The organism is Nicoliella lavandulae (genome assembly GCF_037546185.1).
Taxonomy (GTDB): Bacteria; Bacillota; Bacilli; order Lactobacillales; family Lactobacillaceae; genus Nicoliella; species Nicoliella lavandulae.
The window spans coordinates 1-230,686 of record NZ_JAWMWH010000003.1; the positions used below are offsets into that span (position 1 = coordinate 1).

A 230,686-nucleotide genomic window follows, 5' to 3' on the forward strand; every position below is an offset into this window, starting at 1 on the left:
ACCGCATTTATAGTTCCCATTCCTTTCACCTAAAATCATTATCAATTATAAATACGCTAAAAACTATGAATTAATCCCAACCACCGTCTGGTGCAGAATCACGTTTTAAAATTCCAGATACATATGGATTGCCAGCAACGTTGAACCGTAGTGGCTCGGATGCATCCTTACCGTCTTGATTGACCCCAATTCGTTCACTGGCAATGACCTTGCGAAACGGGCGCTTATGGTCTAGATCCATTTTAAATGGACAATCATTAACTAGTTGCAAGTTCAAATCACAGTCATGAATGCCAAATGCTTCCATGAGTTTCCCGGGACCATTGGTTAAATTAACGCCGCCCTTACTGCGGTTTTGTTTCATGATGTCAATTCCATCACTTGGCTCCAAGCCGCGAATCAAAATCCCTTGTGGAACATCCTTTGGTTGGGTCACAATATCAAAACAATACCGGCCATGAATTGAGTAAATATAAACCGATCCGGGTGCCCCGTAAAGCGGTTCAACTGAGGGCGTACGCCGTCCTTGAAATGCGTGCGCTGCAGAATCATTCTCACCTAAGTAGGCTTCGGCTTCAACAATATATCCACCAACGCGGCCCTTCGGCCCATCATAAATTAATTTCCGTCCTAAACAATCTTCAGCAATCGTTTCAGTAGAACGATTGCTAAAAAAGTCAGTTACTTTTTTTAACATTGCTTTATCCATGTTAATTCCCCCTAATTACCACCTAATTATACGACAATCTCATAAATTATATTAAAAAACGTTCCAATTTGACCATTAAAGTGATAAAATGATTAGAAATAGATTAGATAGGAGTGAAAGTGTATGAAATATACAGTGTTAGGTGCTGGTGCAATGGGCTTAAGAGTTGGAGTATTACTCCAAGAAGCTGGCTTTGATGTCGACTTCGTTGATACCTGGGCGCCGGAAGTAGAAACAATTAAAAAGCAAGGCGGTGTTTATGCATCACGTGACGGCTTAAACCGACATTTGGTCCCCATTAACATTAGCTTCCCAGAAGATTATAATGGCGACCCTGATGTTTACATAGCTTTCACCAAACAAATGGGCTTAGCAGAAATGTTAGAACGTTCTTCTCATTTCTTCAAGGATCATCAATACATTGTCAGTGGAATGAATGGAATGGGTCACATTGAAAAGTTCGATCAATATTTTGCCAAAGATAAGGTCATTGGTGGAACCGCTTTAATTGGAACGGTATTAAACAAACCTGGTGATGTTGATTTTATTGGTAAGGCTGGGGCTGGTTCAATGCATTTAGCCAATCAAACTGAACAACCTGATGAAACCACTCATCAAATCGTTGCAGATTTTAAAAAGGCGAACCTTAATCCAACCCTAACTACTAACTTTATGGGAACTTTACTATCAAAGATTATCTTTAACTCAGTGGTTAATACCCTTTGTACAATGATGAAGATTCCAATGGGTGAATTTATTCAATCGCCCACCGCTGAAAAGCTATCCCGTCAATTAATTAACGAAGCATATGATGTCTGCGAACGGGAAGGGATTAACTTACTTAGCACCCGTGAAGAAGAATGGGAAACGGTTAAATACGTTAGTGAAGTTGGGAACCCACTTCATTATCCATCCATGTACCAAGACTTTTCAAAGGGCCGGCCAACTGAAGTTGACTATATTAACGGCTATATCTATGACTTAGGGGTTAAAAACCACTATGAAGCAAAAACTCATGACTTCCTACGTAATTTAGTTCATTTAGCAGAATTTGCCGGCAACTTTGATCTTGCCTCCTATGTCGAGAGTGTCCAGAATAGCTAATCATCTGGAAATTTAACTCGACAAATTATAGGGGGAATCAATTATGTTTGAAAAATTAGTTAGTGCACTTTGTCCCATTATTGTAACGTTATTGGTCGGTTTCTATGCTTCACATCGTAAAAAGTTCGATTTAAATGATGCTGGAAAATTTAATAAGTTTGTTTTGAATTATGCGCTGCCGTTTAGTTTATTCGGAAGTATCATTTCCATTAAGAGTAAAACCATTATTGATAACTTACCAGTTGGTTTTTGGATCATGTTAGCCATGATTGGTGGCTACATCATTACATTCTTAATCTCCCACTATCTTTTTCATCGCCCGATCAGTATCGCTGGACTAAGAGCGTTAGCAATTAATGGACCATCTGTTGTTTACGTTGGCCCCATCATCTTGGGAGCAATTTTCCCGAAACAAAGTCCATTAATTATTTCCTTTGGTGGAATTGTTTTAAATTTATTCCTAATGCCAGTTACAATTATTCTTATTACAATGGATAAAAGTGGCAATACTAATTATTTAAAACATTTTGTTGCCGCAATCAAAAAGCCAGTTGTGTTCGCACCGGTATTAGCATCAGTGTTAGTCTTTCTCGGCTTTAACATTGATCCAGTTTGGGAACGCAACTTTACCATTATTGGTGGTACGACTAGTGGATTAGCCCTCTTCTCATCTGGAATCATCCTAGAACGACTAAAACCTAGTTTATCATTGCAAGTTACTAAGAACGTGTTCTTAAAACTAATTGCAGTGCCATTTATCATGTTCCTATTAATGAAGGCCGCTGGATCAAATTCATCAGTAATTACTGAGATCTTGATCACTACCGGAATCCCTAGTGCTGCCATCATTACTACGTTCGCTAATCAATACCACGTTGCTGAAAAAGAAATGGTCTCAACCCTCTTCTTCTCTACCGTTATTTCAATTATTACGTTAGCAGCGATTATGTTAATTCGTGGAATTTAATAAAGGCCTCGTTACCGAAAATTCAGTAACGAGGCCTTTTATTTACCATTTAAAAGCATTTAATTCACGCTTAAGTTCTTCAGCTGATAAATGGCCTTCATTCTTTTTAAAACCGTTAAAATGATGCGGATTCATTAACGCATCCTGTTGAAATTGATTTGCTTGTGATAATCCATAATCTAATAGAGTGCCATTTTTAATCTTATGATTTAAAAAACCATTGATCGTTAAATTAGGATCATCGATGGCCTGATTAATCAGATTTAATAACTCAATATATTCAGGTCCTAACGCTAAGTAGTTAACAAAATCACGCAGACGATGAATCAATTGCCGTGCTTGGTCTTGATATTCACAAACTTGGTCAGGACGTTCTAGGGCCACGCGTTCGTTCATGGCATCTGCAGTTCTTAGTTCAGCAACTGCATCATCTGCAAACGGTTCAACATCAGAAAACAAGAAGTAGTTAACCAATAAACTAACCAGTTGTAACGTTGTATTTTGCACTGCTACATCGACTCTAGGATCCAAATCAAACATTCGTAGCTCCAGGTAACGAGCTCCGTTTTGTTTGAGTAATTCTAAGTTATTATTGCCTCTAAATCTTACCGAACCATGAAATTCAGCGGTCCCAGCAATTTCACCATTCTTTAATGCTTCTAAAATACGATCAGCATATCGATTCACATCAGAATAGTCAACATCAAAAGATGTGATAAAGCCAAAATGACTCTGTCGAATACTCCTGATTGGATTATTAGGGCCTTTTCCTTGGTCAAAATAGTTGGCTTGTGCCACTGGACTAGCCCCAAATAAGTACGTTAATAGCCATCGATACTTAATAAAGCCCCGCGCAATCATTGAATAGGCATGATTTCTAAGGGTTTTGATATCAGTAAATGCTGAATCACTCGTTTTTAATAATTCATTTAATCCCGCTTCACTAACACTTAAATTAATATGAACCCCACACGGTGCCCCACGGGTAATTCCATACCGTTCACAAATACTTTCAAAATAACGTTGTTTTTCTGGTGGTTCAACTGCTAGTAATGATTTATCCTTGTGTTTTGGCAATTCGGCTGGCATTGATAATGGCCATAATAGCTCGTCTTTACGCAACGCTTGCCGTAAAACATTCGTCAATTCATAGTCATATTTTAAAGTGTGACTAACGTCATCAATTGGCGTCACAACTTCCGTCATTGATTCCAAGTAATCCTTAGTAATCCAAGGGTTCTTAAATGGACTCCCGGCGCCGGTTGGATGGGGCGTCATGCTCATTTTGCCATCGTAATCGGTTCGCATTCGCTCAATTTCAATTCCCATTGAAACATTTAAAAAAGCGTCAATTAAGTGGCGACTATTTAAGCTAACCCCAAGTTGATTTAACAAAGTAATCCCTTCTCCCCGAAGTATAATTAGGAAGATTATATAATTATTAAACAAAAATTACAATTAAAAAAGAGAAATTAATGGTTATTAATTTCTCCTCATTATTTAATTATTATTACTTAGGCTGCCAATTACCATTAAATAATCCTGCTTTTAATTGAGCAGCTGTTAAATTACCATCAGTGCCCTTAAAACCATCAAAGTTATAACGACCCTGTAAGCCATCGCTTTGATACTGCTTAGCTCGATTCAACCCAAATGATTCTAATGAACCATCCTTGATTTGACTAAGCAAGTATCCGCTAATCGTTAGTTTAGGATTATCTAATTTAGCAACAGCATCATCTAAGACCTCAATGTATTCTGGACCTAGTTCTAAGTAGTTAACAAATTCGCGTAAGCGAGCTAAAAATGCACGTGCTTCAGGTTCAAATGCACATTTTTGATCAGGTTGTTCTACTGCCACCTGTGCATTCTTGTCATCAGCAGTCCCTAATTCATCACCAATGCTATCGCCGTTGATGGGTTCAGCCATTGCAAAATACATCATTAATAACCGAATAAAACGCAATGTTGAAGTTTTAATTGCTACTTCGCTAGTTGGGTCTAAATCAAACATCCGTAATTCTAAGTATTTAATCCCCGTTTGCTTTAGTTGATTCAAGTCTTTTGCGCCCTTGAACCGGACCGCACCGTAAAACTCAGCAATTGACATAATTTTACCATCATTAACTGCATTCATAATTTTATCAGCATACTTTTCTACACTTGAATAATCAACCGGGAATGACGTTGGATAACCATATTTACTTTGTCGAATGCTTCTAATGGGATGGGTTAATTGCTGCCCATCTTCAAAATAATTAGCTTGGGCAACTGGACTGGCTCCAAATAGATAGGTTAGTAACCAACGATACTTAATAAAACCCTGTGCAATAATGGGATAAATATAGTTTTGCACGGCCACTTCATCCCTAAACTGATCACTAAAGTGGTCTAACAAAAATGCTAATACGTCAGAATGTAAACTAACGTTGACGTGAACTCCACAAGGAGTTTGTCTAGACACGCCATACCGATGATACAGGCCTTCAATATACTTACGCTTTTTAGGACTAGCATGAGCCAACAACGTCTCATCCTTTACTTCTGGTAAAGCTGGTGGCATCGATAGTGGCCACAATAACTCATCGCTTGCTAGTGCCTTTCTTAGCACATCGGTTAACGCGTATGAATAATGAAGCGTATCTAAGTCATTATCAGACGGAGGCGTCACAACTTCTGACATTGTCTCCATAAAATCATTAGTAATCCATGGATTAGTGGCCTCGTTCCCAATTCCACTGGGGTATGGATGCTTACTTAACTTTCCATCTGAATCGATTCGATCTCGTTCAACTTCAATGCCCGTTCCGATCATTGCAGCCTTTGCAACTAGCTTATTATCAACTAAGGCTTTGCCAATTTTGCTAAACATTTAATTCACCATCTTTCGAACTACTTTTGTAATGAATTTTATACCAAAGCATGGTTGGTTACAATTAATAGCCACCTTAAATGAGCATATTGATTGTACAAATCCTAATTTCAGTTAGAATTATAGTAGATATACATTCGGAGGTAATTTTATGACAGTTTTTCCAGCATTTTCAAAAGATGATGTAATTGCAACATTAAAGCAAGCTGCCCCAAATGCAGATATTGATACTGATGCAAACACCATTGCTAAACACCAAAGTGACCAAGATGGATTAATTCAATCCCCTGACCAACTATTGGCCTACATTACCGTTAACGATAAGGATGATGTTAAAGGAGTCCTTGCCACTGCTCGTCAGTATCATTTGCCAGTGGTTCCACAAACGACCGCTTCCAGTGTGGTTTCTGGTTCTAACGCACTATCAAACGCTTTAATGATTTCAACTGCTAAGTTAAATCAAATCGTTAAGATTGATCCTGAAGACCAACTAGCAGTAGTTCAACCAGGCGTTATTAACAACCAGTTAAATCAAGAAGCTAACAAGGTCGGATTGTTATATGCACCTGATCCCGGCTCCCGAACATTCTCATCCATTGGTGGTAATACTAATACCAATGCTGGTGGTGCGGCTGCACTCCGGTATGGAACTACTAAGGATTCTGTATTAGGGCTTACCGTTATCTTAGCCGATGGACGTGAATTACATCTGGGTGGTCAGACATACAAAGATTCATTTGGCTATGACTTAACCCATTTATTCGTTGGTTCTGAAGGAACCTTAGGAATTGTAACTGAAATTACCGTTAAGCTATTTCCAATTCCATTAGGGAAAACAATTGCTGGTGCCGCAGTGTTCAAAGATATGAATACCTTAGCTAAAGCCGCAAGTGCCATTCGCAGAGCTGGTACGTACCCATCATTAATGCAGGCTCTTGACCGCAATATTTTACTAGCAATGGACAAGCTAAATAACACTAATTATGCTAATGACGGTGATGCCATGTTAGTGGTCAAAGTTGATGGTAGTAATGAACAGGTGTTAGCAGCATTACAAACTATTTTTGATCAATATAATGGTCAACAAGTTCAACTTACTGATGATGATAAAAAAGCTAACTCAATTGCTGGTTTAGCAATGGCGATGTTCCCCGCCATTTATTCTGACCAAAGTAAACAATTCTTTATGTCTGATTTAACCGTTCCATTATCAAAATTTGCTACGTTAATGAACTATGCTCGTCAACAAGGCATTGATAATGACGTTACTATTTTCACTGCATGCTACGCTGGTGACGGTACTGTTCACCCGATTATTGGTTGGGATAAAAATGACGAACACATCCCCGCTGCAGTAATTAATACCGTTGAAAACCTATACCACAAAACAATTGAATTAAACGGTACCATTACTGGTGAATACTCAGTAGGCGCATTAAAAGCGGCATGGACTAACCAACAACTTGGCTCAAACGTTGATTATCTCCAACAACAAATTAAGTCCCTATTAGACCCAATGCACCTACTAAATCCAAAACGTAAAATCAACTAAGCTAATTAAAGTGTGATATGATAATAAGCACTACTTTTAGGAGAATAATTAAAATGAAATTAAATCGATTAATCACTACCATTGCACTAGCGTTACCATTAGCTACTGCTCCAATTATCACCAGCACCACTAGCGTACATGCTGCTACTGAAAAGCAAACTAATTCGCATGACTATGCGTTGGCATCAGCAGTTAGATACAAACATGCTAAACACTATCGGACTGCAAACTCTAATCCGACAGTCTATCAAGCGACATTTATGGCCGACGAACCGGTGGTAACCCTTGCTAATGGAAAAGCCACTAAGGTCAAAAGTCGCAGTGTAACTGTTGATCAAAAAATTGTAATCAAGGTAAGTAACCAAAAACTAACGAAGTTACTAAAGAGCAAATCAGCATATAAAGCTGCTAAGAACGTTACTTATTTCCATGCTAAGGGATTAGGTTGGATTAAAGCATCAGCTTTAACTAAATAAAGAAAAATACCGTTATCAATTAAGATAACGGTATTTTTTTAATTAAATTATTGTTGATCAATCCAAGTATTATATGAATCTGTCAATTCACCTAGGTTACTTAAATTTTTCTTTTGAAAAGTATTCATTTTAATGGTTGAAGGGCAACTTAACTTAATTAATCCTTTGGTTGAACGAATCGTAATTACCCGTTTGCCAATCCCATACCTAAAATCAAATTCCCGGATTTCTAGATCCGTTAAATAGGCATTCTCACCAGTAAATTGACCAGATTTACCAATTCCAATGAACAAAATCCCATTTTTTTCAAATGATAAGATATAAGATTTAGCCACTAGTAAGTCCCAAATCAAAGCTAGTGATTGCTTCTTATTGTAGCTTTGAGCAAACACAATATTATCAGAACGGTCGGAAAAACCCATTAGACGCTTATAATAGGTAATCTGATCTGCTTTAATATCCTCATTTAAACTGTTCAATAAAATATCAGGTAGCTTAGCATTAAGATTAAATTTAGTGGTTGCACCAGTTGCTGGCGCTTCAACCCCTGAAAAGCTAAATCCACAGTTAGGACAAGCTAAATCAGTGGGTGCTAACATCGTACCACATTCAGGACATTGTTTTCTCTTCATTCCATTCACCTTCAATTACTTTGCTTGATTAATTGCGTATAGTGCTAATGCAAAATTACCAATGGTTGCCGAGCCATTATTTTTAGCTAATGGCATTCTTAGGTAGCTATCTAAATCACCTACCGTTACGTAGTCTTTAAAAAGATGTTTAAAGTGATCGCGGACTAGTTTTAAAAACGGTTCACTAATCACTCCACCACCAAAAATGATTACGTTCGGGCGAATTAGCAACGTAGACTGAATTGCGGCTTGGGCAACGTAGTATGCCATGATATCCCAGACTGGATTATCAAGTGGCACGTCTTGTCCTCGCATCCCTAACCGCGCTTCGAACGTTGGCCCACATACTAAGCCTTCCAAACAATCACCATGAGCGGGACAAATCCCCTTAAAATCTAAATCATCAGGATGCCGTTTAACATATACATGTCCAGCCTCTGGATGTCCAGCAGCACCTAAGAAATGATCATCTTCGTAGATTCCAGCCCCGACTCCAGTTCCCACCGTATAATACACTAATGATTGAATGGGCTTTTGTGCAATCAATGATAGCACGTATTCTCCATAAGCAGAACCATTTACATCGGTGGTCCAATAAAGCGGGATGTTAAACTTTTTAAATGGCCCTAAAAAGTCCACATCGCTCCATCCTTGCTTTGGTGTATCAATAATATATCCATACTTAGATGAACTCTTCCGGACTTCAATTGGTCCAAATGATGAAATCCCGATACCAGATAGCCCTTGGTCTTGATACTGTTCAAAAAAACGGACTGCTTGAGAGAGTGTATCTCCCGGCACTGTCGTGGGAATTGTAATTGAATCGATCACTGTGTATTGTTCATTTCCAACGGCACAAATAAACTTAGTACCACCAGCCTCAATACTACCTAATAGCATTGTTAGCCTCCCTTTAATCACTCTTTTATAAATTCGTTTCTAGCTGGGTATGCTTTGACAAATCATAGTCAACTATGAATAATAAAAAGGATAGGCATTATAACCTATCCTAATTATTAACATTCAATAATTAATTTTGGTTTAATATTATTCATCGTTTTTAATATGTAATTGTCCCCACTAGCTTTTAATAATCAACTATTATTATAAAACTAATAACGGGACAATATCAACAACCCAATATCGAATTTTGCAAAATAGGAAGGAATTATTATGAACTCAATTACCGGCTTTGAAATGGCCAAGCGGATTCAAAAACAAATGCAAGAACGCTTTACTTTATATAAGATCGACACAATCGATATCGAAGCTAACCAATCAGAACCGCAGATTAGCATTCATTTAATCCATAAACAAACTAACGCTAGTGAACACGTTAGTTTATTAGCAGAACAACAATCGGATAATCATCACAACGTGCATTATGCTCTTTTCAATCAAGATAATTATTTCACCGACTTATACAATCACAATCGTTCTCAATACGTTCAAATCAACCATAAAGTCGCTCCCCTTATCAATCAGGAACAATTAGTGCCAGAAAATCTATACTTGATTCAAGATGCAGCTGGCCGACCCGGTGTTGACTTTATTCATTTAGAACAGACCGTTGATGCAATCAGCTTAATTTTATCAATTTCACAAATCTTTAAGTCAACAGCCGTTTAAAATGATCCACTCATTCTCATTAGTTCGGGGGGCCGCAAGGTTAATAGATAGCCATGTCCCTTACGGTTAAACGTTAGTCCTTCAAATTCTCGATTGGTTTTTACCCGAACGTATCGAATATCACTCTTCTTTAATCGATTGACTTTCCAGGCCGGTGCTGAAATAATACTGCCGTCTGATACAAAATAGAGGCGGTCATTTTTAGGATTATATCCTAACCCTTGTGGGATGGGCCCAGCTGCATGCCGAATGGCAGTCTTCATTAAATTAAAGTGAACGCCACTTCTAGAAATCGAGCCTCGATATATCTTATATGCACCCTTACGAACGTTTCCACCGCCACTTCGTACGTACGTAAATGCGTGCCCGGAATTATCAAAGGCTAGCGTATTATCCATTAAACTGCTGTTATAGGAGAACCGAAAGTTAATGCGATAAATGGGTCTTAATGTCTTTAAGCTAAGCTGTTCAGCACTAGCTTTTGCATATGATCCGCGTCCCATGTTTAAAAACCATAACTGTTTCTTTTTAGGATTATAAGCCAGCGATTGGCCATGCCCACCGTTAAAGACCGGACCCACCTTAATACCATCCTTATGGTTACTAGTGTAGCCTAATTCTAAGCCATGGTGATGAATCTTATTCAAGTCATAACGCACAACAAAATCACGATGATCATTTAACTTACCATTGTAGTTATACATAACGTAAGCATAGTGCCCCACAATAGCACTACTTTGGGGGGCTGTCCAACGAGCTTCCCCATTATGTGGTAAAAAAATGCTCGTATTGAATTTAACATGCTTAGCACCGTGATTAACGCGCATATGGTTCAACTTTCCAGAGCCAGGGTAATTACCGGTTGAATACTCCTTAGGTACTCCACGGGTAATATTTCGGTTATATACTAATTTAACCCGTGGGGAACTGGTAATTGCATATTGTTTTTGATTGTGTACAGTCATTGCATGTGCTTGACCTACATCCATACTACTAACTAATACCAACGTGATTGGCACAACTGCTAGCCATTTGACTAACTTCATATTCTTCATCTCCATTAAAAAACATACAGATTTATTATACACGGATTCAAACTAATTAAGTTTACAATTGCATTAAATACAAAACAAAATGGGCAACCATGCTTAAATTTAATCACTAGCATAGTCGCCCATTAATTAATATTTAATCTTAGTTTTAGTTGTAAATTCAACAATATGGTTAGCTTGTTTATAATATTTACCCAAATAGTGCCACTTTGTTACTTTCTTATTGATGCTACTGGATAATTTAATCCGTTTTTTACTTAGTACCGTTGCTTTATAGTGGAAATAATTTGAATGGTCATGCGAAGTTAAGTAGTAGGTATGCCCCTTCTTAATATACTTAAGACGGGAGTTCACTCCGCCGCCTGCCGCATTAAACAACTTAGCTGGTTTATGCTTAGTTAAATAAAATAATGATGTCTCATCGGTTCCATGCTTACCAACATACCAAACTGCCCGTTGATAATTAGCACCCTTAACTAATAATTGGCCTGGAATTTTTTTAACCTTAGTAACCCAGCTGCCCTTTAATACTGATGGTGCCCCTTTGTGCACTACTGTTTTGGCACTAGTAATTGGCGTTGGGTTAAATAATCCAATCGCAGCTAAAGTCGCCAACGGAATTAAGCCTTTTAATAAACGTTTCATCATTCCAACATTTCCCTTCGTTAACTTAAATGTACAAAAAAATAGCCCTGCTTTACGCAGGACTATTTTATTTAAGATTATTTATCAGCTTTTTGGTCATCAGCGGCCTTATCGTCTGACTTGTCGCCATCCTTACGTTCGCTAATTACTAACTTGCCATCTTTCATGCTAGCTAATAAGTGTTTAACATCAGTGTGATCCAAGTAGAAATCAGTAATGTTATCTCTAATTTGTTGTTCAATTACCCGACGAAGTGGACGAGCACCCATTGCTTCATCATAACCTTGGTCAATCAAGAAGTCTTTAGCTTCATCAGTTACATGAACATCCATGCCCTTCTTAGCTAATGTCTTGTTAACATCATCTAACATTAAGTTAACGATCCGCTTCAAGTCTTCCTTAGTTAAGTGGGAGAATTCAACAATGGCATTAAATCTGTTTAAGAATTCTGGTCTGAAGTATGGTGCTAACTTCTTTAGTAAGTCATCATCCTTCTTCTTATCACCAGTTAATTGTTCATTACCAAATCCTGCGTTTGAAGTAGCAATAATAACGGTATTCTTAAAGTTAACAGTATTACCTTGTGCATCAGTTAAACGACCATCATCAAGAACTTGTAATAATAACGTTAATACTTGTGGATTGGCCTTTTCAATTTCATCTAATAGGACAATGGAGTAAGGACTACGACGAACCTTTTCAGTCAAAGTGTTATTAGTATCATTGTAACCAACGTATCCAGCACTAGCACCGATTAACTTAGATACAGCAGTAGCATCAGAATATTCAGACATATCTAATCTGATGATAGCATTCTTCTTACCAAACATATCTTGGGCTAATTGCTTTGCTAATTCAGTCTTACCAACACCAGTTGGTCCAACGAATAAGAAGCTACCAATTGGACGGTTTCCTTCATCAAAACCAGCCCGGTTACGACGAATAGCACGAGCAACATCTTTAACGGCTTCATCTTGACCAATTACCTTACCACGAAGTCTTTCATCCATGCCCTTAAGACGTTCAATATCACTATTACCCATCTTAGCAACTGGAATTCCAGTAATTCTTTCAACGGATTGAGCGACATCGTTAACAGTAGCAGTAACTTTCTTTTCATCACTACTATTATCTAGTTGTTCCTTTAAGCTTTCAATCTTGTTTTGGTGTTTCAAAGCTTCTTCGTAGTTTTCTTTATCAGCAGCAGCTTGTTTAGCTTCTGTTTCCTTCTTGATGTCAGCTTCAATTTGTTTTTGATCAACAACTGGGTGTTGAGCTGCTAAATGAGCAGCAGTTACATCAATTAAGTCAATGGCTTTATCAGGAAGATGTCTTTGTGGGATGTATTGATCTGAGAAATCAATTGCAGCCTTTAAAACATCATCTGGAAGTTCAACGTTGTGGTGCTTTTCGTATAATGGACGAATGCCTTCCAAAATTCTAAATGTGGTTTCATCTGATGGAGCCTTTACTTGGACTTCGTTGAAACGACGAGCAAGTGCAGAGTCCTTCATGATTGTGTTACGGTATTCATCTTGAGTCGTAGCACCAATGATGGAAATTTCACCACGAGATAAAGCTGGCTTAATAATATCAGCTAATCCCTTAGAACCGCTTTCGTCACCGGCATTACCAGCACCTAAGATTTGGTGGATTTCATCAAAGAATAGGATTACGTTACCTCTAGCCTTAACTTCTTTAATTAAGTCTTGAATATTTTGTTCGAAACTACCACGGTATTGAGTACCAGCTTCAAGTCCAGAAATATCAATACTAATAATTTCCTTATTCTTAATCGCTGCAGGTACATCACCCTTAACGATTGCTTGTGCTAATCCTTCAACAACAGCAGTCTTACCAACTCCGGCATCCCCAACTAACACTGGGTTGTTCTTAATTCTTCTGGAAAGAACTTCTGCAGTTTCTTGGATTTCTTTGTTACGACCAACAACTGGGTCTAACTTATGATCCTTAGCTTCTTGGGTAAGGTTACGACCTAATTTTTCAAGGATGCTACCTTTACCACCCTTACCACCTTGTGCAGGTTGGCCATTTAATTGGCCGTTCTTTTGAAATTCGGCAAATTGTTCAGGAGTTAGTTCTTGGCCGTTAACTGAATAGCGACGTTGAGTGTTACCCTTGCCATTGTCATTAAACATTTGATTAAAAATATCATCAAAACCATCATTACCAAAGAATGGATCGTTTGAAAATCTAGCCATAAAAACATTCCTCATTTCTTTTTATTAAATATCTATTTATTTTATTGTTTTAAAACTAAAATTACATATTTGCTCATTATAGAATCAAGCTGCAATGAATCATTTATTACTTAAATAATTCTCCTCCAGCACCTTTAGCACTTGCCACATCTTTTGATGAGTAGCACATGCTAAAGCATCTAAATCACGCAGATTCATCGAAGTAGAACTTGTCTGATTCTTATTAAATGATTTATGGAGGGTTGTATATCCGTAACCGGATTCCTTTGCAACTCGGTAAATCGAAAGTTGATTTCTATCCAGATACGACTTTATATCTATTTTCATATCCTTATCGCCTCGATTCACTTAAAGAATAACACATATTCTATATATCACAAGTGTAAAGCTCACAGATTTTAAATTTACCCGTGATAACGAAATGATATAAGGATTTCCAAAACCTTTATATATCATTTACATATTCTAATATATCACTTTTTTAACATAACACAAGTATAAAGCATCGAAAAACACAACTTTTTTAAATAAAAAAAGAACGGGCTTAAATCCCCCGTCCTAAGCGTGTTTAGGCACTGTTTATTTAATTTGATATTGCTATCTGTAAAAAAAAATTTCAGATAAATGACGAAATTATGCTTATTTAAATCGAATATTTTTAATAGCAGTTAATGCAAATGATTCGATTCCAGCTTTAGTTTTTATAAATAACTGATCAGATTGAACTCCTCGGATTGTTCCACTCACTTCAATCAAATCTGAATGGTTAACTAGTTGAATCGTTACTGCTCTAATCTCGTTGATCGATTGATCAATCATATCTTTAATGATTGATTGCGCTTGCTTTGGCCGTGCCACCACCGTTGAATGGTGCTGTTCACGCTCAATGTAAGCAGTATGGTCACTTAACATAAACCCTTGCCACTTCATCATGCCACGATCATGAAAGTCCTCATCAATAAACCGTTGAGCAGTTTTTGAATCGACCGGATGTTTTACTACCACTATTATCACTTCCTTATTTAAACGAGTTACCACCATTATGACCACCGACTAGTCCACTTCGTTTATTTCTAGTTGCTCCTTTTTTTAAATTATAGGGATGCATAATTGCATTCACCCCAAAGCGATCCCGCAAATCATCAACTAATTGGTCAACATCATGTTTTTTGGTCTGGGCAGTTATTGAATCAAATAGATTAATTTGTTCACCCTGCTCATCCACTAAGTTACCATAACTAACGGCTAAATTACGAACGCTCTCACCGTGCCAATACTTATCAAAGATTAATAGTAGATAACTAATTAACTCGTTCGTACTATCAGTTGGATCAATTGTCTGTGAGTGCGCAAAACCACTTGATGAGCCAATTGCTTTGGCTGCATAACTAAATCCAACTCGTAAGTGAACGGTCGTCGCTTGTTTATGATGGTGGCGTAGACGTGCTGCAACTTGTTCACCAATTTCACGGATGACCACTTTAATGTCATCCCCATTATGATAATCGTGAGCAAGCACCTGTGAATTACCAACGCTCTTAGAACGTGGTTTGATCACTTCATCTAAATGGGCTCGATCAATTCCATTGGCCAGGGCAAATAACTGGCCACCAATTACACCAAATTCTCGTTGTAAATAGTATGGATCGGTATGAGCCAAGTCACCCATTGATTCAATCCCGATTGAATTTAAGTGCTTAGCAGTATTTTTACCAATGCTCCACACCTTACTTAACTGGGTGATTGGCCAAATTACCTTACCAAATGTATCATAAGTAAGTTCACCGATCATATCATGATCATGTTTAGCTAAAATATCTAATGCTAATTTGGCCTGCATTGGATTTTCACCAATTCCGACCGTTGTATACAATCCTAACTGATTTTTAACTGCCAACTGAATGGCCCTAGCAACTTTCTTATGACTATTACCAAATAAATGCCATGATTTAGTCATATCAATAATCGATTCATCAATGGAATAGGGAAAGACATCCGCATCTGCAGCAAAATTACGAAATACATTATTAACTGCCAAGTTTTTTTCAATATATAAATTCATTCTAGGCGGCACAATAATCATTCGACTATCGTCTGGTAAGTCACGTTTTCGATCCACGTTCTTTAAGTGATACAACTTCTTGGCCATTGGTGAAGTTGCTAAAATTAGGCCACCGTTGGTGTTATCATTTTCAGATAACACCACTAAAATTGACTTCATTGGATTAAGACCCAATTTGATGCTCTCAACACTGGCATAAAATGACTTATTATCAATCACCATGAACACACCGTGCGGTTCCTTACTGTAGTCCATCCCAATCCCTCCTTATCGTTATATTATACGAACAAATGTTCTTAAATGCAATTCTAATTAAAAAAGCCGCCATTAAAAACGGCGACTTCAATTTAATTATTTATTCGGATTTAAAAATAGTAACTCTGGAGCAGCAGTTGTATATTCCCCAATGTGTTCCTTGAAGTTAATCAAGTGAGGCGTTTTTAAGTGTGCATCCAAAGCAGCTTGATCTTTCCAATGTTCTAAAATTAAATACTGATTTTCATTATTAACATCTTGGTAGTGGCCATAAGCTAAATTTCCTTCATCATTCAATGAATTTTTAACTAAGTTATCAATAAAGGCTAAGTAATCAGTCCGTTTATTCGGATCAACTGTTAATCTAACGTTTACTACAATCATTATTAAACACTTCCTAAATTAATGTGGATGTATTTATTTTAACATAATTTTAAGTTTAGTGGATTAATTCGTGTTACGGACCCTGTTAACTCGTTTAATGTTCAATGCCATAATCAAAGGAATGATAATTAAAATGCTCATAATAACCGTTTGATGATGGTAGCATTTAGTACTGGATGAAAATTAGCTGTTAATGCAATTACTGATGATAATACGACAGAACTACCAATTTGATGAAATACATTCACAGCACTTGAAGCAGCTCCAGCAATATCATCAGACGTATTAGCCACCCCGGATGCAGTCAGTGGTCCAAATGAGAATCCTTGGCCAATTCCAATGACGACCATTGGTAGTGCAACACCCATCCAATAACCAGCTTTTAAGCCAATTATAAATGCTAATGCAACTCCGATTAAAGTTACAAAAGTTCCAAAAACTAAGATGGTTGAATTCTTAAAGTGTTGTGCGGCCTTAGATTGAACATAACCAAAAATAAATTGCGGAATCGTTTCAGGCATAAACCCAACTGCTGCCATTAATGGCGTAAAGCCATAGTATTTTTGTAATACTTGAGGGACCAAGAAGAAGTACGATATCATTACTCCAATGTAGAAGAAACGAGCGACATATGCAGATAGACGTTCTGAATCAGTAAATAATTTTAGTGGCATTACTGGATGATTAGTTTTTGCTTCACGTAGTATAAATGCACCTAAGAAAATAATTGCAACTATCAAAGCTGGCAACTTATAGATACTGCCATCAATACTATATACTAATGCTAAAAAGCCAATAACCGACAAGAATGAACCTAAGTAGTCTAGTTGTTGTTTAGACTTTGGTGCTCGACTAGGAATAAACATAATCGTCATGATGATTAACGCAACTCCGATTGGAACGTTAATTAAAAAGCCCAACCGCCACGAATAAAAGGTCGTGATTAGTCCACCAACGATCAATCCGACGCTAGCTCCTAGTCCAGCAGTCACTCCATAGTAGGCAATCGCTTGGCTTCTTTGTTGCCCAGTATAGTTATCCAATAATAATGCTAAAGACGTGGGGGCTAAGATAGCCGACCCAACACCTTGTAATGCTCGCATACCAATTAAAAAGCCACCGGATGGGGCAATCCCGACCATTAATGAACCAATACTAAAAATAATTAATCCAATTAAAAAGATGCGCTTCCGACCGTATAGATCACCCAACCGGCCACCTAATAATAGTAGGCTTCCAAACATTAGCGCATACATATTTGTAATCCATGCAATCATGTGTGCATTCATGTTCAATTCGTTTGCAATACTAACCGTACTTGTGAACACAACTGAATTGTCTAATAAAATAATAAAATAACTAACTAAAATAATTGGCAGAATAATGCCAAATTTTCGGTTATCCTTCAATTTAATCAACCCCTGTTTTATTAATTAAACTTATTTTATGCCTTAAAGTTAACTTTAAGACAAGGCTTTTTTGCTAAAAAGTGACGTTTGACTTAAAGTTAACTTTAAAGTGTATATTATTAAACATAAAGGAAGTGATAATAATGAATATTAAAAAGGCTAGCGAGATCACAAAGGTTCCAGCATCAACAATTAGATACTATGAAAAAGAACATATTATTCCATATGTAGATAGAAACGATTCTGGAATCCGTGATTTCGATGAACATCTCATTCGCCGCATTAACTTTGCTAAAACTATGCGTGCCGCCGGAATGGAAATTGATGCTCTCAAAAAATATATTTATCTATTTGATAAAGTCAAAGATAGTGAAAGCGATCAACTACAACTACTAAAGCAACAAAAAGAAATCATGGAAGAAAAACGGGATGATATTCAAGCAGCCATTGATCATTTGAACTATAAAATTGACCACTTTAATGATCACATGCAAGCAACTGAAAATGAATTACGTGATTTAGAAAAAGTGCATAAAAATAAACCATAAAAAATAGCAGCCGTTATCCCGGCTGCTATTTTTTATGGTCGGTTAATGCCGACACTTGTTTTAGAATATAAATGATCATCATTGATGAGTTTAGTTACTAGATCAGCAATCGCCGCTCTAGATACATCATGGCCACCAAACGGTTCATTTCTTCCAGTCACTTCGTAATTAGTACTTCCATTATCAAACCAACCGGGTCTGATAATCGTATAATTAAGGCCACTTTGTTCCACAATGTCGGCAGCATCGCGATACTGTTGTAGAAATGGATTGTGAGCTAAGTTACCACTTGCACCAACCGATTCTGGAATTTCATTATAAATGCCCATTGAGCTGATGAAGATAATTCTGGATACATGTTCTTTATTCATTGCATTCGTAATTGTCGTTGCCATTTTGGGTAGATTACCACTAAGGGCCACAAATACTGCATCTTGTCCCTGTAATACGCTGTCTAAATCATTTGGATTAGACGCATTACCATCAACTAATTTAACATTTGAAGCGTCAATATTAAGTTGGGTTGCCGAACGTGAAAACAGCGTCAGTTGATAATCATCATTATTTAACAACTGTTTGGTCAATGCTTGACCTAAGGACCCACTGGCTCCAATAATCAATACTTTTTTCATATTTTTCACCTCATTTATGAACTAAGTATAAATGTTAAAGTTAGGTTTAAGTCAAATAAAAAAGCACGCATTTCAGTTTGAAATACGTGCTTTCATAATCTTACAATACTTTTTCTAAGAACGTTTGTAGTCGTTTATTCTTTGGGTGGTCAAAGATTTCTTCTGGCGTTCCTTCTTCCAAAATCCTACCATCATCAACGAAAACTACTCGATCAGCAACTTCACGTGCAAATCCCATTTCATGCGTTACAACGACCATCGTCATTCCTTCTTTGGCTAGTTGTTTCATAACTTGTAAAACATCCCCAACCATTTCAGGATCTAGCGCACTAGTTGGTTCATCAAATAACATAATATCAGGCTTCATTGCTAACGCACGAGCAATGGCAATCCGTTGTTTTTGACCACCGGATAGTGATTGAACCTTTGCATCAAATTTTTGAGAAAGGTTAACTACTTCCAATAGTCGCTTAGCTTGTTCAGCCGCTTCTTCTTTATTTTCCTTGTGCAATTCAACTGGCGCTAACATAATGTTTTTACCAACAGTTAAATTGTTAAATAAGTTGAAGTGTTGGAACACCATCCCAATATTTTCGCGAACCTTATTCATGTCCGTCTTAGGATCAGCAATGTTCTTACCATCAATCACAACTGAACCAGATGTAGGTTCTTCTAGTTTATTTAAAGTTCTTAATAATGTACTCTTTCCGGAACCAGATGGACCGATGATTACAACCACTTCATTTTTTTGGACTTGGAAATTAACACCCTTTAAAACGTGGTTGCTACCATAGTCCTTTACTAAGTCCTTAACATCTACTTTAATCATAATCTAGTTCTCCTTTCACCCCAATTAGATAACCAGGTCAATAGCGTAATCACGATCAAGTAAATTAAAGCAATAATCGTCCAAACTTTAAATCCTTCAAGGTTTCTAGCAATAATAATCTTACCAGTTTGTGTTAATTCTAGAATTCCGATAATGGATAAAATAGAAGTATCCTTTAAAGTAATAATGAATTGGTTAATAAATGATGGAATGATTAGCTTAATTCCTTGTGGTAGGATAACTTTGAACATTGACTTGGAGAATGGCAACCCTAAACTTCTAGCGGCTTCCATTTGACCACTATCAACCGAGTTAATACCACCACGAACGAATGCGGCAATGTAGGCCCCTTCGTTGAACATCAATGTAACGACCCCGGCGATAAATGCTGGAATCTTAGTTCCCGTTAAGGTAGGAATCCCTGTGTAGATAAATAATGCTAACACTAGCAATGGTAATCCACGGAAAATGTAGATCAACGTACTAGAAAGACCTTGGAAGAACTTGTAAGGCAACACGCCAAGTAATCCAACGATTACCCCGAATAAAGTGGCAAAGAAAATGGAAACAATACTCAACCAAAGAGTTTGTTTAAACCCACTCCAAAGGAAGTTTCGGTTTTGCTTAAGAATTCCCATAAATGAACGGTCGTTAGCTGAATCACTGGCACCCTTACTATCTAAGTAATGCTTAACGATTTTATCGTATTCACCGTTTTTCTTAAGGTTAGCAAGTCCCCTGTTGAACTTAGCAAGTAATACTTTGTTCTTGCCCTTATCAACTGCAAATCCATAAGAACCGCTATCAGCAGGCTTCGTTACGATTTGTAGCTTAGTTCCTTGTTTGATACTATATTGCATAACTGGTTGGTCTTCGAAACAAGCAGCTGAATTACCAGTAAGCACATCTTGATACATATTGTTTGAATCATCAAATGTAACGACCTTAAAACCATACTTGTTTTTAATGCTATTTGCATAAGCAGCTCCGGCGGTACCAGTCTTAACTGCAACTTTTTTACCTTTAAGCTGGTTTAGATTTTTAACGCTACCACCTTGTTTAACGGCCATAACAACCCCAGATTTATAATAAGGATTGGAAAAATCAAAGGTTTGAGCACGTTCGGGAGTAATGTTCATCCCGGCGATCACACCATCAATTTGACCGGATTGGGTCGCCTGAACGGCTGCATTAAATCCGATTGGCTTGATATTAACTTTAAAGCCTTGATCCTTAGCAATTGCCTTCATCAAGTCAATATCAATTCCGACATACTTGTTTTGATCATTAGCAAATTCAAATGGTGGGAATGTAACATCCGTACCAATTTGATAGGTCTTATCAGCGTGGGCAGCCGTATTTGAAAAACCGGCTCCAATTAATAACGCAAATAGCGATATTACCACAGCATTAAAGATCACCTTTAATTTTTTCATGACGATATCTCCTTTATGTAACATAACCGCTACACATTTTTAATTTATATATAATATTTTAGCAGCATTTTTAAGATTTGTATATATTTTATGTCACAAGATGTAACATATAATCTGCTTTTTATAGCGCTTTCATCGTTTATAAACATTGATTTAATCGTATTTTAAGAAAAGCGAAAAAATTTTAAAAATATTTTATTTAGTTATGATAGACCGATGCTAATTTAGAACGAATGTTAAATAGTAAGTATTTGGTTAACTCTATTATTCTTTAAGTATTTATCTACATTGTATTTACCATCTACATAATATAATCTAATTCGTTAAATTTAATTTTTATCGACCCTGCATTCTTAATATCGATGGTTATTTTCTTACTAAGAACTTATCAAATTGGACAAAACTATAATTAGTAAACTACTATAACGATAGTACTAAAATTTACGAAATGGAGATTATATAATATGCAAAAATATTTATTTAATACACTTAAGTATTTATTAGTTACCGTTTTAAGTTTATCAATTGTTGGTATGATCGGTAGTGAAACCCATGCAAGCAATTTAAGAACAACGCCTAGCTCAATTAGAGGAACTTGGTATAATTACAATAAATTTGTAGATAATGATAATTCTAAATTAGGTAAGCACTTCACCATCCTTAAAATTAATAAGAATAATTTCAATTGGAATGGTAATAAAATTAGTAATAACGAGGGTAAGCAATTAAAGGGCTATTACCAGTTTGGTACAGTAAGTGACTTTACTGATGGACTAGCTGCTTGGACTAAAAAAATGAAAATTAATGGTAGTTATCAAAAAGTATTAGTAACTTACCAAAGACAAGGCGCATTTATGGTATTTACTAAAAAGCCAATAAAGCATAATTATTCATATACATTATCTAATGATAAAATCCAAAACTATCAAGATTACATCGGCAAGTAGAAGCCGTTTATACAAATAATACCTAACCTAAAGGGGCTAATTTCGATTTAATATTGAAATTAGTCCCTTTTATATCGCTTTCATCGATTATAAACAATGTTGAAATATTTTATTTGGTTATGATAGATCAATGCTAATTAAGAACGAATGTTAAATAGTAAGTATTTGGTTAACACCATTATTCTTTAAGTATTTATCATTTATATCGTACCTTTTAGAGTTTAATTATTATCAAAGGAATTATTATGCCAAAATCATGTTCTAAAAAAACATGGATTCAATTGTTGCACTAGCAAAACAGAGACATAGTATTAGTTCACTCACTAAGAATTATAATTAATTTGGTAGATAAGACATTTAAGAGAATCCAAAACGAACACCAATATTAAAAAGTAATCACTAGTATTGATTGGCATATAATATTATGAGAATAATGAACAGATTAACTGAATCAAAATTATATAAAATCAATCTAAGTTATTGATATAATAAAATTATTTATTAATGTTAATTTATGTTAAAATTAGTATTAACAATAAGGAGGTTATACACATGAAAATTAAGTTAATTATTGTTTCAATCGTTGTTGCATTTATGTCCATGCCAGTTATTGCAAATGCTAGTTCCCTACCAAAGAGTTTAACTGCTCACAAGTGGTATCAAACTACTGATTTATCCCAGGGTGGATATCATGATAAAACATACTTTAGTAAAAATTCAATGAAAACATATGGTTATGATTTTCGTAAGTCACCCATTGCGAAAGGATGGAAAGTATATAAATTTTCAAATATTAAAAAGTACAATAAAAACATGTATGCTGTAGATTCCAGACTTTCTCCAAGCAAAAAGAAATATAAAATGCTGCTTACGATCAAGGGTGATCAAGTTTGGTTTGCAACAAGAACTAAGGAACACATTAATGGACAGTATGGTTATGCTGGACCTACTAGTCATGAAACATTTGTATTAGCTAAATAATTTATTTTTAATAGTTACTTAAATCATAATAAAGTACATGAATAGACCCACATAAGTTGAACTTTTTAGTTCGACTTATGTGGGTCTTTAATTGTTTTTTAAGTATTCTAAATCAGAATTATTAATATGTAAATAATATAAGAAAATATTAATATTTATGTGTTGACGACTTCTTTGCTAAAAACTCCACACCTTTTTTGGAATATAGAGTATGGCATAATATACAAATGCTTACTAAAATTATAGCTTATGTACATCAAAATAGAAGCTTATTATGATACTACATTTTTGCCATATAAAGATACCACTATCATTTTTAAGTTAATAATTACTTATGGCATCTTAGATAAGTTCATCTGAGCTGATGCCTGATATGATTTCGAAAGTAACTATCGTTTTATTGAATATAATTTACTCAATTACATGCAATATTTTCCTATCCCAAAATGTTCAAAGAAGTAGGCATCACATAAACATTAATGGAAATACAAAAATGGTTCCTGGCATAAGAAATCCTCATTTCTTATGCCAGGAACCATTTTTGTAAGGAACTATATAGCAGTTCTTATTCTCATAATTTTTTACTGCAATTGAAACTTTAATAATTATATATTAAAGGCCATCCCAACTACTATTCGAACCAGCTAAGCTTCCATCATTATCTAAGGATGCAGAGTTACCTGAAGCGATTTTATCTTGGTGATTATTAATATAATTTACACCTGATTGATAAGTATCAATTGCATTTTGATACTCAGAAGTCGTATAACCATCAGACTCATTACTAGTTATAGTATCACTGCCTACACTATGCTTAACGGCACTAATAATCCATCCCAGTCTGTAATACTTGTTATTATACTGCGTTGAACTTATTGATCGAGTATAATGATCTGCAGAATCATTATATCCATTACTATAAGCGGTAGTATTTCCATATATATTATTAATAGTAGGAGCATTATCTAAAAACCATTCTGCTTCTGATGAATAATTGCTAACTGGTGGAATCTGAGTAGTTGAATTTGTAGAGCTATTAGAACTAGCCGAATTATTGGACGTACTGTTACTAGAAGAACTAACACTAGGAATATTATTATTATTTTCATTCTTAGACTTTTTAGTTCTTTTAGCTTTTTTTGCACGTTTGTGATGCTTTTTAGTTTTATGATGCTTAGCAGCATTGGCTACAATTCCTTCTGAATTAAAACTAGATAAAGCAACCGGCGCAATCAATGCTGACAGCATAGTTATAGACAATAACGATTTCTTAATGTTCATAATATGATCCTCCAATATGTAATTTATTATTAAACACTAATATTATATCACTTTATTTAATTATTTAAATAACAAGATGTCAATTAACACTTTTATACCCAAGTAAATTCTATCTACATACTTCATAAATTTCATGTTCGATAAATGTAAAACCAAATCATTTAATTTATAAACAATAGTGACGATAATTAACACCTTTCATTAACCAATTAAACATCCCTTCACAAAAAAATACATCCCAAGTGGTCAAATCCTTTTAACCACCAGCGATGCATTTCACATTCATCTTATATTTACTTAATGTTCTTCATAAATTTTTGAATTCGACTAACGGCTTCTTTCAAGTCTTCAGTACTAGCTGCATAGCTAAGTCGGAAGCTTCTTTCACCACCAGGACCAAAGCCAACGCCTGGGACGACACCAACTTTAGCTTGTTGAGCTAAGTCTAAACAGAATTGCATTGAATCCCCATTAAATGTATCCGGAATCGTTGCAAAAATATAGAAGGCTCCTGATGGGTTAGGAGTTGCAATACCAACTTCATTTAGTCCAGCAACGACTATATCACGCCGTTGTTTATAAATGTCTTTCATTGGAGCGGCATCATCACGGCCGTTATTAAAAGCTTCAATTGCAGCATACTGGGCAATCGTATTAACACTAAAACTAGCAAATACATGCATCTTAAAAATTTCATTTAAAATCGCTGGTTTCGCAAATACTACACCTACTCGCCATCCAGTCATCGCATGGGATTTAGAAAGACCATTGTACATAATTGTTTGTTCTGGTAATAACTTAGCGATTGAAAAGTGCGCGCCACCATAAGTGAGTTCACTATAAATTTCATCACTAATTAACAAGATATCATGCTGCTTGATCACATCCGCCAAGGCTGATAATTCAGACTGATCATAAGTCGCACCAGTTGGATTATTAGGATAGTTCAGAATTAAAGCCTTGACATGCGAATGCGCCTTTAAGGTTTGTTCTAGCTTATCCGGAGTCAATTTAAAGTTATCATCAGAGGTGTCAACAAAGACCGGTTTACCACCTGGAATTTTAACCACTCCTTCATAAACTGGGAAGGCTGGAGTAGGAATAATAACTTCATCCCCAGCATTTAAAATTGCTAGGAACGTGGTTAATAATGCTTCACTTACCCCACTGGTTGCTAAAACTTCTGTTGCTGGATCATATGATACATCGTATTTATCATGAACATAGTTTGCAGCAGCAGTTCTAAACTCCATTAATCCTCTTGGATTCGTATAGTGGCTTTCGTTTTGTTCAATTGCTTGAATTGCCGCTTCTTTAATATGCGTAGGGGTGTTAAAGTCCGGTTCCCCTAGCGTAAGTGGAATTAACCCTTCAATGCCACTTACCTTTTGGTTAAAAATTGAAATTAAATCCGGTTCGATCTGACTAGCAGATTGACTAATAAATTGTTTTAAGTCCATCTAATTTTCCCTCCACATGACCAGTTATAATATTTTTCTAATCATTTTACCATTTAATTTTAACTAATTCAACTTGGGAAACTGATGGGTCTTAAAGATACGATCTAATTCCACATAATCATCAAACATATCATATGGGCTGCCATTTAAGCGATTCCAAGTCATAATAGACGAAATCCCACCCATTGCCCAGATATTATCAGTGTCATTCATGTCCTTAACAAATACTTCCACAAACGTAGTTGAAAAGACTTTCATGAATTCATCATCGTTGCGTTGTAGATTAAACAAATTATGATAAGACGTCATATATAGTTTGTGGATTACATGAAATGGCTCAACGTTAAACTTCGAAATATCAATATCAACACTAACCTTGTTCAACGCAAAAATGATAAATTGATGTAGCAGTTCATACTTATCTTCAAAATGATGATAGAAAGTATTACGATGAACCATTGAAGTTGTGGCGATTTCATTTACCGTAACTTCAGAAAATGGTCGTTGCTCTAATAAATTATTTAAAGCTTGAAAAATAAATAGGTCGGTTCGCTTAAATCGCATATCGCTCATAGCCGATGTTCAATTCTCCTTCAGTGTTTATTTATTGTGCAGTATCACTATAATGTACATTTTACAATAAATAATGCTGTTTTATAATATTTTTACAAATTATTATGAAAGAAGTTGAAAACATGTCTAATCTACTTAATAAGTTAGGTCAATGGTCTTACCGTAATAAATTTAAATCCATTGCGGTCTGGATAATTGTTCTAATTTTGTTTATTATCGGAGCCGGTAAGCTAGGTTCCCATTATGATCAAGATCTTAAAATCAATGGATTACCATCTACTGATATTCAATCAAAATTAAAGAAAGAATTTCATCAAGATGTAGATGCCGGAACAATGAAGGTCGTGATCAAAAATGATGAACACAATGGGGTTACCCAAAACACCATTAAGTCCAAAGTTAATCAAGCCATTAAAGATGTGAATGCAAAACATAGCAATGGTATTAAAAGCATTACCAACCCTTACACTAGTCAAATCATTAGTAAGGATAAATCAACTACCTACGTTGACATTACTTTTAAAAAGAGTAGTCAATTAGTATCTCAATCACAAATTAAATCGGTTCAAAAAGTATTTAATAAGATTGCAGACCATAAAGATACTAAAGTCGCATATACTGGATCAGTTCAAATTACCCCGTTCGATATTGGTGGTACATCAGAAATTATCGGAATCGTAATTGCATTTATTTTACTACTGATTCTATTTAAATCATTTGTTACTGCGGGGCTTCCAATCATTAGTGCAATTGTGGGACTAATTGCTGGAATCATGATAATTACAATTGGTACCTCATTCTTTAGTATTGCCAACGTTGCTCAAACGCTGGCCACCATGCTTAGTTTGGCAGTCGGAATCGATTATGCCCTCTTCATTGTTCACCGTTATCGCGATGAGCTCCGGGATAACGACCCTGAAGTAGCAATTGGTAACGCAATTAAGACTGCTGGTGGTTCAGTACTTTTTGCCGGAGTTACTGTAATCATCGCTGTATCTGGACTCAGTATTGTTGGCATTGAATTCTTAACTCAAATGGGATTAGCTGCGGCAGTTGGAGTGGCATTTGCAATTTTAACCGCCCTTACATTTTTACCAGCTTTAATCTCACTATTAAACCGCTTTATCAAGGCCGATTCATCCAATCCAGAGGTAACTTCTGCCAAACCTGGTGCACTCGTAAATGGTATTACCAATCACCCAATTATTTCAATTTTAATTAGTGTAATCGTATTAATTGCTTTCGCGGTTCCTGCCAGAAACATGCGCTTAGGGATGCCATATAATGGTTCATTGCCTAAGGACAATACTGAACGGCAAGCATACGACATTGTATCTGATAAGTTCGGTGAAGGAATCAATGCTCCGTTAATTGGGGTGGTTAAGCTAGATAGCAGCCAATCTAATGCTCAAAAGGAAGCCACCGTCAAAAAGATCACCAATAAAGTTGCTAAAATGGATGGAACTAAGATGATCGTTCCCGTTACAAACCAAAAGGCAATTGCAGAAATGAAGAGTCCTGAATACCAAGCTAAAGTTAAACAACAAATTACTAAATCAGTTCAATCACAAGTAATGGCAGCTGTTCAAAAGAATCCCACAATGGGGCAACAGCAACAACAAGCTTTAGCTCAAAAACTAGCAGCTCAATACCAAGCTAAGGCGCAAGCAGAAGCTAAAGCCAAGGCAATTTCCGCAATTCCTGCCCAAATTAGTAATGATCACAAGTATGCCATGTTTATTGTAATTCCAAAGAAGGGAACGGAATCAGTTCAAACTGAAAAACTAGCCCAAAGCATCAACGATTACTCTAAACATGTTCAAAAGAATGATCATGCTAAGATTACATTAACTGGGGTCAGTGCGGTTAACATTGATACTACTAACAAGCTAAACAACGCCATTCCAGTATTCGCAGGAATTGTTATTGCATTAGCATTCATCTTATTGATGTTCATGTTCAAATCATTCTTAATTCCACTAATTGCAATGATTGGATTCGGGCTTTCATTATTAGCATCATTTGGTTTTGCTACCCTAACGATTCAAGAAGGTGTATTAAAATCACTCTTTGGAATCAGTAAGGGAGCCCCAATTCTTTCGTTCTTACCAGTAATTTTCATCGGGATTTTATTTGGATTAGCAATGGATTATGAAGTCTTTATGGTTTCTAGAGCTCGTGAAGAATACATTAAGACTGGTGATAACAAGCACTCAGTGATTGTAGCATTAAAGAGTAGTGGTCCCGTTATTGTTACCGCGGCATTAATCATGATTGCAGTCTTCGGTAGTTTTGCACTTTCTACTAACACTACGATCAAATCATTAGGACTATCACTAGCGGCTGGGATTTTCTTTGATGCCTTTCTAGTCCGGCTAATTTTGGTTCCAGCAACCATTAAATTATTCGGTAAAGCGAACTGGTATTTCCCTGGTCAAAATAAAAAATAATTTATAATCAATTAAAACGTTAATTTAGATATTTAATCTAAATTAACGTTTTTTTATGTTAGAATAATAGTATTAAATTAAATCAAGGTGCGGTGAATTACATTAAATCGAATAAAATTTTTGAAACCCCGTTAATCGCGTCGCTATTAGCGATGAGTAGCGGTAGTATTGATGCTTATACTTTTCTAGAGCATGGTGGTGTATTTGCTGGAATGCAGACTGGAAACCTAATTTTACTGGGGCTTAATATTAGCCAATTTAACTTTATGCATGCATTAAGACTTTGTTTTTCCATCTTTTTATTTATTGTTGGTATTTTGATTGCTAAAATCATTCAGCGACGAAATGAATCGCCAGTTAACAGAAAGCGCATTTTCATAATGTACGAAGTGTCTATATTAATTGTTACCGGAATTGTCTCTCAAATGCTTCCGGATCTATTAGTAATCGGACTACTTGCATTTGCAGCTGCCGCGCAACTCCAAGAATTTAAATTATTACGTGGTAAGGCGTTTAATTCCTTAATGATGACCGGTAATTTAAGTAAGGCTGCTACCAGCTTTTACCTAATGGTCTTAGATCATGATCGAAAAGCACGCCGGGTCTTTTTTGACACCGTAATTGTAGTGGCTAGTTTTATTGTTGGTTCGATTCTAACTGGATTTATGGGTAAACTAATTGATCAACATGCTATTTTTATCACCACCCTCCCACTAATTTTAATTTTATTTTTAACCCGTCGACATGCTGAAAATTCAGATATATGAGCTGATTAGACAAATGTCATTAAATCCAAGCAAACAAATATTTTAAATTTTTGTTTGACAATTTAATTTTTTTGGATTAATCTTAATGCAACTTGAAAGTAGTAATTCAAATTACTTCCGTCCAGCGAGTATCCGATCAGGTGAAATGGGATACCAAAGTAGTGAATGAAGGCAGTCAAGTATAAATCATGAATAGAAATCGATATCTTAATGCGCATTAAGACTTAGAGGTATCAAGTGTGAGCTTGGTATAAAATAAGGTGGAACAGTGTTGAAGACGCCCTTGTACAAAAGTACAAGGTGCACTGCACCCCAAAGTTTGTACAAAACTTTGGGGTGTTTTTTTGTGTCTAAATATAAAGTAGAAGATAAATTAAATGTAATTAACGCATACCTAAACGGTATGGGATCGCAAATGGTGGCTAGAAACTTTGGAGTTAAAAGTAGAAATACTGTTTTATGTTGGGTTAAGAGTTACAAAAAACATGGACTAAATGGTCTTAAAAAAAGAAAGAATATAATCGAATACTCTACCAAAGAGAAACAATATATATTAAACTGGATGAAAACGACTAAATCATCTTATCCAGAGGCAGCTTATCATTTTAATATTCCTTCTCCATCAACTATCTGGACTTGGGAAAAACGACTAGAGCAAAAAGGTATTGATGGTTTATTGTCCCGAAGGGAAAGAAAAGCCATGACAAAAAGGAAAACTAACAAAGCCGAATCAAACAATACTAATACCGATAAAGAAAAATTGAAGAAGATTGAAGAAGAAAATTTAATGTTGAGAATAGAGAATGACTTCTTAAAAAAATTGAGGGCCTTAGACGACGAAGAAGACCAGAAGTAATTATTAAAATAATCGACGAACTAAGGCTGAAATACCATACCACTAAAACATTAATACTAAAGGCATTAAGGATATCTAGAAGTACTTATTATTATATTAGATCAATCCAAAATAAGCCTGATAAGCACGCTGAAATCGCTAAAATTATCAAGGATATTAAAGATAAAAATAAATCCTACGGATATAGAAGAGTGTGTTTAGAATTAACTAATCGTGGATACCGTGTTAACCACAAACTAGTATTAAAGATAATGAAAAAGAATAATTTACTATCTTCATCATATTCAAGAAAAACACGTAAGTATAATTCCTATCGTGGTCAGGTTGGAAAACTTAAATCAAATCAATTAAATCGAAGATTTAATACTGACAGACCATATCAAAAGCTCTGTACTGATATCAGTGAATTCAGATATGGAAATTGTGATATTAATCATCGTATTTATCTTTCACCTATTATGGATTTATTTTCTGGTGAAATAATATCCTATAACATTAGCAGCCATCCAAATATGAACTGTGTTATGAAACCGTTGAAAGAAGTTATTCAATTAGTTAAGGATTTACCATACAGAACGACAATTCATAGTGATCAGGGAGCTCAGTATCAAAGTCATATCTGGCAAAAAGAGCTTAAGAAGAATAAGATATTTCAAAGTATGTCCCGTAAGGGGAATTGTATAGATAACTCACCTATGGAATCATTTTTCCATATTATGAAAGCTGAAATCATGGACTGTAATTATGACTTTAAAGAAGATTTAATGTCGTCAATGAAAATATGGATTGATTATTACAATAATCATCGTATTAAAACAAAACTAGGCGGAAAGTCACCGGTTCAATACCGGAAACTTTCCGCCTAGGAAAAACAATATAATAATGTACAACTTTTGGGGTGCACATCAAGGACGTCTTTTTTGTTTAAAATTAGGAGGAAATTAACTATGTATGATTTTTCAGCTCAAGACCCAACCATTTGGAACGCAATTCAAAAAGAAAGTAACCGTCAAGACAGTGTGATTGAACTAATCGCATCTGAAAACATCGCTTCAAAAGCAGTGCGTGCAGCCCAAGGCTCTGTTTTAACTAACAAGTACGCAGTCGGCTACCCTGGTAAACGAGTTTATACTGGAAACGAAGCCCTTGATGTTATTGATAATGCTGCCAAACAAAGAGCTGAAAAGCTATTTCATGCAGAGTATGCCAATGTTTACCCTCATTCTGGGACCCAAGCTAACCAAGCTGTGTATGCTGCCTTCTTAAAACCAGGTGACAAAATCCTAGCAATGAGCGAACATGCTGGTGGCCACTTTACCCACGGACAAAAGCATAACTTCTCTGGTCAACTATATGAATCACACTTCTACGGAGTGGATCCAGAAACTGAACTCCTCGACTTTGATGAAATCGAAAAGATTGCCAAGGAAGTAAAGCCTAAATTAATCATTGCTGGAGCTTCCGCATACAGCCACATCATCGATTGGACTAAGTTCCGCAAAATTGCTGACGAAGTAAACGCATACTTAATGGTAGATATGGCTCACATTGCCGGATTAGTTGCTGCTGGTCTACACCCTAACCCAGTGGAAGTTGCTGATGTTGTTACATCTACAACTCACAAAACCCTTCGTGGACCACGGGGTGGAATGATTTTAGCTAAGGCTAAATATGCAGATGCTTTAGATAATGCTGTTTTCCCAATTTCACAGAGTGGAACCCTTGAACACGTAATTGCAGCTAAGGCGATTGCATATGATGAAGCTTTACAACCTAGTTTCAAAGAATATGCTCAAAACGTGATCAATAATGCCCAAGCAATGGCTAAAGTATTCAATGCTGATGACAAAATCCGGTTAGTATCAGGTGGTACAGAAAACCATGAAATGACCCTCGACTTAAATGCCACTGGGCTCACCGGTGAACAAGCTGCTGACTTATTATATTCAGTAGGAATTGCTACTAATAAGGAATTACTACCACTTGAATCAGGTAATACTATGGAAGGAATTCGCATCGGAACCCCAACCATTACTAGCCGAAACTTTAACGAGGATGATGCTACTCAGGTCGCTAAATTGATCGTAACGGTTCTAAACCATCCCAATGATGAAGATCAATTAAACGATGTTAAACAAGCTGTTGTTCAATTAGTGAACGATCATCCCATTACCAGATAAAAATGAAGGGCGTCCTAACCAGCTTAGGACGCCCTTTATACATAAATATATCTATTTCTTCGCAATTTAAGTTTACCACTAACTTTTAGTAAATGAAAGATTTATAAAATCAAATTAGTTTGATATAATATTTATAAAGGAGTGATTTAAATGAACGAAATTATGCTAGTTGGTACTCAATTCTAATAGAATGGGTATCGAATCTCCCATTCTATATCTAGATACAATCAATCATAGAATGGAGACTTAATATAATGAAAGAATCAAACATTAGAAACTTTTCAATCATCGCTCACATCGACCATGGTAAGTCTACTTTGGCCGATCGAATCATGGAACAAACTAAGACTATTAGACCGAGTGCTAATAATGATCAGATCTTAGATGACATGCAAGTAGAACAAGCCCACGGGGTAACGGTTAAATCACGAACCGTCCGTAATCTATACACGGCTGACAATCACCAATCATATGAATTTAACTTTATTGATACCCCCGGTCACGTTGACTTTAACTATGAAGTCGAGAAGAGCCTAGCGGCCAGTGACGGCGTCATTCTACTTGTTGATGCTACGCAAGGAATTCAAGCTCAAACCGTTGCTAACTATCGATTAGCTAAAAAAGCAGGAATTAAAATCATGCCGGTTATCAATAAAATTGATAGTCAAAACGCCCAAGTTGAGCAAACGATTAACCAATTAGTGGCGTTAGATCCAAGCTTTAAGGCGGAAGCTATTTTAAAAATTTCCGCCAAAAAGGGGATTGGGGTTCATGAAGTATTGGAAGCCATTGTCCATGAGATTCCAGCACCAACTGGACAACTGAATGCCCCACTTAAGGCCCTGGTTTTTGATTCCACATATGATAACTTTAATGGTGTTATTGCATCCGTTCGAATCATTGACGGCCAGGTTAGTCAAAACGATAAGTTAGTGTTGATGATGAATCAACAGACCTTTACTGCTAAGGAGGTTGGCTTTTTTCAACCGGATCGAGTTGCCACCAAAACATTGGCAGCTGGGGATGTTGGATATATCGTTACTGGAATCAAGGATGCTAAAGAAGTTAATATCGGTGATACCGTAACGACTCAAATCGATGGTTGTACAAAGCCCCTCCCTGGATATCAACCAGCAGAACCAATGGTCTTTGCAGGAATCTTTCCACAAGGTGATTACCAAGACTTTAAGGCTGCCATTACTAAATTAGCCCTAAATGATTCGGCATTACAGCTAACTCCAGAAACATCAGATGCACTGGGTCCGGGCTTTCGAGGTGGTTTTTTAGGTGTCTTTCATTTACAAATCATTAAAGAACGGCTCAAAACCGAGTTTAATGTTGATGTATTAACCACAGCTCCTAACGTTACCTATCAGGTCAAAACAATTAACGACCCACAACCGGTTATGATATCCAACCCAGTTCAAATGCCTAATTTTGAACAAATTGAATGGATCAAGGAACCCATTGTAATGATCACAATTACAACTAACAATGAATCACTAAGTGACGTCATGCGCTTAGCAGTTCAGCACAAGGGAACGTTTATGGACATGCAAAATCAGGGACAACTAGTTGAAGTGGTTTATGCAATCCCACTTTCTGAAATTGCATATCATTTCTTTAATCAACTAAAATCAATTTCACACGGGTATGCTAGTTTCAGTACCGAGTTTAGTGGTTATGAACTGGCTGACGTTGTGAAAGTTACGATTCAAATTAACTATGCTCAAGTTGACGAATTAACCTTCATCACCCATCGAGTTGATGCACCTGAACAAACACAAAAGATTGTGCATAAGCTAAAGTACACTGTCCCTAGACGACTATACCCAATGCCTGCTCAAGCAACTGTTGAAGGTCGAGTAATTGCCCGGGTTGATATTCCACCACTTCGTAAAAATGCCGCCGTAAACGGTAATCAATATAGCGTTTCTAAGAAACAGGCGCTACTCAGACGCCAAAGTATTAATAAACGGCAAGCTACTAAAAGTGATATTCAACTCCCGCAATCAGTATTCAATAGTTTATTAGACTTAGATGAATAGCAACTAAAAAAGAGATGCTAAATTGCATCTCTTTTTGATTACATATTTAATTAGTCAGTAGTAACAACTGATTTAATTGCTTCACGGTTAGCCATTGCCTTGTAAGCATCATCGATATCATCAAGGTTAAAGCTCTTAGTAAAGACCTTACCAGGGTTAATTTCTGCATTTAACACTGCTTGTAATAAAATTTCTTTATCATAAGTAGTAACAGAAGCAATTCCACCTGATAGTGAGATGTTCTTTCTAAATGCTAATGGGAAATCAACATTTCCGTGAGGAAGACCAACCCGACCAACATGAGCACCAGGACGAGCAACTTGTAATGCGGTGTTAGTAGATAATTCACTACCAACACATTCAAGGACCGCATCAGCACCAGCACCGTTAGTTAATTCCATTACTTTAGCAACTGCTTCATCACCACGTTCAGCAATGACGTCCGTAGCCCCAAATTCCTTAGCTAATGCTTGACGATCTGCGTGTCGACTCATCGCAATAATGCGCTTAGCACCTAATAATTGAGCTGAGATCACACCACAAAGACCAACGGCACCATCACCAACAACTACAACCGTATCACCAGTTTGAACGTTAGCAGTTTTAGCAGCGTGGAATCCAGTTGCCATCACATCTGATAACGCTAAGAATGAGTTTAACATTCCTTGACTGTAATCAGCAGGCTTGCCAGGCACCTTAACTAATGCCCAGTTAGCATGTTGGTAACGAACGTATTCGGATTGGTAACCATGGCTAATGTTATCAGTATGGTTTTGACAATTACCATCAAAGCCAGCTCGACAAGCAGCACAGTGTCCACATCCATGCGTAAATGGAGCAATTACGAAATCACCTGGCTTAACACTAGTAATATCGCTACCAACTGATTCTACAATTCCGATGGCTTCATGACCACCATTCAATGAATTAGGTTCTTTTTTATCTAACCCACGGTATGCCCATAAATCGGATCCACATACACAAGCTTGGACAACGTGTAAAATCACATCGTCGGCTTTTTCAATTTCTGGTTTAGCAACATCTTTAATTTCAACTTTACCAGCTTTTACAAATCGTGTTTCTTTCATTATTTAGCACTCCTTTAATATTGATCATTAACATTTTTAACAGACCATATCATAAAAGTTATTCTCGTTAGTGTCAAAGATAACGCCTTAACAAATCCCCTTATAGCGCGCTATAAGGTTATCAATCGTTGCCAATATGTTAGTATCTTGAACTAATTTTCGATAATTTTTTAGCGCCATTTTAACAAACGTAAAGTCGGTGCCGAGTGGATTTAAACTGTGATGATTTAATACCTGTTCACTAAGTCCATCTAATTCACTGCGTCCCCTTTGATTATCAGATTGCAATGTATCTTTAAAACTAAGGAACGCATTACTTAATACGGTTGCCTCTTCATTAGTAAAATTATGCATATTAAACCGCACCCCCATTCATTACTTAGAACGTTGTGCCATCCACTTAATTCGGTCTGGATCATCATGATCAAAGAATTGACTTTGGTTTTGATCCAAAGCAGCTATTTGTTGCATGTCTTCATCGGTTAACGCAAAGTCAAATACATCTATATTTTCTTGCATCCGATCCGTTCTAACCGACTTAGCAATTGGGATAATGTTTCGTTGTAATAACCAGCGAATGATTACTTGAGCAATTGACTTATGATATTTATCACCAATTGATTGTAAAACATCATTTTTGAATAAGTTATTCCGACCTTCAGCAAATGGTGCCCATGCTTCCACTTGAATTCCATAGTCTTGTAAGTAGGCTACGCGTTCCTTATTTTGATAAAATGGATTAACTTCAATTTGATTTAACATCGGTTTGATATTACTAAATTCAGCTAAATTAGTAATTTGTGCAATGCTAAAGTTCGATACCCCAATTGCCTTTAATTTACCATCTTGATAAGCGGTTTCCATTGCGCGCCATGCACCAAAAACATCGTTATATGGTTGGTGAATTAATAATAAATCTAGATAATCTAATTTAAGTCTAGATAATGAATCATCAATCCCTTGTGCTGCTCGATCTGCATTAACATCTGGTACCCATAGCTTAGTTGTAATGAATAGTTCATCCCGGGTAACTAAACCTTGATCAATTGCATCTTGAATTCCTAAGCCGACTTCAACTTCATTACCGTAAATAGCTGCTGTATCAATTAAACGATACCCCGCTTTAATTGCATTAATAACAGCTTCCCTAGTTGCGTTGGCTTCAGTAATTTGAAATACTCCAAATCCCAATGCTGGAATTTTAACTTGATTGTTTAGTGTTTTATCATTCATCTTATGTCCTCCTTGGATTCATAGGCTAACTTTTCATTTTCATAGGTTAGCAAAGTAGTGTCAAAATGGTTAATCTTATATGATAAATAATTAACTGTTTTACGACGTTCATTTAAGTCTTTTAATAGGGCATCCCGTTGTTCGATTAACATTTGTTTTCGTTTTTCTTTATCACTATGTTCATCATACAAGTGAATAAACTTAACTAATGAATCTACTGACATCCCTGCATTTCGTAAGGCGCGAATATAGAAAATCCAATTGATATCATATTTAGAATAGTCACGATATCCATTTACATCTCGTTTAATTGGTTTTAATAATCCGACTCGTTCCCAATAGCGCAACGTGTCTTTAGAAATCCCTAATTTTTTACTAACTTGATTAATATTCAATTCAATATCACCTTCTATGCGTATCTAATGATAAACCTTCGAGTGCACACCAAGGCAAGCAGAATGTTCATAAAATATGTTAAAATATCATTAATGTTTATATAAAGGAGATGGTAGAAATGGATATTTTTACTTATGTTATGTTTGCTGTACCCTTTTTAATTTTGTTATTTGTAGTTGTATGTGCTATTTTAGCCATGAGAAAACAACGAAAAATTAATGCTGAAAGATTAAAATACATACAATCGATTCAACCAGCGGACGCAGTTCAATCCTCATATTTAAATATCAATGAAGATGATGTTAACGCCTATTTAGGAGGAGCTGGTGAACACCCGGTTAACGTTATGTCAGTTGATCGTAATCACGTTATTACGTTCCCAGAATCAGCATATCCCAATAAAGGATACTATTTAATCGATATTAAGTTTACCCCCATGCATCGCAAGGACTTTCAGGCCACGACTCAAAATTACTCCGTGCAAAGTAATAATAATCAACTTGGTGTAAATAGTGGTCCATCATTTGGGACTGTTTCGGGGCAATCTAGACAAGTTGAAGTGCCGACTGATGCGTTACTAACGTTAACTACGAAGGATTTAAAGGATTCATTTACCATCAAGGCAACCAAGGAGCGCACAAGTGATGTGCAAAGGCTACAACAATACTTCTTATTAAATGCTATCCAACTAAAGCAACTGGGGATTTAAATGAAACTACAACTAAAAATGCCAGTAGAATTAGCTAATCAGATTAATTTAAACATTAGCGAATCGCAAGGGGCATTAAATCATGAAAAGATGATTAGTATTATTACTGAAGATGAAGACCATGCCAACGACATTGCATGTGATATATTGCCAGAACTGATGACAATTAGCCCTACTGCTCCTATGATAATAATATAGACCATTTTTATGTCGTACCCTTTCGGGTATAATTATTATTAAAGGAGTTTTTATTATGCCAAAATCATATTCTAAAGAATTAAGAGATTCAATTATTGCACTAGCAAAACAAGGACGTAGTATCAGTTCACTTGCTAAGGATTATAATATTTCTACTAATACAATCAATCGTTGGATCAAGCAAGCCAAGACGATTAATGTTGATGGTAAAAGTATTTCATATGAAAAATATATTCAAATGGAAAATAAGTTAGCTGAGACTCAAGAGGAACTTGAAATTTTAAAACGAGCCGCGGTGTTACTTGGCAAGCGCTAACAATTAATGAAGCCTTAGGCTTCATTAAAGATAGTTTGGAACATGGACACCGCTTAGCAACCATTTTAAGAGCTTTTAAAATGCCTAAGAGTACCTATTATTATTGGACTAATCATCAACCAACAAAACGTGATCATCATAATCTAATTTTAAAACGAGAAATTTTAGTTGCCTGGCAACAAAGCCGTTATGTTTATGGGTATCCCAGAATTCATCAAGTCCTCTTAAATAAAGGATTACAGGTCAGCTCTAGAACCGTCTGGAAGCTAATGCATTCCATGAAAATTCATTCAGTAATGAACAAAAAATATCGCAAACCAACCACCCATAATGATTATGAACAACGTGCTAACTTAGTCCGTCAGGACTGGCGTTCTGCTTGGTGTGCTGACATTACCTATATTCCACTAACGAATCACAAGTGGGTTTATTTAGCCAGTGTCTATAATCCTAATAACCATAAGGTTATTGCCCATCAGGTTTGTAATGAAATGACTGCAGAATTAGTAACTAATACCATGCTTAAAGCGGTGAAAAAGACTAGCAAACCTATGTTTTTACACAGTGATATGGGAAGTCAATATACCAGTGATTTATTTGAAAAGTTATTAAACAAACTTAATATCAAGCATTCATATTCATTGAAAGGCCATCCATACGACAATACTTACATTGAAAACTTTCATTCAATGCTAAAACGTGAATTAGTATTTCAAACAAAGTTTGAAAGCATAGAAGAGGCAATTGCAGGTATTGATTGGTACGTAAGATGGTATAACAATGAAAGAATTAGCTTGGTCAAAACTACATAAAATCAGTCCAAGTTATTGACATAGGAGCATTAATTACATATAAAGGTAGGTTTATATTATGAAATATTGTGTCAAATGTGGTAAACAAATCCCTGATTCTGCTAAATTCTGTACTTACTGTGGTGCTGAGCAAAATGGATCGACAGCCCAAAATGTTACTATCAATAACTATGGAACTAACAACGGTAGTAAAGAAGTCATCGGCTCTTCCAATCCAGTTAACATGGTACAAGCATTTAAGTTATTCTGGGGAAGGTATGCTGACTTTGGTGGAACTAGTAGCCGTAGTGAATACTGGTACTGGATTTTATGGCAAACCATAGTTACTATTATTGCATTAGTATTTGTTTTGCCAACTGTTAGTTCTGAAAACGGGGGTAGTGCATTTTCTGGTATTATAACTATTTTAACGATTGCGATAATAATTTGGTATGTTGCTAGTATCATTCCAACATTTGCTATAACGGCACGTAGATTAAGAGATATGGGTTCTAGCACAACTGCAATTATTTTGTTGTTAATTGGGGAATGTATTCCTTTTTTAAACTTTTTTATTGAAATTGCAGTGTTTATTATGACTTTGATGCCAAGTGTTAAACAAAATTAAGAAAAGACTACTCACGATTAAGTATGTAGCTACACTGCATCCCTAAGTTTTTACAACTTAGGGGTGTTTTTGTATTGATAAATTAAAGATGGTATACCAATATTTTTCGGTAAGTGTAACAGCTGCACCGATAGTGGCGATGCCTTTAACAATCGAATTTAACTTTATCATAATTTAGATTCTCCTTTTATGTAATAATAACGGTTTAAAAATAAACCATTTCTTCTTAAGATAATCTTAACATACCTATGTACTATAATAATACTTAATCGGCATTAAAAAAGCGGCTAACCAGTAAATGGCTAGTCGCTTTGTAGTCCTGCGTTTGCGGGAAATTATCCAATGATCAGGTTCAATACCCTTACATAGTTGGATCACTCTTGCGTGTGCAAGATCTTTGAAAATGGATAACTCAATCATATCAAATTCATCCCCAAACACAAGGAAAAACGGAAATATTTAAGTTTTATTAGCATTCAATCGGATATCTTAGACACCATCTTATATCCATTATATAATTAAGTTGCGATAGAGAGATACATATATTGATCAAAGGGATGTTCATTAGTTGAGCATCCCTTTCTTTGTTGATAAGTACTTTGAAATCGTCTTCACAGCTTCCCTAATGCCTGCTACTTCATCACTAAGATTCATACTCTTACCATGATCATCAGCAACTTGAGCTGGATTAGAAGGAACGTGAATAAACCCGGCAATCACGTTTAAGTTCTTTTTACTTATATAGTATAAGGATTCATACATTATATGATTGCAGACAAACGTCCCTGCAGTTGTTGATACCCGACTTTTTATACCCATATTATTAATCCTTTGCGCAATTTGTTTTACTGGTAGGCTGCTGAAATAAGCATTTTCACCGTCTTTATGAATTGATTCGCTTTCTGGTGCGAACCCATCATTATCCGCAATTCTAGCATCATCCATATTAATTGCTACTAGTTCGGGTGTTATTGCATCTCGTCCACCAGCTTGACCAATACTTAAGACAGCATTCGGTTGATATTTTTTAATTGCTTCAACAATCTTATTAGAACTTTGTTTAAACGAGGTTGGAACCGGTACCTTGATAATGTCAAAGTCACTAATTCTATCCGGCAGTGCATTTAAAACTTCTAATGAGGGATTAACGTCATAATTGTCAAATGGAGAAAAGCCAGTAATTAATATTTTCATCCAAACCAACTCCTAAAAAATTATATTAATAGTTAATTCTATTATCGATCAACTTTATAAATAAAGTAACGAATATTAACTATGATTGTATTCTCTATAAAAGTGATCAGCAAACATCCCCTTCTTATACTTTTATAAATTGGTTAACGTTTAAATTAAATATATCTAAAATCAATATATAATTAAATTTGATATTCCAAATTTTTATAATATAATTTAACTATATCTTAATTTAAAGGAGTTCTTAGCTATGAAAAAAACAATCTTATATTTAGCCACGCTAGCCGCACTAACTAGCGGTGGCGTTGCAGTATTTAGTAATATAAGTAATAATGAATTTGGAACTATCACTGCCCATGCCGGTAGTGGTTCTTGGCTTCTTTTGCATCCATTAGATTCAGAAACAGCTAAATATATTCAACCTGATTCAATTGAGGGAGCTGTCCTAACTGATGCTGGCCAGGCACTTTATAACGATGGCCATGATTCTAGTGATAAGATGATATTTTCAACCGCTCCGTACATAAGGGACTCCAGCCAGGTTGATGACAATGACTTAAACACTGAAGATTGGGTCGGTCAAATTGATACCATTACATTTACCCCTAAAGATAATTCAGTGCAACCAATTACTGTCACAATTGTAAGTATAATGGCAAAAGATGAAGTTACTAGACAAGCTAGCAATTTTCCAGAATATATTTCTCAGCTTTCAAGTTATTATAGTCAACCCCATGAATTACTGGCTGAAGATGAAAGAGTAATGAGAGAAGCTCGTAGTCTGGAATTAGCTGGCATCATTCCAACTGATAGCCGAATTCAATCAACCCTTAATGCAATGGATAATAGTGAATCAGCAACCAGTAATACCACAAGTAATAATAATCAAACCAATAGTAAAGCCACTAATCAGAGCAACTCAAACCCAGCAAATAAAAATATTCAAAAGCTACAGGCTAATCTTAAACGTGCTGCTAAAAATTTAAAAAATAGCCAGCATAAATCAAAACACGCTAAACAAGTAGCTAAGCAAAAATATAATAAGATCAAAAAAGCATTAAAAAGTGCTAAGCAAAATTTAAAATAATTTGAAAATAATAAATAACTATATAAGGGACATTCCTAATAATTTAGGAATGTCCCTTTAGTTTGCTTTAATATTCTATTATTAATCATATAATTTATAATATGTTATAAATTATAACTAACTTTCAAATGTTTTAATACTCGTTTCATAGAGATTATTTTCAAGTTCAATAATCCGGACGCCTCGTTTTAAGCTAGAGTCACAATTATATCCAGTCACATTGCCATAGTTCAAATCAATGCCCTCATATTGGCTAACGAAGTTATTTTCATGATCATGACCAACAAATAACGCCTTCACATTCCGATTGCGATGTAAACTATAAAAAAAGCCTGAGTTTAAATTGGGCGAGCGCGTTTCACTCCCCCGTTGTCCTGCAATAATGTTTTGGGCAGCTAATTTGTACTCTGGAAGTGGGATGTGAAAAAAGCCTAAATCAACATTATTTTCATCCCGACTATAAGGCAATTGGTTATACCATTCAATTTGTTCTGGTTCAATGGAAGCATACCGGTCGTGATCCTTCCAATTCGAATAAGCACCACTATCTAATACATAAATAACATTGGCTAATTTTTTGCCGTCATACACTTCGAGCGTATAGTTCTCACGTTCACCAGTAATTGTACTATTATATTTATCAGCCGGATGGGTCAGTTGACGTTCTAGTTTACGCATATCAAATCGACTCCACTTTGATTGGGTGTCATGATTTCCGTATGTAATTGCCACTGGGAACGAAAATCGGTTTAATAGCTTATACAATGGGCTCAACGTCATCTCCGGATCATAAGATAATTTACTCCAGATTAAATCACCGGTGATAATTACTAGGTCAAATTCATTAGTATTAAATAATAGTTCTAACGCATTTAAAGTTTTATTATCTTCTTCATTCTCGGGGGATTCACCCAGATGTAAATCCGTTAACTGGCAAATTTTAAAGTTACCCCGATCGTTATAATTCAACTTCATATAATAACCCCTCACAATTACTGTATTTAAGATTAGAAAGCCGCTCTTTCAAATTAAATATTAGCATTGACATGTAAAATTAATTCAATATTTATGTAAATTAATGGTCAAAGATTATAAACCAAACTAATCGTTAAAATTGAATAATCAAAAAACACCCTCGATAACTAAATATCGAGGGTGTTTAATGGTTGTTTATTTAATTATTTTTCAAGCCATGGACGTGCTACATATCCAGTAAGTGTTGATCTACCATAAACACTTGATACTTGAACCCGTGGTGGCCAGCTTTCAATAATCTTATTGTTACCTAAGTATAAAGCAACATGCCAGATGGTCTTAGTCCCTGGTTGATAGTAGAATACTAAATCTCCACGCTTCCGTTGACTAAATGGAACGAACTTAAATTTCTTAGAAGCCCATAGCCGACGTGAATTCCATTCATTCCCAGGATGTGCATGTTGGATTGCACTAACTGGAGCTGGGTTAATCCCACCAGCGTATAGTGCTTGGACAACTAGTCCGGAACAGTCATTACCATAAGCTGGACTGGATGAAGCACCATAAATATATGGCCGACCTAAGTATTTATAAGCTTGCTTGATAGCAGCTTCAATGTGGGCCTTCCGACCTTGGGTAATCTTAGCACCAAGTGGCGCAACATATCTATCAATACTGTAGAATTGTGATTTCTTAAAACCAAGTTTAACCCATGTTTTAACATCCACGTTTCCAGTTGCCTTTAGATGATGCTTAGCTTGGAAAGCCTTAACTGCATTTTTAGCAGCATAGTTATATTCATAATGACCAGTTCCTAATGGTCCCATGTTTACGCCAACCCGACGCATTACCATTTCTGTTTTGATTCCTTCATAACCAAGCTTAACCGTATAACCAACTTGGCCGACTGGCTTTATTTGCTTACTAGCAATTTGATAATATTGCTTTGGATTTTGGTAAATCTTTTCCTTAGCATTTGCAGAACTAGATCCACCTAAGGTCACCCCAAGTGTTGCTAATAATGCAAAGGCACTGATTGAAATCAATGCCTTTTTTAACTTCGATTTAATCATTAATCTTCCCTCTTTCGTGATTTTATGTAATAATTAACACAAGATATATTAATATTTCATAAATATTTTAACACTTTATTAATACTAGGCCTTTCCTAAATAAGTCTTCTTTAGACTTTCTTAATATCTTAATGTAATTTTAAAGTGTATAATGTAAAATGAAATTCTAATAGAGAAAGAAGTAACTTAAGCATGAAAAAATCAATTCTGGCCGCACTATTAGTAACGCCAGCAGCTATCCTTACGATCGCCTCCACACAAACTACTTATGCTAAAGCGGATGATAATCAAACCATTAGCAGCAGCACCAATAACACCAGTAGTGTAGCAAGTAGTAGTGCCGCTACAAGTCAATCTGCATCAAATTCTAGTAGTGCCACCAGTGCTGTTAGTGCCAGTAGTAATGTTGATAGTTCAACTAGCGCTAGTTCAGCCACCCAAAGTCAAAGTACGTCTAATGCTAGCAGTGCTCAAAGCAATAGTAGTAGTGCATCAACAACTCCTAGCTCAGCTACAAGTAGTAACGCAACTAGTAGTAGCCAAAGTAGCAGCAGCTCTAAACCTATAAATCACAAACCTGCTCATAAATATAATCGCGTCACTAAAAGCAAAAGCGTTAACTATGATACTATGGTTAAAAAGTCCACTAAATTATATAAAGGTGGTGCTTATAACACCAAGCCATCCAACGTTAAAAGCCATAATACAAGCACTAGTTTAAAACATAAGTGGGTTCACGTTACTAGCTTACAAACTACCAAGACTGGTACATATGCTCATATCTTCCATAACGGTAAGGATAAGGGTTGGATTAATCAAAATGCATTTGATGATTCTGCATTTAAGCTCAATAACGTGCCACTAATCGGGCAACGGCCCCAACTACCAACTGGCTGTGAAATTACTGCTGTCACGATGATGGTCAATTACGCAACCCATAAGAAATATACTAAGACATTCCTAGCTAATAAGATGCCCCGTAGCTCAAATCCAAACAAGGGATTTGTGGGTAGTCCCTATTCCAAAGCTGGCTGGTATATTTATCCACCAGCATTAATGAAGTTAGTTCGTCACTACACTGGATCTAGCGTTAATTTAACTGGTAAAAGCACTAATTATATTAAAAACTACGTCCAAAAACACCAAAAGCCAGTAGTAGTATACGTAGCTAATGTGGATGGCTTTCCTAACCATGCACTTACCGTTACTGGATTTACAAAGGATCGGATTTTATATAATGATCCATGGATTAATAAACGTACTAGTATGAAGATTAATGATATGAACGTTCATCGTAGTCATGATGGAATGCGAGCAATTAGTTATTAATCATAGCTAACACGACTAATAACTATTGATTTATCTTTTAAAAATCTAAATACAAAAAGCCCTTATAATCATTAGATTATAAGGGCTTTATTAATGCTTAACCACGCCAGAAGAACAGTCCAGCAACTGCATTTATAATGTAATAAATATATTTACCAACATTTGCAAAATTACCCTGAATCAAAGCCTTAGCAAGTTGAATAAAATTATACACCATCCAAAAATTCCATTGGATGGTTAACTTCATCGCATTAAATATATTGGCAGATAACGAAAAAGCGAACACTAAGACGGTAACATAAAACAACCAATTAAATTCCGTGAACGCCAGTGAGTTGACCCAATAACTAAACAAAATGGCACTAATAATTACTAAGGCCGCTATTATAACTCCCTTAGGCCCTTTAAGGGGCGCTTTAGCTTTGTATCGTTCACTATTAACCCAAGTTTTAATTGCCCAGGCTTGGATAATAAACGTAATTGGGTATGTGAAAATCGCGCCCTTGTTACCAAGTAAGTAATCAATCGTCCCACTAAGAATCACGCTACCTAACCCAATCCAATTTCCAAGGTTATTCATCCTAGAAGTAAGGCGATTGGAATATAGCGATAAAATGGATGAGCCTACACTAATTAAACCAAACGGAATCAAGTCACTAATTCCACCCCAATGGGTTACCTGATCTAGAGTTTCAAATAAGTAACCAGATAAAAAGGCACTGAAAACAACAATCATAATGCCTAATAAATCAAATAATCTAGACTTTGCAATTGCTTTTAACATAACAAACATCTCCTATTGTTTTTTTAGAGCCGTATTCGGAAGCAACGCTCTTGTTAAACATTGTAAAACTTTAGTAAATGATTGCCAAATCATTCATAAATATTAATATGTAAAAATAGAAGCTGGCGTAAAATTAGCTTCTATTTTGTTTTGGATTTAAGGGATCAACATCGTTTTTATTTTTAATTGCTTGCTCATATATCTGAACTTTTTGATTCAAGAAATCTAGATTTTCATTTGCATCTTTAACCCGTTGTGCCGCTATATCACGTTCATTTATGATCATTTGGAAACGAGATTCGATACTATCAGTGCCCTGCGCACATAAGTCAACATAGCGTTTGATATTTTTAATCGACATCCCCGTGCTCCGTAACATCTTACATCCGTACAACCATTCAATCGCATCATCATCAAATTCACGTTCATTATTAGCGTTACGTTTTACATTTGGTACTAATCCTAAGTTAGTATAGTAGCGTACCGTATATTCAGATATTTTTAGTTTTTTGGCAACTTGCTTGACTGTTAACAATGTTAACCCTCCATGATATTAATTCTTAGGCACTGAATTAACGATCCATTCCACAATCTTAGGATCCCTAAGATCCATAAATGAACTTTCATTCGTATCCATGGATTCAATCAATTGCATGTCTTCAGCACTCAGTTCAAAATCCCAAATATCAATATTTTGTTTCATTCGTTCAATGCTAGTTGATTTTGGAATAATAATGATACCATTTTGCACTAGAAAACGAAGCGCCACTTGGGAGGCCGATTTATGATAATGATCACCAATTTCCTTTAAAGTAGGATTATTAAAGATATCGTGCTTACCATTGGCAAATGGTCCCCATGATTCTAATTTAGCACCATACTTTTCAGTATACGCTTGCATCTCTTTTTGTTGAAAGAATACATGCGTTTCTAATTGATCAACTGCGGGCTTGATTCTTGCAAAGTGTTGAATATCAATATAACAGTCACTATTAAAGTTAGAAACCCCAATTGCCCGAATCTTACCATCATCATACAAATCTTCTAATGCTCGATATGAGTCATATGAATCCCCAAATGGTTGGTGCAACAATACTAAGTCAACGTAGTCAGTCCTTAGTTTTTTCAATGATTCCAGAACGGAACGCTTGGTTTTTTCATAACCAAATTCGGTAATCCATACCTTAGTGGTAATAAAGATATCTTTCCGATCCACATCACTTTCTTCAATTGCAGCACCAACGGCATCTTCATTATTATATTGTTGAGCCGTATCAATTGCGCGATAACCAACTTGTAATGCATTCTTCACTGCTTGCTTACAGTCATCAAAGTCATCAATACGATAAACCCCGAATCCTTCAGCGGGCATTTCAATTCCGTTATTTAGTTTAACATTAGGTACATTCACCATGTAAAACAACTCCTTTATTAATGATTAGTTACACTATAAAGGGTTGAGGTTACCTCAATGCAAATCAAATGCTTACTGAACGATCAACAATTCAGAAATGATTTAATAATGTTTTGAATCGCCACATTATCATCATGTTTACCAGTTGTAATGCGTAACCAATCATCCTGTAATCCGTCACGAACTTGATAACCATTTGATAATAATAACTGCATCAAAGCATCTGCATTATCCACCTTAAAATAAATAAAATTCGTTTGGGTCGGATAGAACTGAATTTGATGCTGTTGTAAAAATAACATCCAATCTGCCCGTTCATTAGCATTATTGGTAACGGTCGTATCCACGAAATCTTGATCTTTCGTTGCCGCTACGGCTGCAACTTGGGATAATGTATTCAAATTATACGGGAGTCTAACTGCTTGCATCTTTGCAGCATGGTCGTCATCCATAACAATATATCCAACCCGATAATTAGCTAATCCATAGGCTTTTGAAAATGTTCGCATTATCGCCACGTTATTATACTCATCCAATAGTTCCACTGCTGTTGCTGGTTGCTCATCCGTTACAAAGTCAATGTAGGCTTCATCAATTAAAACTAGCGTTTGTTCAGGAACAGATGCCATGAATTGCCGAATTGAAACTACAGAATTAAAAGCGCCCGTTGGATTATTTGGATTACATAACCATATCAGCCTAGTTTTATCATTAATGGCAGCCGTTAAAGCATCGAGGTCATTAGCTCAATTCTCATCCACTGGAATTTTATTAACTAGTGCGCCTTCAATTTGCGCATTGATTTCATATTCTGCAAATGTGGGATCAGAAACTAACACTTCATCATTTGGTTGTAAAAAAATTCTCGAAACCAGTGTGATAATTTCATCTAATCCACACCCGAATATGATATTAGCTGGATTCACATTCAATCGGTCAGCAACTAAAGCTCTTAGCTCAGTTGCATTACTATCCGGATAACAACCTGCCGTTTTAGATACTGCATTTATAACTGCTTGAATAACTTCATTAGAAATCCCATATGGATTTTCATTTGCAGATAATTTTACCATCTTAGACGTTGCATACTTGTTCTTTAACGCATCAACGCTAATCGGTGGAACATAAGGTGATATTGAATCAATTGTTGGCTTCATTGCAGCCGCCCCCCTTTTTTACAATTTCTTAATTGGGGCACGGTCCTTAAATTGGCTCATCTGACCAACCCGCGACCCTAGCTCTGCTTTAATTGCATCAAAAGAAACCCCTTGTTGTACAAGCAATACCATTAGGTGGTATAACATGTCAGCAGTTTCATACTGTAATTCCTTAGGATCATTATTTTTGGCTGCAACAATTACTTCAGTCGTTTCTTCACCAACCTTTTTAAGAATCTTATCAATCCCCTTGGTAAATAAATAATCAGTGTATGAACCCTTAACTGGTGTTGCCTTTCTCTTGGCTACCATTTCATATAATTCTTCTAACGTTTGTTTATTCATAATCATTACCCTATTTACTATTAACTAAGTTGAAAAAACAACTATAACTACCGGTATGACAAGCCTGGCCATTAGGGATTACTGACACTAATAATGTGTCACAATCACAATCCAATGTCATTTCAATAACGCGTTGCGTGTTACCGCTAGTAGCACCCTTGTGCCATAACTCATTGCGTGAACGAGACCAAAACCAGGTTTCACCGCTCTCAATCGTCCTACGATAACTTTCAGCGTTCATCCAGGCGACCATTAGGACTGCTTTCGTATTTGCATCAACTACTACGGTGGTTAATAATCCGTTTAATTTGGCAAAGTCTGGTTTAAGCATCTTACTGCCACCCCCGCTTCCTTAAGTGCCCCTTTAACTTCTGGAATCGTTAGCTCTTGAAAGTGAAATACCGAAGCTGCTAGGGCACCAGTTACGTTACTATTTAAGAATAGCTCAGTAAAATCGTTAATCTGACCGGCACCGCCGGATGCAATTACTGGCACGTTAACTGAATTACTAATCTTTCGGTATAGTTCAATGTCAAAGCCATCCTTAGTTCCATCTTGATCCATGCTAGTCACTAATAGCTCCCCTGCACCTAGTTGCACCGCCTGTTTTGCCCATTCCAGTGCATCCAAATCCGTTTTAACTTGTCCTCCATTAGTGTAAACATAATATTTTTGATCATTAGCTTCCCACTTCACATCGATGGCAACCACAATGGCTTGGCTACCGAAAATTTGTGAACCAGCCGTAATCAAATCGGGGTTCCGGATAGCAGCCGTATTAATAGCAACTTTATCAGCGCCTGCTTTTAATAGCTCATCCATATCAGCGACACTTTTTATGCCACCACCCACGGTTAGTGGCATGAAAACTTTAGATGACACTTGTTTTACAACCGTTTGAATTGGATTCCGTTGTTCATTAGTTGCCGTAATATCTAAAAAGACTAATTCATCGGCTCCTTGTTGCTCATATGCAGCAGCAATTTTTACTGGGTCGCCAACATCCTTTAAATTTAAAAAGTTAACTCCTTTTTTAACACGTCCATCATCAACGTCCAAACAAGGAATGATTCGTTTAGCCAGCATTATTATTCACCTCCATAATTTGATCCAAGTTGATGGCACCACTTGCTAATGCCTTACCAATAATTACCGATTGCAATCCGGATGCTTGTAATCTTGCAACATCATTAATCTGACTAATGCCACCAGATGCCACGATGTCGGCTTCCGGAAATCGTCGTTGCAGGCTGCTAAGTAGTTCAATGTTGGGGCCTGCTAGTGTGCCATCGGTATCCGTATCAGTTACAATGAACCGCTGCGCACCTTTTTCAATCATTTTGGCAATCAACGTTTCCATCGATACGTTCGTTTGGTTCAACCATCCATCAGTGGCTACCTTTCCATTCCGGCCATCAATGCCAATGGTAATTCGATCACCACCATATTGAGCTAGCATTTCACTAGTAAACACTGGATCAGTTATTGCAACTGATCCTAAGATCACGCGTGATAATCCATGACTTAAGTATGAGCTAACCGTTCGGGCATCCCGAATTCCTCCACCAATTTCAGCGTCACCATCCATTACGCTAGCAATTTCAATTACTAATTGTTGATTAATGGCATTACCATCCTTGGCGCCGTTTAAGTCGACTAAGTGCAGTCCTTGAATCCCAGCTGCTTTCATTTGACGAGCCTGTACTAATGGATCCGCATTAATTAATGTTTGTTGCTTAAAATCACCTTGGTATAGCCTAACGCTACTTCCATTTAATAAATCAATTGCTAGATAAATCATTTTAATCCCGCCCTTTCAAAGAAAGTGGTTAATAACTGTAAGCCAACTTGGCCACTTTTTTCTGGATGGAACTGAAATCCGTATACATTATCTTTTTGAACGATTGCTGGAATTTCCACCCCATAATCAACACTAGCAACAATATATTTAGCATCACATCGGGCATAGTATGAATGGGTAAAATAAGTATATTGACGATTCACTGAACTAAAAATAGAATCAGGCTGTTTCAATTGGTTTTGATTCCACCCTGTTTGTGGAACCATCAACTGGTTATTTTGATCTGGAATTTGAACGATTTGGCCTGGAATCAACCCCAATCCCTGGCTATTCCCAAATTCAGTGGATGAGTCAAATAATAACTGCATCCCTAAACAAATTCCTAAAAAGGGCGTGCCACTACTAACGGTATCCTTAATCGCAGCTACTAAGTTACGTGCTCGTAGTGTCTGCATTGCATTGCTAAATGCACCCACTCCTGGAAAAATAACTGCATCCGCCTGCTTAATTTCTGCTGGATCAGCGGTCAATTGTGCATCAACACCAATCTTTTGACAGGCTTTTAAAACGTTATAGACATTCCCAGCTTTATAATCAATTACTGCAATCATTAAATCACTCCCTTGGTGGAATTAACGCCATTAATCTCAGGATTAATCGTAACGGCTTTACGTAAGGCGCGTCCGGTCGCTTTGAACAATGCTTCAATCTGGTGGTGCGTGTTTCGACCATATACAACCCGGGCATGCAAATTCATTAATCCATTAAAAGCCAGCGCTTGGAAGAAATCCTCTGTAATTTCCGTTTCATAACTACCTAACCGTGGATTCGTTAGATTAGCATCAAACACCAAGTAGGCCCGACCACTTAAATCAATTACTACTTGCGCTAATGTCTCATCCATTGGGACCCATGCATCCCCATAACGTTCAATCTGTAGCTTATCGCCTAGTGCTTGTTTTAAACATTCACCAATTACGATGCCAGTATCTTCAACGCTGTGATGAGCATCCACATCTAAATCACCATCCACCTTAACCGTGAGTCCGAATCGTCCATGTTTAGCGAACAATTCCAACATGTGATTAAGAAAACCAACTCCTGTATCAATATCGATCCCCGTTTGCTGATCTAGGTTTAAACTAACTGTGATCTTCGTTTCATTAGTATTACGTTCAATAGTGGCTGCGCGCATCCCTATTCCCCCCCTTTAAACCGTGCTTCAACTGCTCGAGCGTGGGCTTCCAATCCTTCAGTCCTAGCTAGTTTAGTAATCGCTGGGACGTCGGCAGCCAAGTTTGCCCGGTCAAATTGAATAAATTGAGTCCGTTTAACAAAATCATAAACGCCTAGTGGTGATGCAAATCGTGCGGTCCCACCAGTTGGCAATACATGGTTCGGTCCCGCCACATAATCGCCCAATGGTTCACTTGCATAGCGTCCCAAAAATACGGATCCAGCATTTTTTATTAATCCTAAATATTGAATTGGGGATGCCAATTGAACTTCTAAGTGTTCTGGCGCTACTTCATTCATTAAAGCAAACATATCATTAACGTTATCCATTACTGCGATAAAGCCACGTTCATTTACGGCAGCAATCGCAATTTCTGTTCTAGGGAGAGTGGTTAATTGTTGCGTAACTGATTTTGCAACTGCTTCAGCCAACCGTTCGCTATCGGTAATTAACATTGGCCGTGCTCGTTTATCATGTTCAGCCTGGGAAAGCAAATCTGCGGCTACTTCATCCGCGTCAGCACTATCGTCCGCCAAGATACCAATTTCAGATGGTCCTGCAACCATATCAATGGCTACCTTACCAAAAACCTGTTTCTTGGCAGTGGCAACAAAAATATTACCTGGGCCCATGATCTTATCTACGGGGGCAATGCTGGCGGTCCCATATGCTAGCGCTGCGATTGCTTGAGCTCCCCCAATTTGATAGACCTCATCTACGCCAGCTAGTTTAGCTGCCGCTAAGACTGCGGGGTTAATCCCATCCGCTTGCGGTGGCGTGACCATTACGATCCGTTCAACCCCAGCCAACTTAGCTGGTAATGCACACATTAAAATGGTAGATGGATATGCTGCTGTTCCCCCAGGAACATATAATCCCACGCTGGCTAATGGCGTTATTTTTTCGCCCCTTAAGATGCCTGGTTTACTTACATCGACAAAGCTGTTCTCAATTTCACGTTTGTGAAAACTAATAATGTTTTGTTTTGCCAGTTTTAATGCAGCTCTTAAGTCATCATCAATTGATTCCCAGGCTTGATCTAATTGGAATTCAGGGATGGAAAAATCCGCTAAATTAACATTGTCAAATTGCCGTTCATAATTACGCACCGCTTCATCACCATTTTTGGCAACATTAGCAATGATTTCACTAACTGCTTGTTCAATCTTTAAATCAATGGTTTGACTAGTGTAATCTGCAACTACTTTTTTCATTTCTGCTAATGATTTCTTATATATTTTCATATTCTGATTCCTCCACAACTGTTTGCAATTGATCAACTAATTTAAATATTTCATTTCGTTTTTGTTTTAAAGCCACTGGATTGGCAACTAAGCGACTGGTAATAACATCTAACCAGTCGTGGACCACTAGGTGATTAACTCTTAACGTCGTCCCCGTCTCAGTTAAATCGACAATGGCATCCGCTAAGCCAGTCAGTGGTGCTAGTTCAACGGAGCCAGCAATTTTAATAATTTCAACATCTTCACCGATACTGGAAAAGTAACGACGGGCTACTTCTGGATACTTTGTTCCAATTACCTTCCGATGTGGGGTTTGCCAGTTAAAGTCCTGCTTAGCTGCTACGATAAACTGACATCTACCGGTCCCAAGGTCTAATAACTCATCTACTTGATTATCAGCATTTTGTTCTGCTAACACGTCGCTTCCAACTACTCCCAAGTCAACCGTTCCCTTACGAAGGTAGGTGCAAACATCGTCGCCTTTCACTAAGATGAAATGATATTGATCTGCTAGGGTAATAATTAATTTACGCTGCTTATTAATTAATGGATCACAGTCAATTCCGCACCGCTGTAACAATGGAATTAACTTTTGTTCGACCCGTCCCTTTGTTAACGCAATTTTTAACATTCTGTAAGCCCCTTTTCTGGTTGATAAATCATTAGTCTTCCACCCGCGTTCAATGCTTGTTGCTTTGCTTGATCCAATGTATCAGCTAACGATAATGAGTAGTTAGCATGTGCTTCAATTAATGGTACTACCTGTCTCAAATCTGGTAATTTTGCGTACACAAAAACCGGTCGCTGAATTGAATCTTCAACATCTGCAATTGACGCTAACGCATCGATGTTGATTCCCAATCCAACGGCCGGTTCAATTTCTGATTCAAAGTTAGCTAATAGCTGATCATATCGACCACCGCTAACGATGTAAGTATTTGAATTCGTCGTATAGCCTTTAAAAATAATTCCCGTATAGTATTGTTGCGGAGCCGCGCTACTTAAATCAATAATTACTGACTGTCCCGGTAAGCTAATAGCAAATTCAGCTAGCGTAATTAACTCGTTCAAACTTGATTGAGCTGCTTTAGGAACTGCCACCGATTCAAGCATTCGTTTAATCTCTTCAACGGTGCCAAACATGCGGGGCCATTTTTTCAGAAACGGCCCCGCATGGCCCCAACTTTGCTAGCAAAGCATCATATGCTGGAAAGTTTTTGTGGTACAGGGCCTGCGCCAATTGAGTATGCAATTGATGGTCTAGTTGCAAAGCTGATAGCACTTGGTCTACCAGCTTTGCATGGGCTAGTTCAATTGTTAGATGATGTCGATTTAAAAATTGCTTACTCAATTGATGCATAAAAATCACCGCTTCCATTTCTGCTTTCAGAGATTGATACCCAATTAGTTCGATTCCCACTTGGGTTTGTTCGTTCTTACCACCTGATAGTTCAGGTGAAATTTCAAATTTTTCACCGATATAATATAGTCGCTGTGGCATTGATACATTAGTACTTGATAAAAACCGAGCGATTGGTAATGTTAAATCCGGTCTTAATACTAAGTCATCCCCAGCAGGATCAAATACTCGGTATTGTTGATTAACAGTTGCAAAATCATCAAACAACCGGCGTTGCTCAATAATTGGCATGTTGATTCGGCTATAGCTACGGTTTCGCAGTAGCTTTAAAATCCAAGCACTAATGATATCTTTATTTTCTGCGAATTGACCAAATTCATCCCGCAGACCAGTTGGTAATTTTATTTTATTCATGTGAATCACTCCCTTCTAATTCAATTAATTCTCATAAAAAAAGCGCCCTCTCTGTCAGTTAAGACAAAGAGGACGCTTTTGCGTGGTGCCACCCCAGTTCAGATGCTTTTCACAAAGCATCCCTCACGTTGAAACCTTAGTTTCAACCCGTTTAACGAGTGGTCCCGGACTAGCTTACTTAGTTTCAGCTAGTCAGTTTACCGGTGTGGTTCACAATGAGTAGCTAATCCCTTCACAGCTTAAGCGGGACTCTCTCGATAGCTAATTCATTGTTACTCTCCGACGCATTACTATTAGAATTAAATGAGAAATAATTGATGTTGTGGTTATAATATTCTAATGTTTTTTAATTGTCAACCCTTTTAAATAATTCATTTAGGTGATATCCACGACCAACCTCATCAATCGCATGGGCATCAGACCCGAAAACCATTGGTATATCAATCTGTTTAGCCATTGTAAAAATTTGTGTGCCTGGATAAAAATCATTACAAAATTTTTTATATAACCCTGCTGAATTAACATCCAAACTTAGATGCCGTTTAGCCATTACCCGTAATATTTTTTGAATTAATGCTAAGTTAGTCTGATCAAATAATTCTGGGAACTTAAAATAATCTTGATACTTTTTAATCAAACTAATGTGACCCATTTTATCTGGTTGCCACCGTCCTAAGTCAGTCTGCGCACTTTCTAATACTGTTTTGAAGTAACGTGAATATAGTCTTTGAGGAGCATGTAGCTCTTGGCCAAAACCAGTTTTTAGTTCATCAGGATCATAATCAATGCCCCAATAAGTCCCATCATCATCTTGAAGATAGTGGACCGACAAAATATTATGCTGAGTGTAGGGCCCATACTCTGCTAAAAAGTTAGTAATCGAGTCAGTAAAATCATGTAAATAGTCAATTTCAAACCCAATTTTAATTTGAATGTCGTGTTGATACTCCGCTTGTAAATCAGTCGCTAATTTTAAATAATCATCTACTTGCGAATCAGCCAACCCTTCCGATTCATAGTCGTCTAACGGACCACCAAATACCGATGCAAAACCAGCCGGCATTGGGGCATGCTCAGTCATCCAATATTCATCAAACCCTAATTGAATTGCCCGCTCTACCATTTTACGGGTCGATTCATGACTTCCATGTGGACATAGTTCTGTATGGGTATGGCCATCAATTTTAACCATATACGATCCCCTCCTCCCAATTTATGGCTTAATTATAGCGCAAAATAAAAAAGAACACCAACTTGGATGTTCTTTTGCATTCATTACCATGAAAATTTTTCGTAATAAATTTGAGACCGTTCAATTCCCATTTGTTTCAGGGCTTTAATCCAATGTGAACCCATTTTATCGGGACCACCAATTAAAACGACCGTCTTATCCTTATCAACTGGCAGGTGTTCGGCAATTTCATTATCACTAAACCGACCAATTTGCCGATATGACTTAAAGTTATTACGTGTTTGCCATTGATGAAATTTATCAGGATACAATAAATTATTTTCATTACTAGCATTATAAAAGACCGTTGTGTCCACATTCGGATTCCCATCAACAATTGACAATAATGGTACGATCCCTAGTCCCCCTGCAATAATCAACAGATGGGTTTGGATGATTTTCATTAATGACTGATTGATACATCCCAAATCCACCGTTAATCACTACCTTAGCATCGTTTGGAATCCGAGCCAATGATTGGGTAAAGTCACCATCCCCACGAATTGCTAACACCAATTCATTTTTGTCGCTTGGCGCATTCACGATTGAAAATGGGTGGGGTTCCTTCATAAATCGAACTTCTGGGAATGAAATAAATACGAAGTCACCAGGATAAATGGCTAAATGCTTTTTCAATCGGAGCGTCAATTGACGCACGTTAGGCTTTACCTCTTGGTTATCGATCAAAGTTGCTGAGATAATCTGTTTATGGATAAACGTAAAGGCATAAGAACCAAATACAAATAACGATGCCCCTACAAATAAGATGGTAAACGGTACAATTTGGCGAATGTATGGAATCAATAGGACATGGATAAACACTAATCCAGTTGCGACTACGTTTAACCGGTGCAAGATAACTGACACTTCATGTTTGAAGACATGTTCCAATGAACGTTTGATCCACATTAGAAATGGTACGCGACTCGTAAGCCAGCCCGCCATAAAAATCATTGAATATAAAGCTAAGCCAATAAATAAGTAGATCGCCCAATCTCCAGTTAGCTTAATTAAACCACTGGAGTGGAGATTTGACTTGTGTAAGTATGCTAACACGATTACTGCTAAGCTTACAATTCCGTGAATCATATATGCATTAGGCAATCCAATTAAGCGATCCGACCATTTGGGCCGCGTTGAAATATACATTGCCAGTAACATCCATGAATATGCGATCGTTCCAAATAGAATCATCGTTTTCGTCCCGTTATAAATTGGAGGCAGCCCCGCACTTAACGTTTGGACAAATGGAAATGGAATCAAAAAGATTGCCACTAACCAGGATAACCCTAGTAAATATCGATTATTAGTCAACATCAGTAATCACTCCTTGATTAAAATAACTTAGTTGGTGGTGTTGATTAACAAAGCAACCACTTAATTGATGGTCAGCAACTAGTTGGCGAAGCGATTGCTCACCAGCGGCTAATAGCGCCGTTGCCCAAACATCTGCAGTGGCTAACTTAGGGGCAAATACGGTCACCTGTAATAGATCTGGTTGCCCACTTGAACGAACATGAGCACCGCGTTTACTATACCCAGATGTCGCTAATCCACCGTTAGTTAGTTGATATCCAGCAATTAACGTTTGTAGGTCACTTGGATCTTCAATGCCGATTTGCCATTTAAAGTCATGTTGACTCGCGAATTGCATGTCACCACCACCGTTTAGACAAACGCCAACGATTTCCGTGCGTTGTAACTCTGGACGCAAGTAACGGTCAAAAAGCAGTTCAATTGCCCATCCCTTTACATACCCAAGGGGGTCATACCGTTGTTGACTATCGAACGGATCAAAGCAACCATTAGTCAGTTGTTTAGCATTTAAACAAGCATCATATACCTGCTTAAACTCAGCATCCGTGACCAATAGCTCTTCATTGCCATCCCGAAATTGACTAACTAATGAATCAGGACGATAGGTAGAATAACGTCGGTCAATTTGATCCAATGCGGATTTAATTGACCCAGCCAATTGATGCAGGCGACTCTTAATCAACTCTACATCTTGACCTGCGATACTGATCGTAAATGGAATCGTCATTGATTCCACGACCGTTGATTTAACCGTCACTGTCATTACTATTTCTCCGCTTGAGTAATTGCATCTTGCAATGAACCAGTGAAGCCCTTGTATGTTTCAGTGGCTCCAGATACCTGATTGATCTTAGCACTTTGTTTTTGCAAGGCTTCCTTGGTGTAAAATGGGATTGCCTGGGCATTGATTTGATCAGAATTACCGCCTTCAGGGTGCTTTAGAACGGTTACTTTTGCGATCTTGTTATTTTTAACATCAATCTTTACTTGAACATCCCCATGTTGCGTACTAGTTGAGGCACCAGTATAGCTACCATTTTTCAATTGCTTGGCATTACTACTGGTATCACGATTACTCTGATCAGTAGTTTGACTGGTGGACTGATCACTAGTGGTCGTTTGGGTTTCCTTTTTATCAAAGAAAACCGTGTATCCTTCAATAATGACGGCAAAGAAAACAGCTAATGAAATCAATAGAACGCTTAACTTTTTTAGCATAGTTATCAACTTCTGTTAAATTTAGACTTTTAGTATTAACATTATAATATTTAAATCTTAAATTTAATGCAAGAAAAGTATAAATTTATTTTAATAACTTCACGAACTTTTTATTTGCTGTGATGTAATATGTAATGCCCATTGGTTAGTTCGAAGCGAGTCATTCCACCCGTTCCAACAATTTTTGTGATTGATAAACGTTGGCCTACTTTATAGTGCGCTGCTACGCGAGCCTGTTTAAAAGTTTTACCATTATATGCCTTGATATTTGAAATTACCCGGACTTGCAGTTGCGCCTTAGCATTGACAGCCAATTCAGACCCCAATCCTAATGTTGCCACTGTTAATCCAATCATTAATAATTTTTTCATTAATTAACGCCTTCTAAATTTAGATTGTTATTATAAATGCTATTTTAACACATTTCATAAATCAGTTAACAATTAGTATGGATATTAAAAAAACTTGGTGCCGATTATTTCGACATCAAGTTTTTAAATTTATTATTTATTGTTGTTCGCATCAATAATCTTACCAGTTTTAACTAATTGTGCTGGGCCATCTTCAGGATCCAAGTGAATTTGAATCAATACTAACTTATCACTAGCAGCACGAGCTTCGGATAATGCATCCATTAATTCTTGTTCAGTTGTTATGTCCTTGGCAGTATATTAATCTGCTTTAGCAACAAAGGTAGCAGGCATTTACGTATAGTTTAGTTGAGGTACATCGTTGTAGTATTCATGCATTCCATGAATTAAACGTTCAACCGTGTAACCAGTATTATCCAATACCAAGATAATTGGGTGGAGTCCTTCTCTAAATGCCATCCCAAATTCTTGAAGGGTTAATTGAAGTTAACCTTCACTAGTTGATAGAATCGTCCGGTGGTCTTCATCCGCAATTTGACTACCTAATGCAGCTGGGAAAGCATAACCAATTGAGCCCCATAGTGGTTGCCCAATAAATTGAGTGCCCCTAAGCATGGTAAATGGAACTAATCCACTAAATGAAGTCCCTTGTTCAGTAACAAGCGTATCACCAGTTTGAATAAAACTACTGATCGCTTGATCGTAAAAGTCTTGGGTTAGTTTCTTGTCACTAGCGGTTTGAAGTGCCACGACTTCATTTCTACCATTTAATCTAGCTGTGCGAGCATTAATTTGTAAAATTGGTAGTTTCTTAACAGTAGCTGCAGAGTTATAGTTAGTTAAGTAGTCTTTAGATTGACCGAATACCGTTGCCCCTTCGTTACTAATGATAATGGTATTAGTACTATCGAAACTTTGGGTAAACATTCCAGTAACCATGTCACCAAGTTTTACTCCGATTGTGATAAATAAATCTGAATCATCGACAACTTGGTTAATATCTTCATCTTAAATTTTTCCATCATACGTTCCGATAAATTCTGGTAATGATTCGTCAACGGCATCCTTACCTAATCCAATATCAGTAAAGTTAATGTGGTTCTTTTTAACGAAATCAGCAACAAATTGTGATAAACGGGCATTGATCACTTCATGACCAACGACTACTAATGGCTTTTTAGCCTTGTTCAATTCAGTTTGTAAGTCATTTAATAGTGATTGAGATGGTTGAGCATCGTTCTTCGCAATCACTGCTGGAATTTCAGCCTGTAAACTTTGGTTCAATGACATTTTACCAATGTTAATTAGCATGGTTAAATAAACTGGCTTCCGATATTTAACCATGTAAGCAATGGCATCGTTGATATCATCAACTGGGTGTTCAGCGGTTAAATTAACGCTCTTAATCCCTAATTTTTCATGGGCTTTAATGAAACGGGTGTAATTACCATCCCCAAAGGTGTGGTGAACAACTGCATGGTCATTTTGATAAGCCATGTTGGGTGTCTCAACAATTTCTAATACGGGAACGTTTTCCGCAGCACCAGCAGCATTGGTAAACTGACTCCCTGCTTGACTTGCTTGGTTGGCGTTGCTCAAGGCAGCATTGGCATTCGCAACGTAACTAGCCGCCTTCGCATTTAGTGAGTCTGCTTTAGTAAATTGGTAATCACGACTAGCTTGGGCCGCTTGACTCGCATAGATGCTTGCCAATTGGGCCGTAGAACTAACCGCATCCCCGTTCGCACTGACCGTCATCGCTGCAGCACTAGCTTGTTGATAGTTATGACTTGCAGCTTGACTTTGAGCAATGGCATCATTTTGCACAGCTGATAATTGACTCAATATTCATATGTTGATTGTATTATAGCATTGAACATCACAGAAAACAATAAAAAAAGTGAGTCCGATTAAAAATCGAACTCACTTTTTTTAATTAAGGCGATTAGATAAATTTAACGAACTTCTTGTTACTAGTAAGGTATTTATCCTTTCCAATGTAGAAACGGGTAATTCCCTTGTACTTGACAACTCTATTCACTTTTACCTTTGCACCTAATTTGTAATGACGTTTGGTAGTTGAGAACTTAACGTTACCATGGACATTTACTCCTTTAGAGTTAATGACCTTAACGGCACGTTTAGCCTTTTTAGCCTTTTTAACATCATTGGATTGATAGTAAGCACTAACTACAAATCCATGATTTGCAGTAATGTACCCACTTCTCTTCACACCGGAGATTAAAGCATTCTTGACGTAATAACGAACTAAACCACTCTTGTTAATCGTAATCTTGTTAACCTTAAACTTCTTGATCTTACTACCAGAAGTCTTACGTAACTTAATAATCCGGCCCTTCTTATTAAAGATAGAACCTAAGTGGAGATAGATAGTTTGTTTATTGTAAACGTAATTTGGATGCTTAGCAAGTTTACTATCGAATGAAGTCGTGTAACCATCTTTGTAACCTTGTGACTTGTTCTTAAGGGATGGTGCAGCAACAACATCCTTAGCAGCTTGCTTACTTCCTAATGCTACTTGAGAATTGTAAGCAGATTGGCCGAGTGAATATGCACGAGCATAATAACTTGCATACGTGGATGAAACTCCACTGGCTTCACTGTAATTTTTATTGTTGTATCCAGCAGAGTACCCATTGTAACCACCTTGATAGGTGTCTTGATTAGCGTAACTAGCATTCCGTTTCCGATTATGCTTAGCATCACTAACTCCAGACTTGAAGTAATCAGCATTAGCTACCGAACTAGTAGCCGAATTAGTAGAACTAGCGGTGCTGGTAGATCCAGTAGCACTGTTTGAAGAGGTAGTGGAACTTGCACTGCTTGTCTTATCTGCGATTGCCTTAGAAGCACTAGCAGAAGCACTATTGATAACACTGTTCATAAATGAGATTACGCTATCACTAGCAGAGTTAGCAGAGGCGATTGATGCACTCGCAGAAGCACTGGCAGAGGCACTAGCAGAAGCTGATGAAAGGGCATTGGAAGTAGCGATACTATTGCTGATACTACCGGCAACACTTCTAATGTTATCACCAGCCGTACTAGTTGCAAAGTTAGCACTGTTAGCTAATGAGTAGTCTAAAGCAGCCTGACTAGCAGCAGATCTAGCAATCGATTCAGCCGTACTTGCAGCAGCAGATGCACTAGTTGCAACGCTTTGGGCACTCGTTGCCGCACTAGCAGCAGATACTGCAGTGGAACGAGCATAACTAGCCATCGCACTATTAGCACCACTTGCAGCAGAGTTAACAATCGAAGTTGCCGATGTAGCTAAGTTGTTCAACTTATTCGCATTGGCATTAGCGGAACTAGCCAAGCTGTTTTGACTATTAGCAACTTGGTTAGCTGAACTAACTACACTCGTAGCAGATGACATATCAGCAGATGCTGAGCTAGCAAGTGCCACGTTACTATTGATCGTAGCCATTAAGCTAGCAATACTACCATTACCAGCATACTCGCCAGCAGTTACAGCGGCAGAGCTAGCAATACTATTAATTGCACTAACCGCTGGTTGAATAGCAGCTGAATTAGAAGCAACTAAGCTATTTAAACTATTAGTAGCACTAGCATTAGAAGTAGTATTAGCGGCATCCGAAGCAATCGTCTTAACAGCGGAACTAACTGTCGTTGCTGCCTTAGAAGCAACGATGGCATCTGAGGCTGCTGCATAGGCATCTGAAGCTAAGCTTAGTGCACTAGCAGCTTGTTGACTAGCACTGTCAGCGTTACTTTGAGCGCTACTTGCTTGACTAGCAGCAGAAGTAGCAGTGGAAGTATCAGTAGCAATCACTCCGGTAGCAGAACTAAAGATTTGATTACTTGCATTCACACTAGCTAATGCTGAAGATGCAAGACTAGTATAAATGTCACCAGCTTCACGGTTTCCGTCAGCATAGTATGACGTTGCTTTAGCTGCAATTGAATTAGCAAAGGCAGCTGACTTTTGCATATCAGCATTAGCAGAGTTAGCAACCACAACAGCTGAGCTAGCATTAGCATAAGCTGAACTAGCAATGCTATTTTGTTGAATAGCAACTTGACGAGCAGCACTAGCTACACTATTGGCAATGCTTGCTTGACTAGCTTCACTAACTAAGATGCTATTACCAGAAATAGCACTATTGAAACGGGCAATGCTATTTGCAGCATCGTTTATTGTTTGACTAGTCTGACTAATGGCATTGGCAATTGAACTAGCTGATTGACTAGCCCAACTAGCTTGATCAGCATTAGCATTAGCATTGCTTAGGTTCGTAGTAGCGTTTGAAGCTACACTATTAGCAGAATTAGCAATGCTTTGAACATTAGTCGTTCCAGCACTAGTTGCAGCCATTTCTGAATCAATCGCTGAACTAGCAGCACTAGCTACGGCATTAGCACTTTGCGCTGCACTATTAGCACTAGCAACTTGCGATTGAGCAGTCACTACGTTTGAAGCGGCAGCGTTAGCAGCACTGGCAGCACTAACGGCTTGACTATGATAAATCGATACCACACTAGCAGCCGATTCAGCAATTGAACGAGCTGAGCTAGCAGTAGAGCTGTTACCCGCTTGAGCAGCTAAGCTAGCAACCACATTGGCACTAACTGCAGACGCATTCGCACTATTAGCAGCACTTTGAGCATTATTAGCAGCAACACTGGCAGCATTAACTGCAACTGATGCTGATCTAAGTGCATCATTGGCAGCACTAGCTTGTTGAGCAGCAGAACCAGCAACGATAGCAGCACTATTAGCAATTGATACATTATATTTAACCACTACATCCTTAGCAGCGGCAGAAGCCGTACTAGTAGCAGCACTAGCGGTCTTAGATGCGTCAGTAGCAGCACCATTAGCACTAGCAACTTGTTGACTAGCTACAGAACTGCCTGTGTTAGCCGTTGAATTAGCACTACTAATTACAGCAACTGCAGAACTAGTAGCATTCACATCTGATTGAGCTGATCCGGCAGCTAAGCTAGCACGATTTGCATCACTAGCAGCTTGACTAGCTAATTGAGCACCATTCGTTGCATCACTGATTACACCAGATAATGAATTTGCAATTGATGCATCAGATTGTGCCTTTGCTGCAGCTTGGGATGCGATACTCGATTGAGTAGTTGCATTAGCATAAGCTGAAGCAGCGATACTAGCTAATATTACAGCACTATTAGCATTTAATGCTACTGAATTGCTGTACTTACTTGCATTATCAAAATCATGAGCAATAACAGCACTAGATGCTAATGAAGCGTAGATTGAAGCAATCTTAGAACTTTCATTAGCTGCATCATTAGCACTATTAGCATCATTTGCAGCAGCACTAGCAACACTAGCAGCAGCGAAAGCAGCATCTTTTTGGCTTGCCACATCTTGGTTGACCTTATTCATCTTACTATTAGCACTACTAATAGTACTTACAGCACTGTTAATTGCGGCATTGCTACTATTAGCAGCAGCAATTGATTTAACCACGCTGGATGAATTTTGAGCAGCTGATGATGACCCTGATACAGCAATAGAAGCTGAAGCAGCAATAGCTGCATTTGAATTAGTTCCATTAAGTGCATCATTAGTCCCATTTGTGTAGCTATTAGTAGCACTAGTATAACTAACTACCATACTACTATTAGCACTAGTATCATCTCTTGCAATCCGGTCAGCAGCACTAGCATTATTAGCTAATCCAACTGCGCTACTAATTTGAGCCGCTAATGAATCTGCTTGTGCTTGATAACTTAATGCCGATGTAGCAGCACTCGCAGTAAATGAGTTAGCACTAACTGCAGTGGATGCAGCAGCATTAGCAGCACTTACTTGAGCACTAGCTGCATTAGCATAGCTATTAGCAGAGATATTCAAAGCACTAGCTTGGGTGTAGTTACCAGCATTATTAGCACTGATGGCTTGACTAGCCACGAAACTAGCCATATTAGCATTGGAACTAGCAACAACACTAGCACTATTAGCAACTTGTGCAGCAGAACTAGCAACGCTAGCAGCAGTGGAAGTAGCTGAATTAAGGTTATCAACATTGGATTTAACCGTAGTCATCGCAGCACTAGCACTCGTTAATACCGCAGCAGCACTCTTAATTATAGTGTTGCTTGGGTTTTGAGCAACGTAATCACTCATGACCGCACTTGAGCCGTCTGCTTTTGCAGAATCTGAAACAACCACACTAGCAGCAGCGGAAACGACTGCGGAATTGCTCATTGCACTATCAGCAGCGTCTTGAGCAACAATAGCATCACTAGCAGTTACCTTCGTAGCACTTGAAGCAGTGGCTGAAGCACTATTAGCAGAATTAGTTCCACTTTGAGCAGCACTGGTTGCAACATTCGATGCACTCGTCTTAGCTGCATTTAACGCAGCTCCAGCTGCATTAGCACTATTTAAATCAGTTTGGGCTTGATCCGCAGCACTAGATGCCACACTAGTCAAACTAGTAGTTGCTTGGGCAGCACTCGCAGCAATTGCAGCATTAGAGCTAGCAACGGATGCAGCAGATTGAGCACTAGCTGTAAAGTATGAACCACCCGCTGTATTACCAGCCGCATATGCAGATGATGCATTAGCATAGTAAATACTATTTTGAAGCACTGCATTACTAATGGCTGCACTAGCTGAGTTAAGAGTTGCAATATTAGAGTCAACTGCAGATGAAGCACTATTTGCAATACTCTTTTGCGTATTAGCATCATCATTAGCACTGTTAATTACGTTCATAGCACTTGAAGCAATTGATACGGCAGCTTGGAAAGAGCTATTTTGAGGATCACGGTTGTATAAGCTATTAATGAATCCAGTAGCTTGACTATTCACAACTGCATTTGAACTAACTACACCAGCAATTGAACTAGCAATTGAAGCGTATGAAGATACAGCTTGTTTATTACCACTAGCAATTGATGAATTCATGTTAGTTGCGCTATTAGCACTACTAATCGTTGCAGAAGCTGAGTTAGCAGAAGCTGATCCATTATTAGCAGCAGCAATTGCACTATTAGCATTATTACTGATGTTATTTAACATACTATTTTGAGATGCAATATTATCGCGATCCTTAATAGCATTATCAGCTGCTATACTAGCTGCACTAGCATAGCTTTGAACTGCACTAGAATTAGCACTTAGTTGTTGCGCAATAGAACTAGCTGCACTAACGTTAGCTAATGCTTGGGCAGCATAACTAGAACCAACTGCACTACTACCAGCTAGGTAAGCTGATTTCGCTTGACTGTCATAGCTAGAGACCTGATTAGACATCGTTGCAAGTGAGCTAAGCAATGATGAACTACTACTCTTAAGTGCTTGAGCAGAACTATTAGCAGCAATCGCTGCACTAGATTGTGCATCTGCATCACTAGCATAATTACTGATATTAGCGTTAACTGAGTTAGCAGCACTAGCGTAACTAGCAAGCGAAGCGTTACTTGGATAACTATTTGCTAAGTTATTAACCGAATTATTAGTCTTAGATGCAGCTGTTGAGCCATCATTGGCAACACTAGCTGCACTAACGGCTATTGATGCATACTGACCAGCCATATTTGCACTAGAACTAATTACGTTAGCAGCACTACTTGAAAATACACTAACTGAATTAGTACTATTAGCGTTCTTACCGGCTTGATCAGTGACACTACCAGCAGCACTTGCAGCTGATTCAGCCATTGATGTGGCACTAGCAACTTGACTAATGGCTCCAGAAGCTACAGCTTGGGCACTAGTAGCTAGTGAAGCAGCTATACTTGCAGCAATCGTGGCAGCAGCAGCAATACTAGATTGACTTTGAGCATCATTTTGATAAGCAACAACTCTGGCAGCAACACTGGCGGCTTGTGAGTTAAATATACTTCCAGTGGTTGCATTTCCAGATTTATATGCGTCAGCGGCTTGACTTGCAAATGCACTCGCATCACTAAATCCAGATTTAGCGGAAGATAAATCACTTGCTGCCTTAGAAGCAGCTGTGCTTGCAGCAGCATAAGCAGTTTGTGCAGAACTAGATTGATTATGGGCTTCAATGTTAGCACTGGAAACTACTGCAGCTGCGCTGGAAGCATCAATAGCGGCCTTGCTAACAACTGTATTACCTGAGTTTGCATTAGCAATACTAGATGCAGTTACTGAATAACTCATGGCATTACTATTAAATTCAGACGTAGCATTAGCAGCTGAACTTGCAATTGCAGCGTATGAACCAGCAGCTGAAGCATTCGTATCTGCTTGGTTTGCAAAACTAGCAGTAGCAGATACAACGCTACTTGCACTATTAGTAGCAGCAGTTGCTGAACCAGCACCTTTGGCTGCATCACTTGCAATACTGTTTGCAGCATTATTAGCTGAGTCAGCAGTAGAACTTGCACTGTCAGCGGTTCTCTTATTCTTAGCAGCTTCATTAGCAGCTGAACTTGCAATATAAGCATATGACTTAGCATTGGCTGCTGCTGTTGAAGCTGCATTACTTGCCGCACGTGCAGCTGCATCAGCGGAAGCAGCAGCTGATGCATATTGTGAAGCAGCACTACTATCACCAGATTGAGCAGCTGTACTTGCTGCACTAGCAGCGGAGCTAGCAGCTGAACTTGCTGCACTAGCTGCAGATTTTGCTGAATCAGCATTAATACTGTTAGAAGCCGCATTGGAAGCTGCATTACTTGCATCCACACTATTTTTTCCAGCAGCATTTGCAGCAGCACTGGCAGCACTGGCAGCAGAATCAGCAACACTAGCTGCAGAACTAATTGCAGAGTTGCTTGGATTAGTATTAGCTAACTTATCTGCTGCTTTTGCAGAGTTAGTTGCTGCAGAAGCAGCTATACTTGCAGCTTGAGAAGCCGAATTAGCAATATTACTTGCACTATTAGCAATACTAGTAGCTGAACTAGCAATTGCAGAATTACTATTGACCCCTGAACTAGCTAAAGCTGCGTCAAATGATGCTGAAGATGCGTTGCTTGCATAACTATTAGCTGCACTAGCTTGGTTAGCAGCACTCATTGCACTGTTGATCTGACTAGTTAAACTATCAGCATTAGTTTGATCATTAATTGCTGCACTAGCAGCAGAACTGGCAGCTGATTTAGCTGAATTAGCTGAAGCTGCTGCGGTTGAAGCTGAACTAACCTGACCATTGGTGAGGCTAGCATAACTAGCAGCACTCGAATTCAATGAAGCAGCTAATGAGTAGTTACCCGCAAAGTTAGCAGAGCTAGCTTGACTAGCATAAACATTAGCCATATTAGCATTAGAACTAGCAGCTACGCTAATACTATTAGCTTCATTAGCAGCAGCAATGGCAGCAATGGCAGCACTGGATGCAGCACTGTTTTGAGAGTCAGCATCACGCTTAACGCCACTTAGAGCGGAACTAGCCGATGCTAATGCACTAGCAGCTTTACTAATAGCTGAATTACCAGAGTTAGCAGCTACTAAGCTGTTCATTGAGTTGCGTTGTTGATCCGCTATAGTAGATTGACTTGTAACATTACTGTCGACACTAGATGCTTGGCTAGCATAACTGCCGGCAGCACTAGCATCAGCATTAGCAGCACTAGCATAACTGCTAGTTACGCTAGATGCACTTGCAGCTAAGCTCTTAGCAGCATTAGCACTTGTGTTACCATTGCTAGCAGCACTAGCGGCACTCGATGCAGCACTGTTAGCACTGTTTGCAGCAGCAGCAGCACTGTTTGCAGCACTAGCGGCACTGGTTGCATCGGCATTAGCACTGGATGCGGCATCAGCAGCGCTGTTTGCAGCGCTGTTTGCAGCAGCAGCACTGTTCTTAGCATTGCTTGCATCAAGAGCAGCTGAACTGGCAGCTGAACGAGCAGAACTGGCAGCGCTACTGTTCCCATCATTAGCATAGCTACTTGCAGCATTAGCCGCAGCACTAGCAATTGAATTTGCTGATGAAGCAGCAGCATTAGCAGTAGAAGCAGCAGATTGCGCTGATGAAACAACGGAATTGGCAGAACTAGCTTTATCACGAGCACTAGCGGCAGAGGAAGCAGCACTACTTGCAACACTAGCATCATTAGAAGCCTTATCAGCTAATGACTTAACTGTTGAGTTACTTGGGTTGGCATAAGCCATTGAATTTGCTGTGGAAGCAGCGGAATTAGCAGCAGCTGCACTAGATGCAGCTGAGTTAGCAGCACTGGCAGCTTGATTAGCGTAACTCTTAGCATTAGTTGACTTAGTATCCACATTAGCCTTATCACTACCAGCAGCAGCAGCGTCACTAGAAGCTTGATTAGCGTAACTCTTAGCAGCACTAGCATCGTTAGTTGCGGCACTAGCATTGGAGGCAGCATCAATTGCTGAACTCATTAATTTATTCAAATCAGCAGCAGAGTTAACAGCACTTAATGCTGATGAAGCAGCGCTCTTAGCAGTCTCAGTTGCGGTCGATGCAGTTGTTGATGCAAACTTGGCATCATTAGCGTTTGAACTAGCTAAAGCTGCATAACTAGCAGCAGCTGAGTTAAATTGACTAGCTTGCGTGTAGTTATGAGCACTATTAGCAGAAACTGCTTGACTAGTATTAATACTTGCTAAACTAGCATTGACACTTGCTGCCGAGTTAGCACTATTAGCAGTTGAAGCAGCTGAAATTGCAGCTTGAGCAGCTGAACTTGCATTTGATGATTCAGTGTCAGCAGATGATTTAACGTTAGATAATGCAGCACTGGCACTTGCGAAAGCAGAACTAGCATTTCTAATTGCAGTATTACTTGAATTAGCACTAGCATAACTGCCCATTGAAGTACTCATGCTATTAGCATCATTAGAGTAGCTGGTAACCGTATTATCTGCAGATGAAGCAACTGAATTAGCAGATGATGCAGCACTAGCATTTACATTCGCACCACTAGCTGCGATTGAAGCAGCTGAACTAGCTGAAGTAGCACTAGCATTAGTAGCACCAGCACTATTCGTAGCATTTGTCCCTTCATTGGAAGAAGCAGATGCAGCACTTGAAGCAGCTTGACTCAATGCAGTATTAGCAATTGAAACAGTATCAATATCAGTCTTAGCTTGGCTAGCAGCCTTACTTGCAACATCAGTTAAACTGTTCATTGCACTCGCATAACTGGTGGTAACAATTGCTTGTTGACTAGCAGCAGCGGCGTATGATGAGGCAGCACTAATTGCTGCATCGCCATCGGTAAAGTCACCCTTCGCATAAGCTGAATTAGCTAAACTATTTTGATATAAAATACCAACGTTAGCAGCTGTAAGAGCATTATTAGCATTACTTACCAATGTATAGTATGAATTGACATCCGAAGTGGCACTAGCTGCAATTGCCTTTTGAGATTGGGCATCACTATTAGCACTGTAAATGGTTGCCATTGCACTAGATGCAGCAACAGAAGCTGACTTAAAGGTAGAATTAGTAGGATCATCGTCGAAGTAACTATTGATTCCACTAGTAACCCCACTAGCAACACTAGTAGTACTATCAACTACACTAGCAGCACTGGATGCAACTGCATTGTATGAGCTAGCAGCTGCTGAATCATTAGAAGCTGTCTTGAAGTTAACATTAATAGTACTTGCAGCTGATCCATAAGCACTGGATGCAGAACTAGCGGCACTACTACCACCATTAGCAGCACTAGCAGCACTCGATGCTGCAGATGAAGCACTATTGAATGAACTCATTTGAATTGCCATTTGAGCTACATCACTAGCAGCCTTAGAAGCAGCAACACTGGCAATATTAGTGTAACTAAGAATTGCACTAGAATTATTAACCATTGTTTGAGCATTCAAACTAGCAGTAGATGCAGCTTCACTCGCAACACTAGCATAACTATCACCAGCAGATTGACTACCAGCAAGATAAGCTGAGTTGGCTGAAGCAACATAAATATTAACTACATTTGAAGCACTAGTAATTGCGGAACTAAGCGCTGCATTTGAGCCTTGAACACCTTTAGCAGCAGCGGCAGCACTAGCAGCAGTAGAAGATTGATCGTTAGCATCGCTCGCATAAGAAGCAAGTTGTGAGTTAGCTTGACTAGCAGCAACAGCGGCACTGGCAACTGAAGCATTAGCGGAATTAGCAGCAGCTAAACTAGCAACACTATTATTTACAGCATTAATGCTAGTTGCTTCACTATTAGCAATTTTAGCTGATGATGATGCATCAGATGCATATGAATTAGCTAAGCTAACATTAGTAGAATCAACAGCAACAACACTACCAGCAACTGAATTAGCTGAATTAGCTGATGAAGTATCGTTACTACCGTTATTAGCGTTCTTAGCAGCAGCACTAGCAGCAGAACTGGCAGTACTCATGGCAGCTGAACCTTCACTAGCAGCAGAGCTAGCAGTATTTTGATCAGCAATTGCCTTAGCAGCAGCATCTTTTGCAACAATAGTGGCACTGGATGCAACACTATTAGCACTGGATGTAATGCTTGCTTGAGAACTAAGTCCACTTAAGCCCGCAGATGCTTGGGAAGCAAAGAGTGATCCGTTGTTTGTATCACCATTTGCGTAATAGCTATTAGCTAAAGAAACATTACTGTTAATGTTACTAATTGCAATTGAAGCAGCAATTGAAGCAGCTTTAGCACTATTGGCAGCATCAGAAGCTGTTGCATATGCAGAGCTAGCAATAACAGATTGAGCGTTAGCATCACTTAAGGCGTTTGAAGTAGCAATAGCAGCAGCACTGGCTAACTTAGCTTGTGATTGAACAACTGTATTATTATTATTTGCACTAGCTAAGCTTTGCGCAGCAGTAGCATTACTTTGGGCTTGATCATTGAAACCACTAGTAGCGACAGCAGCAGAACTAGCCGTTTGAGCATATGAAAATGCTTGAGATGCATAGCTAACTGCAGTACTGGTACTAGTGCCAGTAACAGAAGCATAACTGTTAGCTGATGCTACAGTGGCAGAATTATTACTACCTGCATTCTTACCAGCATTCGCATTGGAACTAGCCGCACTATTAGCACTGGATGCAATATTATTGTAAGAATTAGCAGTAGCGCTCGCATTAGATGCATTACTATTGGCAGCACTAGCGTCATTAGCATATGAGTCAGCAGCACTCTTGGCAGCAGCAGCAGTGGACGATGCCTTTGCTGCATCAGCAGCAGCGGCACTAGCAACATTTGCTGCAGAACTGGCAGCAACGCTATCACCCCTTTGGGCAGCACTCGCTGCATCGGCAGCAGCACTCGCTGCAATCGAGTTTGCAGTAGATGCAGCAATAGATGCAGCAGTAGCATTTGAGCTTTGCGCAGCAGCATTCGATGCGTATTCACTTGCCTGAGTGTAAGCAGATGATGCAATAACAGCAGCCGATAAAGCAGCAGTAGCAGCACTATTAGCACTGGATGCTAATGACTGAATAGCTGAATTGCTTGGGTTAGCCGAAGCAATTGCAGAAGCTGACTTAGCATTATCTGAAGCACTAGCAGCAGCTGTAGAAGCACTAGCGGCAGTAGAAGCAGCAGCACTGGCATTGGTGTTGGCAGAACTAACGTCATCACTAACTGCCTTACTATCATTTTGGGCTCCATTATTAGCACTAGATGCTTGATTAGCATAACTAGATGCAACACTAGCATTAGATGCAGCAGCACTAGCATTGGATGCAAGAGCGTAAGCACTCTTAGCATCGCTATCAAAGGCAGCTGCAGAACTAGCTACAGCACTAGCTGAATTAGCAGCATTAACTCCGTTAATAGTAGCACTTGCAGCGGTTGAACTAGCCGATTTAGCTGAATCCGCATACTGGCTAGCAGTTGATGCAAATTTCGCAGCACTAGAATTCAATTCACTAGCCTGTGAGTAGTTCCCATTGGCAGCAGCACTCTTAGCTTGAGCAGCATTATCACTAGCGATGCTGGCATTGAAACTAGCAGTTGAATTAGCATTATTAGCAGCATTAACAGCAGAGCTAGCAACACTATAAGCTAAACTAGCCGTATTTGAGAATCCATCAGCAGCAGACTTAGCACTAGTCAATGCGGAACTAGCAATACTAAATGCAGAACTAGCAGCACTAACGGCTGAATTACCAGAATTGTTGCTAGTAAAGTTAGTCATTGCTGAACTCAAGATATTTACGTTATTAGAATAACTAGTAACGATTGAATCAGCAGATGATGCAAGTATATTAGCATTTGATGCCTTTGTAGCATCTGCGTTAGCACCACTTGCATAATTAGAAGCGGCAGCACTAGCGGATGAAGCTTCATTACTAGCACTACTGATAGCTGATGAAGTATCAGCACTAGCATTTGCTGCAGCACTAGCAGCAGCAGATGAAGCAGCGTTCAATGAACCAATAGCTACATTAGCAGAATTTTCATCATTGACTGCTTGATTAGCAGCACTAACGGCGATTGAAGCTAACGTACTAATATTGGCAGCGGCACTAGCTGCAATCGAAGCATTAACACTAGCCACACTAGCGGCACTAACTGCACCGGAAGTGTAAATCGCTCCACCAATTCGATCACCAGTTTGGTAAGCAGAGCTGGCTTGTGCATAGGAAGTATTAGCGTTAGTAACTGCACCACTAATGGCTGCACTAGCACTAGCAATCACTGCGACTTGTGAACTAGCAGCACTGGATGCACTACTTGCAATATTCTTTTGGTTAGCGGCATCGTTGTTATAGCTATTGATAGCACTCACTGCACTAGTAGCAACTGAAGCCGCACTCTTGAACGTGGAGTTACTTGGATCGTTGTTGAGGTAATTATTAATGGAGTTAGAAGCAACAACAGCATTGCTTGAAATAGTACTTACCGCAGTAGCAGCTGAACTAGCAGCACTATATGCTGAGTTAACGATTGTATCGTTAGCATTAGCATCACTGGCAGCAATTGATGTTGCAGCACTAGCTGATTTAGCATCGTTAGATGCTTTACTACCGGCACTATTACCACTATCAACAGCAGACTTAGCACTAGAAGCGGCACTCGCAGCACTATTAAAGCTACTCATTTGCACTGCCATTTGGGCAACATCACTCGCAGCCTGAGAAGCAGCGGAACTAGCAATGTTAGTTTGTGAAAGAATAGCAGCTGAGTTGTTAATCAATGCTTGGGCAGCATTCGATGCAGCAGTAACTGCGTCCTTAGCAGCTTGAGCATAACTGTTTCCAGCATCTGTACTTCCAGCAAGGTAAGCTGAATTAGCAGCAGCATCATTGGAACTTACAGCACTCGATGCACTAGTAATGGCTGAAACAAGGGAACTATCTGAACCTTGAGCTGAGCTAGCAGCAATTGCTGCAGCACTCGCAGCACTCTTTTGTGCTTGAGCATCCGCATTAAGAGATGCGATAGCTGAATTGGCTGCACTAGCAGCAGCAACGAAACTAGCTAATGATGTATCTTGGTTATTAGCACTGATCAAAGCAGCAATACTATTATTCACACTATTAGTACTATCAGCACTATCATTAGCTAACTTAGCAGATGATAATGCATTCGCAGCATATGAACCAGCTAAACTAGCGTTATCAGCGTCACCGGATACTACGCTATTAGCAATTGATGATGCAGATGAAATGGAATTACTATTAGCACTACCATTTGAACTAGCTCCATTAGCTTGGTTAGCAGCAGAATTAGCCGCACTTAGTGCGTTTGATGCATCAATAGCAGCCTGAGAAGCAATTGATTGATCTTTTTCGGCCTGAGCAGCAGCATTACTTGCAAGTATAGTTGCACTTGAAGCAGCAATTACTGCATTTAAAGCAGCAATTGATTGAGCACTCATACTCTTAGCAGTGTCAGAGGCTAGATTAGCATAGATCGCACCATTGCTAACATCACCATTAGCATAGTAGCTATTAGCAGCTGATACTAGACTATTGACAGTACTTGCATTGTTACTTGCAGTGGTTGAAGCTGTAATGGCACTCGCAGCAGCACTGGATGCAAGCGCATAAGCGGAATTAGCAGCTGATGATTGTTGGTTAGCGTCAGCAAGTGCACTCGCAGCCGTACTATTAGCAACATCAATAGCAGCAGCTTGGGATTTAACGATCGTATTTTGACTATTTGCACTAGCTAAGCTTTGCGCAGCAGTAGCGTTACTTTGCGTTTGACTATTAAAGCCACTAGTTGCAACTGCTGCAGAACTAGCCGTTTGAGCATATGAAAATGCTTGAGATGCATAGCTAACTGCAGTACTGGTACTAGTGCCAGTAACAGAAGCATAACTGTTAGCTGATGCTACAGTGGCAGAATTATTACTACCTGCATTCTTACCAGCATTCGCATTGGAACTAGCCGCACTATTAGCACTGGATGCAATATTATTGTAAGAATTAGCAGTAGCGCTCGCATTAGATGCATTACTATTGGCAGCACTAGCGTCATTAGCATATGAGTCAGCAGCACTCTTGGCAGCAGCAGCAGTGGACGATGCCTTTGCTGCATCAGCAGCAGCGGCACTAGCAACATTTGCTGCAGAACTGGCAGCAACGCTATCACCCCTTTGGGCAGCACTCGCTGCATCGGCAGCAGCACTCGCTGCAATCGAGTTTGCAGTAGATGCAGCAATAGATGCAGCAGTAGCATTTGAGCTTTGCGCAGCAGCATTCGATGCGTATTCACTTGCCTGAGTGTAAGCAGATGATGCAATAACAGCAGCCGATAAAGCAGCAGTAGCAGCACTATTAGCACTGGATGCTAATGACTGAATAGCTGAATTGCTTGGGTTAGCCGAAGCAATTGCAGAAGCTGACTTAGCATTATCTGAAGCACTAGCAGCAGCTGTAGAAGCACTAGCGGCAGTAGAAGCAGCAGCACTGGCATTGGTGTTGGCAGAACTAACGTCATCACTAACTGCCTTACTATCATTTTGGGCTCCATTATTAGCACTAGATGCTTGATTAGCATAACTAGATGCAACACTAGCATTAGATGCAGCAGCACTAGCATTGGATGCAAGAGCGTAAGCACTCTTAGCATCGCTATCAAAGGCAGCTGCAGAACTAGCTACAGCACTAGCTGAATTAGCAGCATTAACTCCGTTAATAGTAGCACTTGCAGCGGTTGAACTAGCCGATTTAGCTGAATCCGCATACTGGCTAGCAGTTGATGCAAATTCCGCAGCACTAGAATTCAATTCACTAGCCTGTGAGTAGTTCCCATTGGCAGCAGCACTCTTAGCTTGAGCAGCATTATCACTAGCGATGCTGGCATTGAAACTAGCAGTTGAATTAGCATTATTAGCAGCATTAACAGCAGAGCTAGCAACACTATAAGCTAAACTAGCCGTATTTGAGAATCCATCAGCAGCAGACTTAGCACTAGTCAATGCGGAACTAGCAATACTAAATGCAGAACTAGCAGCACTAACGGCTGAATTACCAGAATTGTTGCTAGTAAAGTTAGTCATTGCTGAACTCAAGATATTTACGTTATTAGAATAACTAGTAACGATTGAATCAGCAGATAATGCAAGTATATTAGCATTTGATGCCTTTGTAGCATCTGCGTTAGCACCACTTGCATAATTAGAAGCGGCAGCACTAGCGGATGAAGCTTCATTACTAGCACTACTGATAGCTGATGAAGTATCAGCACTAGCATTTGCTGCAGCACTAGCAGCAGCAGATGAAGCAGCGTTCAATGAACCAATAGCTACATTAGCAGAATTTTCATCATTGACTGCTTGATTAGCAGCACTAACGGCGATTGAAGCTAACGTACTAATATTGGCAGCGGCACTAGCTGCAATCGAAGCATTAACACTAGCCACACTAGCGGCACTAACTGCACCGGAAGTGTAAATCGCTCCACCAATTCGATCACCAGTTTGGTAAGCAGAGCTGGCTTGTGCATAGGAAGTATTAGCGTTAGTAACTGCACCACTAATGGCTGCACTAGCACTAGCAATCACTGCGACTTGTGAACTAGCAGCACTGGATGCACTACTTGCAATATTCTTTTGGTTAGCGGCATCGTTGTTATAGCTATTGATAGCACTCACTGCACTAGTAGCAACTGAAGCCGCACTCTTGAACGTGGAGTTACTTGGATCGTTGTTGAGGTAATTATTAATGGAGTTAGAAGCAACAACAGCATTGCTTGAAATAGTACTTACCGCAGTAGCAGCTGAACTAGCAGCACTATATGCTGAGTTAACGATTGTATCGTTAGCATTAGCATCACTGGCAGCAATTGATGTTGCAGCACTAGCTGATTTAGCATCGTTAGATGCTTTACTACCGGCACTATTACCACTATCAACAGCAGACTTAGCACTAGAAGCGGCACTCGCAGCACTATTAAAGCTACTCATTTGCACTGCCATTTGGGCAACATCACTCGCAGCCTGAGAAGCAGCGGAACTAGCAATGTTAGTTTGTGAAAGAATAGCAGCTGAGTTGTTAATCAATGCTTGGGCAGCATTCGATGCAGCAGTAACTGCGTCCTTAGCAGCTTGAGCATAACTGTTTCCAGCATCTGTACTTCCAGCAAGGTAAGCTGAATTAGCAGCAGCATCATTGGAACTTACAGCACTCGATGCACTAGTAATGGCTGAAACAAGGGAACTATCTGAACCTTGAGCTGAGCTAGCAGCAATTGCTGCAGCACTCGCAGCACTCTTTTGTGCTTGAGCATCCGCATTAAGAGATGCGATAGCTGAATTGGCTGCACTAGCAGCAGCAACGAAACTAGCTAATGATGTATCTTGGTTATTAGCACTGATCAAAGCAGCAATACTATTATTCACACTATTAGTACTATCAGCACTATCATTAGCTAACTTAGCAGATGATGATGCATTCGCAGCATATGAACCAGCTAAACTAGCGTTATCAGCGTCACCGGATACTACGCTATTAGCAATTGATGATGCAGATGAAATGGAATTACCATTAGCACTACCATTTGAACTAGCTCCATTAGCTTGGTTAGCAGCAGAATTAGCCGCACTTAGTGCGTTTGATGCATCAATAGCAGCCTGAGAAGCAATTGATTGATCTTTTTCGGCCTGAGCAGCAGCATTACTTGCAAGTATAGTTGCACTTGAAGCAGCAATTACTGCATTTAAAGCAGCAATTGATTGAGCACTCATACTCTTAGCAGTGTCAGAGGCTAGATTAGCATAGATCGCACCATTGCTAACATCACCATTAGCATAGTAGCTATTAGCAGCTGATACTAGACTATTGACAGTACTTGCATTGTTACTTGCAGTGGTTGAAGCTGTAATGGCACTCGCAGCAGCACTGGATGCAAGCGCATAAGCGGAATTAGCAGCTGATGATTGTTGGTTAGCGTCAGCAAGTGCACTCGCAGCCGTACTATTAGCAACATCAATAGCAGCAGCTTGGGATTTAACGATCGTATTTTGACTATTTGCACTAACTAAACTTTGCGCAGCAGTAGCGTTACTTTGCGTTTGACTATTAAAGCCACTAGTTGCAACTGCTGCAGAACTAGCCGTTTGAGCATATGAAAATGCTTGAGATGCATAGCTAACTGCAGTACTGGTACTAGTGCCAGTAACAGAAGCATAACTGTTAGCTGATGCTACAGTGGCAGAATTATTACTACCTGCATTCTTACCAGCATTCGCATTGGAACTAGCCGCACTATTAGCACTGGATGCAATATTATTGTAAGAATTAGCAGTAGCGCTCGCATTAGATGCATTACTATTGGCAGCACTAGCGTCATTAGCATATGAGTCAGCAGCACTCTTGGCAGCAGCAGCAGTGGACGATGCCTTTGCTGCATCAGCAGCAGCGGCACTAGCAACATTTGCTGCAGAACTGGCAGCAACGCTATCACCCCTTTGGGCAGCACTCGCTGCATCGGCAGCAGCACTCGCTGCAATCGAGTTTGCAGTAGATGCAGCAATAGATGCAGCAGTAGCATTTGAGCTTTGCGCAGCAGCATTCGATGCGTATTCACTTGCCTGAGTGTAAGCAGATGATGCAATAACAGCAGCCGATAAAGCAGCAGTAGCAGCACTATTAGCACTGGATGCTAATGACTGAATAGCTGAATTGCTTGGGTTAGCCGAAGCAATTGCAGAAGCTGACTTAGCATTATCTGAAGCACTAGCAGCAGCTGTAGAAGCACTAGCGGCAGTAGAAGCAGCAGCACTGGCATTGGTGTTGGCAGAACTAACGTCATCACTAACTGCCTTACTATCATTTTGGGCTCCATTATTAGCACTAGATGCTTGATTAGCATAACTAGATGCAACACTAGCATTAGATGCAGCAGCACTAGCATTGGATGCAAGAGCGTAAGCACTCTTAGCATCGCTATCAAAGGCAGCTGCAGAACTAGCTACAGCACTAGCTGAATTAGCAGCATTAACTCCGTTAATAGTAGCACTTGCAGCGGTTGAACTAGCCGATTTAGCTGAATCCGCATACTGGCTAGCAGTTGATGCAAATTTCGCAGCACTAGAATTCAATTCACTAGCCTGTGAGTAGTTCCCATTGGCAGCAGCACTCTTAGCTTGAGCAGCATTATCACTAGCGATGCTGGCATTGAAACTAGCAGTTGAATTAGCATTATTAGCAGCATTAACAGCAGAGCTAGCAACACTATAAGCTAAACTAGCCGTATTTGAGAATCCATCAGCAGCAGACTTAGCACTAGTCAATGCGGAACTAGCAATACTAAATGCAGAACTAGCAGCACTAACGGCTGAATTACCAGAATTGTTGCTAGTAAAGTTAGTCATTGCTGAACTCAAGATATTTACGTTATTAGAATAACTAGTAACGATTGAATCAGCAGATGATGCAAGTATATTAGCATTTGATGCCTTTGTAGCATCTGCGTTAGCACCACTTGCATAATTAGAAGCGGCAGCACTAGCGGATGAAGCTTCATTACTAGCACTACTGATAGCTGATGAAGTATCAGCACTAGCATTTGCTGCAGCACTAGCAGCAGCAGATGAAGCAGCGTTCAATGAACCAATAGCTACATTAGCAGAATTTTCATCATTGACTGCTTGATTAGCAGCACTAACGGCGATTGAAGCTAACGTACTAATATTGGCAGCGGCACTAGCTGCAATCGAAGCATTAACACTAGCCACACTAGCGGCACTAACTGCACCGGAAGTGTAAATCGCTCCACCAATTCGATCACCAGTTTGGTAAGCAGAGCTGGCTTGTGCATAGGAAGTATTAGCGTTAGTAACTGCACCACTAATGGCTGCACTAGCACTAGCAATCACTGCGACTTGTGAACTAGCAGCACTGGATGCACTACTTGCAATATTCTTTTGGTTAGCGGCATCGTTGTTATAGCTATTGATAGCACTCACTGCACTAGTAGCAACTGAAGCCGCACTCTTGAACGTGGAGTTACTTGGATCGTTGTTGAGGTAATTATTAATGGAGTTAGAAGCAACAACAGCATTGCTTGAAATAGTACTTACCGCAGTAGCAGCTGAACTAGCAGCACTATATGCTGAGTTAACGATTGTATCGTTAGCATTAGCATCACTGGCAGCAATTGATGTTGCAGCACTAGCTGATTTAGCATCGTTAGATGCTTTACTACCGGCACTATTACCACTATCAACAGCAGACTTAGCACTAGAAGCGGCACTCGCAGCACTATTAAAGCTACTCATTTGCACTGCCATTTGGGCAACATCACTCGCAGCCTGAGAAGCAGCGGAACTAGCAATGTTAGTTTGTGAAAGAATAGCAGCTGAGTTGTTAATCAATGCTTGGGCAGCATTCGATGCAGCAGTAACTGCGTCCTTAGCAGCTTGAGCATAACTGTTTCCAGCATCTGTACTTCCAGCAAGGTAAGCTGAATTAGCAGCAGCATCATTGGAACTTACAGCACTCGATGCACTAGCAATGGCTGAAACAAGGGAACTATCTGAACCTTGAGCTGAGCTAGCAACAATTGCTGCAGCACTCGCAGCACTCTTTTGTGCTTGAGCATCCGCATTAAGAGATGCGATAGCTGAATTGGCTGCACTAGCAGCAGCAACGAAACTAGCTAATGATGTATCTTGGTTATTAGCACTGATCAAAGCAGCAATACTATTATTCACACTATTAGTACTATCAGCACTATCATTAGCTAACTTAGCAGATGATGATGCATTCGCAGCATATGAACCAGCTAAACTAGCGTTATCAGCGTCACCGGATACTACGCTATTAGCAATTGATGATGCAGATGAAATGGAATTACCATTAGCACTACCATTTGAACTAGCTCCATTAGCTTGGTTAGCAGCAGAATTAGCCGCACTTAGTGCGTTTGATGCATCAATAGCAGCCTGAGAAGCAATTGATTGATCTTTTTCGGCCTGAGCAGCAGCATTACTTGCAAGTATAGTTGCACTTGAAGCAGCAATTACTGCATTTAAAGCAGCAATTGATTGAGCACTCATACTCTTAGCAGTGTCAGAGGCTAGATTAGCATAGATCGCACCATTGCTAACATCACCATTAGCATAGTAGCTATTAGCAGCTGATACTAGACTATTGACAGTACTTGCATTGTTACTTGCAGTGGTTGAAGCTGTAATGGCACTCGCAGCAGCACTGGATGCAAGCGCATAAGCGGAATTAGCAGCTGATGATTGTTGGTTAGCGTCAGCAAGTGCACTCGCAGCCGTACTATTAGCAACATCAATAGCAGCAGCTTGGGATTTAACGATCGTATTTTGACTATTTGCACTAACTAAACTTTGCGCAGCAGTAGCGTTACTTTGCGTTTGACTATTAAAGCCACTAGTTGCAACTGCTGCAGAACTAGCTGTTTGAGCATATGAAAATGCTTGAGATGCATAGCTAACTGCAGTACTGGTACTAGTGCCAGTAACAGAAGCATAACTGTTAGCTGATGCTACAGTGGCAGAATTATTACTACCTGCACTCTTACCAGCATTCGCATTGGAACTAGCCGCACTATTAGCACTGGATGCAATATTATTGTAAGAATTAGCAGTAGCGCTCGCATTAGATGCATTACTATTGGCAGCACTAGCGTCATTAGCATATGAGTCAGCAGCACTCTTGGCAGCAGCAGCAGTGGACGATGCCTTTGCTGCATCAGCAGCAGCGGCACTAGCAACATTTGCTGCAGAACTGGCAGCAACGCTATCACCCCTTTGGGCAGCACTCGCTGCATCGGCAGCAGCACTCGCTGCAATCGAGTTTGCAGTAGATGCAGCAATAGATGCAGCAGTAGCATTTGAGCTTTGCGCAGCAGCATTCGATGCGTATTCACTTGCCTGAGTGTAAGCAGATGATGCAATAACAGCAGCCGATAAAGCAGCAGTAGCAGCACTATTAGCACTGGATGCTAATGACTGAATAGCTGAATTGCTTGGGTTAGCCGAAGCAATTGCAGAAGCTGACTTAGCATTATCTGAAGCACTAGCAGCAGCTGTAGAAGCACTAGCGGCAGTAGAAGCAGCAGCACTGGCATTGGTGTTGGCAGAACTAACGTCATCACTAACTGCCTTACTATCATTTTGGGCTCCATTATTAGCACTAGATGCTTGATTAGCATAACTAGATGCAACACTAGCATTAGATGCAGCAGCACTAGCATTGGATGCAAGAGCGTAAGCACTCTTAGCATCGCTATCAAAGGCAGCTGCAGAACTAGCTACAGCACTAGCTGAATTAGCAGCATTAACTCCGTTAATAGTAGCACTTGCAGCGGTTGAACTAGCCGATTTAGCTGAATCCGCATACTGGCTAGCAGTTGATGCAAATTCCGCAGCACTAGAATTCAATTCACTAGCCTGTGAGTAGTTCCCATTGGCAGCAGCACTCTTAGCTTGAGCAGCATTATCACTAGCGATGCTGGCATTGAAACTAGCCGTTGAATTAGCATTATTAGCAGCATTAACAGCAGAGCTAGCAACACTATAAGCTAAACTAGCCGTATTTGAGAATCCATCAGCAGCAGACTTAGCACTAGTCAATGCGGAACTAGCAATACTAAATGCAGAACTAGCAGCACTAACGGCTGAATTACCAGAATTGTTGCTAGTAAAGTTAGTCATTGCTGAACTCAAGATATTTACGTTATTAGAATAACTAGTAACGATTGAATCAGCAGATGATGCAAGTATATTAGCATTTGATGCCTTTGTAGCATCTGCGTTAGCACCACTTGCATAATTAGAAGCGGCAGCACTAGCGGATGAAGCTTCATTACTAGCACTACTGATAGCTGATGAAGTATCAGCACTAGCATTTGCTGCAGCACTAGCAGCAGCAGATGAAGCAGCGTTCAATGAACCAATAGCTACATTAGCAGAATTTTCATCATTGACTGCTTGATTAGCAGCACTAACGGCGATTGAAGCTAACGTACTAATATTGGCAGCGGCACTAGCTGCAATCGAAGCATTAACACTAGCCACACTAGCGGCACTAACTGCACCGGAAGTGTAAATCGCTCCACCAATTCGATCACCAGTTTGGTAAGCAGAGCTGGCTTGTGCATAGGAAGTATTAGCGTTAGTAACTGCACCACTAATGGCTGCACTAGCACTAGCAATCACTGCGACTTGTGAACTAGCAGCACTGGATGCACTACTTGCAATATTCTTTTGGTTAGCGGCATCGTTGTTATAGCTATTGATAGCACTCACTGCACTAGTAGCAACTGAAGCCGCACTCTTGAACGTGGAGTTACTTGGATCGTTGTTGAGGTAATTATTAATGGAGTTAGAAGCAACAACAGCATTGCTTGAAATAGTACTTACCGCAGTAGCAGCTGAACTAGCAGCACTATATGCTGAGTTAACGATTGTATCGTTAGCATTAGCATCACTGGCAGCAATTGATGTTGCAGCACTAGCTGATTTAGCATCGTTAGATGCTTTACTACCGGCACTATTACCACTATCAACAGCAGACTTAGCACTAGAAGCGGCACTCGCAGCACTATTAAAGCTACTCATTTGCACTGCCATTTGGGCAACATCACTCGCAGCCTGAGAAGCAGCGGAACTAGCAATGTTAGTTTGTGAAAGAATAGCAGCTGAGTTGTTAATCAATGCTTGGGCAGCATTCGATGCAGCAGTAACTGCGTCCTTAGCAGCTTGAGCATAACTGTTTCCAGCATCTGTACTTCCAGCAAGGTAAGCTGAATTAGCAGCAGCATCATTGGAACTTACAGCACTCGATGCACTAGCAATGGCTGAAACAAGGGAACTATCTGAACCTTGAGCTGAGCTAGCAACAATTGCTGCAGCACTCGCAGCACTCTTTTGTGCTTGAGCATCCGCATTAAGAGATGCGATAGCTGAATTGGCTGCACTAGCAGCAGCAACGAAACTAGCTAATGATGTATCTTGGTTATTAGCACTGATCAAAGCAGCAATACTATTATTCACACTATTAGTACTATCAGCACTATCATTAGCTAACTTAGCAGATGATGATGCATTCGCAGCATATGAACCAGCTAAACTAGCGTTATCAGCGTCACCGGATACTACGCTATTAGCAATTGATGATGCAGATGAAATGGAATTACCATTAGCACTACCATTTGAACTAGCTCCATTAGCTTGGTTAGCAGCAGAATTAGCCGCACTTAGTGCGTTTGATGCATCAATAGCAGCCTGAGAAGCAATTGATTGATCTTTTTCGGCCTGAGCAGCAGCATTACTTGCAAGTATAGTTGCACTTGAAGCAGCAATTACTGCATTTAAAGCAGCAATTGATTGAGCACTCATACTCTTAGCAGTGTCAGAGGCTAGATTAGCATAGATCGCACCATTGCTAACATCACCATTAGCATAGTAGCTATTAGCAGCTGATACTAGACTATTGACAGTACTTGCATTGTTACTTGCAGTGGTTGAAGCTGTAATGGCACTCGCAGCAGCACTGGATGCAAGCGCATAAGCGGAATTAGCAGCTGATGATTGTTGGTTAGCGTCAGCAAGTGCACTCGCAGCCGTACTATTAGCAACATCAATAGCAGCAGCTTGGGATTTAACGATCGTATTTTGACTATTTGCACTAACTAAACTTTGCGCAGCAGTAGCGTTACTTTGCGTTTGACTATTAAAGCCACTAGTTGCAACTGCTGCAGAACTAGCTGTTTGAGCATATGAAAATGCTTGAGATGCATAGCTAACTGCAGTACTGGTACTAGTGCCAGTAACAGAAGCATAACTGTTAGCTGATGCTACAGTGGCAGAATTATTACTACCTGCACTCTTACCAGCATTCGCATTGGAACTAGCCGCACTATTAGCACTGGATGCAATATTATTGTAAGAATTAGCAGTAGCGCTCGCATTAGATGCATTACTATTGGCAGCACTAGCGTCATTAGCATATGAGTCAGCAGCACTCTTGGCAGCAGCAGCAGTGGACGATGCCTTTGCTGCATCAGCAGCAGCGGCACTAGCAACATTTGCTGCAGAACTGGCAGCAACGCTATCACCCCTTTGGGCAGCACTCGCTGCATCGGCAGCAGCACTCGCTGCAATCGAGTTTGCAGTAGATGCAGCAATAGATGCAGCAGTAGCATTTGAGCTTTGCGCAGCAGCATTCGATGCGTATTCACTTGCCTGAGTGTAAGCAGATGATGCAATAACAGCAGCCGATAAAGCAGCAGTAGCAGCACTATTAGCACTGGATGCTAATGACTGAATAGCTGAATTGCTTGGGTTAGCCGAAGCAATTGCAGAAGCTGACTTAGCATTATCTGAAGCACTAGCAGCAGCTGTAGAAGCACTAGCGGCAGTAGAAGCAGCAGCACTGGCATTGGTGTTGGCAGAACTAACGTCATCACTAACTGCCTTACTATCATTTTGGGCTCCATTATTAGCACTAGATGCTTGATTAGCATAACTAGATGCAACACTAGCATTAGATGCAGCAGCACTAGCATTGGATGCAAGAGCGTAAGCACTCTTAGCATCGCTATCAAAGGCAGCTGCAGAACTAGCTACAGCACTAGCTGAATTAGCAGCATTAACTCCGTTAATAGTAGCACTTGCAGCGGTTGAACTAGCCGATTTAGCTGAATCCGCATACTGGCTAGCAGTTGATGCAAATTCCGCAGCACTAGAATTCAATTCACTAGCCTGTGAGTAGTTCCCATTGGCAGCAGCACTCTTAGCTTGAGCAGCATTATCACTAGCGATGCTGGCATTGAAACTAGCCGTTGAATTAGCATTATTAGCAGCATTAACAGCAGAGCTAGCAACACTATAAGCTAAACTAGCCGTATTTGAGAATCCATCAGCAGCAGACTTAGCACTAGTCAATGCGGAACTAGCAATACTAAATGCAGAACTAGCAGCACTAACGGCTGAATTACCAGAATTGTTGCTAGTAAAGTTAGTCATTGCTGAACTCAAGATATTTACGTTATTAGAATAACTAGTAACGATTGAATCAGCAGATGATGCAAGTATATTAGCATTTGATGCCTTTGTAGCATCTGCGTTAGCACCACTTGCATAATTAGAAGCGGCAGCACTAGCGGATGAAGCTTCATTACTAGCACTACTGATAGCTGATGAAGTATCAGCACTAGCATTTGCTGCAGCACTAGCAGCAGCAGATGAAGCAGCGTTCAATGAACCAATAGCTACATTAGCAGAATTTTCATCATTGACTGCTTGATTAGCAGCACTAACGGCGATTGAAGCTAACGTACTAATATTGGCAGCGGCACTAGCTGCAATCGAAGCATTAACACTAGCCACACTAGCGGCACTAACTGCACCGGAAGTGTAAATCGCTCCACCAATTCGATCACCAGTTTGGTAAGCAGAGCTGGCTTGTGCATAGGAAGTATTAGCGTTAGTAACTGCACCACTAATGGCTGCACTAGCACTAGCAATCACTGCGACTTGTGAACTAGCAGCACTGGATGCACTACTTGCAATATTCTTTTGGTTAGCGGCACCGTTGTTATAGCTATTGATAGCACTCACTGCACTAGTAGCAACTGAAGCCGCACTCTTGAACGTGGAGTTACTTGGATCGTTGTTGAGGTAATTATTAATGGAGTTAGAAGCAACAACAGCATTGCTTGAAATAGTACTTACCGCAGTAGCAGCTGAACTAGCAGCACTATATGCTGAGTTAACGATTGTATCGTTAGCATTAGCATCACTGGCAGCAATTGATGTTGCAGCACTAGCTGATTTAGCATCGTTAGATGCTTTACTACCGGCACTATTACCACTATCAACAGCAGACTTAGCACTAGAAGCGGCACTCGCAGCACTATTAAAGCTACTCATTTGCACTGCCATTTGAGCAACATCACTCGCAGCCTGAGAAGCAGCGGAACTAGCAATGTTAGTTTGTGAAAGAATAGCAGCTGAGTTGTTAATCAATGCTTGGGCAGCATTCGATGCAGCAGTAACTGCGTCCTTAGCAGCTTGAGCATAACTGTTTCCAGCATCTGTACTTCCAGCAAGGTAAGCTGAATTAGCAGCAGCATCATTGGAACTTACAGCACTCGATGCACTAGTAATGGCTGAAACAAGGGAACTATCTGAACCTTGAGCTGAGCTAGCAGCAATTGCTGCAGCACTCGCAGCACTCTTTTGTGCTTGAGCATCCGCATTAAGAGATGCGATAGCTGAATTGGCTGCACTAGCAGCAGCAACGAAACTAGCTAATGATGTATCTTGGTTATTAGCACTGATCAAAGCAGCAATACTATTATTCACACTATTAGTACTATCAGCACTATCATTAGCTAACTTAGCAGATGATGATGCATTCGCAGCATATGAACCAGCTAAACTAGCGTTATCAGCGTCACCGGATACTACGCTATTAGCAATTGATGATGCAGATGAAATGGAATTACTATTAGCACTACCATTTGAACTAGCTCCATTAGCTTGGTTAGCAGCAGAATTAGCCGCACTTAGTGCGTTTGATGCATCAATAGCAGCCTGAGAAGCAATTGATTGATCTTTTTCGGCCTGAGCAGCAGCATTACTTGCAAGTATAGTTGCACTTGAAGCAGCAATTACTGCATTTAAAGCAGCAATTGATTGAGCACTCATACTCTTAGCAGTGTCAGAGGCTAGATTAGCATAGATCGCACCATTGCTAACATCACCATTAGCATAGTAGCTATTAGCAGCTGATACTAGACTATTGACAGTACTTGCATTGTTACTTGCAGTGGTTGAAGCTGTAATGGCACTCGCAGCAGCACTGGATGCAAGCGCATAAGCGGAATTAGCAGCTGATGATTGTTGGTTAGCGTCAGCAAGTGCACTCGCAGCCGTACTATTAGCAACATCAATAGCAGCAGCTTGGGATTTAACGATCGTATTTTGACTATTTGCACTAACTAAACTTTGCGCAGCAGTAGCGTTACTTTGCGTTTGACTATTAAAGCCACTAGTTGCAACTGCTGCAGAACTAGCTGTTTGAGCATATGAAAATGCTTGAGATGCATAGCTAACTGCAGTACTGGTACTAGTGCCAGTAACAGAAGCATAACTGTTAGCTGATGCTACAGTGGCAGAATTATTACTACCTGCACTCTTACCAGCATTCGCATTGGAACTAGCCGCACTATTAGCACTGGATGCAATATTATTGTAAGAATTAGCAGTAGCGCTCGCATTAGATGCATTACTATTGGCAGCACTAGCGTCATTAGCATATGAGTCAGCAGCACTCTTGGCAGCAGCAGCAGTGGACGATGCCTTTGCTGCATCAGCAGCAGCGGCACTAGCAACATTTGCTGCAGAACTGGCAGCAACGCTATCACCCCTTTGGGCAGCACTCGCTGCATCGGCAGCAGCACTCGCTGCAATCGAGTTTGCAGTAGATGCAGCAATAGATGCAGCAGTAGCATTTGAGCTTTGCGCAGCAGCATTCGATGCGTATTCACTTGCCTGAGTGTAAGCAGATGATGCAATAACAGCAGCCGATAAAGCAGCAGTAGCAGCACTATTAGCACTGGATGCTAATGACTGAATAGCTGAATTGCTTGGGTTAGCCGAAGCAATTGCAGAAGCTGACTTAGCATTATCTGAAGCACTAGCAGCAGCTGTAGAAGCACTAGCGGCAGTAGAAGCAGCAGCACTGGCATTGGTGTTGGCAGAACTAACGTCATCACTAACTGCCTTACTATCATTTTGGGCTCCATTATTAGCACTAGATGCTTGATTAGCATAACTAGATGCAACACTAGCATTAGATGCAGCAGCACTAGCTAATGATGCACTAGCTTGAGCAGATGCAATATCTGCAGTAATGGATGATGTACTATTTAGATCAATAATTGCTTGACTAGCAGCGGCTAATACGCCATTAGTTGCTGAACTAACGATATTGTAAGCATTATTCATACCCGATAGGATTGAATTAGCTAAACTGGCATAGTTAGCTATCTGAGCATTAAGAGATGTTACTGTTGCTGAGTCTCCATTACTAGCAGCAGCAACGGCAGCATTATAAAGTGATGATACCGTATTAGTATAACCAGTTGCATTAGTATTATTAGCACTAATTTGTGCAACATTAGCACTAGCAATCCCATACTGTCTATTTGCACTGGATAGTTGATTAACTGCATCATTATTTAGAGCTGCTAATAAACTATTCATTGAAGCAATTGCAGATGATGCAGAACTAATTACAGAGTTGTTAGCATTTGCACTATTACTTAAATAACCACTAACTAATGTAGCATAACTTTGTCCAGCACTAGAATAGCTAGATATTACAGCAGCCGCAGATTTAGTTTGTTGAAGAGCACCAGATGCGGTTTGTAATTGAGCATTTCCGGCTTGATTAATTTGACCAGCCTTAGCAGCAATATTGCTGGTGGCAGTACTATTAGATGCAGCAGTACTTTTAGCAGCACTAGATTGCGCAGTACTATTGGAAGCATTTACAGAAGCCTGGCTTGCTGCATTTGAAGCAGCCACACTAGCAGAGTTGGCAGCATTACTTGCAACCGTATAATCACTAGCAGCTCTAGCAGCGGCTGAAGAAGCAGAACTTACTTGAATTGAAGCAGCACTAGCATAGTTTTTAGCATCAGAATAAGCTGAATAAGCATTATTAGAGTTAGTAGCTACCGCTGCACTATATGAAGAAGCGGCACTTGAATCACCAGCAGAATAAGCACTACTTGCTAAGGATGCATTATCTGAAGCAGATTTAGCCTGTGCTGAAGCATAGCTAGCAGCACTATGCGCCTGGCTTGCTGCAAGACTAGCTGCAGTACTTGCACTAACTGCATCACTAGATGCGCTAGTTGCATCATTTACAGCACTAGCCGCAGTACTTGCCGCAATACTAGCACTAGTATTTTGACTTTGAATATAAGAATCGCTTGGGTATTTACTTGCAATTGAAGATGCTAATTGAGAACTAGAATTAGCACTACCGGCAACACTTGTAGCATTAGAAGAACTAACACTGGCATTAGCGGAATAACTACCAGCTAGGCTACTATAACTATCAGCAGATTTAGCAGCATTAGCAGCATCAGTAGCTGAACTAGCAGCATTTTGTACGTCACTATTCATACTATTAACATTATTTGCAACCGAATTAGCACCAGAAGCAGCTGACGATAATGAAGCATTAGCACTGCTAATATCAGCATTTAAAGTATTTAACCGATCATAAATAGATTGTAAAGTAGTAGAAGCATTCGAAATAGTCTGTTGACCATTATACATTGATGTTGCGCCATCCATAGCAGGCGTAAGTGAAACTAAAGCATTGGAATTGTAGTAAGAAGCAGAGGCACTATTTCCAGCATTAGCATAACTCAATGCTGAGCTTGCAATACTATAAGTGACACTAGCATAATAAAGACCATTGCTAGAAGATGCATTTTGATCACTCATCTGACTAGAAGCTAAATGAACCAATGAATTTTGTGAAGATGCAACATCAGATAATGAATCTGCTTCAGCAATATAGCTATTTAAATTAGATGCAGCCGTTGAACCAGCGGTACTATATGAATTAATTAATGCATTGTTTGATTGAGCACTCACTGCACTGGATAACGTAGCTTCATTACTGGAATAAGAAGTCTTAGCAGCACTAGTACTACTCAATAAAGTAGTTACACTATTGTATTGCGTGGAAGCCAATGAAGCGGTACCAGCTGCGGCATTAGATGCGGACGTATACTCAGAGCTAGCCGATGAGGCTCTGGCCATGATTGAATTGGCAGTATTTATATCATTAGTTGGATTATAAGCAGTTAAACTGTTCAAGGATGCCAACGCAGCATTTAAAGCATTCGCAGCATTCGCAGCATTTTGTGCAGCAGCGGCAGCACGATTAGCTGCCGACAGAGCAGCTGAAGATGCAGCTTCAGCAGAACTTTTAGCAGCATCAACTGAAGCACTTGCAGCATCTGCTAAACTAACTGCGGCGGTAGCAGAGCTAAGTAAGGAATCAGCATTAGAATCAGTTGGATTGCTCTTTAATATAGCTACTGCACTGCCCACCAATGCCATCGCAGTAGAGGCTTGAGCGGAAATTTGGCTTGCAAAAAAGGTAGCGGTAATACTAGCAGCACTTATCGCAGATGAATAAGCACTATTAGCATCATTCTTAGCAACAGAAGCATCACTGGCAGCACTACTTACTGTTGAGGCCGCACTATTAATTGTGACAATCAAACTACCGATTGCTTGAGCGCTAGCATCATTGTTAGTTGAATTGGCTAAACTTGCAGCTTTTGAAGCCTGAATTACAGCACTACTTGCTATTGATGACACGTTTGTATATACACCACTAGCAGCACTCGAAGAAATTCCAGCCGCCGATGCATTACTAGATGCGCTAGTCTCAGCCTCTTGAGCAGCAACTGATCTAGCTGAGGCATATTGACTAACAATATCAGCCTTAGCTACAATTTCGGTTCCTATTGCAATCCCACTGCTTGCTAATGATACTAGTGACTTTAATACCGCATCATTTGACGATGCAACATAAGAAGCACTACTAGCAGCCAGATATGCACTTGGAATTGCGCTATAGTTAACATTAGCAGCACTCATGGCAGAAGATGTCGTTGCATAATCGCTAGTTGTTATTCCAGCAATTGACAATAGATTAGTAGCATATGATGAAGCAACTGCAATGTATGCTGAAGCATTAATAGCAGTTGCAGAACTAGCAGCCGCAATTCTAGCGGCCGCAATATTAGATTGAACTGCACTTAAATAACTTGCTGCTCGACTGCCCCCACCATAGAAGGCATTACTTCCATCACCATAAGCACTTGTAGCCGATGATAGTAATGAAGCAATGGAACCAACAGTATCATTAATAACCTTGGCAGCAGATGATGCAGTTGAAAGTGCGCTAGCTTGGAAGCTTTCATAGTTTTTAATAAATTGATAATCGCTATAAGTTGATCCTACTACATTAGCATAGCTTAACTGAGCACTAGCATTGCTAACTGCAACAAAACCCATTGAAGATGCACTACTTGCAGCAGATGATATGGAACTAGCTGAAGCATATGAACTAGCAGTAGCGGACACAGCTGAACTAGCTTGATCGTAATAATGTTTAGCAACTGTATCTGGCTTTGATGTATATCCATTTTGATATCCTAATTGATAGTCTAATGCTTTACTGTAGATCCCATTATTGAAGTTAATATCAGATTGACCTTGCGTATAACCATCTTTATAGTTACTACCGGCAGTATAATCATTACTATTAGTTGTATCGTTACTGTTTACAGTAGATTTATTATATCCATCAATATATGCTTGAATGTTGACGGTTGCTTCCTTGACGGATTTAACGGTATTTAAATGAGCAGTAGCAGTATTAAGATATCTAGCAAGTGATTGATTATAATAATTCATTGAGTCTGCTGGAATTGTAACACTCCAATTACCGTAAGTATCTGCAACCGCAGTGTAAACGGCACCAGATGTATCATTTGGATCATTAGATACGAGTGAATGAGGAGAGGCAACATATTGCTGGACTGAATAGTTATTTGGGTCAGTAAAAGATGGCAAATAGTATGGTAATTTAATATAAGCACCTGGGGTAGCGTAACCAGAAATAACACCGGTTGTTGAATTATATTGAATCCCACCAATTTGAACATCTTGAACGTGATCCATTTCAATGTAACGACTAAAATTAGCTGCCTTAGTGATGTCAGGATTAGTGGCCCCATTCAATACACCAGTTGTTGTGGCAGTAACCGTTCCACTACCATTACTCTTAAGGGTAGTCGTTGCAAAAGGACCAAAGACAGTTCCGTTCACATCCTTAAATGAAATAGAAGTTCCATTAACCGTTAAGCCACCAATAAAGGCATTACTACCGCTATTAGTATTTTTAGTTAAGTCAAAGATAATTTGTTGTGGGTTATTAATTGTAACCGTTCCAGAAATATCCAATAACGTATCTGCAGCCACACCATCAATCGCCAATTTCATCGTAGCAGAATTGGTCAATTTAAGTGTTCCACCACCTGATACCTTGATGGCTGAAAGAGCATTGTTTCCAATGTTCGTTCCATTAAAGTTAAATTGAGCTTGGTTATCAACGTTAATGGTTGAAGCACCATTAATCTGAACAAATCCTAATCCATTTGGGTAATTAGTAATAACGTTTCCACTTGAATTAACGCTTCCAGTTGGATTAATGTTTAATTGCGCCCCATTAACAACGTTAATAGTAGCTCCACCACTGGTATAAATAGCTCCACCAATGTTGTTAGTCCAATTTGTATTAACATATGGATTAATATTTAAAGTTGCCCCAGCATTAACATTAACGGTCCCAGTTCCTAGCATGTATAACCCGAACGCAGTTGAACTAGTAGGACTATCTTCTGGAACATAACCACCCGGCGTAAAGGTAACATTAGCACCGTGGTCAACGGTCATGTTCCCACCACTGGATAATTCCATAACGTTCCCATTATAAGTCTTAGCATTAAAAGTAGATCCTGGTAGAAATTCAACACTAGCTACTTGGAACGCTTGTTGGTTAGAACCACCTTGCGGACCGATTTCAACATAACCTTCAACTGAAACATATCCATTAACCAATGGCAACCATCCGCTACCATTATATGAATATGACATTCCATAATCTTGTGCAACCTGAGTTGGACTATAGTTAAATCCAGCATTAATATTGACCGTACTCTTAATTGGATTATCAGCTGTATTAATAGAACTATTACTAGTATCTGGCGTATTATTAGGGTTACCTAAATAAAGGTTCGTCGTGGTAGCATATGCTAATTGACTCCCCGTGTAATTAATGTTGTCGTAGTACAGTTTCGCTCCAGCAGTGGTCCGACTAGTGATGGGTCCATAGTAATTGGCCCCGTATAAGTTCAAATTCTGAACAACCGTAACACTATCTTGAGCATTGTAAGATATTCCAGCAAAATCAACGGTCGACCAAGTATTATTCATCTGAAGTCCGTTCACTACAAAGTTACCAGTATGGTTATTGCTGGTCCACATATCATTAAACCCATTATATACACTCCACAAACTCATATTGGCGTCAATATTAATATGGGAGATATTAGAGTTTTTAAATGCGGCATCGAATTGACTGGCAGTAGTAACGTTAATAAATCCACTAGCTGTACCAGGATTACTTGCATTTTGAGATGCTTGAACAGCAGTTGAACTGGTAGCAGATGATGTAATATTGGTATATGAGCTAATTGTAGTATAGTTAGCACTCGCACTACTTAATGCGTCATTAGCACTAGATAGGTACTTATTAACGTTGCTAACTTGTGAGTCTGCGGCATCAAATAAGCTACTTAATTCAAGTGAGTTAACAGAACCACCATTATTCATCACACTAGCAGCTGAACTAAGGGCCGAAGACAACGAACTATTATTGGTTTGAGCGTTACTAGCAAACACGCTTTGTAGCGTTGCATTCGTAACGTAGCTAGCCATACTACCAAAAGCAGATTGGGCTGACATTGCTGCCTTACTAGCTACTTGACTACTACTGTTAGTTGATGAATCAGCATACCGAGTCGATAAAATGTTTGCCTGTTGAGCCACTGAAGATGCATTAGAAACAACACTATTTACATCACTGTAAACAGTAGCAACTGATGAAATATTACTATTTAAACTACCAATGGTAGCAATATAACTCTTCAATGTGGTTAACGAGTCTGAGCCACCATCAGTGGAAGTTAATTCAGCCCGGTATAGCGTTTCAATGTTTGCAGCATCTGAAGTAGATAGCTTAGCAATATCAATCGTGTCAGTGGTTCCTGTACTAGCTAAAATATTCTTTAATTCAGCTGTTTGATCAGACGTCAAAGAAGCGTTCGTGCTAGCTGCACTCACACCACTTACACTATTGGACGCACTGGACGTTGCGCTACTATTTGAACTACTATCAGTAGTACTTTGTGAACTAGCATCACTACTATCACTGCTCTTTGCACTACTGCTATCAGTTTTAGCATCTGAACTGTCTCTAGTAGCGCTGCTGTTGGATGATGCACTATCGCTACCCTTAACACTGGAACTATCCGTCGATGCGCTCGAACTAGCATTACTACTATCACTGCTCTTTGCACTACTGCTATCAGTTTTGGCATCTGAACTGCTACTAGTAGCACTGCTGTTAGATGACGCACTATCGCTACTCTTAGCATTCGAACTACTATCGGTTGATGTACTATCAGCACTAGCACTTGTCGTTGATTGCGTATCCGCACTGGCAGCGGTACTAGTGTCAGAAGTAGCATTACTACTAGCATTAGCAGTACTCGTCGTTGCAGTCGACTGTGTATAAGCACTAGTATTAGTATTTGTACTTATATTCGCATTACTACTGCTACTACTATTATTAGCCGCGCTACTATCACTAGTCTTATTAGCACTGCTATCATTATTTTCACTATAGTTAGCGGAAGTGGTATCAGCATGAACAGTATTTTGGGCCACCATTGTGGATCCACCAAGTACTGTTAACATGGATAATGAAACAACAATCCATTGTTTCTTAACTTTTCTAAGTACTTTTTTATCATTTACTTTATTGAATCTATACTTATTATAAAGCAAATATGATTCCCCCTTTAGAAGCATATTTATATCAAACGATAAGTTAGTCTCACGCTTTGCAAGACCAATCCAATCGAGAAACTATAACTATGAAATATAAAAAAGATTTAATAAACATTTATATTGTATCATATAAATATATTATTAGCCTACAAACCTGCATAGTGAAATTATAACACTTTCTCAAATTAATACCATTAATAATAACTAAAAAAAAAGACCGTCAAACTATCTGAATCAGATAGTGACGGTCTTTTTTTAAACCTAATGTGGTTTAAAGAAATTTCACGAATTTCTTGTTACTTGTAATATACTTACCAGCACCAATATAGAATCTGGTCACCCCTTTATATCTTACCACTCGTTTAACCTTTAGCTTAGCACCAACTCGATAGAAGCGGTGTTTAGTATCAAATGATTTGCTACCATGAGTCCAAATTCCCTTATCATTAATTACTCGAATCTTTCGATCAGTATTATGCTTTAGGTTGGCCTTTTGATAGTATGCATTCGCAATGAATTTTGGATTCGTAGTTAGGTATCCTACGATATGGCGATCAGATTGATGGCTCTTAACGTAGTATCTAACCAACCCGCTCTTGGCGAGTTTGATCCGTTTAACTTCAAATTCATGGATCTTGTTTTGTGGTCTTTGATCACGCTTGATGATCTTACCACGTTTGTCAAACGTTGCCTGACTATAAACATAGACTGGCTTGTGGTTGTAAATATAAATTGGCCGTTTAGTTAACTTGGCATTGAACTTATTGACATAACCATTAATGTAACCCTTTGGCTTGTCACGTAGTGAAGTCGTTGCCATCGATTGTTCAGCAGCTTCAGAGGCTCCTTCAGAATAGTAATTCATATAACTAGCACGGCCTTGTGCATATGCTGATTGATAGTTCTTGACATATTCAGCATTGTCACTAGCTACACTAGCCATTGAATCACCATTCAATCCTTGAACGAAACCATTGTAAGCACCCTTGTAAATCGAATTGTTAGCAAATGACGCATTGACCGAATCCCGTTTGGCATCCCGAATTGCATCAGAATAGTAGTTCACAGTTGTACTACTGCTCAATCCTGAGTTAGCACTACTACTCATCGTAGCACTAGAACTAGCATTCGCTGAATTACTATTAGTGGCATTACCGTTTACGCTACTACCGTTTGTGGTAGGCCCTGCATTCGTGGTGCCGGTCGTTCCATTTGAAGTAGCTGAGTTAGCAGTCGTTCCACCATTCGTCGTCGAAGTAGTCGTTGTGCTATTACTACTGCTAGATGGCACGTACAACGATGCACTGTTGTTAATCGATGTGGAACCACTAGTACTTGGTGTTGTTCCATTATTGGTTGCATTAGAACTAGGGGTTGGATTAACGCTAGCTGATGGTTGCGAATTAGAACTAGGGTTCGAAGTAGGGTTGCTCGATGCCGAAGTAGTATTATTCATCCCACTAACCACACTGTTCGTAGCATTCGCTGCGTTACTGAGCATTGCAATGGCAATACTCATTTGAAGAGCTGCAGAACTAGCAGTAGCTACTGCTGATTCATCAGTGCTGTTTGCTTGACTCGCTGTTGATTGTGCTTGACTATCCGTAGCTTACGCTGTTGCTGATTGTTGGTTAGCACTATTAACGGCTGCAGTTGCTAAACTAGCACTTTGCATTGCTTGGTTGTCCGTTGAAGTATCAGTACCCAACGTTTGAGCATTCGTCGTTGCTGATTGACTAGCAGATTGAGTTGCAGCAGCCGCTTGACTTGCATTTACATTCGCACTAGCCACAGCTTGACTCAATTGATTTACTAATGAGGTAGCTTGCGTTACATCATTAGCGGCTTGACTAGCCGCAATACTTCCAGCAAGGCCGTTAATTGCGCTCAATTCACCAACCCCAAAGGTTGTAACGAAGGCTGCAAAGCCGTTCTTACGAGCATAGCCATCAGCCATGTATGAAGCATTTAATTCGTTAGCGTTACCAGTCCACTTAACATCATCACGACTAGTAATGTGATCTAAGAAATCTAAGTTGTAATCACCAGGGACCCCAAAAATCCGATTGGCACCCATAGCTTTAACAACATCAACTAAATAATCTGAAACTGTGTACATTATTAATTCCCCCGATGTAAAATAATATCGTATATCTATTTCTGCTTTCGCTCGAGCATGTATATATCTTAGTTCCAAATGCGTTGATGCAACAATCATCAAAAACCTATGGAACTAATAACTTTTAGTTATCAATCGAGGGGATTCAATATGGAAAATTTTACTTTTAATCAGCTAAGGTATTTTTATAAGTTGGTACAAACACTGAACTATCGCCAAGCGGCCGAAGAACTATACATTAGCCAACCTGTCCTTAGTAAGCAAATTAAAGCACTAGAAAAAGCCATTCAGGTGAAGTTATTTTATAAAACTGGCGACATATTGAATTAACTGCTGCTGGCAACGAGTTCGTAATTCATGTGGGTCAGATTTTTAAAAATATTAACGAAACCAGCCAATCAATGGACAAGTTTATTCAATCAAAAGAAACCACCTTAAAGGTCGGCTTTGCAGAAGATCAATTATTTTATCCGTTAATGAACCATCTTTCCAATACTAAAATTAAAATGCAGGAAATAATACACTCCGAAATTATCGCTAAGATTAAAAATCATCAACTAGATGCCGGGGTGACATTTTTACCGGTTGAGGATCGTGAACTAACTAGTCAGTTTATCTTTGATGATGAAGTAGTAGCGGTTGTGGCCACTAAAAGCAAGTTAGCGCAACTAACTCAAATTTCAATGAACCAGGTGGCCCAGACTCCTATCTCCACTATGTCGAGTAAATTTCACTTTCGTAAGTTACTTGACCAGTTCTTCCAAGACAAATTAATTCTGCCAAACTATCAATATGAATTAAGTAGTGTCGGTAGTTGCATCAACATCATTCAAAATGATGCAAATTCCGTAGCGCTAGTACCTAAATCCGTCTTAACATCTAAGCAATGTACTAACGTCAAAATGTTACCAATCGTAGACCAGATGTTATCGATTCAAATGGGATTAGTCTACTTAAAAGAAACCCAATCCACTCCACCACTAACAAACTTGGCGAATCAATTAATTAGTCAATTCAATCAATAGACCGATTTCATCATAAATAGCGTTATTCTACATAATAAGATATAATGAATTTAACTATATTAATATTTATGGAGATGACGTTTATTTTACATATTAGTAACTTATCCAAACAATTTAAAAATGTGCAAGCATTAAAAAATGTTTCTTTTGATGCCCACACTGGTCGAATATTAGGATTAATCGGTCAAAATGGTGCTGGTAAATCGACCACTTTTCATAGTATTCTCAACTTTATTCGTTTCGATGGTACGATTCAGTGGAACAATCAGCCAATCACTAACGATACATTTGATAAAATTGGCTATTTACCAGAAGAACGCAGCTTAATGACTGAGTTAACAATTCAAAAACAAATCATTTACTTTGCGAAACTAAAGGATCGGCCGGCTAAATGGACTAAGGCTAGAATCAATGAATGGCTCCAAAAATTTGAAGTTAAAGGCCAACCCAAAGATAAAATCAAGTCCCTATCAAAAGGAAATCAGCAAAAGATTCAACTTATCTGTACGTTGATTCATGAACCTAGTTTAATTATTCTAGATGAACCATTTAGTGGATTAGATCCAGTTAATGCTGACTTTTTAAAACAAGCGATTCTAGAAGCGCGTTATAACGGTGCCACCATCATTTTTTCCAGTCATAATATGACCAACGTTGAAGAAATTTGCGATGACTTGGTGATGTTACGTAACGGCCAAGTGGTCTTGAACGGCCCCGTCCAACAGGTACGTAATCAATTTGGTAAGAATGAATTATTCGTTACCACCCCAATGTCGCCAGATGAATTAAAACAACTACCGGGTGTGGTTGATTTAATAACTCGTGGTGAGCATCAATACAAATTGAAGCTATCCAATCCAGAAGTCGGTAAGCAATTATTTGAAATGATTAGCCATGGTAAATACATTGAGGAATTTAGTCAACAGCCACCATCGTTAGATGAAATCTTCAGAGAAAAGGTTGGTGAATAAAATGAGTAAGTTATTTACCATCATTTCAGAGACATATACTAGTCAAGTTAAATCAAAAAGCTTTATCTTAATGCTGTTACTACCATTTATTTTTGTTATTATTACCGCTGGGAGTGGCTTTATTAGTGGGAATAGTGCCAATAATGCTCAGGAACAATATGCAGTAATTGCTAATTCCAATATTAAAAATGGAATCGTTAAATCAGATGGCGATGAAATTGACTCAAGTGTTAAAACCATTCCAGAAGCAAAAGCTAAGATTAAAACTGGTGACTTGGTTGGATATGTAACCGTTGAACAATCAAATGATCAACTCCAGGTTAACTATGTTGGAGACCAAAGCTTAGATAGTGACATTAAGGACGATTTAATGCGAATCGTAGCAATTGAGCAAAGCCAGTTGAATATCCATAACGGTAATCTAACTAATGATCAATTAGCCAAGCTATCAATTCAACCGACGTTTAAAAGTAAAGTTCAGAACAATAACAAATCTAACGAAAGCATTATTAAATTAATATCATTAGATGCCTTGATCTTTATTTTGTACATTCTATTATTAATGTATTCAGGAATTACTGCTAGTGTCATCGCTAAAGAAAAGGGCTCAAAGATTATTGAAATTATATTTAGTAGTACTTCTCCTGTAAAATATTTTATCGGTAAGATCAGCGGAGTCATCTTAATGATGCTCACTCAGTTGGCAGTATACGTTGCCATTATTGGTGGTAGCTATCAATTCTTAAAACGCACGCCGTTCATGAAAAAGATGCTTAGCGAATATGAACCAGTAATTAATAAAATTTTGGGCAATTTGATTAACATTAACTTTGTGTTCATCGTGTTAGGATTAATTATTGGAATCTTGTTATCAGCAGCATGTGGTGCGCTAGTAGCGCGTAAAGAAGACGCAGCCAAAGCAGCACAGCCAGTTGTATTTCTGATTATGATTTTATTTTTCAGCTCATTAATGTTACAGAACAATAGTAACCAAATCATTGCCAAAGTATTATCATATATACCTGTTACTTCGACCTTCTTTATGCCAATTCGGGTCATTAATGGACAAGTCAGTGGACTAAACATTGCGATTTCACTTGTGATTCTCATTGTGTTCATCTGGGGATTAATTTACGGAATCGCTAAAATATATAAAGGTCTAATGCTGCAAAATGATGATAGTGGTTGGTTAAAAAGTTTAATCCATGGAATTAAATATCATTAATTATTAAAAGTCATCTTTCGAGATGGCTTTTAATATGCAATAATTGTATTTATCATTAATATTAGAATTAGAGGGATCTTCTTGAATAAAAAAATGTTATCTGGATCTTTTTGGCTTTCAGTTAGCAGCATCCTATCCAAGGTATTAGGAATTGTTTATCTAATCCCATGGTTAATCATGCTCGGTAGTTATAGTAACCAACTCAACGCCCAAGCTATCTTTAACGCCTCTTATAATCCATACGGACTATTAATCGCCGTTGGAACCGCCGGATTACCATCTGTAATCGCTCGCCGGGTTTCGGCCCTTAACTCACGTAATCAATATTTAGATAGTGCTTATATCACTAAACTAGCTTTAATCATTATGTTAATTGCCGGAGTGGCCTGTGGAATTGTTTTGTACTTACTGGCCCCCATCATCGCAGCTGGGACGCCCGTTAATTCAATCGATCAAGCAGTAACGTCAATTCGAATGCTAGTCCCCGCAATTATTTTAATTCCGTCCATGAGCATGGTCCGGGGCTGGTTTCAGGGACACAATGACCTAAAACCATATGGAATTTCACAGCTGTGGGAGCAGTTAGCTCGGGCGTTATTTATTATCGGTGCGACCTTTGTAATTGTAAAAGTGCTCCATATGAATTACATTATTGCTGTTTATTTCAGTGTTTTTGGTGCGTTCATAGGCTCATTAACTAGTTATCTCTACCTATTCTTTTATGGCCGCAAGCAATTAGGTAGTTATCGTGAACAAATGGCGGACAGTAAACCCCGCTCGCTAAACAATATCACTAAGGCCATAATGGGGCTTTGGTATTCATCCATTCCATTTGTTCTCGTCGGCTCATGCATTACAATTAGCCAATTCATTGACCAAGTATTTTTCAAACAGGTATTAGTGGGGGTTAACCATCTTAGTGCTGAATACGTTAACTATTTATATACCGTCTCATCAGCCAATCCCAGTAAAATCACTGTTATGGTCATTTCATTAGCCACTTCTGTATCAGAAACTAGTTTACCCCTGTTTGCTGAACTTCATGCTAAACGAGATCGGGCTGGTATCAAAAAGTTACTAATAGAAAATTATCGGCTCTTGTTGTTGTTTTTATTGCCAATTGTTATTATTGCTGGTTTCGCCGCTGGGCCACTTTATACCATTTTATTCACTCATGACTCAGTCGGTAGTTACTTTTTAGTACAAAATATCATCCAAAGCATCTTTTTAGGGCTAGCGGTTAACGCATTGACCCTTCTCCAATCAGTGCATGCAAGCCGTAAAGCTGTGTTATACATGCTGATTGGAATCATCATAAAGCTAGCACTGCAATTTCCATTACTTAAAGCACTCGGCGCTAATGGTGCCATCATCGCCACTGACGTCGCATTCGTAATAATATTATTGTTAGGATATCATCGGCTCAATCGATTCTATGGAGTTAGCTTGAAACCATTAATGCCCATCATTTTTATTAATAGTTGCTTGACGATCATCTTAGCAATTTATCACGTTACATTGCAAAATGATTTTAACCCAATGGATCGGTTCAGTAGCTTTATCTATCTTGCCTTTTATGGCATTATTACAGTTACCATTTATTTAACGTTTACAATTAAAACCGGGATGTTAAAGGATATATTTGGAATTGAATTAAATCAAAGGAAATAATTATTATGAATCAAGATTTAAAGCAGTTATTTAATAATTTAGAGATTCCATTTAAATTAGTTGAGCATCAACCTATTTACACCATCCAAGATGCACAAAATTTAAACTTAGATGATAATGTTTTAGAGATTAAAAATTTATTCTTGCATAATCAAAACAAGTCTAAATATTATCTTTTCAGTATGCCTGCTAACTTAAGAATTCCGTTAAAAGAACTGGCTAGCATGACTAATGATAAACACCTAAGCTTCGTTTCTGAACCAGAACTAATGGATAAATTAGGCACCTATCCTGGATCAGTATCAATATTGAATGCGGTAAATGACCATGATAAATCTGTCATTTATTATGTAGCAAAGAGCATTTTACAAAATCATCACGTTGCATACCATCCAAATCAAAACGATCAAACCATTATTTTTGATGGTAATCGAATCAAGGATATTTTAAACGGTTATCAATTTAAATCTTTTGAAGGATAATCAAATCAGAAAAGACTGTTACTGAATTTAACATCAGTAGCAGTCTTTTTAATTATATGTAGAAATAATCAATAATTTGCTAATTCGATTAGTATCTCATTGAAAATAATAGTATAATGAAAAAGCTAACAATAAGTATACATAAAGGGGATTTAAAATTGAATATTAATGTCAAAAGAGTTATTTCATTACTGGCCGTATCTACTATTTTTATGAGCATCGATAGCATTCATAATAGTTCAACGATCACCAGTGCATCCGTCAAGAAAAAGAATAAAAAGGTACAAAAGAAGATTAAACCAAAAATCACTAAATCAAAAATTAAGAAGAGTAAAAAAGTAACCAAAACTAAAAATATCAATAATAATGTGATTAACGTAAATGGCACCAACGGTAAAGATGGTAAAAATGGAATCGACGGTAAGAATGGTAAAGATGGTAGCAATGGACAAAACGGAAAAGATGGCAGAGATGGAAAAGACGGAAAGGACGGAAAGGACGCACTATCCGGAGTTTACTATAACATAACTGATTATGGAGCTAAGAGTAGCGATTCAAGTGTTGATACTGGAGCCATTATTAACACAATCATTTCTAAGCTACCTACATCTGGTGGAACCATCTTAATTCCTAACGGTGATTTTTATTTAAAAACACCAATTTTGATCAATCGTAACCACGTTCGAATTAAGGGCATCAATGCCGGGATCAGATCTAATGTTGATGCTGACAACACTTCATTAACTTCCGGCGGGGGTATCCGATTAATTGTAGCTGCTAATAATAATACTGGAATTCAAATTGGTACGGCCAAATCCAGTTCTAGAATTAGTGGTGTCGAAGTCGATCATCTTAATATGGTTGGTAATAGTAATCAAACATTGCAAACATTAATCAATAGCACTCAAGATTCTGATGGCCTAAAAATTCATGACGTTGCGTTGAAGAACGCAACCCATGGAATTATATTAAATGGTGCAGACACGCCTGACATTCGTGATAATTGGATTTCTGAATTAAAGAATGGAGTTCAATTATTAGGTGCATCCCAACAAGCTAAAATTATCAATAACTTTATTGGTGCCCAACCAGAAGGGATTTCAATCAAATTAGATAATCCATATGCTGCTACTATCTCAGATAATAATATCTATCCAGATGGATTTACGAACTTAGAAATTAATAATGGTGATCACGTTATGGTTTCAAATAATAACATTCAATCATATTATAGTCGGGCTATTTACATTACCGGAAACTATAACACCCTTTCTAACAACGTCGTTTACATTCGTGGCAATAAAGACAACCCTAAGGGATTTGATAAGAAAATTGGTGATATTTATATTTCTGGGAGCAACAACGTCTTACAGGGAAACCATCTAACTTCTGAACAAGAATCAGAAGCTACTCGTGAACTAATTATGGGTGGTAATAACAACACCATTAAGTTAGATACAATTGATGGTGCTGAATCTAACTCCAAAGTAGTAATCAATGGTAATGCTAACAATAATAAGGTGCTATACTCAGTTCAAAACACTGAATTTCAAGATGGCAACAACAGTACCAACGTTAATACCCCTAGCTAAAATTAATAATTTTAAAGTCATTAAAAATAATCTTAAAAGACTAGTTGAAAAAATTCAGCTAGTCTTTTTCTGTAATTTATAAATTATGGACTGACTGAAATAAATACGAAGATCAAAGCTAATATTATTGTGAGTCATAATTGCATGATAAAAGGCTTTAATGGATGTTAATAATCATGACATGTACATATGAATAATATATGAATAATTACTAAATTAAGTGCAATAAACCGAATAAAAATAAATTTTTTGAAAAAAACAATTGGATTTACCGAATTAGTGTGATATAATTAGTTAAAATTAAATTAGAAAACTAATTATATTTTAATTAAGCTTCAGTATACGTTATTTTTTGTAACATTAATTTGGAAAAGGAGTTGTTAAACATGGCAAATTCGAACATTAATAAAAATTCGGACGGTACTTACCGATCATTAAGTAATCGACACGTTCAAATGATTGCAATCGGTGGTACCATTGGAACCGGATTATTCTTAGGATCAGGTAGTACGATTGCTAAAACTGGTCCATCAGTACTTCTTGTATATCTAGTATTAGGATTGTTCTTCTTTTTAATGATGAGAGCAATCGGTGAAATGTTTTATTCAGATCCTTCCCACCATACATTTGTTTCGTTTATTACTAAATACTTAGGTCCAGCGGCGGGACGGTTTACAGGATGGACGTATTGGATCGGCCTAGTTTTTGTTTGTATGGCCGAGCTAACTGCGGTCGCTGCATATGTTAAATTTTGGTTACCCAACGTACCATCGTGGATTGTAGAATTAGTGTTCTTGGCCATTCTTTGTGGTCTTAACTTAATTGCAGCCCGACTATTTGCCGAAACTGAATTTTGGTTCGCAATGATTAAGATTATTGCGATTGTTTCATTGATCATTACTGGAATCTTCATGATGGTTAAACAAAGTACTACTCCACTAGGACATGCTTCATTAGCCAATATTACTAAGGGATATCAAATGTTCCCTAATGGATCATTTAATTTTATTTCATCATTTCCAATGGTCTTTTTCGCCTTTCAAGGGATTGAATTTGTAAGTATTACCATCGGTGAAGCCAAACATCCCCGTCAAATCATTAAAAAAGCAGTTAACGAAACATTACTAAGAATCTTACTATTTTACATTGGAGCATTAGTTGTAATCATGGGAATTATTCCTTGGCGTTCACTTTCTCCAGATGTTAGTCCATTTGTGCAAATCTTTGAATTAGCTGGCATCCCTGCTGCAGCTGCATTAATTAACTTCGTAGTGTTAACTTCAGCTGCTTCAGCATTAAACAGTGCTATCTTTTCATCAGGTCGACACTTCTATCAAATTGCTACTGAAGGCCGTGAAGGTAGTTTCTTAAAGGAAAAATTTGCTAAAATTTCAAAAAATGGAATTCCTACACCTGCCATTTTATTATCAGCTGGACTAGTTTTAATCACTCCAATTATGAGTGCAAGCGCAGCCACCGGATCAGTATTCACAATTGTAACTGGTGCATCTAGTGATATGTACATCTTAGTATATGCATTAACAATGCTTGCGCACCGTAAGTACCGTCAATCAAGTGACTATTTACCAAGTGGATTTAAGATGCCTTGGTACAAGGTTACCAGTCCACTTACCATTGCCTTCTTTTTAGTTATCTTTGCTAGTTTATTCTTTATTAAGGAAGATATCATTGGCGCAGTTGCTGCAATCGCATGGGCAATTGGATTCGGCGGCTATGTGTTAATTACTCAAAAGAAATTAGAGACTAATGCCAACTAATATAACCATTTTTCAACCTGTTTTAGTATCTAATCATAGTGCTATATTTGACCAAAATCATTTACGATTTTGGTCTTTTTATTTATAAAAAGCATGTCAAAATCATAGCTAATGGTATTAGATAAATGCAAAAAAATTGATTCACATTATGAAATATAGTAATATTTAAGTGTTACATAAAATGTTTTTATTGAAATGATTTTATTATTTATTTCAATAATGAAAAGGAGATAATGGTTATGAACATTAAAAAATCTATTATTACTGGTGCAATTGCTGCACTAGCCACTACGTCATTTGCCTTGGCGGCACCAATTGCAAATGCTGCTGTTACTTCTCCAAAAGCAGCTCGTGGAACTTGGTATGGAACAGTCTATCAACAAACTCTTAAGTATAAAATAGGTAAGAAACATGTATGGGTATACGATGATTATAAAAAGGGCCAAAAAAATAAGGGTATTAAATATACAATTGAAAAACCTTACAAAGGTTATTATGGTGTTAAGCCAACTAGTGGTCAATATGAAAGTTCACCATTTAAAATTTCTGGTAAAACATTATTAGTAGAATACGATACTCAAATAATTCATTTACACAAAAAATAATATTACAAATAAAAGTGCCTGGTCAGCTAGATCAGACACTTTTATTGTCTATAAATACTTCATCTATTAGGTCAGTAATCGTTCAATCGTGTAATCGATAAATTATAGGCGAGCTGCTTTACTTTGCAACGATTAGCAACCATAATTTAAGTTAAAATATAAATTACAAGGGGGTACTGGCAGATGAAAAAACTTGGCATTATTGGAGGAATTGGTCCGGAAGCAACGATGAGATATTATTTGGATATCATCAAGGGTTACCAAAATAAAATTAATAGTCAGCAGTCATTGCCAGAACTATCAATCGTTAGTATTAATATGTATCATATGTTTGATTTACTAAATCACCATCAATATGATGATGTTGCTAATTATGTTAGTAATGCCGCAAACGAGTTACATAAATCTGGTGCTGACTTTGGCTTAATGTGTGGTAATACACCCCATATTCTTTTTCATCAAATTCAAGAAAGAACCGCCCTACCCCTGTTGAGCATTATTGAAACATCATTGACTAGGGCAAAAAGCATGAACTTAAAACGATTACTATTATTGGGCACAAAATTTACAATGGAAAATGATTTCTTTGCACAACCATTTAGGGATGCTGGTATTAATATTGTATTACCATCTGACAAAGACCAACAATGGATTCATGAAAAAATTGTTACTGAGTTGGAAAATGGAATTGTAAATAACAATACTAAACAGCAACTGATTAAAATGATCAACCAATTAATTACTGAACATTCATTAGATGGAGTCATTCTAGGATGTACTGAACTACCGCTAATTATTAAACCTAATGATTTACAAGTTTCCACGTTTGATATTGCTAAGATTCATATTGATGCAGCTGTAGATATGATTTTAGAGAAATAAATCAATAGTTTAAATAACCAAAAAGACGCCGAGAATATCGACGTCTTTTACTTTAGTTTTCAAATTCACTCCATTGTAGGGTGGAAGAATTTAATGACATATGATTAGCTGGATGGTTAGTATTAATATAACTTCCGGCAGATGCATAAATATTATAAATCTTATTGTAATAAGCTACTGAACCAGCAGCATCAGTAAGAAATGGCTTAGTTGCATCATTAGCCAAGCTAATAATATAAGCGTACTTGTAACCAAGATCGTTATATTCACTAGGGTTTAATTCCAAATTCTTGGCATCAGTGGCACCTGCATTATATGCATTTGCATCATGACTACTGTAGTAACTAGTTAACTTAGCTTGGTTAGTTACAAACCAGTCACCAGGAGTTGCATAGTCCGAAATATTATCGGTACCATCTGCATTTTGGTTAGTAGTTACAGTTTGGTTAGTTACCGTTTGCTTAACCTTTGTGGTTTTCTTTTGCTTATGTTTCTTTTGATGATGCTTCTTTTTATGATGTTTCTTAGCTGCATTCGCAGTAATTCCACCATTATAAGTACTAATTGTTGCTGAACCAAATCCTGCTAATACAGTACTAGCAGCCAACGCATATAATAACTTCTTTGTATTAATTGCCATATCATAGCCTCCAATATATTACTATATGATAAATTATACAACATAATCACGTAATAGTTTAAATTATTATCATTTAATTTTAAATCTACGAATTAAATAATAAATGGTAGCATGTCCAATCCATAGAACTTGCTACCATTTTTAATTTAAAGTAAGTTGCATATCACATTACACAAGCTAACCCAATTGCAAAAATACCAACGGTTAGCTTAATTACCTTAGATGGGATTAACCGAACAATAATGGGTCTGATGCAGCCCCAAAAATTCATCCAACTGTATTCAAAATTGCAATTAGCCATGTCTGTTTCCAATGACCCTTTAATTCTTTTATTGATGATAAGATAGTTCATGCACCAGCCCCAACCTGAGCTACTGTTACCGTTGCGTTAGCAGTTACTGGTGCAATTCCAATGGATAATAATACCGGATATAAAGTTAGTGAAGCTATCCCAATAATTCCAGTTAAAATACCAGCAATTAAACTCATGCAAACCAAAAATAAGAAAGTTACCATAATAAGCCTTTCACATCAACGGCACTGTTCATTTGGTTACGCCTGCACTTACCAGTATTTTGTTTTCATTCTAATTCAATTATCTAGTTAAAACAACTCAAAAATGATCCAAAATAAAAATTAGGTTACCTATATGGATAACCTAATTTTTATAGAACTTTATATTCTATTTAACATATCCTTTAGAAAAGTCCCAACTAACGCTACCGGTTGGGGTATAGTTAAGCCCTTTAACATTGTCCTTAAGCGCTACCGGATTGGTATTTTGATAGAATGGAATTGCACCTTGATCATTACCAAATACTTTTTCAGCCTTTACCATATCTTGCCAACGCTTAGTTAGATTGTTAGCATCATCATTTTCAGACTTAGCTAATAATGAATCATATTCCTTATTCTTCCACTTACTAAAGTTAATTGAACTATTGGATGTTTTAATTGATAGTGCAGCAATTGGATCTGGGAAACTTGGGTCCCATCCAGTGACCACCATGTCAAAATTACCAGCAAATGATCTAGCAATTCTTTGTTGTCTAGGTACATTAATGTTTGAAACCTTTAGTCCTGGTAGTTTTTCAAAGTTACTTTGCAAAAATTCTGTGGTCGACTTAGCAGCACTAGTATCATCATAAGTCAACGTTAAGTTTAGAGTTTTAAGATGTAGTTCAGCCATTCCCTTTTTAAATAACTTCTTCGCTTTAGCTAAGTTATAGCTAGCCGCATCTTTAACGTATCCTTCATCTGCAAAGTCTTTCCCGTTATAAGAAGCTAAATTGTTGCCAACAAATCCCTTCGTTGGTGTTGAGCCATCACCTAATACATCCTTTACGAATTGTTCACGATCAACTGCGAGTGAAAGTGCTCTTCTTATATTCCAGTTCTTGAAAGCAGCTACTTTATTTTCATTAAGCTCAATAAAGTTAGAATAAACAGATTTATTTTGTCTAAATTGACTAGTTCCTTTAAAGTGAGCAACTTGTTCCTTCCCGTTTAGACTTACCTCATCTAATTTACCAGTTTGATATTCATTCAAACCAGTTTGATTATCTTTAACTACCTGCATGTTAACTCGATTAAGCTTAACATCATTATGATTCCAGTATTGATCATTCTTAACTAACGACCAACTATCATTGGTTCCAGACCATCCGGTAACCTTAAATGGTCCGTTATATACTTGGGCACTACTATTGGTTCCATATTTCTTACCATATTGATTAGCTACTTTTTCATTTTGAGGGAAATAAGCAGCTTGAGTCACTAAGTATTTAAAGTATGTCTGTGGTTTCGTTAACTTAACCACCAATTTATATTTATTAGGGGCATAAACACCTAGTGTCTTAGGACTAGCTGTCCCCTTTTGAATAGCTGCATAATTTTCAACATGATCAAATACATATGCATCTTGAGATGCTGTTTTAGGATTAACCGTTCGTTGAAAACCATACACAAAGTCATTAGCTGTTACTTCATCACCATTGCTCCATTTAGAATGCCGTAAGTTAAATGTATAAGTCTTCCCATCTTTAGAAACACTATAGCTTTTTGCAACTGCTGGTTCTACCGTTTTACCATCCGGACTAAATAATAATCCCCGATCAACATTCCCTAGCGTAGTTGCACTAGTGATATCCACACACTTTGATGGATCTAATGTAATTAGGTTGGCACTCGACATCCAATTTAACGTTTGCGTCTTTGCCGAATCGCTGCTAGTGTTCGATCCTGATTGACTCTTACCACATCCCACTAAACTAAAAGATAGTAACGCGGTACAACTAGCTAATAATAATTTATGTTTCATCATTTAATTGCCCCCCCTTTTTAAAATTCCCGTTTACCATTCTTATAAACTGCTTTATCCAATTGTTGAACTGCCTTAACATCTAATAGCGGATTGGCGTCCAATACTAAAAAGTCAGCATACTTGCCCGCTTCTAGTGTTCCATAGTCAGTTAATTGCATTAATTCAGCTGAATGTCTGGATGTAGATAGTGCATCAAAGTTGGTAAAGCCTTCTTTTTCAACTAGTAATTCAAATTCTTTTGGTGTTTTACTGAAATCGTTATATGGGGTTCCAGCATCAGTTCCTAACGTCACTTTAACGCCCTTTTTGTAAGCTTTATGAATGTTGGCAGTTAAATCATTTAATGCCTTAGCCAATTTATCATATTCCCACTTTGGTAATGTATTCTTTCCTTCAACTGCAATACTCCATGCAGAAATTAAAGTTGGTGATAGGTATGTACCATGTGCTAACATCATTTCAATTTCTTCATCGTTCACATAAAAGCCATGTTCAACTGAATCTACACCCGCTTTTAGCGCATTCATAATTCCTGGATTTCCTTCAGCATGTGCCGCCACTACCGCGTGTTTGTTATGACTTTCTTCAACCGCCACTTTTAATTCTGCCAGTGTCAATTGTGGTTCATCCATATAGTCACCAGGTGACATTACACCACCAGTTGCCATTACCTTGGTGCTTTGAGCTCCGTTTTTAAAATTCGCTCTAACGGCCTTACGCATTTCATCTGGTGAATCAACTACTTTTCCACCATGGGGATAATCACCGTGGCCACCAGTCATCGTAAATGCATGCCCAGATGATAAAATCGATGGAACCTGTTTTAGTTTTCCATTGCGTTGTAATTTAGCTAGGGTCGTATCCAATCCATAGGTACTTCCACATTCACGAATATATGTAACCCCCGATTTTAGCAATGCTCTTAAATTATTAACTGCACGCACCGTCGTTTCAGTTTGATCAGCTTGTGGTGCACCATCAAATGTATTCGCATCCAGTGTCACATGGGTATGACAGTTAACTAATCCTGGCATTACAAACTTATTATGTAAGTCCACTTTTGCATCAAATTCCGGAACATCATGACCAGTTCCAACTGCTAATAACTTGCCTGAATCATTATCTACTAACATCCATGAGTCAGAATTCACAGCATCATTCTTACCATCAAATAAATTCATGTTTACAAATAATGTATTACTCATAATAAAAATCACTCCTCAAATTTTTAAATCACTAATAAAATAAAAAAAGCGCCCTAAATTTCTGTATCAGAAATAAAGGACGCCTAAAAGCGCGGTACCACCTTTTGTTATGCCGAATCATCTTGAATTAAAACGACATCACTCAAACAAACCCGTTGATTTGCAGATTCAATAATGGGAATTCCCAGCACAGGTTACTAATTCACCCGGCAGCTCATAGAGGATTTTCATTTAACATACTGATAGTTCCTTTCACCAAAATGGAACCTCTCTAATTCAATATTTTAAACTACTCTTTCTAATCGACGCTTTTAGTTAAAATTAAATTATCTTTCGATGTTATTTATTAATAGTAATTCTAACCGTTTTTTAATTATTGTCAAGCAATTTATTTAATTTAACTTCGACTCGTTACAAATAAGTATTCCCATAATCGAATTAATTGGCCAACTAATAGGACTGCAAGTACTGTCCCAATTCCAATCGCTACAATGTGGTGAACAAACGTTAGGCTTAGTATCAACGAAATAACAATCATCGTTAAATCAAAACCAAATTTAACCTTACCAAACTGAGCCTTTAATTGACTACTAACTACGTTGACCAAACCGTCTGCTGGAATTAATACAAAATCTGCTTTGACCATCATAAAGATGCCTAATGAAGTACATATAATTGCTAATAATGTTACTAATAATTGTTCCCATACATTACTTAGCACCATTCTATCTAACCCTACTTTTAATCCATAAAAATCAACGATCCATCCAAATACAAATGCCAGCAATAGTTGCGCAATAATTTCAAACCTAAATTTTCGTAAAATTCCTAATTCAACAGCTACTAATACAATAAAAAAAATCGTTGTTGATGTGCACCCCAAAAGTTGTACATTATTATATTGTTTTTCCTAGGCGGAAAGTTTCCGGTATTGAACCGGTGACTTTCCGCCTAGTTTTGTTTTAATACGATGATTATTGTAATAATCAATCCATATTTTCATTGACGACATTAAATCTTCTTTAAAGTCATAATTACAGTCCATGATTTCAGCTTTCATAATATGGAAAAATGATTCCATAGGTGAGTTATCTATACAATTCCCCTTACGGGACATACTTTGAAATATCTTATTCTTCTTAAGCTCTTTTTGCCAGATATGACTTTGATACTGAGCTCCCTGATCACTATGAATTGTCGTTCTGTATGGTAAATCCTTAACTAATTGAATAACTTCTTTCAACGGTTTCATAACACAGTTCATATTTGGATGGCTGCTAATGTTATAGGATATTATTTCACCAGAAAATAAATCCATAATAGGTGAAAGATAAATACGATGATTAATATCACAATTTCCATATCTGAATTCACTGATATCAGTACAGAGCTTTTGATATGGTCTGTCAGTATTAAATCTTCGATTTAATTGATTTGATTTAAGTTTTCCAACCTGACCACGATAGGAATTATACTTACGTGTTTTTCTTGAATATGATGAAGATAGTAAATTATTCTTTTTCATTATCTTTAATACTAGTTTGTGGTTAACACGGTATCCACGATTAGTTAATTCTAAACACACTCTTCTATATCCGTAGGATTTATTTTTATCTTTAATATCCTTGATAATTTTAGCGATTTCAGCGTGCTTATCAGGCTTATTTTGGATTGATCTAATATAATAATAAGTACTTCTAGATATCCTTAATGCCTTTAGTATTAATGTTTTAGTGGTATGGTATTTCAGCCTTAGTTCGTCGATTATTTTAATAATTACTTCTGGTCTTCTTCGTCGTCTAAGGCCCTCAATTTTTTTAAGAAGTCATTCTCTATTCTCAACATTAAATTTTCTTCTTCAATCTTCTTCAATTTTTCTTTATCGGTATTAGTATTGTTTGATTCGGCTTTGTTAGTTTTCCTTTTTGTCATGGCTTTTCTTTCCCTTCGGGACAATAAACCATCAATACCTTTTTGCTCTAGTCGTTTTTCCCAAGTCCAGATAGTTGATGGAGAAGGAATATTAAAATGATAAGCTGCCTCTGGATAAGATGATTTAGTCGTTTTCATCCAGTTTAATATATATTGTTTCTCTTTGGTAGAGTATTCGATTATATTCTTTCTTTTTTTAAGACCATTTAGTCCATGTTTTTTGTAACTCTTAACCCAACATAAAACAGTATTTCTACTTTTAACTCCAAAGTTTCTAGCCACCATTTGCGATCCCATACCGTTTAGGTATGCGTTAATTACATTTAATTTATCTTCTACTTTATATTTAGACACAAAAAAACACCCCAAAGTTTTGTACAAACTTTGGGGTGCAGTGCATGTCGCCTGACCTAGAGTAATCGGTAAAATAAATGATAATATCTGCGGAACTGAGACTAATGAGCTAACCCCTAATTTACCACACGTAAATAATACTGTTCCTAAGGCTAATACATTTAATCCAACTAGATATAATAAAATCCACCAATATCCTTTTTTACTTTGCTGATTCATCATTAAGCTTCCTTTCCATGGTTACCAACTCGTTCAATCATTTGAACTGCTGTCTTTGCATCACGCTCAATCAATGCATTAAATAGTCGATTATGGTAATCAATGTTTGTTTCAAAATCTGATTGTTGTTTTGTTAATTCTGCTAAATGTTGTTTCCATAGTGGCATTAACTCACGATACCACTTTGATAAATAAGTATTATTAGCTAGGTCAACAATTTTCGTATGAAATTTAACATCAAGATCAATAAAATCTTTGAATTTGTGTTCACGTAATAGCTGATTTCGTCTGCCTAACATCGCTTTTAACGTTATCCATTCATCATCAGAAACATCATCATTTACTAATTCATCAATAACCTCATGTTCAATCATCTTAATATTTTTGCGCAGCAATGGATTGTTAACTTGAACTTCAACCAGTTGTCTAACATAGGTCCCAGAACCCTGCTTAACGGTGACCACACCGGTGTATACCAAACTATGGATAGCTTCCCTAATTGTTGATCGACCTACGTTACAATATGTCATTAACTGTTGCTCTGTTGGTAACTTATCACCTGCAGTTAAGCCATTTTCTCGAATATATTTAACAATATTTTGAGCAGCAACATGACTTAGGCTCCCCTTTTTATTTGACAATTTAAATCACTCCATTAAATTCATCAGATGAATTAATAATACATCTGATGAATTTTTCGGTCAAATATTAACCATAAATGAGCTAAATAATGGTATTATAATACTTTGCACCTTGTTACATGCAGTATAAAGTTATATTATTATAATTGTTTATTTTAAAACTAATTAAAGTAGGTGATTCATTAAATTAAAATCCAAATTAAATTATTCTATAATTACTATAATTAAATATTTAGGAGTACAAAATGCAAAATAAAAATAGCCGCCAAAACTCTTCACGTCGCTACATTACAGGACTAGACGGTATCAGAGCCATTGCGGTAATCGCGGTAATTATTTTTCACTTGCTGCCATATAGTATTAAGGGCGGATACCTAGGGGTTTCAATGTTCTTCAGTGTATCTGGATACTTAATCACGGATTTATTAATGCAAGAGTGGGAACGCAATAAGCGAATTAGTTTAAAAAACTTTTACTATCGCCGAATGCGGAGATTATATCCAGCATTAGTGGTCATGGTTTTTGCAACTGGTACTTACATTACCCTTTTTCAAAGAAATCTTTTGACCAACTTAAGGGTCACCATTTGGACTAACCTTTTGTATGTATATAACTGGTGGGAAATTGGGCATGGCCAAAGTTACTTCGATCGTTTTCAAGGTGAATCTCCATTCACCCATTTATGGTCTCTGTCTATTGAAGCTCAGTACTATTTAATCTGGCCCATTTTATTGATTATCTTACTAAAAATACTTAGATCAAGAAGACGGATTTTATACTTATTGGTGCCACTATCAGCTTTAGCAACAATATGGATGACAATGGTTTATCACTCCACTAGTAATATTAATCGGGTTTACTATGGAACCGATACGCGGATGTTTTCAATTCTGTTTGGGGTTACCCTTGCTATCTTGTTACCATCTAATCATTTTAAGAAGTTTTTGCGACCAGTAATTAATCCAATTTTAACTTGGCTAGGGATACTATCAATGGGTGGAATTATCTATTTACTATTTAGTCTATCTGGTCAGGCAGCTGCTACGTATAATTGGGGGATGGGAGCAATTTCTCTCCTTACTGTAATTCTAATTGCAACTTGTGTTAATCCAAATACTAGTGTTAATCGTTTATTGACTAACCCAATCTTTAGATGGATTGGAACCCGTAGTTATGGCATCTATTTATATCAATTTCCGGTCATGATTTTTTATGAAGCTAAGGTGTTAACGATTGGGGCACATCCCGTGGCCAATGCAATCATTGAAATCGCAATCATTCTAATCATTAGTGAAATCTCATACCGCTGGATTGAATCACCACTACGGCATTTCAACTTCAATCTGAAGGCCCAGGATATAGCTTCACTATTTAAAGCTAATTCTAAATATGGTAAAAAACGACTACTATTGATTCCGCTTACTGTTCTTGTAGTTATTACGGCAGTTGGTGCTACACAAGAGCCATCTCAAGCTGAACCAAAGCATAGTTTAAAACGGACAATTCAAAAGAATGAGGCCTTAATTAAGGCTAAAAACGATAAAACTAAGTTTACTCAAGCTGATGATAGTAAAAAAGAATCAGTTAAAAAAGATAAAAAAATCAAACTTACTCGTGCTGAACGTAGTATTGCTAAGCAGTATCAACTAAGTCATAACCAAGTCTTAACTGCACGTAAGATGCCACTAACTGCGATTGGTGATTCAGTTATGGCAGACTCGTCAGTTGATTTACAGAAAGTATTCACTAATTCATATGTATCAGCTCAAGTCGGTCGCCAAATTTGGCAAGCCCCAGATGTAATTGATGAATTAAAGCAACAGCAACGATTGGCTAGTAACGTGTTAATCAACTTAGGTACCAATAGCCCTATGAACGATGAACAACTGAAAACGGTCATCCATAAGATTGGGCATAATCGTCAAATATATTGGATCAATGTTCACGTCCCAACAATGTATTGGGAAGGTGAAGTTAACATGACTCTTGCTAAGGCTGCTAAGAAATATCATAATTTACACATAATTGATTGGCATTCATATAGTAAGAACAAACCACAATTATTTTGGGATGATCATGTCCACCCCAATCCAGTAGGAAATCAAAAATACGTTGGTTTAATTACTCGTTCAATTATTAAATAAACTCAAAAGAAGCTTTCGCAAAAAACGAAAGCTTCTTTTTTTACATAGCTATTTAATATAGGTGTACTTATAGTTCCATTGGGTTCCCGCAGTGTTATGAATAATGTTTTTAACATTTGGTTGTTGAAGATAATAAGTGTCGTCTTGGAATAATGGTGACATTCCTTGATCTTGATTTAACACCTTACTTGCATTAATTAAATCCTGCCATCTTTTTTCAGCATTATTAGCATCCTGATTAGCGGCCCGATTTATTAATTCATTATAATGAGGATTATTATATTTACCAGTATTATAAGGCGTATTAGCAAGTGGGATTTGTAGGAACGTAATTGGATCCTTAAAATCACCACCCCATCCGGAAAGACTAAAGTCAAATTCACCCTTTTGTCCTTCTTGATTAGCAATTTGGGATGGAACACTTCTGAGGTTAAGTGTGAAGCCCTTTAATACAGATTCTAATTGACCCTTTAAGTATTGAGTAACCACTCCATTATTCGGATCATCATTACTTGATAATAGCGTTAGTGACACATTTTTAACGCCAAGTTCCTTCAACCCTTTATTCCAATATTGTTTAGCCAACGTTGGATTATAGTTCAAGGTATTTTTAACCGTTTGTTGATCGGCAAAATCTGTTCCAGTCTTAGGGTCATTGGCAAGTCCATGGGGCACAAACCCGGTTGTGATTGCTGATTTATATCCTAATACCTTTTTAGATAGTAACGAGCGGTCAATCGCTAGTGAAATAGCGCGTCTAATGTTAACATTATTAATAACTTTTTTATTTTTAGCATTTGGATCATTAAAGTTATATTTTAAATATGAAATCATTGAATATGAATAATCCTTTAAATTAGGATCTTTTTGGTAGTTACGTAACTGTTCAGTTGAAAGTGCTGTTACATCTAGTTTATCCTGTTTGTATAGATTCAAGCTAGTGGTTGGACTTTGAATCACATTGTAGTTAATGCGTTTTAACTTAACAACCTTATGATCCCAATATTCATTATTTTTAACGTAAGCCCACGTGTTTCCAGTTCCATTCCAGTTCACAATTTTAAATGGTCCGGAATAAAGCATAAATTGAGATTTAGTTCCGTACTTACTACCATACTTCTTAACTGCTTTTTCGCTCTGGGGTCCGAACAATGGATAAGCCATCAACGTCTTAAAATAAGCAACTGGTTTAACCAATGAGATTTGAACTGTATGCGAATTAATGGCTTTAATCCCTAACTTATCTGGTGCCATTTTACCAGCTGTAATCGCAGCACCATTGACAATACTATCAAATAAATACGAATACTGTGACTTAGTTTTTGGATTAACGGTTCGTTGCCATGAGTACACAAAGTCGTTAGCAGTAATTGGTGAACCATCACTCCACTTAGCATTCCGTAGTTTAAACGTCCAAGTTTTACCGTCCTTACTACTAGTACCACTAGTTGCTAATCCTGGTGTTGTTGCACCATTCTTACCAAGGCGATAGAAACTTTCAAAAACATTTCCAGTGGACCCATATCCAGTAGATTTAGAAATATCAATTGTTGGCAATGGCGATTCGGCAGCTAAGTTTAAAGTTTGTGATTTAGAATCTTGATTGCCATTCTGTTTGCCACAGGCAGCAAGGGTCGTTCCTAATAAGACAGTTAATGCAGCAGTTGCAAGTATTTTTTTCATGATTTCACTCCTATAAGTATTATTACCAAATCGATTTCAACAAAAAAAGCCACTGTCGTTAACTAACGAATTCGTTAGCTAACGACAGTGGCTTTAATATGTACGATCATTTAAGGCTTAATTATCAAACAATGGCTGATCGTACCATAAAAAAGGTTACCACATTCGTGCTAACGATTGTTTGACAACATAGACACATTGATACTAATTGATAGTTACTCATGGATAACCCTCCTCTTTTGCGTGATTTGATGATTCAATAATATTAAAGATTAGATTAAATGTCAATGATAATTTAATAAATTTTTGAAACATAAAATCATTAAAAATTTAAAAGCACCATTGCTTACGGTAAGCAATGGTGCCATTCGAGGAAAATTAATGATGTACCTATTTAGATCAAATAATTATGTAACCACAATAGAAGTTATATTTACTAGTCATTAAAGGAGTTCAATTGTTTAGATTAGTAATTATTTAATCTATTGTTATTTTACAACAATTATAATTAAAAGTAAATTAAAAAATTAAAGAAAAACTAATGTAATAAAAAATTAGTTATTTGTTTTTTATTATTAATAATAAATTATATAATTTTTAAAATCATTGGCTTAATTGTTCTAAAAATCATTTCACCAATAATAAACCCAATAACTAATGAGATTGCAATTAACAATGTCTTTAGCAATCCCTGCATGGCCAATTGGTTTAACCCCAATGTTAACTGCTCCATACTCTTATAAAATAGTGCCCCTGGTACCAGTGAAATTACAGCTGGGACAAATACAATATTGACCGGGGTTTTAACTAACATTGATTCTATATTTGCAAATAAGCCCACTACAATCGCCGGTAATAAATTAGATAAAATCACATTGGCACCAAGACTACTAGCAATAATATATACTACCCAAGCCATTGCACCGACAATTCCAGAACAAATCAACGTCCGTCTAGGGACATTAGTTATCACTCCAAAGCCCCAGGTTGATAAGAACGCAAAAATAAATTCAACTAATATATTCATTTTAAATGCCACCAATCGTAAATCGAATTAACAACTTGCCAATAATCACACCACCACTAATTGCAATTGCAACCATGGTCGCATCCATCCCTAAAATTAACCCAGATAAAATATTCTTAGACATGATCTCACGGAATGAATTCGTCAATGCAATACCAGGAACGATGGGCATTAACGAACTAAAAATGATCATATCATCATTAGTTCCCGTAATCATCGTACCAATAATTGCTGCTAGTAATCCGATTACTAAGCCACCACAAGCAACTGGTAGATATGGGGTTTTAGAATGCCCAGTCATAAAGCGTGTTGCTAAAAAGCCCATAATCCCAACAAAAAAGGCAAAAAATAAATTTGTCCAATGGGTCCTAAACAATAGTAATGGTGCAATTGAAACTAATCCCGCAGCTAAAATTTTTCGTCTTAAGGTAAAATCAATGACTTTATTGCGTATGCGTCGATACTCTTTTTGTAATTGTGAATATGTAATCTGATCACTTACGAACAATCGTGACAGATTATTAATCTCATCGACCTTTTGAAAATTAAAATCATGGCCCTTAACTTTCATAATCTGATTTTTGATTCCATTTTCATAGTAAACAAAAATAACCCCTAATTCCGCATAGCATCGCAAGTCAGGAACCCCTGCTTTATGCCCAATAAATTCAACCGTGGTCTCAACTCGGTTAATTTCTGCACCACTTTCAATTAACGTTCGACCTAGTTTACAGCAAAAATTAGCAATTTGATCTTGCATTTTAGCATCCAACTTACCCACCCCATTAAAGTCTTTAATTATGGTCATTATAGCATGTTACATGGCTTTAAATTAAATCAATTATAGCAAAATAATGTTATAATAAAATCGTTTAAAAATTATTAATTAAGCATTGGAGTGATTATTACGAATTCACAAGCAGATAATTGGAATCCTAAAACATGGTTGCATCGATTTACCATTTTAGCGGTTTCACTAGTTATTACGACTGGAACAGCCATTTCACCTGCGCTACCAGCAATGCAAAAAACATTTGCTAATTATCCATCCACAACGGTAGACTTAATTGCTACCATTCAGCAAATTCCAGCATTCATTGTTTTATTGATGTCCGCACCCTTAGCGAAACGATTCGGAATTAAACGTATGATTAGCTTAGGGATTTTGTTAATGGGAATATCGGGAGTGCTACCCGCATTTATTCCTAATCTATGGTTTATTTTAGCTACTAGGATTGTATTTGGGATTGGAATTGGGTTAATCAATTCCCTAGCCATTACTATTATCAATATCCTATACAATGGTGATGATCAAGCTCAGATGCTTGGTAATCGTGGCTCTTTTGAACAAATTGGTCTGTGTATTGTTAATATTTCAGTTGGTTTATTACTAAATATTAGTTGGCAAGCATCATTTCTTGCATACTTCTTCATTCTAATTATTTTAGCGATTTTCGTTAAGGTCGTACCACCAATTGATGATCATGAAAATCAAACTAATAAGAATGGACAAACGAGCAAGGAAACCGTTAATCTACCTGTAATTGCCGCTGGATTATTGTGTGCATTAATGACTACCGGGCTAGCCATCGCTGGTGTAATGACTCCTAATATTATTGTTTCTAATCATTTAGGAACAGCAACTGAGGCTAGTATCATTATTACTGTTTTCACACTAATTAGTATGGTCATGGGCTTTCTATTTGGTACGATTTTCAAAGTCGTTCGTAGATTCGTACTTCCATTAGGCCTTATCTTTCTTGCCATTGGTACGATTTTAATGAATTACTCAACTAGTTTATTATCGGTAATCATTGCATTAGTCATTATCGGATGCTCGTATCCGCTTGCTGGAACATATGTATTCAGCCTTATGGATCAACTTGCTCCTGATAACTCTAAAGCTCTAGCCAACTCAATCTTACTAGTTGGCTGTAATGTCGGAACCGCTCTATCACCAATTACCATTAACTTCTTAAAGAATATTTCACCACTTAGCGGCTTGCAGCCAGGAATTGCACTATATGGAATTATCATGGCAATCGTAACTATCTGTATTTTCGGTTTCCAAATTGTTAATAAAGCAAAAAAATAAGACCAGCATGGTCTTATTTTTTTAGGTTATCATCTGAAAACTGTTTCAACTTGGCTAATAGATCTGGATCAAGTCCCGAGTCATCGTCGTCATCTTCATATGAAGTAGCATCACTATAATCATCAGGATGTAGCCACTGATCGTATGCCTGTGTGTATTCCTCATCAACGTTGCGCTGTGCTTTTTCATAAAAGGCCCGATTACGCTCCATCACATAACCAACTAATGGTTTATTTTCAAGTGGTACCTCTGAACGTGATTGATCTTGATTATTTTTACGTTGTACATTATCAATGTCGATCATTTCATAATCGGTCACTTTGTTAATGCCCGCACCCTTTTTATAAGAGCGAACTTGGGCAGTAAACTGAATTAAATCGCCATCTTGTAGTTCACCTAATTGGACAAACTTTTCAGTATAATTAACCCATGCATGGTCTGTAATAAAATTACCTTGGTCATCATGAATGTCTAGTAACAAAATCGTTGGTTGATAGTAATAACCATCTTCATCATTGTATGCTTCAGCATATCCTAAGCGAGTGAATTTACCTACAAATGAATAACGTTTATCTGCAGCTAAATCTTTTAAGCCATTCCGCATTAAAATCCCTCCAATCTAATTAGTTTTAATCATAACGGCTTTACATTAATTATTCAATAAAATAAGGACGTGAAACAACGCTTCGGTCATGTTGTTTCACGTCTTTTAAGATTCAGTTCAAATTACTATAACAAAGAGTTATAATAGCAAAGCATGTTTTTAATTTGAAGGAGATTTAATTTATTTTGGATAGTAATTTTTTAGAAACTGACTTTAATGATGGCTATCGTCAAGCCGTTGATGATTCACTTATGCAATTAAAAAGTGAACAAACATCTTTAACTCAAATTATGTTTAAAATCAGTGTTAATAACCATAAAATAATCAGTAAAGTCTTTAACATTAAGCATAGCGAACCCTACTTAAAGGGCTATGAAGAGGGCCTTAAAACGGTCCAGTTAGCTAGATTATCTAATTAAATAGTATAAAAATAGACGGCATATTCTTGATTAAATCAATCGAATATGCCGTCTATTTAAGTGCATTGATTGTATCTTTCACAAAATTAATTTGTTTGCTTTAAAGTTGTATGCCAAGGCTTTGGTAGATTATCTTTAGCATGAAAACTAACCGTAATTTTTTTATTACCGAGAATATGAACATTCATAGTTTCTTTTCCAGATTCTAGTCCTTGTTCTAAGTGTTTACCTACTAAATGGTAACGATTTTTACCAACATAAGTATACTTAATATTAGCAATTCCAACTGGATCGTATCCACCGGGATAAGTATAGCCAATTGCATTGTTAGAAAAATCAATTGTGTACTTTTCATCCCCTCTACCTACATTATAACTCTTTGTAGAAACCCATTTTTTTCCACGTAGAACACTAGGAACGTCTTTATGTAATGTCGATGCACTAGCATTACCATTCAAAAGAGCAAAAGAACTCATTGCCACAACTAGTGATAATAATAAACTAAATTTCTTCATTTGAAAATCCTCCTAAAATTATTTAATATATAGATTAAAAAACAAGCTGTTTGATGTGCACCCCAAAGTTTGTACATTAATATATTTCTTTTCCTAGGCGGAAAGTTCCCGGTATTTTACCGGAGACTTTCCGCCTAGTTTTGCTTTAATGCGATGATTATTATAATAATCAATCCATAAATTAATTGCTGTTACTAGATTTTTCTTAGAATCATACGTCGCTTCCATTACTTCTGCCTTCATGATGTGGAAAAATGACTCCATTGGTGAATTATCTAGACAATTTCCCTTTCGGGACATGCTTTGAAATATTTGATTATCAGCCAGTGCTTGATTCCAAATATGACTTTGATATTGAATTCCTTGATCACTATGGATTGTAGTCCTGTATTTTAGCTTACTAATCCTGTTAACCACTTCTTGTAATGGCTTCATTACTAAATCAACCGTAGGGTGATCACCAATATTAAACGAAATAATTTCACCAGAATATAAATCCATAATTGGTGATAAATAAACACGGTGATCAGTATCTAAGTTTCCATATCTAAATTCACTAATATCAGTAGTTAACTTCTGATAAGGACGGTCAGTTTTAAATCTACGATTAATGCGGTTTTTGCTAACTTTACCCACTTGTCCCTTATAAGAGTTATATTTACGAAGCTTACGTGAGTAAGCTTTAGACAACCAGTTATTAGCTCTCATGATTCTAAGAACTAATTTATGATTTACTTGATAGCCACGATTAGATAATTCTAGACATACACGGCGATATCCATATGCTTGATTAGTTCGTTTTATATCACTAATCACTTTCGTGATTTTACTGTGTTTATTGGGCCTATTTACATGTGCTTTTAGATAATAGTAAGTACTTCTCGGAATTTTAACTGATTTAAGAACTATAGACTTACTAGTTTGGTATTTGAGCCTTAGTACGTCGATAATCGTTACTATTTCTTGTGGTTCTCTTCGTCGTCTAAGGCATTCAATTTTTTTAAGAAATCATTTTCAATTTTAAGCATTAGATTTTCTTCTTCTAGTTTCTTTAGCTTTTCAGCGTTGGAATCCTTTGGATTTTGGTTGTTCTTAGCTTTTCGTTTGGCCATATTTAATCGATCCCTTCGGTCTTTTAAACCACTAATCCCATATAGCTCAAAATTTCTTTGCCAATTCCAAATTGATGATGGTGATTTAACGTTGAAATGATCAGCAGTCTCTGGATAAGATGATTTAGTCATTTTCATCCAGTTTAATATATTTACTCGATCTTTCACAGTATATATTTGCTTATTTCTTGATATCTTTAATCCATCAATTCCAAATTTTCGATAATTTTTAACCCAGTATAAAATTGTAGAACTGCCTTTAACTCCAAATTCTTTAGAAATAGTAGTTGATCCAATACCGTAAAGGTATTGGGATACCATCTTTAATTTATTCTCTAAGCTATATTTAGCCATACAAAAACACCACTAAGTTGTACAAACTTAGGGGTGCAGTGCAATTAAATACTATTTAACAAAACCTGTTGTATTGTGCTTATACATAGTATATCCGGCATATTTACCCAGAATTGTGATGCTCTTGTTAGCATTAATTCTAAACTTAGTCGAGGATCGTTCCCCACTAGCACCATTGGTTAGTTTATAAACATTTCCCTTTAATTTTTTATAAACTGGGTTCTCACCCACCGTAGCTCCGGATACATTACTATTAGTAATGAATTTTTTATCCTTTGTATAAGACAGGTAAATTGGATTAAAACCTTCTTTTGAACTAAATAAATTTTCATATCTTTGAAAATAAGCAACTTTATTCCCAAATTTTTGGGGTTTGACTTTATAATATCCAGAAACCCAGGTTGCTGGTTTTTTAAAAATAGAGGGAACACTACTAGCATTGGCTGTATTATTTGAGACAGAATAAGCTGAAGTTGACAATCCAATTGCAGCTATGCTCATAATAAGTACCCGTTTCAATTTCATATAAACCACTCCTTATAGTAAGAATAATATTTAGTATAAATTGCATGTATATTATATCATTTTTAACAATAATTACATATCCATATTAAATTAAAACGTCAAAAAACCTAACCTTTAACCACAAGTTAAAAGTTAGGTTTTTAATTAATTTATGACAGCTTATGGTCGAACATAACCACTAGCAATCTATGAACCTAGTTCAGTCGGAAAACCATATGAACTACCCTGTGGTTAGACCTTATACATTGTTTTAATTAATTGTTGGCAATTTATTAAGATCAGTAGTCATCCTTTAATTACCATAATTACTACTATTATTTAAATTAATATCACCAGTAAAGTCCTCAACTAAATACCAAGTATCACTATTTTGATCATACGTAATACCGATTCCAATATTTGTGACATCGGTACTTCTAATATTTTTCCGATGACCGCCATCTTGGTCAGGTGTGCTTCCCTTTTCTTGAGTCCACCACTCATCATTAGCATCCTGAGCCGCTTCGTCGCCATTTTTGCCAGATGCTTGTGCAAGATTTTCTGCCCAAGCATCACTACTAATGCCCATCTGTTGAGCATCTAATTCAAAGTACCCTTGCCCATTAGCATTAAAATGACTAAAGTCTGTTACCGTCTGTACAGCCCGTTGTTGAGCAATTTGATCAAGTACATTACTCTCAGTTAATGGTCCTAGCCCAACACTAGCTCGATCCTGATTCACAAGTGCTAATGTCTTTGCACGTGCATTAGCTAGCTCTTGTTGATTAAAATTATTAATCTTAGTTTGACTGTGCTCTTTATCAATTGCTGTTTCAACTTTTTCTAGGTCAATTGAATGCGCCTTAGCATTTGGTGAGTCGGCAACATTTCCTGAATAAGTCCACCCAGTATCAGTATTAAAGCCACTTTCATCTTTAATTTTATAAAATAAGTATCCGCCAACATTTTCACGCTTAGTGATAATAACCGGAAGCCCATTATATCCACTGTCCACAGAAGGTCCTACACCACCATTGGAATCATCATCTTTCTTTAATACTTCAAAGTTTCTGTCATCCATAATCTGAGTTGAACTATCTTTGGCAACATAATATTTATGATTTGCATCTACATGGATGTGTTTCACCTTTTTATGCCCAGTTTTTTTGACACGCGCTTTTTTAGCATATGTAATTGTTGACGGAATTATTGCAGTTGATACACTACCTAACAACATGATTGTAAATAATGAAATTATTCGCTTTTTATTCATTTCAATCCACCTCTAAATCTATTTAATAAATTAATTATACATTCATATAAAGATAGACTCAAAATAAATAATCGTGCTAACATTATCAATAGTTATTATATTCAATTATGATATAATGCATATAAAATAATGCGAAAGGATTGAAGCAAATGACTAGCGTAATGCAACGAGTTCAAGCAGTAAAACAACCACGCGGTGGTTACGTTGCAACAAAACTATTCAATAAAATTCAACTAGATGACAATAAAATACTAAGCCCAAATGAATCAACAATTAAGGGTAACTTATTCGGTATTACGGTTGATTACTTTACACGCTTTTTATTAGGAGCTGATAAAGAAGTTGCCTGGTCAGTCTCGCTAATGGGGGCTAAAATGATTAATCAACAAGGGTTCGCTGAGCAATTGCTGAATCAAATTACCGGACTTAATCCTGAATCAATCCAAGCGGCTTATCGACTAGCCGGATTTGATGTTGTTAAAAGGGGGCGATCAGTAGATTATCGCGATGTTAACTCTAGTTACTTTACACTATCAAGTGATGAAATGGATGACATAACCATCATGATTGAACGAGTCCAATCATTCTTTAAAAACTACGGTCATCCCATTGATTCTGGCATGACCTTTAATGGTGGTTATACCGACATGATCAATACTGGTGATGCTGATTACATTACAGAAGACACTTTATGGGATTTGAAAACAGTTAGAGGCAACGTACTTAGTAAAGATTATAAACTACAGTTATTAGTATATTATCTAATGGGTCTCCATTCTTTTGAGGCTAAGAATTATGTAAATATTAAGTATCTTGGTATTTTCAACCCCCGTAATAACGTAGTCTACCGTTGCCCAATCAATAAGATTCCAGAGTCAGTTATTGATGAAGTTAAGACCGTCGTTATTGGTTACTAAAAATAATGCATATTAAAAAGCCAACAACTTTATATAACTAAAGTTATTGGCTTTTTTAATTATAAAAAATAATTATTTACGTGCAATACTAATATCATGGTTATTGTATACGATGTGAAGTCCTTTGCTAAGTCCAGTCACCTTCTTAAATTTACCCTTATGGCTAGCATAACTCATGATCTTATCGCCATTCTTAAATTCACCACCATTAAGTTTAAGCGTTCCACCAAGAGTGGCACCCTTCTTAACGATTAAGCGACCTTTCTTAGCAACGACAGTAGTTCCCTTATCTAGTTGTTGATAGCTCCCTTTAACTGTGACTTGCTTACTGCTTAAAGTTAAAGCCCCACTATTATTAATAACGTTACCAGATCCCAGGGCACTTGCATTCGCAGCATTTAGTTCACCACCATTAATTGCAACGCCACCTTGGAAAGTATTCTTACCACTTAATGTTAATGAACCAGTGCCATCTTTAATTAACTTACCGACACCAGTAATATCATTACTCCATGTATCTTTAGCATTGTAACCACCCTTTTTAGCATTCATGGATACAGTGGTCTTAGATACCAATTGTCCGTAACCGTTAGCAGCATTATAAAGATTTAAACGACCCCAGCCTTCGCCATCATCTAGGATTGGGTAACCAGTTGGCAATTCAGTCGTTGCTAAAACTGCTCTTCTTTGTGCATCAGTTAAGTATGGTAATCTGGTTTCAAGTAATACTTCAGCTCCCTTTGGAACCCTATATATTTGTTTTGAATTAGCAATCTTTGAGAACCCATAAGTTAAACGGTAATTGTACTTTTGTGCATTTTCTTTTTGGTTTCCAACCCCGTAGTCATTGTCATCAGCTTCTGATGATTTTAATACTGATTGGGCTTGTTTATATGCGTCTTCTTTTAATTGTTTATTAGCTGGATCATTTAAAATGGAAGCAGCTAAAGCAGTCCCTAGAACACGTCCCCCAATTACGTCTAATGGTGAATGCCGGCCAGCAACAATTCGATTATTACCAACTTCTGAAGCTCTAGTTAATAATTGTTGGAACTTTTGTGGATATGCATACGCCAATGCATATGCAGTTAAATAAGAACTATTTGTATGTCCACTAGGAAAACCATAGTCATTTACTGGATCAGCCTTAGCAGATAATTTTAGCGTTGGAATAATGACCCCATTATCTTGAGCATTAGTGACACTTGTGCCGTCCCATCTAAATGGACGTGGGTATTTAAAATATTTTTTAGATGAACTACTTGATGAATAATTACCATCTTTTAACGTATCAGCTAGTTTAACCACAGAACCAAGGGTCGAATTAGGATCACCCGTGACTTCTTGTTTGTCCCAATTAGTATCGTAATCCTTATTTTCAGCATCTGATGGAACTGATGTATATCCGCCAGTGATGTTAGCTTGTTTTCTAAAGTAATCAGTTAAATTACCAAGCCCCTCTTGAACTGAATAATCCATATCATTTTTATCATCTAACCAAGCAGCATCTTCTTGGCTCTTGGTTCTTTCCTTAGCAATTTTATCAGATAAGTTAATGTTTTCGTCCAAAATTTTAGTGTTTAGACGGGTTCCATTATTCCAATCACTACCTGGTTGCCAAAGCTTATTCATTTGAGACAACAAATCAATTGACGCATTGTTATCTGGTGTTAAGTTATCACTAGTATTAGTCTTATAATCTTGGATAAAGTAACGACCTGCATCAGATTTATGATCATCAGCAATTTCTTGAAGCGCCTTATTCTTAGTCTGCTTCTTATCAGCATTAGCATTATTAGTTAAACTACTAATTCCCAAAAGGGTTAACCCAATCAATAAACTAGACTTCAGAATTGTTTTTCTCATTATGAATACCCCGTTTCAATACTATTTATTTACAATTAGTATGATAGCCAATTAAATTGTTTTTAATGTAATTAAAAAGTAAAGAAATGGTAAATATTTAAAATTTGATAAACGAACTTTAGAATCAATCTGCTAATTTAATCCAGCAAACTCATACGCAATATAAAATTCATTGCTTGCAGCATCATAACTGACCCCGATTCCATAATTAGAATAGTTACTACTTAAAATATTCTCTCGATGCTCCCAATTTGAATCACCAGCATCCGCATAGGTCATTGAATAATTAGATTGATAACCAATCATATAATTGGAGAAGTCCTTAGAATTCAGCTCGATACTAATATTTTCACCATCGGTATTATAACGATTGTTATTACCTAAAATACCCATTGCCACTTCTGTTTGTTGCGCAATGGGATTGCCCAAACTGTCATAGTGGCTAAAGCTACTGATGATATCTTTAGAACGATTCTGAGCCACCCTAGTTAAATCACTATCTTCAACCAATACTGATAATCCATGTTGAACTCGAATTAGGTTTAAAGATTCAACTGCACCACGCTTAACTTCTGAAATAGCAGCTTCAATATCACTTCCACTCAGCGTTGGTCGGATCAAATCATTAGCATTAGATACTGCTGTTCTTAATTGACTTAAAATTACCCATCCAACATCCACTTTTTGCTTTGGATTACTAACATCAATTATGTGAGCATATTTAACTTGGGAGGCGTTTGTTTGGATATCAGATATATACATCAAATGATGATCATATTGGTTTGGATTAGATATTGTCCCAGAAGTTGGTTGTTCAGAGTCAGGTAAATTAGTATAAATTGCTAAATTATTATCACTAAATAACCATGCTCCATCACCAACCTTTAATTGATCTGGATTACCAGGGTCAAAAGATGATTGCGGAGCAATTGAATTACTGTTTACAAAGTCAAAGCCATACGTTTGTTTATCAGGTGATTCTGTTTGAGCCACCGAGCTAGTCGCTTGAGATGATGCTTGAACTGATAATTGGTCACTTGATGTTGCTGATGATTGCAAGCTACTTGAACTGGCAGCACTAGTAGTAGATTGATTACTTTTTAATTCATCTTTTTTTAACTGTTTAACCTGCTTATTTAACCGATTAATTTTAGATAATAACTTCTTCTTAACTGCTTTGGTTTTGGCTTTTTTAAGTTGTCTTTGGTACTTTTTAATTTCAACATTAATGGTATGAATTTTACTTGAGTTATTAATTTGAACAGCATTTGCATGCCCAGCATAAATAACTGTTGGTGCCAAAATAATTCCACTTGATATTCCAACAATTAATAGCACTTTAGTTAAGTAAAGATTAGTAACTGCTTTTTTCATAAGCATTGTCCCCCTCTGTTTGATATACTTAGGTAAGTTAAATTATAGGAAGTAGGTAATACAATTAATAACCAAGTAAAACCTAAATACGTAATTGCACTAATTATAGATATGATTGTCCTGATTGGCATTATAATTACTTTATTTGCTACAAGTGGTGAATATTTATCAGGTGTAATCATGCTAATCTTAGTTTATTTATTAATGATTATAGCAGCAAGCGTTGCTCAAAAACATAATCAAAATGGCGTTTTTAGCAATCCTAAAGTTCCCCTAATTAGGGGAATTTTGTTTAATATTTTGTTCTTATTTGTAAAGGCAATATAATAAATAACAAATTATTTAAAATTAATTTTAAATAATTTGTTATTTATTAAAAAAAGCAACTCGTTAATTCGAGTTGCTTTTTTTAATATTTAAATTTTATTTTAGTATGGGAATAATTCTGGGTTAGTTAATCCCTTACCATTTGCAACTTGTGGAAGAGTTAAAGTAGGAGCAATTTCCTTATTCTTAGCAGTAACTTGAACTGTTAAATTATAAGTATCAGGAAGACTCTTTAAAGTAAATTCAAAGTTTTCCTTGTTTCCGTTGCTATCAATAATTTTAGTCCCATTAAAGAATACACGGTAATTGTAATTCTTTTCACCATTAGTTAATATTCTAAATACAGCACCATCAGACTTGGTACGATCAATAGTATAGTAACTAGGTGTCTTAGTTACATATTGAGACTTAGTAACAGAATAGCTCTTGGTAATCTTCTTACCAGCCTTAGTTGTACCATAAACATGGAAAGTACCCTTACCAGTAAATTCTTTAGCAATTGAGAACTTCTTACTCTTTAATGAAGCAGTTGAGAAGCTCTTGCTTCCATACTTAATTACAACCTTTTTAACATCCTTATTTGATGCAGATCCCTTAAAGTTAATTTTACCATCATTATAGGTAACACTAGTCTTTAAAGTAGCGGTTGTACTAGCGTTAGCAACATGATTAACTGCAAACAATGGTGATAAAACACCAGCAACTAATGCAGTTGCAATAATTTGTTTTTTCATCTTTAAAAAACTCCTTTATATATAAACTATGGTTATTATATCATCTTAGAAAGGTAAAAAACAAACGCTGTCAATTCTTAACAGTTTTGTAATACCAGTAATAGTTTAATAAAATTATTTCTTTGGATTTTTATCTTGTTCAATGTATTGTGCTAGAACTTGTTCCGTTTCACTTAGTTGTTTTTCTAAGTAAGATACTAGCGTTTCACCAGTACTCTTATTTAATGACTTAAATTCTTTTTTAGAATTCATTTTTGTTACGTTTCCAGTAATTACAACCGGTGAGAGGAAATATTTTTTTTGGAGATGATTCTGAACGAGCGCAACACTACCAATCGACAATGAAGACTTTAACCTAGCAGGAACATGAAACATATATGCTTTTGGAAATAATGGCTTATTCTTACTAAATTGAATAAAGTGGACAATCGCGGTGTTATACTTTAATGTCATTTGATTATATACCTCACAATAATATATTTATAACTACATTATAACAGACAAATGTTTAAATAAATAAAAAATAGATCAATTACAAATTTTTTATAATAAATTTTAAATGATTTATTATAAATATCCAAAATAAAAGACGTCTAACAAAGTTAAACGTCTTTTAACCCTTAGTTAAATTCATTAATTCGCTTGAAGTAAGCATCTAACCAAGGAACTGTATCAGCCTGAATTTGAGCACCTGTGTATTTGGTATTAGGATTAGACCAAATAGAAACTGCACTACCGATATTATTACCATTTGGTGCTTGATCGGTAACATCCAAGTCATTCCACATTCCAGAATTAAAACCAGAAAGTTGGTTTTTAAAATCAGCCAAATTAGCCTTATTTAGGCTACCATTATCAACAACAATATATGTCATTGCTTGATTATTATTAATTGTCTTGATTCCAGCATTATTAATTTCAGGAAGGCTAGCATTCTCAGCTAATAGATGTTTACGATTACTTGGATCTGTAACAGCACTACTTTGACTCCAATAGTTAACTACGATTGTTTTATCGTACTTATTAACTTGAGATTTCATAATACTATCATTCCATACCATCATAACTTTGCCATGTGATCTTAAATAACGATTAATATTATTATCAAATTGACGAATGCCAACTTCATCATCATGACCATCAATTGAAATTTCGTCTCCACCAGTTCCAAAATAACTGTTCTTAGGAAGTAATGGCATGTACTCAGCAATTATTTTTTTATAGAGATTTGCTTCTCGATCATCGAAGTTAAACTCATTGCTAAATGACATCATTGACTTCAAATGAGGATACTTCTTTGCCTTTAGTAATTGAATTGCAGCCTTATTATGACCAGGAAATTCAATTTCTGGAAAAACAGAAACATGTTTTTGCTTTCCATAGGCAATTAATTCTTTTAACTGTTGCTTAGATAGAAATGGCTTATTCGTTTTTTTATTAATATATTCACCATTTACATACTTAGCATTCTTTGTGGTTTGACCAAGAAATTTATTTTCAATTCCAAAGTTCTCGTTATCAGTTAAATGAAGCATCAGATAACTACCTTTATCCTTACTGATGGTATCTATAAATTTTTTAATAGTTTCGGGCTTATAGTAAGTACGGGCTGCATCTAAATTAAGTCCTGAAACAATTCCATATGTCTTAACATGGTCATTTTCTTCACTGTTTTGATTAATTCTGAAAATAATCCCAGCAACAATGATAATGACTAATATGACTGGAATGATTAATATTTTAATCCAGCGTTTCATTTTTATGCTCCTTTTTACTTTGTCTCTTACTATTGTAACTTATTTTAGGTAAAAAAAATATAAATATATTAATAATAAGTAATTAATTATTAAAAATAAAATACTTATTACAAAAAAGGGATAGCAAGAGTTGCTATCCTTTAATTATTTACGTTTTTTATCCAAAATCTTCTTCATTGTCTTATATTCAATCTTTTCTTCATCAGTTAAATTATCCACTGCAGATTCAGAAAGTTGACCTAACAATTCAGTCACACTATCTAATCCTAAAACACTAACTAGTGCATTTAATTGATTAGCAGTATCTACAGAAACTCTTATACTTGTTGACTTTTCACGTTGTTTACGAGATTTTTCAATCTTTTTAATTTTATTATCGCCTAATTCATTTCTGGAAAAAACATTTTTAGGCATTTTGTTACGACTTTGGTTTTCAAGATTCTTTCGTAATAAATCACTCATATTATTTCACCCGCTTAATAAATTCATCTGTAATTTTATCATATAGGTAATGAACCTTTTTATCATGAATATCATATTTTTGAGATGGATTATCCGGATCGACAATTCCAATAATATCATAACGTTTTAATCGTTCCATGTTTTTAACAATTGTTTCAAAAACATTTTCATTCCCAAATTGTTTTTTAGCCTGGTCTAAAATTAATTGATCTACTTGTGATTTTTTCTTCAATAATACTGGTAAAATTCCTGAAATATCATAATCAGCTTTATAATTATCGATTAATTCTTGTAAATACTCAATATATGCTTCGGCACCTGTATATGAACGTTCTTGAGTTTGTAAAACAACAATAACGTATCTAGATGCCATTAAAGCGGAATCAGTAAACAAACTAACTGTAGGTGGAGTATCAATGATAATATAATCAAATTGATCTTCTAATGGTTCCAACAGCTTAGAAAAATGAACCGCTCTTTGATATTGACTTTCTGCACCAGGATATAATTTTTCTAAATACAATGGGTAAGACGTAAAGTCAGCAAAGCTAGGCAACAAATACAAATTATCTTTAATTTTAGTAACAATACTTTCTATATTATTATTACTAATTGCTGTCATTAACGTTGTATCAAATTGTACTACTTCTTTAGTCTGTGCCTGCTTAGTTGCTAAATATAAAGCGGTTGCATTTGCTTGAGGATCTAAATCAACCACCAGGGTTTTATAACCCTTTTTTGAAAGATGGTAAGCAATCATACAACTATTAGTTGTCTTACCGGTACCACCTTTAAAATTACCAAAAGTAACGATTTTTGCCATAAAGTCTACTCCTTAAAAAAAATTTCAAAAAAATTTTTTGTGTGCATTCATGTAGTAATGTATTTTTATATTATTTAATACAAGTATTATATAATACTTGTAGTCATGTATGCAAAGAAAATCCTTCTAAAAGTACTTATATCAGTGATTTTCCAAGAGGCGTGTATTATTGAATACACGAATACATGTATGATTATATATTAGCATTCTTATATACATGTATTTATTAATACATGTATGCAAGCATACATAAAAATAAGCTATTGACTATTATTTTTATTACGGTTATTCTTTTCATGTAATAAAAAAGACTTCCAAATTGGAAGCCTCAAAAATTACAAATTATAAAAAAGCAATGTATGCTTAGAAAATATATAAATTAAAATATAGAAAAAAGAGTGTCCTTAGCAAGCTGTTCACAGCAGCAGACCAAGAAAGAATGTAACAAGTACCCAAATTACTTGCTAACCCTAAACACTCTAATTGAATAAACTATTAATATTAAATATTAAATATTAATTGTTAATACTATTTAATTAAAAGCCAATACACAGACAGTAAAAGCTAAAAATAATTAATCACTTAGTTAGATTATGAATCTAACTGATGAATACATTATAGCCTAAAGGCTTCAGTATTGCAATATTAATAGCTTATTTAGTTAGGCCTAAAATACATATTTTAGATTAGGGAAGCAAGTAAAAGTACTTGGCTCCCTTTTTTCTATTCCAGGAGGAATAGCTATGCAATTTATTATGGTTGACATTGATCTTATTAAAAATAAAAACATTTCAAATGATGAAATTATCGCTTACTCACTTTTATGCGATCGAATGAAATCATCAAGAACTAGCCAAAACTTTTTCGATGTAAAAATGTCTGATTACTATGTTATTTACACGCTAGAAGAAATGGCGGAATCTTTAAAGGTATCGATTAGAAAAGTTAGTCAAATTTTTGCAGGCCTAGTTAAAAAAGGATTCTTAACTAAAAAGAAACAGTTTAGTCGAGCTGATAAACTCTTTTTACCAAAAATGAAGTCAGCTAACCAGCAGAATTTGCAATCCAAACCTGCAGAATCTGCTAGTCCTAAGATGCAAAATATGCAACCTAATCAAAGTCAAGTGAATCAGAAAAATCAATCAGAGATTGATACAGTTAATACAAAACAACTCAAAAAATCCAAAATAATTGAAAAATGGAAAAACGCTGTTTCAGGTAAATTAAAATTAAATCAATTGGTAATTGATCAAATTCTGAAATTTACTAATCAAGATGTAAAAAAAGCTCATAGACTAATCGGCATTATTATAAATGCTAAAACCAATGTTGCTAAAAATAATGGCCTATTAAATAGTCCGATTTCAAGATTCGAATCAAATGTTAACTTAGGCGCAAAATTAGCAACTAAGTTAAATCATGTTTTTAGCTATATTCCAGCCAAATTGGAAGCCCAAGCTAAATACCTTACTTGTGCAATGAAAAAGTTCTTTTTAGAAGCATTTGGGCTAAAAAAAGATGAATTAGTGCAACCGGTAGCTAAAAGCAGTAATGATAATCGTGATTTACGGCCTAGCTGGATGAAAAATCCAGATGAATTAAAACCAGAACCATTTTCTAAAGAAGAAGTAACTGCTGTTGAAAAGAAATTAGCTAAGATTAGATCAAAACGTAAAAATAACAAAGTAAATAATCTAGTTTAAATAAATCAATTAAAATATCCTTTAATTTAACTGATTTAAGCTAATTTAAGTCTGATTAGCTTAAATCATGCAATTAATACTAAAAGCGTTAAAAAAGCTAATAATAGCTTTAATTATACTATTAGCTGTTATAAGGATTTGCTAAAATTAATTATTTATAACTTATATTTTGTAATTAATTTTAAATTACATGTCGCTATTAGCACGTTTAGTTGCTTTAATAACTGCATTTCTAAAGCCATTTGCTTCTAGCTCTGTAACACCTTGAATCGTAGTGCCACCAGGTGAAGTCACTTGATCTTTTAGTTCTGCAGGAGTCTTACCAGTTTTGAAAGCTAGTTGTCCAGAACCAGCTACCATACTAGCAATGACTTCATATGCAGAATTACGATCAAGACCACTTTCTACAGCTGCATCAGCCATTGCGTCCATAAATAAATCAACAAAAGCAGGACCACATCCACCAACAGTTCCCATGATTCCTAAATTAGCTTCTTTAGTAGTGATTACATTACCAAGCAAATTAAGGATATTTGTAGCTATTACTTGAGCTTTATCACTAGCAGCATCAAAGCAAGTGGCAATCGTTCCAGCGTTTACAGAAACGGGAGTGTTTGGAACAATAGAGACAATTGGATTATTTGGCAGGACCTCTTTAATACTTTCAATTTTAACCCCACCGGCAGCAGAGATAATAACTGTGTTTTGGTCAATACCATCTAGTTGAGCTAAAGTATCAACAGTAATTGGTGCAGGAATAGTTGCAATAATAGCATCTAACGTAATTTGTTTGAATTGCTTTAAATCGTTGAATAATTCAAATCCGATTTGTTGACTTAATTTAGTTACTCGTGGATTATCATGGTTCATAGCATAAATATTTTTTGCATCGACTTTGTTTGCGAGTCCTTCAATAATTGCACTTCCCATGTTACCAACGCCTAATACTCCAATTTTCATAATTTAATTCGCTCACTTTCTTATTTAATTATGTCTATTATAGTCTACCTATTTCACTATTTTTTAGTCAAACAAAAAACGCCATTGGACGATTATCCAATGGCGCGTGAAACGATGCGAATAAAATTTATTTACCTAATGATCCAGTAATAATCCCACCGATCACTACGATTACTAGACCAATTGAAACATAGATGAGTCCCTTTTTACTTTTTTCTTCTCCTAGGAATAAGACCCCACTTAGAGTTGAAACGATGACACTCATTTGGGATAGGGTAAATCCAGTTGCAATTCCATTTACTTTTGCAGAATACATGTAAACGGCAGTTGCAATTCCAAAATCAATTCCCACTAAAATGTTAGCAAATGACTTCTTTTGAATTAATGGATGTGGTTCATTCTTATTCCGATAAAAGAATGAAATGATAACTGCTGCAAGTACCATTCCAATTGCTTGTGGGAAAAAGGCGCTCCATCCATCAACATCTGGAATTTGAGGTAGTGCTGAAAAACCAACGTAACCAATTGTTCCAAGTAGTAACACAATGGTTCCCTTTTTCAACTTTGCTGGGTCAAGCCCTTTACTTTGATCGGCTTGATCAGTTTTAGTTGTAAATAAAATTCCAATAATAATTAGGATTAAGGCAAAGAATCCAAGTGCTTTATCAATGCCAGTTTGCCATTCACCAAGGAATAAAACTCCTACGACCGATGTACCAACTAGTTGAGCACCAGTTGAGATTGGCATGGCTCTAGAAACACCTATTTCTGGAAATGACCAGTATTGCGATAATTGACCGCATGCCCAACATGCTCCAGACAATAGGCACCAAAAGATAGCACTGCTTGATACTTGTGGATGCCTAAACAATGCAATGACAATAGCAACAATTAAGGCACCATAAGTATTACCCACTAACTGGTTAATTGGTTTTCCACCAGTTTTACCGGCAATCAATGGCATTAGCCCCCATAGAGCAGCTGGAATTAGTCCGATTAAAATATTCATTTTTAATGACTCCTTATTTAGTTAACATTTAATTTAATTTAATGTAATTATTGTATACCAAATTTATAGTTAGGTAAATATGAAAGTGCTTACAAACACTATGAAAACAGCAATGAAAGCGTATTCAGACTGGGATTAACTAATAAATTAAATAATAAAAATAATTTTTTAATTTTTGTAAGCGCTTTATTTAAATATTAATTAAAAATGGTATATAATATACATGTAGATTATTTTTGTTTCTTCAATAATAAAGGAGTTGGTTTTATTGGCAGCTATCAATACTGCCAGCGATCAATTAAACAATAATACTAATAAAAAGCCACATAAAAATCATAAGATAATCAATATTGCGCTTCGTACATTGATGTCATTTGTAGGGATTGCAATTCTTTCAATGGGAGCATCATTTTTAAAGCAGGCTAATCTTGGGCTGGATCCATTTACTGCTATGAATATTGGTTTCTCGAATTCACTACACATGGAATTAGGTTCCTTTCAATTAATGGTGAATGGGGTATTATTTTTGATTGTGTTAATATTCGATCGGAAGCAAATTGGAATCGGAACGGTTTTAAACATGGTTCTGGTTGGATATGAAATTCAGTGGTTTTCAGACTTATACGGTGTCTTTATTGCACCAGGGTCTGGAATTTATGTAGTTATTGTTGATGTTATCGCTGGATTAGCGCTATTTACGCTAGGAACGTCACTTTACATGTCAACATCATTAGGGGCTTCTCCATATGATGCAATTGCACCAATTATTTCACATCGTTTAAAAATTAAGTACCAGTTGGTGCGAAACATGCAAGATATTTTGTTCATGATAATTGCATTTCTAGCTCATGGAGCTGTGGGGATTTTAACCTTAGGAGTTGCATTTTTCGCCGGACCTTTGATTAATTATTGGAACCAACACTTTAGTCAACGGCTAGTTTATCACATTGATCACTTCAGTACTGAACCAACAATTAAAAATGCTAGCTCTGGAATTGCTGGAGTTGGGAAAATGGGTTACAGTATGGTGTTACATGCTTACCAACAAACATCATTTGTTGAACAGCATTTAGCTGGTTATTCTGACGAAGAATTAATTGAACTAACCCATAATACTGAACGTGCAATTGAAAGATCAACGAAGCTACAACAGAGTTTAACAACCCGTTTGAATGCATTAAAACAAGAAGCGAACAAGCGGCATATTAAGATTCCTAAATTAGATGAATATGATCAATAAATACTTAAAGCTAATCATTAAATTGATTAGCTTTTTTATTTTACATATATGAGACATAGTTCGATAGTTTGTGAATTAATTGTCAATATTATCAAAAACGTCACTAGGGAATGACAAAAGGTTGTTTACAACACAAAAAAAGTTTTAATTTTTTAAAAGAGGGCGGAATTATTATCATATCAATTCTAATTTAGAAATGGTTGTAAACGAGCTATTTTGAATTAAGTCATGCCATCTTGAAAACACAATATATATGATATATCGTTATATGTAACGCTATATATAGTGCACAATTCACAGAAGGGTCATGATTTAGAAATGCAAAAAACTGAGTTTGACAATGTAATAATTATTAAAAAAAGTGGTGATAAAACACCATTTTATGATTATAAACTAGAGTATATTTTGGATCAATTATCAGTTAGTCCGGCACTAAAAACAACTTTTTATAAGCGATTAGCAGCAGCAATGTCAGTTGATAATTCACTTAAAACTACTGCAATTCGTGAAGTAATGAACAATTTCTTATTAGATAATGATTTGATCGATGAACAGCATCAATACCAAAAATTCTATGAACAAGATCAAGCAATGTGGGCCAAAGCAACTGATATTGAGCAAAATATCAAACAGTTATTTGACAAAAACTCGCGAGTTGTGCACGAAAATGCAAATAAGGACAGTAAAGTTTTTAATACACAACGTGATTTACAAGCCGGCCGTTCAAGCAAGGCCATTGGATTGAAGATGTTGCCTAAGGTAGTTGCCATGGCTCATTTAAGAGGGGATATTCACTGGCATGATTTGGATTACTCACCAGCAACACCTGAAACTAATTGTTGTTTAGTAGACTTTAGTAACATGCTTAATAATGGTTTCAAAATTGGTAATGCAAAAGTTTCATCCCCTAAATCAATTCAAACCGCAACGGCTCAAGTGGCCCAAATTATTGCTAACGTTGCGTCATTACAATATGGTGGGATTTCATTTGATCGGGCCGATGAAGTCTTGGCTCCGTTTGCGGAACTAAACTACCAAAAACATATTAAAGAAGCTGAAGAATGGGTTGCTGAAGATAAAAGAGCTGACTATGCTAAGCAACGAACCCAAAAGGATATTTACGATGCAATGCAGGCCTTAGAATATGAAATTAATACTTTATACTCTTCTCAAGGTCAAACGCCGTTCACGACGGTTAGCTTTGGACTCGGTACAAATTGGTTTGAACGTGAAATTCAAAAAGATATTTTTAAAATTCGAATTAAGGGATTAGGAGTTGAACAACGGACAGCCATTTTTCCTAAATTGACCTACGCGCTAAAAAAGGGTCTAAATCTTAATCCTGGTGATCCTAATTATGATATTAAGCAATTAGCAGTGGACTGTTCTACCAAGCGGATGTACCCAGATATTTTAAACTATGATTCGTTAACTGACATTACGGGAAACTTTAAGGCACCAATGGGCTGTCGTTCCTTTTTACCAAAGTGGACTGATGCAGATGGTAAAGAAGTTAATGCTGGTCGGATGAACTTAGGGGTCGTAACGGTAAACTTACCTCGAATCGCACTTTATGCGAATGGTGATATGGAAAAATTCTGGACAATCTTCAAGGATAAGATGCATGTGGTACACCAAGCACTTGCATATCGAATTGAACGTTGTAAAGAGGCAAAGCCAGCTAATGCACCGCTTTTGTATAAATATGGTGCGTTTGGCAAACGATTAACTGACGATGATAGTGTTGATGAACTATTTAATAATGAACGAGCAACGGTCTCAGTTGGCTATATTGGACTATATGAAGTTGGTGCTAGTTTCTTTGGCCATGGCTGGGAACAAAATGCTGACGCCCATGCATTTACGGTCGAAATCGTAAGACAGTTGAATCTGCTTTGTCAAAAGTGGTCCAAGGAAAGTGGTTATCACTACAGTCTTTACTCCACTCCTGCTGAGTCGCTAACGGATACTTTCTGTCAAGACGATATTAAGAAGTTCGGTAAGGTGGCAGATATTACTGATAAAGAATATTACACTAATAGTTTTCATTATGATGTCCGGAAAAATCCGAATCCATTTGAAAAACTAACCTTTGAAGAAGCCTACCCACACTATGCTTCTGCTGGATTTATTCATTACTGTGAATATCCGAATCTAAAACAAAATCCCAAGGCACTAGAAGCGGTTTGGGATTGGGCATATGACCATGTTGGTTATTTAGGAACGAATACGTCCATCGATCAATGCTTTAAGTGTGGATTTAAGGGTGATTTTAATGCTACGGCTCGCGGTTTCGTATGTCCACAGTGTGGAAATCATGATCCAAAGTATTGTGACGTGGTTAAACGAACTTGTGGCTATCTTGGAAATCCACAAGCACGGCCAATGGTCCATGGTCGACACGAAGAAATTGCATCCCGAGTAAAACATATGACAGGAGGAATGATTAAAAATGCCGCGGAACACGAAAAGTCCAAACAATCCGACACCCAAAGAGTGGCTCGCTAATGACCTTAGTTTACAGTATATAGCTGACTATAAAGCATTTAACTTTGTTGATGGTGAGGGAATTCGGTGTAGTTTATACGTCAGTGGTTGTCTATTTCACTGCCCTGGTTGTTATAACGTGGCTGCACAAAATTTTCACTATGGTCAACCCTATACGCAAGAGTTAGAGGATCAAATTATTGAAGATATGCATAAACCATACGTACAAGGGTTAACTTTATTAGGTGGTGAACCATTCTTGAACACTCAGGTATGTATAAAGATATGCGAACGAGTGCGCAAGGAGTTTGGCCATACAAAGGATATTTGGTCCTGGACTGGTTATACATGGGATGAATTAATGAAAGAATCATTTGATAAATTAAAGCTATTGTCATTAATTGATATCTTAGTTGATGGTCGCTTTTTGGAAGAAAAGAAGGACTTAACCCTTCAATTCCGTGGTAGTTCGAACCAACGCATCATTAAAGTTCCAGAATCATTGGAACAGGATAAAGTGGTGTTATGGGATAAGCTAGTGCATTAAGGAGATGGCGAAATGCTAACAATTAATGATTTACATGTTCAGATTAATGAAACGAATGAAGAAGTAGTTAAAGGGCTTGATCTAACCATTCCTGACGGTGAAATCCATGTAATTATGGGGCCAAACGGAACTGGAAAATCAACGCTTTCACAGACCATCATGGGTTCTGACCGTTACTCAATTACTAGTGGTGACATCAGTATGGATGGCAATCGCCTAAATGACCTAGCCACCGATGAGCGAGCTCGATTAGGTATCTTTTTGGCAATGCAATATCCAACTGAAATTACCGGGATTAAAAACGTTGATTTTATCAGAGCGGCAGTAAATGCAATGAGCACCAGTAAAAACAAACCATCAGTCCTTCAATTTATGCAACGATTAGAATCTCGCATGGATTTGTTGGATATTCCAGAAGACTATACTAATCGCTACTTGAACGAGGGCTTTTCTGGTGGTGAAAAGAAACGAAATGAAATTTTGCAAATGATGATGGTCGAACCCAAACTAGCTATTCTAGACGAAATTGATTCGGGATTAGACATCGATGCATTAAAGGTAGTTTCAAAGGGAATTAATGCCATGCGTTCAGATCATTTTAGCTCGTTGATCATTACACATTATGACCGGATTTTAAGATACGTTAAACCAGATGTCGTTCACGTTATGATGGGCGGTAAGATCGTCACTAGTGGCGGATTAGAACTAGCTGAACAATTAGAACAGGGTGGCTATGCTGAATTAAGAGATCGGCTAGGGTTAGATATTAAGTTGGTGGATGAGTAATGAAATCGATGACAATTGAAGAATTTGCCCGTGCGAATCAAGAACCAGAATGGTTACAAGTGAAGCGGCAAGTAGTTAGCCAGATGATTTCCGATTTCTCAATGGATCCTAAAAAACGTGCTTATCGTTATTCAGTTCCGGAATTACATGCGCGTCAAATCAATCCTGATAACCAAGCACCAGCAAAATTGGCATCGAAAGGGGTTATCATGATGGATTTATTTGCGGCCGCTAGTCAATATCCAGAGTTCGTGCAAGAAAATTTGATGGAAAAAGCAATTGAATGGCGAAACAATGCATTCAATGCACGCCACTTAGCCTACCTGCAGTCTGGAGCGTTTATTTATTTGCCTCCTAATACAGTTTTAAATGAACCAATTGAGCTAAGTCATTTAATCGATCATCAAGTTCAAGAAAAACACCTGTTAATTATTGCTGGAGCTAATGCCAAGTCAACGTTCACCTTTGCTGATTTAACGCGCGACAATGCTAATGATTGTTTGATGGTTGAAGTTTTGCTAGGCGATAATGCCCACGTTGAATACTATGATGCCGCTAATTCGAATGCCCATCATAATCATCGGGTGTTGAACGCATATTTAGCTCAAAATGCTGATTTAAAAACCTTTGTGGGTCTATTTAACCGCTTCGATACTTGCTATGAAAGTCACTTTAGTCTAGACGGACAAAGCAGTAGTGGTGAAATTAACATTGTGAACCTAGGCGATGGCCATCAAAAGCAAACGATTCAAGCTGATATAGTAAACGAAAGCCCGAACACACACGGCGAAATCAAAGAACGCGGAATCGTTGCCGACCATGCTAAGACTCATTGCTATACCAATGGCATTATCCACCCTAATGGCTATGGCAGTTATTCCGATCAAACGAGTCGTTTATTGACGTTAGATGAAACCAGTCGTGGTGAAGTTGATCCAGTATTACTGATTGAAAACTATGATGTAATTGCTGGCCACGCTGCTAGTGTTGGTAAGGTCGATGCCGATCAATTGTACTACCTCAATAGTCGTGGCATTCCCATTCGAGACGCCAAGGTTTTGTTAATTCGGGGATTCTTATTGCCATTAGTCAACGAGTTTCCAGATCAATCCATGCGAAAACAGATGATGCAAAAATTAGAGGAGCGATTTTATGTTGAGTGAACAGGTTCAAAATGACTTTCCATTTTTTAATAATACTAATCGTGACTTGGTTTACTTAGACAATGCTGCAACCACCCAGAAACCACAAGCAGTAATTGAAGCGATTCGAACTGCTTATGTCGAGCATAGTTTTAATGTGCATCGAAGTGTCTACACCGCTGCCCAGCAAACTACAGACGAATACGAAGCAGTAAGAGCTAAAGTTGCTCGTTTTATTAATGCAACCAGTTCCGAGCAGATTATTTTTACGAAGGGGACGACCGATGGAATTAATCTAGTGGCGAACGGCTATTTTAAACATCATTTACACCCAGGGGATGAAATCGTTGTGGCAATCAGTGAGCACCATAGTAATTTATTGCCTTGGTTACAATTAGCAAAAACTAATGGGCTAAAAATACGATACATTGAGTTAGCTTCAAATGGTCGATTGAATTTAGCTCAGGCTCGACAAGTAGTGAACACTAAAACTAAGTTAGTGGCGATTGCTGCGGTATCTAATGTTTTAGGGACCATTAACCCGGTCGTTGAGCTTAGTCGGCTTGCCCATCAACATCATGCCCAATTACTGGTTGATGCTGCTCAGGCGGCTCCCGAGTTGAAAATGGATGTTGCAAAATGGGACGCCGATTGGGTAGTTTGGTCGGCACATAAGATGTTAGGGCCAACCGGGGTTGGTATTTTGTATGGCAAGCAACAACGATTAGCGCAACTAGTTCCAGAACAATTAGGTGGTGAAATGGTTGATGCAGTCAGCCGCGATTCATTTACTACCCAGCCACTACCATGGCGGCTAGAAGCTGGTACGCCTAATATAGCGGGAGTGATTGGATTTGGAGCTGCGCTTGATTATTTGAACCAAATTGGGATGCAATCAATTCAAAATGATTGTCAACAACTTGGTCAATTAATCTATGATGAATTAACGTCGATTGATGGAGTTGAAGTTTACGGGCCTACAAAACGTGATACTGGAATTGTGACTTTCAACATCGCATCGATTCATTCTCACGATGTAGCTTCTGCGCTAGATTTAAATCAAATTGCTGTCAGGGCTGGTTACCATTGTGCAGAACCATTGATGAAGGCATTAAATACTAACGGAGCGGTACGGGCTAGTGCTTATTTTTATAATTCAATTGATGATGCGCAACGATTAATTAATGCGGTGAAATCAACAAAGGAGTTCTTTATTGCGAATGCAAATGAATGAAATATACCAACGAATGATTTTAGATTATGCTAAGGTAAGCCAACGTGAAACGGCAGATCACTTAAGTAATACGGATTCAATTCAGCTGGATAATCCTAGTTGTGGTGATCGAATTAAACTTGTCGTTGAACGTGATGGACAACTAGTGACTGCCATTAGTTATCAAGTTGAGGGATGCATTATTTGTCGTGCTGCGCTTGCAATTATGAAGCAACAGTTAATGAATCAAACGGTACCAACAATTAATCATTTGATAACGGCTTTTTCACAGTTGATGATGAATCAACCGATTGATACTGCAGCTAAAACTCAGTTAGGTGATGCAGTGGGGCTCCATGCAATTGTTAAGTTACCAGTCCGTATTAAGTGTGCCATGTTACCGTGGAAGGCAATCTCGCAAGCATTGAATGGGGGAATTAGCAATCGATGATTCAATTAAAAATTTAAATGATGATTATCAATATGGTTTTAAAGATGAATATGATCCAGTTTATACAACTGGAGCTGGTTTAAATGAGTCCATTGTGCGTGAAATATCGGCTCAAAAGCACGAACCAAAGTGGATGTTAGCAATTCGCCTAAAGGCTTTGCAGATATATAATAAACTGCCGATGCCGGATTTTGGTCCCGACTTGTCAGATTTAGATTTAGACGCAATTCATTATTTTCAACGGGCAACGGACCATGTATCTAGGGATTGGAATGATGTGCCCGAAAACATGAAGAATACGTTCGAAAAAATGGGTGTACCAGAAGCTGAACGTAAATATTTAGCTGGTGCTGAAGCACAGTATGAGTCCGAAGCAGTATATGCTAGTTTAAAAAAGGAATTTGCTGATCAAGGAATTATTTTTACTGATACTGACACAGCTTTAAAGCAACATCCGGATTTAGTACGTGCGTACTTTGGTAAACTAGTGGGTCCTGCTAATAATAAATTTGCGGCTTTAAATACAGCGGTGTGGTCAGGCGGCGTCTTTTTATACATTCCAAAAGGGGTCCACTGTAAAGTACCAATTCAAAGCTTTTTTAGAATTAATAACGGTAGCACGGGTCAATTTGAACGGACGATCATTATTGTCGAAGCAGGAGCCAGCGTTAACTATGTTGAAGGGTGTACAGCACCTAATTATTCTGAAGATAGCCTTCATGCAGCCATTGTTGAGGTATTCGTTAAACGAGATGCATTTGCGCGTTATACAACGATTCAAAATTGGTCGGACAATGTTTATAGCTTAGAGACCAAGCGTGCTGCTGCAGATGAAAATGCAACGATGGAGTGGGTTGACGGTAATCTAGGTTCCAAAGTCACCATGAAGTATCCTAGTATTGACTTAAATGGCCCCAATGCGACTGGAACCATGCTTTCAATTGCATTTGCCACTAATCATATCTTTCAAGATACTGGTGCTATAATGCGTCATAATGCGCCATATACTTCTTCTAATATTATTTCCAAGTCGATTTGTAAAACGGGTGGCATTTGTAACTATCGTGGTAAGGTCCGCGTAAGAGAACATAGTCGGGGTTCTAAATCACACATTGAATGTGACACCATCATTATGGATGACGAATCAAAAAGTGATACGATTCCACAAAATATCATTAATAATGGTGATGCGACCCTAGAACATGAGGCAAAGGTCTCTAAGATCTCAGAAACTGATCTTTATTATTTAATGAGCCGAGGCTTAACTGAATCAGAAGCGACTAAAATGATTATTATGGGATTCATTGAACCGTTTTCAAAACAATTACCAATGGAATATGCAGTTGAACTAAATCGGCTGATTGATTATCAAATGGACGAATCAGTGGGATAACCCACGAATAACGCTAATTAGCAGTGCTAGTTAGCGTTATTTTTTAACAAATAAGTAACTTATTATTAAATATAAAATATTTACAATTAAAAATAAATAATTTATAATTAGTTTGAAACTGGAGGTATGATGATGGCAAAAGTATTGCTTCATTTTAATTTTAAGGGTGGTGTCGGTAAAACGACGATGACGGTTTTAGATGCCTACCTCTTAAATCGGATGGGGAAAAAAGTCCTATTAATTGATATGGATCCTCAGGCAAACGCGACTGAAATTATTAATACTACGTTCAATAATCAAAAACGTCCTAAGACATCTTTTTATGATGGATTATTGAAATTGGATTTAAGGAATAGCATTATTCCAGTTACTGATAACCTAGATATGATTCCATCAGATTGGGCACTTAGTTCATGGCCCGGAAAAGTGGAAAAGTATAATCGGCATGATCGGGCGCTAATTTTAAAGAATTTGATCGAACCATTCCGTGATCAATATGACTATATTTTGTTCGATGTTCCGCCTACTTTATCTACGTTTACTAATAACGCCATTTTAGCAAGTGACTACATTGCATTAGTTTTACAGACCCAACGCCAAGCATATACTTCCATTTTAAAGACTGCTAAATATATGTATCAGCTTAGGGAAGATTATGATGCTAAATATGATGTATTAGGGGTTATTCTATACTTGGTCAAGAATAATGCAAAAACTGATAATGAAATCTCTACCAGTGCTAAGGAGTCATTTGGTAATGCTGTTTTCAAGAATTATGTTTATCAACAAGAACGAATTAAGGTTTTTGGGGATGAAGGGATTCATGATAAGGACTACTGGGATAAACGAGCCTTAAAAATGTATCAACAAACTCTAGATGAAGAATTACAAAGAATCGAGGAATCAGAAAATGAGTAATGACTTTTTAAACAATCTAGCTAATCAAGCTAACTCTCAATTAGATGCCAATGAGCAACATACCAGTCCATTTGCTAGACAAAAGCAAGCTAGTAAGCCAATTCAAGTTCGCGAAAGTTACTACCGAGAAATTAAAAAGATCGCCTTTTTAAATGATCAGAAAATGGTCGATGTGATTGATGAAATGCTTAAATACGCGATTGAATCTGGTAACTTTACAGATGACGAATAGTTATTAATAATAAATTTTTTATTTTTAATTTTAAATTACTAATAATAAAACCACTGAATCATAATTACGTGAATTCAGTGGTTTTAATTTTGCTATTTTTGCGCATGCTTGAATAAAAATCACAATCTTTATGAGATTAGTATGTTAACCATTTTGAATCGCACAAGATATTTTAAAGTGTTGATTTATCAACACTTTAAAAAGATTAATGTTAATACTAAATAATTGAATTAATCATTTTGGTATGTTAAATTGTGAAAGTAATAACAATTTTAGGATAGTAATTAAGGAGTGAAAATTTATGATTGATTCCGTAGATTTAATGATTAATGAATTAGTTGAAAATGCCCAAACAGCCCTAACAGAAATGGACAATTTTACTCAAGAAAAAGTAAATCAAATCGTATCTGCAATGGTGCAAGCAGGAATTGATAACAGTAAAGAATTAGCAGTGTTAGCTCATGATGAAACAAAGCGTGGGGTAGCTAAAGATAAATGGACCAAAAATTTATTTGCAACCGGTCGCATTTGGTCTGATATTAAGGATCATCAAACCGTTGGAATTATTAATCGAGATAACGAAAAGAAGACCATCACGATTGCTGAACCACTAGGAGTTTTAGCTGGTATTACCCCAGTTACGAATCCCACTTCGACAACCATGTTCAAAGCAATCATTGCTTTAAAGACTAGAAATCCAATCGTATTTAGTTTCCATCCTCAAGCATTGCATTCATCAATCAAAGCAGCGCAAGTATTACGAGATGCGGCAGTTAATGCGGGAGCACCGGAAAGTGCCATTCAATGGATTGAAAAACCAAGTATTGAAGCGACTGATAAATTAATTAATCACCCAGGAGTTGCGTCAACATTGGCTACTGGTGGTCCTGCAATGGTTAAAGCGGCTTATTCTACTGGTAAACCAGCATTAGGCGTTGGTCCCGGAAATGGTCCACTTTACGTTGAAGCTAGTGCTGATCAGGAACAGGCAGTTAAAGACATTATCTTCTCGAAAACATTTGATAACGGCATGATTTGTGCAACTGAAAATAGTTTAGTAATTGATGATCAAATTTATGCTGAATTTACTGATAAGTTAAAAGCAGCCGGTGTATATTTTGTAAGTAAGGATGATCAACCGGCGCTTGAAAAAACAATGTTCAATCCTAAAACTGGTGGGGTCAATGGTCCAATTCCAGGTCAAAGTGCTGTTAATATTGCTAAACAAGCTGGAATCGATGTCCCAGCCGATACTAAAGTATTAGCGGCTGAACTAACTGGCGTGGGTAGTGATTATTTATTATCAGGTGAAAAGCTATCACCAGTCGTATCAGTTTATCGGGCGCAAAACCATGCGGATGGTTTTAAAATTGCAGATGCCATTCTCCACTATGGTGGAATGGGGCATACTGCAGCCATTCGAACAACTAATAATGACATTGCATTAGCATTTGGAATTGCAATGAAGGCTTGTCGGGTTCTTGTAAATACGCCTTGTTCAGTCGGTGGAGTTGGTGGAATCGCTAATGGGTTAACACCATCATTGACTCTTGGAACGGGGTCGTGGGGTGCAAACTCGATTGACCATAACGTAACTGATTATGACTTAATCAATAAGCGGGTGATTGCATACCCATTAGATAATCCGGATTTTGATCTTTTAATTAAGGATAATCAAGAATAATTGAATTAACTTTAAAAAACGAGGTTCTCGATTGAGAGCCTCGTTTTTGTGTAACATGTTACATGTTATGTGTTATATGTTATGTGTTTTGTGTTATATGTTATGATACTAACAACTAAAATAATAGGAGCCTATTAATATGGACTTAAAACAACATGCGGATTGGTTAACTAAATTTTATAAAAAGCACAAGTGGTTTGAATTATCACCAGAAATTAGAATGAACTTCTTATTAGAGGAATCTGGTGAATTAGCCCGGGCCATTCGGACAGAAGAAATTGGTCGCGAACATCCCGGTGAAGCAAAGAAAACTAAGGCAGAAGCAGATGATAACTTACATGAAGAACTAGCAGATGTGTTAGATCAACTATTAATTTTATGTGCTAAATACGATATTGATCCTAACTCATTATTAAGTTATAGCGAAAACAAGCTACATAAACGGTGGAATGAATAATTTAAAATTAATTATTAATATTTAATTATTAGTAATTAATAACTAAAAAACAGCCATCCTTAAACCATCATCAAAGGTTAGGGGTGGCTGTTTTCATTTAGCTATTATGATTGCTGAATTGACTTAACATATTCAGCAAATGGAGTGCCATCATATATCACAGTAGTTGATATTAACTGATTATTCTTAAACTGCAGTAATTCTACCATATCAGATTTTGCAACTGGCTTTGTGTTCGCCGTGTAGAAAATAGCAGCTGTAGTACCATCTACAAATACATGATTGAGTGTTAGTGAATTGATCATTTTGAAAAATCCATTTTGAAATTTAACAAATGCATCCAGACCAATTAACTCGCCTAATGGGGATTTTACGCGTACATCTGAATTAGCTAATTGCTTCAGTTGCTCAATGTTTTTATCACGCATGGATGAAAAATATTGTTTGGCTAAATCCATTGTTTCCATTGGGCACCCTCCTTTCTCAATAAATGTTGCCCATTTTATTGATTTCATTTTGAATGCTTCTAATGACACTAGGCGGTGATAGGACAACGACCTCACTACCTAGGCTTAGTAATACACGGACAATAAACTGCAAGTGTGATCGATAACAGTTAAATGTAATTTCCCAATGATCATTAATAAATTGCTTATCGCCACTAAGAATCCAGTAGTTAGTGAGTTGGTTATAACCGACTTTAGTTACGCTAATCTTAATTGATAATTTTTTAGCATGGCTCCGATTATGATTAATCCATTCAGTTAAATTCATTATTGGACTAGAATGTTTCACGTGAGTGGGGGTTATATTGTTAACTCTATCGATTCTAAAGATCCTATACTCATTCGTTTTAAATACAAAACCAACAACATACCAGAAATTATTATAGGTGTAAATTCCAATTGGCCTTACAGTGAAGTGATCTATTTTTTGAATGCGTTCATATTCAATTTTAATATCTACTTTTTGGATTACGAACGATAGAATTGTTTTTAGGTGATTAGGGAAGACTCTTTTATCTAATGAAACAAATAGTAGTCGCTGTTTTAAATCATTTAGCTGAACTTTATTTACATCTGGTAAGTACTTAACTAACTTATCTTTAACTCGCTTGGGATTAACTGGGAATGGAATATCGCTTAATGAATCCAACATATCATAAGCAAAAATAATAGAAAGGAGCTCATCTTGAGAAAATTTAATTGGTGGCATTGGTGAATCACCATCAATGAAGAAACCGCCACCACGTCCCTGTGATGAACGAAGCGGAACTCCTAAGCTACTTAGATAATCTAAATCTCTTGCAATGGTGCGACTTGAAACATTAAAAGTCGTAGCAGCCTCTTGTACTGTAAATTTTCGATGACTTAAAATAAAATACCATAGTTCAATGATGCGCTCTGATTTATTAATAATTTTCTCCTGTAGTTAATGATTTAACGATTATCGATCACATTTATTGTGCTTGTGATTACAAAATAATTAAAGCATTTAAATATGACATATATGATGTGCACCCCAAAAGTTGTACATTATTATATTGTTTTTCCTAGGCGGAAAGTTTCCGGTATTGAACCGGTGACTTTCCGCCTAGTTTTGTTTTAATACGATGATTATTGTAATAATCAATCCATATTTTCATTGACGACATTAAATCTTCTTTAAAGTCATAATTACAGTCCATGATTTCAGCTTTCATAATATGGAAAAATGATTCCATAGGTGAGTTATCTATACAATTCCCCTTACGGGACATACTTTGAAATATCTTATTCTTCTTAAGCTCTTTTTGCCAGATATGACTTTGATACTGAGCTCCCTGATCACTATGAATTGTCGTTCTGTATGGTAAATCCTTAACTAATTGAATAACTTCTTTCAACGGTTTCATAACACAGTTCATATTTGGATGGCTGCTAATGTTATAGGATATTATTTCACCAGAAAATAAATCCATAATAGGTGAAAGATAAATACGATGATTAATATCACAATTTCCATATCTGAATTCACTGATATCAGTACAGAGCTTTTGATATGGTCTGTCAGTATTAAATCTTCGATTTAATTGATTTGATTTAAGTTTTCCAACCTGACCACGATAGGAATTATACTTACGTGTTTTTCTTGAATATGATGAAGATAGTAAATTATTCTTTTTCATTATCTTTAATACTAGTTTGTGGTTAACACGGTATCCACGATTAGTTAATTCTAAACACACTCTTCTATATCCGTAGGATTTATTTTTATCTTTAATATCCTTGATAATTTTAGCGATTTCAGCGTGCTTATCAGGCTTATTTTGGATTGATCTAATATAATAATAAGTACTTCTAGATATCCTTAATGCCTTTAGTATTAATGTTTTAGTGGTATGGTATTTCAGCCTTAGTTCGTCGATTATTTTAATAATTACTTCTGGTCTTCTTCGTCGTCTAAGGCCCTCAATTTTTTTAAGAAGTCATTCTCTATTCTCAACATTAAATTTTCTTCTTCAATCTTCTTCAATTTTTCTTTATCGGTATTAGTATTGTTTGATTCGGCTTTGTTAGTTTTCCTTTTTGTCATGGCTTTTCTTTCCCTTCGGGACAATAAACCATCAATACCTTTTTGCTCTAGTCGTTTTTCCCAAGTCCAGATAGTTGATGGAGAAGGAATATTAAAATGATAAGCTGCCTCTGGATAAGATGATTTAGTCGTTTTCATCCAGTTTAATATATATTGTTTCTCTTTGGTAGAGTATTCGATTATATTCTTTCTTTTTTTAAGACCATTTAGTCCATGTTTTTTGTAACTCTTAACCCAACATAAAACAGTATTTCTACTTTTAACTCCAAAGTTTCTAGCCACCATTTGCGATCCCATACCGTTTAGGTATGCGTTAATTACATTTAATTTATCTTCTACTTTATATTTAGACACAAAAAAACACCCCAAAGTTTTGTACAAACTTTGGGGTGCAGTGCAATATTGTCTTGTTATTTTAAAATAATTAAAAAGTGGTTCCTAATGATTAATTATGGTAAGGATGATCTGCTAATAGTTTACTATAAAATGCAATCTCATTAATAATTTGGTCTGATTTTTTAATGTAGTATTCTTTTGAAGGAGCGTCTGTTAATAAGGAACCGTCTTCACTAAAGTTTTTATCAACATTTCCAATCGCAGCAAAATTAGGTAATACGATTAAACCGAGTTTCATTAAGATGGGTGCCAATTCGTTTGCTCCAAATTGTCCACCACGTGAATTATTAGAATATGATACTAACTTAGCCGGCTTGCTATCACCTTCATGGGCGAGATAGTCAAGGGCATTCTTAATGACGGCTGGAACGGAATGATTATATTCTGGGGTTAAAAATATATATCCAGAAGCATTGCGCATATCATCGATCCACGCTTGTTCATTACTAGTTAATTGTCGATTAGAGTTATTCATTGGTGGAATTGTTTCGTAAAAGAACGGTAAGTGATAATCACCAATTTTAATAAATTTTAAATCGGTGCCAGTTTCCTTTACAAAGCTGGCTTGATTTTGTTTGAGATAGTTAAAATAATTAGCTCCTAATGAGTTTTCACGAGAGCTACATAAAATGATATTAATGGTTTTTGACATTTTGATTCCTCCGGTTGGATTTAATCCAATTAACAATAAAGATGATTAATGTAAAACTAACCAATGTCTTGAGCTTGGATTCAATTAACCACCTTAAACCTTGCAATATTTATTCATGTGAATATAAATAACATTATAGTTTTATTATTTGAAATGTCAATTATTTATTCAGATGAATTAAAATAAGCAAAATAAAAACATTATTGTAGATTTTAAACAATAATGTTTCTTTAACTATTGATGATTACTATTTAAGGCTTCTAAGGTCTTAGTACATTTTTCAATATATTTTGCGCAACGCTCATGAGAAGGGTTCTTTACCATTCGTCCTAATACTAATCCATGCTTAAGTTTGATTCCACAAAATCCTAAGACTAAATATTTCCAGCGGAAGATAACATTACCCAAACTACGGTAGAAAAATGCGGGTCCATTACTAGATGTAAAAACATCAGCAGTCTTGTTTTGCAGTAACTTATGAGAATTTCCCTTTTCATCATAATAATAGGCAAACTTAGGCGTTAATACTCTATCAAGCCAACCCTTCAGTACAGATGGTTCGGCAGACCACCAAATTGGGAAGAAGAATGCGAGATGATCAGCCGCTTGGATTAAATCCTGGCAATGTTTAGGAAATGATTCATCACTCATGTGCTGGTGATATCCGTATCTTAAAACGGGATCAAAATCAGCATGACTTAAGTCGATCATATCAACATCAAAGCCCATTTGCTTAGCAGCTTCGTAGTAATGCATTGCATTCGTATGGGTAAGGGATTGACTATCAGGATGACCCTGGATAACTAAGATTTTCATTTTACGTTCGCTCCTAAATAATTATTTATTCAACGATTTGATCTAATTCACGGACAAAAACGGGGGTCCAACAATACCGATAGCCAGCCCGAGTAGGGTGACTATCATCGGCCATGTATTCAGGATGCTTCTCATTTAATTTTTTAATGTGTTCATTGCCCCAGATGTCAATGATTTCAAAGTTCCACTTTTGTTGGAGCTTAAATAGTTGTTGTCTCAAGGCCTCATATTCTGGCTCTGGTTTTCTAAGGCATGTAAAGAATATGATTGGACATGACCAGTGTTCATTCACGTAGGCAATAATATATTCAATTGCGCCAATGGTCGTTTCGGTATCAAAAGCATTAATATCAAATGAATTACTGATTTTTCCCATAGGTTTACCTTTACGTTGATCATTGGTGGACAACTGACAGACAAATGCATCTAGTTGTTGATTTAAATCGATATTATCTTTAAGTCGTTCTACATATGATGATTTGTCATTGCCAGCTAAGGTAGTTCCACTAACGGCTTCTTTTACTGCATCAACGCCATGTTCAACCTTTAAAAAGTCAACGAATGAATTACCCTTAGCTGCTAAACCATATGTAATGGATGAACCAAGAAAGACAATTCTTTTATCGTTTAATTTACTGGTGGGATTATAAAAGTCACTAGATGGAGCATATAGTTCGTCATTGCCCTTCATAATTTTAATGCTGGATTTAGCTACTCTATAAGATAAGCCGCCAAGAATGGTGGCAATTGCCGTTTTAAATAACCTATTTTTCATTTCGTAAACCTCTTTTACGATTATTTAATATGTTAATAATATTCTACTATTAAAAAAAGTTTTTTAAAGGTATTTCTTTCAAAAAATAATTAAAAAAGTATGGCATTTTAATTAGAAAGTTGCTATAATAATGTGCATAACATAATTTAAGGGGTGGATTTTTATGACATTTGAATATTCAAAACGAGTACCACAAACTGATAACGACGTGGTTGGAGAAATCTTAGAAGCAGCGGCTAATCCAGCGGTTATTTCATTCGCCGGTGGGTTACCTGCTCCTGAATTATTCCCAGTTAAAGAAATGCAGAAGGCGGCTGACACCGTCTTCGAAACTGAAGGTCAGACCGCCTTACAATATAGTAATGCCATTGGTGAAAAGGTTTTAAGAGATGAAATCGTTAAGTTAATGGCTGATCGTAAAGTTACAACAACAGTAGACCATATTGGGGTGACAACTGGATCAGAACAATCAATTGATCTTTTAGCTAAGATGTTTATTAACCCTGGTGACACTGTTATTGTTGAAGAACCTACATACCTGTGTACACTAGATGTGTTCCGTAGTTACGGAGCCAATATTGTCGGAGTCGAAATGGATGAAAATGGAATGCGGATGGATAAGTTTGAAGAAGCACTAAAAGCCCATCCTGAAACTAAGTTAGTTTACACAATTCCAACCTTCCAAAATCCAACTGGACGTACTATGTCCTTAGACCGACGGAAAGAATTCGTTGAATTAGCTAATAAATACGATATCTTAGTTATGGAAGATGATCCATACGGAGCAATTAGATACGAAGGAACAGAATTGCCTCCATTAAAACACTTTGACACACAAGATCGTGTTGTTTATATGAGTACTTTCTCAAAGATTTTAGCACCTGGGATGCGATTAGGTTGGATTGTTTGTAACTTAGACGTACTTAGTAATTTCGTGGTTATGAAACAAAGTGCTGATTTGCACTCAGACAACTTAAGTCAACACATCATTGCTAAATTCCTTGAACAAAATGATATTTATAAGCATATTAAGGAAATTAGTGATTTATATCACCATCGTTTCGAATTAATGCTAGAAGCCATTAAGAATGAATTCCCAGCTGATGCTAAATACAGTCATCCAGAAGGTGGAATGTTCATTTGGGTTGAACTACCAGGGGACGTAGATACCATGGAGCTATTCAAAACTTGTGTTGAACATAATGTTGCATTTGTGCCAGGTGATTCATTCTATCCAAATCAACCTAAGAGGGGAACGTTTAGATTAAACTTCTCTAATGTTGATGATGAAACCATTAAGGTTGGAATGAAGCGGCTAGGGGATGCCCTTAAAGCTGCATTACAATAAAATGTGAATTTAATATAATAATGAAAAGCACCGTTAGGTTGATATAAAAACCCAGCGGTGCTTTTTAGTTATTATTAATTACTTTTAGTAAAACTCAAATGCAGTGATAAAACGCCCATTATCTGATTTTACAGCAATGCCAATTGTGGTTGAAACCCGACTTAAGAAGTTCTTACGATGCCCCCATTTAGAATCGTTAGCATCTTCGTAAGTCATGGCATTGATATCAGTAACAATGTATTGACTAGCAGACATTTTTTTATACATGTTTAGCGTTCCAATGTTTTCGCCAATCACATTAATATACTTTTTATAGCCAAATTTTTGGGCTAATTCATTACGGTAACTAATTCCATTAGAATCTGTATGACCAAAATTAGAGATTAATTGTGGTATTCGTGCCTGAGCAATTTTGGTTAGTTTGTCAGACCATCTAAATAGTTTTAAACCATGTTTAATCCGAATTGAATTGATATAATAGAACCCCGTATTAATTGCTTGATTATTTTCATGACTAGTATAATTTAACTTTGAATTATCATAAATTGCTGACTCGTTTACTAGATTTGATTGTTGAATCCAGCCCTTTGCCCCATTTGAAAATCGCACATGATAATAAATGTTTCCCCACGGAGCTTGCTTACTACTAATGACGGTCATCCGATCACCGTTACTTTGCATTGGTAATTGACCTTTCATGTCGGTTTCGCTAGTTGCCATGTGATCTAAAATAACGCTGTTATTATCGTGAGCATATAAAGCCTTACTGCCGTTAGCGTATCTAGGTAACATTTGATTAAAATAATAGTAAGCATGTAGCCATTCCGATTGTGGAACAGTGCCAGGAGTGTTATTGCTTTTGCTGATGGTATGACTCATTAAGTGGTCAGCATTTCTAGTGGGGGTCAGTTTTATTTTAGTTTGAATATTTTCTTTAGTAACGGCCTGAGCTTTTACATTAGTAATACGATGGTTCAATGATTCAGTTATGGGAGTTGCAACTTCATATAGAATTGAGAAGGTGGCTATGGTAACCATTAGCTTTTGAGTAAATTTCATAAAAACTTGGTCTCCTTTGATGAATAATTATTAAAATAGCTGAATTTTGTTGTAACGATTGTTCAATACTGCAAAAAGCCTTAATTATAATAGCAAAATTAAGGTGAGACCATTTTTAGCTTGTTTGATTAATGGTTGATTATTAGTGATGTAATGCTTATGTAGTCACTTTTTTTAATTATAACAGTTTTAGGTCAATTAGTATCTTTATTTAAGGAAAAATAGTAATAATTGAAAATTTATGCACGATTCAATTGTATAATTCATGCTGAGATAGCTTTAATGCTTAGAATGGGTTCATAGTAAGTAACATTGACAACTAGTAATAAACAGTTGGAATTAAGAATCGCAGTCAACTGAAGAACATCCATGTTGATAAATATTAAAATTAACGTATATAAAAAGTCCTGCTCATTGAGTAGGACTTTTTGGTTTATCATTAATTATTTTCAATTTTATTTGCATGTTTACTTAACTTCTTAAGATATCTAAAATTCCAAATTGTAAAAGCAATTGCTACAATCCAAGAAATGATGATAATGGCTAGGCCAACAAATACTTTTATTTGAGGATTATGGAACCCAAAGTCACGCATCACTGCAGTACCAGCAAAATTTAAACTTTCGCATAACGCTAAAATTAAAATGAAATTACTTAGCCCATCTGATTGAACATCAGCATGCCGATTGCGAGCTTGAAAACCAATATTGAGAAATAAGAAGATGATCAAAATAAAGTTTTGAATATTAGCAAAGTTAAAAATAATTCTCATGATTGGATTATCGTGCACTGAAATTCCTTCTTTCTTAATCAAATTATTTAACTTTAATTTTACAACATTTTATTTGAAAAGAAACCCTTTTTATGATTTTAGAAAAAGGCCTTAATAAATAAGTAGATGGATAATCCGAATGCAAAAATACCAACACTAGTGCGCATTACTTTAGTCGGAATAAAGCGCACAATTGACGGACCGATAAAACCACCAATAAATAGCCCAATCCCAAGTGGAATAATGGCACTCCAGTAAACATGAGCAACCAAGATGAAAATGATTGATGCAATGAAGTTGGCGGCTAATGTAGCAGCATTTCTAGTTGCGTTATAAACATGGTAGGGACTATCGCTAATTTTGGAAAGCACAGCGATCATAATTACGCCGGCTCCTGCACCAAAGTAACCAACGTAGATTCCAACCAATCCTAGAATTAAATATTCCCAAAACAGAATTGACTTGGACCCGGTTTTTTGACCGTCTTGCTTCTTTTTAGGAATGAGGATTGAACAAGCAGCAAAAAAGATCAAGAATGGAACTATTTTAGAGAAGGCTGCATTAGAACTGTGAAGCAACAATAATGAACCAACTAGTCCACCAATGGCAGTCAGCGCTGTAATGGGAATAACGATTTTTAAATGGCCCCTGAGTTCTTTTAGTGATGCTAATATCGAACTGACCCCGCTACAAATTAGTGCAACGGTATTCGAAGCATTCGCTAATACAGGTGGGATACCAACTGAAATCATGGCTGGGTATGAAATTAAAGATGCCATTCCAATAATACTATTGATAATTCCAGAAATAATTCCAATTACGATTAAAAAAGCAATCGAACTAACTGAAATGATTATCGTCTCCTTTCAATTGAGTATATTTCGATTATAGCACTATTGTTTTATATCTAAATAATTTTTGTTTTTCATGGACCCTTTTTATATAATAATCAATAATGAATGGTTTTAATTAACTTAATTTTCCTAAGGAGGAATTTTTTGAATAATAAAGCAGCTAGTAACTCGATGAAGACAAGGATTACCGCATTAGTGTTGGGATTATGCATTAATGCATTGGGGAACGGGTTAACCATTGCTTCCAATACTGGATCAGCACTCTGGACTGCGGCTGCAGTTAATTTAGGGAATGAGTTTAAAATTTCATCAACGATTTTTATCTTTGCATTTGGTGTTTTTAATGCAGTTTTAAATCAATTCTTAATGATGAAGTTAAACATCATCCGCTTTTTAGAAGAAATTGCATATGTGGTTTTCTTTAGCTATGGCATTCAAATTTTTATCCAAATGTTTGAATCATTTGGGGTCCAAAACCAAAGCTTTATTATCCGATCCGTATTCTCAATTATTGGAGTAACGATGATTGGAATCTCCATTTCAATGTATCAGCGAGCTAATATCTTTATGCATCCCAATGACGATACCAGTAATATTTTACGATTTAAATTTTTGAACGGCAGCGCAATCAAAGCCCAGTTCTTAGATCTTTCATTTCCAGTATTGTTAATTATTATTACTAGTCTTACAACTGGAAAACTGTATGCTGTGAACTTCGCAACGATTTACTTCTTCTTCACAAATGGAATTGTGGTTAAGTACGCTGATAAATTGATTTGGCCACGCTTAATTCATAACTTTAATCCAGACGATAATTTTAAAACGAAAGCATAATAAAAACCTGGCGGATTAGCGCCAGTTTTTTTCATTAATTTAGTTCATCGGGGATTAATTGAGTCTTTAGCTTAATGTTATCCTTGTAGTCAACTGGGACTTCGATAATGGAAGGTCCATCAGTTTGCTTAGCATCATGTAAAGCTTGTTCAAATTCAGCCACTGATTGAGCTCTAAATCCATGAGCACCAAAGCTTTCTGCGTACTTAACGTTATCAACGTAACCGAATTTAACCCCAGCATCACGGCCATATTTAGCAACTTCTTGGAACTTAACCATATCGTAGTAACCATCGACCCAAATAATTTGAATAATTGGTAGGTTTAAGCGCACGGCAGTTTCAAGTTCTTGACCTGAGAACAAGAACCCACCGTCTCCAGAAATTGAAATCACGTGTTGTTCAGGGCGGGTTAAAGCAGCAGCAATGGCCCATGGTAAAGCAACTCCCAATGTTTGCATCCCGTTACTAAATAGCAAGTGTCTTGGTTTGTAAACCCGGAAGTAACGAGCCATCCAAATGTAATGACTTCCAATATCAACCGTGATAGTGGTGTCATCGTTCACTGATTCTTGAAGGGCGTTAATGATTGCTAATGGATGAATTCCTTGGCCATCAACTTGTTCTGGAACATCGGTTGATTGATCGAAGTGTTCCTTTAATTGAAGTAGTTTATCTTTAGTTTCCTCAGGAAGGCTTGAGTCTTCAGGAATAAATGCTGCTAATTCGTATAGGGTTTGTGCTACATCAGCATTAACGATTACTTGTGGTTGGTAATCGGTAGTAATTTCTGGAGTGATTGTATCAACATTAATGATCTTGGTACCTTCATTGTGCCAATTTCTAGCTTCGTATTCGATTGGATCGTATCCAATTGCTAGGATTAAATCACTTTTCTTAAGCACGGTATCACCAATTTGGTTGTCGAATAGTCCAACCCGGCCAAAGTAATTTTTCTCTAAGTCTCTAGAAATGACCCCTGATCCTTGGAACGTTTCAACGACTGGGATTGAAAAGCGGTTTAATAGCTTATGAATCGCATCACTAACTTCAGTGGTCGAAGCCCGCATTCCAGCAAGAATTACTGGATTCTTAGCTTCCATTAGCATTTCAGCAATTTGTTTAATGCGAGTCCGATCAGCACTCCCGTTAGTGATTTCAGGTAAACTAGTAATGACTGGTCGATCAACATCTTGACCTAAGATATCTTGTGGCAATGATAGGAAAGCCGCCCCGTTCTTAGGGGATTTAGTGGTCATGTAGGCATTAGCGAATGCTTCTGAGATATTATTAGGATCTTCGACTTCTTGGCTACTCTTAGTTGCTTGATTTAAAAGGGGAGCACTGTCAATACTTTGATGGGTCAATCGTAAGACGTCATCTCGTTTAACTTGACCACCTAATGCAATTACTGGATCGCCTTCAGAGGTAGCAGTAATTAATGCCGTCGCTAAGTTGGAAACTCCAGGTCCTGACGTTACAGCAACTACGCCGGGTTCACCGGTGATTCGACCAATTCCTGCTGCGATAAAGGCTGCGTTTTGTTCATGTCTAGTAACGATTAGTTTAGGTGCATTCGGATTTTCACTGTGTTGTAAATCTTCGAATAGTTGGTCTACCTTAGCTCCTGGAATTCCAAAGACGTATTTAACTCCTTGTTGGATCATACTTTTAATTAAGGCTTTTGAGCCGGTCATATTATCTGTCATAATCGAGACCTCCATTTTATTTTCAAATACTTGTGGTATACTATTGCTTGATAAGATAAGCGTGTTGCATTATCAACACGATAATTTTATTTTATTATATGCATTAGTGTGTTGCATTGTCAACATAATCGAGGGAAATTTAAATGGAGGACCAATTTCTTATGAAAGACTTAGGATATTTAGCTCAAGATATTTCAATTTTACATCGGCAATACTACAAAGATACCGGCAATGAATTTGATAAATTAGATTTAAACCCCACCGCTGCATGTATTTTACTAACTATTAATGATCATCAAAACATCAATCAAAGCCAAATCGCTCGACAACTCGTCTTGGATAAGGGAATGGTTGCCAGACAAATTAAAAAGTTAGCTGATAAGGGATGGGTAACTAAGCATCCGTTGCCTGGGAAAGCCTTAGAAGTTAGTTTGACTGATTCAGGGAAAGAACTATTGAATAAGGTTCAAACCATTAGAAGTAATTGGTGGAAAGATCGGTTTGCTCAAACTGGGATTGAAGCTGATTCACCAATTATCCCATCGATTGAAAAGGTTGTTAAAACCATTATTGATAATTAAAAAAACACTATTAATTGTTAACGTCAATTAATAGTGTTTTTATTTAAAATTCTTGTTCAATTTTATAATGAGTACCCTTAGATGGATCGGTTTCTTTATCATTAACTTCAAATAATAAGTGTTTGCCATCCTTATCTCGAACCATAACTACTTTTTCATTTGTTGTCCGCTTATCAGAAGTTAATTGGGCGGTTCTAATTAATTCGTTTGGATCAACATTGGATGCAATGGCATTTCCAGGGTTAAATAATACATCTTCAGCCATAAGCATGCCTCCCATCAATTATTTTACATTTTTAATATAACGCGAAGTTAAATGAATGGCAATTATAAAGTCCTTATTTTTGAATATGGACTATATTTCGTGTAATCAAGGAACCTATTTTTAAAAAAATTTGAATTAATTATGTAAGTGACTCATACTATAATTTAGTATTGTAGATTTAAATTAATTCAACCACTCCTTTTTAACTTGGAGTATAATTAATGTTGTTAACATATATAATTTATTTTGGAGGGGTATTTATGAAATTAAAACAATTACTTATTTCATCAATGGTTGGTGTAACATTATTTACAACTGGATCAGCAGTTGTAGCGAATGCTAGTACGTGGTACAAAGGGGTACCTAGTTTCACTAAGACCGTATCATTTAAATCACTATGGATTAGTAATAAAAAACACGATGGGGCCTATAGTTCGTATGCATTTGACAATTCTGCCATTTCACAAGGTTCTTCTACGACAACTAGAAGTACTAAAGTTCTTTCGTATGGGATGGGTGGCGCAGCATTGCTTGGAAGACCTTACTATCGGGTAATGGGTAATAATACTTACGAAGCAAAGGCCACTTTAACTGTTGATGGGCAATATAGAAGAATGATTTTAAAGCGAGTTGGCAAGGAACTAAAAGTTAGCCTATATCAAAACCATAAATGGTCCAACCAAGAAACATACACATTATTAAAGAAGTAACCTAATTGATATTATTAACAATAAAATCGTTATCTTCTGCTTTACGATAATTAAGGAATCATCTTTAATCAGAGGATTCCTTTTTATTTTATTATTTATATAAAAAGAAAAATATAGTATATTTAAAGTGTAATAAACTTAATGAAAAATGTAGTAAAGGAAGGTACATATTATGAACCCAAAAATTAAAAGACTAATCAAGGTGGTAACAACTGCTTCAGCAATTGCCCTATTCGGTGAAGGGTTAATCAATGCATCCACTAATCCTGTCACTGTAAATGCTAAAAAGCACACGACTAAAAAGAAGCATAAGAAGAAACAGGTTAAGAAGAGTAAGTCAACTAAGAATTCCACCAGTGCAAATACATCTAATGATACCAATGTTGGCGCTAATGATGCGGAAAAACAATACCTTAAGGATCCACTAAATGCATCTATTTCTGATTACAACGTTGCTATAGGTGCTTATATACAAGAATTTCAAGATATGGACACAAACACTCAAAAAACGTTTTTCTTACAAGAAGAACATTTTTCAACGATGGAAATTGACCGTTCAAAGAGTAACTTTAATTACCCACATTCATTTAATGGAATGGCTGATTCTGCTAGAAGTTTAAGTAATGCTATAAATCAAGCTGGAAGTAGTATTAATATTAATTCAATGGATGCCGAAGCGTGGGCTAATGATAGGGACTCGCTTTCATCCATAGTTGGCTATTTAAATGATCATGTTGTTCCTGACTTAAGTAAAAAACTTAGTGCCGGACAAGTTAAAATAATGAAGGATGCTTATCAAGAAAGACTAGAGGCAGTTAATAATTTAAATTCAATTTCTAGTAAAGATTCAAACCAAGATGATTATAAAAAAGTTATGGGCGATATAAGCGCTACTACAAAGTATCTACAAACGTTCGCTAATATAGTTGGTAGTATTAAATAGTTATAATTTGGCTAAAATATTTGAACGCATGGATGACTAATAATAATGAAAAGAAGAAGCCCACTTTAAAAACATGATTTAATGAAGAAAAAGAAATAAATTATCATTAATCTTACTGTCGTCATGACACATTGCAAAATGACCAGTTAAATAAAGCTCCTAAGTCGGTGTAAAATCTAGCGTTGCTAGATGAGGCTGGTTTAGGAGCTTTTTATTATTTATTTTTCAACGTCATAAATTAGTAGGATCTTCATTGATAATATTGTCTGAAAATAACTAAGATTTACCTTATATTTCATTTGTTAACTAATCTTATAGTTCAAAAATATTGAATCAGACTAAAGTGATACGGCTTAAAAATGTACTATTCTAATGAACCCTTGTATAGTTTATTTTTTTAATTCATCTTCTATCCTATCAATCTTTTCATTTAGTTGCTTATTTTCATCCCGTAACTTTTTGATTTCTTCGATAACATCATCTATTGTTTTATTATCTTCATCTTTTTCAAAATAAGAAGTAATTGCACTAGTTAAAATGCCAATTATTCCAATACCAGTAAACATTAAAATAACAGCTGCAACCTTACCAATTGGTGTTTGGGGTGAAATATCACCATATCCAACAGTAGTGGTAGTAGTGATGGACCACCATACAGCTTCTCCAAAACTTGTATTTTCAGCTAGTGAGTAAGTCATTGAAGAAATTAAAATTAATATAGTAGCAACAGATAAGACCCATATTAATCCATTGGTCTTTAGGAACTTCTTAGCATTCCGTCCAAATTTACCCAAAACACCAACAAAGCGTAGCATTCTCATTATTTTAAATAGTCTAATTAGTCTAGTAACTCTCGTAATTCTAAATATTGCAAAAAAACTATCAAATGGCAGAATCGCAAGTAAATCAAAAATATTATGTCGAAAGAATTTCCATTTATCCTTTGCGATGATCAGTCTTGTAAAATAATCAATCGCAAATATAGCTAATGTACTATTATCAATTATATTCCATGGATATGCTAAAAGGTTAATTTTTCCATTATAGTCCAGTATAAATATACCTACTGAAATTAGTGCTAATAGTGACATTATTAATATGTATAGTTTATAAGCTATCTTCATCTTTTATCTCCAATTATTAATTATTAAATTCTAGGATTAATTAAAATATAATATAGTTGCTAGTAAATCGTTATTACATTGTAAATCGTTATTACATTGTAAATCGTTATTACATTGTAAATCGTTATTACATTGTCTTATTTTGCTGAATTAACAGTTTAATATACGTAATTATTATCTATTATTTTATTTCTTGTTGTTCATAAATACAATTATCTTTGAATAAATTGATCGTAAGTTCGCTGGTATGAACTACTTTGACATAATCTAAATGTTAGCTATCAACTTTTCACTTTGCTATACTTTAGTAAGTTAATGAAAGGACTGATATAAATGAGTTTATTGCTATCACCAGTAAAGATTGCCAATCTAGAATTGAACAATCGGGTAGTGATGTCACCAATGTGTATGTACGAAGTTCAAAAGAAAGATGGGGTATTAGAACCATTTCATTTTGCACACTATGGTGCTAGAGCATTATCTAAGGTTGGGATGATAATTACTGAAGCAATGGCGGTTCAACCTAATGGTCGGATTACTGATAACGATTTAGGATTATGGAATGATGAACAAGCTGATAAATTAAAAGAATTAGTTGCAAATCTACATTCATTTGGGACCAAAGTGGGGGTTCAGTTGAGTCATGCTGGCCGCAAAGCAGAGGATGCAGATGTGTTATCTGCACCAAGTGCATTGCAATTTAGTTCTGATTATAAGCAACCTCAGGCGTTATCACTTGATGAAATTAATGATATTAAAAATGCATTTGTTAGTGCTGCCAAGCGTGCTGAACAAAGTGGCGTTGATATGATTGAAATTCATGGTGCCCATGGGTACTTGTTAGATCAGTTTTTATCTAACTTAACTAATCAACGAACTGATGAATATGGAGGCTCGCTTCAAAATCGTTATCGGTTGGTTCATGAAATCATTACTGAAATTCGTAAACAATTTAAGGGCTCATTGTGGATTCGATTATCCTTAACTGACTATGACGATTCAGGAGTACAAAATTCAATGGATGACTGGAAACAAGTTGCTAAGTGGTTGGAAAATGATGGCGTTGACTTGATTGATGCTTCTACCGGGGGTCTAATTAACAAAGCTCCTAATTTTCCAGTGCACGATGGATATCAAACACCATTTGCAACCGATTTAAAACAATCAATTAACATTCCTGTATCAACGGTTGGATTATTGGATAACCCTGGATTATGTGAATATATTTTGCAGAATCACCAAGCGGATTTAATTCTCGAAGGGCGTGCTATGATTAGAAATACTAATTGGTTGAGTGATGCTGCTAGAGCACTGCATGATCATAACTTTAAGCCTTACAATGCTTCGTATGAACGTGGACAAAAATAATTTAAATTAAAGTTATCTAATTTATTATCATACCAAATCTAATTATTTTTTAATTATTATGTTGACATTTTCTAATATGTATATTATTGTTATTATCAATAAATCACATTTAAAAGCAATGAAGTAGAAAGAGTAGATTAAAGAATAATTATAAAGAGAGGTTCCAAATTGGTGAAAGGGACTAATTATAATTTAATTCGAAAATCATCTACGAGCTGTCGGGCAAAACTCTTAATTAGTCTAGGCTGGGAATTCCCATTACAGAATCTGCAAATCAATAGGTTTGTTTGAGAGGTTTTGTCTTTGTATCATGAATATATTGACAGGATAATAAAAGGTGGTACCGCGCAAGAAGCGTCCTTTATTTCAATTTATAGTTGAAATAAGGGGCGCTTTTTTGTTTGCAAGTGTGGTTTATCAATCTTCACTTAGGAGGAACGATTATGTTCAATCAAATTGGTAAACTAATTATTAATCATGCACTAGTTGCGCAATTAGCTGATTTAACTAGTGGAACTGAAGTTGAAAGATTTAGAATTGATGAAAATGGTCATATTAGTCACCATCCCTATCCAACCGGGATTGGTGATCAATCTGTAAACCCATGGATCACCAATGATTATCTACAAACAATGCCGGAAGTGATCTCACCGCCAGCTAATAACTACTTGGATACGATTCATTATGCTCACACATTAACAGAAGTGTTAAGACAACACTTAGCAAAGGGAGAATTATTATGGCCGCTGTCGATGCCACCAGTGTTACCGGTTTTAAAAGACAAGTCGCTCCTAGCCAAAACTAATAATCCAGTTAAGCGGGAGTACTTAAAATACTTAGTGGATAAATATGGCATTAGTCACGGCACGCCATGTGGTACGCATATCAACATTAGTGTTAATAACAAACTAGTTGATCAATTAGCATCACTATTACCGGTGCCATTAAATAATACTGCAAACTTGCGGAACCACATTTATGAACTATCTGCCAGTGGATTCATGAAGTATCGGTGGTTATTGACCTACTTATTTGGGGCTAGTCCAGTAGTTGAGGATAATTATTTTGAGCATAGTGATGACGATCGACCTAATTATCCCATCAGAAGTTTTCGGCAAAGCACATATGGGTTTATCAGATCATTCCCAGTGGATTATTCGAATGTTAAGCACTATTTAGATCGAATTAAATTAGGATTATCAGATGGAGAATTGGCCAATGAAGCAGAATTCCATGGACCAATTCGTTTCAAAGGTGATGACATTGAAACAAATGGGGTTCGGTACTTAGAGTTAAGAATGTTAGATTTAGATCCGTTTTCTGAAACCGGCATTAAATTATCAACGTTAATGATGGTGCAATTAATGATGCTATACTTTGTAACAACTGAATCCACTGACGATCTCAATGGAATCGATACAACGGTTAAGTCTGATGATATGAATAACTTAGTGGCTTGCGAACGTCCAGATAATCACTGTGAGTATGAAGAACAAGCATTTGAATTTTTATCTAAGTTAGCAGACTTTGTTGATATGCTCGATTTAGGCCCCGAATATTCAGAATTAGTAGAACGATTTAATAATCAAATTAGTCGTCCGGAATTAACGACTGGAGGTAGACTATTAAAATATGTAGAGGATGGGAAGCTGTTAAACTTTGGGGTAAAACAAGCTCAGAAATTTCAACGGGCTAATCAGTTGTCCGATTATCATTATGATGTTTTTGAAAATAATGATGGGAACTTATCAGTTGCTGAATTGAAACAACATCTATTTAAAGGAACTTGGCAACCAAGATAATACATCGTCTAAAACATTTTATTTGCCTTAAGCGTTCAAATCGTTAAAATATTAGTTACATTGATTGAACGGAGGAATTTAAAATGAAAATTGCAGTAATGGGCGCCACCACTTTAACAGGGAATGCAATTATGCGGCAAGGAACAATGACTGGTAATCAAATGACCGCAATTGATGAAGATGCTGATCGTGCTTATCAATTATTTGGGCAAACAACGCCATTAATTGCTGGAGATCCAATGGAATTAATTAAGGATCAACTAGCTGACTTTGATGTAATTGTTGATGCTTACTTACCAACCCCTGAAAAGGCTTATCGTCAAGTCGATTTAGCAACCAAGTTAATTGCAATGTTTCGCGAAACGCATGCTCCTAAATTGATCTTTATGCTAGGGGCTAATAGTTTATTAACTGGCCATCGGTATGAACATTTATTATTACAAGATTTACGCCATGTTCCATTGATGAAACCATATTTGCCGTTATTTGAAGAACAGTTAAATGAATACCTGTTTTTACGCGACATTAAGAACGTTAACTGGCTAGGAATTTCACCAGCTGTTGATGTATATGAAGGCCCAGTGACGCCATATCAATTAGGTGATAATCACGTGTTACGTAATAGTGAAGGAAAAGCGCAGATTTCTTATTCAACGCTTGCAAAAGCGGTAATTGATGAAATTGAAAAGCCGGCCCACCATACTGCTAGATTTACGGTTGCAGAAGAGTAGGGGAGAGTTAAATGAAAGAGATTTCAATGGATAGTCATGATACTTTAAATTTAGGATCACCATCCGCACCCCACCAACTAACGGTGGTAATGAATTTAAGCTGTCGTTATTGTAAAAAATGGTGGAGTCGCAATTTGGCAGACGTTGAACAAGCACTGCGTTCAGGGAACCTAGGATTGCACATTAAGTTTTGGACTAAGGATAAATCAGCCTTGCGAATTGGCAACATTGCCCATCAATTTATTGATTTTAGCCAACCCGAAATTGCGTTTGGATTTGTTAAAGCATTGATTAATGCTCAAAATAATTTTAAACGGTGTAGTGTAGAACAAGTACCAGAATATTTAGAGGATAATTATGGGGTCACCCTCCATAACTCTAAGCAAGCAACTGAAGCGACCACGCTTGCGCTTCAAGAAGCTGGCGTTCGTGGAATTCCAACAATTGTATTAGATGGGACTTGGCATGATAGCTTTCATTATCGACTACCAGCACTATAAAAATAAAAAGCCCAAATGCTCGAGCTAGTTAAGCAGTTTGGACTAACAATAAATTTAGTTTTCTAAGCCATGTTGGTGTTTAAAAGGTATTCAACAAACAAGTTTTTGATGTTGTTACCTTCCATTGGTTCGATAGTTGAAACAGCTGATTTAAAATCATCGCGTTTCAGTGAATTTACATTACTTTCTGATGCTAAACTTTCTTTCGATACTACTTTAGAATTATTATTCATTGCTATCCTCTCTTAGAGCTAATTTATTTATTACACCCATATTCTAAATAATTAAACTGTGAAATGATATAAAATTTTTGTAACAATTCGGTTATTTTTTAGTTAGAATTGAAAAAGAGTGGGACTTTTGATGCTTGTTTGATTTATTAAATTAATAAGATGATCAGCTGTAAATATTAAGAACCAAGGTTACTGATTTCGTAATCTTGGTTTTTGGTATACAATAAATACCAATCTAATAAATGAAAAGAGCATGTTAATGAATTCAAAATTAAAATTGACTGGTCAATACCTTTTAAATCTGATAATTAACTTTCTAGCATGTTGGTTGATCGTATACTTTCTGCGTACGAATTTACCAATTAGTATGACCAATGGTGATACTCCTGAGATCCCACCTACAAGAATTGCTGATTTAATCCTCGTCATTGTGTTAGCAGCATTTATTATTTTCTTCAGCTGGGTCTTCAATGCCAATGTACGTTCAACTATGAATGGATTGAAGAATAGATCATTAATATTGAAACTGTTGAATTGGATTGGTGTATTCTTGTCGATAATAGTTGCGACCGGAATCAGCATGGTTGTTAATGATGGTAGTTTCAGCGACTTAATGAGTAATTTATTATCAATTAATCAATTATATACGTTGGCAATGGTGGTCATTAATCTAATGATGGCACTGTGGACTAACCATTTTAATTGGTATCGGTGGGGGATATATTATCAGTTATTACTACTAATATTATTTTGGTTGGGACTGTGGATTTCACCAGCTTAGTAATTTGATAAGCAAGCTGATTAAATAGCTTGCTTATCTTTTTACTTGAAAATAACTAACTATTCAGTTATTATTATAAACATGCGAACAACTAATCCAGAAAAAATTAAAGCAATTAAGCAAGCAGTGATTAATTCTTGCAAGGACTATGGATTATTAGATATGACTACCGCTAAAATTGCTAAAGCAGCAAACGTTAGTCCAGCCACGATTTATATTCATTATCAAGATAAAAAAGATTTATTGAGCCGATTGTATGAGGAGGTAAAGGCGCATTTACAAAGTGGGATGGACGAAGTCATTGACGATAATGCTACGATTGATGATCAGGTTCATGCAATTATTGAATTTAGTATTAAGCAGTATCATAAATTTCCAGATGAATTTAACTTCATCCGAGTACTATGGAATAATCATGAATTATTAGATGAACATGCAATTCAATTTGAAAAGCGATTAAATGGATCGTTACAACATTTATTTGACCGAATTGATTCGTCGCCAAATTATGTTAATGTTTCGCAGACGACACTAGATGTATTCTTTTCAGTTCCTATTTTAGTTCTGAATCAAGATACTAAAGTAAACTCTGATGAAGTTCAACAAATTGTTAATATGGTAATAAATGCTATTAAAAAATAAGAAATAGCATTTTATTTTTAATTATAAATAACTAACTATTCACTTATAAAAACAGGAGGAAAAATTATGAATCGTAAAACAATTTTAATTACAGGTGCAACTGATGGTATTGGTCGGACAACTGCAATGCGGCTTGCTGAAATGGGCCATCGAGTTATTATTCATGGTCGTAATGTAAGCAAGGCCGAAGCAACGGTATTAGATATTAAACGTAAGAGTGGAAATCAAAATGTTGATTACTTGATTGCTGATTTATTTTCACTAGCATCAGTTAAATCGATGGCGCTCACTTTTAATAGTCATTATAATCATCTGGATGTATTAATTAATAATGCAGGCGCAGTATTAGATGATCAAATTAGAATCACAACGGATCACATTGAAACGACCTTACAGCTAAATGTCATTGCGCCACTTTTGTTAACGGAATTATTGTTACCATCCTTACAAAGAAGCAACGATGGACGAATTATCAATATGGCTTCGGCTACGGTGAGAATTGCTAGACCTCGGATGGATGATTTATCACTTCAAAGCATTGCGTCTGGTCAACAACGTTATGCGATTAGTAAGCTGTTCGTTATTTGGAATACACAATTTCTAGCTCAGAAACTAAAAAAGAAAGGGATCAATAATGTAACCGTCAACGTTTCTCATCCCGGTGCCGTTGCTACTAATTTTGGGCAGGATAGTGATAATGGGTTAATTAATAATTTAATTTATAAATTAGCATTGCGTCTTCATTTGATGGCGTCACCTGATGCAGGTGCTAATACTAATATTTATTTAGCAACCTCCGATGATGTAAAGGGTATTTCAGGATGTTACTTTAATAATCATCGTAAACAAATCACACCGCCTCAAAGATATTATTCAATTAATAATCAAGAAAAAGTATGGGACTATTGTCAAAAGCAAATTCAAAAGGATTTATAATGCTGTAAAAACGAACAATACGCTTAATGATGCACTTATTATTAGGCTTTAGTTGACATTTGTAGTTAGCTAATCTTAAAATTAGGAATTAATAAGTGCTTTACATATGTACTTAATACAATTTCATATATGGGAAGTGTCAACATGGTAGGATCAAATAAATGGCAAGTTTTCAAGTCAGGATGGCAATTAGCTAGTCACCCCAATCAGTTAGTTTCTGCAATTCGTAAAATTAGAAAGCCGTTGTTAATTGAAATGGTGGTATTGCTAATTTTACAAGTTGGTTCATGGTTGATTATTTTTAATAATAATCAGTTTGCGGTTGCACCGGATTTAACTGTGATTGGACTAGTGAGCTTATTTGCTGGTGTCACTAATATTTTGAGTGTAGTGCTAGATTCTGATGGTAATATTACGAACTTCTTTTGGGGAATTCTGAATAATATTGCCTACGTCTACGTTTCTTTTAATGCGCATTTGTATGGTGAAGTATACCTATATACATACTTCTTTATTTCACAGTTTATTGGAATTTATCTGTGGAATAAGCGTAATGTTGATCATCCGATTGATAATAATAGTGAAGTACAGGTAAAAGAATTATCGGTAAAGGGATGGCTATTGTTGGCTAGTTTAGTCATTGTTAGTTGGATTTTCTTGGGGCTGTTTTTACAACGTGTTCCTTTGATCACTCCAACGCTTGATCCCCACCCATGGTTAGATGCTTTAAGTACAGTGGTTCAAGTATTTGCACAGTTACTACTCATTCTTAGATACAGTAGTAGTCAATTTATTTTATGGATTTTAGGGAACACATTAGAAATTGTATTATGGACGGTTAACTTTAACCCAATTATGATTGCATTATTCTTCGCCTGTGATGTTAACTCATTCTTTGGCTGGTATGTATGGAATCAGAAATTAAAGGCACAAGCATCATTATAAATTAATAAATATCATCTAATCATGATAAAAATTAAAAAGGTGGGAAGAATCATTTAGATTCTTCCCACCTTTTTAACGTAATTGACTAGTGAAAATCAAAGGATGTATAAACGGTTCCATTATCAGTTTGGGTGATACCAATCCCAATTTGAGTGAAATCAGAACTCAAGAAATTATCTCTGTGTCCCCAATTAGAAGCACTATCTTCATATAACATTCCATTAATGGCTTGAATAATTTTTTGAATTAAAGAACTACCGTCTTGACTAAAGTTATAAGTAATATTTTCTCCAAATTGATTAGCCAAATCATCACGGCCATTTGCCCTAGCAATCATCTGATAATAACTATTGTTATTTTTATCCCTATGATTATAATCATTGATAATTTGTTGACTTCTCTCATTAGCAAATTTATTAATCGTTGGATCAATTGTTAATGGTTTTAAATTATGATTTTGTCGAACATAATTAATATACTTTACAGCATTGTTAATGGCGTCACCAATTTCTGCTTGGGAAACTGGCTTAGGATTAACTGGATTACTACTTTTGTATATGCTACCATCACTAACCCATCCAGTAATGCCATTATTAAATTTAATTTGATAGTAGTAAGTTTTCCATGGGGCAACTTTTTTATTTAATATTGTAGCCCTTATACTATTACCTAATGAAATAGTTCCACTGGTATCAGTTTCACTATTTGGAAAATGATCTAGTATGACTAAATTGGGGTCTCCAGAAATAAAGGCAACCGAGTCACCAATATTATATTGGGGTAATCCATCATTATATTTAGATGGATCCGTATTGTTTGTAATTTGAGATGCAGCTGATTTATCGGATGCGGATTTAGCAGCACTAGCCTTAGCAGAACTATCAGCTGCAGATTTAGCAGCACTAGCCTTATCAGAACTATCAGCTGCAGATTTAGCAGCACTGGCCTTAGCAGAACTATCAGCCGCAGATTTAGCGGCACTAGCTTTAGCAGAGCTGTTGGCCGCAGATTTAGCAGCACTGGCCTTAGCAGAACTATTGGCCGCAGACTTAGCAGCACTAGCTTTAGCAGAACTATTTGCTGCGGATTTAGCAGCACTGGCCTTAGCAGAACTATCAGCCGCAGATTTAGCGGCACTAGCCTTAGCAGAGCTGTCAGCCACAGACTTAGCAGCGCTAGCCTTTGCAGAGCTATCGGCTGCAGATCTAGCAGCACTGGCCTTAGCAGAGCTATCAGCCGCAGATTTAGCGGCACTGGCTTTAGCAGAACTATCGGCCGCAGACTTAGCGGCACTAGCCTTAGCAGAACTATCGACAGTATTAACTTGAGTAGAACTAGTATTAACAGCAACGTTGGCATTATTAGTTGTCGATGAGGCACTACTGTTACTGGTTGATGAGCTCACACTTGTATTATTGTTACTTTCTGATGAGTAACTGCTATGCAATGATGAGTTTGAATATCCATATTCCGATGCAACAGAACTAGGTGTTCCAACGTATGATGAATAGTTATCAGAGTTTGCGGAGACACTACTTGGTACGTAGTTACTTGATTGATTCAATTTGCTGTTATTGCTAGAAGTGATTTTTTTAATTTTAGTATGTTTTTTATATTTTTTATGCTTTTTGATACTATTTGCTTTTACATATCCCTTCAACTTTTTTACGTAATAATATTTAGTGCCCTTGTAAGTTAATTTTTTTGAACTCTTTAGTTTTCCAGAGTATCTTACCTTGGTCACTTTTTTAATTTTATACTTATGATGTTTTTTGTAAAAATGATAAACACGTTGGATCTTGTGACTACTTGCCTGAGTGGTAACTGGATTTTGAAGTAATCCTATCGATAAAATAGAACTGCAAATTAAAGTATACATAGCAGTTTTTTTCATATAAACACTTCCAATACTAATTATTATGTAACGCTTAAATACTACTATATATAAAAAATATAATCAATGTTTATTGTACATCTAATATAATGTTGATTATTAAATCATTATGTATTTAGCTATTCTATTGATAAATAAAAACACGATGCACATAAATGGCACCGTGTTTTTATACTATGTTACTTAATTAAAATGGGGTTTCTTTACCCAGTTTAAACCAATTATTATTTTGTTCCCTAACAATAAAAAGATCATTTCCGTTGTTGGTGGCAACATTCCAGAATCTAAAGCCCTTACCCTTAGGGATGTTTTTAGTTTGGCCCTTCATTGGAATACTAGTTGAGTCGATGCTCAGCATAATTTTAGTACCTGGCTTTAATACTTTGTAAGGCTTATAGTCATTTACCCACTGCATTTTAGTCTTATAAACTTTATTAATAGATGAGGAACTTAGTTTATAACCTTCAACGCCTTTTTTAATTGTTGCATAGTGATCTTGATAGTAATTATGGAATTCCTTATTAGTAAGAGCGTTAACGCTTTTAGCATTTGCCACTCTATTCATACTAATAAAACTAACACTAATTAATGATGTCATTAATAAAAATTGTAAAATTATTTTTTTCATAATTATCCACACTCCATATTATGTAATATATATTTTATATTAGAACTACTTTTATCTGCTTGTCAAGATGGTCTAAAGTTGCAGATAATTTGAATTAATTTTTAGCATAAATATGTGTAGTAATTTGGCTTTAATGGTAAAATTTATAATACTAGTGTTAAAACTTTACATTTGAATTGGGGTAATTAAATGAGATTCACAAGGATTAAATCAATGCTATTAGCTGCGTCTGTTGTTGGAGTGGGTCTAACAACGATCAGTACAAATCAATTAGCGCATGCAAAACAATATAAGATTAGTTATAAGAATGTACCTGATAGTCGAAAACAGACGATTGTATTAGGATTAAAGGGACGTAATAGTAAACAATTGAATCAATTTATTAATCAAACTGTTACTCCTGGGAATGCTAATTATCGTAAGTATTTAACGCCACAGCAATTTGGCAGTCAATATGGTTTAACTGATAATAAGGTCAAAGTGATTGGTAAGTATATGGCAAAAAATCACTTGAAGACGGTTACTTATCCTGGAAATACCATTATGACAGTTAGTGGTAGTGCGAAGAACATAGAAAAAGTATTCCATATTAAATTAATGCAAGCAACACGTAATAAACTAACGTATCAAGTATCGTTTAATAAAGCTCATCTTACTAAGGTGATTGCCAAGGATGTTTATTATATTGACCAGTTTAATTTAAACAAACAAATTGTTAACAACGCCAATAATACTAATGGCACTAATGACACTAGTATTAATAAGGTGATTAAAAAGATTAAGGATCCAAACATTAGTGATCGTTCATATAAAAAGTTCGGACGCACATATAATACTCAGAGTTTATATGATGCCAATTATTATGGTCAAAATCAGACCATTGGAATTATTGGTGATGCAGATTTTAAACAAAGTGATATTAAAACATATTTAAAACAGCAAGGAGTAAAATCAGATAATAACCGGATAAAGAAGGTGTATGTCGACCATAACCTTTCTAAATCTACCGGTGATCAGGGTGAAGTTACAATGGACGTCGAACAAGCTAGTGCAATTGCACCTAAGGCAAATATAAATGTATATATGGGTGAACATAGTAATGATGATTTTGCCTTAAAATCATTTGCAACTGCAATTGGGCGTGATAACGTTGATGTAATTTCGTATAGTTATGGTTCGGTTGAAACTGATGTTAAGAATAAGCTTACATCAAAAGCAGAGTTGAACGTTATGAATCAGTTATTAAAACAAGCGGCTGCTCAAGGAATCTCGGTGTTCAATGCTTCTGGTGATAATGGGGCCTACGAATTTAGAAGCGGTAGTAAGGAACGTACCATTGGAATGCCAACCAACTCACCTTATATAACTGCTGTGGGCGGTACAACGCTTCCGTTTAAAGGATTGAATTTTTCTGATATTGCTGGATTTAAACCAACTGATAATAAGACGGTATCTTTAGATAAAGAAATCGCTTGGAGTTCTAATACAACTTATCAGTTGTTTGGCGTCGATTATATTCGAAAAGTAGAGTTGGAACATATTGCAAACCTGCTTAAAAATGCTAAAAGCAAGCATCAAAAAGAAACTGTTAATAAGTTATTGAAACAAATTGGTGGTTCAACGACTAGTGCCAACTTCTTAGGCAATTCATATCAAGGAAGTGGGGGCGGTATTAGTAACTACTTTGCAACTCCTGATTATCAAAAAGGGATAAGTGGGGTTAATACCTATAGTGCACGGCAGTTCATTAATTTAAAAACGGGGATGTTAAATCTGAATGCACCTTTGCTTAGTGGATCCAAGAGTGGTCGAAACGTTCCTGATATTTCTGGGAATGCTGATTCTCTAACTGGCTATAATGTATACGTCAATGGTAAAAGCATTCCATCTGGCGGAACAAGCATTGTAACTCCACAAATTGCTGGAATGGCTGCGGTGATTAACAGTGCCCAAGGAAAACGAATGGGCTTTTGGAACCCGCAAATCTATCGGTTCGCTAAGGGCACTAGCTCACCATTTACTAAACTAGATAGTTCTGATAATGAGAATTTATACTATGTTGGGCAACCTGGTAAGCTATATAATCAAACGGTTGGATTAGGAACTGTTGATTTTACTAAGTTGAATCAATCATTTAGTGATGAACATTAATTAAATAAAGACGAATGAGATTAATTCCCATTCGTCTTTATTTAATTTCTATATCTAAAAAGAAAGTCAGTAACAGATCTTTAATGTGACTAATTTCAATTTGATTGAGTTCAAATAAATACCCTTGGTTAATCGTTCCATTGGTGTTAAAAGCATCATGTCGCTGCTTACGATTGTTTGAATCTGCAAAAAATGAACGTTCAGGGGCTAATGGAATTTGAACTCGTTTTATTTTTAAATCAACCTGCCAGCCCTCACTAGCCCATCCCTTGTTATTTAATTCTACTGGCCTAGGTTGTGAATAAGCATCTTTAATTACAACGCTGATTCCCATGATATGTTGATGGTAAACGTTAACGATAATATCACCAACTTTAAGACTTTGCATGCAATCATACGAGTATGCTCGACTACCATCTCGTTTTCGCTTTGGCGACCATAGTATTTGCTTATTAAATTCATATTGATGGCTCTTATTTTGTGATACTAAATACCACTTCTTCATTATTAATCATCCTTAAATTGATTTGACTATTTCATTTTAGATGATCATGTTAAAAAAAGATAGATCTAGTGAAGAGATAGATTAGTGAATCTAATTCATTCATTCAAAACATTAATGTATTATTAGAAAGTAATTAGAAAATGATGTTGAATTTAATAATTGCGGTGCTATACTGAATTCATTAATAAAATGCGAGGTGGAAATTATGACAAGAAAAGTAGGCGTAATTGGGATTGGACACGTTGGTTCAGCGGTGGTGCATCACATTATTACAGATGGTTTTGCTGATGATATTGTTTTAATTGATGTAAACGGAGATAAAGTAAAAGCGGATGCCACTGATTTTGAAGATGCAATGGCTAATTTAACTAAGCATACTAATATTATCGTAAATGATTATGCTGCATTAGCAGATGCTGATGTGGTAATTTCTGCAGTCGGTAAGATTTCATTACAAAAGGATAATAAGGAACATGATCGATTTATTGAATTACCATTTACTAAGAATGCGGTCAAAGATGTTAGTAAAAAGTTACGTGAATCTGGATTTCATGGTGTGTTAATTGATATCACGAATCCTTGTGATGTAATTACAATGATGTATCAACGATTCACTGGCTTTCCTAAACATAAAGTCATTGGAACGGGAACATTACTAGATTCTGCTCGAATGCGACGGGCTGTCTCCGCTAAGTTAAAAATTGATCCACGTTCAGTGGTTGGTTATAACTTAGGTGAACACGGAAACTCACAGTTTACAGCATGGTCAACAGTTCGGGTATTAGGACGTCCAATTACTGAAATTGCTAAGAAACGAGATATTGACTTAAAAGAATTAGATGAAACAGCTCGGGCTGGTGGTTATACTGTCTATCATGGTAAGCATTACACTAATTATGGAATTGCTTCAGCTGCTGTCCGTTTAGCTGCCATCATTGTTAGTGACGCTAGAGCAGAATTACCAGTTTCAAATTGGAATGAAGAATATAATACTTATTTATCTTATCCAGCCATCGTTGGTCGGGATGGAGTCGTTGAACAAACTGAACTACAACTTACAGATGTAGAAAAGGAAAAATTAGCCGCATCTGCTAAATACATCCGAACTCGTTTTGAAGATACGATTAAGGGAATGGAATAATTAATTGCATAAAAAAATCCTCCAATCTGGAGGATTTTTTATTTTATTACTATTTGTTATTTAAGTGTTTGATCTTAAATCCAGTAACTGCACTGAGAATTGAAAAGACAGGGGAGAATAAACTAAGGAATACGAATGGAATGTATTCAACAGTTGGAACGTTTAAAGTAGCAGTGACAAAGCTACCGGCAACCCCCCAAGGAATTAAGTAAGTTAAAGCAGTTCCACCATCTTCTAGCGCCCGACTTAGTGCAACAGGAGCTAAGTTATGTTCTTTAAATGCTTTACTAAATGATTCACCAGGTAGAATTAGTGATAAGAATTGTTCACCAATGAAGAAGTTAACGCCAAAACAAGTAATGATAACTGAAATAATAAGTGCAGCAGTAGAGTGGAGATGAGCAGTTAATGGCGTCATGATTGATTTAATGATTCCTAGGTTGATAAGTAAACCACCAATTGATAAGGCCACAAAGATTAATGCAACGGTTCCCATCATTCCGGAAATTCCACCTCTTGTTAGTAACAAATCAACTCGTTTATCACCAGTATGAGAAACAAATCCACTTTGAATTACGTTGTTAAGTTTAACTAAGTTTAGTTCAGGCATTCTGATCAATCCCATAATTCCAGAAACGAGTAGGTTAATAAATAACGTTGGAATCGTTGGAATTTTAATCCATGCACAGATGAACAATAAGAAAACTGGAATTAAGGCAATTGGTGAAATAATAAAATGATGTTGTAACACGTTAATGGTTTGATTAACGTTATTAAAATTAGCATTTCCGTTATGCCGACCAAGTAGTGCGTATAGGATAAATGCAACGATACTAGCAGGAATTGTGGACCACATTAGGTTCTTGATGTGATCAATTAAGTTAGCATGAACAACTGATGCAGCAACATTAGTTGAAACTGAAAGTGGGGATGCTTTGTCACCGAAAACCGCTCCGGATAAAATAGCTCCAGCAGTCATGGCGGGGTCAACACCAAGTGTTAATCCAATTCCCATAAATACGATTCCAAGGGTTGAACAAACGGTAAATGCACTTCCGATAACGGCCCCCATCGCCCCACAAATAACGAAGACAGATGGTAAGAACCACTGAACGTTAATTAAATGAAATCCGTAAACCATTAAGGTTGGAATGATCCCTGTTGCGATCCAAACACCGATTAGCGAACCAATTAATAGAAAAATGAATAGGGGTAAGATTCCTGATTTAATTCCAACAATAAAGCTATTGTTAATTTCATCCCAGGTAAAGCCACGCCATTTGGCCCAAAAGATTAAAATCATAATGCTAAATAAAATGGGGACTTCAGGTGAGATATGTAATCCGATGATACCAACCGACATGACGATTAGTAATCCAATTAAAATGATGATGCTTTCGCTTAATTTAAGTTTTGGTTTGTTATTTTCCATAGTTGAAGATCCTTTCTGAATTTAAAATAATGGTAGTAGTAATGATGATTGATTCGATATCGAATCAGTCCACCACACGTATTGATTTTAATCATGATGGTGCGCCTCCTTAGTAAATAAAAAGTCCCAATTGCAAATAAATGCAATTGGGACGATGTGGACGACCGCGGTACCACCCAGCTTAACATGTTAGTACATGTTATCTCACTAGACAGTAATGGGTCTAGTTATTATCCATTTAGATCATTGCTTAATGTATTTCGAAATCTTTATCCTGATCGATTCGCAGCAACCACCGACTTCCTGACACCCAGATAAAGCTCTACTTAATTAAAATCTAATTATTTATTAATTTAAATACAATGATATCATCATTTTTGTAGATTGCAAGCTTTTTACATAATTAATATTTATGTTTCAAAAATCATAAATCCATTAAGATTCATTTGTATCTATTCAAATTAAATTTAGTATCATGTAAAATCGTTGATAGTAATGTTTTTGAACTAAATTGAACAGGGGGATGAAAGTGAAGAAAAAATTGATTGGACTAGCATTAGCTGGATTAATAGTAATTTCAGCATTGCCTTCAACAACTGCGTCAGCGAAATTAACTGTAAAGAAAACGGTTCCTAGTGCATACCATGGTAATTGGTATGCAGCAAATAAAAAAAATCATCGTGAGTTGATTTATATTTCCAATAAATATGTGATTACTGGAACCTACTCCAAATTTAATCTGAAAAAAAATCAAGTAAAATTAAATTATGAAACTGGTTATTTACCTAAAAACACTGGATCTACTAAATTGGTAATCAAGAAGGGTAGTGCTGGCGATGGTCAGTATGGTACGACTTATACTTTTAACCAGGGGGATGATATTGATGAACAACTGCCCACTTTCTGGACTAGTAAAATGAAAATTAGTGGCAAGCTGCAAACGGTATTAAAGGCCTACTCTAATTATGGTGAAGTTAAGGTATATACTAAGGTACCCGTCTCAAAGGATTACTCATATAAAATCAAAACTAGTAACGTTGGATCAGAAATCGGTAAATAAAAAATAGATAAGCTAATAAAGCACTCTTAAAAAGTTATTCTAGATGAATAGTTTTTGAGGGTGTTTTTGGTATTAATGAATGTTACTTATTAATTACTACTAATCATTTAGTTTTGGGATAAAATGTATTACTTTATTATTTATATTATAGTTACCTAAATCAAATACTGAATAAATTTTATTATCTGGAGTTTGAAAAATTCCAATTCCAATTGCGTTTATGTCTGATCTTAAGAAGTGCTCCTATGATAATAATATAGACCATTTTTATGTCGTACCCTTTCGGGTATAATTATTATTAAAGGAGTTTTTATTATGCCAAAATCATATTCTAAAGAATTAAGAGATTCAATTATTGCACTAGCAAAACAAGGACGTAGTATCAGTTCACTTGCTAAGGATTATAATATTTCTACTAATACAATCAATCGTTGGATCAAGCAAGCCAAGACGATTAATGTTGATGGTAAAAGTATTTCATATGAAAAATATATTCAAATGGAAAATAAGTTAGCTGAGACTCAAGAGGAACTTGAAATTTTAAAACGAGCCGCGGTGTTACTTGGCAAGCGCTAACAATTAATGAAGCCTTAGGCTTCATTAAAGATAGTTTGGAACATGGACACCGCTTAGCAACCATTTTAAGAGCTTTTAAAATGCCTAAGAGTACCTATTATTATTGGACTAATCATCAACCAACAAAACGTGATCATCATAATCTAATTTTAAAACGAGAAATTTTAGTTGCCTGGCAACAAAGCCGTTATGTTTATGGGTATCCCAGAATTCATCAAGTCCTCTTAAATAAAGGATTACAGGTCAGCTCTAGAACCGTCTGGAAGCTAATGCATTCCATGAAAATTCATTCAGTAATGAACAAAAAATATCGCAAACCAACCACCCATAATGATTATGAACAACGTGCTAACTTAGTCCGTCAGGACTGGCGTTCTGCTTGGTGTGCTGACATTACCTATATTCCACTAACGAATCACAAGTGGGTTTATTTAGCCAGTGTCTATAATCCTAATAACCATAAGGTTATTGCCCATCAGGTTTGTAATGAAATGACTGCAGAATTAGTAACTAATACCATGCTTAAAGCGGTGAAAAAGACTAGCAAACCTATGTTTTTACACAGTGATATGGGAAGTCAATATACCAGTGATTTATTTGAAAAGTTATTAAACAAACTTAATATCAAGCATTCATATTCATTGAAAGGCCATCCATACGACAATACTTACATTGAAAACTTTCATTCAATGCTAAAACGTGAATTAGTATTTCAAACAAAGTTTGAAAGCATAGAAGAGGCAATTGCAGGTATTGATTGGTACGTAAGATGGTATAACAATGAAAGAATTAGCTTGGTCAAAACTACATAAAATCAGTCCAAGTTATTGACATAGGAGCAAAGCTATATCGATGTCCCCATCCAGAGGCCTCATCATTATAGAACATATCATGAACTGTTTCGTTAACGTTTTGTGACAATGTTTGACCAGGGTTATATATATATCCCATGTTTTCAACTGCATTAATTACTGGTAGGTTTGTTTGAGTAACCAACATATCTTCATATATTGGACCTTGATCATCGTAGTGACTAAAGTTTGTTACTATTTGTTCAGCTCGTTTTTGAGCAAGCATATTTATTCCATTATTTAACTCTAGTGGTGATAAGTTATTGTTAACTCTTTCCTGATTGATTTGTGCTAATGCACTTTGAATTGCATCATTGATTTCTTTAGAACTACTAATATTTATTAAATTGCTGGAAGTGTTAGTAGTGCTCGAGTTATTATATGAATTAAGATTATTTACGTTGCTAGATGTATTAGAAATGCTCGAATTACTATAGGAGCTATAATTATTTACATTGTTGGAATTATTAGCAGTGCTTGAATTACTATAAGAACTAGAACTATTTACATTGCTAGAAGTGTTAGTGGTGTTCGAGCTACTATAAGAACTAGAACTATTTACATTGCTAGAAGTGTTAGTGGTGTTCGAGCTACTATAAGAACTAGAACTATTTATATTGTTGGAAGTGTTAGCAGTGCTCAAATTACTATAGGAACTAGAACTGTTTACATTACTAGAAGTGTTAGTAGTGTTAGAGTTGCTATACGAACTAGAACTATTTAAAATATTAGAATCATTAGAATCATATATATTGCTAGATGATGAATATGAATAATCATTTGAATAACTAGAAAGCATACTATCGCTTTTATAACTTGATTCACTAGATTTAGAGTATGGATTATCAGATAAGCTATTTTTATATGAATACTTTTTTGAAGAATTATTTTCCTTTTTATTTATTATATGCTTATAATGATGAATATATTTAATGTTTACATATCCTGAAATACCATTCCCCTTAATATGCACTAATGTATTCTTTTTTCCATTATGTAACTTTATTCTAATCTTAAATGATGATGTGAATACTTTTCTCTTAAACTTATTGTCACTTAAACTAGCGATTTTATTTAGTTTAGTAGGATTACCATATACAGCTCCATTTTTTCCATAAACTTTAATTTTTTTACTATAATGAACGTATCTTAAAATTTTAATTTGATTATTTTTTATTATTCTAGCTTTAGCTATATTTTGACCGTAGTTATTTACATATTCTATTGAATTTACACTTATTATAGATAAAATAACAGAACTGTATAATAGCTTATTTAGTTTCATTGTAATAACTCCTTATTAACTTTAATTATATTGAATTATATATCTAATGAAATGCATAAGTCAATTTCAGCTCTGCTCCTATGATAATATAGACCATTTTTATGTCATACCATTTAGAAATAAATATCAATATTCATTGCTCCTATGATAATAATATAGACCATTTTTATGTCGTACCCTTTCGGGTATAATTATTATTAAAGGAGTTTTTATTATGCCAAAATCATATTCTAAAGAATTAAGAGATTCAATTATTGCACTAGCAAAACAAGGACGTAGTATCACTTCACTTGCTAAGGATTATAATATTTCTACTAATACAATCAATCGTTGGATCAAGCAAGCCAAGACGATTAATGTTGATGGTAAAAGTATTTCATATGAAAAATATATTCAAATGGAAAATAAGTTAGCTGAGACTCAAGAGGAACTTGAAATTTTAAAACGAGCCGCGGTGTTACTTGGCAAGCGCTAACAATTAATGAAGCCTTAGGCTTCATTAAAGATAGTTTGGAACATGGACACCGCTTAGCAACCATTTTAAGAGCTTTTAAAATGCCTAAGAGTACCTATTATTATTGGACTAATCATCAACCAACAAAACGTGATCATCATAATCTAATTTTAAAACGAGAAATTTTAGTTGCCTGGCAACAAAGCCGTTATGTTTATGGGTATCCCAGAATTCATCAAGTCCTCTTAAATAAAGGATTACAGGTCAGCTCTAGAACCGTCTGGAAGCTAATGCATTCCATGAAAATTCATTCAGTAATGAACAAAAAATATCGCAAACCAACCACCCATAATGATTATGAACAACGTGCTAACTTAGTCCGTCAGGACTGGCGTTCTGCTTGGTGTGCTGACATTACCTATATTCCACTAACGAATCACAAGTGGGTTTATTTAGCCAGTGTCTATAATCCTAATAACCATAAGGTTATTGCCCATCAGGTTTGTAATGAAATGACTGCAGAATTAGTAACTAATACCATGCTTAAAGCGGTGAAAAAGACTAGCAAACCTATGTTTTTACACAGTGATATGGGAAGTCAATATACCAGTGATTTATTTGAAAAGTTATTAAACAAACTTAATATCAAGCATTCATATTCATTGAAAGGCCATCCATACGACAATACTTACATTGAAAACTTTCATTCAATGCTAAAACGTGAATTAGTATTTCAAACAAAGTTTGAAAGCATAGAAGAGGCAATTGCAGGTATTGATTGGTACGTAAGATGGTATAACAATGAAAGAATTAGCTTGGTCAAAACTACATAAAATCAGTCCAAGTTATTGACATAGGAGCACATAAAAATCATCACTATTAAATGTATAATTACTTATTGCCCGTTTTAATATATCTGGTGTTTCGGAGTATTGAAATTTAGCTAATTCCAGCGTTGAAACGGCAGTACAGCCAAAAATCCATAATTTAAATATTCTCATGATTCCATACATGTGATATTGAATTAATAATTCGTCATATTTTGTTAACGAATGGTGTTTAGAGTAGCTTTTGATAATTTTATTAGCAAGATTTATATTTAATCTATTCATAGATTCATCAAAATAATTGCTGTAATCAGTTGCATAAATTTTTTTATAGAATGGTTTTCGCTTTGCCAGTTGCGTTAACATTGCTTCTATATTTTTCACGGAGTATTCATAGTGATCTTTATTGAAGGCTGATAGAATATCTTGTGACAAGCTCCACATGATTAAATCATACTTACTGTGAAAATGATTATAAAAAGTTTGTGGAACGATGCCACACTCCTTGCAAATATCTAGAACGCTGATTTTTTCAAATGATTGTGTTTTTAAAACCTTTTCAAACGCGGTTAAAATTCGGTTTGTAGTCTTATTTTGCATAATTAACTCCCTTTAAAAATGGATACATTGCTAATTTTATCTATTCCATTATCTGTTATTTCAGTTAAAATTACTAATAATAAATAAGTAATAGGTGGTATATATTATGAAAGTATTAGTTACTGGTGCTTCTGGTCATTATGGTAAATACGCAGTGAAGTATTTAAAGCAATATGCCCAAGCCGATACTGAAATTATTGCTTTGGTTAGAAGTAGTGACCAAGCCCAAGCTTTGAATTATGACAATGTTGAATTTAGAATCGGTGACTATTCAGATATTGATTCCTTGAAAACAGCATTTGAAGGTATTGATAGATTGTTATTCGTATCTGTTCCTGACTTTAATTTACAAAAAAATGTAGTTAGTGCGATTGTTGAAAGCAATATTGATTATGTTGCATATACCAGTATATATGCAGTAGATAAAGATAAAACGGGATTAGAACAAAATCATCAAGCAACTGAAAGATTAATTCAACGAACTGGGATTGATCATACCTTTTTAAGAAATAATTGGTATCTAGAATTAATCGCACCATTTTTAAAGGCTGCAGCTAATGCTAAAAAATTTGAATATTATGCCGGTGATCATAAAGTAGCATGGGCCTTACGACGTGAATACGCTGAAGCTGGAGCAAAGGTAATTCTTGAAAAGAACTCTAATGAAATTTTAAATTTAACAGGTCAGCCAGTATCTTTCAAACAATTAGGTGAGTTTACTGAACAGGCAACTGGTAAAAAGATTGATATCTCAGAAGTAGATTCATCAGAATTTGATAAGTATTTAAGTAGCTTAAGTATCTCAGATATTGGAGCCTTTTTATCGAAGGTATACCAAGACTATTCAATTCGAGGTAACAATGGTGAGGAGATGGCCAATAAGGATACCTTTGAGGCTGTATTAGGACATCCATTAACACCACTTGATCAAGCAATTAGTGAATTGATTAAAAATGATCAACTATAAGTTAATTACCAATTAGCATATCTATCCTCGCCTAATTCGTATCATTAACTTCAAAAATTTTGGGCCGATGCACATTTAAATGTACATCGGTCTTTTATTTAGTGATTTGATACCGTATTGAACAAGTGGGCTAAATACAGCTGTGTGGCATTTAGTTTTAAAAGTGATGGTTCAGACGTTATGTTTCAATTATTCCAGATTTAGCGTTTGAAAGTGGTTATACCTACACGCTTCATTTTTAGTTACCTTGTTTAAATAATTATGAATAAAAAATACCCGGTAGTTATTAGACTTAGTCTAACGATTACCGGGTATTTTTACGATTAGTATTTAATTATTTATAAGCATTTTGCAATACTTTTCCGTTTTGAACCGAGTAAAGGATTTTACTGTGATCAGATGGATCAGTAATGTTCATCTTAAACTTGGTGTCTTTAGTTTGCTTACCAACACTAGCGGAAGTTTTTCGAAGTCCAGAAACAAAGTTAGTCCAAGCGTCAATTCCTTGAGAATTACCTTGCTTACTCAAAGTAATGATTTGTTTTAAGTTCTTACTGTGTGGAATTAACTTAACAGTATCAGAACTTTCATCATATGAAACCTTAAATAACTTTTTGTAGTTTGCAGTCAATGAATCAACAAAGTTGTTGATAGCAAGTTGTTTTTTCTGTGCAGCGGAAGATTCTGAATTAGCAGATGAGAAGTAAGTAGAAGGTAAACTACTATTCTTAGGTGCTTTTTCCTGACTTTTACATGCAGCTAGTGTTAATGAAGAAGCTAATACCATGATTAAAGCCATAATCTTAGATTTACGCATTTATCTATTCATTCCTTTATTTAATGATTAGTTATTATCATATCATTAAAAGAGGCCTACATAAACCAAGAAAGTTGATTTTTAATAACTTGCAATCGTTTTGTTAAAAACTGGTAAGAATATTGCTACCAAGGGATGGGAAGATGTTGATCAATCCCTGGATTTGTTTACGACTAATGTGCCATGAAATAATCATATTAAAAATTTCAACAGCATCTTCTGCTTGGTCACTTAGTTCACTTGCACCAACTAAGAAGTCGTCCTTATCGAAAACTAGAGTCCGAGCAGCTACTGTTTGGCCACTTGCTTTATAGTACATTTCACCAGATAGTACTGAACGAACTACGCGATAGTTATCATCATCGTCAACCGTGGTGGGATTGATGCCGACCGTTGCGATTCGAGGAGATGCAAAGACGTTAGTTGGCATTGGTGGAAATTTGATGGCTTCATCAGTTTCACCACTGAATAACTTGGTTAGATATTTGGATTCAAAAGTGGCTACGGGTGATAGTTCTGGTTTACCAAAGTCAATGACATCCCCATCCGCGTAGATATTTTCAACGCTAGTTTGGAGGTGGTCATTAACCTTGATGCCTTGTTCGTCAAAGTCAACTCCGACAGCTTCTAACCCGATATTATGAACCACTGGATTACGTCCACTGGCATCTAAAACATAATCAGCAGTGATTTGTTGGTCTTTATAATCAACCGTTAATTCATCATTGTTCTTATGAATGGCCTTAATATCAGAATTAGGGACAAACTTCATCCCCCGCTCAGTGAGACTATCAACCAACTTGTCAACTAAGAATGGATCAAATTGACGCAATACCTTATCATGGTGCATTAGAACGGTCACATCAGCACCAGCTTCGTTGGCAATCGTAGCTAATTCAATTGCCACGTAGCCACTACCAATTACGACTAGGCGTTCTGGTAAATGATCGATAGATAGGAAATGGGTACTATCGTGAGTCAACTCGGTTCCTGGAACATCAATATGATTAGGGGTCAGACCAGTTGCAATCACAATCTTATCTGTAGTTAGTGATTCGCCATTAACAGTAATCGTATGGTTATCAACTAATTGGCCAAATCCCTTAATCACATTTACCCCAGCTGCTTTAAGTCGTTTCTTCATTCCACCAGCTGGGTCAGCATCAATATTACGATGCTTTCTTTGCATGTCTTCATACCAATCGACTTTTAATTCGTTACCGCCATAAATTTTTTTGAACTGGCTCGTTCGATAAGCTAATTCTGCAGGAACATCTAGTGTAAACTTTGGGGTACACCCAAAATTAGGACAAGTTCCACCAATCGCAGTGGATTCGATGATAGCAGCTTTATAGCCCTTATTTCCTAACGGAACAGCACCATTTACTGCACCGACGCCACCACCTAAATAAATCACATCATAATCATACTTAGTACTCATTTAATTTCCAGCTTTCTACATTATTTATAATCAAAGTTTATCAGAACTACATCAGATGTAAATTAATTGGCTTTTTTGTTAATTTGATTAGAAAAATATTTGACTTTTTTAATGAATCGGACTATATTATATCTTAAATTAACTAATGGGAGGAATAATCATGTTATACAATCAAATGCAAATTATTAAATACTGTTCATGTATGGGTGTTGGATCATGGTTATTCGATGATATCAATTAGTCTTTTTGTAAATTATTTTAAGCTTATTAATGACTAAGTTGATAGACAAAGTGTAGCCATCTCTAGCATCCTTTGATGTTTGAGATGGCTTTTACTGTTTTGAGGGGGAATTTAAATGAAAATTGGCGTTACTTCAGATGTATATGTAAATTCAGCTGATCCATTAACTGGGGTTCCAGCTGCAATTGTGGACCTATTAAGAAGCCATGGGATTACACCAGTAGCAGTCCCAATTGGTAATGTTGCTCAAACTAAACGATTGATTGACGAAGTAGATGGATTGATCCTAAAGGGCGGAATTGATGTTAATCCGGAACTATATAATGAAGAAGCACTTGCGACGACTGACAATCCAGATGACGAACGCGATGCTGCCGAATTTACAGCCTTAAAGGAATCAACTTCGAATGGTAAACCAGTGTTAGGAATTTGCCGCGGAATGCAAGCAATTAATGTTTTCTTCGGGGGCACTTTATATCAAGATATTTATACTCAAGCACCTAATGCTGGGCATTTATTAAATCATACTGCTGATTGGGACCGCGGTTATTTCCCAACACATATGATTAATGTTGATCCTGATAGTTATCTAGCAACTTCATTAGGTAATCGCACTAAAGTTAACTCACGTCACCACCAAGCTCTAAATAAAGTTGGGGATGGCTTGAAGGTTGTTGCCCGTGCTGATGATGGAATTATCGAATCAGTGGAAGGAAAGGGTGGCTTGATTCAAGCTGTTCAATGGCACCCTGAAAACCTTTGGCAAGATGATCCAAAGCAAGAACAGTTATTTAAAAACTTCTTTGCAAATGCAAAGAATGGTGTAATGTAAGCATTGGTTTAATTTGAAGGGATGTGTTAGGTTTGGCAAAGCGTTCATTTTGGAAATTATTGACAGCAGTTGGATTATCTTCATTGGTGTTAGCAGCCTGTGGAAATAATAACGCAAGTAGTACCACAAGTAATAAACAGGATTTAAATTGGATGAGTAGTGCCAGTATCTCGACACTAGACCCATCTAAAGCGGTTGATAGCATCAGTGACCAGACGGTTTATAATGCTTATTGGGGCTTATTAACACTAAATGGTGGCAATAAGGTTGCCCCAGGCGTTGCAACTAGCTACAAGGTTTCCAATGGCGGAAAAACCTACACGTTCTACTTACGGCATTCTAAATGGAGCAATGGTGATCCAGTTACTGCTCAGGATTTCGTTTACGGGATTCGGCGGAGTGCTGATCCAAAGACAGCTTCTCAATCTGCTTATTACCTAGACCATATTCAAAACTATGATCAAGTTAAGAATCAAAAGTTACCGGTATCAGCATTGGGCGTAAAGGCTGAAGGCGACTATAAGTTAGTGATTAACCTCAGCAGTCCCCAAAACTACTTCAAAAATCTAGTTACGCTTCCAGTCTTTTATCCTCAAAATGAATCAGTGGTTAAAAAGTATGGTTCAACATACGGGACTAGTAGTGCTAAATCAGTTTATAACGGTCCATTTAAGGTAACTGGTTGGACTGGGAGTAATGATGGCTGGACGTTGACTAAAAATAACCAGTACTGGAATGCTAAGACGGTTAAAGTGCGTAACATTAAGTACAACGTTATCAAAAATCCTAGCACTGGACTTAACCAATATGAAGCCGGTAAATTAGATGAATTACAACTAAATGGTAAGCAACAAGTCCAACACTTTAAGAATAGTAATCAATTAAAGCTACGTAACACCGACAGTGTTTATTACATTGCATTGAATTACCAAAAAGTTCCAGCATTGAAGAATATTAACATTCGTAAAGCACTTTCATTGGCGATTGATCGAAATCAATTAACTAAGGACGTGTTAGGGGATGGCTCTTATCCTGCTAAGGGCATCGTTCCTAAAGGCCTTGCTTCATATCAAGGCAAAGACTTTACTGATTGGTCGAATAACAAATCGGCAACGGCAAGTAATTTAACTACTGCTAAACGGTTATGGAAGTTGGGGCTATCACAAACCCACACTAAGCAATTAAACTTACAATTACTAAACGATGATACTCCAACTGGTAAGGCGGTAAATGAATTTATTCAAAGTCAATTAACGAAGCTACCAGGCTTAAAGGTTAGTGACTTGAACTTACCACATCCAACTAAGGTTAGTCGCTCCATCAATAATCAATTCCAAATTGCAGTTTCACTATGGTCACCATCCGTTACTGATCCAACTTCACCATTGAACGTTAAGACTTCAAGCAATTCTCTTAACTTTGGGAAGTGGTCAAATGCTCAATACGATGAATTGATGAGTAAAGCGACTGGTTCAGATGCTGCTAATGAAGCAAAACGTTGGCAAGACATGGTAAAGGCTAATGATATTATGCTAAGTCAACAGGCAATCATTCCACTTTACCAACAAGTGCAACCAGAAGTGATTAAATCTAATATTCATGGTGTTAAATACTATCCAAATGGACCTACTTGGGACCTATCTGGAGTTTATGTTAAATAGTTATTTATCCCACTAAAATCTAAAAAAGGACTACTCGTTTTATCGAGTAGTCCTTTTTGGATATTGTTATTAATTTAGTTGATTATTTTTGATTATTTTGTAACTTAGAGTGTCTAATTCCGTATACAAAGTAGAAGATGAATCCAATTACTAACCAAATTCCAACTGAAATCTTAGTGATGTTTGGTAGGAAAATGATGAAGAAAATACTGCAGACACCAGCTAAGATTGGTAAGAATGGATACCATGGCATCTTGAAACCATTGTTTTGAATATCTTTACGGTGACGTAGTTTAATAACTCCAAAGGAAATGAAGGTAAAGGCAATCAATGTTCCGGCATTAATTAATGAAGCTAATTGGGTAAGTGGTACCAATCCAGCAAAGAATGCTTGAACGATGGTAGCAATGATAATTGCATTGGATGGCACTGAATGCTTCTTAGAAACCTTACCCATTGCCTTTGGTAATAGACCATCCCGACCGAGTGCGTATACTAATCTAGACCCCCCAATGAACATGGTGATCATGGCGGTAAAGATTCCGAATAAAGCACCAACGGTAATCAATTTATTCCATGCAGTTAAATGAATAACATCTAATGCAAATGCAGCAGGATCATCAACGTTTAATTGTTTATAGTTAACAATTCCAGTCAACACAAGTGAGAATGCAACGTATAGAACAACCGCAATAACCACGGTCCAGATGATTCCTTTAATTACGTTTTTACCAGGATCGATGGTTTCAGCAGAATTAGCAGCAAGGGCGTCAAAACCAATGAAGGCAAAGAATACGGTTGCAGCAGAAGTTGCCAACCCACCAATTCCAAATGGTGAACTGTGGAACTCTTTAGGGTAAAATGGAACATAGTTGCTGGATTTAACGTAGAACACACCTACAACAATAAACAGGATGATAATAGCCACTTTGATCACAACCGCAAAGTTTTCAACTTTAGCGGAAAGTTCAGTTCCCTTCATCAAAATAAAGGCGATGATTAGGACGATTAAGACGGCAGTAATGTTAATGACGCCGCCTTCCATTGGACTGGCTTGAAGTGCCTTTGGAATATTAATGCCTAAGGCTGATAAAATGTTATTATTAAAGTATGCGGCAAAACCAGTTGCTTCAGCAGAGACGGCAAGGAAGTATTCTAGGATTAATGACCATCCTAAAATCCATCCCACGATTTCGCCATAGACAACGGACCCAAATGAGTATGCTGATCCAGCAATTGGCATGGCAGAAGAAAACTCTGCATATGCCATCCCCACCAGTCCAGAAACAATCGCTGCTAATAAGAACGCAATGGCAACTGCTGGTCCGGCATGGGATGCTGCTTCATGGCCAGGTAGGATAAAAATCCCAGTTCCAATCACAGCCCCAATTCCCAGTGAAACCAAGTCACGAGCATTCAATTTTTTAGATAACCTAGAATCAGCTTTAAGATAATTAGCAACTGATTCTTTTCTGAAAATTTGCATAAAATAATTCCCCTCTATATGTTAATTTACCTTTATAAATATATAACTAAATTAACTATAAGTGAAATTAATAATTCAAATCCTTATATTAGAAAAGGTGATACTTAATGAATAGATTATTAGTAATAGAAGCAATTTTACAAACCAATAGTTTTACTAAAGCGGCTGAACTATTAGGATATACCCAGTCATCCGTTAGTCAAATGGTAGCAAGTTTAGAGAAGGAATTTAATATTCAAATCTTAAAACGATCGCGAAATGGAGTTCAGTTGACCCCCGAAGGCAAAGAGTTGTACCCGTTTATTATCCAGACCATTCGTCAATATCAAGCGTTAAAAGAAACGGCCAGCTCGATTCGCGGGTTGAAGACCGGAACTGTTAAAATTGGAGCAATTACCAGTGTTAGTTGTTACTGGTTACCAGATTTGTTCAAGGAATTTCAAGCAGAATATCCGGATATTGAATTCGTGTTGCAACAAGGTGATTATGGGATGATTTTAAACTGGCTTAAAAACGGGGTCATTGACTTTGGGCTAATGACTGCTGACTATGGGGAAGGCTTTCATAAACATATTATTCATACGACGCAAATGAAGGCGTTTTTACCATTAGGCCATCCGTTGGCTAAGTTGGACCGAATTCCGATTGAAAAGTTAGCTGATGATCCATTTATTTTAGTGGAAGGTGGTGGCTATAGTGAGCCACTAGAAGCATTTAGTAATGCTGGGGTTAAACCGAACGTTAAATATCGCATCCAAGATGATTATACGATCATGGCCATGGTTGAAGCGGGCTTAGGAATCAGTATGTTGTCTGAGTTGGTGTTTAGTCGGACCAACTTTAACGTGGTTTCGAAACCGGTTGAACCGGCAGTTGAACGTCCAGTAGCGGTGGTTTATCGGGATAAGCAGACCTTACCAATTGCTAGTCAATATTTCATTGAATTCTTGATTAAGAACCGGAAACGATTAATGTAGTAAAACGCAAATAAGCCCACTAATATCGACTTAGTGGGCGTTTATTGGAAAGGATGGTTAATTAATATGATCAAATTACAAATAAGAATAGGTGATATTACTGATTTTAATGGTGATGCCATTGTTAATGCCGCTAATCACAGTTTATTAGGTGGTGGTGGTGTTGATGGAGCCATCCACCATGCAGCCGGTCCAGCACTAAATAATGCCTGTATGAAATTAAATGGTTGTAAGACCGGTGAAGCCAAGTTAACTGACGGCTATAACTTACCGGCTAACTATATTATTCATACTGTGGGCCCAATTTGGCATGCAACTAAAACAGATGCGATCCAATTAGCTAATTGCTATCGGAATGCATTGAGGATTGCGGTTAATCATGGTTTTAAGACAATTGCTTTTCCTTCAATTAGTACAGGTGCGTATGGTTATCCATTGGATCAAGCCGCACCAATTGCGGTGAAAACGATTTTACAATTTCCAAGTGATATAGCAGTTTCAATGGTATGCTTTGATGAGCGAACTGCGGATGCATATCAACGTGCACTACAAAATTATGAATCTGGTTTTTGATGATTGATAGATTTTGAAACTGATTTAGGGTTATTTTTATATATAATATAATCAGATTTATAGTGATTAACATGAAAATAACCACTAAAGTGATGTGATCCATTCTTATCTTTATTATTAAAGTATTGGTCTTGATTTATAATATAGTGCATTTCTGATGGTGACATCGGTGGTTGGTTATTATTAGCGTGGGCAAATAAATTGCCAAGGATTAAGAGGGCCCCAACTGCAATGGTTGCCAGGCCAATATATAGTCCAATTAAATAACTACGGTTAGACATAATTTCATCCTTCTTTCGATTTCTGGAATAACTAATTTAGATTAAAAGTCATTTGTTTATAAAATCCTTAAGACTTTCTTTAACATATTATAAAACAAATTTAACAATTTGTAATTGATTTTTGTTAACTTTTCAATTACAAATTGTTTATTCGGTGTTATGTTTGTCTTATCAATGTAATATTGATTGACATTTTACTTATTTATTGTTAATCTTAATCTAACAATTAGCGAACGAGGAGGAAGATTATAATGACTAGTATGAAAATGATGTGTTGTTCATGTTGTATTGGGTTCACTTTATATAGCACTAGTTATGAGATCTTCCAAAACCATTAAGACACATTATTTGGCAAGTAAAACGGGTTTGTGTACAATTAAGTTGTACATAAACTAATGTAATGAGTTTAATCATGGATGAAAAAGGTCATTAAATTAGTGTTATTGTACATTAATTTAATGGCCTTTTTCTGTTTTGCTAAATTGATCCTTACGAAAGGAGGAACATATATGAATACTTGGGATATTATTAAGGATTCAGCGCCGCAGTTAATTCAAGCAGCGTTGGTTTATACAATTCCAATTGCGATTGTCTCGTTTATTATCGGATTGGCATTAGGATTAATTACTGCTTTGGTTCGACTTTCTAAGTTAGGCGGGTGGTTCTTGATCGTGAAGGGAATTTTTCGTTTTTACGTTTGGCTCTTTAGAAGTACTCCCTTATTAGTTCAGTTGTTTATTGTGTTCTTCGGGCTTCCTTATTTAAGAATTGCCGGGATTTTACCTGATGGAATTAAGTTAACGCCAGTTGTTGCTGGAATCTTAACGTTTTCATTGAATACGGGAGCATATGCTTCTGAAACCATTCGTGGGGCAATTCAATCCATTCCTGATGGGCAATGGGAAGCCGCTTACTCGCTTGGAATGACTAAACGAAAAGTGCTTTGGCGAATTATTTTGCCACAAGCTAGTCGGGTTTCATTGCCACCACTGTCCAATGAATTCATTGGTTTAGTTAAGGACACGTCCTTAGCTGCATCGATTACGATCGTTGAAACATTCGAAGTGAGTCAGCAAATTGCTGCCCAAAACTATCAACCGTTGATTATGTACATTTTGGCGGCAGCTGTTTATGCAGTGATTTGTAGCGTTCTTACAATTTTACAAGGTTACCTTGAAAAGAAGGTTTCTAGTTATTCTGTTAGTTAGGAAGGAGATTGCAGATGCTTAGATTAAAAGATGTTTATAAGACCTTTGATGGTCAAAAGGCATTAAATGATGTGTCCATTCAATTTCCTAAAAACAAAACAACGGTAATTGTAGGACCATCTGGATCTGGTAAATCAACGTTGTTGAGATCCCTCAATTTACTTGAAATTCCTGATTCTGGTGAATATGATTTTAATGATTTAAAAATTGATTTTAGCAAAAAAATTAGTTCCAAAACGGTTTTGAATGTACGGCGTCATACAAGTATGGTGTTTCAAAGCTTTAATTTATTTCCCCATTTGACCGTTATTAAAAACGTTATGGAAGGACCCGTTCAAGTTCTAGGCAAAAGTAAAGCTGAAGCTAGTCAATTAGCAAAGCAATTACTATCAAAAGTGGGGATGGAAGGTAAGGCTGATGCTTATCCAGCCCAGTTATCTGGAGGACAAGCACAACGGGTGGCAATTGCCCGTTCACTAGCAATGCACCCTGAATACATTTTGTTGGATGAACCAACTAGTGCGTTGGACCCAGAAATTGAAATGGAAGTCTTGCGGGTCTTATTAGATCTAGCAAAGGAAAAACAATCGTTAATTATTGTTACCCATAATTTAACGTTTGCACAACGTGTTGCTAATCAAATTGTCTTTTTAGAAGATGGTAAAATTGGATTTGAAGGTCCTACGGATGAATTCTTCAATTCGAATGAACCACGAATCAAAGAATTTTTAGCAGCAATGTCATTAAATGATAATCTTTAAGGAGTTTTATAATTATGAAAATTAATAAATTAATCAAGCGTTTATCAGTAGTTACTGCATTAATTGGGACTGGAGTCGTCCTAGCGGCATGTGGTAATTCTAATAATTCAAGTTCTAACGGTAGTTATCAATCTGAATTAACTAAGAAGGGAACTTTAACCGTTGGACTTGAAGGAACATACGCCCCTTATTCATACCGTCAAGATGGTAAATTAAAGGGATTTGAAGTTGACTTAGCAACTGACATTGCGAAAAAGATGAATTTAAAGGTTAACTTTGTTCAAACTAAGTGGGACAGTTTAATTGCCGGATTAGGTAGTAATAAATACGATGCAGTTATGAACAATATGACTGTGACCCCACAAAGAGAAAAGTTATATTCATTCTCAACCCCATATACTTATTCCTACTACACTTTAATTACTAGAAGTGATAGTAATATTAAGAGCATTAAGGACATTAAGGGTAAGAACATTGTTGATGGAGCTGGAACTGACAATGCCGTTGTAGCTAAGAACTTTGGTGCCAAGGTATCTTCAACTCCAGAAAGTGCAACTGGTTATCAATTGATTCAACAAGGTCGTGCTGATGGAACTGTTAATGCGGTTCCTGCATGGAAGTACTACGCTAAGCACAATTCTACTAAGGGCCTTAAGGAAGTTGATGTACCCGCTAGTTTACAAAAACCTGCTGAAACTTCTGTAATGTTAAACAAGAACTCAAAGGCAGTTACTAAGAAGGTTAACCAAGCTATTAAGGAATTAAGAGCTGATGGAACCCTTAAGAAACTTTCAATTAAATACTTTGGATCAGATATTACTACTAAGTAATTGATTAAAAAATCCCGTTAGCAATCATTTAGATTCCTAACGGGATTTTTTTATTGGTTAACTAAGTTCATTGTTATCATTTTATATTTAATGGTAGTAGGCTTGGCGCTAATTTTCTTATGATGAGCAGCACTACCGATTTGACCATGCATGGAGTAGTAAGTAGTTACATTTTGAATCTTAGTAATTACTAATTGAGCATTCGGTTTTAATAGAAATTCCTTTTCAGGACTATTGATTGAGATTGGTGCGATATAAGCTCCATTATAACCGGCTGGAACGTTAATCTTTAATAGGATGGCACTTTGGAAGCCGGTTGCGATTTTATGAGAAATACTAGAAGATGAGAACGCAGCATCCTGGTAAATTCGCCCAACTCTGAGCGATCGATTATTAATGCTAGCTGCTAATCCCTTTTCATTGATTCCACGATAAATAGTCATGGCGAATGGTGTTTTGAATTTCATAATAGCAGAATTAATTAGATTAGTTTGTTGCTTAACTTTAGCGCTAACCTTTTTTTCTGGGAACCGTAAGTGATTATTGATGCCGGTATAAGCATTATTAGTGTAGTCACCAATGGCTTTCACTTGTTTTTTACTTAAGCTTTTGCGCCATTTATTTTCGATTGCTAGTAATTGCTTGTACTTCTTAGTATCCACATTATTAGCATGGTAAGAGTAAGTATTGTCCTTAAAATTAGGAACATAAAGTGGCTTATTTTGATTAACAAAATTTACGATATAACCATCTAAGAATTTTTTCTTAATACTACCGACCATAAATTGGGGTAGCGTCACTTGTTTATCATATTCGGGTTGCTTATTTTTGATCGGATATGCCTTGATCGATCGATTTAAAACCCATGAATTACTAGTTTTATCAGTAATGTATGAGCTGGTATTATTATATTCAATCAGTGACTGATTGAAATTATCCTTTGCATTGGCTGGATAAGTAAAACTGATGGTACCAATTAAAATGCTAAGAATGATGGGCATTTTATTAATTTTCATTAACGAAACTCCTTATTTTCTATCACTGATGATTAATTAGCTGGGAAATAAAGATCTAATACTTTATCTAACGGAGTGACAATCGATTCTACTGTTTCATCAATATCAGCATCGGGATTTTCTTGATACCATGTTCCAGCATATACAATCGCCCCTGCAATTTCAGATGCCAATAAATTAGCATTTCCATTGAAGGTTAAGCCATGTAAAGCAGCACAATAATCATTGATTAGCGCTTCGACTCTGGCTCTAAATGCGCTAAAAAAGACATTGGCGATATCTAATTGGTAGCTAGATGCTAATGACTGCCGGTTGTCATCCATAAAATGAAGCATGGAACTGATGATACTGGATAGTAATTCAGTTCTTCGCTCAACGAAATTGGATAGGTTATCAAACCCAGTTTCTAAATAGATGTTAACCCACCGCTTAGTTGCAAAATGGAGAAAGTCATCTTTATTTTTGAAGTGTCGATAAAATGTTGCTCTGCCAATCTTGGATTGCTTACATAAATCGTTAATAGAAATTGAATTAAAACTTTCAGTTTTAAGTAGTTGTAAAAAAGCATCCGTTAAAGCTTGATATGTTTTTTGGACTCTAATATCCTTTGTGTTCATTGTATTCACCCTCTATAAAGCTTTGCTAAAATAATACTAGCTAATTAAATATATTAACACATATATTAGGTTAACTTATCCTTTCTGATAAACAATTAATAAATTTTGCGTTTGTCGATGCCAAAATAGTGCTATTATTAGATTTAAATAACGGGGGGATTAAAAATGTTAGATTATCATCAACAAAATCATTGGGCAAATGGATTTGGTGGCCAACAGTCACCGATTGATATTGACCCAAAGATAACGATTGCCAATCAGCAATCACTATCATTTTCAATGGATACTAATTACCATTTAACTAAGCTAATTAATGACCAAACGACCATTAGATTGATTGGTGCAGGCCAAGCAGTCATCTTTAATCGTGAATTTAACCTTCAACAGGTTCATTTTCACGCCCCGGCTGAGCACCTGATTGATGGTCAACAATATCCATTTGAAGTTCACTTAGTACATCAAAATACAATTGGCCAGTTATTAGTAGTGGCACTAATGGTTAACGTTGCCAGTCCAAGTGATCAATTGAATACAATTTTGGATCATTTTGATGTAAATAATGATGTAGATGTGAATATTGATATTACAGAATGGCTTCAATTGAATGACCGAACGGGCTTTCACTACCTAGGTTCATTAACAACACCGCCACTAACTGAAGGGGTAGAATGGATTGTTTTAGATGCTCCAGCGTTAACGATTAGCGCTGCACAATTAAAACGGTATCAATCATTGTTTGCCCCCAATAATCGAATTCCTCAACCGCTTAATCATCGTCATATTTATAAATTGTAAAAATAAAGTCGTAATCTAATTAAAATTAGCATTACGACTTTATTTGTTGCTTAATTATTAGTGTAATGGACCATCAACAAATTGAGCTTTACCATTACCAAAACTCCAGTCAGCATCCCCATTTGTGGATAAACTAACTAATAAGTCCTTTGGATCTAAGCCAATTTTTTGGTTTAATTCCTTTGCTAATTGGTCGTAGAATGCCCGTTTTTGGGTAACATTTCTAGAACGAGTGGTGATTTGGAACATAACAACGTCGTTGCTGCGTTCAATGCCCAGGCCTGAATCTAAAATGTTCATTTCAAAAGGTTCGTGTTGGTTTAATACTTGGTAACGGTCACCATTTGGCACCCCGAATGTATTCAACATTACTTGGTATGAAACTTCCATTAAATCCTTTAAATATTTTTCGTCATGACCCTTAATTACATCAATTCGCATAAGTGGCACAATGATCACATCCTTAACTTTTATTATCAATTATTATATCTTATTCATAGGTGAATGTTAATTCTGAAGGGTAAATAAAGATTGTATAAAATTTCACTAATTTAGAGATATATCGTTTACGATATATTATTAAGTTGATATAATTAAGTTGTAATTTTGAATTTGATGGATTATAATTAGTTCTAGTTAATAATAATTCTAATTTAGAATTAATTATAATATTTTAAAACCTTGAAAGGTAGGTCATAGCTTATGAAAGTTATTGTTTTAGGATCTTCTCACGGTGGTTACGATGCCGTTCGTCAACTATTATTAGATGCACCAGATACAGAAATTTAATGGTATGAAAAGGGTGACTTCATCTCCTTCTTATCATGTGGGATGCAATTATATCTCGAAGGAGTTGTTAAGCATGTTAATGACGTTAGCTATGCTAAACCAGATGAAATGCGCAAGGAAGGCGTTGATGTATTTGTAAAACAAGAAATCACATCAATCGATCCTGCTAATCACACTGTTCATGTCGTTAACCATAATGATGGTTCCGAACGTGACGAAAGTTATGACAAGTTAATCATGAGTCCTGGTGCGGTTCCAGCAAATCTTCACGTAAAGGGTGAAGACTTACAAAACATCTACAAGATGCGTGGCCGTGATTGGGCAATTAAGCTAAAAGAAAAGACAGTTGACCCATCAGTTAAGAACGTTGTAGTAATTGGTTCTGGTTACATTGGTGTTGAAGCAGCTGAAGTATTTGCTAAAGCTGGGATGAACGTTTCAATTATCGAACATAACGAACGTTTATTAGGTCTATACTTGGATAAAGAATTTACTGACACTTTGACTAAGGTTATGAAGGACAATAACGTTGACTTCTACGGTAGTCAAGGGGTTGCCGAATACAAGGGTGAAAATGGTAAGGTCACCACTGCGGTTACTGAAAAGGGCGTTGAAATTCCTGCTGACTTAGTAGTTGAAGCTGCCGGAATTCACGCTAATACTGAATGGTTGAAGGGAATCGTTGACCTAGATGACCATGGTTTGATCAAGACGAATGAATACATGCAAACTAGTGAACCAGATATTTATGCAGTTGGAGATGCAACGTTAGTTCCATTTGCCCCAACTGGTAAGAAGGCACGGATTGCACTTGCATCCACTGCTCGTCGTGAAGGTCGGAATGCTGCGATCAATGCGCTTGGTCGAAAACATTCAATGGTTCCAGTATCTGGTTCTAGTGCTTTAACTGTGTTTGGTTACAAGTTTGCTTCCACTGGAATCAAGGAAGGAACACAAGCTCGTTTTGGCGTTAAGACTAAGTCATCCTTAGTAACTGATACGTTTAGACCCCCATTTGTGCCAGATAAAGATGGTAATGCTAAGGTATTATTCAAGATCACTTATGATCCAGAATCTCACGTAGTCTTAGGTGGTCAAGTTATGTCCACTCAAGACTCAACTCAAAACATGAACGTAATTTCATTGGCGATCCAAGCTAAGATGACGGTCGAAGATTTAGCTTATGCTGACTTCTTCTTCCAACCTGGCTTTGATCGGCCATGGAACATCGTTAACGTTGCTGCTCAACAAGCAATTGAAGATTTAAAATAATCGGTTCCAACATAAGAGTGAATTGAAGCTAATTTCAATTCACTTTTATTTTACATAAAATTTATTAAGGATTAATAAAATGAGATTGTTTTACTTGTGCTTTTCTTCACTAAGCACAGCTAAGTTGCTAAAAACCTTGTTATCACTGGTATATCAATCAAAATCAGCGTCTTACATAACTTTTGACTAACCATTTGACTAACCTTTGTCAAAAATTAGCATAATTTGATAGCTTATCGACCGCTTCTTTATGAATTTCTGGACTAACGTGAGTATATACGTCCATCGTCATTCGCGGATCAGAGTGACCGAGTCGAACCTGCACTTCTTTGATTGGCACACTTGCTGCAAATAACATGGACGCATGGGTGTGTCTAAATCCATGCACACTAATCTGGGGCATATCAGTGGTATGATAGATAGTGCTAAGCCATTGCTTTGGAAGCGACAATGCAAAATGGTGCTTACCGTCTTTGCTAAACACATAAGCGTCTAGGTTAGTGATATTGATTCCTTGCAGCAGCAATTGCTTGCGTTGCTCGATTTGCCATTGTTTTAGGACGTTGAGCGTCTTATCATCTATAAGGATCGTACGTTCACTTTCTTTAGTCTTGGGCTTACTAATTACGTTGCCACCGTTCACCGACTTAGATAGCGTCTTACTGACCGTTAAGGTATGCTTATCAAAGTCGATATTCGACCAAGTTAAGACTAGTCCTTCCGACTTACGCAATCCAGTAAAGGCAAGTAGTCTGAAATAAACGTAAATCCTAAATCGAGTATGCAGTCTAAAGTAGGGTGCATTGAAGAATTGTTTGAGTTCATCGCGGGTATAGAAATTCTTAGTCTTATCTTTGTCCTTAGCCTTAGGCATTATAACCATTGACGCTGGATTATGCTTGATATAGCCCCGTCTAAGTGCAAAGGTACATATTCGCTTGAATATTTGTAAGACCATGCCAAATGACTGAAATTCCTTCGCCCACTGATTAAGCTGGCGTTGTATATCAACTGGTTTAATCTTTTCAATATACATCTCCCCAAATTTGGGGAGAATATGATTAATCGACATTGTCCTAAAATTGTAGAACGTACTCTCACGGACTGAAGGACGATATGACTCAACAAACTCAGCATAAACTTGCTTGAACTTGGTTTTGCTATGCTGTTCAAGCTCATCCGCTTCAATCTGCAATTCCATTTTCGAGATGGCTAGTTTAGCCTCTTTCTGCGTCTTGAAGCCACGTCTAGTCGTCTGCCGTTTCTTACCCGTCCGTTCATCGACACCAAGGTAAATCCGGAACATATAATGCTTCTGACCGTCCTTGGTAGTGTACTTTTTAATTTTTGCCATTGTGATCATTCCTTTTCTTAGCTGGGGAGCAATGAAAAGGATTTTTTGTTGCTTAACTACATATTACGGTAGAAATTATTTTAATTCAATCCTATCATTGCTTATACAATATAATTGCTGGGGAGCAATCATACTAGATAAGGATAAGCAACGATAATGGAGTTGATATTATGGAAGCTAAACTACAAGTTGACGACTCGACATTTCAAGATGAGTTACGATCAATGTTTCAACAAGCATTTGATGAAGGACGTCAATCGGCAATCAATGCTGATCCGTTCATCCATGGTAAAGCTAATCTCGCTAAGTGGCTCAAATTCGGCTCGGCTAAAGTCAACAAGATGATTGAGCTCGATAAATTACCTTACCACGAGGTGCAAGGCAAGAAGATATTTCTAAAACAAGAAGTAATCGAATTCATTAAATCAAGATAATTGTACACAAAAAGAGCACTCAGTCCGTGTAATAACTGGGTGCTCTTTTTATTGTGGGCAGCTTAGTCTCTGCCCGACATGTAGAATTGCATAGTCAATAATATATCAATTCTATGATGAATTCTACTCTAAAATGTAGCTAGGATTTAGTTATCTAGTCCAACATACTTATAGTCACCTAAGAACGTTGTCTTGGCAATCGTTTTATCATCACTATCTAAGATTCTAAAGTATGGTGTGTCTTGATTGTAGTATTTAACCCAACTTTCCATAGAATGATACAAACTAGAACAGTATTGACGCATTTCGTCATCTGTCGAGCTATCGGTTGTACTACTATCTAGTGTGACGGTGATAGTAGTACCATCGTTCTCAACGGATTGAATGCCATTGCTTTGTTTGTCAGCATATTCTTGTAACTTTTTGTCCAAGTCTTTCTTGTTGTTCTTTTCATTCTTAGCCTTTTCAGATGACATTTCAGATGATGCTTTCTTGTCTTCTGATTCAGAAGATGCCTTCGAGCTAGACGCTGCCTTTTGCTTAGCAGTCAATCTAGGCTTGCTTGGCTTACTGCTGTCTCCGTTTGGTAGCAATAGCCCACCGATTAAAAAGAAAACGAACATCAAAACAATGTTAGTAAAAAAGCGCTTGAAGTTCCTACGATATGCCTCATTCTTGGTGTCTTTACCACTCTTGTAATATGACCGAAGCAGCTTAACCAAGTAAACTACTATCGATACCATAGAGATGACACCTAGAACCATGAAAATATTACCCAAAACATTACCCATATGTAATTACTCCCTTAGATTTATTTAATTCTTTTTAATTTTAACATACATAATGTTTATATTCACTTATACCAAACGTTATTTTTAGTTATTTTTGCAACCTCATCTGTAAATTTCAGCTTTTAGAGTCATCAGTATTTGGACATACATTTTTAAAGTTTGACTTTTAACTTGTTTTCTAACATAATTTTAACGTTAAAAAGATTTAATTTTAATTCTTATGAAGAAATAATATCTATAATTAATGATAGGCAGGATGACTAATGAATGAATAATATAAATTTCTTAAAACATGTATTTATTAAATTAAAGTCTTCCGAAATAGATTTTGAAAGACAAAGTATCACTACTGATGAAGCAATGAAGAAAAGTAAAATTGATCAAGAAAGAATGAATGGAGAGTATATTAAACTCAAAAAAGAAAACGATGAATTCTTTGAAATGTTTAAGTAGAGTAAATGGTGATAGGTTTAATTAACCTATCGTTTTTTGTATCCAATGATTATTTGATGTATAATTAACTGTTAAATATAAATATTAGAGAGGGAGATAATGATGAACAATAGAAAAATGATTAGTGTTATACAAGTCTTAAATGGGTACTTCTTTTCTTTTTCTTTACTTTATTGTTTTCTCTTTTTAATATTTAGAGTGCCAGTCTGGTTTTATATATTTTTGCCTATATTGATAATATTAATGTTCATTAGAATAAGGCCAAGAAATGATACTAATTATTTTCTTGCTTTTTCTCTGAAAATTCAGTTCCAACTTCGTCATTAGTAATTTGTAATTTTTCTTTAAGCTCATTAACATCCTTTTCTATTGAGGGTGTTTTTTTAATAGTTTCATTTGCCTTCTTTTCAACGTTATTATTAATTTCATCTTCAAGTTCTTTTGCTACTTTTTCATTTTTAAGTTTCATACTATTTGTTTCTAACTTACTTTGTTTTAATTTCTCTTTCTTTAGTTTTACATCAATTTTTTTCTCTTTTCTTTTTAGTTTATCCATTTTTTGTTGGTTCTTTTTTTCCTTTCTAACACTAGGATAAATATTACTTGCTGCGCCACCATTGGGGTTAAAGATTCCCTTTACCTTAAATTTTCCATATTCAATATCTCCAAAAAGTGAATTTATTAATATTGATAATGATATCATTCCCCCAGAAGCTGCTGTAATTAATTCTATGATGAATTCTACTCTAAAATGCAGTTGGTTTATAATTCTTAGTGTATAATGAAGTTAATTTAAATATAAATACATAAGGGGATAATCACATGAAAAAATTTTTAGTGTTATTATTAGCTTCCACAGCATTTTTATTAATGATAAATACAAATGCCGAGGCAAGAATATCTGGTTATAGTTATAAAACTAACAATAAGGTAACAGTTACTAAATCAAAAAAGGTTTATAAGGTAACAACAGGCAACTATGAAGCTGCTAATAAATTTAAATATGTTGGTGACTTAGCAACTCATTCTACAATCAAAGTTTCTAATTGGCTAATGAGTACAGGTGGTGGATATGCCATAAAGGGATATCAATTTCAACCAACAAAAGATTCATTCTATTTTGTTTTTAGTGGTGAAAATAGTAGTTGGTTCAAAAAATACAATGCTCAAGAAGAAATGAAATACAAAGAAAAACAACGCAATGAAAGATACAAAGAAAGTATGGCTAAGCTCAATGCCGAAATGGCTAAATCCACAGCAGCCATTAATAAAATTAAACGTGAAGAAAAAGCTGAAGATGAAAAGGATAAGCAACTTGTTAAAGATAATCCTCTTCTAACAACACAATATACATTTACAAGTGATAAAAGCGTTCTAGATAGTGCCAATTTTAGCTATGATAAGTCTATTAACACAATATATGAGGATTACAACCCTGATGATCCTAAGGCTGTTTTACCAACTGGGTTTAACATAACAAGTGGAATGGATTGGGTAAACCTAAGTGACGATAGTATTAATAATCAAACCTCTGACTCTAGTGGTGTTACTTATGAATATATGAATGATAAATTTGCCAAAGAAAATGGATATGATCATGCTGGTTGGGTGAATGATAAAGGACTCGGAGCTTAGAAATAACATTATAAATAAGGGAACATTGCAAGCTCATTATGCTCACAATGTTCCCTTATTTATATAATTTAATTGTTATAGTTATAAGTATTTGGACTTATTACTAATCATTATCTCAAACTCTTAGTATAGCCATTAGCTTTGGCCCATGATAATGAAACTTTAGTCCAGTGATGATTAACTTTGCCACGGCCAAAACGCCTGCCGGGATTGTATGAGTGATATTTTCTACCATTACCATGCAATTCTACCCAAACCGATTGGGCACTAGCAACTGGTGTAAAAGTATTGTCTAAAGTGCTAGTTGTCGTAAATAACGTTAGCACAGTTAACATGAAAATAACTAGTTTCTTCATATATATCACCTCCTTTATAGTTGTGTAATTACTTGAATCGCTTTACCGAGGATTCGACTATCTTCACTGCCGTCTAAAATGATTGGATCGTATTTATCATTGATTGCCATTAGTAAGACTTGGCTACCAATATGCTTAACCTTTTTAAGTGTTGCTTCATTGCCAATCAGAACGGCAGCAATTTCGCCATCTTCCACTGTAGGTTGTTGATGAATCACGACTAAAGCACCGTCTTGAATACGGGGTTCCATTGAATCACCTTTGCAACGTAAGCAGAAATTAGTGCCACTTGGTAGCGTACCTTTGACCATTGGCGTATAGCCATCAATGTTTTGCTTAGCTAAAATTGGTTCGCCGCAAGCTATCTCACCTAAAATTGGTAGATTAACAGTGTTGGTGTCGTTAAGTGCAATCACATTATTCGGTGTTGTTGGATCAATACCAGCCCATTCGAACATTTGATTAGAAGGAACATTTAATCCATTTGCTAGTTTCTTGAGTGTTTTTGGTTTTGGCACACTTTTAAAGCCTCTTTCAATTTGAGAAATCATTGAGAACGAAACACCGGACTTATACGCTAAATGTCTTAGCGAATAGCCACGTTCCGTTCTAACCTTTCTTAATTTTTCTCCAAAAGCTTCATTAGTAGCGTTTGCCATATCATTCACACCCATCGTTATTTGATAATGCAATATTATCACTCATTTGTTGCTTTGTGTAATAAATAGCAGAAAAATACACAAAAAGTGTTTACTTTTATGCACAAGGTGTTATAATAGTAACTGTAATAAAGAAAGGGGGTAAGAAAAATGAAATACAGAATGCGATTAAGAGATGATGTTAACCTTACAGGTTTAATCTTTGAACACGGTCTCACAATGAGCGACTTTGCTAAAGTTGTAGGCGTTACTAGAAGCTACATTTATCAAATTGCACACCGTAAGCAAAACCCTTCTGTTAAGTTAGCATCTAAGATTGAAAAATCACTTAATGCTAAGCACCACTCTATTTTTTTAGTCACCTATGTGCACAAAAGTACACAAGTAACTTAATCAAGTAACCATTGCTCTTTGACAATCAAATACACAGCAGTTTAATCAGCAGTAGTTATTAACGAATCTGGAATGTACAGCTTAATTCTTAGTAGCAAATTGCCATCGGCAAGAGAATTCAAACGTTGGGTTACTTCAGTTGTTCTTCCACAAATTCGTAAGACTGGCAGCTATCACCAAGAAAGCCCCGTACCTGTAGATGAAGAGCATTTTGGTGAATTTGCTGATCGGTTGCCTAAAAACTTTCATCAAGCATTGCTACAAATGGCCGATATGGAAGATGAAATTCAATACTACAAACCTAGGGCCAAACGATTTGACTTGTATATGTCATCAAGATTCTACTGGACGACAACACAAATCGCAGAAAATTATGGCTTAAGCGCTAGAGAATTGAATAATTTGTTACATCAGTTTGGAGTTCAGTATAAGCAAGGCGAACGTTGGTATCTATATGCTCAATACAAAGGAAATGGCTCCAAGTGGAAGACGTTACACTAGCAGCTTCTGGACAGAAGCCGGAAGAATGTTCATTGATTCATTACTAGAAACTGTCGATTTACGTGATGTAAATGTACGTAATTATTTAGGTAACAAGAAAGTTATTCCTTTGAACAATGATAGTGATTGGCTTTAGACAAACGGATGACTCAAATTAGAAAGGATGATTAATTATGGATTACAAAAAAATTCTTGAAGATGAAATTAAGAAGCTTCAGAACGGTAACTATTTCGAAGAAAACCAACAGTTTCAAGCTTCATCAACCATTTTAGAAATTGTTAAGTATCTCAATTCTGAAAAAGAAAAAAAGGATCGTAGCTTAAACGCAGCTACAATCCAAAAACAAGTTAATGATGTTTTAGATAAGAGATTTAAAGAAGCAGAAAAGCATCTGTTCGGAGAAAAAGATTCAGACTTAGAAAAAATCCAAAAAGAAAAACAGTGGCTAATCAAATATCTTGGAAAAGACAAGTTAAATGAATTAACCGCTGCTTTAGATAAATTTAGAAATGATAACAAAGTTGACCATTTGACCTTAAAAGAGGTAGTTAACTTTGAATATCATTGTCTGCTCCTTCCTTCCACTCGAGACTGACTTGGAATAGAGATAGAAAAATTGATATCAGATAAGGTACAAAACGATTACTTAAATAAAGCAACTATAGAGCATTAAAGGGGGTCAGCTTAAATGGAAGCAATACTTTTTTACAAAAGAATGGGATGTAGAAAAACTGTCGATGTAATTAAAGATACGAACATTATAGTCAGCATACTATTAGAGCAAAAGAACATTTTAAGACTTACAAAAGACACCAAACTTGATGTTTCAAAAGAAGAAAGATATGTAGATCGTTTTAAACAAAAAAAGCTTTACCTTTTAGTGGAAGGTAAAACTTTCCTTGTTAAAAATGATTAGATGATTATGGCAAATTTAAAGATTGTTTAACCACAGAAGCGATAACCTGACTAGCAATATTTCCCATCATGGATAGAGAAACACTAGTGAATGATTTTGTCGCTTTCTTAGTGTCGCTCCAGATCTTCGGATCACGAATATTGTCTAAATATTTATGTCCCTCCCATGTGATTTCCTCAATGCTGTTAATTTGCACTATGTTATTGCCACCAATTCCATGAGAAACGGAAATTCCTCCAGTAATATAACTTGCTTCCTTTAATTTTTCAAGGGAATAAAGTATTTCGTCATTTGTAAAATCTTTACTTTCTGATAAATCTTTAATTAGATTTTGAGGGCTCTCATCATCAGCAAAATTAACATTTGATTCAATCCAAAGTAAGCACTCTCGAACACAGTCATGATTAAGTTTCATTAAAAGTCACCTCCCTTCGTGGAGCAATTCAATTATAACAAGAAAGGAAGATTAGCTACATGAAACTTAAATCACTGGTAGTTACTGATGACATTGGAAACTTTGAAAACGTAGAAATGAAGCCCGCTTCTTCGAATATTCAATCGATGTTTCCGGACTTTAAAGTTTGGGAAGTAATTGATAGTGACGGAGATATTTACTATGTAAATTCTCTATACATTTCAACGTTTCAAATTGAAAACAGTTCAGAAGAATAAGAAGGAAGTGATTATATGGCACACCTTAACGGGATGAATAAACCAATGAGTGATTATCAACGAATCATTATTGAAACTGCAGAAGAAAATCCTAAAACCATTGCTGAAATCATTAACGGTGATTTCTACTTAGCAGACGGCTTTAGGATTCGAATTAAGCCAGTCTATGATGACTAGCCTTTAATATTTCTTGGGTCGTGGCCATAACTATTCTTAAGATCAATTTGACCATTTCTTTTTTGAGAAATGAATTCAGAATTTTGATTTTTAGCGATATCAATTCCGTAGTCAATTGCGTCTTGCTTTTTGTCGAATAGCTTTGTAGCACGATGATTACCAGCGCCTTTCACGGCCCATTGATTGCCTCGAGGCACAACCCATTGGTTCTTGCCCATATTTACACCCCCTTCCATTAGGGTGTTTGGCAAATGAGCCAACAACTTAATTATATCAGCGTTTATTACCTAACTGATGTAAATTACACAAAACATAAATAAAAAGGAGATTTTACCATGAAAGACATTAAAGAAATTATTCCAATTAAGAAAGATAAAGAAGGCAACCAAGCCATATCAATGAGAGATTTATACAAATGGTTAGATGCTAGAGCAGAGTTTACAACTTGGTCAAAGAGAATGTTTAGCTACGGATTTACTGAAAACGTTGATTTTGTCGGTTTTGACAAAATTGTCAATTCCGATAAAGGGTTTGGTGGCCACCTAAAAGTTAGGGATTATGTAATCACATTAGATACCGCTAAAGAAATTTCCATGATTCAACGTAACGATAAGGGCAAGCAAGCTAGAAAATACTTTATCAGCATGGAAAAGCAAGCTAAACAACAATTATTGCCAAAAACGCCGCAAGAAATGACGAGAGCATTGCTAGAAAACATGGATGCTAATAATGAAGATATTAAAGCGCTTAAAAGTGATGTTAGTTTTCTGAAAAGCGAACGTAAGTTAACCAGTCCTGAATACTCATACATTTCTAAGACCGTTAATCGTAATGTTTACAAAATTGTCAATGACAAAGGCTTAAACAAAGACCAGAAAAACTTGCTATTCAAAGATATCAGCAGTCAAATTCTATCTTTAACAGGCGTTCGCTTTAGATCACAGCTTCAGCTTAAGCATTTCGATGATGTATGTGAATTATTAGACAACTGGTATCCATCATCTAAGACGATGGTTGAAGTTAGAAAAATTGGTAACCAAACAAAATTAGATGTTTAGAAAGGAAGACTAACATGAAATCAACTAATCGAGAAAAGAAATTATACAAAGAAATGGACGCGTACAAGGCTATGAGAGTCGATGAAATTATGTTTGATGAAATAATTGGCAACCCAAGACCTACTAAAGAAACAATTTATGGACTAGCAGGTCACATTGCTGACCTAGAACAACGAATCATTGCTTATAACTACATTGCTTATAACGAGCCAGAGGAATTATTAGATCGGTTAATGCAAGATATGGATAATGGAATGATTAATAATGACAACGATTCTTGGAAAAATAGCATTGCCAAAGTTAAAAAAATCATTCTTAACACAGACGAGGAGGAATAGATATGACAGATTTTGCAGGAGTAGCAGTCGTTGCACTAGCAGCATATGCATTTGGGTACACGATATGTAAGTGCGGCGGATTCATCAATTTTATCAAGTATGAGCTGTCAGATGATGAACCAGTCAAAGCAAAGAAGACTGAAATCAAACCAGCTAAGCATGTTTACGATTGGAACAAAGATGAAGGCTTCAAAGACTCATTTCACAACAGAAGGGGGGCTGCATGATGCTTAGAACAACGCAAAAAAGCCACCAGAACGCAAATTCTGATGACTTAGGTTTGAAGCTATTAATAAGCAATTTAATTAGCTTTAATCCTACTACTAAATTCAAAGAAAATCAAATTCTATGGGGGCTAATTAAATGGACGAATTAAACGTAAACAACGAGGAACAAGAATTCAAGATTGATAGTGATCAACTAGCTAACTGGGCATTCATGAAGATTGCCGAAAACGATGCAGAGGTCAAGCGTTTGAAGGAGCAACACCAAGTCTACATTAAACAAGCTGACGAATGGTATCAACGCAAAGCAAGTAAGGCTATTGATAGCAGCGAATACCTCAAGCAAAAGCTCGATGAATATCGGCAAACACAGCCGAATCAAAAGGTCGATGTACCAGCTGGTCAAACCATCGTTAGACACACAAATAAGCCTATCTACGATGATGTAAAGCTAACTGAGTATGTTCGTAGCAACGCACCCGAAATGCTCAAATATAGCGTGGATAAGACCAAATTCAAAAAGACCATCAAGAACGTTGATGGCAAGGCTATCGATGAGAATGGTCAAATCGTTGACGGGATGCATTTCGAACAGAATGAATCCGTCAGCTTCAAACTCAACAAGTAAGGGGGTTCTAGTATGCAACTAATCAAAGCAAGCAATATCGTACGGCAAGATAGTTGGAAGATGCTTGTCTACGCTAAGGCAGGGGTTGGTAAGACTAGCTTGATCCGTGATTTACCAGGCAAGACCTTGGTGCTTGATTTAGACAATTCTAGCCGTGTACTGAGCGGACTAGACAACGTAACGGTCGCTTCAATCGATAGAAGCCAACCAATCGAAGACGTAGCTAGTTTTATGAAGCAATTCAAGAGCTGGATTGAAAAGGGCAACTTCGACAATCTAGTTATCGATAATGTTTCTAGTTTTGAAAAAGACTGGTTCACTGAACAGGCTCGCAAGTCATCGTCGCAGCTCAGTAACCAGATTCAAGACTACTCGGCATGGACTAACTACTTTAATCGCTGGATTGCCAGTGCCTTATCAGTCCATATCAATGTACTAATCACCGCATGGGAATCAACACGCAAGTTCGTCACGAGCCTTGGTCAAGAGGTCAATCGATATGTACCCGAGGTCAGAGACGCGGTCATGGATAGCTTGATTGGTCACGTTGATGTGTGCGGACGCATGATGATCAGTCAAAAGCCTGGTAGCGAAGGCAAACGATTCATCTTACTAGAAGGTAACGACAATATCTACGCTAAGAACCGTCTTGATGACCGTAAAGCAGCACAACCACAAGACTTATTCCCACAACTAAAACAAGCAGACGAAGGAGATAATCAAAATGAAAATGAGCTTTAATCCAAACGAAGTTAAGGACTATGCAGGACAAAACGACTTTAGTCCACTACCAACCGGTAACTATGAAGTAATCGTCAAGAGCGTTGGCGAGAACACGACTAGAAATGGTCGTAAATCAATGCAACTAGAGTTAGTGATCAGAAACGACCTTGATAACGTACCAGGATTAGCAGAGACCAACGCTAAGTACCATAACCGTCATGTCTTTCTCGATTTATGGACTGACAAGTCTGACAACCAAAGCTACAACGTCAAGGATATCCAAAGCTTGCTATATCAAGCTGGATTCAACCAACCAGAGTTAGATTTTCCGCTAGACTTTATCAATTTCATGACCAAGAAGCCACTCAAGGCTTTCATCAAGAAAGAAAAGAACGACTTTAATGGCAAAGTCACGGAACGGAACAGAGTTGCTCCTTACAACGTGACTAAGACCGACTTTCCGAACGTACAACACCAGTGGAGTGACGTACACGCCAGCGAAAGTCAATCAACCCCAGACTTCAAGGTAAACTTCAACGACAGCAATAGTACTGATTCATTCAATGGTGAACAGCAAGCAATCTCGGATGATGATTTACCTTTCTAAGCTACTGAAAAGACGAGCTAGCGTAACTAGCCGAACGGGTGGGATGCCCGATAAGAAAGGAGCAACGAAATGACAAAACTGATCAAGCAGCGTAAAAGCAATTTATGGAGTAGACCATTGGTAATCAAATCCTTAAGGACTACAACTTAAAATCATTCAATCTTATGAGCAAAGATATGATCAACAAACTAATTAAGCAGTATACAGGGTTCGTTGAAAGCTATAACAAAATGGTTAAGCCTAGGGATGCATCAGGGAATGCAAACTCAGCTGGGAAGGAACAACGCTAATGTCGAAATTAAGAAAAAAATACAAAGAGAAATACACAGTAATCTTAAACACGGTTATTGAAGATAAGCGGCTTTCTTATAAAGCGTTGGGGCTATTTCTTGATTTATGGCACTCTCCAGATGACTGGGATTACTATTTATCCGAAATCGTTAAACGTCATAAAGACGGTAAAGAAAGTGTTAGCAGTGGTTTAAAAGAACTAGAAAAATTTGGATATCTCAGACGTTCTAATAAGCATCGAAATGAAAATGGTACTTTTGATAGTTATGATTGGGACTTTTCTGAAATCGGAGAATTTATCCAGAGCGGGAAACCCGCAGCGGAAAACCACCGTGTCGGAAAACCCGCAGCGGATAATCAGCCACTACAAAATACTAACTCAACTAAGTACTTAAAATCACTAAGTACTGAAGGTACTAATCTCTCTCGTAAACAAGTTACGAGAAGTGAGAGAGACAAGAAACCAACCAAGTTAGAATTGGCTAAAAAACTTTGGACTAAGCAGATGAATCCAAAACTAGTTGACTATGCTGCTGACTTAGCTAAGCGAAATGCTAAGTATGAGCTTAGTTACTTTAATAAGCTTATGCAAGATTGGCAAGATAAAGGCTACGAAACCATTGAAGATACTAAACAAACTAGCCAATCTTCTTATGGTAATCCTAAGCCCAATAAAGACTTGCGGCCAACTTGGATGAAAAAAGGTCTTGATAAACAAGTTGTTGAACCAGTCAGTGAAGAAGAAAGAGCAAAGGTTATCGCTCATATTGAAGCGATTAGAAGCAAAGGCAAAACTAAAGGAGATGACGTGTCATGACTATGACGACAATGGGTAATGCACTTTTCAACGCGGAAGTTCATTATGGAAGAAACATCATGCATTGGGATGATGAAGAGCTAAAGGAATTTAGAAAACAATATGTGAAGACCGCTAAGGGATACCGTACAAGGTCTACGGATCTAGATTGGGTTCATACCCAATACGACACTGGCTTAGCTACGATTAATCTGACTGCACCTAGAAGCTATGCAACTTACTTAATCTGCAAGCTGCTATCTCAAGGCTATAACGAAGATGAGATTGCTGAAATGGCTGGTGTTGATAGACATGATGTGTCGGATAAAATTAGACGCTACAAACGTGTTATGTATAGTTTTACTTTACCAGAACCGGACGGAAGAAAGTACAAGGCCACCACGATGCAACGGTTAAGTAAGGTGCTTAAACGATATGGCATCCCTGCACCTGGCGAACATGGTATCTATATAGCACTATCAGCCTATGACGTTAAGTATAGCCGCTATGGAAAGTTCGTAGGGACGTTCCAACGAACTGACTTGATCCGCAGAGTAGTGCTGTTCGACCGAGACGGTAATCGACTAACTGAACCTGGAGGGACAGTTAAAAAATGCTGGAGATGCATTATTACCGTATTGCAACAATGATAACATTCGAAAAACTTATAGGAATGTTTTACCTACTAGAGAAGAGTTGCCAAAGATTTCTAATTATATTGCTTCAATTCCGAGCTTTACTCCACTCGAAAAAGAGATTGCTAAGGCTAGTTGCGGAATTATTGAGTCAGCATTATCAAAAATTAGCGATGATGACGTACTCAATGACATCAACATAAATCTTCATTTTGATTCGAAAGAAGATTTATTAAAATATGTAAACTTGTTATCCAAGGTTGCTATGAGCGGAGGAGATAACCATGATCAACCATCACACTAAACTAGAAATATTTATCTTAAATCATTGTCATACGGTAATGCTAAGTTTATTCACAGTAAGCTTATTACTCATGATTTATGCAGCGTTCGTTGACGATAGCCTATGGGCAGTATGCGGTATCTTAGCCGTATTACTAGACGTTCTAGCACTATGCTTCCACGGATTGTATACAGATATCAAGATGCGCGATATTGAGCTTAGACAACGCAAGCTAGATGAAGATTGGGGCGAGATTGCAATCGAGAGCTATTTTGCTGTTATCGGGATGAAAGAAGCAGCTGAAAAGGAGGACGACCACGATGCCAAGTAAACGACTTACCGCTGACCAGCTACGAACGGTCAAGCTATATGCACACGACAATGTGGCGTCACTTGAATTGCATGACAAGCTTTACGTTTGCAAATATGACGCAGCACACATGATGAAGAATGCCACTGTATTTCGCAAACTAATCGAACGCCGAATCCGTGGTAAAGGAGGATTAGCATTTACCGTTACACTAGCTGACGCTCGAGAAAGTAATCGGAAGGACTTAATTGAACTAATTCAAGCCCATAGAGCACCACGATTATCCTTTGTGAGTATTAATGCGGTCGTAACTATTGCAAGTTTCAGTAGGGACGAATTACAGCCGTATTTCAATAAGCACCTCAAACAAATTATCGGATCATATCTCATCCCTAAACCAAAACAACGAGTCAACGTTGATTACACTAAGCTGCGACTAGAAGAAGAAATCGCTAAGCTCAAGTGCAATATCGAAAAGCACGAAGCAGCCGAGCATGAAGCGGCTCAAGAGATTGGCAAGCTAAAACGTGAACTCAACTCAATGACTAATCAAGTGCAAGCTAAGAATGCGGAAAATGACGGCTTACGACTTAAGAACACGGTGCTTCAGAATCGTTGCAATGCTTTGAACGACAAACTACACGATGAGCAAGCCAACTGGATTCGTGAACACGATGAAAAGGTCTTAGCTGAGAACAGTCGATTGCTACCACCGCGGAAAAAGCCAGGGCTGTTACAACAATTTTTCGGTGATCATCATGGCTAAAATCAACTTGACTAAGCTTGAGATTAAACACTTGAAAACGCTGGTAATGGTCAACTCTAATTTCGAGCCGAGAATGTCTAAGCGGATTGCTAAGAAGCTCGAGCAAGTTGACTATCATCACAAGCCGCACGATGAGCGATATGACCGGCTAAAGTCCGTTATCAAGACCAAGGACAAGCACATTCGTAGCTTATCGATTGAGCTTGGCAAACGTAGGGATGAGATTGAGCAGCTCAAAGCATACATTAACCGTAGCTTATGGCAAAAGATTAAAGATTTAGTTAGAGGGCGTTAGGATGAATAATTTAGCAAGTATTAGGAAATCGCGTAGATTAACTTTAAGTACCATTGGTCACTACGAAAGAGGAATTCGTGACCTTAATTCGAAGATGATTAAGACGTTGGCTAAATATTATGATGTTTCGACTTTTATTGTTTTATTGTCATTATCTTCAATACCACGAATATTTAGGCTAGAGGAAAGTAATAAACTATGTCGTATGGTCGATATAGTTTTCGCTGTATCATTAGTGATATTTTTCTTTGTTCTGACCAACGCAGCAGTGGCTTTGATTATAGCAGTAATTTGGTTTTTATAAGGAGTGTTTAAATGATTTATGTATTAATTACAATCGCTATTCTTAGCATCCCCGCAATCGTTATGAATTTCCGAGACTTTATCGACACGATTGAGCTAGTTAAATGATTAGAAAGCAGGGATGAAAATGAACGAAGATGAATGTAAGACGTATCTAGCTGTTGGCAAAGCGTTGAGTAAGACGGTTGATCATGATGATATCGAGCGTGCTTATCGTAAAGCATTGCAGATCATGATATCGATATCAGCTGTTGAAGGTAATGAGAAAGCAGCGTTCTTGCAGACGTCTAATACAGTTAAGAACATCATGATGACGATATTGTTTGATAAGGAGGATAACGATGGACGGTAATCAAATCGAATTTGAGTTTTGGGACTATTTCAAAGGATTGACCAGACAAGAGCAGTACAGTATCTACTTGGCTATGCAAGACATTATCTATGCTGCTGACGTCAAGGCTACCAAGGACTAATGAAATATCCAGACGGCAGACCAGCAATCAAACATATTAGCCGCAAACGTAAGACCAAGTACAACAATAAGAAGGTCACGATTGACGGGCTCACTTTTGACTCACAAGCAGAAGCTAGATACTGGTATACGTGCAAACAAGCATACTTAGGCAATAAGCAAGTCGAAATAAAGTATCATGAAGCGTTCGAGATTGTCCCGGCGTACCAGATTGGTAGCAAAAAGCATGCTGCACGCAAGTACACACCAGACTTTACTGTCTATGATAAAGGGATGCTAATCAAAGTGATTGACGTTAAAGGTGGTAAAGCGACCATGACGGACGGTTCGAGTATGCGGATCAACCTTTTTATGTATCGGTACAAGATGCCGGTCACGATTGCTAAATGGAACAGGAATACGAAGAAATTTGATGAGGAGGATAGGTGATGACATGGTAGGTATCGTAGTCTTTGTATCTGTTGTAGTGCTATATGCAGCATTTATTATTAAGAACAATGACAAGGACTAAGGCAAACAAAAAGACGGCTAGTGGCTGCTAGTCGTCAAATACATATCGAGTGTGTCCAGCACTCAACTAAATCTTCTTTATGAAATGATCACTCGTCTATTTTACCATATATCGAATTCTAGGAGTGATGATCGCATGCAAACTTCATTTTTTTCACGGGTCGACAAGGCCAAGTCCATTAACCGAGCAGAAACCATGCTAAGAGATTACCAGAATTACCGTCAACTGAGCAGACGTCCGCAAATTCAAACCTTACAATCACCAACGATTAGTGACATGCCTACGGGACATGCTTATGGAAATACCAACGAAGATAAGATTATCAAGTACTTGAGCAGACAAGAAGAAGCTAAGATGTATTGCATGGTCTGCACAAGGACGATAGAAGCGATTGAAAGCGATGTGTATAAAAGTATCCTAACCGACCTTTACATTCGCCCTATCAAGCCAAATTCAGTGATTTGGGACAAGATGGGATATAGCGAGAGCCGTTTCTACGATTTACGCAAAGAATCGTTACTAGTGTATAGCGAAGTTTGCCCAGGCATACCTACCTTTGATGACGATGGTGTACTCAAATACGAAGAGTTACTCGTGTACAGAAAATAATCGGAGTTTTCGGCAAGTACCACAGTAGAATCATCACAGCATAACCGCTGTTTACCATGCTATTATTGTAGTATGGACTGATGAAATAGTATTTGTAATTATCTAGTACTCCAAGATGAGCCTTGATTAGGTGCAAATCCTAACAAGGTTTTTTCTATGCTATAGCATAGATGCATAGATTAGACTCGTCTTTGACAAGACGATGACATTCCGCGTGGGTGTAATGCCCACGTACATAATTTAGAAGGTGGGATAGCAATGGCAAATGAAGTTGCAATTGTAGTTAAAAAGCTTAATTCAAAACGTTTTAAATATATGAAGTCAATGTTTATAACGGCTTTGAAATTAAAAAATATCGTGTAATGCCAAAAATCCTTGTTGCAATCGATGGATTATGCACGTTTAAAGGCGGCAAAGTAAGCGAAGAAATGCTTATGTTTGGCTCGCTAGCAAAGTTGGAAAGATTAGTTAATGCTGATTGTGATCGAATTTTCAAAAGAATAGAATTATAAAAAGGTGGAAAATAAATGAATAAAAAATTAGTTGGAATTACAAATGGTGGACACAAGGTTTTTGTAGATGAACAACCAAAAGCTGTTAAAGTGACGCAAGAACATATCGATAATTTACTAGCAAACTCAAAGGTTGACGCTAGAACAGTATTTGAAAAGTGCATGGTCGTGACTGTGCAATTACCTAACGGCTATACTTTGACCGAATCTAGCGGGTGTGTTGACCCAGCTAATTACGATGCTAATTACGATGCTAAGTACGGCAAAGAGCTATGCATGGAACAAATCAAGCATAGATTATGGCAACTAGAAGGATACGTGCTTCAATCAAAAGTATCTGAATAAACATAAGCAATCACTTCGGTGGTTGCTTTTTTTGTACATAAAATCACCGAGAAGGAGGGATGTGTTATGAGTGACAAAACTTAATAAGCGACAACGGGAATTTGCTATCCAGTACGTCAAGACTGGAAATGCAACCGAGTCTGCTAAATCAGCTGGTTATAAAGACAAAACAGCCTATTCAGTAGGCAATCGATTGTTGAAAAATGTTGAAGTCAAATCCTATATTAACAGCCTTCAACGCGACTCTTTCAAACGCGACATTATGACGGCCGAAGAAGCACTATCGACCTTGTCGCATATCGCTCGTGGTGATGTCATGACTACTCAATTTGTGTCTGGTCCGCTAGGCACAGATGAAGTACAAGTACCACCAACGTTTGCTGAGCGTAATTCCGCACTCAAGGAAATACTCAAGCGCATCCCTTACATGACACAAGAGGATAAGCTCAAGTTACTAGGGATGCAGCAAAAGCAATCCGAGAAAGACGTGGATATTGCAATCAAGAAACGCAAGCTCGAGATTCTCAACGGTGCAAATGATGAAAACATCGATCAAGTGTCGAAATTGCTTGATAAGGTCGATGAGATTTACACGAATAAGTAAGGGGGATGCATATGAGTAAGGGGGATGCATATGGTCAGTACAGCACTATTTAATCCGAAACAAGAAGAAGTGCTTGACCAAGTGCTTAATAACTCTAACTGGAAAATCATGATCAACTATGGTGCTAAGCGTAGTGGTAAGACTTACATCGATAATTACACGTTCTTGATGGAAGTTAGACGTGCTGCAACGATTGCTAAGCAACAAGGCGTGCATACTCCACAATACATTCTCGGTGGAACATCATCGAAAACAATTCAAAGCAATATCCTAGTTGAACTAGATAACGTTTTCGGCTTGCAATTCAAGTTTGATAAGACAAATGCTTTCAACATCCATTTCAGCGGATTACCAGCTGTTAGAATCGTGCAAGCTTACACCAAGTCAATCAGTGGTTTAGCTGGAATCCGTGGGATGACTGCTTATGGTGCATATATCAACGAAGCATCACTGGCTAATGAAGAGGTGTTCCACGAAATCGTTGACCGTTGTTCTGCACCTGGTGCTCGCATCGTGTGTGATACCAACCCGGACATTCCAACGCATTGGCTCAAGCGTGATTACATCGATAACGATTCTGGATTGTACATTAGTAATCATTTCACGCTCGACGACAATCCAACGCTTGATCCAAAGTATGCGGCAGCGATGAAACAGCAAACAGGGATGTTCTACGAACGCTCAGTGCTAGGTAACTGGGTGACTGGTGAAGGTATGGTATATAGCTCATTTGACAAGACCACGATGGTAATTGATCATGCTGACTTTGCTCAACGGGTCGAAAATCAAGACCTAAGCTATTACATGGGCATTGACTGGGGTTATGAGCATACTAACGAGATTATGCTGCTAGCGGACGATGAACAAGGCAATACTTACTTGCTCAAAGAGGTTAGTGAAAAGCATAAGCCAATCGAACACCATATCGACACCGTCAAGCGCATTCAAGATGACGTTAGACGAGTAACTGGCAATCCTGGACTACGACTGCCAATCTATGCTGATTCAGCTAGACCAGATAACGTAGGCGCTTTTCAAGACGCTGGCTTAGATTGCCGATTTGCGTACAAACAAAGCATTCTAAAGCGTGTTGAGCTACTATCAGCTAAGATTAGCGCACACAAGTTCTACGTTGTTAAGGAAGACGTGGATTTAGTGATTGACGCCTTTTACAAGTATGTATGGGATGAAAAATCGGGTGAACCGCTCAAACAAGACGGTGATGATCCGATGGACTGTCTCGGTTATGGTGTTGCTACACGCTGGTACAACTTACACCACGATGACAGCAAGGACGATGAAGACACGTTCGACAATCTAGCCGAATTAGGATTTTAACAACGAAAGGAAGTGATTAGATGGCAACGACTAACGATGTTAACGCACACTGGCGAAGCATCCCAGTTGCACCAAATTCAGTCCACATGCTCAATGGACAACGATATAACGACCGTAACCTGTTCAACTCAAATCAACGTTATCAAGTCCCACAAGCAACATGGGATGATTACAACAAAGCAATCAAGAACAATGCTGATAACGCCGATTTTAAGTCGTTCATTCAGTGGTATATCAACGACCACTTTAACAACCAAGTACCACGCATTATCACGTTGCAACGATACTACACGGGTGATTCTGATATCCACTACTGGCGGTCAGACAAGACTAATCGAGCTGATAACCGGATTGCTAACTCGTTACCGCGTTACATTACCAATTTCAACACAGGATTGATGATGGGTAATCCAGTCAAGTACGGTTACAGCAACGAGCAAGACCCAGATGATGACGGTAGCAACTTGCTTGACCAGATTAGCACGTTCACAGCAAATAACGATGAACCGACCAAGAATAAGATGTTGACCAAGGATTTACTGGTCACGGGGGATGCATTCGAAATGCTGTACGTGGAAAAAGGCACGAACAACGTGCGTAACTCACGTATCAACCCGAATACTTGTTTCGTTATCTGGTCGACTGACGTTGAGCCAATCGAGCTGTGTGCTGTTCGCTATTACGTGATCAGCATTGCTGGTGTCGTGAGTTATCAAGTCGAGGTCTACACAGATGAAGCTGTTTACTACTACGATGCTGGTGAAGACCCAACTCATGACTTGAATTTTACGCATTCAGCTCAACATCCATTCCAACAAGTGCCAATCACTGAGTATGATTTTAACGATGAGCGTGTTGGATTATTTGAACCAACGCTTGACGCGATTGACGCTTACGACAAAGCTGTTTCTGAAATGGCTAATAGCCAAGAAGACTTTAGCAATTCCACGTTGGTTATCAACGGTAAGGTCAACTTGCCGCAAAAGTTCATTCAAGCAAATGATCATCGTAAAAATCCGTTGTATATCGACAATGAGCATCCCAACACCTTCACGATTAAGGACAAGGATAGCCAAGGCAACGAGAACAAGCCGTATATGGTCAAGAACACGATTGCGACTAACTCGAATGTAATGATTTTAAAGCCGTATGAGAACACGTCTAATCCGAACCGACCACAGAACATCCCGACTAGTGCTAGTTATCTGACTAAGTCACTAGACGCGAATGAATGGCAAACGTATATCAACCAGTTGTTGCACGACATCCACCAATTCACCGGGACACCCGACTTAGATGACCAATCATTTGCTGGTACGCAAACCGGTGCTGCAATGGCGTACAAGCTAATGGGCTCGTTAACTACGTTCAAAACGTTCGTGGGTATCTTTACGAGCGGATTAATGCGGCGTATGAGCATGTTAGCAACGTATTGGACTAAGTTACCGGGTAGTGGTATCAACAACGACAGTCAAAACGACTGGGACAATGTTACCGTCACGATTACGCCTAACTTGCCTAATAACGTGCAAGATATCACGGCAGAATTGACTACGTTGACGCAAACTGGTGCCGTATCTAAGCAAACCTTACAAGATATTGCCTTCGAGTTGACTGGTGTACCGTCCGATCAAGAACAACAGCGCTTGAGTGATGAACAAGATGCTAACGATGAGCGTAACTCCAACATGATGCAAAACATGATGGACGACAGCAAGGATACAACTAGCATTCAAGGCAATCACCAACCGTTAGGTACTACTGGCGCACCAGAACCAACTGACGGTGATGGTGAGCCTGATTTAGGGGATGACTAACCGTGCAAAACTCGGCTTATCTCGAACATCAACACATTAACCAGTTGATTGCCCAAGACAATGCTAATGCTAAGCACTTGGACAACTACTACACGGCTGCGATGTCGATAATTGCATCCCACCTACAAGACTTTTACCGCGAATATGCGACTGACACGGGTCTTTCATTAACGCAAGTATCACAAAGCGTTAACGGGTGGGATTTAGCCAATTTCAAGCAAGCTATCGATACACTCATGCAAGACGTCACACCCGATAGTAACTTGCGTAAACGAATTGCCGTTGCACAAGCCCAAGCAATGATTGATAAGAAGCACACGATGGCTGCAATTGTCGGTGCTGGGATTGCGGCAGCAACGTTCAAAGCTCAGCAATACTCGAATCAAGAGTTACCGAACCAATTTACCAAGGAATTCAACTACCGTAGTCCGACTAATTACCAGAAAAAGCAATTGCCGTCTGAACCAAAGGACAATATCAAGGATTTTAACAATCGACTTTGGGTACATTCAGACGTGATGGTTACTAGAACACAAGAAACGCTTAACAATGCGCTTCGCAAGGGTGTTGACCAAGCAGGGATGAACAAGTTAACGCAAGTCAAGTCACAATCGACTAAGCGGACTAGCGACAATCTTAGCTCATCTGCTAATGACCTTGTTTCAAGAGTGCAAATTGCATTCCGGATCACTGCAATCAACAACACCAATGCTGGTAAGTCTGATGCATACCACAACATCACGGCTAATTATGTCAAGTGGATAACACAAGAAGATACGCATGTTTGTCCTCAGTGTGAGCCGCTTGACGGTAATGTATATCCGGTCAGTGGAGCACCAAAACCGCAAATTGACACGCATTTCCAATGTCGTTGTAGCACGATCAGGTGTAATGCTGATGGCGACCTACAAGATGTATATCCAGACTAACACTCGAATGAGTGTTTTTATTTTGTCTTTTCTAATCCAAGACGTTAAAGAACAGGATTCTTAGTTCGGATAACTTAAAACCATTAGTCTCTCGCGACTTAAAAAGAAAGGATTTTTATTATGCCAGAAGAAGACAAATTAAAGTACACACAAGACCAAGTCAACAAGATGCTTGCTCAAAAGGACAAGGAATCTTACGAGAAAGGCAGAAATGAAGCATTAGACAGCTTTAAAGACAAAACTATCTTCACGTCTGATGAATTAACTGCTAAGCGCAATGAATGGCTCAAAAAGGGCGAGGAGCGCGCGGCAATGTCAGCTGAAGAAAAAGCTAAGGCTGCATTCAAGGATCAACAAGATAGCTTAGCTGCCGAAAAGCAGAAAGTAGCCGAAGATAGACAGTCAATGGCTAGTGAACGAGCTGTTTACTCTGCTCAATCTGAATTATCCAAGCTTGGTCTTGATACTAATCTTGCTAGCTTTGTTGCAGACGTGGATAGCGATAAGCAATCTGAGAAGATTAAAGCTCTACAAGACGCATTTACCAAGTCTAACGACGAAGCTACTAAGAAAGCTCTTGAAGGCAAGGAAAATCCACAATCCGGGGATAACTCGCAAGGTGGTGCACCAAAAGACAAGAAAGTCGAAGATATGACACTTGCCGAACAGATGGCGTACTACAACGAGCATCCCGATGAACTAAATTAATAGGGGGAATTACTTATGGCATCACCAATCATTGGTGGAAATGTTACCAATCTAGCTAAGAATTTCGTGCCTCAAGTTTGGCTAAGATGGGTTACTGACCACTCAACACGTACTAACCGCTTTTTAAATAGCGGTGTCGCTACATCTAGCGATGAATTAACTGGTATCTTAGGTCAACCAGGGAACGGATTACATGTAACAATTCCACATATCCATTCCGTTGACTTATCATTACCAGTTCAAGACTGGAACAACCAAACTGACTTGTTTGCTAACGGAATCAATTCTTACACCGAAGAAGAAATCAAGTTCACGGACGCTCAAATGTTCGGTAGCTCTGACTACGATGACTACTTAACAGGTGCGCCTACTCTTGACGCGATTAGTCAACAATTCGCCGAATACTGGGCAAATATTGATGAAAAACGCATGATCCAAGTCGTTAACGCAGCATTCTTGAATCAAAATATTGCTACCGCTAAGGGTGTCAACATTGGTAATGCCAAGATGTTTGACCCAGGCGATGTTGTCTTAGCTATGGGACGCATGGGGGATGTTAACGGTGCTAATCCATCAACAATTGCTGTTAACTCCGGTACTTATGCATTCATGCGTAAGCAAAACTTGATCGAGTACTTACGTCCATCAGACGGTGGTACTCCAATTGCGACATATCAAGGTATGGCTATCTTACAAGATGATGACATCCCATTAGCTGCTGATGGTACTACAACTGCTTATATCTTTGCACCAAACGCATTGGTATACAGTACTGCTACTGCACCAAACGGGATTGCGACCGTCCGTGATGAAACTCACCAAGGTGGAATCACTGGTATCAAGCATGAACGTATCAGTATTGCCCACGTTTACGGGACTAGTGCTGACTTATCAACTGGGGCAAGTCCAGAAAACTGGAAGGCTGCCTTAGCTGACAGTAAGACACCAATCTACAAGCCCGTATCTGACGATGCTTTACGTCAAATCCGTATCATCAAGTACGACTTCAAGATTACTCCAGAATTTGTTGTACCTGGTGTTAACTCACCATTACAAACTAGTGGTAGCACTACTAGCTCACAGGTTCAAACAAATAGGAAGTGATT

General features: G+C 36.8%; 217 protein-coding genes, 6 pseudogenes and 3 other annotated features. Of the genes and pseudogenes, 109 read left to right on the plus strand and 114 right to left on the minus strand.

The genetic code is table 11. The annotated features are described in order from the left end of the window. Positions 1-70: 70 nt before the first annotated feature. Complete coding sequence (locus R4146_RS06610; RefSeq protein WP_339960671.1) at positions 71-709, minus strand: DNA-3-methyladenine glycosylase; 639 nt, start codon at positions 707-709, stop codon at positions 71-73. A 123-nt stretch (positions 710-832) separates the two neighbouring features. On the opposite strand from R4146_RS06610, the gene R4146_RS06615 reads away from it, so the two are divergent. Further along, positions 833-1,813, plus strand: coding sequence for a ketopantoate reductase family protein (locus R4146_RS06615; RefSeq protein WP_339960672.1), 981 nt, complete (start codon positions 833-835; stop codon positions 1,811-1,813). Positions 1,814-1,856: 43 nt separating this feature from the next. Further along, positions 1,857-2,780 carry an AEC family transporter gene (locus tag R4146_RS06620; protein WP_339960673.1) on the plus strand — a complete coding sequence of 308 codons (924 nt, stop codon included), beginning with the start codon at positions 1,857-1,859 and terminating at the stop codon, positions 2,778-2,780. 42 nt (positions 2,781-2,822) lie between these two features. Here the strand turns inward: R4146_RS06620 and R4146_RS06625 are convergent, their stop codons facing one another. Together R4146_RS06625 and R4146_RS06630 are read right to left on the minus strand one after the other, a co-directional pair. Beyond that, complete coding sequence (locus R4146_RS06625) at positions 2,823-4,175, minus strand: glutamate--cysteine ligase (RefSeq protein ID WP_339960674.1); 1,353 nt, start codon at positions 4,173-4,175, stop codon at positions 2,823-2,825. A 115-nt stretch (positions 4,176-4,290) separates the two neighbouring features. Then, a complete protein-coding gene (locus R4146_RS06630) occupies positions 4,291-5,652 on the minus strand; it encodes a glutamate--cysteine ligase (protein ID WP_339960675.1) in 1,362 nt (453 codons plus the stop codon). A gap of 151 nt (positions 5,653-5,803) precedes the next feature. Here R4146_RS06630 and R4146_RS06635 point away from each other — a divergent pair, with 151 nt between their 5' ends. Further along, positions 5,804-7,204 (plus strand): FAD-binding oxidoreductase, encoded by a 1,401-nt coding sequence (locus tag R4146_RS06635; RefSeq protein ID WP_339960676.1) that lies wholly within the window; start codon positions 5,804-5,806, stop codon positions 7,202-7,204. 53 nt (positions 7,205-7,257) lie between these two features. Further along, the gene (locus R4146_RS06640) at positions 7,258-7,680 is read left to right on the plus strand and encodes a hypothetical protein (protein ID WP_339960677.1); all 423 of its coding nucleotides are present in this window, start codon (positions 7,258-7,260) and stop codon (positions 7,678-7,680) included. Between the two features lie 47 nt (positions 7,681-7,727). On the opposite strand, the gene R4146_RS06645 is transcribed toward R4146_RS06640, so the two are convergent. Continuing rightward, on the minus strand, positions 7,728-8,312 hold the full coding sequence (locus R4146_RS06645) for a hypothetical protein (RefSeq protein ID WP_339960678.1): 585 nt from the start codon (positions 8,310-8,312) through the stop codon (positions 7,728-7,730). Between the two features lie 15 nt (positions 8,313-8,327). Then, positions 8,328-9,212 carry an ROK family protein gene (locus R4146_RS06650; RefSeq protein WP_339960679.1) on the minus strand — a complete coding sequence of 295 codons (885 nt, stop codon included), beginning with the start codon at positions 9,210-9,212 and terminating at the stop codon, positions 8,328-8,330. Positions 9,213-9,485: 273 nt separating this feature from the next. On the opposite strand from R4146_RS06650, the gene R4146_RS06655 reads away from it, so the two are divergent. Beyond that, positions 9,486-9,941 (plus strand): hypothetical protein, encoded by a 456-nt coding sequence (locus R4146_RS06655; protein WP_339960680.1) that lies wholly within the window; start codon positions 9,486-9,488, stop codon positions 9,939-9,941. Here R4146_RS06655 and R4146_RS06660 read toward each other — a convergent pair. The 8 genes from R4146_RS06660 to R4146_RS06695 form a co-directional block, all read right to left on the minus strand. Beyond that, a complete protein-coding gene (locus tag R4146_RS06660; protein ID WP_339960681.1) occupies positions 9,938-10,987 on the minus strand; it encodes a hypothetical protein in 1,050 nt (349 codons plus the stop codon). The two genes, R4146_RS06655 and R4146_RS06660, sit on opposite strands and share 4 nt — an antisense overlap. Positions 10,988-11,122: 135 nt before the next feature. Further along, entirely contained in the window at positions 11,123-11,641 is a 519-nt protein-coding gene (locus R4146_RS06665) for a hypothetical protein (protein ID WP_339960682.1), read from the minus strand. A gap of 74 nt (positions 11,642-11,715) precedes the next feature. Then, positions 11,716-13,797 carry an AAA family ATPase gene (locus R4146_RS06670; RefSeq protein WP_373695359.1) on the minus strand — a complete coding sequence of 694 codons (2,082 nt, stop codon included), beginning with the start codon at positions 13,795-13,797 and terminating at the stop codon, positions 11,716-11,718. Positions 13,798-13,959: 162 nt separating this feature from the next. Then, positions 13,960-14,187, minus strand: a complete 228-nt coding sequence (locus tag R4146_RS06675; RefSeq protein WP_339960684.1) for a transcriptional regulator — start codon at positions 14,185-14,187, stop codon at positions 13,960-13,962. A gap of 312 nt (positions 14,188-14,499) precedes the next feature. Further along, positions 14,500-14,865, minus strand: a complete 366-nt coding sequence (locus R4146_RS06680) for a hypothetical protein (protein ID WP_339960685.1) — start codon at positions 14,863-14,865, stop codon at positions 14,500-14,502. A gap of 13 nt (positions 14,866-14,878) precedes the next feature. Next, positions 14,879-16,183, minus strand: a complete 1,305-nt coding sequence (locus R4146_RS06685; RefSeq protein WP_373695360.1) for a Y-family DNA polymerase — start codon at positions 16,181-16,183, stop codon at positions 14,879-14,881. A gap of 90 nt (positions 16,184-16,273) precedes the next feature. Next, complete coding sequence (locus R4146_RS06690; protein ID WP_339960687.1) at positions 16,274-16,561, minus strand: putative quinol monooxygenase; 288 nt, start codon at positions 16,559-16,561, stop codon at positions 16,274-16,276. A gap of 137 nt (positions 16,562-16,698) precedes the next feature. Further along, positions 16,699-17,970 (minus strand): MFS transporter, encoded by a 1,272-nt coding sequence (locus R4146_RS06695; RefSeq protein WP_339960688.1) that lies wholly within the window; start codon positions 17,968-17,970, stop codon positions 16,699-16,701. Positions 17,971-18,113: 143 nt separating this feature from the next. On the opposite strand from R4146_RS06695, the gene R4146_RS06700 reads away from it, so the two are divergent. Further along, the gene (locus tag R4146_RS06700; protein ID WP_339960689.1) at positions 18,114-18,518 is read left to right on the plus strand and encodes a MerR family transcriptional regulator; all 405 of its coding nucleotides are present in this window, start codon (positions 18,114-18,116) and stop codon (positions 18,516-18,518) included. Between the two features lie 32 nt (positions 18,519-18,550). Here the strand turns inward: R4146_RS06700 and R4146_RS06705 are convergent, their stop codons facing one another. From R4146_RS06705 to R4146_RS06715, 3 genes are all read right to left on the minus strand, one after another. After that, positions 18,551-19,150, minus strand: coding sequence for an NAD(P)H-binding protein (locus R4146_RS06705; protein WP_339960690.1), 600 nt, complete (start codon positions 19,148-19,150; stop codon positions 18,551-18,553). A 100-nt stretch (positions 19,151-19,250) separates the two neighbouring features. Then, entirely contained in the window at positions 19,251-19,979 is a 729-nt protein-coding gene (locus tag R4146_RS06710) for an amino acid ABC transporter ATP-binding protein (protein ID WP_339960691.1), read from the minus strand. Continuing rightward, entirely contained in the window at positions 19,976-21,415 is a 1,440-nt protein-coding gene (locus R4146_RS06715) for an amino acid ABC transporter substrate-binding protein/permease (protein WP_339960692.1), read from the minus strand. Before R4146_RS06715 ends, R4146_RS06710 begins: the two co-directional genes overlap by 4 nt. A gap of 464 nt (positions 21,416-21,879) precedes the next feature. On the opposite strand from R4146_RS06715, the gene R4146_RS06720 reads away from it, so the two are divergent. Both R4146_RS06720 and R4146_RS06725 read left to right on the plus strand, forming a co-directional pair. Further along, on the plus strand, positions 21,880-22,362 hold the full coding sequence (locus R4146_RS06720; RefSeq protein WP_339960693.1) for a hypothetical protein: 483 nt from the start codon (positions 21,880-21,882) through the stop codon (positions 22,360-22,362). Between the two features lie 552 nt (positions 22,363-22,914). Then, entirely contained in the window at positions 22,915-23,343 is a 429-nt protein-coding gene (locus R4146_RS06725; RefSeq protein WP_339960694.1) for a hypothetical protein, read from the plus strand. Positions 23,344-23,955: 612 nt separating this feature from the next. Here the strand turns inward: R4146_RS06725 and R4146_RS06730 are convergent. From R4146_RS06730 to R4146_RS06740, 3 genes are all read right to left on the minus strand, one after another. After that, a complete protein-coding gene (locus R4146_RS06730) occupies positions 23,956-24,624 on the minus strand; it encodes a hypothetical protein (RefSeq protein WP_339960695.1) in 669 nt (222 codons plus the stop codon). 293 nt (positions 24,625-24,917) lie between these two features. Beyond that, complete coding sequence (locus R4146_RS06735; RefSeq protein WP_339960696.1) at positions 24,918-26,084, minus strand: aminotransferase class I/II-fold pyridoxal phosphate-dependent enzyme; 1,167 nt, start codon at positions 26,082-26,084, stop codon at positions 24,918-24,920. Between the two features lie 63 nt (positions 26,085-26,147). Then, positions 26,148-26,657: a TetR/AcrR family transcriptional regulator gene (locus R4146_RS06740; protein ID WP_339960697.1), complete on the minus strand. Its 510-nt coding sequence runs from the start codon at positions 26,655-26,657 to the stop codon at positions 26,148-26,150. A gap of 104 nt (positions 26,658-26,761) precedes the next feature. Between R4146_RS06740 and R4146_RS06745 the strand changes: the two genes are divergently transcribed. The 6 genes from R4146_RS06745 (at position 26,762) to lepA (ending at position 34,958) form a co-directional block, all read left to right on the plus strand. Continuing rightward, on the plus strand, positions 26,762-29,107 hold the full coding sequence (locus R4146_RS06745; protein WP_339960698.1) for an MMPL family transporter: 2,346 nt from the start codon (positions 26,762-26,764) through the stop codon (positions 29,105-29,107). Positions 29,108-29,199: 92 nt separating this feature from the next. Then, entirely contained in the window at positions 29,200-29,874 is a 675-nt protein-coding gene (locus R4146_RS06750; protein WP_339960699.1) for a YoaK family protein, read from the plus strand. Positions 29,875-30,220: 346 nt separating this feature from the next. Then, positions 30,221-30,730 carry a helix-turn-helix domain-containing protein gene (locus tag R4146_RS06755; protein WP_339959675.1) on the plus strand — a complete coding sequence of 170 codons (510 nt, stop codon included), beginning with the start codon at positions 30,221-30,223 and terminating at the stop codon, positions 30,728-30,730. 11 nt (positions 30,731-30,741) lie between these two features. Further along, a complete protein-coding gene (locus R4146_RS06760; RefSeq protein WP_339960627.1) occupies positions 30,742-31,596 on the plus strand; it encodes an IS3 family transposase in 855 nt (284 codons plus the stop codon). Positions 31,597-31,677: 81 nt separating this feature from the next. Further along, positions 31,678-32,910 carry a serine hydroxymethyltransferase gene (gene glyA, locus R4146_RS06765; protein WP_339960700.1) on the plus strand — a complete coding sequence of 411 codons (1,233 nt, stop codon included), beginning with the start codon at positions 31,678-31,680 and terminating at the stop codon, positions 32,908-32,910. A 254-nt stretch (positions 32,911-33,164) separates the two neighbouring features. Further along, the gene (lepA, locus tag R4146_RS06770; protein WP_339960701.1) at positions 33,165-34,958 is read left to right on the plus strand and encodes a translation elongation factor 4; all 1,794 of its coding nucleotides are present in this window, start codon (positions 33,165-33,167) and stop codon (positions 34,956-34,958) included. A 50-nt stretch (positions 34,959-35,008) separates the two neighbouring features. Here the strand turns inward: lepA and R4146_RS06775 are convergent, their stop codons facing one another. The 4 genes from R4146_RS06775 to R4146_RS06790 all read right to left on the minus strand — a co-directional run bounded on the left by R4146_RS06775 (position 35,009) and on the right by R4146_RS06790 (position 37,674). Then, on the minus strand, positions 35,009-36,046 hold the full coding sequence (locus R4146_RS06775; protein ID WP_339960702.1) for a zinc-binding dehydrogenase: 1,038 nt from the start codon (positions 36,044-36,046) through the stop codon (positions 35,009-35,011). 87 nt (positions 36,047-36,133) lie between these two features. Then, positions 36,134-36,400, minus strand: coding sequence for a hypothetical protein (locus tag R4146_RS06780; RefSeq protein WP_339960703.1), 267 nt, complete (start codon positions 36,398-36,400; stop codon positions 36,134-36,136). 21 nt (positions 36,401-36,421) lie between these two features. After that, positions 36,422-37,279, minus strand: coding sequence for an aldo/keto reductase (locus R4146_RS06785; RefSeq protein WP_339960704.1), 858 nt, complete (start codon positions 37,277-37,279; stop codon positions 36,422-36,424). After that, complete coding sequence (locus R4146_RS06790) at positions 37,276-37,674, minus strand: MerR family transcriptional regulator (RefSeq protein WP_339960705.1); 399 nt, start codon at positions 37,672-37,674, stop codon at positions 37,276-37,278. Before R4146_RS06790 ends, R4146_RS06785 begins: the two co-directional genes overlap by 4 nt. 197 nt (positions 37,675-37,871) lie before the next feature. On the opposite strand from R4146_RS06790, the gene R4146_RS06795 reads away from it, so the two are divergent. The 4 genes from R4146_RS06795 to R4146_RS06810 all read left to right on the plus strand — a co-directional run bounded on the left by R4146_RS06795 (position 37,872) and on the right by R4146_RS06810 (position 40,317). After that, positions 37,872-38,384 (plus strand): hypothetical protein, encoded by a 513-nt coding sequence (locus R4146_RS06795; protein ID WP_339960706.1) that lies wholly within the window; start codon positions 37,872-37,874, stop codon positions 38,382-38,384. Further along, complete coding sequence (locus tag R4146_RS06800) at positions 38,385-38,582, plus strand: hypothetical protein (protein ID WP_339960707.1); 198 nt, start codon at positions 38,385-38,387, stop codon at positions 38,580-38,582. A gap of 55 nt (positions 38,583-38,637) precedes the next feature. After that, positions 38,638-39,710, plus strand: a protein-coding gene (locus R4146_RS06805) for an IS3 family transposase (RefSeq protein ID WP_373695352.1) whose coding sequence is annotated in 2 segments (ribosomal slippage) — positions 38,638-38,893 and positions 38,893-39,710 — 1,074 coding nt in all. Because the reading frame shifts where the segments join, the coding sequence is not laid out codon by codon here. Positions 39,711-39,768: 58 nt separating this feature from the next. Then, on the plus strand, positions 39,769-40,317 hold the full coding sequence (locus R4146_RS06810) for a DUF805 domain-containing protein (RefSeq protein WP_339960708.1): 549 nt from the start codon (positions 39,769-39,771) through the stop codon (positions 40,315-40,317). Positions 40,318-40,881: 564 nt separating this feature from the next. Here the strand turns inward: R4146_RS06810 and pcp are convergent. Next, a complete protein-coding gene (gene pcp / locus R4146_RS06815) occupies positions 40,882-41,511 on the minus strand; it encodes a pyroglutamyl-peptidase I (protein WP_339960709.1) in 630 nt (209 codons plus the stop codon). A gap of 250 nt (positions 41,512-41,761) precedes the next feature. On the opposite strand from pcp, the gene R4146_RS06820 reads away from it, so the two are divergent. Then, complete coding sequence (locus tag R4146_RS06820) at positions 41,762-42,598, plus strand: hypothetical protein (protein WP_339960710.1); 837 nt, start codon at positions 41,762-41,764, stop codon at positions 42,596-42,598. A 117-nt stretch (positions 42,599-42,715) separates the two neighbouring features. Here R4146_RS06820 and R4146_RS06825 read toward each other — a convergent pair whose 3' ends face one another. Together R4146_RS06825 and R4146_RS06830 are read right to left on the minus strand one after the other, a co-directional pair. After that, positions 42,716-43,573 (minus strand): metallophosphoesterase, encoded by an 858-nt coding sequence (locus R4146_RS06825; RefSeq protein WP_339960711.1) that lies wholly within the window; start codon positions 43,571-43,573, stop codon positions 42,716-42,718. Positions 43,574-43,776: 203 nt separating this feature from the next. Beyond that, positions 43,777-44,580 (minus strand): annotated as a pseudogene (locus R4146_RS06830) (C40 family peptidase); the annotation flags it as partial. A 258-nt stretch (positions 44,581-44,838) separates the two neighbouring features. Between R4146_RS06830 and R4146_RS06835 the strand changes: the two are divergent. Next, positions 44,839-45,975, plus strand: coding sequence for a C39 family peptidase (locus tag R4146_RS06835; protein WP_339960712.1), 1,137 nt, complete (start codon positions 44,839-44,841; stop codon positions 45,973-45,975). A 97-nt stretch (positions 45,976-46,072) separates the two neighbouring features. Here R4146_RS06835 and R4146_RS06840 read toward each other — a convergent pair whose 3' ends face one another. The 27 genes and pseudogenes from R4146_RS06840 to R4146_RS06970 form a co-directional block, all read right to left on the minus strand. Beyond that, positions 46,073-46,759, minus strand: a complete 687-nt coding sequence (locus tag R4146_RS06840) for a nicotinamide mononucleotide transporter (RefSeq protein ID WP_339960713.1) — start codon at positions 46,757-46,759, stop codon at positions 46,073-46,075. 133 nt (positions 46,760-46,892) lie between these two features. After that, a complete protein-coding gene (locus R4146_RS06845) occupies positions 46,893-47,294 on the minus strand; it encodes a MerR family transcriptional regulator (protein WP_339960714.1) in 402 nt (133 codons plus the stop codon). 18 nt (positions 47,295-47,312) lie between these two features. Beyond that, on the minus strand, positions 47,313-48,173 hold the full coding sequence (locus R4146_RS06850; protein ID WP_339960716.1) for an aldo/keto reductase: 861 nt from the start codon (positions 48,171-48,173) through the stop codon (positions 47,313-47,315). An 83-nt stretch (positions 48,174-48,256) separates the two neighbouring features. Beyond that, positions 48,257-49,330 (minus strand): annotated as a pseudogene (gene hisC / locus R4146_RS06855) (histidinol-phosphate transaminase). An 18-nt stretch (positions 49,331-49,348) separates the two neighbouring features. Next, on the minus strand, positions 49,349-49,675 hold the full coding sequence (gene hisE, locus R4146_RS06860) for a phosphoribosyl-ATP diphosphatase (protein ID WP_339960717.1): 327 nt from the start codon (positions 49,673-49,675) through the stop codon (positions 49,349-49,351). Between the two features lie 10 nt (positions 49,676-49,685). Continuing rightward, positions 49,686-50,006: a phosphoribosyl-AMP cyclohydrolase gene (hisI, locus tag R4146_RS06865; RefSeq protein WP_339960718.1), complete on the minus strand. Its 321-nt coding sequence runs from the start codon at positions 50,004-50,006 to the stop codon at positions 49,686-49,688. Next, the gene (gene hisF / locus R4146_RS06870; RefSeq protein WP_339960719.1) at positions 49,979-50,761 is read right to left on the minus strand and encodes an imidazole glycerol phosphate synthase subunit HisF; all 783 of its coding nucleotides are present in this window, start codon (positions 50,759-50,761) and stop codon (positions 49,979-49,981) included. Before hisF ends, hisI begins: the two co-directional genes overlap by 28 nt. After that, positions 50,751-51,476: a 1-(5-phosphoribosyl)-5-[(5-phosphoribosylamino)methylideneamino]imidazole-4-carboxamide isomerase gene (gene hisA / locus R4146_RS06875; protein ID WP_339960720.1), complete on the minus strand. Its 726-nt coding sequence runs from the start codon at positions 51,474-51,476 to the stop codon at positions 50,751-50,753. Before hisA ends, hisF begins: the two co-directional genes overlap by 11 nt. Then, positions 51,473-52,087, minus strand: coding sequence for an imidazole glycerol phosphate synthase subunit HisH (hisH, locus tag R4146_RS06880; protein WP_339960721.1), 615 nt, complete (start codon positions 52,085-52,087; stop codon positions 51,473-51,475). The genes hisA and hisH overlap by 4 nt, the downstream gene beginning before the upstream one ends. Next, the gene (gene hisB / locus R4146_RS06885; RefSeq protein WP_339960722.1) at positions 52,087-52,671 is read right to left on the minus strand and encodes an imidazoleglycerol-phosphate dehydratase HisB; all 585 of its coding nucleotides are present in this window, start codon (positions 52,669-52,671) and stop codon (positions 52,087-52,089) included. Before hisB ends, hisH begins: the two co-directional genes overlap by 1 nt. Before the next feature lie 2 nt (positions 52,672-52,673). Next, positions 52,674-53,957 carry a histidinol dehydrogenase gene (gene hisD / locus R4146_RS06890; protein WP_339960723.1) on the minus strand — a complete coding sequence of 428 codons (1,284 nt, stop codon included), beginning with the start codon at positions 53,955-53,957 and terminating at the stop codon, positions 52,674-52,676. Beyond that, positions 53,944-54,588, minus strand: a complete 645-nt coding sequence (gene hisG / locus R4146_RS06895) for an ATP phosphoribosyltransferase (RefSeq protein ID WP_339960724.1) — start codon at positions 54,586-54,588, stop codon at positions 53,944-53,946. The genes hisD and hisG overlap by 14 nt, the downstream gene beginning before the upstream one ends. Continuing rightward, positions 54,582-55,070, minus strand: coding sequence for an ATP phosphoribosyltransferase regulatory subunit (locus tag R4146_RS06900; RefSeq protein ID WP_339960725.1), 489 nt, complete (start codon positions 55,068-55,070; stop codon positions 54,582-54,584). Before R4146_RS06900 ends, hisG begins: the two co-directional genes overlap by 7 nt. Positions 55,071-55,083: 13 nt before the next feature. After that, positions 55,084-55,731 carry an ATP phosphoribosyltransferase regulatory subunit gene (locus R4146_RS06905; protein WP_339960726.1) on the minus strand — a complete coding sequence of 216 codons (648 nt, stop codon included), beginning with the start codon at positions 55,729-55,731 and terminating at the stop codon, positions 55,084-55,086. A 65-nt stretch (positions 55,732-55,796) separates the two neighbouring features. Beyond that, positions 55,797-56,028, minus strand: a binding site (T-box leader). A 49-nt stretch (positions 56,029-56,077) separates the two neighbouring features. Continuing rightward, positions 56,078-56,923: a histidinol-phosphatase HisJ gene (gene hisJ, locus R4146_RS06910; protein WP_339960727.1), complete on the minus strand. Its 846-nt coding sequence runs from the start codon at positions 56,921-56,923 to the stop codon at positions 56,078-56,080. A gap of 83 nt (positions 56,924-57,006) precedes the next feature. After that, positions 57,007-57,306 (minus strand): hypothetical protein, encoded by a 300-nt coding sequence (locus tag R4146_RS06915; protein ID WP_339960728.1) that lies wholly within the window; start codon positions 57,304-57,306, stop codon positions 57,007-57,009. Continuing rightward, complete coding sequence (locus tag R4146_RS06920) at positions 57,293-58,279, minus strand: FAD-binding oxidoreductase (protein WP_339960729.1); 987 nt, start codon at positions 58,277-58,279, stop codon at positions 57,293-57,295. The genes R4146_RS06915 and R4146_RS06920 overlap by 14 nt, the downstream gene beginning before the upstream one ends. Beyond that, complete coding sequence (locus tag R4146_RS06925) at positions 58,269-59,042, minus strand: FAD:protein FMN transferase (RefSeq protein WP_339960730.1); 774 nt, start codon at positions 59,040-59,042, stop codon at positions 58,269-58,271. Before R4146_RS06925 ends, R4146_RS06920 begins: the two co-directional genes overlap by 11 nt. Positions 59,043-59,044: 2 nt before the next feature. Then, the gene (locus R4146_RS06930; protein ID WP_339960731.1) at positions 59,045-59,497 is read right to left on the minus strand and encodes an FMN-binding protein; all 453 of its coding nucleotides are present in this window, start codon (positions 59,495-59,497) and stop codon (positions 59,045-59,047) included. Between the two features lie 110 nt (positions 59,498-59,607). Further along, the gene (locus tag R4146_RS06935) at positions 59,608-59,868 is read right to left on the minus strand and encodes a DUF5776 domain-containing protein (RefSeq protein ID WP_339960732.1); all 261 of its coding nucleotides are present in this window, start codon (positions 59,866-59,868) and stop codon (positions 59,608-59,610) included. A 132-nt stretch (positions 59,869-60,000) separates the two neighbouring features. Continuing rightward, positions 60,001-60,132, minus strand: coding sequence for a hypothetical protein (locus R4146_RS06940; protein ID WP_339960733.1), 132 nt, complete (start codon positions 60,130-60,132; stop codon positions 60,001-60,003). A 69-nt stretch (positions 60,133-60,201) separates the two neighbouring features. Continuing rightward, complete coding sequence (locus tag R4146_RS06945; RefSeq protein WP_339960734.1) at positions 60,202-60,327, minus strand: hypothetical protein; 126 nt, start codon at positions 60,325-60,327, stop codon at positions 60,202-60,204. A 27-nt stretch (positions 60,328-60,354) separates the two neighbouring features. Beyond that, positions 60,355-60,795, minus strand: a complete 441-nt coding sequence (locus R4146_RS06950; RefSeq protein ID WP_339960735.1) for a hypothetical protein — start codon at positions 60,793-60,795, stop codon at positions 60,355-60,357. An 81-nt stretch (positions 60,796-60,876) separates the two neighbouring features. Continuing rightward, positions 60,877-61,713 (minus strand): hypothetical protein, encoded by an 837-nt coding sequence (locus R4146_RS06955; protein ID WP_339960736.1) that lies wholly within the window; start codon positions 61,711-61,713, stop codon positions 60,877-60,879. A 100-nt stretch (positions 61,714-61,813) separates the two neighbouring features. Beyond that, positions 61,814-96,940 (minus strand): DUF5776 domain-containing protein, encoded by a 35,127-nt coding sequence (locus R4146_RS06960; RefSeq protein ID WP_339960737.1) that lies wholly within the window; start codon positions 96,938-96,940, stop codon positions 61,814-61,816. Positions 96,941-97,214: 274 nt separating this feature from the next. Then, positions 97,215-98,462 carry a DUF5776 domain-containing protein gene (locus R4146_RS06965; protein WP_339960738.1) on the minus strand — a complete coding sequence of 416 codons (1,248 nt, stop codon included), beginning with the start codon at positions 98,460-98,462 and terminating at the stop codon, positions 97,215-97,217. A gap of 336 nt (positions 98,463-98,798) precedes the next feature. Continuing rightward, a pseudogene (locus R4146_RS06970) lies at positions 98,799-99,062 on the minus strand (thiamine pyrophosphate-binding protein); the annotation flags it as partial. 150 nt (positions 99,063-99,212) lie between these two features. Here R4146_RS06970 and R4146_RS08910 point away from each other — a divergent pair. From R4146_RS08910 to R4146_RS07015, 10 genes are all read left to right on the plus strand, one after another. After that, a complete protein-coding gene (locus R4146_RS08910; protein ID WP_373695353.1) occupies positions 99,213-99,392 on the plus strand; it encodes a helix-turn-helix domain-containing protein in 180 nt (59 codons plus the stop codon). Between the two features lie 29 nt (positions 99,393-99,421). Continuing rightward, positions 99,422-100,087, plus strand: coding sequence for a LysR family transcriptional regulator substrate-binding protein (locus R4146_RS06975; protein WP_339960739.1), 666 nt, complete (start codon positions 99,422-99,424; stop codon positions 100,085-100,087). A gap of 68 nt (positions 100,088-100,155) precedes the next feature. After that, positions 100,156-101,058 (plus strand): ABC transporter ATP-binding protein, encoded by a 903-nt coding sequence (locus R4146_RS06980; protein ID WP_373695361.1) that lies wholly within the window; start codon positions 100,156-100,158, stop codon positions 101,056-101,058. A 1-nt stretch (position 101,059) separates the two neighbouring features. Continuing rightward, the gene (locus tag R4146_RS06985; RefSeq protein WP_339960740.1) at positions 101,060-102,283 is read left to right on the plus strand and encodes an ABC transporter permease; all 1,224 of its coding nucleotides are present in this window, start codon (positions 101,060-101,062) and stop codon (positions 102,281-102,283) included. Between the two features lie 81 nt (positions 102,284-102,364). Beyond that, on the plus strand, positions 102,365-103,954 hold the full coding sequence (locus R4146_RS06990) for a putative polysaccharide biosynthesis protein (RefSeq protein ID WP_339960741.1): 1,590 nt from the start codon (positions 102,365-102,367) through the stop codon (positions 103,952-103,954). Positions 103,955-103,959: 5 nt separating this feature from the next. After that, entirely contained in the window at positions 103,960-104,436 is a 477-nt protein-coding gene (locus R4146_RS06995) for a YbaK/EbsC family protein (RefSeq protein WP_339960742.1), read from the plus strand. Positions 104,437-104,594: 158 nt separating this feature from the next. Continuing rightward, on the plus strand, positions 104,595-106,028 hold the full coding sequence (locus tag R4146_RS07000) for a hypothetical protein (RefSeq protein WP_339960743.1): 1,434 nt from the start codon (positions 104,595-104,597) through the stop codon (positions 106,026-106,028). Positions 106,029-106,414: 386 nt separating this feature from the next. Continuing rightward, the gene (locus R4146_RS07005; protein WP_339960744.1) at positions 106,415-107,806 is read left to right on the plus strand and encodes an amino acid permease; all 1,392 of its coding nucleotides are present in this window, start codon (positions 106,415-106,417) and stop codon (positions 107,804-107,806) included. Positions 107,807-108,045: 239 nt separating this feature from the next. Further along, a complete protein-coding gene (locus R4146_RS07010; RefSeq protein ID WP_339960745.1) occupies positions 108,046-108,411 on the plus strand; it encodes a hypothetical protein in 366 nt (121 codons plus the stop codon). A gap of 183 nt (positions 108,412-108,594) precedes the next feature. Then, entirely contained in the window at positions 108,595-109,293 is a 699-nt protein-coding gene (locus tag R4146_RS07015) for an aspartate/glutamate racemase family protein (protein ID WP_339960746.1), read from the plus strand. Positions 109,294-109,345: 52 nt separating this feature from the next. Here the strand turns inward: R4146_RS07015 and R4146_RS07020 are convergent, their stop codons facing one another. The 8 genes from R4146_RS07020 to R4146_RS07055 all read right to left on the minus strand — a co-directional run bounded on the left by R4146_RS07020 (position 109,346) and on the right by R4146_RS07055 (position 116,607). Then, on the minus strand, positions 109,346-109,933 hold the full coding sequence (locus R4146_RS07020) for a hypothetical protein (protein ID WP_339960747.1): 588 nt from the start codon (positions 109,931-109,933) through the stop codon (positions 109,346-109,348). Positions 109,934-110,281: 348 nt separating this feature from the next. Next, complete coding sequence (locus R4146_RS07025; RefSeq protein ID WP_339960748.1) at positions 110,282-110,422, minus strand: hypothetical protein; 141 nt, start codon at positions 110,420-110,422, stop codon at positions 110,282-110,284. A 193-nt stretch (positions 110,423-110,615) separates the two neighbouring features. Beyond that, positions 110,616-112,256, minus strand: coding sequence for a peptide ABC transporter substrate-binding protein (locus R4146_RS07030; protein ID WP_339960749.1), 1,641 nt, complete (start codon positions 112,254-112,256; stop codon positions 110,616-110,618). 17 nt (positions 112,257-112,273) lie between these two features. Next, positions 112,274-113,461 carry a metal-dependent hydrolase family protein gene (locus R4146_RS07035; RefSeq protein WP_339960750.1) on the minus strand — a complete coding sequence of 396 codons (1,188 nt, stop codon included), beginning with the start codon at positions 113,459-113,461 and terminating at the stop codon, positions 112,274-112,276. Between the two features lie 72 nt (positions 113,462-113,533). Beyond that, positions 113,534-113,776: a binding site (T-box leader), on the minus strand. A gap of 82 nt (positions 113,777-113,858) precedes the next feature. Continuing rightward, positions 113,859-114,344, minus strand: coding sequence for a DUF6198 family protein (locus R4146_RS07040; protein ID WP_339960751.1), 486 nt, complete (start codon positions 114,342-114,344; stop codon positions 113,859-113,861). A gap of 27 nt (positions 114,345-114,371) precedes the next feature. Then, on the minus strand, positions 114,372-115,274 hold the full coding sequence (locus R4146_RS07045) for an IS3 family transposase (protein WP_339960653.1): 903 nt from the start codon (positions 115,272-115,274) through the stop codon (positions 114,372-114,374). Further along, positions 115,238-115,969, minus strand: a complete 732-nt coding sequence (locus R4146_RS07050) for a DUF6198 family protein (protein ID WP_507237302.1) — start codon at positions 115,967-115,969, stop codon at positions 115,238-115,240. Before R4146_RS07050 ends, R4146_RS07045 begins: the two co-directional genes overlap by 37 nt. Further along, complete coding sequence (locus R4146_RS07055) at positions 115,969-116,607, minus strand: FadR/GntR family transcriptional regulator (protein WP_339960752.1); 639 nt, start codon at positions 116,605-116,607, stop codon at positions 115,969-115,971. Before R4146_RS07055 ends, R4146_RS07050 begins: the two co-directional genes overlap by 1 nt. A 245-nt stretch (positions 116,608-116,852) precedes the next feature. Here R4146_RS07055 and R4146_RS07060 point away from each other — a divergent pair, with 245 nt between their 5' ends. Further along, positions 116,853-118,751 carry an acyltransferase family protein gene (locus tag R4146_RS07060; RefSeq protein WP_339960753.1) on the plus strand — a complete coding sequence of 633 codons (1,899 nt, stop codon included), beginning with the start codon at positions 116,853-116,855 and terminating at the stop codon, positions 118,749-118,751. Between the two features lie 48 nt (positions 118,752-118,799). On the opposite strand, the gene R4146_RS07065 is transcribed toward R4146_RS07060, so the two are convergent. The 3 genes from R4146_RS07065 to R4146_RS07075 all read right to left on the minus strand — a co-directional run bounded on the left by R4146_RS07065 (position 118,800) and on the right by R4146_RS07075 (position 122,269). Beyond that, positions 118,800-120,434, minus strand: coding sequence for a peptide ABC transporter substrate-binding protein (locus tag R4146_RS07065; RefSeq protein WP_339960755.1), 1,635 nt, complete (start codon positions 120,432-120,434; stop codon positions 118,800-118,802). A gap of 586 nt (positions 120,435-121,020) precedes the next feature. Beyond that, positions 121,021-121,461 carry a threonine/serine exporter family protein gene (locus tag R4146_RS07070; protein ID WP_339960756.1) on the minus strand — a complete coding sequence of 147 codons (441 nt, stop codon included), beginning with the start codon at positions 121,459-121,461 and terminating at the stop codon, positions 121,021-121,023. A gap of 1 nt (position 121,462) precedes the next feature. After that, positions 121,463-122,269 carry a threonine/serine exporter family protein gene (locus tag R4146_RS07075; protein WP_339960757.1) on the minus strand — a complete coding sequence of 269 codons (807 nt, stop codon included), beginning with the start codon at positions 122,267-122,269 and terminating at the stop codon, positions 121,463-121,465. A gap of 90 nt (positions 122,270-122,359) precedes the next feature. Here R4146_RS07075 and R4146_RS07080 point away from each other — a divergent pair, with 90 nt between their 5' ends. Further along, positions 122,360-123,556 carry an MFS transporter gene (locus tag R4146_RS07080; protein WP_339960758.1) on the plus strand — a complete coding sequence of 399 codons (1,197 nt, stop codon included), beginning with the start codon at positions 122,360-122,362 and terminating at the stop codon, positions 123,554-123,556. A gap of 13 nt (positions 123,557-123,569) precedes the next feature. Here R4146_RS07080 and R4146_RS07085 read toward each other — a convergent pair whose 3' ends face one another. Then, complete coding sequence (locus R4146_RS07085; RefSeq protein ID WP_339960759.1) at positions 123,570-124,160, minus strand: hypothetical protein; 591 nt, start codon at positions 124,158-124,160, stop codon at positions 123,570-123,572. Between the two features lie 185 nt (positions 124,161-124,345). Between R4146_RS07085 and R4146_RS07090 the strand changes: the two genes are divergently transcribed. Continuing rightward, entirely contained in the window at positions 124,346-124,579 is a 234-nt protein-coding gene (locus R4146_RS07090) for a hypothetical protein (protein ID WP_339960760.1), read from the plus strand. An 86-nt stretch (positions 124,580-124,665) separates the two neighbouring features. On the opposite strand, the gene R4146_RS07095 is transcribed toward R4146_RS07090, so the two are convergent. The 5 genes from R4146_RS07095 to R4146_RS07115 form a co-directional block, all read right to left on the minus strand. Next, a complete protein-coding gene (locus tag R4146_RS07095) occupies positions 124,666-125,094 on the minus strand; it encodes a hypothetical protein (RefSeq protein WP_339960761.1) in 429 nt (142 codons plus the stop codon). A 93-nt stretch (positions 125,095-125,187) separates the two neighbouring features. Then, positions 125,188-126,090 (minus strand): IS3 family transposase, encoded by a 903-nt coding sequence (locus R4146_RS07100; protein ID WP_339961047.1) that lies wholly within the window; start codon positions 126,088-126,090, stop codon positions 125,188-125,190. Continuing rightward, positions 126,051-126,560: a helix-turn-helix domain-containing protein gene (locus R4146_RS07105; RefSeq protein WP_339960762.1), complete on the minus strand. Its 510-nt coding sequence runs from the start codon at positions 126,558-126,560 to the stop codon at positions 126,051-126,053. The genes R4146_RS07100 and R4146_RS07105 overlap by 40 nt, the downstream gene beginning before the upstream one ends. A gap of 51 nt (positions 126,561-126,611) precedes the next feature. Beyond that, positions 126,612-127,085 (minus strand): hypothetical protein, encoded by a 474-nt coding sequence (locus R4146_RS07110; RefSeq protein ID WP_339960763.1) that lies wholly within the window; start codon positions 127,083-127,085, stop codon positions 126,612-126,614. A 292-nt stretch (positions 127,086-127,377) separates the two neighbouring features. Beyond that, on the minus strand, positions 127,378-128,337 hold the full coding sequence (locus tag R4146_RS07115; protein ID WP_339960764.1) for a CAP domain-containing protein: 960 nt from the start codon (positions 128,335-128,337) through the stop codon (positions 127,378-127,380). A gap of 149 nt (positions 128,338-128,486) precedes the next feature. Between R4146_RS07115 and R4146_RS07120 the strand changes: the two genes are divergently transcribed. Beyond that, a complete protein-coding gene (locus R4146_RS07120; RefSeq protein WP_339960765.1) occupies positions 128,487-129,254 on the plus strand; it encodes a hypothetical protein in 768 nt (255 codons plus the stop codon). 72 nt (positions 129,255-129,326) lie between these two features. On the opposite strand, the gene R4146_RS07125 is transcribed toward R4146_RS07120, so the two are convergent. From R4146_RS07125 to R4146_RS07155, 7 genes are all read right to left on the minus strand, one after another. Then, on the minus strand, positions 129,327-131,120 hold the full coding sequence (locus tag R4146_RS07125) for a phosphatase PAP2 family protein (RefSeq protein ID WP_339960766.1): 1,794 nt from the start codon (positions 131,118-131,120) through the stop codon (positions 129,327-129,329). Between the two features lie 132 nt (positions 131,121-131,252). Continuing rightward, a complete protein-coding gene (locus R4146_RS07130) occupies positions 131,253-132,494 on the minus strand; it encodes a CAP domain-containing protein (protein ID WP_339960767.1) in 1,242 nt (413 codons plus the stop codon). A 428-nt stretch (positions 132,495-132,922) separates the two neighbouring features. Next, complete coding sequence (locus R4146_RS07135; protein WP_339960768.1) at positions 132,923-133,555, minus strand: hypothetical protein; 633 nt, start codon at positions 133,553-133,555, stop codon at positions 132,923-132,925. A 114-nt stretch (positions 133,556-133,669) separates the two neighbouring features. Continuing rightward, positions 133,670-134,008, minus strand: a complete 339-nt coding sequence (locus R4146_RS07140; RefSeq protein WP_339960769.1) for a hypothetical protein — start codon at positions 134,006-134,008, stop codon at positions 133,670-133,672. A 167-nt stretch (positions 134,009-134,175) separates the two neighbouring features. Further along, positions 134,176-135,312 carry a family 20 glycosylhydrolase gene (locus R4146_RS07145; RefSeq protein WP_339960770.1) on the minus strand — a complete coding sequence of 379 codons (1,137 nt, stop codon included), beginning with the start codon at positions 135,310-135,312 and terminating at the stop codon, positions 134,176-134,178. 144 nt (positions 135,313-135,456) lie between these two features. Further along, positions 135,457-135,726 carry a DUF5388 domain-containing protein gene (locus R4146_RS07150; protein WP_339960771.1) on the minus strand — a complete coding sequence of 90 codons (270 nt, stop codon included), beginning with the start codon at positions 135,724-135,726 and terminating at the stop codon, positions 135,457-135,459. A gap of 49 nt (positions 135,727-135,775) precedes the next feature. Continuing rightward, complete coding sequence (locus R4146_RS07155) at positions 135,776-136,597, minus strand: ParA family protein (RefSeq protein ID WP_339960772.1); 822 nt, start codon at positions 136,595-136,597, stop codon at positions 135,776-135,778. 743 nt (positions 136,598-137,340) lie between these two features. Here R4146_RS07155 and R4146_RS07160 point away from each other — a divergent pair. Beyond that, positions 137,341-138,300 carry a replication initiator protein A gene (locus tag R4146_RS07160; protein WP_339960773.1) on the plus strand — a complete coding sequence of 320 codons (960 nt, stop codon included), beginning with the start codon at positions 137,341-137,343 and terminating at the stop codon, positions 138,298-138,300. A gap of 186 nt (positions 138,301-138,486) precedes the next feature. Here the strand turns inward: R4146_RS07160 and proC are convergent, their stop codons facing one another. Continuing rightward, positions 138,487-139,260, minus strand: a complete 774-nt coding sequence (gene proC / locus R4146_RS07165; RefSeq protein WP_339960774.1) for a pyrroline-5-carboxylate reductase — start codon at positions 139,258-139,260, stop codon at positions 138,487-138,489. Between the two features lie 127 nt (positions 139,261-139,387). Continuing rightward, positions 139,388-140,269, minus strand: a complete 882-nt coding sequence (locus R4146_RS07170; protein ID WP_339960775.1) for a GRP family sugar transporter — start codon at positions 140,267-140,269, stop codon at positions 139,388-139,390. A 268-nt stretch (positions 140,270-140,537) separates the two neighbouring features. Here R4146_RS07170 and R4146_RS07175 point away from each other — a divergent pair, with 268 nt between their 5' ends. The 12 genes and pseudogenes from R4146_RS07175 (at position 140,538) to R4146_RS07230 (ending at position 152,819) form a co-directional block, all read left to right on the plus strand. Beyond that, positions 140,538-141,509 (plus strand): YczE/YyaS/YitT family protein, encoded by a 972-nt coding sequence (locus R4146_RS07175; protein ID WP_339960776.1) that lies wholly within the window; start codon positions 140,538-140,540, stop codon positions 141,507-141,509. Positions 141,510-141,827: 318 nt separating this feature from the next. After that, positions 141,828-144,017: an anaerobic ribonucleoside-triphosphate reductase gene (gene nrdD / locus R4146_RS07180; RefSeq protein ID WP_339960777.1), complete on the plus strand. Its 2,190-nt coding sequence runs from the start codon at positions 141,828-141,830 to the stop codon at positions 144,015-144,017. Then, the gene (gene nrdG / locus R4146_RS07185; protein ID WP_339960778.1) at positions 143,962-144,543 is read left to right on the plus strand and encodes an anaerobic ribonucleoside-triphosphate reductase activating protein; all 582 of its coding nucleotides are present in this window, start codon (positions 143,962-143,964) and stop codon (positions 144,541-144,543) included. Before nrdD ends, nrdG begins: the two co-directional genes overlap by 56 nt. A 12-nt stretch (positions 144,544-144,555) precedes the next feature. Then, positions 144,556-145,329, plus strand: coding sequence for a Fe-S cluster assembly ATPase SufC (gene sufC, locus R4146_RS07190; protein WP_339960779.1), 774 nt, complete (start codon positions 144,556-144,558; stop codon positions 145,327-145,329). Further along, a complete protein-coding gene (locus tag R4146_RS07195; protein ID WP_339960780.1) occupies positions 145,329-146,492 on the plus strand; it encodes a SufD family Fe-S cluster assembly protein in 1,164 nt (387 codons plus the stop codon). Before sufC ends, R4146_RS07195 begins: the two co-directional genes overlap by 1 nt. Next, complete coding sequence (locus R4146_RS07200; protein WP_339960781.1) at positions 146,482-147,705, plus strand: aminotransferase class V-fold PLP-dependent enzyme; 1,224 nt, start codon at positions 146,482-146,484, stop codon at positions 147,703-147,705. Before R4146_RS07195 ends, R4146_RS07200 begins: the two co-directional genes overlap by 11 nt. Next, positions 147,698-148,135, plus strand: coding sequence for a Fe-S cluster assembly sulfur transfer protein SufU (gene sufU / locus R4146_RS07205; RefSeq protein ID WP_339960782.1), 438 nt, complete (start codon positions 147,698-147,700; stop codon positions 148,133-148,135). Before R4146_RS07200 ends, sufU begins: the two co-directional genes overlap by 8 nt. Beyond that, positions 148,113-149,528: a Fe-S cluster assembly protein SufB gene (gene sufB, locus R4146_RS07210; RefSeq protein WP_339960783.1), complete on the plus strand. Its 1,416-nt coding sequence runs from the start codon at positions 148,113-148,115 to the stop codon at positions 149,526-149,528. The genes sufU and sufB overlap by 23 nt, the downstream gene beginning before the upstream one ends. A gap of 132 nt (positions 149,529-149,660) precedes the next feature. Further along, positions 149,661-150,446 (plus strand): ParA family protein, encoded by a 786-nt coding sequence (locus R4146_RS07215; RefSeq protein ID WP_339960784.1) that lies wholly within the window; start codon positions 149,661-149,663, stop codon positions 150,444-150,446. Continuing rightward, positions 150,439-150,678: a hypothetical protein gene (locus R4146_RS07220; RefSeq protein ID WP_339960785.1), complete on the plus strand. Its 240-nt coding sequence runs from the start codon at positions 150,439-150,441 to the stop codon at positions 150,676-150,678. The genes R4146_RS07215 and R4146_RS07220 overlap by 8 nt, the downstream gene beginning before the upstream one ends. Positions 150,679-150,979: 301 nt before the next feature. Further along, positions 150,980-152,323 (plus strand): annotated as a pseudogene (locus tag R4146_RS07225) (aldehyde dehydrogenase family protein); the annotation flags it as partial. A 178-nt stretch (positions 152,324-152,501) separates the two neighbouring features. Further along, a complete protein-coding gene (locus R4146_RS07230; RefSeq protein ID WP_339960786.1) occupies positions 152,502-152,819 on the plus strand; it encodes a MazG nucleotide pyrophosphohydrolase domain-containing protein in 318 nt (105 codons plus the stop codon). Positions 152,820-152,923: 104 nt separating this feature from the next. Here R4146_RS07230 and R4146_RS07235 read toward each other — a convergent pair whose 3' ends face one another. From R4146_RS07235 to R4146_RS07265, 8 genes and pseudogenes are all read right to left on the minus strand, one after another. Then, a complete protein-coding gene (locus R4146_RS07235; RefSeq protein WP_339960787.1) occupies positions 152,924-153,286 on the minus strand; it encodes a nuclear transport factor 2 family protein in 363 nt (120 codons plus the stop codon). 16 nt (positions 153,287-153,302) lie between these two features. Next, a complete protein-coding gene (locus tag R4146_RS07240) occupies positions 153,303-154,034 on the minus strand; it encodes a helix-turn-helix transcriptional regulator (RefSeq protein WP_339960788.1) in 732 nt (243 codons plus the stop codon). Between the two features lie 42 nt (positions 154,035-154,076). Beyond that, positions 154,077-154,238: pseudogene (locus tag R4146_RS08915) on the minus strand (DeoR family transcriptional regulator); the annotation flags it as partial. Between the two features lie 133 nt (positions 154,239-154,371). Then, on the minus strand, positions 154,372-155,274 hold the full coding sequence (locus tag R4146_RS07245; RefSeq protein ID WP_339960653.1) for an IS3 family transposase: 903 nt from the start codon (positions 155,272-155,274) through the stop codon (positions 154,372-154,374). Then, positions 155,238-155,747 carry a helix-turn-helix domain-containing protein gene (locus R4146_RS07250; protein WP_339959675.1) on the minus strand — a complete coding sequence of 170 codons (510 nt, stop codon included), beginning with the start codon at positions 155,745-155,747 and terminating at the stop codon, positions 155,238-155,240. Before R4146_RS07250 ends, R4146_RS07245 begins: the two co-directional genes overlap by 37 nt. A 91-nt stretch (positions 155,748-155,838) precedes the next feature. Beyond that, a complete protein-coding gene (locus tag R4146_RS07255) occupies positions 155,839-156,441 on the minus strand; it encodes an NADPH-dependent FMN reductase (protein WP_339960789.1) in 603 nt (200 codons plus the stop codon). A 234-nt stretch (positions 156,442-156,675) separates the two neighbouring features. Beyond that, the gene (locus R4146_RS07260; RefSeq protein WP_339960790.1) at positions 156,676-157,257 is read right to left on the minus strand and encodes an NAD(P)H-dependent oxidoreductase; all 582 of its coding nucleotides are present in this window, start codon (positions 157,255-157,257) and stop codon (positions 156,676-156,678) included. Between the two features lie 25 nt (positions 157,258-157,282). Continuing rightward, entirely contained in the window at positions 157,283-158,032 is a 750-nt protein-coding gene (locus R4146_RS07265; protein ID WP_339960791.1) for an SGNH/GDSL hydrolase family protein, read from the minus strand. A gap of 163 nt (positions 158,033-158,195) precedes the next feature. Here R4146_RS07265 and R4146_RS07270 point away from each other — a divergent pair, with 163 nt between their 5' ends. After that, entirely contained in the window at positions 158,196-159,380 is a 1,185-nt protein-coding gene (locus R4146_RS07270) for an aminotransferase-like domain-containing protein (protein ID WP_339960792.1), read from the plus strand. A gap of 84 nt (positions 159,381-159,464) precedes the next feature. On the opposite strand, the gene R4146_RS07275 is transcribed toward R4146_RS07270, so the two are convergent. The 3 genes from R4146_RS07275 to R4146_RS07285 all read right to left on the minus strand — a co-directional run bounded on the left by R4146_RS07275 (position 159,465) and on the right by R4146_RS07285 (position 162,068). Then, positions 159,465-160,439, minus strand: coding sequence for a CAP domain-containing protein (locus R4146_RS07275; protein ID WP_339960793.1), 975 nt, complete (start codon positions 160,437-160,439; stop codon positions 159,465-159,467). Between the two features lie 439 nt (positions 160,440-160,878). Beyond that, positions 160,879-161,229 (minus strand): hypothetical protein, encoded by a 351-nt coding sequence (locus R4146_RS07280; RefSeq protein ID WP_339960794.1) that lies wholly within the window; start codon positions 161,227-161,229, stop codon positions 160,879-160,881. Between the two features lie 80 nt (positions 161,230-161,309). Next, entirely contained in the window at positions 161,310-162,068 is a 759-nt protein-coding gene (locus tag R4146_RS07285) for a sulfite exporter TauE/SafE family protein (protein WP_339961048.1), read from the minus strand. A 141-nt stretch (positions 162,069-162,209) separates the two neighbouring features. On the opposite strand from R4146_RS07285, the gene R4146_RS07290 reads away from it, so the two are divergent. Then, entirely contained in the window at positions 162,210-162,899 is a 690-nt protein-coding gene (locus R4146_RS07290; protein ID WP_339960795.1) for a DUF6198 family protein, read from the plus strand. 34 nt (positions 162,900-162,933) lie between these two features. On the opposite strand, the gene alsS is transcribed toward R4146_RS07290, so the two are convergent. Further along, positions 162,934-164,607 carry an acetolactate synthase AlsS gene (gene alsS, locus R4146_RS07295; RefSeq protein ID WP_339960796.1) on the minus strand — a complete coding sequence of 558 codons (1,674 nt, stop codon included), beginning with the start codon at positions 164,605-164,607 and terminating at the stop codon, positions 162,934-162,936. A 161-nt stretch (positions 164,608-164,768) separates the two neighbouring features. Here alsS and R4146_RS07300 point away from each other — a divergent pair, with 161 nt between their 5' ends. Continuing rightward, positions 164,769-165,188 (plus strand): MarR family winged helix-turn-helix transcriptional regulator, encoded by a 420-nt coding sequence (locus R4146_RS07300; protein WP_339960797.1) that lies wholly within the window; start codon positions 164,769-164,771, stop codon positions 165,186-165,188. 43 nt (positions 165,189-165,231) lie between these two features. On the opposite strand, the gene R4146_RS07305 is transcribed toward R4146_RS07300, so the two are convergent. Next, positions 165,232-165,453, minus strand: a complete 222-nt coding sequence (locus R4146_RS07305) for a hypothetical protein (protein WP_339960798.1) — start codon at positions 165,451-165,453, stop codon at positions 165,232-165,234. A 260-nt stretch (positions 165,454-165,713) separates the two neighbouring features. Between R4146_RS07305 and R4146_RS07310 the strand changes: the two genes are divergently transcribed. Continuing rightward, positions 165,714-166,163, plus strand: a complete 450-nt coding sequence (locus R4146_RS07310; RefSeq protein WP_339960799.1) for a hypothetical protein — start codon at positions 165,714-165,716, stop codon at positions 166,161-166,163. Positions 166,164-166,335: 172 nt separating this feature from the next. Further along, on the plus strand, positions 166,336-167,106 hold the full coding sequence (locus R4146_RS07315) for a hypothetical protein (RefSeq protein ID WP_339960800.1): 771 nt from the start codon (positions 166,336-166,338) through the stop codon (positions 167,104-167,106). 389 nt (positions 167,107-167,495) lie between these two features. Here the strand turns inward: R4146_RS07315 and R4146_RS07320 are convergent, their stop codons facing one another. Then, complete coding sequence (locus R4146_RS07320; RefSeq protein ID WP_339960801.1) at positions 167,496-168,230, minus strand: ion transporter; 735 nt, start codon at positions 168,228-168,230, stop codon at positions 167,496-167,498. Between the two features lie 333 nt (positions 168,231-168,563). Here R4146_RS07320 and R4146_RS07325 point away from each other — a divergent pair, with 333 nt between their 5' ends. The 4 genes from R4146_RS07325 to R4146_RS07340 all read left to right on the plus strand — a co-directional run bounded on the left by R4146_RS07325 (position 168,564) and on the right by R4146_RS07340 (position 172,631). Then, complete coding sequence (locus R4146_RS07325; RefSeq protein ID WP_339960802.1) at positions 168,564-169,598, plus strand: oxidoreductase; 1,035 nt, start codon at positions 168,564-168,566, stop codon at positions 169,596-169,598. A 109-nt stretch (positions 169,599-169,707) separates the two neighbouring features. Continuing rightward, positions 169,708-169,963, plus strand: a binding site (T-box leader). Positions 169,964-170,041: 78 nt separating this feature from the next. After that, positions 170,042-171,400 carry a glutamate--cysteine ligase gene (locus R4146_RS07330; RefSeq protein ID WP_339960803.1) on the plus strand — a complete coding sequence of 453 codons (1,359 nt, stop codon included), beginning with the start codon at positions 170,042-170,044 and terminating at the stop codon, positions 171,398-171,400. An 83-nt stretch (positions 171,401-171,483) separates the two neighbouring features. Next, positions 171,484-172,131: an NAD(P)-dependent oxidoreductase gene (locus R4146_RS07335; protein ID WP_339960804.1), complete on the plus strand. Its 648-nt coding sequence runs from the start codon at positions 171,484-171,486 to the stop codon at positions 172,129-172,131. Between the two features lie 11 nt (positions 172,132-172,142). Continuing rightward, a complete protein-coding gene (locus R4146_RS07340; protein WP_339960805.1) occupies positions 172,143-172,631 on the plus strand; it encodes a thioredoxin domain-containing protein in 489 nt (162 codons plus the stop codon). A gap of 62 nt (positions 172,632-172,693) precedes the next feature. Here R4146_RS07340 and R4146_RS07345 read toward each other — a convergent pair whose 3' ends face one another. Next, on the minus strand, positions 172,694-172,864 hold the full coding sequence (locus R4146_RS07345) for a hypothetical protein (RefSeq protein ID WP_339960806.1): 171 nt from the start codon (positions 172,862-172,864) through the stop codon (positions 172,694-172,696). Between the two features lie 259 nt (positions 172,865-173,123). Between R4146_RS07345 and R4146_RS07350 the strand changes: the two genes are divergently transcribed. The 4 genes from R4146_RS07350 (at position 173,124) to pnuC (ending at position 176,168) form a co-directional block, all read left to right on the plus strand. Continuing rightward, the gene (locus R4146_RS07350) at positions 173,124-173,645 is read left to right on the plus strand and encodes a hypothetical protein (protein ID WP_339960807.1); all 522 of its coding nucleotides are present in this window, start codon (positions 173,124-173,126) and stop codon (positions 173,643-173,645) included. 81 nt (positions 173,646-173,726) lie between these two features. Beyond that, the gene (locus tag R4146_RS07355) at positions 173,727-174,287 is read left to right on the plus strand and encodes a TetR/AcrR family transcriptional regulator (protein ID WP_339960808.1); all 561 of its coding nucleotides are present in this window, start codon (positions 173,727-173,729) and stop codon (positions 174,285-174,287) included. Between the two features lie 66 nt (positions 174,288-174,353). Beyond that, entirely contained in the window at positions 174,354-175,223 is an 870-nt protein-coding gene (locus R4146_RS07360) for an SDR family NAD(P)-dependent oxidoreductase (protein WP_339960809.1), read from the plus strand. A 144-nt stretch (positions 175,224-175,367) separates the two neighbouring features. Beyond that, positions 175,368-176,168 carry a nicotinamide riboside transporter PnuC gene (pnuC, locus tag R4146_RS07365; protein WP_339960810.1) on the plus strand — a complete coding sequence of 267 codons (801 nt, stop codon included), beginning with the start codon at positions 175,368-175,370 and terminating at the stop codon, positions 176,166-176,168. 85 nt (positions 176,169-176,253) lie between these two features. Here pnuC and R4146_RS07370 read toward each other — a convergent pair whose 3' ends face one another. After that, positions 176,254-178,062: a CAP domain-containing protein gene (locus R4146_RS07370; RefSeq protein WP_339960811.1), complete on the minus strand. Its 1,809-nt coding sequence runs from the start codon at positions 178,060-178,062 to the stop codon at positions 176,254-176,256. Positions 178,063-178,249: 187 nt separating this feature from the next. Beyond that, positions 178,250-178,690: a hypothetical protein gene (locus R4146_RS07375; RefSeq protein WP_339960812.1), complete on the minus strand. Its 441-nt coding sequence runs from the start codon at positions 178,688-178,690 to the stop codon at positions 178,250-178,252. Positions 178,691-178,879: 189 nt separating this feature from the next. Between R4146_RS07375 and R4146_RS07380 the strand changes: the two genes are divergently transcribed. Continuing rightward, positions 178,880-180,841 carry a S53 family peptidase gene (locus R4146_RS07380; protein WP_339960813.1) on the plus strand — a complete coding sequence of 654 codons (1,962 nt, stop codon included), beginning with the start codon at positions 178,880-178,882 and terminating at the stop codon, positions 180,839-180,841. A 37-nt stretch (positions 180,842-180,878) separates the two neighbouring features. Here the strand turns inward: R4146_RS07380 and R4146_RS07385 are convergent, their stop codons facing one another. After that, complete coding sequence (locus R4146_RS07385; protein WP_339960814.1) at positions 180,879-181,346, minus strand: hypothetical protein; 468 nt, start codon at positions 181,344-181,346, stop codon at positions 180,879-180,881. Between the two features lie 205 nt (positions 181,347-181,551). Here R4146_RS07385 and R4146_RS07390 point away from each other — a divergent pair, with 205 nt between their 5' ends. Further along, positions 181,552-182,487, plus strand: a complete 936-nt coding sequence (locus R4146_RS07390; RefSeq protein WP_339960815.1) for an L-lactate dehydrogenase — start codon at positions 181,552-181,554, stop codon at positions 182,485-182,487. 49 nt (positions 182,488-182,536) lie between these two features. On the opposite strand, the gene R4146_RS07395 is transcribed toward R4146_RS07390, so the two are convergent. Next, complete coding sequence (locus tag R4146_RS07395; protein WP_339960816.1) at positions 182,537-183,919, minus strand: Na+/H+ antiporter NhaC family protein; 1,383 nt, start codon at positions 183,917-183,919, stop codon at positions 182,537-182,539. 523 nt (positions 183,920-184,442) lie between these two features. Here R4146_RS07395 and R4146_RS07400 point away from each other — a divergent pair. Both R4146_RS07400 and R4146_RS07405 read left to right on the plus strand, forming a co-directional pair. Beyond that, positions 184,443-184,979, plus strand: a complete 537-nt coding sequence (locus R4146_RS07400) for a hypothetical protein (protein ID WP_339960817.1) — start codon at positions 184,443-184,445, stop codon at positions 184,977-184,979. A gap of 315 nt (positions 184,980-185,294) precedes the next feature. Continuing rightward, a protein-coding gene (locus tag R4146_RS07405; RefSeq protein ID WP_373695352.1) for an IS3 family transposase occupies positions 185,295-186,367 on the plus strand; the annotation gives its coding sequence in 2 pieces (ribosomal slippage) (positions 185,295-185,550 and positions 185,550-186,367; 1,074 coding nt in all). On the opposite strand, the gene R4146_RS07410 is transcribed toward R4146_RS07405, so the two are convergent. Continuing rightward, positions 186,360-187,205, minus strand: a complete 846-nt coding sequence (locus tag R4146_RS07410) for a CAP domain-containing protein (protein ID WP_339960818.1) — start codon at positions 187,203-187,205, stop codon at positions 186,360-186,362. The two genes, R4146_RS07405 and R4146_RS07410, sit on opposite strands and share 8 nt — an antisense overlap. A gap of 700 nt (positions 187,206-187,905) precedes the next feature. On the opposite strand from R4146_RS07410, the gene R4146_RS07415 reads away from it, so the two are divergent. Next, positions 187,906-188,978, plus strand: a protein-coding gene (locus tag R4146_RS07415) for an IS3 family transposase (RefSeq protein WP_373695354.1) whose coding sequence is annotated in 2 segments (ribosomal slippage) — positions 187,906-188,161 and positions 188,161-188,978 — 1,074 coding nt in all. Because the reading frame shifts where the segments join, the coding sequence is not laid out codon by codon here. Between the two features lie 12 nt (positions 188,979-188,990). Here the strand turns inward: R4146_RS07415 and R4146_RS07420 are convergent. Further along, positions 188,991-189,572: a TetR family transcriptional regulator gene (locus R4146_RS07420; RefSeq protein WP_339960819.1), complete on the minus strand. Its 582-nt coding sequence runs from the start codon at positions 189,570-189,572 to the stop codon at positions 188,991-188,993. Positions 189,573-189,678: 106 nt separating this feature from the next. On the opposite strand from R4146_RS07420, the gene R4146_RS07425 reads away from it, so the two are divergent. Beyond that, complete coding sequence (locus R4146_RS07425) at positions 189,679-190,539, plus strand: NmrA family NAD(P)-binding protein (RefSeq protein WP_339960820.1); 861 nt, start codon at positions 189,679-189,681, stop codon at positions 190,537-190,539. 334 nt (positions 190,540-190,873) lie between these two features. Here the strand turns inward: R4146_RS07425 and R4146_RS07430 are convergent, their stop codons facing one another. After that, positions 190,874-191,356 (minus strand): hypothetical protein, encoded by a 483-nt coding sequence (locus R4146_RS07430; RefSeq protein WP_339960821.1) that lies wholly within the window; start codon positions 191,354-191,356, stop codon positions 190,874-190,876. A 103-nt stretch (positions 191,357-191,459) separates the two neighbouring features. Next, the gene (locus R4146_RS07435) at positions 191,460-192,797 is read right to left on the minus strand and encodes a dihydrolipoyl dehydrogenase family protein (protein WP_339960822.1); all 1,338 of its coding nucleotides are present in this window, start codon (positions 192,795-192,797) and stop codon (positions 191,460-191,462) included. A 356-nt stretch (positions 192,798-193,153) separates the two neighbouring features. On the opposite strand from R4146_RS07435, the gene R4146_RS07440 reads away from it, so the two are divergent. Further along, complete coding sequence (locus R4146_RS07440) at positions 193,154-193,870, plus strand: gamma-glutamyl-gamma-aminobutyrate hydrolase family protein (protein WP_339960823.1); 717 nt, start codon at positions 193,154-193,156, stop codon at positions 193,868-193,870. A gap of 23 nt (positions 193,871-193,893) precedes the next feature. Further along, on the plus strand, positions 193,894-195,531 hold the full coding sequence (locus tag R4146_RS07445; protein WP_373695355.1) for a peptide ABC transporter substrate-binding protein: 1,638 nt from the start codon (positions 193,894-193,896) through the stop codon (positions 195,529-195,531). A gap of 82 nt (positions 195,532-195,613) precedes the next feature. On the opposite strand, the gene R4146_RS07450 is transcribed toward R4146_RS07445, so the two are convergent. Then, the gene (locus R4146_RS07450) at positions 195,614-197,017 is read right to left on the minus strand and encodes an APC family permease (protein ID WP_339960825.1); all 1,404 of its coding nucleotides are present in this window, start codon (positions 197,015-197,017) and stop codon (positions 195,614-195,616) included. Between the two features lie 107 nt (positions 197,018-197,124). On the opposite strand from R4146_RS07450, the gene R4146_RS07455 reads away from it, so the two are divergent. Together R4146_RS07455 and R4146_RS07460 are read left to right on the plus strand one after the other, a co-directional pair. Next, a complete protein-coding gene (locus tag R4146_RS07455) occupies positions 197,125-197,994 on the plus strand; it encodes a LysR family transcriptional regulator (protein ID WP_339960826.1) in 870 nt (289 codons plus the stop codon). A 66-nt stretch (positions 197,995-198,060) separates the two neighbouring features. Further along, positions 198,061-198,567 (plus strand): O-acetyl-ADP-ribose deacetylase, encoded by a 507-nt coding sequence (locus R4146_RS07460; protein ID WP_339960827.1) that lies wholly within the window; start codon positions 198,061-198,063, stop codon positions 198,565-198,567. Here the strand turns inward: R4146_RS07460 and R4146_RS07465 are convergent. Further along, positions 198,549-198,848: a hypothetical protein gene (locus R4146_RS07465; protein ID WP_339960828.1), complete on the minus strand. Its 300-nt coding sequence runs from the start codon at positions 198,846-198,848 to the stop codon at positions 198,549-198,551. The genes R4146_RS07460 and R4146_RS07465 overlap by 19 nt on opposite strands. A gap of 509 nt (positions 198,849-199,357) precedes the next feature. Here R4146_RS07465 and R4146_RS07470 point away from each other — a divergent pair. The 3 genes from R4146_RS07470 to R4146_RS07480 are packed head-to-tail and all read left to right on the plus strand — an operon-like array spanning position 199,358 to position 201,647. After that, positions 199,358-200,056 (plus strand): amino acid ABC transporter permease, encoded by a 699-nt coding sequence (locus tag R4146_RS07470; protein WP_339960829.1) that lies wholly within the window; start codon positions 199,358-199,360, stop codon positions 200,054-200,056. A gap of 14 nt (positions 200,057-200,070) precedes the next feature. Then, positions 200,071-200,817: an amino acid ABC transporter ATP-binding protein gene (locus tag R4146_RS07475; protein ID WP_339960830.1), complete on the plus strand. Its 747-nt coding sequence runs from the start codon at positions 200,071-200,073 to the stop codon at positions 200,815-200,817. A gap of 14 nt (positions 200,818-200,831) precedes the next feature. Continuing rightward, positions 200,832-201,647, plus strand: coding sequence for a transporter substrate-binding domain-containing protein (locus tag R4146_RS07480; RefSeq protein ID WP_339960831.1), 816 nt, complete (start codon positions 200,832-200,834; stop codon positions 201,645-201,647). A 50-nt stretch (positions 201,648-201,697) separates the two neighbouring features. Here R4146_RS07480 and R4146_RS07485 read toward each other — a convergent pair whose 3' ends face one another. Both R4146_RS07485 and R4146_RS07490 read right to left on the minus strand, forming a co-directional pair. After that, the gene (locus R4146_RS07485; protein WP_339960832.1) at positions 201,698-202,663 is read right to left on the minus strand and encodes an ADP-ribosyltransferase; all 966 of its coding nucleotides are present in this window, start codon (positions 202,661-202,663) and stop codon (positions 201,698-201,700) included. Positions 202,664-202,695: 32 nt separating this feature from the next. Continuing rightward, the gene (locus R4146_RS07490) at positions 202,696-203,280 is read right to left on the minus strand and encodes a TetR/AcrR family transcriptional regulator (protein ID WP_339960833.1); all 585 of its coding nucleotides are present in this window, start codon (positions 203,278-203,280) and stop codon (positions 202,696-202,698) included. Positions 203,281-203,445: 165 nt separating this feature from the next. Here R4146_RS07490 and R4146_RS07495 point away from each other — a divergent pair, with 165 nt between their 5' ends. Beyond that, a complete protein-coding gene (locus tag R4146_RS07495) occupies positions 203,446-204,075 on the plus strand; it encodes a carbonic anhydrase family protein (protein ID WP_339960834.1) in 630 nt (209 codons plus the stop codon). Positions 204,076-204,132: 57 nt separating this feature from the next. Here R4146_RS07495 and R4146_RS07500 read toward each other — a convergent pair whose 3' ends face one another. Next, on the minus strand, positions 204,133-204,516 hold the full coding sequence (locus tag R4146_RS07500; protein WP_339961049.1) for a tautomerase family protein: 384 nt from the start codon (positions 204,514-204,516) through the stop codon (positions 204,133-204,135). 261 nt (positions 204,517-204,777) lie between these two features. On the opposite strand from R4146_RS07500, the pseudogene R4146_RS07505 reads away from it, so the two are divergent. Continuing rightward, positions 204,778-206,136: pseudogene (locus R4146_RS07505) on the plus strand (FAD-dependent oxidoreductase). Positions 206,137-206,344: 208 nt separating this feature from the next. Here the strand turns inward: R4146_RS07505 and R4146_RS07510 are convergent. Then, a complete protein-coding gene (locus R4146_RS07510; RefSeq protein ID WP_339960835.1) occupies positions 206,345-207,490 on the minus strand; it encodes a site-specific integrase in 1,146 nt (381 codons plus the stop codon). A 170-nt stretch (positions 207,491-207,660) separates the two neighbouring features. Between R4146_RS07510 and R4146_RS07515 the strand changes: the two genes are divergently transcribed. Further along, on the plus strand, positions 207,661-207,924 hold the full coding sequence (locus tag R4146_RS07515) for a hypothetical protein (protein WP_339960836.1): 264 nt from the start codon (positions 207,661-207,663) through the stop codon (positions 207,922-207,924). Between the two features lie 146 nt (positions 207,925-208,070). Here the strand turns inward: R4146_RS07515 and R4146_RS07520 are convergent, their stop codons facing one another. Next, complete coding sequence (locus R4146_RS07520) at positions 208,071-208,667, minus strand: hypothetical protein (RefSeq protein WP_339960837.1); 597 nt, start codon at positions 208,665-208,667, stop codon at positions 208,071-208,073. 315 nt (positions 208,668-208,982) lie between these two features. Between R4146_RS07520 and R4146_RS07525 the strand changes: the two genes are divergently transcribed. Beyond that, positions 208,983-209,168, plus strand: a complete 186-nt coding sequence (locus R4146_RS07525) for a hypothetical protein (RefSeq protein ID WP_339960838.1) — start codon at positions 208,983-208,985, stop codon at positions 209,166-209,168. Between the two features lie 274 nt (positions 209,169-209,442). Here R4146_RS07525 and R4146_RS07530 read toward each other — a convergent pair whose 3' ends face one another. Then, entirely contained in the window at positions 209,443-209,871 is a 429-nt protein-coding gene (locus R4146_RS07530) for a hypothetical protein (protein WP_339960839.1), read from the minus strand. A 119-nt stretch (positions 209,872-209,990) separates the two neighbouring features. On the opposite strand from R4146_RS07530, the gene R4146_RS07535 reads away from it, so the two are divergent. Then, on the plus strand, positions 209,991-210,803 hold the full coding sequence (locus R4146_RS07535; protein ID WP_339960840.1) for a hypothetical protein: 813 nt from the start codon (positions 209,991-209,993) through the stop codon (positions 210,801-210,803). A 110-nt stretch (positions 210,804-210,913) separates the two neighbouring features. Here R4146_RS07535 and R4146_RS07540 read toward each other — a convergent pair whose 3' ends face one another. Then, positions 210,914-211,159: a hypothetical protein gene (locus tag R4146_RS07540; RefSeq protein WP_339960841.1), complete on the minus strand. Its 246-nt coding sequence runs from the start codon at positions 211,157-211,159 to the stop codon at positions 210,914-210,916. A gap of 14 nt (positions 211,160-211,173) precedes the next feature. Continuing rightward, positions 211,174-211,833 carry a LexA family protein gene (locus R4146_RS07545; RefSeq protein WP_339960842.1) on the minus strand — a complete coding sequence of 220 codons (660 nt, stop codon included), beginning with the start codon at positions 211,831-211,833 and terminating at the stop codon, positions 211,174-211,176. Between the two features lie 135 nt (positions 211,834-211,968). Here R4146_RS07545 and R4146_RS07550 point away from each other — a divergent pair, with 135 nt between their 5' ends. The 4 genes from R4146_RS07550 (at position 211,969) to R4146_RS07565 (ending at position 213,629) form a co-directional block, all read left to right on the plus strand. Beyond that, the gene (locus tag R4146_RS07550; RefSeq protein ID WP_339960843.1) at positions 211,969-212,211 is read left to right on the plus strand and encodes a helix-turn-helix transcriptional regulator; all 243 of its coding nucleotides are present in this window, start codon (positions 211,969-211,971) and stop codon (positions 212,209-212,211) included. A gap of 72 nt (positions 212,212-212,283) precedes the next feature. Continuing rightward, positions 212,284-212,712, plus strand: coding sequence for a phage antirepressor KilAC domain-containing protein (locus R4146_RS07555; RefSeq protein ID WP_373695356.1), 429 nt, complete (start codon positions 212,284-212,286; stop codon positions 212,710-212,712). A gap of 173 nt (positions 212,713-212,885) precedes the next feature. After that, the gene (locus R4146_RS07560; RefSeq protein ID WP_339960844.1) at positions 212,886-213,308 is read left to right on the plus strand and encodes a hypothetical protein; all 423 of its coding nucleotides are present in this window, start codon (positions 212,886-212,888) and stop codon (positions 213,306-213,308) included. Positions 213,309-213,401: 93 nt separating this feature from the next. After that, positions 213,402-213,629: a hypothetical protein gene (locus R4146_RS07565; RefSeq protein ID WP_339960845.1), complete on the plus strand. Its 228-nt coding sequence runs from the start codon at positions 213,402-213,404 to the stop codon at positions 213,627-213,629. 4 nt (positions 213,630-213,633) lie between these two features. On the opposite strand, the gene R4146_RS07570 is transcribed toward R4146_RS07565, so the two are convergent. After that, positions 213,634-214,044: a DUF2513 domain-containing protein gene (locus R4146_RS07570; RefSeq protein ID WP_339960846.1), complete on the minus strand. Its 411-nt coding sequence runs from the start codon at positions 214,042-214,044 to the stop codon at positions 213,634-213,636. A gap of 59 nt (positions 214,045-214,103) precedes the next feature. On the opposite strand from R4146_RS07570, the gene R4146_RS07575 reads away from it, so the two are divergent. Both R4146_RS07575 and R4146_RS07580 read left to right on the plus strand, forming a co-directional pair. Next, positions 214,104-214,301, plus strand: coding sequence for a hypothetical protein (locus R4146_RS07575; protein ID WP_339960847.1), 198 nt, complete (start codon positions 214,104-214,106; stop codon positions 214,299-214,301). A gap of 15 nt (positions 214,302-214,316) precedes the next feature. Beyond that, positions 214,317-214,478: a hypothetical protein gene (locus R4146_RS07580; RefSeq protein WP_339960848.1), complete on the plus strand. Its 162-nt coding sequence runs from the start codon at positions 214,317-214,319 to the stop codon at positions 214,476-214,478. Here the strand turns inward: R4146_RS07580 and R4146_RS07585 are convergent. Next, a complete protein-coding gene (locus R4146_RS07585; RefSeq protein WP_339960849.1) occupies positions 214,475-214,696 on the minus strand; it encodes a DUF2188 domain-containing protein in 222 nt (73 codons plus the stop codon). The genes R4146_RS07580 and R4146_RS07585 overlap by 4 nt on opposite strands. 117 nt (positions 214,697-214,813) lie before the next feature. Here R4146_RS07585 and R4146_RS07590 point away from each other — a divergent pair, with 117 nt between their 5' ends. From R4146_RS07590 to R4146_RS07710, 25 genes are all read left to right on the plus strand, one after another. Continuing rightward, complete coding sequence (locus R4146_RS07590; protein ID WP_339960850.1) at positions 214,814-215,536, plus strand: antA/AntB antirepressor family protein; 723 nt, start codon at positions 214,814-214,816, stop codon at positions 215,534-215,536. Positions 215,537-215,607: 71 nt separating this feature from the next. After that, on the plus strand, positions 215,608-215,874 hold the full coding sequence (locus R4146_RS07595) for a hypothetical protein (protein WP_339960851.1): 267 nt from the start codon (positions 215,608-215,610) through the stop codon (positions 215,872-215,874). A 2-nt stretch (positions 215,875-215,876) separates the two neighbouring features. Next, on the plus strand, positions 215,877-216,101 hold the full coding sequence (locus R4146_RS07600; protein ID WP_339960852.1) for a hypothetical protein: 225 nt from the start codon (positions 215,877-215,879) through the stop codon (positions 216,099-216,101). 136 nt (positions 216,102-216,237) lie between these two features. Beyond that, entirely contained in the window at positions 216,238-216,726 is a 489-nt protein-coding gene (locus R4146_RS07605) for a host-nuclease inhibitor Gam family protein (RefSeq protein ID WP_339960854.1), read from the plus strand. Between the two features lie 12 nt (positions 216,727-216,738). After that, positions 216,739-217,467: an AAA family ATPase gene (locus tag R4146_RS07610; RefSeq protein ID WP_339960855.1), complete on the plus strand. Its 729-nt coding sequence runs from the start codon at positions 216,739-216,741 to the stop codon at positions 217,465-217,467. Continuing rightward, the gene (locus tag R4146_RS07615) at positions 217,451-218,056 is read left to right on the plus strand and encodes a DUF669 domain-containing protein (RefSeq protein WP_339960856.1); all 606 of its coding nucleotides are present in this window, start codon (positions 217,451-217,453) and stop codon (positions 218,054-218,056) included. Before R4146_RS07610 ends, R4146_RS07615 begins: the two co-directional genes overlap by 17 nt. Before the next feature lie 164 nt (positions 218,057-218,220). Beyond that, a complete protein-coding gene (locus tag R4146_RS07620; RefSeq protein WP_339960857.1) occupies positions 218,221-218,346 on the plus strand; it encodes a hypothetical protein in 126 nt (41 codons plus the stop codon). Further along, entirely contained in the window at positions 218,346-219,164 is an 819-nt protein-coding gene (locus tag R4146_RS07625) for a DnaD domain-containing protein (protein ID WP_339960858.1), read from the plus strand. Before R4146_RS07620 ends, R4146_RS07625 begins: the two co-directional genes overlap by 1 nt. Then, the gene (locus R4146_RS07630; RefSeq protein WP_339960859.1) at positions 219,161-219,793 is read left to right on the plus strand and encodes a hypothetical protein; all 633 of its coding nucleotides are present in this window, start codon (positions 219,161-219,163) and stop codon (positions 219,791-219,793) included. Before R4146_RS07625 ends, R4146_RS07630 begins: the two co-directional genes overlap by 4 nt. 46 nt (positions 219,794-219,839) lie before the next feature. Then, on the plus strand, positions 219,840-220,082 hold the full coding sequence (locus tag R4146_RS07635) for a hypothetical protein (RefSeq protein ID WP_339960860.1): 243 nt from the start codon (positions 219,840-219,842) through the stop codon (positions 220,080-220,082). After that, complete coding sequence (locus tag R4146_RS07640) at positions 220,063-220,392, plus strand: hypothetical protein (RefSeq protein ID WP_339960861.1); 330 nt, start codon at positions 220,063-220,065, stop codon at positions 220,390-220,392. The genes R4146_RS07635 and R4146_RS07640 overlap by 20 nt, the downstream gene beginning before the upstream one ends. Next, complete coding sequence (locus tag R4146_RS07645) at positions 220,382-221,137, plus strand: hypothetical protein (RefSeq protein ID WP_339960862.1); 756 nt, start codon at positions 220,382-220,384, stop codon at positions 221,135-221,137. The genes R4146_RS07640 and R4146_RS07645 overlap by 11 nt, the downstream gene beginning before the upstream one ends. Beyond that, a complete protein-coding gene (locus tag R4146_RS07650) occupies positions 221,130-221,432 on the plus strand; it encodes a hypothetical protein (RefSeq protein ID WP_339960863.1) in 303 nt (100 codons plus the stop codon). Before R4146_RS07645 ends, R4146_RS07650 begins: the two co-directional genes overlap by 8 nt. Before the next feature lies 1 nt (position 221,433). Further along, on the plus strand, positions 221,434-221,736 hold the full coding sequence (locus R4146_RS07655; protein ID WP_339960864.1) for a helix-turn-helix domain-containing protein: 303 nt from the start codon (positions 221,434-221,436) through the stop codon (positions 221,734-221,736). A 126-nt stretch (positions 221,737-221,862) separates the two neighbouring features. Beyond that, positions 221,863-222,087, plus strand: a complete 225-nt coding sequence (locus R4146_RS07660; protein ID WP_339960865.1) for a hypothetical protein — start codon at positions 221,863-221,865, stop codon at positions 222,085-222,087. After that, positions 222,077-222,208, plus strand: coding sequence for a hypothetical protein (locus R4146_RS07665; protein WP_339960866.1), 132 nt, complete (start codon positions 222,077-222,079; stop codon positions 222,206-222,208). The genes R4146_RS07660 and R4146_RS07665 overlap by 11 nt, the downstream gene beginning before the upstream one ends. Continuing rightward, positions 222,208-222,636, plus strand: coding sequence for a DUF1064 domain-containing protein (locus R4146_RS07670; RefSeq protein ID WP_339960867.1), 429 nt, complete (start codon positions 222,208-222,210; stop codon positions 222,634-222,636). The genes R4146_RS07665 and R4146_RS07670 overlap by 1 nt, the downstream gene beginning before the upstream one ends. Positions 222,637-222,853: 217 nt before the next feature. After that, on the plus strand, positions 222,854-223,327 hold the full coding sequence (locus R4146_RS07675; RefSeq protein WP_339960868.1) for an ArpU family phage packaging/lysis transcriptional regulator: 474 nt from the start codon (positions 222,854-222,856) through the stop codon (positions 223,325-223,327). Positions 223,328-223,854: 527 nt separating this feature from the next. Further along, on the plus strand, positions 223,855-224,184 hold the full coding sequence (locus tag R4146_RS07680) for a Gp49 family protein (protein WP_339960869.1): 330 nt from the start codon (positions 223,855-223,857) through the stop codon (positions 224,182-224,184). Between the two features lie 70 nt (positions 224,185-224,254). Next, positions 224,255-224,788: a terminase small subunit gene (locus R4146_RS07685; RefSeq protein ID WP_339960870.1), complete on the plus strand. Its 534-nt coding sequence runs from the start codon at positions 224,255-224,257 to the stop codon at positions 224,786-224,788. A 30-nt stretch (positions 224,789-224,818) separates the two neighbouring features. Further along, a complete protein-coding gene (locus R4146_RS07690) occupies positions 224,819-226,126 on the plus strand; it encodes a PBSX family phage terminase large subunit (protein ID WP_339960871.1) in 1,308 nt (435 codons plus the stop codon). 20 nt (positions 226,127-226,146) lie between these two features. Then, the gene (locus R4146_RS07695) at positions 226,147-227,943 is read left to right on the plus strand and encodes a phage portal protein (protein WP_339960872.1); all 1,797 of its coding nucleotides are present in this window, start codon (positions 226,147-226,149) and stop codon (positions 227,941-227,943) included. Between the two features lie 2 nt (positions 227,944-227,945). After that, the gene (locus R4146_RS07700) at positions 227,946-228,872 is read left to right on the plus strand and encodes a minor capsid protein (protein ID WP_339960873.1); all 927 of its coding nucleotides are present in this window, start codon (positions 227,946-227,948) and stop codon (positions 228,870-228,872) included. A 120-nt stretch (positions 228,873-228,992) separates the two neighbouring features. Next, positions 228,993-229,580: a capsid assembly scaffolding protein Gp46 family protein gene (locus R4146_RS07705; protein WP_339960874.1), complete on the plus strand. Its 588-nt coding sequence runs from the start codon at positions 228,993-228,995 to the stop codon at positions 229,578-229,580. Between the two features lie 15 nt (positions 229,581-229,595). Beyond that, positions 229,596-230,684 carry a phage capsid protein gene (locus tag R4146_RS07710; RefSeq protein ID WP_339960875.1) on the plus strand — a complete coding sequence of 363 codons (1,089 nt, stop codon included), beginning with the start codon at positions 229,596-229,598 and terminating at the stop codon, positions 230,682-230,684. Positions 230,685-230,686 lie beyond the last annotated feature (2 nt).

Bases quoted from the DNA above. Each gene is read 5' to 3' on its own strand.
- R4146_RS06740 (WP_339960697.1), bottom strand. From the start codon at position 26,657: ATGAGCGATATGCGATTTAAGCGAACCGACCTATTTATTTTTCAAGCT.
- R4146_RS07610 (WP_339960855.1), top strand. From the start codon at position 216,739: ATGCAACTAATCAAAGCAAGCAATATCGTACGGCAAGATAGTTGGAAG.
- R4146_RS06735 (WP_339960696.1), bottom strand. From the start codon at position 26,084: ATGGACTTAAAACAATTTATTAGTCAATCTGCTAGTCAGATCGAACCG.
- hisB (WP_339960722.1), bottom strand. From the start codon at position 52,671: ATGCGCGCAGCCACTATTGAACGTAATACTAATGAAACGAAGATCACA.
- R4146_RS07535 (WP_339960840.1), top strand. From the start codon at position 209,991: ATGAAAAAATTTTTAGTGTTATTATTAGCTTCCACAGCATTTTTATTA.
- R4146_RS07420 (WP_339960819.1), bottom strand. From the start codon at position 189,572: ATGCAAAATAAGACTACAAACCGAATTTTAACCGCGTTTGAAAAGGTT.
- R4146_RS07630 (WP_339960859.1), top strand. From the start codon at position 219,161: ATGACTATGACGACAATGGGTAATGCACTTTTCAACGCGGAAGTTCAT.
- R4146_RS07475 (WP_339960830.1), top strand. From the start codon at position 200,071: ATGCTTAGATTAAAAGATGTTTATAAGACCTTTGATGGTCAAAAGGCA.
- R4146_RS07395 (WP_339960816.1), bottom strand. From the start codon at position 183,919: ATGGAAAATAACAAACCAAAACTTAAATTAAGCGAAAGCATCATCATT.
- R4146_RS07230 (WP_339960786.1), top strand. From the start codon at position 152,502: ATGGACTTAAAACAACATGCGGATTGGTTAACTAAATTTTATAAAAAG.
- R4146_RS07075 (WP_339960757.1), bottom strand. From the start codon at position 122,269: ATGACCATAATTAAAGACTTTAATGGGGTGGGTAAGTTGGATGCTAAA.
- nrdG (WP_339960778.1), top strand. From the start codon at position 143,962: ATGCCGCGGAACACGAAAAGTCCAAACAATCCGACACCCAAAGAGTGG.
- R4146_RS07320 (WP_339960801.1), bottom strand. From the start codon at position 168,230: ATGAAGATAGCTTATAAACTATACATATTAATAATGTCACTATTAGCA.
- R4146_RS07655 (WP_339960864.1), top strand. From the start codon at position 221,434: ATGAATAATTTAGCAAGTATTAGGAAATCGCGTAGATTAACTTTAAGT.
- R4146_RS07470 (WP_339960829.1), top strand. From the start codon at position 199,358: ATGAATACTTGGGATATTATTAAGGATTCAGCGCCGCAGTTAATTCAA.
- R4146_RS06785 (WP_339960704.1), bottom strand. From the start codon at position 37,279: ATGAATGATAAAACACTAAACAATCAAGTTAAAATTCCAGCATTGGGA.
- R4146_RS07565 (WP_339960845.1), top strand. From the start codon at position 213,402: ATGGAAGCAATACTTTTTTACAAAAGAATGGGATGTAGAAAAACTGTC.
- R4146_RS06630 (WP_339960675.1), bottom strand. From the start codon at position 5,652: ATGTTTAGCAAAATTGGCAAAGCCTTAGTTGATAATAAGCTAGTTGCA.
- R4146_RS07520 (WP_339960837.1), bottom strand. From the start codon at position 208,667: ATGGTATCGATAGTAGTTTACTTGGTTAAGCTGCTTCGGTCATATTAC.
- R4146_RS07305 (WP_339960798.1), bottom strand. From the start codon at position 165,453: ATGGCTGAAGATGTATTATTTAACCCTGGAAATGCCATTGCATCCAAT.
- R4146_RS07140 (WP_339960769.1), bottom strand. From the start codon at position 134,008: ATGACATTAAAGTATAACACCGCGATTGTCCACTTTATTCAATTTAGT.
- R4146_RS07315 (WP_339960800.1), top strand. From the start codon at position 166,336: ATGAACCCAAAAATTAAAAGACTAATCAAGGTGGTAACAACTGCTTCA.
- R4146_RS07515 (WP_339960836.1), top strand. From the start codon at position 207,661: ATGGAAGCTAAACTACAAGTTGACGACTCGACATTTCAAGATGAGTTA.
- R4146_RS07260 (WP_339960790.1), bottom strand. From the start codon at position 157,257: ATGAAAATCTTAGTTATCCAGGGTCATCCTGATAGTCAATCCCTTACC.
- R4146_RS07135 (WP_339960768.1), bottom strand. From the start codon at position 133,555: ATGAAAAAACAAATTATTGCAACTGCATTAGTTGCTGGTGTTTTATCA.
- R4146_RS06700 (WP_339960689.1), top strand. From the start codon at position 18,114: ATGAATATTAAAAAGGCTAGCGAGATCACAAAGGTTCCAGCATCAACA.
- R4146_RS06925 (WP_339960730.1), bottom strand. From the start codon at position 59,042: ATGACAGTGACGGTTAAATCAACGGTCGTGGAATCAATGACGATTCCA.
- R4146_RS07195 (WP_339960780.1), top strand. From the start codon at position 145,329: ATGAAATCGATGACAATTGAAGAATTTGCCCGTGCGAATCAAGAACCA.
- R4146_RS06730 (WP_339960695.1), bottom strand. From the start codon at position 24,624: ATGAACATTAAGAAATCGTTATTGTCTATAACTATGCTGTCAGCATTG.
- R4146_RS07545 (WP_339960842.1), bottom strand. From the start codon at position 211,833: ATGGGTGTGAATGATATGGCAAACGCTACTAATGAAGCTTTTGGAGAA.
- R4146_RS06900 (WP_339960725.1), bottom strand. From the start codon at position 55,070: ATGCTTGAATCGGTGGCAGTTCCTAAAGCAGCTCAATCAAGTTTGAAC.
- R4146_RS06920 (WP_339960729.1), bottom strand. From the start codon at position 58,279: ATGTTGACTAATAATCGATATTTACTAGGGTTATCCTGGTTAGTGGCA.
- alsS (WP_339960796.1), bottom strand. From the start codon at position 164,607: ATGACAGATAATATGACCGGCTCAAAAGCCTTAATTAAAAGTATGATC.
- R4146_RS06795 (WP_339960706.1), top strand. From the start codon at position 37,872: ATGAGAAAACAACGAAAAATTAATGCTGAAAGATTAAAATACATACAA.
- R4146_RS07130 (WP_339960767.1), bottom strand. From the start codon at position 132,494: ATGAAAAAAGCAGTTACTAATCTTTACTTAACTAAAGTGCTATTAATT.
- R4146_RS07640 (WP_339960861.1), top strand. From the start codon at position 220,063: ATGATCAACCATCACACTAAACTAGAAATATTTATCTTAAATCATTGT.
- R4146_RS06780 (WP_339960703.1), bottom strand. From the start codon at position 36,400: ATGCATAATTTTACTAATGAAGAGGCAACCGTATTAAGTAATGCGTTC.
- R4146_RS06820 (WP_339960710.1), top strand. From the start codon at position 41,762: ATGAAAAAAACAATCTTATATTTAGCCACGCTAGCCGCACTAACTAGC.
- R4146_RS07480 (WP_339960831.1), top strand. From the start codon at position 200,832: ATGAAAATTAATAAATTAATCAAGCGTTTATCAGTAGTTACTGCATTA.
- R4146_RS07060 (WP_339960753.1), top strand. From the start codon at position 116,853: ATGCAAAATAAAAATAGCCGCCAAAACTCTTCACGTCGCTACATTACA.
- glyA (WP_339960700.1), top strand. From the start codon at position 31,678: ATGTATGATTTTTCAGCTCAAGACCCAACCATTTGGAACGCAATTCAA.
- R4146_RS07300 (WP_339960797.1), top strand. From the start codon at position 164,769: ATGAAAGACTTAGGATATTTAGCTCAAGATATTTCAATTTTACATCGG.
- R4146_RS07665 (WP_339960866.1), top strand. From the start codon at position 222,077: ATGGACGGTAATCAAATCGAATTTGAGTTTTGGGACTATTTCAAAGGA.
- R4146_RS07050 (WP_507237302.1), bottom strand. From the start codon at position 115,969: ATGATGAATCAGCAAAGTAAAAAAGGATATTGGTGGATTTTATTATAT.
- R4146_RS07600 (WP_339960852.1), top strand. From the start codon at position 215,877: ATGACAGATTTTGCAGGAGTAGCAGTCGTTGCACTAGCAGCATATGCA.
- R4146_RS07560 (WP_339960844.1), top strand. From the start codon at position 212,886: ATGGATTACAAAAAAATTCTTGAAGATGAAATTAAGAAGCTTCAGAAC.
- R4146_RS07220 (WP_339960785.1), top strand. From the start codon at position 150,439: ATGAGTAATGACTTTTTAAACAATCTAGCTAATCAAGCTAACTCTCAA.
- R4146_RS07240 (WP_339960788.1), bottom strand. From the start codon at position 154,034: ATGCCACCAATTAAATTTTCTCAAGATGAGCTCCTTTCTATTATTTTT.
- R4146_RS07595 (WP_339960851.1), top strand. From the start codon at position 215,608: ATGAGAGTCGATGAAATTATGTTTGATGAAATAATTGGCAACCCAAGA.
- sufB (WP_339960783.1), top strand. From the start codon at position 148,113: ATGGGGGAATTAGCAATCGATGATTCAATTAAAAATTTAAATGATGAT.
- R4146_RS07065 (WP_339960755.1), bottom strand. From the start codon at position 120,434: ATGAAAAAAATACTTGCAACTGCTGCATTAACTGTCTTATTAGGAACG.
- nrdD (WP_339960777.1), top strand. From the start codon at position 141,828: ATGCAAAAAACTGAGTTTGACAATGTAATAATTATTAAAAAAAGTGGT.
- R4146_RS07425 (WP_339960820.1), top strand. From the start codon at position 189,679: ATGAAAGTATTAGTTACTGGTGCTTCTGGTCATTATGGTAAATACGCA.
- R4146_RS06670 (WP_373695359.1), bottom strand. From the start codon at position 13,797: ATGTTTAATGACAATGGCAAGGGTAACACTCAACGTCGCTATTCAGTT.
- R4146_RS07385 (WP_339960814.1), bottom strand. From the start codon at position 181,346: ATGAAGAAGTGGTATTTAGTATCACAAAATAAGAGCCATCAATATGAA.
- R4146_RS07145 (WP_339960770.1), bottom strand. From the start codon at position 135,312: ATGAAACGCTGGATTAAAATATTAATCATTCCAGTCATATTAGTCATT.
- R4146_RS06665 (WP_339960682.1), bottom strand. From the start codon at position 11,641: ATGATGAAACGTTTATTAAAAGGCTTAATTCCGTTGGCGACTTTAGCT.
- R4146_RS06980 (WP_373695361.1), top strand. From the start codon at position 100,156: ATGGAGATGACGTTTATTTTACATATTAGTAACTTATCCAAACAATTT.
- R4146_RS07375 (WP_339960812.1), bottom strand. From the start codon at position 178,690: ATGAAAAAAATAATTTTACAATTTTTATTAATGACATCATTAATTAGT.
- R4146_RS07125 (WP_339960766.1), bottom strand. From the start codon at position 131,120: ATGAGAAAAACAATTCTGAAGTCTAGTTTATTGATTGGGTTAACCCTT.
- R4146_RS07215 (WP_339960784.1), top strand. From the start codon at position 149,661: ATGGCAAAAGTATTGCTTCATTTTAATTTTAAGGGTGGTGTCGGTAAA.
- R4146_RS06940 (WP_339960733.1), bottom strand. From the start codon at position 60,132: ATGGATGCATTATCCGAAGCTCGTGCTGCTAGTGATAAGTTAGTATTG.
- R4146_RS06705 (WP_339960690.1), bottom strand. From the start codon at position 19,150: ATGAAAAAAGTATTGATTATTGGAGCCAGTGGGTCCTTAGGTCAAGCA.
- R4146_RS06995 (WP_339960742.1), top strand. From the start codon at position 103,960: ATGAATCAAGATTTAAAGCAGTTATTTAATAATTTAGAGATTCCATTT.
- R4146_RS07380 (WP_339960813.1), top strand. From the start codon at position 178,880: ATGAGATTCACAAGGATTAAATCAATGCTATTAGCTGCGTCTGTTGTT.
- R4146_RS07070 (WP_339960756.1), bottom strand. From the start codon at position 121,461: ATGAATATATTAGTTGAATTTATTTTTGCGTTCTTATCAACCTGGGGC.
- R4146_RS07500 (WP_339961049.1), bottom strand. From the start codon at position 204,516: ATGCGAATTGATGTAATTAAGGGTCATGACGAAAAATATTTAAAGGAT.
- R4146_RS06690 (WP_339960687.1), bottom strand. From the start codon at position 16,561: ATGATTGTAGTAAACGTTAGATTAACAGTTGATCCGAATAAACGGACT.
- hisH (WP_339960721.1), bottom strand. From the start codon at position 52,087: ATGATTGCAGTAATTGATTATAAAGCTGGGAATGTCTATAACGTTTTA.
- R4146_RS07695 (WP_339960872.1), top strand. From the start codon at position 226,147: ATGGCAACGACTAACGATGTTAACGCACACTGGCGAAGCATCCCAGTT.
- R4146_RS07020 (WP_339960747.1), bottom strand. From the start codon at position 109,933: ATGGCAATTAATACAAAGAAGTTATTATATGCGTTGGCTGCTAGTACT.
- R4146_RS07235 (WP_339960787.1), bottom strand. From the start codon at position 153,286: ATGGAAACAATGGATTTAGCCAAACAATATTTTTCATCCATGCGTGAT.
- pcp (WP_339960709.1), bottom strand. From the start codon at position 41,511: ATGAAAATATTAATTACTGGCTTTTCTCCATTTGACAATTATGACGTT.
- R4146_RS07455 (WP_339960826.1), top strand. From the start codon at position 197,125: ATGAATAGATTATTAGTAATAGAAGCAATTTTACAAACCAATAGTTTT.
- hisG (WP_339960724.1), bottom strand. From the start codon at position 54,588: ATGTTAAAAATTGCGTTAACAAAGGGACGGGTCGAACAAAAGTTAATT.
- R4146_RS07450 (WP_339960825.1), bottom strand. From the start codon at position 197,017: ATGCAAATTTTCAGAAAAGAATCAGTTGCTAATTATCTTAAAGCTGAT.
- R4146_RS07615 (WP_339960856.1), top strand. From the start codon at position 217,451: ATGAAAATGAGCTTTAATCCAAACGAAGTTAAGGACTATGCAGGACAA.
- R4146_RS07440 (WP_339960823.1), top strand. From the start codon at position 193,154: ATGAAAATTGGCGTTACTTCAGATGTATATGTAAATTCAGCTGATCCA.
- sufC (WP_339960779.1), top strand. From the start codon at position 144,556: ATGCTAACAATTAATGATTTACATGTTCAGATTAATGAAACGAATGAA.
- R4146_RS06650 (WP_339960679.1), bottom strand. From the start codon at position 9,212: ATGCTATTAGGTAGTATTGAGGCTGGTGGTACTAAGTTTATTTGTGCC.
- R4146_RS06800 (WP_339960707.1), top strand. From the start codon at position 38,385: ATGAAACTACAACTAAAAATGCCAGTAGAATTAGCTAATCAGATTAAT.
- R4146_RS06725 (WP_339960694.1), top strand. From the start codon at position 22,915: ATGAAAATTAAGTTAATTATTGTTTCAATCGTTGTTGCATTTATGTCC.
- R4146_RS07030 (WP_339960749.1), bottom strand. From the start codon at position 112,256: ATGATGAAACATAAATTATTATTAGCTAGTTGTACCGCGTTACTATCT.
- proC (WP_339960774.1), bottom strand. From the start codon at position 139,260: ATGAAAATTGGAGTATTAGGCGTTGGTAACATGGGAAGTGCAATTATT.
- R4146_RS07435 (WP_339960822.1), bottom strand. From the start codon at position 192,797: ATGAGTACTAAGTATGATTATGATGTGATTTATTTAGGTGGTGGCGTC.
- R4146_RS07675 (WP_339960868.1), top strand. From the start codon at position 222,854: ATGCAAACTTCATTTTTTTCACGGGTCGACAAGGCCAAGTCCATTAAC.
- R4146_RS06655 (WP_339960680.1), top strand. From the start codon at position 9,486: ATGAACTCAATTACCGGCTTTGAAATGGCCAAGCGGATTCAAAAACAA.
- R4146_RS07170 (WP_339960775.1), bottom strand. From the start codon at position 140,269: ATGAATATTTTAATCGGACTAATTCCAGCTGCTCTATGGGGGCTAATG.
- R4146_RS07255 (WP_339960789.1), bottom strand. From the start codon at position 156,441: ATGTCAAAAACCATTAATATCATTTTATGTAGCTCTCGTGAAAACTCA.
- R4146_RS07575 (WP_339960847.1), top strand. From the start codon at position 214,104: ATGAAACTTAAATCACTGGTAGTTACTGATGACATTGGAAACTTTGAA.
- R4146_RS07355 (WP_339960808.1), top strand. From the start codon at position 173,727: ATGCGAACAACTAATCCAGAAAAAATTAAAGCAATTAAGCAAGCAGTG.
- R4146_RS07485 (WP_339960832.1), bottom strand. From the start codon at position 202,663: ATGAAAATTAATAAAATGCCCATCATTCTTAGCATTTTAATTGGTACC.
- R4146_RS07705 (WP_339960874.1), top strand. From the start codon at position 228,993: ATGCCAGAAGAAGACAAATTAAAGTACACACAAGACCAAGTCAACAAG.
- R4146_RS08910 (WP_373695353.1), top strand. From the start codon at position 99,213: ATGGAAAATTTTACTTTTAATCAGCTAAGGTATTTTTATAAGTTGGTA.
- R4146_RS07490 (WP_339960833.1), bottom strand. From the start codon at position 203,280: ATGAACACAAAGGATATTAGAGTCCAAAAAACATATCAAGCTTTAACG.
- R4146_RS07360 (WP_339960809.1), top strand. From the start codon at position 174,354: ATGAATCGTAAAACAATTTTAATTACAGGTGCAACTGATGGTATTGGT.
- R4146_RS07005 (WP_339960744.1), top strand. From the start codon at position 106,415: ATGGCAAATTCGAACATTAATAAAAATTCGGACGGTACTTACCGATCA.
- R4146_RS07670 (WP_339960867.1), top strand. From the start codon at position 222,208: ATGAAATATCCAGACGGCAGACCAGCAATCAAACATATTAGCCGCAAA.
- R4146_RS07105 (WP_339960762.1), bottom strand. From the start codon at position 126,560: ATGGCTAAATATAGCTTAGAGAATAAATTAAAGATGGTATCCCAATAC.
- R4146_RS07115 (WP_339960764.1), bottom strand. From the start codon at position 128,337: ATGAATAAAAAGCGAATAATTTCATTATTTACAATCATGTTGTTAGGT.
- R4146_RS07025 (WP_339960748.1), bottom strand. From the start codon at position 110,422: ATGAGTTTAATTGCTGGTATTTTAACTGGAATTATTGGGATAGCTTCA.
- hisI (WP_339960718.1), bottom strand. From the start codon at position 50,006: ATGCTTAAACCAGACTTTGCCAAATTAAACGGATTATTAACCACCGTA.
- R4146_RS07660 (WP_339960865.1), top strand. From the start codon at position 221,863: ATGAACGAAGATGAATGTAAGACGTATCTAGCTGTTGGCAAAGCGTTG.
- R4146_RS07035 (WP_339960750.1), bottom strand. From the start codon at position 113,461: ATGAGTAATACATTATTTGTAAACATGAATTTATTTGATGGTAAGAAT.
- R4146_RS06835 (WP_339960712.1), top strand. From the start codon at position 44,839: ATGAAAAAATCAATTCTGGCCGCACTATTAGTAACGCCAGCAGCTATC.
- R4146_RS07335 (WP_339960804.1), top strand. From the start codon at position 171,484: ATGAAAATTGCAGTAATGGGCGCCACCACTTTAACAGGGAATGCAATT.
- hisJ (WP_339960727.1), bottom strand. From the start codon at position 56,923: ATGGTTAAAATTGATGGCCATACCCATACAGAACTATGTCCACATGGA.
- R4146_RS07155 (WP_339960772.1), bottom strand. From the start codon at position 136,597: ATGGCAAAAATCGTTACTTTTGGTAATTTTAAAGGTGGTACCGGTAAG.
- R4146_RS07465 (WP_339960828.1), bottom strand. From the start codon at position 198,848: ATGTCTAACCGTAGTTATTTAATTGGACTATATATTGGCCTGGCAACC.
- R4146_RS06810 (WP_339960708.1), top strand. From the start codon at position 39,769: ATGAAATATTGTGTCAAATGTGGTAAACAAATCCCTGATTCTGCTAAA.
- R4146_RS07330 (WP_339960803.1), top strand. From the start codon at position 170,042: ATGTTCAATCAAATTGGTAAACTAATTATTAATCATGCACTAGTTGCG.
- R4146_RS07345 (WP_339960806.1), bottom strand. From the start codon at position 172,864: ATGAATAATAATTCTAAAGTAGTATCGAAAGAAAGTTTAGCATCAGAA.
- R4146_RS06965 (WP_339960738.1), bottom strand. From the start codon at position 98,462: ATGAGTATTGCCATTGCAATGCTCAGTAACGCAGCGAATGCTACGAAC.
- R4146_RS07160 (WP_339960773.1), top strand. From the start codon at position 137,341: ATGCAATTTATTATGGTTGACATTGATCTTATTAAAAATAAAAACATT.
- R4146_RS07340 (WP_339960805.1), top strand. From the start codon at position 172,143: ATGAAAGAGATTTCAATGGATAGTCATGATACTTTAAATTTAGGATCA.
- R4146_RS06945 (WP_339960734.1), bottom strand. From the start codon at position 60,327: ATGGCATTTAGAGAAGGACTCCACCCAATTATCTTGGTATTGGATAAT.
- R4146_RS06715 (WP_339960692.1), bottom strand. From the start codon at position 21,415: ATGAAAAAATTAAAGGTGATCTTTAATGCTGTGGTAATATCGCTATTT.
- R4146_RS07510 (WP_339960835.1), bottom strand. From the start codon at position 207,490: ATGGCAAAAATTAAAAAGTACACTACCAAGGACGGTCAGAAGCATTAT.
- R4146_RS07540 (WP_339960841.1), bottom strand. From the start codon at position 211,159: ATGAAGAAACTAGTTATTTTCATGTTAACTGTGCTAACGTTATTTACG.
- R4146_RS07110 (WP_339960763.1), bottom strand. From the start codon at position 127,085: ATGAAATTGAAACGGGTACTTATTATGAGCATAGCTGCAATTGGATTG.
- R4146_RS06645 (WP_339960678.1), bottom strand. From the start codon at position 8,312: ATGAAGAGAAAACAATGTCCTGAATGTGGTACGATGTTAGCACCCACT.
- R4146_RS07650 (WP_339960863.1), top strand. From the start codon at position 221,130: ATGGCTAAAATCAACTTGACTAAGCTTGAGATTAAACACTTGAAAACG.
- R4146_RS07015 (WP_339960746.1), top strand. From the start codon at position 108,595: ATGAAAAAACTTGGCATTATTGGAGGAATTGGTCCGGAAGCAACGATG.
- R4146_RS07495 (WP_339960834.1), top strand. From the start codon at position 203,446: ATGTTAGATTATCATCAACAAAATCATTGGGCAAATGGATTTGGTGGC.
- R4146_RS06935 (WP_339960732.1), bottom strand. From the start codon at position 59,868: ATGAAAAAATTATTAATGATTGGATTAACAGTGGCAACATTAGGATTG.
- R4146_RS07275 (WP_339960793.1), bottom strand. From the start codon at position 160,439: ATGAAATTTACTCAAAAGCTAATGGTTACCATAGCCACCTTCTCAATT.
- R4146_RS07550 (WP_339960843.1), top strand. From the start codon at position 211,969: ATGAAATACAGAATGCGATTAAGAGATGATGTTAACCTTACAGGTTTA.
- R4146_RS06660 (WP_339960681.1), bottom strand. From the start codon at position 10,987: ATGAAGTTAGTCAAATGGCTAGCAGTTGTGCCAATCACGTTGGTATTA.
- lepA (WP_339960701.1), top strand. From the start codon at position 33,165: ATGAAAGAATCAAACATTAGAAACTTTTCAATCATCGCTCACATCGAC.
- R4146_RS06985 (WP_339960740.1), top strand. From the start codon at position 101,060: ATGAGTAAGTTATTTACCATCATTTCAGAGACATATACTAGTCAAGTT.
- R4146_RS07410 (WP_339960818.1), bottom strand. From the start codon at position 187,205: ATGCTTTCTAGTTATTCAAATGATTATTCATATTCATCATCTAGCAAT.
- R4146_RS07370 (WP_339960811.1), bottom strand. From the start codon at position 178,062: ATGAAAAAAACTGCTATGTATACTTTAATTTGCAGTTCTATTTTATCG.
- R4146_RS06615 (WP_339960672.1), top strand. From the start codon at position 833: ATGAAATATACAGTGTTAGGTGCTGGTGCAATGGGCTTAAGAGTTGGA.
- R4146_RS06840 (WP_339960713.1), bottom strand. From the start codon at position 46,759: ATGTTAAAAGCAATTGCAAAGTCTAGATTATTTGATTTATTAGGCATT.
- R4146_RS07590 (WP_339960850.1), top strand. From the start codon at position 214,814: ATGAAAGACATTAAAGAAATTATTCCAATTAAGAAAGATAAAGAAGGC.
- R4146_RS07710 (WP_339960875.1), top strand. From the start codon at position 229,596: ATGGCATCACCAATCATTGGTGGAAATGTTACCAATCTAGCTAAGAAT.
- R4146_RS07580 (WP_339960848.1), top strand. From the start codon at position 214,317: ATGGCACACCTTAACGGGATGAATAAACCAATGAGTGATTATCAACGA.
- R4146_RS06620 (WP_339960673.1), top strand. From the start codon at position 1,857: ATGTTTGAAAAATTAGTTAGTGCACTTTGTCCCATTATTGTAACGTTA.
- hisE (WP_339960717.1), bottom strand. From the start codon at position 49,675: ATGAATAAACAAACGTTAGAAGAATTATATGAAATGGTAGCCAAGAGA.
- R4146_RS07325 (WP_339960802.1), top strand. From the start codon at position 168,564: ATGAGTTTATTGCTATCACCAGTAAAGATTGCCAATCTAGAATTGAAC.
- R4146_RS06825 (WP_339960711.1), bottom strand. From the start codon at position 43,573: ATGAAGTTGAATTATAACGATCGGGGTAACTTTAAAATTTGCCAGTTA.
- R4146_RS06775 (WP_339960702.1), bottom strand. From the start codon at position 36,046: ATGAAAGAAACACGATTTGTAAAAGCTGGTAAAGTTGAAATTAAAGAT.
- R4146_RS07530 (WP_339960839.1), bottom strand. From the start codon at position 209,871: ATGATATCATTATCAATATTAATAAATTCACTTTTTGGAGATATTGAA.
- pnuC (WP_339960810.1), top strand. From the start codon at position 175,368: ATGGTAGGATCAAATAAATGGCAAGTTTTCAAGTCAGGATGGCAATTA.
- R4146_RS06720 (WP_339960693.1), top strand. From the start codon at position 21,880: ATGCAAAAATATTTATTTAATACACTTAAGTATTTATTAGTTACCGTT.
- R4146_RS07400 (WP_339960817.1), top strand. From the start codon at position 184,443: ATGAAAGTGAAGAAAAAATTGATTGGACTAGCATTAGCTGGATTAATA.
- R4146_RS07625 (WP_339960858.1), top strand. From the start codon at position 218,346: ATGTCGAAATTAAGAAAAAAATACAAAGAGAAATACACAGTAATCTTA.
- R4146_RS07690 (WP_339960871.1), top strand. From the start codon at position 224,819: ATGGTCAGTACAGCACTATTTAATCCGAAACAAGAAGAAGTGCTTGAC.
- hisD (WP_339960723.1), bottom strand. From the start codon at position 53,957: ATGAAAATATATAAGAAATCATTAGCAGAAATGAAAAAAGTAGTTGCA.
- R4146_RS07585 (WP_339960849.1), bottom strand. From the start codon at position 214,696: ATGGGCAAGAACCAATGGGTTGTGCCTCGAGGCAATCAATGGGCCGTG.
- R4146_RS07350 (WP_339960807.1), top strand. From the start codon at position 173,124: ATGAATTCAAAATTAAAATTGACTGGTCAATACCTTTTAAATCTGATA.
- R4146_RS06950 (WP_339960735.1), bottom strand. From the start codon at position 60,795: ATGTTTACCCAAAGTTTCGATAGTACTAATACCATTATCATTAGTAAC.
- R4146_RS07620 (WP_339960857.1), top strand. From the start codon at position 218,221: ATGAGCAAAGATATGATCAACAAACTAATTAAGCAGTATACAGGGTTC.
- R4146_RS06850 (WP_339960716.1), bottom strand. From the start codon at position 48,173: ATGGTGAATGTACCTAATGTTAAACTAAATAACGGAATTGAAATGCCC.
- R4146_RS07095 (WP_339960761.1), bottom strand. From the start codon at position 125,094: ATGAAGAAATTTAGTTTATTATTATCACTAGTTGTGGCAATGAGTTCT.
- R4146_RS06930 (WP_339960731.1), bottom strand. From the start codon at position 59,497: ATGCTAAAAAAGTTAAGCGTTCTATTGATTTCATTAGCTGTTTTCTTT.
- R4146_RS06635 (WP_339960676.1), top strand. From the start codon at position 5,804: ATGACAGTTTTTCCAGCATTTTCAAAAGATGATGTAATTGCAACATTA.
- R4146_RS07680 (WP_339960869.1), top strand. From the start codon at position 223,855: ATGAATAAAAAATTAGTTGGAATTACAAATGGTGGACACAAGGTTTTT.
- R4146_RS07605 (WP_339960854.1), top strand. From the start codon at position 216,238: ATGGACGAATTAAACGTAAACAACGAGGAACAAGAATTCAAGATTGAT.
- R4146_RS07310 (WP_339960799.1), top strand. From the start codon at position 165,714: ATGAAATTAAAACAATTACTTATTTCATCAATGGTTGGTGTAACATTA.
- R4146_RS06710 (WP_339960691.1), bottom strand. From the start codon at position 19,979: ATGATTAAAGTAGATGTTAAGGACTTAGTAAAGGACTATGGTAGCAAC.
- R4146_RS06905 (WP_339960726.1), bottom strand. From the start codon at position 55,731: ATGAATAAAATAAAATTACCAACTGGTCTGCGGGATGAATTTGGTCAA.
- R4146_RS06640 (WP_339960677.1), top strand. From the start codon at position 7,258: ATGAAATTAAATCGATTAATCACTACCATTGCACTAGCGTTACCATTA.
- R4146_RS07645 (WP_339960862.1), top strand. From the start codon at position 220,382: ATGCCAAGTAAACGACTTACCGCTGACCAGCTACGAACGGTCAAGCTA.
- R4146_RS07010 (WP_339960745.1), top strand. From the start codon at position 108,046: ATGAACATTAAAAAATCTATTATTACTGGTGCAATTGCTGCACTAGCC.
- hisF (WP_339960719.1), bottom strand. From the start codon at position 50,761: ATGCTGGCTAAACGAATCATTCCTTGTTTGGACGTTGATGATGGACGT.
- R4146_RS07555 (WP_373695356.1), top strand. From the start codon at position 212,284: ATGTACAGCTTAATTCTTAGTAGCAAATTGCCATCGGCAAGAGAATTC.
- R4146_RS07120 (WP_339960765.1), top strand. From the start codon at position 128,487: ATGACTAGCGTAATGCAACGAGTTCAAGCAGTAAAACAACCACGCGGT.
- hisA (WP_339960720.1), bottom strand. From the start codon at position 51,476: ATGATTTATCTAGCAATTGATTTATTAAATGGAAGTAGCGTTAGGCTA.
- R4146_RS07200 (WP_339960781.1), top strand. From the start codon at position 146,482: ATGTTGAGTGAACAGGTTCAAAATGACTTTCCATTTTTTAATAATACT.
- R4146_RS07265 (WP_339960791.1), bottom strand. From the start codon at position 158,032: ATGAAAAATAGGTTATTTAAAACGGCAATTGCCACCATTCTTGGCGGC.
- R4146_RS07525 (WP_339960838.1), top strand. From the start codon at position 208,983: ATGAATAATATAAATTTCTTAAAACATGTATTTATTAAATTAAAGTCT.
- R4146_RS06675 (WP_339960684.1), bottom strand. From the start codon at position 14,187: ATGAAAATAGATATAAAGTCGTATCTGGATAGAAATCAACTTTCGATT.
- R4146_RS07085 (WP_339960759.1), bottom strand. From the start codon at position 124,160: ATGCGGAATGGCTTAAAAGATTTAGCTGCAGATAAACGTTATTCATTT.
- R4146_RS07390 (WP_339960815.1), top strand. From the start codon at position 181,552: ATGACAAGAAAAGTAGGCGTAATTGGGATTGGACACGTTGGTTCAGCG.
- R4146_RS07460 (WP_339960827.1), top strand. From the start codon at position 198,061: ATGATCAAATTACAAATAAGAATAGGTGATATTACTGATTTTAATGGT.
- R4146_RS07570 (WP_339960846.1), bottom strand. From the start codon at position 214,044: ATGAAACTTAATCATGACTGTGTTCGAGAGTGCTTACTTTGGATTGAA.
- R4146_RS06745 (WP_339960698.1), top strand. From the start codon at position 26,762: ATGAAAGAAGTTGAAAACATGTCTAATCTACTTAATAAGTTAGGTCAA.
- sufU (WP_339960782.1), top strand. From the start codon at position 147,698: ATGAATGAAATATACCAACGAATGATTTTAGATTATGCTAAGGTAAGC.
- R4146_RS07270 (WP_339960792.1), top strand. From the start codon at position 158,196: ATGACATTTGAATATTCAAAACGAGTACCACAAACTGATAACGACGTG.
- R4146_RS06610 (WP_339960671.1), bottom strand. From the start codon at position 709: ATGGATAAAGCAATGTTAAAAAAAGTAACTGACTTTTTTAGCAATCGT.
- R4146_RS07430 (WP_339960821.1), bottom strand. From the start codon at position 191,356: ATGCGTAAATCTAAGATTATGGCTTTAATCATGGTATTAGCTTCTTCA.
- R4146_RS07150 (WP_339960771.1), bottom strand. From the start codon at position 135,726: ATGCCTAAAAATGTTTTTTCCAGAAATGAATTAGGCGATAATAAAATT.